Raw genomic sequence first — 230,686 nt, 5'->3', positions numbered from 1 at the left:
TTTATGAATAGCTTTATTCCGCTTATTACCGATATATCACTTGAAACAATGATGGAATTTAATACCGAGTTTCTGATTTTTGATATGATTATGATTCCGATAATTGGCCATCTAACAAAAAAACTACATTATCATAAAATACTAAGCGGTACTCTGATTTTAATGAGCTTAAGCATGATTCCTTTATGGTTATTCTTGAATAATTCATCTATATGGTATGTTAATTTTGTGCGTGTTTGGGTTATAATACTAGGTGTTGGCTTCTTAACCCCTTTAAATTGCTGGCTAAATAATTTGTTTAAAACTGCCGATAAATATATGCTAGTCGGTATCGGCAGTAGTATAGGCTCTTCGCTAATCGGACGCCTTACTCCGTCAATCTGTTTAATGCTTTGGCATGTAACCAGCAGCCCTTTATCAATTGCGATTTACATAACCGCAATATCGATTATAACCTTATGGGCTGTTAGAGCGAGAAGTTAATGTTGTCACCCCGTGACTTGATCACGGGGTCCAAAAACAATATTTTTTTCTGGATACCGTGGCTGAGCCACGGTATGACAATAATGATGCGACTATAGTTTTCCAGAAAGTTAATAATAGACGATATTAACAGTAGGGATAAAAATGCCGGATATAGAGCCAAAGATATATCCAGCTGAATTTAAAGAATCAGCGATTAGATTAGCTATTGAGTCTAAGCAACCTTTTGCTCAAACAGCTAGAGAACTAGGAATTACGAGGTATAGTCTATATAATTGGGTTAATAAACATTCAAAACTCAAGGAAGTAATGAGATATGAAGAACATCTGTATGATGAATTAAGGAGATTGAAGAAGAACTAGATAGAGTAACACAAGAACGTGATCTATTAAAAAGGCTGCCGCGTACTTTGCAAAAGAATCCCAATAAGGTACGCATGGATAAAGGAAAACAGAGGTAATTTTTCCATTTCTGCTATGTGTAAATTTATGAAAGTATCACGTAATGGTTATTATGAATGGTTAAATAATCTTGGATGTAATAGGGTTAAAGAAGGTAATGAATTAACAAACAGAATTGAAATTATCTTTAAAGAAGGTAGAGGTAATTATGGAACTAGACCTATTAAAAAGGAACTATCACGGCAAGATATAACTGCTAGTAGGAGACGCATTGCAAGACTAATAAAAGAAGCTAATTTGCTATGTAAAACTAAACGTAAATTTAAAGCCATTACTGACTCTAATCATAATAAGCAAATTGCTCCTAATTTATTAAATAGAGAGTTTACAGTTTATGCTGCTAATTGTTATTGGGTTGGAGACATAACCTATGTGCCAACTGGTGAAGGCTGGCTATATTTAGCAACTGTTATTGATCTATTTTCTAGAAAAATTATAGGATGGTCTATGAGTAATAACATGAGAGCTGATTTGGTTAATAATGCTTTATTAATGGCAATATGGCAACGTAAACCAGCAAAAGGGCTTATTTGGCATACTGATAGAGGTAGTCAATATTGTTCTGATAGTCATTTAAAAATTATAAAACAACATGGTATCAAACAGAGTATGGGTCGTAAAGGAAATTGCTTGGATAATGCTGTTGCTGAAAGTTTCTTTCATACTATAAAAACAGAATTAATGTATCAATATAAATTTAAAACTAAGGAGGAAGCAAAATATGCCATATTTGAATATATAGAGGTATTTTATAACCGTATCAGAATGTATTCTGCTAACGATTATTTATCACCAGTAAGATATGAAGAGATACAAAATTGCGCTTAAACAACTGTTCGGAAAAGTGTTTACAGGTCAAATCAAAAAATAATGTGCTTGCAGAATACGCATTACGTGATATGAGTAAACCTATTGGACTTGCAGAGTACAAAATAACTGAAAATTTACCTAAAGGGATAGAAAGTGAACTCCCAACCATTGAGGAATTAGAGGCAGAGCTTGCTAAAGAATTAATAAGAAAATAGAAATGATGAGCAAACTTTTACTTACTTTAAAATTAATGCGGGCAGATAAGCCTGTAGCTTATTCATTAGTTTTTTTTCCGGCTTTGTTTGGATTATTACTTGCAAACCCTTCAAAATCAGAGCTAGTACATTTACTTCCGTTATTTATTTTAGGTAGTATAACTACGAGGAGTACCGGATGTATTATTAATGATCTATTTGATCGAAAATTTGATAAACATGTTACGAGGACTAAAGATCGACCTTTAGCAAGCGGTGCTTTGTCTGTTTCCTATGCTATTACTATAGCCATCATACTTGCTATTATCTCTTTAATCATTTTGCTATCATTAAGCAGAACAGCTATATATATAGGATTATTTGCCGTTATCATGATTGCTATATATCCGCTAATGAAGCGTATTACTTACTTTCCGCAAATCTTTTTGGGTTTTACCTTTAAACTAGGAGTATTAATAGGTTATGCGGCAGTTCAGGATAAACTTGAAATGGCAGCGATTATTATGTATTTAGCCTGTGCTAGTTGGATAATCGGATATGATACAATCTACGGCTTTGCGGATATAGAAGATGATAGAAAAATAGGAGTGAAGTCTTTAGGTATATACTTAGAGAACAAGCATTATAAGTTTTGGCTTTATATATATTATATAGGTTTTATATTGTTATTTATCCTGGCAACAAAGATAGCTAACTGTAATATCGACTATTTACCTATTTTAGCTGCCCTAATTTTACTAATATTGCAGGTAGCGACTCTTGATATCCGAAACCCTGCTAATTGTATGACAAGATTTCGAGCTAATAATTACGTTGGATTAGTTTTGAGTATGGCGTTTTGTTAAAAATATTACGATCTGTAAACACTTTTCCGAACAGTTGTTTAAGCGCAATTTTGTATCTCTTCATATCTTACTGGTGATAAATAATCGTTAGCAGAATACATTCTGATACGGTTATAAAATACCTCTATATATTCAAATATGGCATATTTTGCTTCCTCCTTAGTTTTAAATTTATATTGATACATTAATTCTGTTTTTATAGTATGAAAGAAACTTTCAGCAACAGCATTATCCAAGCAATTTCCTTTACGACCCATACTCTGTTTGATACCATGTTGTTTTATAATTTTTAAATGACTATCAGAACAATATTGACTACCTCTATCAGTATGCCAAATAAGCCCTTTTGCTGGTTTACGTTGCCATATTGCCATTAATAAAGCATTATTAACCAAATCAGCTCTCATGTTATTACTCATAGACCATCCTATAATTTTTCTAGAAAATAGATCAATAACAGTTGCTAAATATAGCCAGCCTTCACCAGTTGGCACATAGGTTATGTCTCCAACCCAATAACAATTAGCAGCATAAACTGTAAACTCTCTATTTAATAAATTAGGAGCAATTTGCTTATTATGATTAGAGTCAGTAATGGCTTTAAATTTACGTTTAGTTTTACATAGCAAATTAGCTTCTTTTATTAGTCTTGCAATGCGTCTCCTACTAGCAGTTATATCTTGCCGTGATAGTTCCTTTTTAATAGGTCTAGTTCCATAATTACCTCTACCTTCTTTAAAGATAATTTCAATTCTGTTTGTTAATTCATTACCTTCTTTAACCCTATTACATCCAAGATTATTTAACCATTCATAATAACCATTACGTGATACTTTCATAAATTTACACATAGCAGAAATGGAAAAATTACCTCTGTTTTCCTTTATCCATGCGTACCTTATTGGGATTCTTTTGCAAAGTACGCGGCAGCCTTTTTAATAGATCACGTTCTTGTGTTACTCTATCTAGTTCTTCTTCAATCTCCTTAATTCATCATACAGATGTTCTTCATATCTCATTACTTCCTTGAGTTTTGAATGTTTATTAACCCAATTATATAGACTATACTTCGTAATTCCTAGTTCTCTAGCTGTTTGAGCAAAAGGTTGCTTAGACTCAATAGCTAATCTAATCGCTGATTCTTTAAATTCAGCTGGATATATCTTTGGCTCTATATCCGGCATTTTTATCCCTACTGTTAATATCGTCTATTATTAACTTTCTGGAATGTCAACAGCGGTCGAAAAATGATACATAATTTTAATATATACTGTTTGAAAATTGATACAGTATAATAAGAAATCATTTGATATTTAAGTCATAAGATTATCCTCCTGTTTATTAATCACCTCTATTGATACAAGACCAGCTTTCTTTTTATTTCTAAGTCTGAAACTATCCCCTTTAATATTGAGTATCGTGGAATGATGGAGCAGACGATCTAAGATAGCAGCTGTAAGAGCACTATCCTGAGCAAGATTATTGCGCCAGGTCGCACCTCCATTTTACAGATGTGGATATTAAATGCTATACGTTCAATAAGAGTTCCGATGACTTTATCATGAATATCCAATGACTTGGAAAAACAAATTGTTTTACGTGTCAGTCTTTTGCATCTTGTTCTAAGATTTAAGTTACCCCGTTCTATCCGTTGAGTATATTTTTTACTAACAATGTGTTTTTTGGGATCTAATAACCTAGCATAACTTCCCTATCCATCTGTAAAGTAAAAAGTAACCTTAAAATCCTCCAGTTTTTTTCAGTAATGATTCTGATGTGCTATCACATCTTGTACCAAAAGTATAAGCAACTACTTTTAACAAAATCTTATCCAAAGAATATCAAAGCCATCTTTGTTTGGATTTATTCTGTACATAAGGCCATTGTTCATCTATTTCAGGAGCAATAATTACTTCTATCGTATTGATAGAATGATTTATCTTTTTTAACGCTAGATTTTTTTAAAACACGGATAACCGTATTGATACCCACTTTTAATACTCTTACTGTATCCCTAACTCCAGAGCCATTGATTGACATATCTACTATCTGAGCCTTGACTCCAGGCTTAGAGGCATTATTAATATATTACAGTTAAAAATATCGATTACACTGCTTGCATTGATATCTCTGTTGTTTTGAAATTGAATATCCCGCCTTTACTACTTTTTCTGTGTCGTTATAATATCTACACTTAACATCTATTCTTGATCTACACTTAACATATATTCTTGTCATAACTCCTTAACTATAATTCTCTCTTATTACTGTTTGAGGATTATAGATTATTCATGCTAAGCTGCAATACGGGGCACGACCAAAAAAGATAAATCATTCTATCAATACGATAGAAGTAATTATTGCTCCTGAAATAGATGAACAATGGCCTTATGTACAGAATAAATCCAAACAAAGATGGCTTTGATATTCTTTGGATAAGATTTTGTTAAAAGTAGTTGCTTATACTTTTGGTACAAGATGTGATAGCACATCAGAATCATTACTGAAAAAAACCGGAGGATTTTAAGGTTACTTTTTACTTTACAGATGGATAGGGAAGTTATGCTAGGTTATTAGATCCCAAAAAACACATTGTTAGTAAAAAATATACTCAACGGATAGAACGGGGTAACTTAAATCTTAGAACAAGATGCAAAAGACTGACACGTAAAACAATTTGTTTTTCCAAGTCATTGGATATTCATGATAAAGTCATCGGAACTCTTATTGAACGTATAGCCTTTTAATATCCACATCTGTAAAATGGAGGTGCGACTCTTTCTTTCAAGCCATGTAATTTGTAATACCGTATCTGACATACGTTTTTAAATTACCATTGTATTTTTATAAATATTAAACCAATTAATAAACATTATTCATTGACTTTTTGTCCAAAAGTACTAGAACAAAATTACATATATGTAATTATGCTTATTGGTTGAATATAATACGACCAAAATATCGTATGGTTACAAACATATCAAGATGTTTTAAATAAAGCAAGAGGACATTACGCTTTGCTATAAGTTTAAGTGCTTTCTTGAATGAGTTTTAGGAATTTTGTGTACAAATTTTAATTTTTATATACAGGGAGCCTAAATGATCGGCGTTATTATGCTTTAGGTAATTAAGTTCTTACTTAAAGCATCAATAAAAATGGAAAAATATTTTATGAGCAAGAAAGAAACAGGAAGTTTTAACTGTGAAAAAAACTGGATATAAGTTTAGAAAAATTTTCTAAACAGATAAATGATATCAAGGAGTCATTGGATATATTTTTATTAGACAAAGAGTATATTTTAGAATCAGACGACGAGGATGATTATGACTATAATGAGGTATGGATAAAAATTTCATCATAGCTGGGCTCTGTGAAAGAAAATTAAATTAATTTATTTTTGCTCTTTTTGGATACAAATAATTTAATTTTTCTTCACAGAACTTAGAATTTTTTCTGATTAGCGCAATAAAAAAGCCGGAGGCGGTAAGAATAATTCCAAGCCAGATAAAGCTCATCATTGGTTTGTAATATATTTTAGCATGAATTATATCGCCGTCTATATTACTTAAAACAGCGTAAAGATCATATGATAAGTAAGAGTATATATCGCTTTCTTGCGATAAACTTTTTTCAACTATATAAAGTCTATTTTCCGGCTTTAATATAGTTATATTATGGCTATTATCTTCAAGCCAAAATTCAGCGATTTGTCTATAATAATTTTTACCTTGAGCAAACTTAATATTTTGCAATGTTACTTTAAATTCGTTAAATGTTTTACTTGTTCCCACCTCTCCGGTAAAATCCATTTCACTTTGTAATAATGCATTCATAGTGATACTAAAGCTAATCATGGCGAAACCAAAATGCCCAAGTATCATACTAGCGTTACTTGCTTTAAGCTTATTTCTAAAATAATTGGTTTTAATCAAAAGATAATGCACATTATGAAGCATCAGAAATATAGATGCGATTATAGTTAAAATCGATATGATACTAAATGTTACTTTTGATGATATTAAATAAGTAATTATTAGAGATAATATTAGAATAATAATATGTTTTTTAATAGAGTTTCTGGTAGTAAATAATCCTATGGTACAAAGAGTAGGAATAACGAATATAATAAAATTGTTGATGAAAAACGTCTCACTAATAATAATAGGTTTATCATCAAATAAAGAGTAAATTGGTGGGTAAAGGGTAGCGCATATTAGGACGATAAGACTAAGTAGGAAGAATATGTTGCCGAGGAGTATTCCGAGTATGTCATGCCGTGGCTTGACCACGGTATCTTGTAAAACAGTCTGTGATGGTAAACTTCTTGAGATCCCGCGATCAAGCCGCAGGATGACACAGAGTCCACCAATCCCCATAATCAAAAATATCCCAAGTAAGTACATTCCTCTCTCAGATGAGAATGCAAAAGAGTGAACAGAGGTAATAAGGCCGGATCGGACTAAAGCAGTACTAAATATTACCAGCAAGAAAGTAACTATTGATAAAATTATAGTCCAGGGGTCTATACGATTTGTTTTGGTAGTAACTACTATAGAATGATGTAGCATAATTCCGGATAACCAAGGAAATAGCGAAATATTTTCTACTGGATCGAAAAACCAAAATCCACCCCAACCGAGTTCTCTATATGCCCACCAAGAACCAAGACTAATTCCGATAGTAGTAAATAAAATGCCGATATTTGAAAATATTTTGAGAAGCCTTATGTCATTAATGGATTTCTGCTTTTTCAGGAATGACATAGAAAGAGACGAGAATGACATAGAGGCACAAACAATAGTAAAAGGTACGGCGTAGCTAACATAGCCGAGATAAAGTAAAGGGGGGTGGATGCTCAAAGCAATGTCTTGTAGCATTGGGTTTAGCCCGAGCCCCTCTTTAGGGATAAAGGAAAAAACGTTAAAGGGATTAGAAGTAAAATAAATAAAACTGCTAAAAAGTAATTGTATAGCTGATAATATGATGATAGATAAAAGTTTAAGCTGTTTATCTTTAGCTAAAAATATATAACAGCAGCTGATAATTTGTAATAAACAAAACCATAATAACATCGAGCCTTCGTGACTCGACCAGCTACCGGCTATTTTATATATTAACGGTTTTAAAGTACTAGAATTTAGGAAAACATTTTGTAGTGAAAAATCGGAAACAATGAAAGCATGGACTAGGGTAACAAAAGCAAGTATAGCACATAAGGCGGCTTTGTAGAAAGGAAGAGTGATGAGGTAAATGTCATTCCTGCGGAAGCAGGAATCCAGTCTTTGATAAAATAAAGATTTTTTCTGAATTCCCGCTTTCGCGAGAATGACATAAGAGACAAAAGTTACATAAATAACCGACATCCCACTTAAGCACATCGTAGCTAGCAGTAAAAAATTACCGATGTTACTCACTGTTTTGTGCTTCCTGGGTAGTAGGTAGTACAGTAATTTTTACACTATCAATCTTATTGGCAATTTTCTTTAAAATAATTACCTTTAAGTTAAATATTTCTGTTACTTCTCCCTGATTTGGGATTCTAGCAATTTTATGGATTATTAATCCTGCGATAGTGTTTGCATCCTCATCTGATAAATTCCAATCAAGCTCTCGATTAATATCCCTAATAGTCGTAGTTCCTTTTATAATGAACTCGGTATTAGACTTTTTGATAATTTCATTATTAAGCCTATCATGCTCGTCGGTAATAGGTCCTACGATTTCTTCTATAACATCTTCAAGAGTAATAATACCTAGCAGAGTACCATACTCATCTACAACACAAGCAAAATGATTATTACGCTCTCTAAAGGCATGTAACTGGTCTACTACGAGTGCATTCTCAGGGATAAACCAAGGCGGAGTTAAAAGTTTATTAATATCAATTTTTTTTGCATCATTATTGTTTTCGTATAATGCTTTAAGCAGATCTTTTAAATTAAGAATACCTATTATATTGTCTCTATTATCTTGCCATAAAGGTATACGTGTATGAGAGCCTGATAATAAAGTTTTAATTATTACTTCATGAGGTAGGTCGATATTAAGAGCTATAATACTACTTCTATGAGTCATAATTTCCGATACCGTCATATTACGTATATCTAAGATCCCGCCAAGCATATTACGATCGGATTTATAAACTCCGCCTTCTTGATGGTAATGCTCAATAACACCTCTTACTTCCTCCGTTCCTGATATTTGAGGATTTAAATTAATACGAAATATGAAGCAAAATATTTTTGTAATGTAATCAAGAGCAATATTAATAGGTTTGAAAAGCTTTAAAAAGATTACGATAGTTGAAGCCATTTTTAATGCTAATTGTTCAGGCTTAGCAACGGCTATTGCTTTAGGTACTACTTCAGCAAAAACAATAATTATAAAAGCCATAACGCCAGAAGCAACAATGAGTCCATTATCTCCGAGAAAGCTAATAAAGAGAGTAGTAGCAATAGTAGTGCAAATCGTATTGATTAAACTATTGCCTATTAGTAGAGTTCCTATGACTTTTTCTTTTTTCTTAAGAACCTCTAAAACTGTTTTAGCACGCTTATTACCGGCTATTTTAAGCTTATGAATCTTCCCTGGTGAAGAAGCTGTAATAGCGGTTTCGGTAGCAGCAAATAAAGCAGATAAGGCGATCATTATTATAATAACGATCACAAGTATGGTAGTCATTCTTTGTTAAAATATAAATTAACTATAAGTAATTATATTAGGAATTATAGATTTTGCCTAATGTTTTTTTAGACTTCTTGCATGACTTGCTTCTAAGGATAATTTGTACGTCAATCCAGTACTCGCATCCTCGCGTACTTTATTGTACGCTGCGGTGCGAGGTGAAGTGTTTCCGAAGGGGTTCCTCCTTATTAGCTACGTTATATAAGAAGTCTAGCGTCTTATCGATGGATTATTTTTTCTTTGACCAACCATATTCTGAAATTTATTACTTGGTTGTTGGGGTGGGGTTGCCTTTGCTTGACTCATCACTTCCCTAGCTTGTTGTTTAGTCAAAACCCTAGTTAATATTGCTACATGCCGCTCTCTTACATCTTTCCCTTTACCTAATGCTTCTGCCTCAGTAAGAATTGGTTGGCCTTTAGCTTTTCTAATACCGTTCTCTACAGAAAAAGGACCGCAATCTGAACTATTATCTTGCTGTCTTGTTTGTTCATCATAAATAAATGGGGGTGTTTTATTTTTAAATGCTTCGTTTATTGTGTCACGTAATATAGTATTATCCCTATCCATAGAATGCCCGAAGGAATCGTTAAAAGTTATAGTTACTTGATTATCTTGTTTATTTGGAGTCATAAATAAGTTACACCAATGTCCGGTACCCATCTCTACTGATATCACTGCACATTCTTTTCCGTTGTCTTGTATATCTTTAATGGCTCTTTTTAAAATATCTATATTAATTTTTTGTTCAGACTCTAGGGCATTAAGAAGCTTTTCTACTTGTTTTTCACGTTCTTTTTCTGGAAGATTAAGTATTTTTTCTCTGTCTTCTACTTCTTTTAAAGCTGTAGTATTTCCTCTCAGCACTTCTTCCATATCCTGAATTTCTTCCAAAGCTTTTTGTTTTTCTTCGGGTGATAATATAAGATCTTTAAGGTTTTCTTCTATAGTTTTAGTATTTTGTAAACTAATAGCCGGTTGTATAGAGACATTCATATCTTTTAATTCTTCTACCAAGATATTTATAATGTCATTTTGATTGTACCAATAATCTTGGTTTTTTACATTATTAATATCTTCTTGAGATATCTCATATTTAAAATCATTGATATTAAAATCATTACTTGGATTAATAGAAGCACTAGCAGGCATCATCACTTTATAATCTTGCTCTGTCACACCAAATGGCTTATCTTGTTGCTTTTGACTTGAACCTATAACCGGAGAGTTTTTAGAGGCCTGTTGTTGCGGTTGATTTACAGGAGGTATAACAGTCGCCGATTTCGCTTGTGTTATTGTTGACTTCGATAATTGTTGTTTTGCTTTTAGAGATTCCTCATACATTTGCCGTGGAATTCCTAGTTTTTTCCATGGCTCTTGGTCATTAATAGGAGATTGCTGCGTAGGGGTAGCAACTACTTGCTGTCCTTGCGCTATTGCCGGTTTAGGCTTTGGTTCCGCTTGTGCAGTTAGGTTTGCTGATTCTTGAGTTTTGGACTCTTCTTTTTTACCGAATATTGCTTCTTTAAAACTAGTTACCGTATCTTTAAAATAGTTAAAAACTTTTCTAAAGAAGCCTGGTGGTTTTAGTTGGTTTTCTTCTGGAGGTTCATATAGTGTTGTTTGTTCTGCTTGTATATCCCCGGATCTATCTCTCATAACTTTCTCTGTATTAAAATTAAAGTCGATAGGATTTATCTCAGCTTTACCTAAATCTTTTTGGAATTGCGCTGATATTTGCGATACATACTTTGTTAGGTTCTGAGCTGCGTTGCTTGTATCTTTTAGAATTTCATTAATTTCGAGTTTTAGTCCGTAAATTTGATCTTCAGAGGTAATACCGAATTTAGCAGTTATAAGACTTGTTGCTTCATCCGTAGAGATAGGCCAAGTTTCTATTATTACTCTGCCACCTTGATTTTTAGCATTTTTTATTATTTTATCTAATTTTGCTTTATCAGGTATCGTATCAGAGAGTAAATGGTCAATTTCACGATCATATACAAGATTGTTAAAAACAGATGTTACTAAACTTATATCCGTAACTGCAGTGGTTTTATCTTTTGGTACTATACCATCGGTTATGGCTAAATTTTGATCTGCTTCATTTGTAAAAAAAACATGATCAACTTTTTCCATAACTTGCTTCCAGTAAGCTTCTAGCTCAGAATTTTGAATTAGTGAATTATATCGATCAAAAGTAATAGTAGTTTTTATATTTAAATTTTGTGCATTAATTAAATCTTGTACCTGAAAAATGGGTTTTACATTATTACTATTAAGTTGAATGTTAAAAATCGGCGTTTTGTCTTCTTTGCGAGATTTTTCTAAGATTTCCGAAAAAATACGTTCTTTATCGGGTATATGGGATTCTTTATTAACTTGAAGCTGGATAATAGGTAGTTTATTTTGAGTTTCCTGATTTTGTATTTCCTGATTTTGTATTTCCTCTAATATCTGATTTTTGTTGCCAAGTAAAAGAGTAAATATAATAGGCTCAGTCATTACTAACCTTTATTAAAAAATATTAGGTTCTATGAAAATTTCTAATTAATTTGCTATTTTGAGATATTTTTTAGCGAAAATTAATAAGATTTTTGAAGGAATAGTTATTCATATTTTAAATAAAATCTTATAATTTGCAGCAAAAAATAGCCAAAATTCAATCTTTTTAGAAATATTCGCAGAAGCTATATATAATTATCAGAATTTTTGAGCTTTAAATCAAGCTATATTTAATAATCCGTGCTTTAGCTTATATAATTTATCCAGTTTATGTGCTAACTCATAGTTATGTGTTACCATAATAACGGCGGTATTTTGCTGCCTTGCTACTTTTAAAAATAAATTAAATACTTCACTTGTGGTTTTGGGGTCTAAATTACCGGTTGGTTCATCTGCTAAAATAATTTTCGGCTTATTAATTAAGCTCCGAGCTACTGCGACTCGTTGCCGCTCGCCTCCTGATAATTCTCCGGGCATATTATAGAGCTTTCTTCCAAGTCCTAAACTTTCTAATATCTTTGTTGCATCCTCTATTGCTTCTTTTTGATCAAGACCGCTAATAAGCCTTGGCATAATAACATTTTCAAGGGCGGTAAAATCTTTAAGTAAGTGATGTTGCTGATAGATAAAACCTAAATAATGAAGACGAATTAGATGATTTTTCTTATACTCGCTATTTGGTATAATGATTTGACCGTTTGTAGGTTTATCAAGTAAGCCAGCAATATGTAGTAAAGTCGATTTGCCGCTACCTGAAGAACCTATTATAGCGATTAATTCACCTTCATTGACAGTTAAATTAAGATCATCGAGTACCCTAACAACAGTTTTGCCTTGGCTGTAATGTTTTGAGATATTTTTTAGAATGAGGGCTGTATTATTCATATCTTAGGGCATCCACGGGGTTTAATTTTGAGGCTCTATAAGAAGGATAAATTGTTGCAAGAAAACACAATATTATAGATAAAGAGGTAATTAAAATAATATCCTCAGCTCTTACTTTTGAAGGTAAACTATAAAGAAAATAAATAGCTGCCTCGAAAATTTTAGTACCGGTTATACGCTCCAAATAATTTTTGATAGCTTGGATATTATGAGAGAAAGTAACACCAAGGATTACACCTAGTGTTGTGCCAAGCAATCCTATAAACATTCCGTTATAGATAAAAATAAGCATTATTTGCTTAGTACTTGCTCCCATGGTCCTAAGAATTGCAATATCTGAAGTTTTATCTTTAACGAGCATAAATAAGCTCGAAATAATATTAAATGCGGCGACCGTAATAATTAAAGATAGGATAGTAAACATAGCAGTACGCTCAACAGCAAGGGCACTTAAAAATTGTGAATTTAAGATTTGCCAATTAAATACGTATAGGTTTGGACCTAATAATGATTGTATTTTATATGAATATGCAAGAGCTTTATCGGGATCTAAACTATTAATTTCGATTAAATTAATATCGTCGCCAAGAGATAAGAAATTTTGCGCTGCGGTAAGCGGCATTAATATTGTTGTCAAATCATAATCATACATACCGCTATTGAAAATTGCGATAACTTTAAATTCTTTTGACCTTGGCATATTGCCAAAGGCCGTAGAAACTGAATTCGGTGAAATTAATCTAATCTTATCCCCGACAGTTACTCCTAAATTGCTTGCTAATTGTTCTCCGAGCGCTATTACGTTTTTGCCGCGAAAATTATCAAAACTACCAAAATTTACATTTTTAAAAATTTCATTTCTTAAACTTAGATCCTTTAATTTTATACCTTTAACAAGTACACCGCTATTATTACTTTTACCAAGAGCCAAAGCTTGGCCGTGAGCAATAAATGCTACATGTTTTACATAATCTTGTTTTAGGAGTTTAGCTTTAATCTCTTCATAGTTATCAATACTACCACCTTGCCGATTTATTACTATATCCCCATTTAACCCGATAATATTTTTAGTAAGCTCTATATGAAAACCGTTCATAACGGACATTACGACTATCAGTGCTGCAACGCCAATCATTACGCCAACTAAAGAAAAGGCAGAAATAATAGAAACAAACTTTTCATTTTTCTTAGCTCTAAAATATCTGAAAGCTATTTTGAAGATAAAACTATTATTAATCATTTTTATTTATATTTGTTATTTTAGAAGCTTTTTATGTCATTCCCGCGTAGGCGGGAATCCATTACCTTAAAGCTTTTTAAAAGCTCGATTTATCTCGCTTTACGCTGGATTCTTGCTTTTGCAGGAATGACATCGATTCTTAAGCTGATACCCATGTGGTACGACACAGCTGCATTTACACTCTCTCAGAAATCTCAAAAACATTATCATATTTAAATAACTTAGGTAGCGTTACTAACCCAAATATCGTAACAATACATATAGTAATGCTAAGAGGGGCAAAAGTACCGTTATATAAAAAGCCTACTAATTGTAATCCAAATGCCGTTAGAATCAATCTAGCCGAAGTAAAAATAGCAGTCATACGAGCTTTACCATCGGGGATAGCTTCTAAAAGTAGAGGCCATAATATGTTAATCGGATATATTACACCAAGTGATAATAATAGCGTAACTATCGTTATGATTAAAGGATTATTAATATTAAATATAATCAATATGCTATTTCCTACCAAGAATAGTATTATAAATATAACGCCAAAATAGAAGCAATTTTTAATACCGAATTTTTTAAAACAATGACCGCTTGAAAAGCTCATAATGGAAAATAAAGCTGCCATTGATCCTTGGTAAAGTCCAAAATATTCTAAAGTTACACCTAAATCTTGCATATATAAAATAGGTGCAATCCCGATAAATATCCAATATCCTTGAGCAAGAAACATCATTGTAAGTATATAATATATAGCTTTTCTAGATTTAAAAATAGGGATATATTCTTTTAAAGAAATACGTATTTTTTTGTTAACTTCTCTTTTTGGAATATGAAATATACCTAGAATTAAGCTAATTAAACCAAGTGCGAATAATAAAACAAAATTACCTCTCCATCCCCAAAATAAATTGACGTAACTGCCTAAAACCGGTGCAAAAGCCATAGAAAGCGTAATAGTGCCGTTTAAAATGCCCATTAATTTTTGCTGCTCTTGTACCGAATAAATATCAGCAAGTACGACATATACTAGCACCGCAACCGATGATATCCCGCATCCTTGCAAAAATCTTCCAAGTAATATAGCTTCATAATTATTTGCAAATACACAAAATAAACTACCAAGATTAAAAATCAATAAACCAAGTATAATAATCGGTCTGCGTCCGTACCTATCTCCTAAATTACCGACTATAAGCGAAGTAATACAATAAGCAGTTAGGTTTACACCGAGTAATAATTCTGTCATAAAAGTCGAAAGCTTGAATGTATCCTGTATTTCAGGGAAACTTGGAACGAATAAATCTATTTCCGCTCCAGCAAGTATTTCCATGATGATTACGGTAATAAGTAATTTCATAAATAATTTGTTATTTTTAGGTTGTTTTAGTAAAGTATTGTTGCGTGGATTGATTTTTCCGTCATTGCGAGAAGAGGCTGCAAGTTTCAACGAAGCAATCCAGTAAAAAAATTCTATAAATCAGGATTTTTTAATTATTTTTCTGGATTGCAGCAAAGCTTCGCTCCTCGCAATGACGATTCGGGTATTCATGCAACAACGCTTTTGCAGGAATGACATAGAAAGAGCCAAGTTATAACTTACAATAATTATCGTATTATTGCACTAAAGAATAAATAGATATTTATACATGACACGATAACTGGAGGATTGAAAAGGAAGAGAAAGCAGAAGCTTTTACTGATATATGTTAAGAATAATTATTCCTAACATGTAGGACTGCTAATAAAATTATTTTGTTAACAGCCCCCTATCAATTTTAAAAATTAATTAAAATATTACTGATTAATTCCTAAAGCTTGTTTTTGAGCATCAGTAGTATTCTCCATTACCCACTTTTGAACATCAGGACTTAACATATTGTACTGATCCGCTGTTAAGCTAGCAACCCAAGCCTGCTGGTCGTCGCTACTCATAGCTTGTATTTGGATTGTTGTAACTGAAGCTGGGTCAGGCATTTGCATTGATGAAGCAAATACTGGACTTGCGAAAGCGAGAATTAATAAAATCTTCAATAAATTTTTCATTTTGTAAACCTTTTTTGTTTTTGTAATTATGATTATAACAAAGTCATAATGGCTTTCAAGCTAAATTATATTAAACATTTAAATTTTTTTATACCGAGGAACTTTTATTGTAACAAATATATCAATTATCTACTTTATTGTCATTCCTGTGAAGTTTTACTTGTGTGGATCGGTGTATGTCATTCCCGCGTAGGCAGGAATCCAGTAAAACATATAAAAAAACGAGCTTTCTATATGCTATTTTATCAGATATGTAACTTCTTCATCAATATTAGAGTTATTTTTCTGGATTCCCGCCTACGCGGGAATGACATACTCCATTTATACTGTTAGCTGCTCTCTACAAATATTGCAATAAATTTCTGAATTTTGTAATAAATTATTATGTGTTCCGCTAGCAGCTACTAGTCCTTTGTCTATTACTAAAATATTATCAGCTGATTCTATACTACTAATTCGGTGAGCGATTGATATAATAATTTTTCCTTTCATCATTTTTCTTATAGCTGTTAATAATTTTTGCTCGCTCATCGTATCTAATGCACTCATTGCTTCGTCAAGAAGTAAAATTTTCGGCTTGCGAAGTAATGCTCTAGCAATAGCTATCCTCTGTTTTTGTCCTCCTGATAATCTAGCGCCTTTTTCACCTATTTTAGCATTGATACCGTCATGGATTTTATCTGCAAATTTTGCGATTCCTGTAATTTCTATTACTTCTTCTATTTCATTATTGCTTGCTCCATCGTTACCGAATATAATATTTGATCTTATAGTACCAGAAAAAATACTAGCTTCTTGGGGTATATAAGCGATTAATTTACGGATTTCGATAGGATTTAAATAAGCTATATCTTGATTGTTAATAAGAATAGCGCCGCTTTCTTGTCGGTAAAAATGTAATAATAGCTGAATTATGGTACTTTTTCCTGCGCCTGATCTACCTACAATCCCAATAAATTTATCGGCATTTATCTTGAAAGACATGTTGTTGATAATTCTTAAATTAGGTCTTGAATGATAGGAAAAATCTACATTTTTAAATTCTATCGAGATTGAGTCGGAATTATTTAATTCTAAATAATCATTATGTGCTATAGGCGACTTATCTATAATTGTAATTATTCGCTCAAGGGCTGTAACAGGTAAATGTATCTCGCTTAGTAGTTCAAAAATACCGCCGCAGCTAACTCCGGCAATAATTGCATAATAAATAAATGATATAATTTGTCCTGCTGATAGATTACCTTTAACTATATCCAAGACTCCAATCCAAACGACTAAAGTAATTGCAAGAAATATAACGGATATTGAAATCGCGAAAAATAAAGCACGAATTTTTAAACGGGTTTTGCAGTATGTTAAATAACTTTGTAGTTTAATGTCAAAATCGGTAATTTTATTTGCTTGATTGTTAAAAGCATAAATAGCTCTAATATTATTAAAAGTTTCATCAATATCTGATGCTAAAAGTGACTTAGATTCTAGAGCTTTTTTAGACAAAGCTTTAACATGCTTGCCGAATTTAATTAAAGGAATTAATAAGATAGGAATGGTAATAATTACTATAGAAGCAAGTTTGAAGCTTTCAAAAAACATTAACGTAATACCGCCGATTAGCATCGCCGAATTTCGAATAAAGAAAGATAAGAAATTAACAATGAGCGTAGATATTTGATCTATATCATTTGTTAAACGTGAAATTATATCGCCGATTCTTAATTCTTCAAATTCTTTAATTTCATAATTAATTAAATTACTATAGGCCTCTTTTCTTATTTGATTAACAGTTTTTTCGGCAACATTATTGATAAAATATGAACGAAAAAAACTGGCAATACTTAAGATAATAATTAATAAGGAAATATACAATATAGATTTATCAACCGATAAAATATGATCTTCAGCTAAACCTTTATCAACTAAATTTCTAAAAACACTACCGATTAGTAATAATGAAGCTGATACGCTAAGTAAAGAGATCATAACGATGATCAAGTCTTTTTTATAGAACCTTAGATATTTAGCCAGTCTATATAAAAGTTTGATATCCATTAGACCTATTTCATAACCTCCTTCTAAAGGTAATTTGTACGCCAATCCGGTACTCGCATCCTCACGTACTTTTTGTGCTGCGGTGCTGCGTTCCGTGTTTCCTTCAAATTCCTCTTTATAAGGCGGGTTATGAAAGAGGTCTATTGATTATTTTGTATGAAGAAAAGAAAATGGGGCGAGTGACGGGGTTCGAACCCGCGACCCTCAGGACCACAACCTGATGCTCTAACCAACTGAGCTACACTCGCCATAAATTAACAACCTAAATTTAGATTATCAGGAGGATTTAGTCAAGAATATTTAGGGGTAATAAGATTTATTTTTGGAAAATACGTTTTATATCGACTTACATCTCTTGTTAATAAGTCTATCTTTAATATACTCGCATGAGCAACAATAAAAAAATCCGGTAATATTGAATTTTTAATACCGCCATTCAATTTATATTTTTGAAAGGCTTTACCTGCTAAAAACAATGCCCCTGTAGACATAGGAGTAAGTTTAAAAAAATTTTCAGTTATTGTAGCCTCTAACCCTTCTATCCTTTTGAACCCAATTGATATTTCAGTATAAATAATATCATTAACTATAAGTTCGTGAAATTGCGAGAGTAATTTAAGTTTGTTTGAAGAGCGCTCATATCAATTATTATCAAAAGTTATAATATCTAGTATTATATTACTATCGACTAAAATCATGATCTAGTTAATTTCATTATTTCATCGGTAGACATGCTTGATGTACTTTTACCTGATAATTGTTGTATTAATTTTATACCTCTTTGATTGGAATTTTTTTCTTTTTTAATAAAAACTCCATCTTTATATAAAATGAAAGAAATTTCAGTGTTAGGCAGCATTCCTAATTTACTTCTGATATCAATAGGTATGGTAATTTGTCTTTTAGTAGATATTTTCATAATTATGAAATAATTTTATCATTAGAATTAATGTATACTAAAAGTAAGAAATTTACAAGTATGATTTTTACTCTATATTCTTTAATTCTTGAATAATTTTTTTTGTTCATAATTTTATTTAATTGCAATATAATTATTTATATGGACAAACTGGGTCGCGCCCCCCCGTATTGCAGCTTAGCATGAATAATCTATAATCCTCAAACAGTAATAAGAGAGAATTATAGTTAAGGAGTTATGACAAGAATATATGTTAAGTGTAGATCAAGAATAGATGTTAAGTGTAGATATTATAACGACACAGAAAAAGTAGTAAAGGCGGGATATTCAATTTCAAAACAACAGAGATATCAATGCAAGCAGTGTAATCGATATTTTTAACTGTAATATATTAATAATGCCTCTAAGCCTGGAGTCAAGGCTCAGATAGTAGATATGTCAATCAATGGCTCTGGAGTTAGGGATACAGTAAGAGTATTAAAAGTGGGTATCAATACGGTTATCCGTGTTTTAAAAAAAAATCTAGCGTTAAAAAAGATAAATCATTCTATCAATACGATAGAAGTAATTATTGCTCCTGAAATAGATGAACAATGGCCTTATGTACAGAATAAATCCAAACAAAGATGGCTTTGGTATTCTTTGGATAAGATTTTGTTAAAAGTAGTTGCTTATACTTTTGGTACAAGATGTGATAGCACATCAGAATCATTACTGAAAAAAACTGGAGGATTTTAAGGTTACTTTTTACTTTACAGATGGATGGGGAAGTTATGCTAGGTTATTAGATCCCAAAAAACACATTGTTAGTAAAAAATATACTCAACGGATAGAACGGGGTAACTTAAATCTTAGAACAAGATGCAAAAGACTGACACGTAAAACAATTTGTTTTTCCAAGTCATTGGATATTCATGATAAAGTCATCGGAACTCTTATTGAACGTATAGCCTTTTAATATCCACATCTGTAAAATGGAGGTGCGACCGTATCGGCTTTTGGAAATTCACCTGAAAAAGCACTGCAAGAATTACAAGAAGCGTGAGCTTTAATGAAAGAAAGTTATATAAGTCATAATCAATCTATTCCCCTAGCATCGGCTAGGAAAGAATATAGTGGACAGTTTAATGTTAGAGTAGACAAACGTATACATCGAGCTTTGGTACTGGAAGCACTTAGGGCAAAAATTAGCTTTAATGCTTTAGTATCTCAAAAATTAACTTTATCGGTAAACAATGAAAAAAGCAGTTATTTTAATTAGCGGTGGAGCTGATTCTGCCACGGTTCTTGCAATAGTCCAAAAAATGGGTTATGAAATTTATGCTATGAGTTTTAGTTATGGGCAGCGTAACAATGCAGAACTTCGGAGAGTTAAGGATTTAGTTATAGAATATAACATTAAGCAGCATAAGATTATTGATATAGATTTACGGGCTTTTGGTGGTTCTGCTTTAACTGATGATAATATAGATGTTCCGCATTACCATAATACAAACGAACTACCTGAAGATGTACCGGTTACATACGTACCTGCTCGTAATACGATATTTTTAAGTTATGCACTAGGGTATGCGGAAGTAATAGGGGCAAAAGACATTTTTATAGGCGTACATACTAGTGATTCGGCAAATTATCCTGATTGTCACCCTGAATATATTAAATCTTTTGAAACAATGGCAAATTTAGCAACTAATATAAGGGTGCATGGAGAAAAAATTATCATTCATACGCCTTTAATTGATATGACTAAAGAGCAAATAATTAAAATAGGGCTTGAGCTTGGAGTTAACTACAAAAATACAATTTCATGTTACGATCCTACGGAAGATGATTTATCTTGCGGTAATTGCCTTGCTTGCATGATAAGGCTTGATGCTTTTAAAAAGAATAATGTACATGATCCGATTAAGTATGTATGATAAATAGAGAATATTTATATACCCCTTTTCCTGTTATCGACCTAAATGATATAGTTTTACGAGAGTTAGTTGAAGAGGATGTGCAGGATTATTTTAATTATATGAGTAAGTCGGAAATGGCTATTTATATAACTGATAGTAATAGACCTAAAGACTTAGAAGAAGCCCAAGGCGAAGTACGTTATTGGTCTAGTTTATATAAAAATCATAGAAGTTTTTATTGGGGAATTGCTTTGAAAGACGATAATAAATTAATAGGTACTGCGGGTTTTAATGTAATAAATCTAGAACATCACAGAGCAGAAATAAGCTATGATCTAGATCCTAATTTTTGGGGGCAAGGTATAATGTTAAAATCTATAAAAAATATCTTGAAATTTGCTTATTATATAGGCATTGTAAGAGTCCAAGCAACAGTTATTACAGATAATTCTCGTTCGATTAATCTTCTTGGGAGATGCGGTTTCGTTAGGGAGGGAATCCTTAAAAAATACGAAATAGTTGCAAATGAGCATAAAGATTACTATATGTATGCAAGAGTAGTATAAGTATTGTTGTGTATACTTAAGCCGTCATTGCGAGCAGCCGTAGGCTGCGTGGCAATCTCGCCAAATATCCTGAGATTGCTTCGTTAATTACTTTGTAATTTCCTCGCAATGACGATAATAAGAATTATTAAAATAAACGTAAAAAAAGAAAATTAATGGTAGTAGAAGTTAATAAAAAAGAATTAGTTTGCTCGTTTTGCGGTAAAAAACAGCATGAGGTAAAAAAACTAATAGCAGGTCCTGCGGTATTTATTTGTGATGAATGTATAGACTTATGCATGGATATTATGAAAGAAGAAAGTAAAGTTGCCTTAAAGCAAATTACTTCTTCAATTCCAACGCCGCAAAAAATATGTGGGATTCTAAACGATTACGTAGTTGGACAAGATCAAGCGAAAAAGATTTTGGCAGTAGCGGTATATAACCATTATAAAAGACTTGAATATGTACAATCCGGCAATAATGAGGTTGAACTTAGTAAGTCGAATATCTTACTGATCGGTCCTACCGGTTCAGGAAAAACTTTACTTGCTCAAACGCTTGCTAAAATTTTAGACGTACCTTTTACTATGGCAGACGCTACTTCTTTAACGGAAGCCGGTTATGTCGGTGAAGATGTTGAAAATATTTTACTACGTTTATTAATAGCAGCAGAGTTTAATATAGCAAAAGCACAAAAAGGTATAATTTATATTGACGAGGTTGATAAAATTGCCCGTAAATCGGAGAACCCTTCTATTACTAGAGATGTATCAGGAGAAGGAGTGCAACAAGCACTACTTAAAATTATGGAAGGGACAGTTGCTTCCGTGCCTCCTCAAGGCGGTAGGAAACACCCCCAACAGGATTTTGTTCAACTAGATACTTCAAATATTTTATTTATTTGCGGTGGTGCTTTTATGGGGATTGACAGCATTATAACCGCAAGAACTAATCACAGTTCTATAGGTTTTGCAGCTAACGTAAATATAGATAAAGAGAAAAATAATAGCGAGATTCTTAAATCTCTAGAGATTGAGGATTTAACTAAATTTGGTCTAATTCCTGAATTTATCGGTAGATTACCTATCGTTACGACTTTAGACGAATTAGATAAGCAAGCTTTAATTACAATTTTAACTAAGCCTAAGAATGCTATAGTAAAGCAATATCAAAAACAATTCGAGCTTGATGATGCTGAGCTTGTAATTGGTGATTCAGCTTTAGAAGCTATTGCCGAAAAAGCCTTAGCTAAGAAGACGGGAGCAAGGGGACTTCGTTCAATACTTGAGCATCTTTTGCTTGATAGTATGTATAAAGTTGCTGAGCTAAAAAAACAGCGTGTTACTATTACAAAAGAAGTAGTTAACGGCTTAGCAGAACCGATAATGACTTCTCTCATTTCTACAAAATCAAATAAAAAACAACCGATTATTGAGGATATACCGGCATAAATATGTGTGGATCGTTTTTTCTTTCATTGCGAGGAGAGGCAAAGCCTCGACGTGGCAATCTCGTCAAATATCCTGAGACTGCTTCGTCAATTACTTCGTAATTTCCTCGCAATGACGATTAAATGTCTGCACAACAATGTCTGCTCGTAATGATGAGGTGGTATCCACATAACAACACCGGCTTGAACCACAGGACAACATAAAATTTATCCTAAACTAGTGTTATAATGATTTAAATACCATTAAGAAAAAAATAATAATCAGACTGATAAATGCTGGTCAACCTAGGTAGAACCATAATTTAAATAATTTATAATATTTTTTCGGTAGGTGGGTTCGCTGTTTTAATGCTTCAAGTGCCATATTTCGTAGTTTAATTTGAATCCATACCACTGGAAGCCAACAACTACCGGTGATTATGTATCCGATAAAAGTTAAGATAAGCCGTAAATCAGAATAATTATAGCCAAGCATATTTACTAATATTATGCCGCTAACCGGTTGAATTATCACAGTTGGAGTAGTAAAAAGAAGATCAGCTATAACTGTAGTGCGAGCTGCATATGCCTTTGCATTCAAATTATAATGAACTGAAAAAATTGGACAAAAAATAGTTGGTGTATCTTGGTAATAAGTTAGAATGCAGGCAATAACTTATAGGATATAAAATGACAAGAAAACAGATACGGAATTTCAGTGCTAAAGAGAAGACAAGGATAGTGTTAGAATTATTAAAAGAGGATGTAACAATATCACAGTTATCATCTAAATATGAGGTTAGCAGCAATAGCATATCACATTGAAAGAAGCAGTTTTATCAAATGCAGCGATAGCATTTGAGCCAGCCAAGGTAGTTAGTGAATATCAAGAGCAAATTAATAGACTTAAGGAACAGAATGATGAACTAGCGAAGGATTTGGGGAAAACTACAATCGAGAGGGGGTCGCACCTCCATTTTGCAGATGTGGGTATTAAATGCTATACGTTCAATAAGAGTTCCGATGACTTTATCATGAATATCCAATGACTTGGAAAAACAAATTGTTTTACGTGTCAGTCTTTTGCATCTTGTTCTAAGATTTAAGTTACCCCGTTCTATCCGTTGAGTATATTTTTTACTAACAATGTGTTTTTTGGGATCTAATAACCTAGCATAACTTCCCCATCCATCTGTAAAGTAAAAAGTAACCTTAAAATCCTCCGGTTTTTTTTCAGTAATGATTCTGATGTGCTATCACATCTTGTACCAAAAGTATAAGCAACTACTTTTAACAAAATCTTATCCAAAGAATATCAAAGCCATCTTTGTTTGGATTTATTCTGTACATAAGGCCATTGTTCATCTATTTCAGGAGCAATAATTACTTCTATCGTATTGATAGAATGATTTATCTTTTTTAACGCTAGATTTTTTTAAAACACGGATAACCGTATTGATACCCACTTTTAATACTCTTACTGTATCCCTAACTCCAGAGCCATTGATTGACATATCTACTATCTGAGTCTTGACTCCAGGCTTAGAGGCATTATTAATATATTACAGTTAAAAATATCGATTACACTGCTTGCATTGATATCTCTGTTGTTTTGAAATTGAATATCCCGCCTTTACTACTTTTTCTGTGTCGTTACAATATCTACACTTAACATCTATTCTTGATCTACACTTAACATATATTCTTGTCATAACTCCTTAACTATAATTCTCTCTTATTACTGTTTGAGGATTATAGACTATTCATGCTAAGCTGCAATACGGGGGCGCGGCCATAATGGGCAGTATAGTATATCTATCTCGTCTAATATAGAATATGAATTTCTAAATTATCATACATTATTACAAACTTTATCAGATTATCCATTGTATATTCAGCTATGGACATGTCATTCTGGAGCGGTGCATGACATGATGTATAAGTTTAAAGTAGGAACTATTATTATAGCTCATACACATAAACTGGATCTCGAAGACACTTTGTGCGCTGACGATGCACTATGTAGGTCGATAATGCATTATCACGCAAGTACCAATATTACACCTCAGGAACAATTTTTATATGACTTGGGTTTTAATGTAGGTATTGCATCATGGGGATCAGTGACAAAGGATGGTGTCATAACATATACTACTACTGATTTCTTAACAGATCGCACACTATATGATTTAACGGATATATTAAGTGATAATATCACGGTTGATTACATGGTAGATACAATTATTAGAAATGAACGTAGTACATTTGGTAAGTACTTACAATGCAATAGTAATACTGCTGCAGCATATGACGGTGCATACTATATTCAATGTAAACTAGAATATTTTTTTACTCAGCAACGCGCGGGTAGTATTGATCTCAAGATATTAGAAAATTTTTTAGATTTATTAGTTGGTTATAATAGTGAATCCAATTGCACCAGTCGCAACACACCAGATTTCGATTTAGCACTTCTCAATGCAATCATATATATGAAAGATAATGGCGTAATTAAAGTATTGTTGAAATATGTAAATAATCCAAATATTAATATTGGTGATATACCAATCATTATTGCTGTATTAGAAGATGATAACATAGAACTATTTAATATGTTGCTTGCATTCGGTGCTGATCTTAATATTACGTCATATGTCGATGGAACATCTCCATTACATATTGCCTCTCAGAACAGTTTACAGGAGGTTGCAACAGCTCTAATTAACAATGGAGCAGATCCCAATATCCGCGATAACAAGGGTAATACTCCTTTAATTTATGCGATACTCGCCAAGGAACCTAAGAAAGAAATAATTGAACTACTTATTACTAGCTCTAATATTAATTTGGATATAAAAAATGACGATGCTCAGTCTGCATTACATATTGCAACAAAGTATAATCATATAAATATCGTAAAATTATTGCTAGATGCAGGGGTGAATGTAAATGCAGTAAATGATGATGGCGATACCGCTTTGCATTTGGCACTACAATACCATTATATGGATATAGCAAAATTATTATTTAGTAATAGCGAGGTAGATATTTATGTCCCAAATAATCTCTCCCTGACCCCTGTGCAGCTTGCCATCTCTCTTGTTGCTGATGATCATGAGTTAGAAAAACTAATGCATTCAAAAGTAACTATAACCAGACATCATCTAAATATATCAAATAATAAGGCGGAGAGCAAGATAGCAGTAGAAACAGACGACTTAAATAAGTCTGCCCATGATCAGGAACTCGCTGTACAGGGACAAGATAATAACATATATGATACTATTTTAACATAATAGTACTAAATTTATTATGCCATCCAATCATACATTAGGTTTTTATAAAAATAATTTACGATGTTTTGTATTAACCAATAATGAAGGAGGGGTGTTGGAGATATTAAATGGATACGCTCATACTGATATTACTGGCCCCGCTGGTACTAGCCTCCTATTAACAGCTATCAATAGAAACTATCGAGTGATAGTGAACATGTTATTGCAAAAAGGTGTTGATCCAAACTGTATTGGATATGATCAGAAAAGTCCGTTAGAAATATCTACAATTTTATTATCTGACTGCTTTCTTACAAAAACATTACTTGATTATGGTGCAAATCCTAGTGTTACAGTTCATAATAAGCCCTTGTTATTTACTATTATTAGTAATGGAAGTGCGTGCAATAAAATTGCCGAAATATTGTTAAGTAATCACAATACTGAGATAAATCCCCAAGATCAGCACGGCAATACATTACTAGATAAAGTGATTTCATATAATAATCATGACTTAGCGGATATTATTATTCATTTACAGCAATTAGAAAATGCATTGTCAATCGGCGATATAGAAATCAATCATTTTTCCAATAAGCATCTTAAAATATTTACAAAGAGGCAAATATCTAAAATTACAACAGGCAATTCTCATAAGACACTAGATCAATTCAGTAAAAATATATCAGACGTAATAAAGTATAAGCAATTAGTTAGTAACATTCCTGATCATTCAGAAATCTTACAACAAGTTGAAGAAAACATTACAATGTTTTTTAGTTTAAAATATATGGCTGCACAAACATTAAGAAACTACAATATTCCAGTTGTTGTGAATGAGGACATACCTAAAATGCTATACCATCAGTTAGAACAGGATTATAATATATCTTTAGTCACTACCGTTCCAGTACTTGCAGAGGATTCGGGTTTATAGGCTGAATTTAAATAACCAATATCATGGGATATCGCACTTAGTAATAGATAATATAGCAATTTCCTCTAATGTCTCTAAAAGTTTACTTTTGGAGACTGATAAAATTCTAATGTGGTATATACACAGCATGTTGCATATATTGAACTAGATAAATAATTCAATATATGACAATATAAAACTAAATATATTAATCTGAAAGTAAGGACATATGGAATAAGTGTTATTTATTCCATAAATAAGTCATTTTTAAGCAAGTTTTATCAATAAGTATAAAGTTAGGAGGCTATTATGAGTTCAGAAAACAATCAAGGCACTATGGAACAAATGAAAGATAAAGCAAAAGATTTAGCTGATAAAGCCAAGGATGGCATCAATAATATGAAGGATAAGGCAAAAGAAATAATAGATGACATAGAGAAGAAGGTTGATGATAAGAGATAGGTATATACTATCTTCACACTTCCATTATATTCTTTGCGTTATTCCAAACTGAAGGAGTGGTTAATTGGTTATATAGCATGAAAGATATTAGTACGGAAAACAAGTGTTTTCCGTGCATGCTAGTTGGTTATATGAGAGTTTCTAGTGAAAATGAACGCCAAGTGTTCGATCTTCAATATGATGCACTTATTAAAGAAGAAGTTGATCCAAGACATATTTTCAAGATAAGGTCAGAGGAACAAAAGATAATAGAAAAGGATTACAAGAAGCTCTGGCATCGTAAAGTTAAGAGGGAAGTAAATTAAGTATTGAGCAAACGCTGGTTATATCATCGTTTTAATAGTAGCTACCGAGATGTTCAAGAACAGATGGCATATCGAGGTATTATTTTGAGTCATGAGACTGTAAAATTTTGGTACAATAAATTTGCGGTTTATTTTTAAGATGTTATCAGGAAGAGAGAGGAAGCCGACTGATAAATGGCATTTAGATGAAATGAACATTAAGATTAAAGGGGAAGTATTTATATTATGGAGAGCTGTTGACTCTGAGGGGGCCGTGCCCCCGTATTGCAGCTTAGCATGAATAGTCTATAATCCTCAAACAGTAATAAGAGAGAATTATAGTTAAGGAGTTATGGCAAGAATATATGTTAAGTGTAGATCAAGAATAGATGTTAAGTGTAGATATTATAACGACACAGAAAAAGTAGTAAAGGCGGGATATTCAATTTCAAAACAACAGAGATATCAATGCAAGCAGTGTAATCGATATTTTTAACTGTAATATATTAATAATGCCTCTAAGCCTGGAGTCAAGACTCAGATAGTAGATATGTCAATCAATGGCTCTGGAGTTAGGGATACAGTAAGAGTATTAAAAGTGGGTATCAATACGGTTATCCGTGTTTTAAAAAAAATCTAGCGTTAAAAAAGATAAATCATTCTATCAATACGATAGAAGTAATTATTGCTCCTGAAATAGATGAACAATGGTCTTATGTACAGAATAAATCCAAACAAAGATGGCTTTGATATTCTTTGGATAAGATTTTGTTAAAAGTAGTTGCTTATACTTTTGGTACAAGATGTGATAGCACATCAGAATCATTACTGAAAAAAACCGGAGGATTTTAAGGTTACTTTTTACTTTACAGATGGATGGGGAAGTTATGCTAGGTTATTAGATCCCAAAAAACACATTGTTAGTAAAAAATATACTCAACGGATAGAACGGGGTAACTTAAATCTTAGAACAAGATGCAAAAGACTGACACGTAAAACAATTTGTTTTTCCAAGTCATTGGATATTCATGATAAAGTCATCGGAACTCTTATTGAACGTATAGCCTTTTAATATCCACATCTGTAAAATGGAGGTGCGACCACGTAGTGCAGGACAGAATATTGCCGAGAAAACCGCTATTACCTTTACTTGGCTTAATAACATTGTTTCAGACACAAACGATGATACAGTTATCAATATTGAACCTACAGAAGTAGTACCATGCATGGGTTGAAGTTTGAATTTCTTAATGCGTTCTTCCTGTGTCATTCCCGCGAAAGCGAGAATCCGGTCATTAAAAAATTTAAACACTCTAAATTTCAAAATTAAAGCTCGATTTATCTCGTTTTTTCTGGATTTCCGCCTACGCGGGAAGGCATTATTGCGTGAATCAATTGCACTTTTGTCACCCCGTGACTTGACCACGGGATCCAGTTTAAAATGCTAAAGTTATTAGTATTTTTGTTGTTTTTATGGATCCCGTGGTCAAGTCGTGGGGTGACGCAGTAGATTTTATCGGTCCACGCAACAAAGCCACGCGGGAATGACATAGAAACTTTAAATCAATTCTTTTTAGGTAATACCGGTAAAAGAAGTTGAATTGTGTATTAAAAAATAAAAAAATACAATATCACTAACTTCTTTTTTTAGAAAATTTATGTATATTAAAAATAAATCAAAACTTTTGTTAATTTCTCCATTTATATTATTAGCAGTAATTTTACCAACATTTTTGTTATTAGAAATTTATGATATAAGCAAAAATGGTTTCTATAGGAATAACATAGATCGAGGGTTTTTTTATTACAATTTTTCATCACCATTATTACAAGAAAAGTTAGAAAAATCAAATTACACTATACAACTAGCAAAAAATCCAAATATTCCTTACAGAATTGCAATTTTGTGTAGATATGATCCTTTGGCTTGTATGAGAATACAACAAGCAGCAAGTAATCTTGGATGGGAGTCTTTGCTCATTTCAGCTACAACTCATCCACTAGATGTGGCTAGAATTCATGGCATAGTTAGTCAATTTAATCCTGATTTTACTATATCTGCAGCTGATTTTGGTGTAGTAGCGGGTGTTAAGAACTACTTGGTCTTGCATTTTCCTTGTTTAATTAATCCTGATTTAAGTAAATACTATTGTCCGAACCCTCTTCGGTATGATGGATTGCTTGCTGTTACGGATTTAAAAAGAATTAATCAATATTATGAAAGTATTTCTATACCTGTAATTGATTTTAAGTTTTCACGACCTAAAACAGAATTTATTAAAATTAATTATTCAAGGTTATTTATATGTGGTTATAATTGGGATAATACTCGCACTGGTCTTAAGTATAAAAAATTATATCAATTACTTGATAAGCACAAAGATGTTGATATATACGGTCCTAAGCAAGCTTGGAATGGTCTTAATTCATATAGGGGATTTATACCATATGACGATCAACTATTTGTTGATGCAATAAGAAAAAGTGGTATTGGCTTAGCAATTCATTCGGAAGGACATAATACTGAAAATTTTCCTTCTGGACGAGTTTTAGAACTTGTTAGTTCTTCAGCATTAGTAATTGTTGATGAAATTCCATGGGCAAAAGAAACTTTTGGCGATAATATATTATATATAGAAACTTTAAACAAATCTCCTGAGGAAATATATTCTCAAATAAATCAACATTTAAAATGGATAAAGTCTCATCCTGAAGAAGCTTACGAAAAGGTAAAAAAAGCTCATCAGATTTATCTCTATAAATTTACTATGGAACAAATACTTACAAATGTAGCTAATATACATAATAAAATTATAAGCCAGGGAAATTAGAAAGCAAATCAGATGTATAAAGTTATACTTATAATTTTTATGATTATTTGGGGTTCAATAAATGTGTACGATTCTTCATTTACTAGTTTTTTTATTATAGATTTTTACCTATAGAAAAAATTGCTAAACTGGATTTTATTAGTGATGAAAACCTGCAAGCTGGTAGGTTGGAGATGAGTGAACATAAGGTTGTTTTTGCTGGTATTACAAGGAGTAATGCTCCTCATTTACCAAACGCAATACGTCATATAGAGTATATAGGGCAGTTTTTTCAGATTGAAGAATAATAATCTTTGAAAACGATTCTACTGATACTACAAAATTAATGTTAAACTTGTGGCAGTTAGTAAATCATAAAGTAAAGATTATATCACAGGACTTTTTTAACCGAAAAAGACCTTCTATAAACTTCCTAGCGGATATTAGGAATAAATATCTAGAAATTTTAAACACGAGTGAATTTGATAAGTTTGATATAGTAATTATTCTCGATATAGATATAGGTTACGGTATTGATATTAGAGGAATACAAGACAGTTTTAGCAAAATTGAACGTTGGGATGTTATATGCTCAAATGGAATATTTAATTCTCAAGGGCAAATGTATGATGCTTTTGCGCTCCGTAATGAAGAGTTTTCCGATACACCAGCTGAATATAGCCTAAAAACCGGCCAAAATTATTATCCTACGAGAAATATTTCTCCCATGCAGAAAATATATCTCCCAGATTCAGATTTGCTACCGGTAAATTCGTGTTTTAACAGTCTTGCAATATACAAAAGAAAATTCTTTGAAAACTGCTCTTACGATTCCATAAAAGAAGATTGCGAACATTTGTATTTACATGAGTGTATGCGTTCTAAGCATAATGCAAGGATATTTATGAATCTAGCGCAAATTATTCGTTAGGAGCATTATAGCGCCAAGTAAGGTATACGGCAAATTTATTTATAATTTTGCCTCTATCTGGGGCTGTTCATTCGCCTCTACTTCAATAATCTCTGATTTAGAGGAAACAATTTGATAACGCTCTAATGCTGCCGGCATGGCTTTATTCCCTGAATCAATGCCGAGTTTGTGAATGTTCTTAACTCTTGACATAAGGTTGCGATTAAACGAAGCCGCAAATTTATCGTAATTAGTAACCATATTATGTAGGTTATTACCTATTTTCTGAGAATAATCGGCTATAGTACCTATAGAGCTTAATAACTTCCTGACTTCTTCTATGATAACCTTATAATTTTCTGAACGCTTATGATCGGTAATCTGGAATCTTGCAAATGACAGCATATTCATAAGCCCCGCAGGTCCTACGGGAAAGATATTACAGCTCCAAGCTTTTTGTAAAAATTCAGGATCAGCTGCAATAACTTTCTCAACCGCTTGCTCAGTTGGCAAAAACATTAAAGTAATAACATTATTAAAACTCCAATCCTTTTTGTTTAGGTTGGTTAAAATATTTTCGGCATAGTCTTTATTAGTCAGGGATTTTAAATGATAATTCATAGTTTTACTCAGATTCCCATTATTATCCTGTGCGTCAACTAGAAACTTTGAAGCTTTGGAATCAATAACCATTAAATTACCTGAGGGTAGAAAGATAAGGGCGTCAGGTCTTAGCTTTCCGCTGTCTAGCGTAGTTAGGCCGTATTGCATAATAAAATCTAAATTAGGACGTAAGCCCGACGATTTTAGGATATTCTCAAGCGTAATCTCGGCAAGTAACCCCGCGCCGATAGGAGAAAGCAGCGACTGTTTTATCAAATCAACCGTACCTTTTGATCGCTCAATATCTTTATTTAATGCACCTACCATCGTAATTAGCCGCTCAAACTCGCTGTTAAACTTTCCTGATGCAGTAGCAATATTTTTCTCTGAAATCTCTCTTGCTGCTGTATTTTCCATTTTATGAATTTCGATTAATTGCTTGGATAAATCCTTACCTAAATCAAATAAAGCAGCTTTTGCTGATGAAAACGACTCGCTTCTTATTTTTTCCGTATCTTTGATAGTTTGGTCCTGATATTCTACTTTACACCTCAATTGCTCAATTTTCTGCAAATATCCTATTTTTTCTTGATTCAATAATCGGTTGTTATTGCTAATTTCTAGATTCTGCTCCGATAAGAATTGTAGCTGCGTTTTTAAGGTTTTAGTTTTTACATAAAACCAAATTATTAAAGCTAATAAAATAAGTAGTGTAGTTATGATAATCGGTAATAAATAAGGCATATGTTTTGTAATTTACGTGATCATTTCGACGTTTAATTATAAGCTGTATCCTCGCACATACCAATAAATGTAGCTGGATTGACTATATTCACTTTATCTTCTAGCGGTCCGAGTGGCTGAGCCGGTTTTAACAATTCCGGCGTTAATATAAATTTAGTTTTTTTCTCGATATTCGATAAAAAAGGTAAATGTAAGCTATGAGGACTGTATATTATTGCGTATTTATCCCATTCCGGGTATTGTCTATTCAAATACCCTTTATATTCAGATGGACCATATACTTCTATACTGCCAAATTTATATTTTTTTAAAGGGTATAGCTCATAATCATAAAAAAATCATTTGGATATTTATTATACATACTTTGATTAAAATGAACAAATTTATCATTTTCTTGATGAAATACGAAAATATCTAAACATCTTATCCCACAAATTACATAAATTTTATTGTGTTTAACACGATATCCTAATTGCTCAAATTGTGGTAATATTTGTTGCAACCGTACTTCATTCTCATGTATTATGCCTATATCTAAATCATCGTCAAAAGGAATTATACCTTGATGTCTAACGGCTCCAAGCAGCGTACCGCCTTCTATCCAATAATTAATATTATTCTTACCAAGTATCTCATGAGTGTCTTTCATTAGCTGATAAAGGCCAATAGCTTTTTTCTCACTAATTCTGTATTTTTTTACTTGCTCATCATTTAAGGTTACATATCGCCAGTCATGTTCTAATATATAAGCATAACACAATACACCGATGAAAATAGTAAGAATTAAGCGTAAAATATTTTTAAAGGATAATATCGACTTTAATTTTATTATCTTGAATCTTAAATTATATTTTCCCTGCTGATATAACAAATCGGTTATTATTTTAACGTGTTTAAAAGCTTACTCTATCCTCTAAGGGACCAAACGGATGAGCCGGTTTTAACAATTCCGGCGTTAATATAAATTTAGTTTTTTTCTCGATATTCGATAAAAAAGGTAAATGTAAGCTATGAGAATTATGTATTACTGTATACTTATCCCATTCCGGATATAGCCCATCTAAATTTGCTTTAGGATCAGCCGGGCCATAAACCTCTATACTACCGAATTTATATTTTTTTAAAGGGTATAGCTCATAATCATAAAAAAAGTCGCTTGGATATTTATTGCGAGTAGTTAAGTTAGTATGAATAAATTTGTTCTGTTCTTTATGAAAAATAAAAATATCCAAGCAAACTTTTTTACATATATTGTAAGACCGTTCAAAAGAAACAGTATAACCTAGCTGTTCAAATTGTGGTAATATTTGTTGCAACCGTACTTCATTCTCATGTATTATGCCTATATCTAAATCATCGTCAAAAGGAATTATACCTTGATGTCTAACGGCTCCAAGCAGCGTACCGCCTTCTATCCAATAATTAATATTATTCTTACCAAGTATCTCATGAGTGTCTTTCATTAGCTGATAAAGGCCAATAGCTTTTTTCTCACTAATTCTGTATTTTTTTACTTGCTCATCATTTAAGGTTACATATCGCCAGTCATGTTCTAATATATAAGCATAAAAAAATATACCGGCAAATATAATAAGAATTAAGCCTAAAATATTTTTAAAGGATAATATCGACTTTAATTTTATCACCTTGAACCTCAAATTTTATTTCTTCTGCCGATGTAACGTTTTTTAAATCTTCTGTTAGTTCTTCAGATAATTTTATGCTACTAACTTCAAGTAATTTTATCGGAGCTTTTATAGATAGGTTCTTCTCGGCTTTGAATTTCCTGACGATGTCTAGAATTTCAATTAATCTTTCTGATTGCGTTACATCGATTTCATAGTATAAATTGCTATAATTTACCCAGCCACCTTTTATATGAATAGACCTCCTATCATTATATAATATCTGATATAATTCTTCAGTAATATGCGGTATAAACGGAGCAAATAACTTTAATAGCGTTTGCATTATGTGATAGAGTGTTAATATGCTACTATATTGCCCTTGTGGGTTTTTGTTTTCTTCATCATAGCTTCTAGTTTTACTAATCTCTAAATAATTATCACAAAATACCGACCAAAAAAACTTTTCTGTCAGCTGCATAGCATTTGCATATTCATAATTTTGTAACTCATTTGTAGCTAGATTAACTAGCTCTACTAGTTTATTAATTATCCATTGATCAAACTCGTTAGTGATTTTTTCTTTAACATCCAAAAGCTTTGCTTTTTTATCTTCATCTTTTAATTTATCAAAATGTATAGAAACAAATTTAGCAGCATTCCATAGCTTATTAACTAGTCGCTTACCATTTTTCATAACATCTTCAGAGTAGGAGGTGTCAGCTCCAAGTCTTGAATTTGCCGACCAATAGCGTATTACGTCAGAACCGTACTGCTCTAGCAGTTTTTCAGGAACTAAAACATTGTCTTTGGATTTTGACATTTTACTGCGGTCTTCAGCTAAACACCAACCGCTTACCATGATATTTTTCCACGGTAGAGTATTTTGGTGTAGATGTGCTTTTAGGATTGTATAGAATGCCCAGGTTCTAATAATTTCGTGTGCTTGAGGTCTTAAATCCATAGGGAATAATTTATTGTGTCTATCTTTATTAACAGCGAAATTATCAGAAATCCCATGAGTAGAAAGCTGCGGCGAAACAGAACTTGTTGCCCAAGTATCCATAACATCCAAGTCAGGCTCTACTTCCTCCTTACTATAGCCTATAGGTAAATCTTTTAAGGGATCGACAGGTAGCTGTGAAATATCGGCATATAAAATTTTACCTTTTTCTCCTATTACTTTAGAGTACCAAACAGGAAACGGTATACCAAAATAACGCTGCCTACTGATGCACCAATCCCAGCTAATGGCATTAATCCAGTTCTCAAGTCTAATTTTCATACTTTTAGGATGCCAGTTTAACTCAGTTGCTCTTTTAAGTAACGCTTCCTTATGTGATATTGTTTTAACAAACCATTGCGGTACGGTTAGTATCTCAAGAGGAGCGCCTGACCTCTCGGCACATTTAACGGTTTGAGTTATCTCTTCTTGCTTAATAAGCAATTCCTGCTCTTTTAAAGTATCTATTATTTTTGTTCGAGCTCCTTTAATTTTCAATCCGTCTATACCGATATCATGAGGAAAATCTATTATACCTTTTTTAGTAATAATAGTTTTTAAAGGTAGATTATGCGTTTTCCACCAAGTAATATCGGTTTGATCACCAAACGTACAGCACATAACTAATCCACTGCCTTTATCTTGTTGTACTAAAGAATCAGCAAGCAGTGGAATTTTCTCATTAAAAAGCGGAGTTATAGCAAATTTGCTTACCAGGTGCTTATAACGTTCATCGTCAGGGTGATAAAATACGGCTACGCAAGCTGGTAGTAATTCCGGTCTTGTAGTTGCTATTGTAAGCGGGTCTCCTTGCTCGGTTTTAAACGTAATATAATTCATGAAAGAGGTTTTTTCCTTGTCCTCAATATCGGCTTGAGCAAGAGCAGTACAATCTACCGGATCCCATAATATAGGCTGATCATTGCGATAAATTTCGCCTTTCTTAACTAAATCAAGAAAAGACATTTGTGATATTTTTCGTGATAACGGGCTGATAGTTTGGTACTCTAAACTCCAATCAACCGATAAGGCTATTTGGTTAAATAGACTTCTAAACTTCCCTTCTTCACTTGCTACTACCCCTTCACAAATATTTATAAACTCGTCTCTACTCATATTGTAAGCCTTGATCTGCTTTTGCTTTTCAACAAGTCTCTCGGTCGGTAGTCCATTATCGTCAAACCCCATAGGATAAAAGATATTTTTACCGATCATACGCTGAAAACGTACGATAAAGTCGGTTTGCGTATAGCTGTAAACATGCCCGATATGTAGCTGCCCCGAAACTGTCGGAGGCGGAGTATCAATTACATAAGTTTCTTCTTTTGGAATATTTGAATCATACGCATAAATTTGCTGTTCTTGCCAAATCTGCTGCCACTTTTTCTCATTTTCGATAAAATTATAATTCTTTGGAAATTCTTTCATATACTTTATTTTTGTTAAGAATATTATTATAAAGGTTATATGTGATTATGACAATAGAGCTATCGCTAATAATATTTAGCAAATAATAAACCTATAATTGAAAATATAAAAATTCATGTGTATAATGCTAATTATTATTAAACTAAAAATTTTATGGATAAAAATATCATTAATTCAGGGTATTTAGAATTTGTAGAGCAATTAAAAATTCGAGTATCTGAAAGTCGTTATCAAGCTACAAGGTCAGTAAATACTGAGTTAATAAAGTATAATGACCTGAAAAATCAAGACAAAATATATGAACAATGTACTTGGTAATTTTGTTCAAAATTAAGCTGCTATTTGTGTATGATGTGGTATACTATCGAGATATACATTCATGGGTTTTTTATACCCAATACTTGAATGAAATCTCTGATAATTATATTTACTGATATAATCATTGATACCCTCTTTAAGTTCTCCTATATTTTGATAATCATTAATAAATATACAATTATATTTCAGTGTCCTAAAGAAACGCTCAATAACAATATTATCAATACTTCTGCCGCTCGCGCCCCCGTATTGCAGCTTAGCATGAATAGTCTATAATCCTCAAACAGTAATAAGAGAGAATTATAGTTAAGGAGTTATGGCAAGAATAGATGTTAAGTGTAGATCAAGAATAGATGTTAAGTGTAGATATTGTAACGACACAGAAAAAGTAGTAAAGGCGGGATATTCAATTTCAAAACAACAGAGATATCAATGCAAGCAGTGTAATCGATATTTTTAACTGTAATATATTAATAATGCCTCTAAGCCTGGAGTCAAGGCTCAGATAGTAGATATGTCAATCAATGGCTCTGGAGTTAGGGATACAGTAAGAGTATTAAAAGTGGGTATCAATACGGTTATCCGTGTTTTAAAAAAATCTAGCGTTAAAAAAGATAAATCATTCTATCAATACGATAGAAGTAATTATTGCTCCTGAAATAGATGAACAATGGCCTTATGTACAGAATAAATCCAAACAAAGATGGCTTTGATATTCTTTGGATAAGATTTTGTTAAAAGTAGTTGCTTATACTTTTGGTACAAGATGTGATAGCACATCAGAATCATTACTGAAAAAAACTGGAGGATTTTAAGGTTACTTTTTACTTTACAGATGGATGGGGAAGTTATGCTAGGTTATTAGATCCCAAAAAACACATTGTTAGTAAAAAATATACTCAACGGATAGAACGGGGTAACTTAAATCTTAGAACAAGATGCAAAAGACTGACACGTAAAACAATTTGTTTTTCCAAGTCATTGGATATTCATGATAAAGTCATCGGAACTCTTATTGAACGTATAGCCTTTTAATATCCACATCTGTAAAATGGAGGTGCGGCCCTTTTGCATATTCCATATGGGATTTATTGCTAGTAGTTCCAATTGTGATACATGATTTATAAAATAGCTAACCGGTACAACTAAATTAGATATTTGACTTTAAGCAAATATACTTCCACTTATTAAAAGCATAATAATCACTAATATATATTTTTTTATAATATTTGATAATTTTAAATTTCTGGCTGTAAAAATTTATAACTTTTCTACTAAAAGTCAATAAAAATTTGAGGTTAGACTGGGCATTACCTAAAAAGAATTGATCTAAAATTTCTATGTCATACCCGCGAAAGCGGGTATCTAGGCTAAAAAAATTTTAATTTTAAAGATTTTTTTTATTATTAATTTTACTTTTTAAATAAAGCTTTTAAAAAGCTTTAAAGTACTGGATTCCCGTTTTCGAGGGAAGGCGTTGTTACGTGGATACAAGTCGTCATTGCGAGCGAGCATTAGTGAGCGTGGCAATCTCAGGAATTTTCCCCAAAATTGCTTCGTCAATTACTTCGTAACTTTCCTCGCGATGACGTAAAGTGCACACAACGGCAACACCTACGAAAATAAACGAAAATTGGAATATAGAATAAAAAAAGCCCTCTTTTTTTCAAAGAGGGCTTTTTTCTTGAGAAATTTATAAACTTGCTAATCGGGGGCGATTAGAAGTTTACACGGACTTTTAGAATACCTTGATGTGCAGTATATTTACTTGCAATCTGAGCATCGTAACCTATTCCGTATTCCATCTTAGCATCAGGTCTTATGCTTGCACTTAAACCTAAATTATAAGATGTTTTAGAAGTTCTATCAGGTTGGCTGATGAACGGAGTAACTTGTCCGTCTAACTGAGATTGAGTTTTAGATAATCTACCATTTACTTTGTGAACCACAAAAGCATGAGCTTCCGGATATACCGCAAGATCACTAAAGTTCATAGTACCACCCATTACTCTAGCACCGACTATTAAATCGGTTCTATTGCTAAACTTGCTGTTAACTTGCCTGTTTGCAACTGTTGAACCGGTTTCTTTGTAGTTTTCGTCAGATGACTTTAAGTAACTAAGCCCTGCCATTGGAGTTACTAATAAACCTTCCATTGCATTGTAATCATAACCAACTGTTAAGTTACCGCCGAATGTCATGTTATCGTAATTACCAGCAGCGATTTGCTTGATCATATTTCCGTTAGCATCGAAGAAATAATGCTGACTTTTGTTCTTCACTTGGTTTAAGCTAAATATTGCACTACCTTGAGCAAAGAAATTCTCAACAAACTGCTGTGCACCATATAGAGAGAATGAGAAACCGTTGACGTCGGTTTTATCACCTTTCTTATGATCTTGGTGTTTAATATCAGTTTTAGTGATACCAATAGCAGCACCGATCATTAAGTTATCGTTAGCTAGCGTATCTAGACCGATTACGACACCGGTGGTTTTAGCTTTATAACCAGCTACACCGCCTTTTTTACTTTGATGTGCATCAGTGTAGAAAGTTTTTGCCCATATACCGTAAGCTACATTGTCAACAGCTTCATCACCGGCAGCAACCGATGCAACTGCTCCAGCTTCAGGCCCAGCCATTTCAACAGTTTCAGGAGTACCTAGATATCTAACAGCATTTACTCTGTTACCAAGGTGAGCTTGGATATCTTTAGCTACATCTAATTGCGCATTAGTTACAGCTGCACTTGTATCGGTAGTAATAGCTCCAACAAAGTTAGCTGCATCAGCAGTGTTTTTAGCTAAAAGCATATTGTTATATGCTGCAGTGTTAGTTGCACTTAAGAATGTCGCAACGTTCTGACCTATACCAGCCGCACCTGCAAATTGGCAACTTCCGATAGCTGTTGTAACTACGTTTGTCGCATCGTTAGTACGTGTCAACACGTAATCTTGATTAGCGTCACGTATTAATCCGTATTTTACAAAAATATTACTTCCAGTTACGTTAAACTTAGGATCACCTAAAGTACCGTTAAATCTAGCACCACCTTGGATTAAAGTATAAGTTTGTGTACCACTGAAATTTGCATTGGCACTATCTTGTACGTTAATGGTTGTTGCTCCTATAGTTGTTGCATTAACTTGAGCACTTTCCGCAATAACGATATGACCTATATTACCGTTTGATACTGTTAAGTCAGTAGTAAGAGAAGCATTGCCTCCCCATGTTGAAGTATCGCTTTCAAATGCTAAGGTATTTGTTACAAGGTTAATATTACCGTTAATAGCAGTTGTGCCTCCACCTAAAATTACCTTCGATCCTGTAACATTTAAGTCAACATTACCAAAATTGGTTGTTGTAGAATATATATTTCCTAGTAATTTTTCTAATGAACTGGCAGGACCCGTAAACTGCACGGAAGCTACAAGAGTATTAGCAGCCCCTATATTACCGACAGATGCGCTACCTAAGTAAGTTACAGTACTGTTATTAGCTTTAACAGTAGCGACTGTACTTGTAGAAGTAGAATTTGTACCGTCAACAAACCTTACGTTAGAGTTACCGTTAGCACTTCCAAGAGTGATCGTACCGTCAAAATCTTTTCCGGCTATACCACCTGTAGTAACAGTTAAACCGTCCTTAATTATTGCGTTAGTTGCAATAATATTACCTAAGTTGTTATAGTCTGTAGTAAACGTTACTTGCTTTAACTTTGGTGTACCGTTACCAATACCTAAACCGTAAATTGTACCAGGGGTATTAGGAACACCATCGCTAAGAGTCACAGTACCTTGATTATTGTTTACACTAGCGATACCTGCGTATAATGTAGTAGCATTAGCGATTATGCCATTATCGCTTTCAAGACCTAGGCCTACGATATTATCCTCATCACTGATGACTTGACCGTTAGCGATTGTACTATCAACCCCTGATACTACTACAGCAGGAGCAACAAATCTACCATTCACCGGACCATTACCAACTTTACTTGTAATTGTTAAAGGAATTGTGTTGCCTGCATCGTTGATTGGAATACCACTAGGTAAAAATATAGCCGAATCTAAACTTGCCTCTGTAAAAACAATTGTATCAATTTCAACACCATGATCATTACCTGCATTACCGGTTTCATTAAATGTTACGTTACCAGAACCGGAAACTGTTATTTGCGCTAAAGCATTCACAGGTGCAGCTTGTTTGTTTAATGTTACGGTAATATCATCAGCGTTAACGAATTGTACTATACCGGTATTATCGACAGATGCGATATTATCTGTAGTATAGTTACCGCCGATTTGTAAGGTTGAAGTAGCTTCAATTGTAGTTTCACCGTTAAATATTGCGTTACCTGAGAACTTAGCCGTAGTACCGTTATTTAATGCTACAGTATTAAACTTATTACCTTGCTGACCGCCGACTGTACCGCTTACTATATTTGTTCCACCGACATCAAAGACAACAGAACCTGTGTTAGGATTGGTAGTAGTGATGTTATTGGCATGTAAATTAACATTTTTACTGAAAATTAATTGAATATCCGCATTAACTACAGGTGCAGCAAAGTTCACTTCAGAAAGTGGAGCTGCAACACTACCTAAATTTGTATCTGCTATAAGAGTGGTATCGCCCGCACCAGTATTAGCAGCAACTATTATTTTACCTTGGCCGGCGGCATTAGTAGTTTTAGCTATTAAATAATGATCGTGACCAAGTTGTACTGAACCGTTATTTCCAATAACTAACTCAGCAATAGCAGCATCACCACTATTTAAAATTGTTTTACTTGAACCGACATTTAATTGTCCAAAAGATTTATTATTTGTAGATGGGTTATTTACAATATCAACAATACCAATTTTACCTGCAATTGCTAAAGTTTGGTTATTTGTTACGGCACTTGCATCTATTATACCTTGTTTATCGGCACCTGCTAATATATCAGAAGTAATTGTTATAGCACCCGTAGTGTTAGTTAAAGATAATATCTCATTAGCTTTAAAATTAATGCCGTTATTAAGAGCACTCTCAACATTAATAGCATTTCCCACCGTAAGCTAAGTTGTTACCGCCTAAAGTAATATTTTTGATAGCTTTACCGACATTACCGCCAGCAGCAATATCAACACCTATACCACCGTTAATAGTTGCATTACCGGTTAAAGCGATTGTACCGTTACCTACTCCCTTTGTATTTACGATATCACCGGTTACGGTTGTACCCTCTTCTAAGGCGAGAGTGTTATCTTGTGCTTTAGCTAAAGATATATTTTGAGCCTTAATTGAGTCACCTTGCTTTAAGGTAAAGTTTGTAGCAGCACCATTATCATCATCTGCTAAAATAACTAATTTTAAAGCGTTATTTCCGCCGATATTACCGTTAATAGCGTAAGTTTTACCATGTAATTCTAATGTACCTTTATTAGCTGTATCTGTATTTACATTTTGAACAAAAAGAGCATTCGTGGCATTTGCAGCTGCTTTATGTATTGTTAAACCATTATCTGTTTCAAAATTAATTGTAGCTAAACTATTGCCGTCAGCACCGATATTACCGGTAACTTCTACATCACCACCGTTAACACTGAAACCGCCTTGGTTATTAGTCCCGCTAGTATTAAGTATGTCACCTGTTACAACATGATTTTGTGTAGTAAATTTGATTAAAGAATCAGCGCTAGTTAAATTAATAGCTTTAGCAGCAAATGTACTATCATTACCATCGTTCCCACCTTGGAATGTTAACTCACCGTTAACATTAACTGCAGCTACAGACTTGTTAGCACCTATGTCTGTACTAACGGTAGAATCACCTCAGAAATTTACCGTACCGTTATTAACTGTTGCACCATCAATAGAGATATTAGCGTTAGCAGTAATACCGGTTATATTAACTCCATCAGCAACATTTAATATCGTAGCATTACCTAAAGCAATACCATCCGCTCCAACAGCACCATCTAACTTAGTATTTGCATTTAGAGTAGCCTGAGCATTTGCAGCTAATACGATTCCTTGTATACCGTTAGTATTACCGATTGTACCATTAAATATAGCTATATTGTTAGCACCAATGTTAATTACACCTTGACCTGGAGCAGCGCCGTTGAAAGCAGCAGTATTACCGAAAATAGCTGTTTTAGTACCGTCTGCACCGTTAGCGGCAAGGCTAACTTTGAATACAGCAGCATCATCTGCAAAATTAACAGGTCCGACGTTAGTGTAAGTATTTACAGGGAAAGCGGCAACTCCGGGAACGCCGTTTAAAGTTAAGGTGTTTCCTGAAGCAAGATTGATTGTTAATAATTGACCTGCTGCACCAGAAACAGATCCGATAGTTATATCTGCACCGTTAACTGCAAAAACACCGTTTTGTAGCACGCTAATCGCACCGAAAGGCACAGTAGGGTTAGCAGCGTTATCATTTCCTCCAGTAGCAGTGAAAGGACCACCTGTTTGCACAACGTAAGTTAAGGAATCACCTGTTACTATTCCAGGAACACCGGCTTGCTCTAAATCAACGTTTGCACCAATATTTTGGTTAGCACCCATAGTTGAGCCTGCAAAACCAGCTACTATGGTAGCTGTAGAAGCAGTCACCAATTCTGCAGAAATTAATTTTTTTAGAAAATTTGGTTTTTGAGCTATATTTTTTTCCTATATTGAAGTTAAAATATTTAGTACTTAGCATCAAAACAATCACAATCGAATATAGGTAGGATATCCTATATTCGATAAGGGAATTAACCTAAAATTTGTTTTAATAGTTTCTAAACTACGGGCTGAGCGTACTATAATATAGTATATAATTACAAGCTTCGCCGTAGTTTTTTTATAAAGTTTTAATAAATGTTATATTTTTTGCCATAATAGCGTTATGTCGTGACATACAGATCGTCATTACGAGGAAAATTACGAAGTAATTGACGAAGCAATCTCAGGATGTTTGACAAGATTGCCACGTCGCTTCGTTCCTCGCAGTGACGGAAGAAAACCGATCCACACTGACAATGCCTGCTCGCAATGACGAGACTTGCACCCCCCTACTTTTCATTAAATATTAGCATTTCAGCTGCATTTTCCCATTTTAGCATTTCATCATATTTGGTATGCCAAATACGTATAATTTCTTTTTCGTATTCTACAATTTGCTCTTCTAATCCTTCAAATTGTTTCACCATTTGACGCGCTTTAGAAAGTACCGTGTCGTTAGTAACGTCAAAAACTTTTTTCAAGTGACGATCTTGTTCTTCTTTGTAATTTAAATGAGCCGCTCTACCAAGCTCGGCATCTTTGTGCATATCCTCACTTCTTATTTGTATTTCAAAATTACGTTTAGAGTGTAAAAGCTGCATTATATTATGGAGAGACTGATAGCCGTTGCTTTTTGGTCTATTGATATAATCCTTGGTGTATAGCAAAGCTAAATGCGGAGAATTCTTAACCACGTCCAAAGCATTGTAGCATAGGCCTTTAGATTTTACTATAACCCTACATGCAATTAAGTCTTTCAGCGCATCAATCGGCACTTCTTTCCTTTTCATCTTTTTTAAAACAGAGTATGGTTCTTTAAGACGCATATATATCTCATTTTCTATCTCTGCTTTATTTAAATCTTCTTTAAGCAGATTAATAATATCACAAATCAAACCCCCTCCTGCTACCTAAAATTCTACATATCTCTATTTTTAGTAAATATTACCTATAGCTTTTAGAACTTGAATCTACAAGACTGTTCATAATACTATTCAAGTAATTTATAAAATTAATTCTTTAACTAAAAATTAAAAAACAGATTAATAGTAAAAATAAATTTTTTCAATGTAATTGTTTAATTAATTTTAACTTAGATTAATGTAGTTCTGTTGTCATCCCGTGACTTGATCACGGGATCTTGCATCATAGACTGCGCCTTAGGATACCGCGGTCAAGCCGCGGTATGACATTAAATGAACACAGCATTACGCAAACAGGTCAGAAAATTTATCTATAGAACCTTCTGAAACACTATCTAAAACTTCAGACATTTTGTCAAATTCTCCGGTACATTCAAGCACTATATCTACTCCTGCATCTAAAACTCGTTTGGTAATATCTACCATACTACCGCTTAAAGCTTTCATATCTATTGCATCGGAAATAATAAGCCCTTTAAAACCAATATTATTTTTAATATAATCGATAACTATTTTGGATAGAGTCGCAGGGTTATGAGGGTCAAGAGCTTTGTAAATTATATGCGCCGTCATAGCAAGCTTAATATTATCATGTTTCGCCAGCTCCTTAAATACTTTAAAGTCTGTATCCTCTAGTTCTTTTAAGCTAGTATCAACAATGGGTAACTCTATATGGCTATCTACTTTAGCTCTACCATGACCCGGAATATGTTTGATACAAGCCCCGACTTTCTCTTCTTGCAAGCCGTTTATAGCAGCTAAACATAGAGGCACGACTACTTCAGGCTCTGAACCGAAACTTCTATCTCCAGCTATATTGTCTGCTCCTTCGTGAATCAAATCCGCTACTGGAGCAAAATCTAGATTAATACCTACTTCTCTTAACTCTTTCGCTATCTTGCTATAATTTTGCTTACATTCTTGGGGATTAGTAAAAGTTTGGGCAGCCGGAGCTTTATAAAAAGTCGGTTCAATAAGTCTTCTTACCCTCCCCCCTTCTTGATCTATAGAGATGATAGTATTTTCACCTGATACTTCTTTTATATCAGCAATAAGGGTTTTAAGCGCTTCTTTATCCTGCTCACCGTTAGCATGTTTTTTAATATTACGACGGAACAAAATTACACCTAAAGGATTATGCTCTTTAAATAATTCTCTTTCAGCATCAGTTAATGCAGAACCGTATATACCTACGATTACAGGCTTTGCCGTTTGTCTTATTGTCATAATATACTCCTTTTAATACGATATATAGTGAATTCATTTGAATTTGGGGACAGTCGTGAAGGTAGAGCCTATAATAATAAGCGAAAGGGTGAATAACGTGCTACTTCGTTCAAATCAATTTACTATAGCGAATACTATACGCAAGTCATTGAGGAAACGGCAAGAATTTTTTTTATTTGAAGAGATAAATTATGGAAGTTGGTAAGTAATATATCGATTCTACTCGATGAACCCTCAAAATTGGCTGCAATGTCTTTGTAAGTCGTCGTATGCTCACGTGCTTCTATACGCTTCGCTCCTTGGCTTATAGACAAAGATTTTTGAAGTAGCTCAATATCATTAGCAGTATAATATTTCCTATTATTTATTTTATAGTTAGATAAACCAGGGATTTTTGTTTCGAGATATCTTAATTGATGTGAAGCAATATTTAAACGTTCAATTACTTCACTAGCAAAATAATATTTTTTTGTTAGGCCTATTGATTTATTGTTTGTCATATTCATTGACTAGGGCCTTTAATTTGGAAGAAGGAGCAAAACGTAAATTCTTTTTTGATTCTATAATTACCGGAGATTTAGTATGAAAATTTATTCCAAGACGTGGATTTTTTTGTTTAACCTCAAAACTACCGAAATTTCTTAAAGTTAATTTTTGCTCTTTTGCTGTTTCTAAAATGTTAGAAAAAACCGTATTAACTATTTCCTCACATAAATTATTTGAAAAACCCAATTTGGAGCTTAACATAGATGCAATTTTTTCTTTGGTAATAGTCATAAATAATACCGATTTTTTAATGATGTGATACCGTGGCTTGACCACGGTATCCAGAAAAAATTAAAAAAAGTTGGACCTCGTGGTCAAGCCGCGGGGTGACAATGGAAGAACCAAAACCCACTAAATAAAATCATGGATTTGCTTTTTCTTTATTATATTCATTAATATTTTTATTTAGATCTTCTAATTTATCAACAAGCTGCTGACGTATTTTTTCTTGCTTTTCACTTCCAGCTTTCTTATAATCTTCTATTTTCGCTTTTATATCATCTGTAGATTTTTGTAGTGCTTTACCTTTTTTATCTTTTTGATCTTTCATATTTTCTTTTATTTCTGCAACGCTTTGTGCTATCTGATCATATGTATTGCTTAAGGTCTGATTAAATTTACCAGCTCCAGTTTGTGCTAGGTTTGTTAAATTGTCTTTTAATTCCTGTAAATTCTCTGTAATTGTTTTTGTACTGCTTGTAGCTACTTCTTCAGTTTGCACTTTATTTGCTTGTGTTTCGTCCTTGGTAGGCGAATCTGCAAAAATGCTAAGTGTTAATAATAAAGTAGCGGTAGCCCCTAATGTTACTAAGATTTTTTTCATTATATTCTCCAATTAATGTTTGTGTTTATTGTTATACTATTCAATTTTTTTACTTAAATTATCAAGTTTTTTACAATAGTTTGTCTATATTCTTCTACTTTATCATCCTTGATTTTTTGATAATCCTGCAAGTCTTCCGTTAAATTTTTGTATTGCTCCTTTATAGTTTCTAAAGAATGGTCTTTACTATCCTTAGCATATTTCTCTAAATCATTAATTTTGATAGATAATTTATCCGCTACTTCATGACATTTTTTACTAAAGTCGACAGTAATAATTTCAGCAGAATTCTTAAGGTTTTTATGTAATTCTTCAAGTGCTTCAGTTATAGTTCTCATAAAACTTCTTTATTGAAATAGTTAATAAAAATTAAACTTAAGTATTATATACCGCTATCATAAATAATATAATTATAAAAAGCAATTTTAAAAAGTACATATTTAATATATAGTTATTGTATAAAATAAATTTGAGGATATCATGACATTAGAAATAGGGAAAAAAGCCCCTGATTTTTCGCTGCATATAGGTAAAGACAAAATTATTAAACTATCGGACTTAAAGGGGCGATTCGCAGTATTATATTTTTATCCGAAAGACGATACGCCCGGATGTACTCTTGAAGCACAAGATTTTAACAGGCTAAAACCGGAATTCGATAAACTTAATACGGTAATTATCGGGGTATCCAAAGATAAACTTGATTCTCATGATAAATTTAAAGAAAGATACGGCTTGGGATTTGATTTAGCGTCTGATGAAAATTCAAATTTATGCGAACAATTAGGGGTATGGATAGAAAAATCAATGTTCGGTAAAAAATATATGGGCATTGACAGAGCTACGTTCTTACTTGATAAAGACGGCATCGTTAAACATATTTGGCGTTCGGTAAATGCTAAAAACCACGCTCAAGGGGTACTTGAAAAATTACGTACTATGACAAACTAATACTCCGAAGTGAAATTAAAGAGTGATAATACGAGGATCAACTGCAAAAAGAGCAAGGGGTTCACAAGACGAGGAGCGGAGCGTATACTTAATACGTGAGCACCGCATAACTTGTAGAATGACGTAGCCAATTTTTGAAGTTCATCGAGTATTACTTCTTCCATCTATTGTGAAACCATAGCCATTGAGAAGGGTTTTGCTTAACCCATTCTCCTAGCATTTGGTTAATATTAAGCATTATATTGTAGCAATCGATTTTATTATCACCGCTTTGCTCAAACTTTAATTGTGGGTGAACTATTACTTTAAAATAGCTACCTTTGGTTCTGATAATTTGACAAGGCATAATCGGATATTTATACTGTAAAGCAAGTTTAGCGATGGCATTTGCAGTCATAGCAGGGCGCCCTAAAAATGGCACTTCAATTCCATCATTCATTTTTTGATCAACAAGCATCGCAATAGCCTCACGTTCCTTGATAGCCCTAACTAAAGCTCTGCTACCGTCAGGACCTTTCGGTATAAGCCTTAATTTATCACTAGCACGGCTTTCATTAATTAACTTATTAACATATGGGTTATTTGCTTTACGATAAATCACGGCGAATTTTGGATAAGATTTATGTAGAAGGTTAAGACCAATATCCCAATTAGCAAAATGACCGCTAAATAATAAAAAAGGTTGCCCTTCAAGCTTTTTTATATTTTCAAACCCAATTATTTCGACTCTATGTTCTAACTCTGTTTCGCTCATTTTGTTAACATACGCACATTCGCCGATAAATCTGCCAAAATTATCCCAAGTTTGATCTATGGTTTTTTGGGTATCAAACATATCGCCGAATACTGCTTTAATATTTCTTCTAGCAATTTTATTAGCAGCAAATAATATGCCGATTTTTCTAGCTATAAAACTACAAATATCTGCTGCTCTATCTATACTGAACATCCCCATTACTTTCAGGAATATAACAACGATAAAATACTCAATTAAATATCTGGGCTTTTTTAAAAATTTTTTCATTCAATAAATCAAGGTTGTTGATAGATAATTCTACATCCAAGCATATGATTACATCATTTAAATCATTAAATTTAACATAATCTTTTCTTGTAGTAATTAAGATAGCATCATGATCTTTAGCTAATGAATATAAATTTTCTAAATCTGCTTGTAAATAATTATAATGGTCAGGAAAGATTTTGTAACCGGTTATATTAAGTCCATAATTTTTTAAAGTCAAAAAGAAGCGCTCAGGATTACCGATGCCGCTAAAAGCAAAGTAATTTTTATTTTTGTCTATATTACTTGAGGGAACTATTTGAGCATTTATTAATTTATCAATATAAAGAGTTAAAATATTCGGTATTTTATCATTGGTACTACTGACTAAAAAAATTAAATCAGCTGCATCAAGGGTCTTATTTGGATATTGTCTTAAAGGACCGGCTGGAATCAAAAAGCCGTTACCGAAAAGCCTTTGGCCATCTATTGAAACTATAGTAGCATCTTTATAAAAATGAGGATTTTGTAGAAAATCATCAACTACTATTACATCAGGTTTAAGCTCGTTAATTAATGGCTGGATTTGTTTAATATTTTTAGTAGTAATAACTGTTCCGTGCTTTGCAAGTATTACCCCTTCATCTCCTACCTCTAATGCTGTATGTCCTTGATGTATGGTAGTTGCATTTTTAAGGTTACTACCGTAAGCCTTAGTGACTATTACAAAACTTACATTTCTAGCTCTTAGTAATTTGGCTAGATATATTACTATTTGCGTCTTGCCCGTACCTCCTACACTACAGTTGCCGACGCAAATAACTCTAGCAGGCAACATAATAGGACGCGCTAAACTGGCTCGCAAATAGCCTAAAAATTGATATATCAAGCTTATCGGCAAAAGCGAGTAAGCTATAATATTTCGCCTCTGCCAAAATTTAGGATACAAAAGTTTAATCATAATTTAACATTTACTGCAGTTAAAAATAAAGTCAAACGGATTGATTGCTTTATTGTCTAGTAGAATTTCAAAATGCAAGTGCTCACCTGTTGCATTACCGGTTCTTCCTTGTATACCGATAAATTGACCTCTCTTAATTTTACTCCCTTCTTTAACGGACATTTCCTTTAAATGAGCATATTTCGTAACAAATTTGCGCGAATGCTTAATTTCGATAAAGTTTCCGTAATCAGAAGCTCTTGCTGCTTTTATAACGATTCCGCTTGCTGCCGCATATATCGGCGCTACTTTTTTAGCTTGCAGGTCAATACCGCTATGGAAACATTTCTTTTTTCTTTTCTTTTTATGAGGGCTTTTTCTAGTACCGTAATGGCTAGTAATTTTCGACTCATATTCCGGCAACATCAGCGGGATCGTGCTAATTATTTTATCAAGCTTAATTAATTCCAGTATATTATTTCTATGAATTTGTTTTTTTGCAAAATAATTAGCTTCCGGTTTAGAGAGAAACTTATATTTTGAATTTAGTCTTGTTACAACTTCCTTTATATCAGCTATTTTTATTTCAGCTGCTTTATTAAATTCTGCCGGGTTTTTATTATGAAATTTTTGTAAAAAAATCTTGTTTTGTTTAGGATTATTAATTATCAGACCTAGGTTTTTTGCGTATATACATTTGCTATTTTTGTTTGCTAGATCATACTGTATTACTAAATCTGCATGGCTGATTTTGTATTTTTGCTTTAATTGAGATGACGTGGTAGAAAGTAGAGTAGCGTCGCTAGATTCTTTAATACTGCTACAACCTTGGATTAGTAAAGTGGCAAACAATAAAAAAATATATTTTTTAAAAGGCATTAAAAGTAAATATACTCCTGTGAAATGAAGAGTTGATATACGGAGCTCAATTTGGAAAAGAGCAAGGCGTTTTGAAGCTTTTAACCGCAGCGTACATACTAGTACGTGAGGATTAAAAGCAAAAAATAACGAAGCCAATTTTTCAAATTCAGCGAGTATACATAAATTTTAAGTTTAAAATATTGCTTAAATAATCAGTTAATTTTTCTAATTCTCCTCTAATGTTTGAAGGATTAATTAACATTAACCTACACTTTACCATATTTTTATCACTATATAAAAGCTCATATTCAATAATCATAGTTTCTTTAAATCCGATATTCTTATAATTGTGATAAAAATCACGGACTAAAGATAAATCTTTTATAGGATATCAAATTAAGACAGTATTATTAAGAATTCGTAACTTAGTTTTTTTTTGAGTGTTTCAAGCAATTTTTGAAACTCGTTTTTGACTTCAAAAGGCGGATCAAGAAAAATTAATCTTCTATTCTCTTTAAACGGTAGAAAAGCTTTGATAGCATTATAAGCATCTATATTATGCGTATTATTCGGTAATAGTTTTTTTAAACTCAGGTAATCGCTGGATGAAGCTCGCAAGCAATTAAGCGATCATTTGGTCTTAATAATTGTTTAATTATAAAAGATGAGCCTAGATAATGATTAATACCTGCTAGGTTTACTATATTTAAGAAAGTTTGTAAGAACTGAGGAATAGGATCGGTAGCTTGCAGTAGTTTATTAATGCCCGTATCACTTTCTAGAGTTTTAGAAGCCGCCTCCGAGTTTAAATCGTAAAGACCTAGACCTGCGGAAGCATCTAAAACCGTAAAAGGTTTATCTTTTTTCTTAAAAACCGCAATAAGCACTAAATGTTTGACTATATCGGCAAAATTGCCTGCATGATAAATATGACGATAGTTCATTTTAAATTAATCATAAATTTCACTTCTATGACCGACTCGCTCGCATAACTCTATGTCATTCCCGCGAAAGCGGAAATCCAGAAAAAAATTAAATAAACTCAGTAATCGGTTATAAAAATTAATGCACTTACGCTTGTTGTTAATACTGGATTCCCGCCTCCGCGGGAATGACATAAAAAAACAAGCCATACCGCAAGATTACTTTTAGCTAGAAATGACATAGAATTTACCCTATATCCTACTAATATTATAGCATCTAAATTATAATATTCTATTTGTCTTTCTACACTCTTTTCTCCTTCTATTTGAACTGTTGCAAAAAATGCAATAGCTGCTTTTTCTAAGCATTTTTTATAAGCGTAAGCCATTCTTCTTCATCAATAATTTTAATATTAAGCTCTTTAGATTTTTTAAGTTTACTGCCCGCGTCGATGCCTGCTACTACTAAATCCGTGTTTGATGATACGCTAGCTGCAACTTTAGCTCCAAGTTTTTCAGCTGTTGCTTTTGCTTCTGCTCTAGATATCGTCGGTAAACTACCGGTAAATACTACTATTTTACCTGTTAAACTGCTTTGTTCTCTAGTCTCTTTATACTCTTCAATATTTAATACTTCACCAAGTTTTTTGATAAGCCAGGTATTTTCTCTAATGTCAAAAAAATCAATAATATCTACTAAAATCTTATCGCCGATACCCTCTAGATCATTTAGTTTTTGATAGATATCAGGATCATTTTTACTAAGCAATTCCATTTGAGCTATAAAATTATTATAGCTGCCAAATTCTCTAGCAAGTAATTTAGCGTTTTGTTCACCGATATGCCTTATGCCTAGAGCATGTATAAATCTTGGCAAGCTAACGTCCTTTGATTTTTCGATATTTTTAAAAAGATTTTCTACTGATTTCTTACCCCACCCATCCATATTTTCAAGTTTATAGTCAATTGATCCCCGCTCGCCTACATCGTCACTCGTCGCCCTCCTATTAGTTATAGGCTTCGCTCCTTGCTTCTTGTATCCAAGTGGGGCTGAATTGACTATAGTTAAACCAGCTTCATTTTTTTCTTTTAAAAAGAATATATCTAGGGGATTGTTAATTAACCCTTTATCTATTAAAAACTCAACTTGCTTACGCCCCAGCCCCTCAATATCCATAGCGTTTTTTGATACAAAATGGCGGATACGCTCATAATTCTGAGCAGGGCAGTTAAGACCGTTATCACAGCGTATAGTAATATCTTCGGGAACATAGTGTAGCTTAGAATTGCATGACGGACAAACTAAAGGCGGATCAAATGCTGTTGTATCATTGGAACGCTTCCCTATATCAACTCCCGTGATTTTAGGAATTACGTCACCAGCACGCTGCAAAAATACATAATCACCAATCCGTACGTCTTTTCGTGCAATTTCTTGGTAATTATGTAATGTTGCCCTACTAACGGTTACTCCACCTATTTCTATAGGTTCAAGCTCCGCTACTGGTGTTAATGCGCCGGTTCTACCAACCTGCACCGTAATAGAAAGCAGCTTAGTTTGTCCTATTATAGCAGGGAATTTATGAGCAGTAGCAAACCTTGGAGAACGAGCTATAAATCCCATTCTATTTTGCAGTGCAAAATCATTTAGCTTATATACCGCTCCATCAATTTCGTAAGGTAAATTTTCTCTATTTGTTTTGAGATATTCATAAAAGGTAAATATTTCTTCTTCAGAACTCGCAAGCTTAGATATTTCATTAACGCTAAAGACGAATTCTTTTAATTTTGTAAGTAGTTGATCTTGCGAAGAAGCAAGACTCTGCTCAGTTGCTCCTCCTGAATATACAAAATATTTGAGCGGCCTTTGAGCCGTAATAGAAGCATCAAGCTGACGAAGCGAACCGGCAGCCGCATTACGGGGATTAGCAAACTTATCTCTACCCTGCTCTTCTTGTTCTTTATTTAGGTTTAAGAAATCTTGTTTTTCAATATAAATTTCCCCGCGTACTTCTAAAAACTCCGGAGCATTATCTATTTTATGAGGAAAATTTTTGATTGTTTTTATATTTGCTGTTATATCCTCACCGACATATCCGTCACCTCTTGTAGCCCCTGTTGTAAACAACCCGTTTTTATAGATAGCAGAGAAGGATAAACCATCTATTTTAGGCTCACAAAAGATAGGAGTAAATTCATCGAGACGTAAGAAATTTTTAATGCGGTCTACAAAATCTCCTACATCTTGCTCGTCAAAAGCATTACTAAGAGATAGCATAGGTACTTGATGCGTAACTTTAGCAAACTTATTTGCTATTTTAGCCCCTACTTTCTTGCTAGGACTATTTTCTAAAACTAAATGAGGAAATTTTTGCTCTAACTTGAGATTGGTATTAAATAGCTGATCATACTCACTATCAGAAACTAAAGGATTATCTTCTATATAATAAGCATGATTATACGCTGCTATTTTATCAGCTAGTTCTTCTAGTAATTTTTTTGCTTCCTCTTCAGATATTAAATCAATATTTTGCATCAGTAGTTCATACTTTTATTTAAAATTCGGATTTAATAATGATATCTACATTGTAATATATAAACGGTTTTACCTTTAATGGCGTATATTAGCCTATGTTCATGGTTAGTTCGGCGAGACCAATAGCCTGATAAATTGTACTTTAAGCCTTCAGGTTTACCGATTCCCGTAAAGGGGGAACGTGCAATATCCTTAATTAGCTCATTTATTTTTTCTAGAATTTTTGTATCGTTTTTTTGAAAGTATAAATAATCTGCCCATACATCAATATGAAATGATATTTCCATTATAAAGAGGCTGTTTTAAAATTTTTATTTGCTTCAAAATCATTAATTGCTCGTTTTAGTCTTTCAGTATTTTTAGGGCTTTTTAATAAGTAAAAAGTTTCTTCCATAGCATTATAATCTTCAAGCGACATAATAACCACCGATTTTTCTTTTTGTCTAGTTACCACCAATGAAGTATGATTGGCACAAACTTTTTTCATGATATCTGCAAAATTATTTCTTGCTTTAGTGTAAGATATTGCTTCCATAATATGACATATTTAGGTACATGTACATGTAATAGTACGTGTTTTATAACTAGTCAATTTAAGAATCAAGATCAAAATCTTTACCTAGTTTGATATACTCCCTGATACGACTCACGAGACTTTGAAAATATGCTAGATTATGCCATGTCATTAATATTGCTCCAAGTATTTCACTGATTCTAACTAAATGATGCAAATATGCTTTGCTATAGTTTTTACAAGCAGGACATGGGCAATCATGTTCTAGAGGCTCGTTATCATCAGCATATTTGCTATTACGAATATTTACCGTACCGTATTTGGTAAAAGCCTGACCGTTGCGACCTGAGCGTGTCGGTATTACACAATCAAACATATCTATACCTCGACGTATAGCCCCGATAATATCAGCGGGCTTACCGACGCCCATTAAATAACGCGGCTTATTTTGTGGCAGAAAATCAGGTGCATAATCAAGTACTTTAAACATAAGCTCCTGCCCTTCGCCTACTGCAAGCCCGCCTATAGCATAGCCCTCAAAATCAAGTTCTACTAAATCTTTAGCTGACTGCTCACGTAATTCTTCGTAAATGCTACCTTGAATAATACCGAATTGTGCATAACCATCTCGTTTAACAAAAGCATTACGCGACCTATTCGCCCATCTAGTCGTAAGCTGCATAGAAGTTTTTGCTTCCTCAAAAGTTGCAGGGTAAGGCGTACATTCATCAAAAGCCATAGCGATCGTGCTACCGAGCAGATATTGTATTTCCGTAGAACGCTCAGGAGTTAACATATATTTATCACCGTTAATATGAGAGCTAAAGCTTACCCCCTCTTCGGTTATCTTGCGTAACTTCGATAGCGACATTACCTGAAAACCGCCGGAATCGGTTAGTATGGGCTTATCCCAATTCATAAATTTATGTAGACCGCCAAGGCGCGCTATACGTTCAGCACTTGGCTGAAGCATTAAGTGATAAGTATTGCCGAGTAATATATCCGCTCCGGTTTCGGCTACCGATTCAGGCGGCATTGCCTTAACCGCCCCTCTAGTCCCGACCGGCATAAAAGCAGGAGTACGAATCTCCCCGTGTGCAGTTGTGATAACACCGCTTCTAGCTTTTTTATGGCTATGATGAATATTAAATGAAAATTTTGACACTAGTAATCACTTATTTTTGAAAAATATTATTTTAACATATATTAGCACTACCGCCAATTGTATTATAAATATAACTTTTATAGATTTAACAAATTTGCACTTGATAATTCTTTACAATTTTATGTTAATATATATTTTTAGTTAGAATTATTTAAATCTTAGCTTATGAAAATTACTAAATCAAAAGCAAATATACTTTTTTCAGCGTTAAACGAATGGAATAATGCAGGTTTACTTGATGATAATACAACTATATTACTTAAAAAAAATAATATAGAAATATTAAATTTTGACTGGAAAAAATTAGCTAGATATTCATTTTGGCTTTCTCTAATATGTATAGTTACTGCCATTAGTGCTATTTTGTCTGATCATTATCTACGCGAGTTATTAGCATATATTTTTAATGCCCCATATTTGCTAAAATTTATTACTTTATCAATTTTATCTGGGGTAATTTATTTTGGCCGCACCTCCATTTTACAGATGTGGATATTAAAAGGCTATACGTTCAATAAGAGTTCCGATGACTTTATCATGAATATCCAATGACTTGGAAAAACAAATTGTTTTACGTGTCAGTCTTTTGCATCTTGTTCTAAGATTTAAGTTACCCCGTTCTATCCGTTGAGTATATTTTTTACTAACAATGTGTTTTTTGGGATCTAATAACCTAGCATAACTTCCCCATCCATCTGTAAAGTAAAAAGTAACCTTAAAATCCTCCAGTTTTTTTCAGTAATGATTCTGATGTGCTATCACATCTTGTACCAAAAGTATAAGCAACTACTTTTAACAAAATCTTATCCAAAGAATATCAAAGCCATCTTTGTTTGGATTTATTCTGTACATAAGGCCATTGTTCATCTATTTCAGGAGCAATAATTACTTCTATCGTATTGATAGAATGATTTATCTTTTTTAACGCTAGATTTTTTTAAAACACGGATAACCGTATTGATACCCACTTTTAATACTCTTACTGTATCCCTAACTCCAGAGCCATTGATTGACATATCTACTATCTGAGCCTTGACTCCAGGCTTAGAGGCATTATTAATATATTACAGTTAAAAATATCGATTACACTGCTTGCATTGATATCTCTGTTGTTTTGAAATTGAATATCCCGCCTTTACTACTTTTTCTGTGTCGTTATAATATCTACACTTAACATCTATTCTTGATCTACACTTAACATCTATTCTTGCCATAACTCCTTAACTATAATTCTCTCTTATTACTGTTTGAGGATTATAGACTATTCATGCTAAACTGCAATACGGGGGTGCGGCCAATATGTGAGTATAAGCAAATCTTGCAAAATTTGGTGTCAAGAGCTTAATGGTTGAAGCTGTATTTCCTTAACCAAAACAGGATATAACAAAATGCAAACTAATAAGGAAATTATTAAATATATAGCGTCTAGCATTTGGTCTTCTTGGAATCCTATAAACTGGTCACCAAGCATGCAACTAGCTGCTTTAAGTTACATATTCTCTTGTTTAATTGATGGTAATGATGCATATCCAATTGAAGATGCATAAATAATAAATAATGACCACGAATTGCTTAAAAGCAATCAAACTTTTACCTTTCATAATACACAATTTCCATCTTCTCGTTATATGGAACTCGCCAAAGAGATACCTATATGCCTAAAAAGATTAAAGGTATTTCATAAATTTGATGATGAGAATTACGTACCTGATGAAGCGTTAGCGTCTCATGAACTCATCAATAACTTTTCTAATTTATTGAAGCATTTTAGACTAACTCCTCTTATAGATCCTACTGATTCCAATCCTAATTATTTTATGGTATGGAGTTGGGCAAAAAATTTATGAAATATTCCTAAATATTTTGGTCAAAAGTTAAAGCGTGCTTGTAGTAATATAGAAGTAGCAGAAAATTATTAGGGGGGTTATGAACCGGGGGCATTCTCTAACTCTTCTGCATTCCATGAGTTTATAAGTACAATAACGCACTGTAATGATGCATTATTGGGTTGTAGTGATATTAAATCAGATATATTACAATGAACTATAGTTACTGCCAATAGCAAATTACTTTCATAATTGGCATTGCTCAATAACTATAGATATTTCCGAAAGTATCCGTCATTTCGAGGAAATTACGAAGTAATTGACGAAGCAATCCAGTTAAAAATGCTAATTTTCAGAATTTTTTTAATTATTTTTCATTAAACCGCTTCAACACACATAGCCATACCCATACCGCCCCCGATACATAAAGTAACTAAGCCTTTTTTAGCTTTGGCTCTTCTTAATTGGTGTATTAAAGTAACAAGCACACGCCCGCCGCTTGCACCGATCGGATGACCGATTGCTATTGCTCCACCGTTAATGTTAACCTTATCCATATCCCATTTCATTTCACGATTAACATAAATACTTTGGGCAGCAAACGCCTCATTAACCTCGATAACTTCCAAATCATCCACGCTCCAACCTGCTTTACTTAAAGCTTTTTTCGATGCAGGAACGGGAGCAGTTCCCATAATATTTGGATCAACACCAGCACTAGCGTAAGAAACAATACGAGCAAGCGGCGTTAAATTATACTTTTTCAAAGCTTCTTCAGAAACTACCATAAGGCATGCCGCGCCGTCATTGATTGAAGAAGCGTTACCAGCCGTAACTACACCGTTTTTATCGAAAGCAGGACGTAATTTTCCTAGAATTTCAAGGCTGGTATCAGGTTTCACCGTTTCATCATGATCAAATAAGCTAGTAGTTTTTTTTATCGTTACTTCGATAGGTAAAATTTCATCTTTAAAAATTCCGGCTAACTGTGCTTTAGCTGCTTTCTTGTGAGAACTTAAAGCAAATTCATCTTGCTCTTGTCTAGCAATATTAAACTGTTTAGAAATATTTTCAGCAGTAATGCCCATAAATACCCCTGAAAATATATCGGTTAGCCCGTCATACTGCATTAGATCAAGCATTTTAGTATCGCCGAATTTAGCTCCTGCTCTGATATAGCTACCGTGCATACCGAGAGACATGTTCTCCTGCCCCCCTGCTATAACTATTTCATTATCGCCTGTCATAATTGAATTAGCTGCAAGTGCTACGCTTTTAAGACCTGAGCCGCATACTTTATTAATCGCATAGCCCGGCACTTCTTTTGGTATTCCTGCATGAATCAGAGTTTGCCTTGCCGGATTCTGCCCGCTACCGCCTGTTATTACCTGCCCAAGTATTACTTCATTTACTATCGCTGGGTCGATTTTGCTGTTTTGTATCATATCTTTTATTAAATGAGCGGCGAGCATAGGCGCAGGGATTGTACTAAGGCTACCCATAAACGAGCCAAAAGCAGTTCTTTTCGCATAAGTTATATAAACCGGTTTTGTCATAATGTGCGTACTCCTTAAATAATTTATTTACTTATATTGAAAGTAGTAATATAATAAATATACCATATAATTTAAAATTGTAAACTTTTAATTATGTATATAGATACATTAAATATTTCACCTAAAGGTCAAATTATATTACCAAAAAAAATTCGTAACATTTTAAAAACAAATGTGATTTCTTTGGAAATTAATGACAATAATCAAATATTGCTTTCGCCCTTACGAGATCTTAGTGGCTCTCTTTCCGATTATAAGAAAAACACAACTCTTTCTTTTCAAGAGATTAGAGAACAAGTTTGGCAGGAAAATACTATAAAATCTAGAGTCCTAAAATGAAACATATTTGTGATACTAATTTTATTGTACGGTATTTATTAGCCGATAACCATGATATGTTAGTAAATACTAAAGAAATATTTGATAAAGCAAAAACAGGTGAATTAACTGTGATAATAGAGCAAGCTGTTTTTACAGAAGTAATATTTGTACTTATCTCTTTTTACAAAGTTCCTAAAAATAAAATTTGTGATATATTAACTGAATTGCTAAGCTATAAGGGTATAAATTGTTATAATAAAGAAACTATTCTTCTTGCCTTAAAATATTATCAAGAACTAAATATGCATATAGTAGATTGCTTACTACTTGCTAATGCTAAAAAACATGATACTTCTGTATTAACTTTTGATAAAAAACTTATTTCTTATGTCGCCAATAAAGATTTGTATTAATATTTCTTAAATAATTTATCTAATTTATCATTTATCAAATAACTAATATGTCCGCCTTTCACTTCTATAAGCTTAGAGTTTTTTAATAATTTTTGCAAAGGTAAAATGGAAGATTTGGGCACTATTTGATCATCTTCCGCTGCTACTATATATACAGGGCAATCGATTAAACTCGGATCAATAATAAAATTGTCGATTTTCCATTTAAGATTCATAAACATATTTTCATCTAATATATTTTGCATAATTTGATTATAAACCCCGTGAGATATATTATTACCTGACATAAGCCAATTTTCTATTCTAAATGCTAATTCTTGCTCTTTATCAGAAGTTATAGGAAAAAATTTATTTAATTTGGAATTGAAATAATCAGGAAATAAAAGAAAAAATAAAATTTGAATATGAATTTTAGGAATCATCAACAAGTTTTCTACATAGTAATCTAGTTTTAAATATTTGTGTAGCATCCTTACATAAAAAAAATGAGAAAAATCCCACGGACAAGTAAGTAAAATCAAGGTTTCAATTTTTTTAGGCGCTATTATTTTTGTAGCTATAACAAGGTTACCGCCGATGCAGTGACCTATTAAATTAATGTCTTTAATTTTCAAACTATCTATTACTTCAATTATTTTATGCACATAGTCATCTAGTAAATATTTAGGTTCTTTAACCTCTAGCCAATCTATTAAATAAACTTCACCGTAACTTCTCAAATTTTCAATAAAACTTTTATCCCGAGCTAAAAAAAATATTTCCGGAGAGTTGAAGATAGAAGGAATGATTAGAAAGGTCCTACTGTCATTCCCTCTATCTATGTCATTCCCGCGAAGGCGGGAATCCATCTTATAGCATATTAACCTATAATGCTCTGTTTGCATTACTATTTTACCGGATTTTAAATATTTATTGCCTAGCTTATGTGTCTTTGTATAATTATTATAAAGGTCAAAATATTCCTGTAGTTTATTACTATCTAGCATCACGAGTATATCCTAAGTAAATAAAGAGCAGTATACGAAGATTAACTTTAAAAAGAGCCAGAAGTTCATAAGACGAGGAGTGGAGCGCATGTATAATACGTGGCTACCTGCGAACTTATAGAACGACAACGCTAATTTTTGAAGTTAATCGAGTACACTAAATCCTTGACAAAAGGCTGAGTATATTATATAAATTCAGCACCTTCAGAATGTAACAAGCAGTATATCACCTCTAAAATTTTAGAGGAAATATCTTTTCATAAAATCTTGAAGTGCTTAAGTTTTTTTTTTGTCCTTAGGGCTTTATAATGCTAAGTACCTCATCACGATCGTTTAAAAATAAATTTAGAGCTGCATTTTGGCCTGTGCATAATTACGAACTCGGAAAATTTATTCCGATGAGTGCCTTAATGTTCTGCATTCTATTTAATCAAAATATCTTGCGAATATTAAAAGACAGCATCCTAATTTCTGAAATTAGTGCAGAAATAGCAGGTTTTGCTAAAGTTTATTGCGTTACGCCTGCCGCCGCTTTATTCGTAATTATTTATGCTAAGATGATTAACCACCTTACATTTGAAAAAATCTTTTATTATTTAAGTGCATTTTTCATCAGCTTTTTTGTTTTATTTGCTTTTGTTATTTATCCTAACATCCATATTTTTCATATACATCCCGATAATTTAGCCGAACTAATGGAGCGTTATCCTAATTTTAAATGGTATATCTCACTAGTAGGAAATTGGGGTTATATAGTATATTACAGCCTTGCTGAGCTTTGGCCTAATATTTTTTACGTACTATTATTTTGGCAGTTTGCTAATGAACTTACTACTACCGAAGAAGCAAAAAGATTCTATACTCTCTTTTCGTTGTTCGGTAACTCTTCCCTAATATTAGTCGGCTTTTTAATGATGAATTTATCCTCAGAAGATACTATTATTAAAAAGTTTATGAATATTTCGGATAGTAAAATCACTTTAGTCCAAGTATCCACGACAATTGTAGCAATCGTTGCCGTTGTTTGTTGTTTATTAATTCGGTTTATTAGCAGGAATGTTTTTACAAATCCGTTATTTTACGCTAAAGCAAAAAGCGGTAGATCAACCTCTGAGCGTATGGGACTAATTAAAAGCTTTAAATATATTATAAAGTCAAGATATCTATGGCTACTTTTAATTTGTTCCGCAGCTTTTGGGTTCGCTATTAACTTAGTCGAGGCCGTATGGAAAGCAAAAATTAAGGAGTTATATCCGACGGTTAATACTTATGCTGAATTTAACAGTTTATATATACTTTGGACCGGCGTTGCGATAATGGTTATGACCATCATCGGTAATAACGTTATGCGTATGCATAATTGGTTTGTAGCAGCAGTAATTTCGCCGGTAATAATTATGATTACCGGCATCTTGTTTTTTGTACTTATCGTATTTGATCAACAAATTTTATCATTATTTGACGGAGCAATTTTAATGTCGCCTCTTGCTCTTGCCGTTTCGATCGGCGGTATTCAAAATATTTTAGCAAAAGGTACTAAGTATTCTATATGGGATACTTCAAGAGAAATGTTATATATACCGCTTGATGATGAACTTAAAACCAAAGGTAAAGCTGCTGTCGACGTGATAAGCGCGAAAGTCGGCAAATCCTCTAGCGGTCTTGTGCAATCTATTATTTTTACTTTAGTTCCAACCGCTACTTTTACCTCAATCTCACCGATTCTAATGGTAGTATTTACTTTTGTATGCTTAGCATGGATTTATGCCGTAAGGAAAATATATTTTGAATATCAAAAAATAGCGTAAATAGATTATTGTCATCCTAGCTAACTTGATCGCGGGATCTAAGGATACAGCCTGTGACACAAAATACCGTCTTAAGTATCAACAATTTTTTATCTGTATTTTATAAAAACTTTTATCAAAAAGAAGTCTTATTTTTAAGCATGTCATAAATAATATGAATTAATTTACGCATAGCGGCAATAACTATAGCCATTTTCGGTTTTCCTAAGCTACTTAAACGTTCGACAAATTTTTTAATAGTAGGATTAAATTTAAGAGTAGTTATGGCTGGCATATAAAAAGCTTTACGTAATTCTGCTTTTCCTGTTTTCAATACCCTACTAACTCCACGTACAGAAGTTCCTGATTAACGCTGCTTTGGATTAAGACCAACAGGGGCTACTACTTGTTTTGCTGACTCAAACTTTTCAATGTTTGATAAAAAAGCAAGTATTGCGGCTATCGTCTTTTTTCCTATTCCTGGAATTGAAGCAAGTAGTACATCTTTATCAGATAAATCTTTATGTTTTTTTATATGATCAGCTATAAGTTTCTCTATTTTTTATCTGTTCATCTAAAAATTTAATGCGAGATTCAACATCAGATGCAACTATATTATATAAATCCTCCTGTCTATTGGTTTCTTGATTTTTTATATCAATTAGTGTATTTAGACGATTTACTAACTGTTGTAATTCCTGTATATGTAAAGATATAGGTTGTCAAAAATCAGGCTTCATTACTTGACAAAATTGAGCTATTAACTCACTGTCTGCCTTATCGGTTTTGATGCGATAAAACTTACTCATAGGGAAGCCTTTTATACGAGCCGGATTTACTATACTAACTTTAAAATTATTTTCATAAAGATACTTAGCAAGTTTTAATCCATATGATGCGACTATAGTTTTCCAGAAAGTTAATAATAGACGATATTAACAGTAGGGATAAAAATGCCGGATATAGAGCCAAAGATATATCCAGCTGAATTTAAAGAATCAGCGATTAGATTAGCTATTGAGTCTAAGCAACCTTTTGCTCAAACAGCTAGAGAACTAGGAATTACGAAGTATAGTCTATATAATTGGGTTAATAAACATTCAAAACTCAAGGAAGTAATGAGATATGAAGAACATCTGTATGATGAATTAAGGAGATTGAAGAAGAACTAGATAGAGTAACACAAGAACGTGATCTATTAAAAAGGCTGCCGCGTACTTTGCAAAAGAATCCCAATAAGGTACGCATGGATAAAGGAAAACAGAGGTAATTTTTCCATTTCTGCTATGTGTAAATTTATGAAAGTATCACGTAATGGTTATTATGAATGGTTAAATAATCTTGGATGTAATAGGGTTAAAGAAGGTAATGAATTAACAAACAGAATTGAAATTATCTTTAAAGAAGGTAGAGGTAATTATGGAACTAGACCTATTAAAAAGGAACTATCACGGCAAGATATAACTGCTAGTAGGAGACGCATTGCAAGACTAATAAAAGAAGCTAATTTGCTATGTAAAACTAAACGTAAATTTAAAGCCATTACTGACTCTAATCATAATAAGCAAATTGCTCCTAATTTATTAAATAGAGAGTTTACAGTTTATGCTGCTAATTGTTATTGGGTTGGAGACATAACCTATGTGCCAACTGGTGAAGGCTGGCTATATTTAGCAACTGTTATTGATCTATTTTCTAGAAAAATTATAGGATGGTCTATGAGTAATAACATGAGAGCTGATTTGGTTAATAATGCTTTATTAATGGCAATATGGCAACGTAAACCAGCAAAAGGGCTTATTTGGCATACTGATAGAGGTAGTCAATATTGTTCTGATAGTCATTTAAAAATTATAAAACAACATGGTATCAAACAGAGTATGGGTCGTAAAGGAAATTGCTTGGATAATGCTGTTGCTGAAAGTTTCTTTCATACTATAAAAACAGAATTAATGTATCAATATAAATTTAAAACTAAGGAGGAAGCAAAATATGCCATATTTGAATATATAGAGGTATTTTATAACCGTATCAGAATGTATTCTGCTAACGATTATTTATCACCAGTAAGATATGAAGAGATACAAAATTGCGCTTAAACAACTGTTCGGAAAAGTGTTGATAGATCAATAAGAGCCCGTGGCTTCCATACAAGTATGAGCAATATTGACTTGTTTAGCTTTTAGTCATAGAATTAATGTCTCAAAGCCTTTGGTATTATTATCAAATTTTTTAGTTGTAATTTTGTTATCTTTTAATAAAGCTGCATCAAATGTTTTTTTGGAAATATCGATACCTAAAATTAAGCTATACATAAAAAACCTTTTGTAGTAATAATTAATAGAATACTCAGGGATCAACCTTGCGAATACAGGTTCATAGATATAAAATTTCAAGACCTCAGATACCGTTTGATCTTTAATGAGTATCGGAAGGCTAGTTACTAATCTTAATTACAGGATTATAGTCCTAAGCTTTTGCACAGTATATTTAGCCTTCTACTTAAGGTCGTGCCCCCGTATTGCAGCTTAGCATGAATAGTCTATAATCCTCAAACAGTAATAAGAGAGAATTATAGTTAAGGAGTTATGGCAAGAATAGATGTTAAGTGTAGATATTGGGTCGTGCCCCCGTATTGCAGCTTAGCATGAATAGTCTATAATCCTCAAACAGTAATAAGAGAGAATTATAGTTAAGGAGTTATGGCAAGAATAGATGTTAAGTGTAGATATTGTAACGACACAGAAAAAGTAGTAAAGGCGGGATATTCAATTTCAAAACAACAGAGATATCAATGCAAGCAGTGTAATCGATATTTTTAACTGTAATATATTAATAATGCCTCTAAGCCTGGAGTCAAGACTCAGATAGTAGATATGTCAATCAATGGCTCTGGAGTTAGGGATACAGTAAGAGTATTAAAAGTGGGTATCAATACGGTTATCCGTGTTTTAAAAAAATCTAGCGTTAAAAAAGATAAATCATTCTATCAATACGATAGAAGTAATTATTGCTCCTGAAATAGATGAACAATGGCCTTATGTACAGAATAAATCCAAACAAAGATGGCTTTGATATTCTTTGGATAAGATTTTGTTAAAAGTAGTTGCTTATACTTTTGGTACAAGATGTGATAGCACATCAGAATCATTACTGAAAAAAACCGGAGGATTTTAAGGTTACTTTTTACTTTACAGATGGATGGGGAAGTTATGCTAGGTTATTAGATCCCAAAAAACACATTGTTAGTAAAAAATATACTCAACGGATAGAACGGGGTAACTTAAATCTTAGAACAAGATGCAAAAGACTGACACGTAAAACAATTTGTTTTTCCAAGTCATTGGATATTCATGATAAAGTCATCGGAACTCTTATTGAACGTATAGCATTTAATACCCACATCTGTAAAATGGAGGTGCGACCGAATCAATCTCTCCTAAAACTTTAGTATCTATATTATCTAGGAAAACCTCAAAGTCCTTTAAGATATTTTGAACATCATTTAAGATAGGATCAAATTCGCCTTTACTTTGAGAAGAAGGTGGTTTAATGAAGTTAGAACAACTTTTTCACTCTTTATAAAATTGTGAAGCTGGGGCTGATCCTTAAGTTTAATAGTAACAACTTCACCTACTAGAGAGTTCGTATATCCAAACTCATTAATTGGGTTTGGATGCGTAATTTCTGTTTTTTTGAAATATTATCTTCCTTATTCTTAGTACGGAATGAAAAAATTCTAGATAATGACATTTGATTTACATTTTATTTAAAAAATGCCATTATAGGGAAATAATTTATATTTAACAAGCAAGATGGTTAATTTTTATAAACTTTTCTATCATTCTAGTGACAGAGCGTTCTAGCTCTATATTTAATTTTGAATAATCGGAAAAGTTAAACCATTTGAGTTCATTCGATTCGTTATTTTTTACATAATTATCATTATTTACTGTTTTTAGTAAAAATCGTACATCATAGTGATAATGAGCAGGCTCTTTATGAGTTTGTGGAATATAATGAACGTCGACATCAAAAATCTCCTTGTTTATCTCTTTGATCTCATTAATTCCGGATTCTTCCATAGCTTCTTTAACTGCTACATTTAATATATTACTATCTCCATCGCAATGACCGCCCAGCTGAAGCCATTTATCAAGCTTTTTATGATGCATCAATAAAAATTTAGTTTTATTATTATTAAGTAAGAAAGCCGAAGCAGTGAAATGTCCTATTTGTAAATCTCGGCTAAAAAGGGTTTTCATATTCATTTAAAAATTCAAGCATTTTTGTTTTTGCAACAATTTCTTCAGGATATATACTACTGTAATTTTGTAATTTAATATGTAATTCATTCATAACGATAATTTTATATGTGTTGAGCTTCGCTATTTAACTCAAATTTCTTTACTAAGTCAAATGAAAATAATGCTGTAAAATCATTTTTAAATTATTATTTTTACCATGTTTCATGGTAATTATTATTGACAACTGATTAATATTTAGTTATGCATTACGCTTCTAGAATTTAATAATTTTTAATCTTTTTATTAAGGATGCTTAGATTTTAGTGAATTTAATATTAACTAATAAATTTATATTTATGCTTAAAGAAATAATCAATGATATAGTAAATGATAATACAAGCCCTTGATGTGGTAAGCTTGCAGTAGTAGGAGCATGTGCTGTTGGAATTTATGTAATAATACTTGATCCACCTTTGAAATTTGCTATGGCATGTGCTGCCGGTATAATGGGAACATTGGCCGCAATTAAAGTAGGAGAAGCCCGTTATAATTATTATATGGAAACAAATACCTAAGAAGGACTAATCGGGGAAGTAGAATATAATACTGAAATATAATAATAAAATATTTTTAGTGAATTTAGGGGTACTTATCTTCTAGGCTCTGTGTATTTTTTACTTAAGATTAGATTTTTAGTGAAAAGTACACAGAGCCTAAATTCATATTTATTTAAAATTAAATTTTATTACTGTTCAAATCATTTTTAAGCCTAATTTTTACTTGTTTTAAAGAACGAGGATTTGCATCCGTAACTTCAATTTCGATATTTTCCGAAATATTTATCTTAGTACCGACTACCGGAACACTACCGATTCTAGTCAGTACTAATCCTCCTATCGTATCAAACTCATCATCATCATTTTTTAGCTTTTCTCCTATTATTTCTTCAAGCACCTCTACTTCAACACGTGCATTTGAAATAATTGTTGAGTTATTAATAACCTTGAAATTATCGCTATCTAATTGCTGATCATGTTCATCATCAATTCGTCCTACTATTTCTTCTATAAGATCTTCAATAGTAACTAAACCATCAGTACCACCATACTCATCAACAACTATTGCAATATGCGTTCTCTCACGACGCATTTTTGCTAGCAAATCTAATAATTTCATAGAGGGAGCTGCAATTATATGTTTACGTATAAGCTTTTTTAAACGACCGTTCTGCTTTGTAGCCAATGCCTTGAATAAATCCTTGATATGAATGAACCCTACTACATTGTCCAAAGTACCGTCATATATAAGAGTTCGTGTATGTGGGACTTCTAACTTAATAGACTCACTTAATTCTTCTAGATTCGTAGTTAATTTTATTGCCGCAATATCAGAACGCGGTACCATTATATCCTCAATGGTCTTATCTTCTAACTTCAGTAAATTAGCTAAAATATTACGCTCGTCTAAAGTCATTTTTTGACTATTAATCTTAAGACGTTTTATGACACCAAAAAAATTATCGGGCGTTTTTGTTTTTCTAAAAAAATTTTTTATCGGAGAGAATAATTTTTGTATAGTAAAATTGTGATTTTTTTTACTGGAATCTTCTTTTTTTGAAGATTTTAACATAAATTTTTTTATTTAGTTAATAAGGGGAAGAAATATCGAAATATGATAATATTTCAATTTCTAGATTTTCCATAATATTTGCTTCTGAGTCATTTTGATGATCGAACCCGATTAAGTGTAAAATACTATGTATTAAAAGATGAATAAAGTGATTCTCAAAAGTTTTTTGTTGCTCGCACGATTCATTATATATTACCTCATAACAAAATGCTATATCACCTAAATGCACATAATCATAGTCGATTAACAATTCAAGTTTAGGGCTGACATTATTAAAACGTAAACCCTGCCAATTTAATTCGTTACTTGAAAAAGAAAGAACGTTAGTACCTTTTTCTATATTACGAAATTGTTTGTTTAAGGTCAATATTTCTGCAGTATTTGTTAGTAAGATTGATAATTCAAATTGTTTTATTTTACTAAAATTATCAAATCGCAGTAAAACATTTTGAGTTATTTTTTTGATTAAACTCTTATTTATCTGCTTATGCTCACGCCATTTGTCGTAATTTTTTATGATTTCTACATTTATCATTTTCTTAATTCCATCACATCAATGTCATTCCCGCATAAACGGAAAGGTGTTGTTGCATAGCTCGAAAAACCTATCCGATGCCATCCCCGTGTAGGCGGGGATCCAGGAAAATAACTTCAGTATTGATATAGAAGTTACATATTTGACAAAACAAACATATAAAAACAAGTTTTTTATATGTCTTACTGGATTCCCGCCTTCGCGGGAATGACATAAATCGAGCCATGCAACAACGCCAAAGAAAGATTAATCTACTCACCATACTTTAAAAATCGTTTTCTATTAATCCTTCTACCCATTCATTGGTTTTTTCTTCAGCTTTTATATCTTTAGCCATGGCTTTGTAAGCGACTCCAAACTCCTCATTAATTACATAAGGCTTTACAAGTTGTTTCATAAATTATTTACTACTATAATTTGTTTTCTGAATACCGTGGTCAAGCCACGGTATGACGCTGTCGGTAATTCTCTTTTAATTTTTGAAAATCCTCATCGGCATGGTATGAAGAACGGGTTAGTGGGCTTGCTGAAACCATCAGAAATCCTTTTGTTTTTGCTACTCGCTCTAGATATTTAAACTCTTCGGGAGTAACATATTTTGCAACTTCGGCATGATTTTTGGTAGGTTGCAGATATTGCCCGATAGTTAGAAAATCAACCTTTGCTTCCCTTAAATCATCCATAACCTGCACTACTTCGTTTATTTCTTCCCCAAGTCCTACCATCATACCGGATTTTGTGAAAATTTCAGGGGATAATTTCTTGATATTATGAAGTAAGCTTAGGGAGTTATAATATCTAGCTCCCGGCCTAATCGTTTTGTATAAAGACGGGACTGTTTCGACATTATGGTTAAAGACATCAGGCTTTGAATTAGCTATTATTTCCGCTACTCCTTCTTTTCTTAAAAAATCAGGGGTTAGAATCTCAATAGTAGTATTTGGGGATGATTTTCTAATTTCGCTAATACACTGCGCAAAGTGCGTAGCTCCGCCATCCTCAAGATCATCACGATCAACAGAAGTAATTACTACATGCTTCAAATTTAATTTCTGCACCGCTTCAGCAAGCCTTTGCGGTTCGTGTGGATCAAGTAAATCGGGTCTACCGCTTTTGACATTACAAAATCTGCAAGCTCTAGTACAAACTGAACCTAAAATCATCACGGTTGCATGTTTTTTTGACCAGCATTCACCGATATTAGGACAAGCTGCTTCCTCACACACAGTATTTAATCTCAGATTCTTTATTAAATCTTTTGTATTATAGTACTCTGCGGAACTCGGGGCTTTTACTTTTATCCAATCAGGTCGTTTAGACATCTTCCCAAACTCTACTTCTAGAGGTAATTTGTGCGTCAATCCGGTACTCGCATCCTCACGTATTTTTGTATACGCTTCGGTGGCAAGTGCTTCCGTGTTTCCTACAAATTCCTCTCTATAAGCGAATTTGGAAAGATGTCTATTTGAATCACTCATAAAACGGAAATAATTTAATTAGTTTTGTTACTTCGCTTAATACTTTCTGTTCAGCTTTATTATTATCTTCATTATTTTTTAAGCCGTCTAAAATATCTGCTACCATATGGCCGACTAATACAAAATCCTTTTCTTTAAAGCCTCTAATAGTACATGCGGGAGTACCAAGCCTAATGCCGGAAGTAATAAAAGGCGAGGTTTCATCAAACGGAATAGCATTCTTATTACACGTAATACCTGCTTTATCCAAAGAATTAGCAGCAAGCTTACCTGTGATTCCGTCTTTACGCAAATCCATTAAAACAATATGGTTATCGGTGCCGCCTGTTAATATATCATATCCTCTTTCTTGCAAGCTACTCGCTAAAGCTTTAGCATTACTTATTACCTGTTTGATACAGCTTTTATATTCAGGATGCAAGTTTTCTAAAAAAGCTACGGCTTTTGCAGCTATAACATGCATAAGCGGTCCACCTTGTAGCCCGGGAAATAAGGCAGAATTTATCTTTTTGCCTATCTCTTCATCATTAGATAAAATTAAACCGCCTCTTGGTCCACGCAGCGTTTTATGAGTAGTGGAGGTGACAGCATGAGCATAGGGGATAGGGCTTTGATGCTCACCTGTAGCAACAAGTCCTGCAATATGAGCAATATCCGCCATAAGGTAAGCTCCTACTTTATCCGCTATTTCTCTAAATTTTGCAAAATCAATATTACGAGGATAGGCAGAAAAGCCGGCTATAAGTAATTTTGGTTTATGTGAATCCGCTAAGCGTTCAATCTCATCATAATCAATTAAATAAGTTTCTTTATTAACGCTATACGGAACGGCGTTAAACCATTTACCAGAAATATTAGGGGCCGCACCATGCGTTAGATGCCCACCGCTATCTAAGGACATACCAAGAATTGTATCGCCGGGCTGTAATAAAGCAAGATATACGGCTTGGTTTGCTTGCGATCCTGAATGAGGCTGCACGTTCGCATATTTACAGTTAAATAACTTCTTTGCTCGCTCTATAGCCAAAACTTCAGCTTTATCAACTTCGACACAACCGTTATAAAAACGCTTACTCGGATACCCTTCTGCATATTTATTAGTCAGAATCGACCCTTGAGCTTCAAGCACCGCAGGACTTACGAAATTCTCTGATGCAATAAGCTCAATTACACTATTTTGACGAGCTTTTTCGTGCTTTATTATTTCATCAATTTCTTTATCCGTTTCGTGTAAATTATTATTAAAAATATTCATCTATCCTCATATGTTTTTGGTTTGTTGTGTAGTTCATTTATGTCATTCCTGCGTAGGCGGGAATCCATCATAAAGCACATTAGATGTCACCCCGTGGCTTGATCACGGGTCCAGAAAAAAACTAGAAAAGACTGGATACCGTGATCAAGTCACGGTATGACAATTAAAGATTACTGGATTCCCGCCTACGCGGGAATGACATTGGAGTCATACAGTAATTCTTATATTTTTTATAAAATTAATCGCAATTTCAAGCCCACGTCCATCTATTGAATGAGTAAGTGATGTTAATTTATGCATGCTATGAGCTATATGAAACTTAGATAAATAGTCTGCAGCATCATACATTTTACTAATACTAACCACATCATCAAGCTCCCCATGAATCAAACATATAGGAGTAAGCATATTATTAACTTCCATAGGTGGGATTACTCCTCCTGAAAAACCTATAGTACAAAAAAACTGCTCTTGCTGAATCAGAGTTAAGTATAAACCAATCATTGTACCTTGGGAAAAACCAATAATAATAGTATCTTTGTTGGTTAGATTTAGCTCCTCTTGTTTTTGCTTAATTATATCCTCAAGTTTAGAAATATTATTTGCAATTAGTTTTGCCATAACATTAAGACTGCGATCCTGCAAGCTAAACCATTGTCTGCCATAAGGCATCATATCGTAAGCCTCAATGCCGTGCGGGGAAATAAAATGACAATCAGATAAATCATTCTTAATGTAAGGGATTAACCCTATTAAATCGTGACCATCCGAACCAACGCCGTGCAGTAATACTACTAGCTTTTTTGGTGGCTGCTCTTTACTTTCTACTTCAGGATATTCTAAATATTTGCTCATATTTTTTTACAAATTTTGTTATTTGTCCGTCATTGCGAGCGACCATAGGGAGTGCGGCAATCTCAGGAATTTAGTACTGCTTCATGAGGTTGACACGTCGAGGCTTCGCCTTTCCTCGCAATGACGTTAATAATGACTTTACTCTCTTAACATCTTCTCAAGTTCGCCGCTTTGATATAATTCTTTAGCAATATCACAACCACCGACTAACTCCCCGTTAATATATAATTGCGGGAATGTAGGCCAATCGCTAAACTTTTTTAAATCTTCACGAAATGCTAGATTAACGAATACATTAATATCACGAAATTCTACGCCTAGTTTATTCAAAATAGCTACTACCGTTCCTGAAAATCCGCATTCAGGCCTTTTCTTAGTACCTTTCATGAACAATACTACTTTGTTATTTTTTATTTCATTTTCTATAAATTCAAAATTTTTATTTTCCGCCATTCAAAACCTGATATAAATATTATTTTCTAAAATATACTCTTCATAATACATCATGCAAGCACAAATAGTTAATAAAATTTTTGAGATTTTTAGAAAGCATAATACAAATCCGAAAACCGAATTAATATATAAGAATGATTTTACCTTATTAGTAGCCGTAATATTATCTGCTCAAGCAACTGATATATCAGTAAATTTAGCAACTAAATCTTTATTTAAAATTTACGATACACCGGAAAAAATTTTAGAACTTGGCGAAGAAAGGCTTAAAAAATATATAAAATCTATCGGGCTATTTAACAGTAAAGCAAAAAATATTATAGCATTGTGTAAAATATTAATAAATGATTATCAAGCTTCAGTACCGAACAACTTTAAAGATTTGATTAAATTGCCCGGCGTCGGTAGAAAAACTGCTAATGTTGTACTAAATTGCTTATTCGGCATGCCTACAATGGCAGTTGATACGCATGTATTTAGAGTATCAAAAAGGATCGGGTTTGCTAAAGGAGGTGCTCCTGAAATAGTAGAAAAAGAATTGCTACAAATTATCGATGAGAAATGGCTAATTCATGCCCATCACTGGTTAATTCTACACGGTAGATATATATGCAAAGCCCGAAAACCAGACTGTAACATCTGCCCTATTAAAGAGTATTGTGAGTATTATATTAATAAACTCACAGTAAATGAAATATATATACGGGGATCAACTTCAAAAAGAGCAAGGGGTCTATAAGTCGATGAACGGAGCGTATACTTAAATACGTGAGTACCGCAGATTTTATAAGACGACGTAGCCAATTTTTGAAGTTCATCGAGTATGCATTTTCAAGTTGACAATTTCTTGCTTACTTCATAATATCTATAGTCAATTCAGTTGAATTTGGTAACAGGCATGAGGAGCGAAGCCTATAATAATAGGTGAGTCGATGAATAACGAAGCACCAAGTTCAAATCAATTGGCTATAAACTCAATTTTATAAAGGTAAAATTTTATGCGTTCAGCACTTATAACTTCCATATTAGCTGTAGCTTTCTTAACAAGTGCTTGTAATACAATGCAAGGAGCTGGTCAAGATATGCAGGCAGCGGGTAAAAAGCTTGAGGACTCAACAGAGAACAATAAACCTAAAAAAGGTTGCGGTTGTCACTAAAATATGCTTGCCGTATAATGTCATTCCTGCGAAAGCAGGAATCTGCCATAAAGCAAGATATATCGAGTTTTTAATTTAAAAAATTGCTGTATTTATACTTTTTTTCTTGGATTTCTACTTTCGCAGGAATGACATAGAAATCATGCCACAACGCATACATCTACTTACTCTCATTCACTAATTTATATATTTCTTTCTTGCTATAAACATCTTTGAATTTCTCATAAGCAAGTTCGGTAGTGGTTTTGCTACTTAAGTTTTTACTTAAGCAAAGTTCTATAAATTTTTCTAAATTTGTTTGTTGATTTTGTTCTTGTATATTCCCTGAAATCAACAATACTATCTCACCTTTTAAAATATTATTTTGATAAAACTCTGTTATTTCATCTATATTTCCTGTTTTCGTCTCTTGATACATTTTAGTTAGCTCACGAGTTACGCATATTTCTCGGTTTCCTAGTATTTCTTTAGCTACCGATAGAGTATTTATCAAACGAGGGGCTGTTTCAAAGAAGATTAATGTGGCCTTGAGATTTACTAGTTCAGAAAAAACTTTTTTCTTACTTTCCGTAGTTTTAGGCAAAAAACCGCAAAATAAAAATCGATCAGTAGGAAGAGTCGATAAAGTTAAGGCAGTAATCGGCGCAGATACCCCTGGTACTACATCTACATGATAGTTAAGCATACGTAAATCTCTACTTAACTTATACCCTGGGTCGGAGATTAAAGGAGTTCCCGCATCGGAAATTAAGCTTACCATATTACCCGTTTTTATTAAACTTATAATATTTTCTCTATCTTTCTCATCACTATGATCATTGTAAATTTGTAATTTAGTACGAATATCATGTTTTGCTAGCAATTTTTGCGATATTCTAGTATCCTCGCATAAGATAATATCTGAATTTTTTAAAGTCGATATGGCACGAAGTGTTATATCTTCAAAATTACCAATCGGTGTTGAAACAATGTATAATCCCGGTTTGGAAAGATATCTAATCATAGTTTTTTAATTTTAAGTAATATTATGGCTAGTATAAAACATAAGATACGAATCGTTCTATCATTTTTTTGTTTGATATATTTAACGTCCTGTCAAACCCCTAAAGAAGAACCTATAAGTTTTCCTAAAAAAGAACAAAAAGAAATTGAGATTGCAATTTTAATGCCGAATCAGGGACCTGATAGTATTGTAGGTAAACAATATAAAGATCTGATTAAAATGGGACTTAACGACGGGGTAAAATCTTATATACATGTTACTTCTTACGATGGTTCAGACGAAAAAAATGTTTTAGCCGCTATGGACAAAATAGTAGCACGCAAAACCAAGGTTATTCTAGGTCCTCTATATTCTAACTTTACTTCTCTAATAGCCGAAAAAGCAAAGAAAAATGATATTATTGTAATAACTATGTCAAATAATCCGGCTCTTACAGAAGATAAATTATTTGTATTCGGTCATGCACCTTTAAAACAACTGATACGCATAGTTAATTATTACGCAAGTAACGACCATAAAGATTTTATGGCATTATTACCTAAAGGAAAGCATTCGCAGACTATTAGTCAAGTAATGCAAAATATATTGATTCAGAAAAATGCCTCATTATCACACACTGAATTCTATGAGGATAATCCTGAATCTATAGCAAAAGCCGTAAGAAATATTTCAGACAATACCGATATTATAAATGAATGTAGCGACGCGACAAAACCTGTTATTTATCTATCGGACGATCCTCAAAATTTAAACCTACTCGCTGATAGTATTCGTAAATATAATTTAGACAAAAAAGCTATTTTAGTCGGTGATAACCGTATTGATGTCGATTACTCTGAAAATATTGATATTAGCTTTACCGGTTCTTTAAATTTGCTTAATAGTAATGTTCCTGAAAGAGCAAAAGACTTGGGTATTAACCATATGGGTTTTATGCATCTTCTTGCTTATGATTTAGGTCGTATGACTGCGAACTATATAGGCAATGAATTTGCATCCGAAAGGTTTTTAAATAGATTGAACAGTAGACAGCCCTACGTTGGCTTATCAGGTAATGTCCATTTTGTCGACGCAGTAGCTCAAAGACAATATGATATAATTAGGGAAGAGGGTGGTGTATATTCTATCGTTTCAGGGAATTAGGGCGCTGCCTGCGTAAATGCTTGAGTCGTCATTGTGAGTAGCCGTAGGCTGCGTGGCAATCTTGTCAAGCATCCTGAGATTGCTTCGTCAATTACTTACGTAATTTTCTCGCAATGACTACTCGGTATCCACGTAGAAATGAAAAGAATTAATTATTTATTTTTATCATTATCTTTGCCATCGTCTTTCATGCCGTCTTTAAAAGCTTTGAGCCCCTTAGCTAGCTCAGACATGACTTGCGGTAGTTTACCAGCACCGAATAATACAAAAATAATTAGTAAGACTATTAATAAATGGCTAAGACTCATGCCCATGATATTTATTATTGTATAAGTGAAAATCTTATTATAAGATTTTTAACAAATTTAATCTAGTATATTTTATTTAGAAAATGTTCACTAAAAAACGATTGTCGGAAGTTTTGGCTACTTTCTTTTATGTAGGTAAAATCAAGTACTGCCCTGGCACTTTTGGCTCGCTTGCTGCTTTTCCTTTAACTTACTTTCTAATATATTTTATCGTTAACAACAAAATAATTATTCCTTTCTCAAACCTAACCCTAGGTGAAGCACAGCTTGTAAGTATATTTATTATAAGTTTTAGCATATGTTTGATGTTGTTAATACTTGGCATTTATTTTACTAAAATATATTTGAATTATACAAACTCAGAAGACCCTAAAGAAGTAGTAATAGACGAAGTAGTCGGACAAATGCTAACTATCATTTTAGTATTTTTTTCAGCTTTATTTGCTAATGAGTCGCATTTAGTAAGATATTTTAGTCCGCTAACAATAAATATTATGTTACTTTTCATATTGCCTTTTTGTCTATTTCGGTTTTTTGATATATTAAAACCGTGGCCTATTAATTGGTTTGATAAAAATATTAAGGGCAGTATAGGCGTTATGCTTGATGATTTGCTAGCTGCAATATTTGCTACAGTTGTACAATATGCAATTATATTTGTATTAATAGATAATGTGAGTGAGTGAAAAGATAGTATACGAAGATCAGCTTGAAAAAGAGCAAGGAATCTACAAGACGAGGAGCGGAACGTATAGTTAATACGTAGGCACCCTCGTCCTTGTAAGATGACGTAGCCAATTTTTCGAATTGATCGAGTATAACATAATATTATCATTGACTAATTTCTAATATAATAATATTATACGACAGATATTTATAAATTTTTAAAGAGATATTTTTCATGTTCGCAGTTATAAAGGCAGGTGGAAAACAATATAAAGTAGGCCAAAATAGCGTTATTAAGGTCGAAAAAATTGAAGGAGAACTTGGGGCAAAGATTCAACTTGATCAAGTTTTAATGATAGGTGAGCATTCAAAGCCTTCTTTTATTGGTACTCCTATGGTTAAAGGAGCCGTTGTCACAGCTCAAATTACTAATCAGTTTAAAGATAATAAGATTATAGTTTTTAAGAAAAAGCGTAGAAAAAATTATCGTCGTAAATCCGGTCATCGCCAAGAATTGACGGAATTAAAAATATTAGATATTACCAAGCAATAAAGGAGTTATAAAATGGCAACCAAAAAAGCCGGCGGTAGTTCTAGGAACGGAAGAGACTCGGCAGGCCGAAGACTGGGAGTTAAAAAAGCTGACGGACAATATGTAATACCAGGCAATATTATAGTTAGGCAGCGCGGTACAAAAATTCACCCTGGAATAAATGTAGGGCTTGGCAAAGATCATACAATTTTTGCTTTGAGAGAAGGTAGAGTAGAATTTTTAACTAAGCGAAATCAAAAAGTCGTAAATGTTAAAGAAGTTGCAAGTGCTTAAGTATTGCGGTTTGATCTACTAGTGTTACGTGGAACGAAGAATACTTTTTATGTCATTCCTACGTGGTATTGTTGCGTGGATATAAAAAAGCACTCAGTGTCATACCGTGGCTTGACCACGGTATCCAAAAAATAATAAAAAATACTAATAATTTTAGTATTTTTAACTGGATCTCGGGATCAAGTCGCGAGGAATACGACAAAGGAAGAATCAAGCCACGCAACAATGTCTGTAAGTAAGCTAAATGACAACAAGCGGAAATTAATTATATAATATTCTATTAGGCTTCCTAGTCTATGGCCTTAATAATTCAAAAATTCGGCGGCACTTCCGTTGCAAATATCGACAGAATAAAAAAAATTGTTCCTATTGTAAAAGCCGAAATAGCTAAAAATAACCGAGTAATCGTGGTAGTTTCAGCTATGGCTGGGGTTACTAATCAGCTTATTACACTGTGCAATGAAGTATCAAGCCTCAATCAAACTTCGCAATTTGCAGAATATGATGCAGCACTTTCTAGTGGCGAAATAGTAACCGCTTCATTACTTGCATTAGCTCTGCAAGAAGAGGGCATCAAGGCACGATCATTTTTAGCGTGGCAATTACCGATCCTCACCGATAATAATCATAGTAAAGCTTTAGTGGAATCAATTAATACAGATTTACTAGAAAAATATTTACGGCTAAATACTATCCCTATAATAGCCGGTTTTCAAGGAATTAACAAATTCAATAGGTTATCCACTTTAGGTAGGGGCGGATCCGATACTACTGCCGCTTTAATCGCCGCAGCTATGAAAGCCGATAGATGTGATATTTATACTGATGTAGAGGGAATATTTACTGCTGACCCAAGAATTATTCCAAATGCAAAGAAGATAAAGGAAATAGATTTTTTAGAAATGTTAGAACTAGCTTCAAGTGGGGCAAAAGTATTACACCCTAGAGCCGTAGAGTTAGTAATGCGATATAAGATAAATATGCGTGTTCTTTCAACATTTTCACCAAATACAGAAGGTACATTAATTACTTCAAGGAGTAGGGATACAAGACCTCTTTCGGAAAGAGGATTTAGTGGGAAATTTGAAAGAGACACTTCACCTCGCACCGCAACGTACAAAGAAGTACGTGAGGATACGAGTCTAGGCTCAACATACAAATTACCCTTAGAAGTAGAATTTCAAAAGAGGTCTAATATGGAAGATGGCGTTATTAGCGGTATTGCCTCTAATAAAAATTTATTAAAAATATCTATAAAGAGTGTTTCGTTAAATTTTCTTCAAATTGCAAATATGATTACACAAAACAATAATCATATTGAGTTTATGCAAGAGATAAAAAGTAATGAGGAATGTAGTTTTATTACAAATTTAACCGATAAAGATAATATACAAACTTTACTTACTAATTTAAAAGATGATAAGCAAATACAACATTTTACTTTTGATACCGAAATTGCTACAATCTCACTTATTGGTTATGGGATTAAAAATGATTATAAATTACTTGGAACGATATTAGCAAAGTTAACGGAAGATAATATAAATGTTAGCATGATGCAATTATCAGAAGTTAAAATTACCTTATTAATAAATGATCAGGATGCAGAGAAAACAATTTTTAATTTATATGATATTTTTAAAATATTTTAGATTCTGCATCTGAAATTTAATTTATGTCTTAAGTTATTTTATGTTTAAATTATACGATTTCGAAAAGACAGAGCTCTTATTTCTGAAAAATTTTATAATTTGTGACAAAAAAAGTTAAGATAGGTTAATTTAAATTTCATATATAAGACCTAAATACTTAATTAAATAGCTTAAATTTATTATTTTCATTATAATTAACTTCTATTTACCATTTATTAGTTATATATTAATAAATAAGTCTAAGGGGCTATTTATAAAGTTATTTTAAAACTAATTAAATTCTTTTTTGCTGTAAATTATAAGATTTTTTTGAAATAGGAGTATCATTCTATCAAAAATCTTATTAATTTTTGCTATAAAATCTCTTTAATTATCAATTAAAATAACTTTATAGGTGGTTTTTTAAAAAATCAAAAATTCTTATCATTTGGAAATAAATTATTTTAACTCTCAATTTTTAGGAGTAAATTTTACAGGAAAAAATAATGAGCGAAGATATAAGGTCAAAAGAAAGATTTAATCGAATTAACGATATATCAGAAACAAATAAAGATGATTTAGATTTAAAAAAAATTAGAGATAATTTAGAAATATTTGTACAAAATGTGTTAGGAGAGGAAAACATAACCCCATATGAGTTAAGTAGAAGAACAAATACTCATGAAACACTATGGAAAAATGTCGTAGACGGTCGCACACAAAAACCTGACACCGGAGCAATTGTCGCTCTTGCAGATTATAAAAATGCTCCACTAGATGAAGTAATAGGCAGGGACATAAATAAAGAAAAAAAGATATCGGTAGAAATAAAACAAACCTCGGAAATATCAGCATCTATAACTAAACTACCAAAAGACATACTTCAAGAAGCCATGTTGATAGGAGAAAAAACTAAAGGATTTATACATAAACCGACAACTAAAAAAACAGAATCTTTTACTGAACAAGTTAAAAGCTCTAGTAAACCCAAAGTGAGATCTATCTAAATAAAAATATGTTTTTCAATATTGATCCTAATATCAAACCTAAAACTTTACTTGATATTTTAAAATGGAAAATAACTTCAAAAAGACCAAAATGGCCAACAACACTGCCACTTACTTCTACTGATATTCCACCACAAAAAATAACTAATAATGAGACTATAAGAGTAAGTTATGTAGGGCATGTAACCTTTTTAATTCAAATAGACGGTTTAAATATCTTAACTGATCCAGTATGGTCGGAGCTGGTTAGTCCTTTTACTTTTGCAGGACCAAAGAGAGTAGTTAAACCCGGTATTAATTTTACCGATTTACCTAAAGTAGATGTTATATTAATAAGCCATAATCACTATGATCATTTAGACATCAGAACAATTAAAGATTTATGGGTACGAGATAAGCCTAAGATTATTACACCGCTAATAAATGACATAGTAATCAAAAAACATATTAGCGGTGCAGAAATTGTTACTTTAGGGTGGGGAGAATCATATAAAGATCAGAAGAATAGTATAGAAGTCTGTTTAGAGCCGGCACAGCATTGGTCAGCTAGAGGAGTATTTGATAAAAATAAAGCCCTATGGGGAACTTTTATCATTAAAACTAAAATAGGAGATATTTGTTTTATAGGTGATTCGGGTTATAACGATACTCTTTTTAAAGAGATCGGAAAAAAACATAATATTTTAATAAGCCTTATTCCGATAGGTGCTTATGAACCAAGATGGTTTATGAAACCGGTGCATATGAATCCTGAAGAAGCCGTATTTACTCATTTGGACTTAAGTTCTAAATACTCTATAGCTAGTCATTTTGATGTCTTTCAATTAGCTGATGAAGCTTTTAACGCGGCTCCTTTGGAACTCCGACAAGCTATGAAAACGCATAATATTGATGAAAATAATTTTATTATTCCTGAAATAAGTGAGTTTTTCCTATTTGATGAAAACGGTTTAGAATCTATAAAACATCTGCAGTAATTATAACAGGTGCGTATTTTCTTTTTTCTTCAATTAAATATTCCTGACGTCTTTCAGCAATAAAATCATCTACTATAGAAATATTTTTATCAATAGGTAGACGAAGATCAACTTCAAAAAGGGCAAGGAATCCACAAGGCAAGGAGCGGGGCGTATACTTAATACGTGAGCACCGTAGCTCTTGTAGGATGACGTAGCCAATTTTTGAAGTTCATCGAGTATATTCTCCATTATTTTTACTAAACAACATAGTCATAGAATAAGCAAGTACGGCAAACATGCAAAGATATAAAATTGGAAATAGGTTAAAACCAAATGACTTTATTACCTTTGCACAAATATAATTAGCAGTACCGGACATTAACATTGAGCCGATATTATGTCCTAAACTTATAACACGGTAACGTTCCTTAACTACAAAAGACTTAATAACTATACTATGAGCAAGGGCATTAAAAGGAGCGACCGATGCAGCTAACATTAAACTAGCTGCAAACCCTAAATTAGTCATTTGATATTTTACTGCTATCATAAAAAATACACTTGCCGTAATAGTACATATAAATGCGGTTTTTAATACCAAATTAACTCCTAAGCGGTCAGAAATAAAGCCGACAATTGGCATGCAAATAGCAAAGCATATTACTATTAAGACTGAAAAAGAGCTCATAATAATACCGATTGAAGGTAATACAATCGGTAAATATTGCTTCATAAAGATGATCGTAATTTGATATGTTGCTCCAAAACCTCCAGCTAAGAATATAAGAGGTAAGATATTCTTCCATTGCTTTTTAATTATAAAACTAAGTTTTTCAATAGAATCTTGCCTATCGTGCGCTTCTTTAAATTCCGGCGTTTCATCAAATTTCTGACGATAATAAAGAGTTATTAATGCAAGGGGTAAACTTAGCAAAAACGGAATACGCCAACCCCACTCCGGAAAAATATGAGAATCAAAGAAATTAGTTGCACCAATCCCACATAATAAACCCATTACTCCTGTACATCTAGTTACTGCTGAGGCAGTAAATCGGTATTTTGCTCCTAAATGTTCAATGACGTAAATTGCTGCTCCGTCATATTCCCCCCCGATAAAAATACCTTGCATGAAGCGACATACAACTAAAATTATTGTACTCCAAACTCCTATAGAAGAATAATCAGGTAATAAACCGATTATTAAGGTAGGAATTACAATGCCGATAATCGTAAAACTTAACGCTTTCTTTCGGCCGTATATATCTCCTATGCGTCCAAAAATATAAGCACCGATAGGCTTTGATAAATATGCTGCTGCATAAACGGCAAAAACATTTACAAGCTTTGTTAATGGATCAGTATCAGCTGAAAAGAATTTATCGGCAATAATTGCCGCTGAAAAACCGTATAAACTATAGTCGTAATACTCAATGATAGTTCCTAAAAAAGCACCGAGAACTTTATTGCTTGATTTTGTTTGTTTCATTTTAAAGGTGGTATGTCTTTTTTTGAAAGCAGTTCTATTATGTCATTCCCACGTGGATATAAAAAAGCACTCGATGTCATACCGTGGCTTGACCACGGTATCCATAAAAGTAACTTAAGATACTAATAATTTAATATCTTAAGCTGGGTCCCGCGATCAGGTCGCGGGATTACAAAGGAAGAATTGATCCACGCAACAATGCCACGCGGGAATGACATAGGTATACATGACCGCTTTGGCCGTTACTTAAAATCCTTCAAAGACCTTTATGTAAAGGTGGACTTCATATATCTAAACTGAATTAGTATTAGACAGGGACGATGTCCTAAAAGTTAGTGGTAGTCCTAGGTTAATATTAAGCTCACGAACCAAGCAGCCAAGAGCTAATATATCACTTTCCCATTTTATGTGCAAGGTTTTCTAGATAACCCGCTATAGTAGTTAAGGTTTCTGCAAATTTTTCTTCGTCGTGGTGATTTTTTTGAAAGCCGTTTTTATTAAGCCTTTCTGTTAAGCTGGCTATTTCAGCCTGAGCATTAAGGGATGCCATGACTAATAATAGCTCAAAAGAGGCTGTGGGACTCTCAAGTTTAATTTCAGTTATTTTGTCATTCAATTTATTCGCTAAAGATAGTAATTCTTCCTCATCTCCATTATTACAATATAATTGAAAACTCTTGTTATTTAATGTTACCGTAACAATTGACATAATTATTTTTGCTGTTTTTTTATTTCTTCAAGTTCATTAATATAAATGTTAATTTGATCTAGCATTTTTATATAATTATCTTTTAATTCTTTATTTTCGTTTTGTAACTTCTGAATCTCATTTTGCTTAGTTACAAGTGTATTTAACACTTCATTAAGCCTATGCTCGACTTCTTCCATTAATTTTTTTAGACTGCTTACATAACTTGCTTCTAAAGATAATTTGTACGTCGAGCTGGTACTCGCATCCTCATGTACTGAAGTGTGCGCTGCGGCGCTGCGTTTCGTGTCCCCTTTAAATTTCTCTTTATTAGCTTCGTTCTGTAAGCAGTCTAATATTTCACTATCCATTTTTTCTAAGCATTAATTATGAATGGATGACTTACAATAATAATCGATAACATTGTAATAGATATAAGTACTAATTGTTTTTTACGTTTATAATTTATCAACGCCGTAGCTCTTTTATTATTTAATAATTTTTCTGTCTCGTTCTGTTTAGTAGCTTCTAGCTGCTCTGCATTTCGATCTTTTACATTAAGATAATCTAAGTATAATTTTAAGTAACCTCTTACGTATACTTCTCCCGGTAAAACATCAAAATCACCATCTTCTAAAGCTACTAAATATTTTTTTCTAATTTTTAAATCACTAGATACCTGATTTAAAGTTTTACCTGAATCTAATCTAATTTGCTTAAGCATTGACGACATAATTTACTCAAGTTTTTGTAAGAATATTTCAAACTTCTTGTTTGCTAAAATAATTATATTTAAGTCTATAATTTCTTGAGATTTAATTTCTTTAATAAAATCAAGAAAATTTCTAACTAAGTTATTATTATTATCAATCCATAGATCTAAATCAATAGTTGTTTTAGATTTATTAATTATTTTTATTAATAATCTCCGTTGTTTGTCATATAAATCATCTTTTAGCGATTGAATTCCAAGACGACGCCAAAATGAATCGTTCAATTGCTTATCGCAAGCTTTACGTAACCAATCAAGACTAAACATATCACTTATTGAAAAATAGAGCTTTGCTGTATCTTTGTCACTCCCTGAAGTCTGTTTTGTTATATATATAATGTCAAATACTGAGATTAAATTGTCAAATGTAGCGATAGTAGCAGCAAATGATTCATCTACTCCACTAGTTGTATAATAATTTAATTTTTCTTCAAATCTTATTTTAGTTTCTCCGGCTAATAAAGTACCTATCGTTTTTCTTAAGTTTTGTGCAGGAATTCTAAACTCTTCTATAGTTTCACTAATATTAATAGGATGTTTTAAATTTTTAATAAACCAAGAAATACCCCGGCGCATTAATTTCGTTATTTCAGTAAACATATCAATTTTTACATTGTAATCAATATTAGTGGATAAATTGCTCACTGTTTCCCATATGTCATCAAGATCAAAGATTTCACAAATAATGGTATATGACCTTATTATATCGCAAAGAGGGGCCCCAATCTCACGCTTTACAATGCTAATAAGCGGCCCTCCAAGCTGATTAATTATTTTATTTATAGTAACGGTTTTAATAATCTCATGTTTGAGAGGATGAGCTAAAATTTCATTACGAAACTTTTTTTGCATCATTTCCGGAAAATAATCTATAAGATATGAATCAAAATATTTATCATGGGAAAAAGTAGAATTAAGTAACTCGTGATAAGCCGACCTTTTACTATATGATAGCAGTAAGCAAAGCTCAGGGCGAGTTAATACTTCACCGCTTATAGCTCTTCTATTCAGTTCTTCTGCACTAGGCAAGAATTCATTTTCCCGTTCTAATACTTTTTCTTCTTCTAAAATGTCTATAAATTGACTAAGTATATTAACGGTTAAAGTAGGAGATAATTGCATAATCGTTATTGCTTCGGTTTGCTTATAATTATCAAGCAATACTAACTCTTCAACTTGCTTTGTCATATCGTTTAGAAGTTTATTACGTTCTTCTAAAGTAATTTTTCCTGAGGTTACCGCACTGCTTAAAGCAATTTTAATATTTACTTCATGATCGGAGCAATCAACACCTGCCGAATTATCAATAAAATCGGCATTTATGCGTCCGCCTTTTTTAGCATATTCAACTCTACCTCTTTGTGATACACCAACATTACCGCCTTCTGCTATAACCTTTGCCCTAATTTCTTCACCGTTACATCTAAGACTATCATTTGCTTTATCACCGATTTCTAAATTATTTTCTGTTTTAGCTTTGATATAAGCGCCTATTCCACCATTCCACAACAAATCAACATCTGCCTTTAGAATACTTCTTATTAATTCCTCCGGTGATATTTCATTATAATCTATATCAAGTAATTTTTTAATTTCCGGCGATAATTTTATTAATTTACTGCTACGTTCAAATACTTCGCCTCCCTTAGAAATAAGCTGAAGGTTATAATCCGACCAATTAGAACCTTTCAGCTCAAATAAACGTAACCGTTCATTAAAACTTATCAAGGAATCAGGAGTAGGATCAATAAATATATGCTTATGGTTAAAGGCGGCAACTAATTTAATAGCCCCTGATCTTAGCATACCGTTACCGAATACATCTCCCGACATATCTCCTATACCCACGACGGTAATAGGGTCTTTTTGGACATCTAACCCTAAAGTCTTAAAGTGATTAGTTACGGAAATCCAAGCTCCTTTAGAAGTAATAGCCATTTTTTTATGATCATAGCCGGCAGAACCACCAGAAGCAAAAGCATCATCAAGCCAGTAATTATACTCTCTTGCTACACTATTAGCATAATCCGAAAACGAGGATGTACCTTTATCGGCAGCAACCACTAAATAAGGGTCTTCTTTATCATAAATAATAACGTCTTTCGGATGTACTACTATACCATCAACGATATTATCAGTTATGTCTAATAAACCTCTGAGGAAATTCTTATAGCATTCTACCACTTTTTCCATATATTCATCACGAGTAAGCCTTTCCTCAGTAAAATGAACATAAAAACCTCCTTTAGAGCCAACAGGGACAATAACAGAATTCTTCGTCATTTGTGCTTTCATAAGCCCAAGGACCTCAAGCCTATAATCTTCTGCTCTATCCGACCATCTAAGCCCTCCGCGCGATACCGGACCGCCTCTTAAATGAACGGCTTCAAAATTTCTAGAATAAACAAATGCTTCGGCAAACGGAACAGGTTTAGGTAAATGGGGGACTCTAGAGGAATCGAATTTAAATGAAAAAACATGTTTATGCGGTTGATAGTAATTTGTTCTAGTAATGGCATTAATTATACCAAACATACTACGTAGTACTTTATCTTCACTACTCATATCAACGGTTGCTAAGTAATTATTTAGTTTATCTTTAATTACGTCACAATTATTATCGGAATGTTTAGGATTAAATTTTATATCAAAAAGATTTACCAACATTTTTGTATATTCGGGATGTTTAAGTAGCGTTAGTTGCACATAACCTTTACCGTAACTAAATCCCGTCTGATGTAAATATCTTGTTAAAGCTTTTACTAATTTAACTTGTTTCCAATTAAAACCGGCAAGCACTATCAGTTTACTTAAAGAATCATTAGCAAGCATCCCAAGCGCCATTTTATCTAAAGCTTCTTCAACATTTATTTTTAATTCGGTAATATTATCTTTTACCGGTATGATAGAAGTTAAGATAAAATTATATATCCAGCTTTCTTTGATTTCGAGGGCCTCCTTAATTGCAAAAGTTTGTTCATCAATTGCTTTAAAACCTAAATTTTCGATTGGCGGTAATATGTTAGAAAGGGCAAGTTTTACTTTTGGACTATATATTTTTAAGTAAAATTCCGTTTCATTTACAGAAACTAAATTAAACATATATTTTTGTGATTTGCTCGCTTCCGTTAGATATTCAATATCTACTAAAGCTATTTCAGGGGAAAATTTTTGCCTATAGTCTACCGGAAAAACATTATCAAAAAGCTTTAAATTAATACCTGCTTGATATTCGCCGAATTTTTTAGAAAGCTTGAAATAAAAATCTTCACTCCAGCATGTAGAAATATGATCTAAATCTTGTTGTATTATTTCTGCTTCAAAATTTATTTTATGTTCACCTTGTGCTTCAAGCGTTACAAAAAGATAAGAAAAATTACCAGCTACTTCAGTGATATAATTAGATAAAATTTTACTACCGAATTTTTCCGCTAAATAACAATCTATAATATTGTGTATTTCAGCCGTTAAACGCTCTCTCGGTAAGAAAATTATAATATTAAGAAAAGAGCTCGACCAATCATATTGGATAAACAATTTAAGCTTTTTACTCATCATACTTGAAAGCATATGAAGACACATACAATATAAATCGCCTTGATCAATTTGTATTAAAGCTTCTCTCGGTAACGATTCTATTAAAATTCTTAACTTATCAGCATTATAACCAGATAATGCAAAACCGGCTTTCTCAATTACAAAATTAAATTTTTGTCTTAAGATGGGAATATTACTTATTGAATGGTAATACATATTTGAATTATATATACCGAAAATTATACTTCCTGAAATATATTTACCCGAAGAGTCAAATTTTTTGACCAAGATATAGTCGATTAAATTATCTGAATGGATAAGCGACGCACTATTTATTTTACCGAGTATTATTAATTGATTTTTATATAAAGGATTAGCAGAACATTTTATAATATCATCAATCTCGTCTTTTACTTCTTGCCATATTTTTGCTGCTCCTATTTCATTGCTTAATTTTAAAGATTTTACCTCAAAATCAAGAGTTCCTAATAAAACCAAATTATCGTTTTGTAACCAATGCAAGAATTCTTTGGCCTCTTCAGAATTTAATTTATCATTACCAATTATATTTTTAGATAAATCTTGTAATTTTGTGAGTAATTGCAGTAAATGGCTATAGCTTTGCTCTAACCCTTCTAATCTTTCATTTATAGCCTCAGTTAAAAATGTAGTAGTTTTATCGTCAAAATTTCCTAAAATGGTTAAATGTAGTATCGATTCTGATTTTTCATCCGGTGTAGAATTTTCTAATATTTTTTCTAATTCTCCTTTACTATTTCGAATGCAGTTTATTACCGGATGGAGTAAAAACTTAGTTTGCAAATTCATGTTTTTAAGCAAACATATGATAAAATCAACAATGTGTGGTTTATTATCAAGTAATATCAAGACATTTATTGCCGGATCATTTTCTATAACCACCTTTGTTATTGCTATTTTTCTCGCTCTTTCTAACCTTTGCCTAAAAAACTTAAAGGCTTCATCTGCAAAATTTTGGAATAATTTTTCTTTATTCTCAAAATCATAATCTATAGGAATATAATTTAAAAATTTTTGAACAAAATCTATATATATGGAACTTGACTCACGTTTTTTGCTAAATTCTAGGATTTTAGTTTTATAATTCGGAATTTGGCAATTTAAACGACTAAAAGTTAAAGAGATTGTTTTTGGGGTCATGATTTTCTCAAGTAATAATAATATGATTATTTCTTTTGTTAGGTTCTGCGAACAAAATTTAAAATATATTATTTTAAATTTTGTTCGCAGAACCTATTATATTATATTAAATAACTTAAGCAAGAGGCATAGAAAATAAGTGGAAACGATATTTGCACAAAGTTCTGCATTCGGTAAATCAGGGGTAGCGGTTTTTAGGATTTCCGGCCCTAAAAGCTTAGAAGTTTTGCAGCTACTTACCGGTAAAAAAGACTTTAAGCCGAGATTAATGTATTATCAACAAATTACAGTTCCTGAGACCAAGGAGCTAATTGATAATGCTATGGTTGTTTATTTTAAGTCACCTAATAGTTTTACCGGCGAAGACGTAGTCGAAATTCATCCGCACGGCAGTAAAGCTATCTCTACAATGCTTATTAATGTGTTATTAAATCTAGCTGATATTCGTTTAGCGGAACCAGGAGAATTTACGAAAAGAGCTTTTTTAAATAAAAAATTTGATTTAACAGCAGCAGAGGGAATAGCCGATTTAATTAATGCCGAAACTATTATGCAGCATAGGCAAGCAATTAGACAAGCAAGCGGTGGGCTTGGAAAATTGTATAATAACTGGCGTAATCAGCTTCTAAAAATCATCTCTCTGCTTGAAGCTTATATAGATTTCCCCGATGAAGATATACCGGATAGTGTCCTTAACGACGTTAATAACACTCATACAAATCTTGTGAATACAATATCTGAATATCTTAACGATAATAGGCGAGGAGAGCTACTAAACAGCGGTCTTAGGCTTACAATTATCGGTCCGCCGAATGTAGGTAAATCTAGCCTACTAAACTTCTTAATGCAAAGAGATATAGCGATTGTCTCGAATATCGCAGGAACTACTAGAGATATAATTGAGGGTCATTTAGACATTGGTGGTTACCCTATTATTTTGCAAGATACAGCAGGTATAAGGGAAGAAAGTAGCGACATTATTGAGCAAGAAGGTATAAAAAGAGCTATAAATTCGGCTAAAACAGCGGATATTAAAATTATTATGTTTGATGCCGAAAAATTAGACTCCTCTATAAATGAAGATATTACTGATTTAATTGATGAAAATACTATCGTGATAATTAATAAAATCGATCTTATAGAACCGAATAAAATATTAGACCCTTTTCATATTGAAGATATATATAAGTGCTTAATGGTTTCGATTAAGAATAACATAGCCTTAAACGATATATTAAAAAATATTGAAAATATTGCCGAAAATATGACAGGCTTTACCGAAACACCTTATATAACAAATCAGCGTCATCGTCATTATTTAAAACAAGCTCTCTCGCATTTAACGGCTTTTAGCTTAGATAATGATTTAGTCTTAGCAACTGAAGATATTAGAATGACAACGCGCTCTATCGGTGCTATTACGGGCGTTATTAACGTAGAAGAAATATTAGGAGAGATCTTTAAAAATTTCTGCATAGGAAAATGATTTTACCGCTGTCATCCCGCGACTTGATCGCGGGATCCAGTTTTTTAATTTTTACTGGATGCCGTGGCTCCACCACGGCATGACAAATAACCATAACCCACCTCAAACACCTTTTTCATATATTAATTTATTTTAACTTTCTCTTGACAGAAACATTAGCATACTCTAGAAACCACGTTTTGTGGTTTTATTAATTAAATTCAAGGAGTACTAATTATGGCGCCTGTATTAAATATAAATTTTAAATGCGTTATGCCTATATTTGAGAATGAAATGGCAAGTAGTTTGCCCGGTAATGTAAAACATATCATTCACAAACTCGGTAATACTATACTTTCATCGGTATATAATACTGCTGAAGGAAGCTTCAAAAAAGGTTACCTAGTAGACAATGCAAAGTGTAACTGGAAAAATATTGAACAATCTTTCAATGAGTCCCCTAATGACTTTTCAACACTACACCAAGAATGCAGAAACGGCTTAGATAATCCAATAAATAATATTTTTACCGATGCAGAAAATAGTCCACATATACTTTTACAACAAGCTATAACACCTCATCAAAACAGTACGGCTAATATTTTTGATCAGCTTTATAAAGTAACGGATGATTATATGTTCTCTCAAGGCGATATTACCGAAATTAACGGAGCTGATTTCTTAGGTCTAAATGAATGCACTAAGGAAGGGGCTATAAGTGCTTTACAAAACTATAATGCTTATAAGGAAACGCTAATACCTCATGCATCGTTTATCAATACTCTTGAAAATACTCTAAATCGTTTAGGTATATCTTTAGACAATATTTCCCCTGCAGAGATAGGTAAACATATTTTAGATCAACTTGATAAAGCTTACACTGAGGCAACTACTGCTTCTTCTGTTAATACTCTTGAAAATACTCTAAATCGTTTAGGTATATCTTTAGACAATATTTCCCCTGCAGAGATAGGGAAAAATATTTTAAATCTATTAGATAAACCTTTCACTGAAGCAACCGTTTCCACTACAGAAAAACCTAACGATGGCACAAATGGCGGTGAAGTGTGGGGTTATCTCGCTGTAGCAGGGGGTACATTGGCTCTAGGCGCTATCTTAGGATATGCAGCTAAATATGGATGGGATTGGTATAAGGGGAAAAATATAGAAGATGAGGATTTAGATTTAGTAACGGACAATAAGAATTCAAAGTATATAGAACTATTACATAAAAATTTTAAGGGTAATTCAGTTATATTAGATAAGATTGTAGAAATTCATGATTTAAATGATGTTATAAAAATAGCTAGATCTAATGAACAATATAAATTCTCAATACTATCACTAACTAATTTAAATAATGAAATTATAAAATTAAATTCCCCATCCAGTATAGTAATGAACTTAGATTCTTCAAGTAGGATATTGCATGAAATATGTCAGGGTCTTGATGGTTCTGATAGCCTTAATACTATCAGCAACTTTGCAACTTTAATAACAACTATACGGACAGCGGATACTGAGTCCGAAGAATACAAAAAAAGTATTGCAAAAATATTTGAGATATTCAATCCTCATTACACAAATATTGAATATCAAGATCCCGAAGTGCCGCTATTAGCCGATGGATCGCCATCATCCGATTCTTCAGGTTTAAGTGTTGAATAAACCATTATTGACTTTTTGAAAGTTATATATAAAATGATACTCGAAATAGCAAAACGCTATTTCGAGGTGTCGAAACCTCTGCCAAAAGTGAGAGCATTTCTCACAAAACCGATGTAATCCTCGACTTCACGGTCGGGGATACATTAGTCGTGCCCAGAGCTTAAGGGTTACTTTAAGCTTAAAACCTAGTGTGGCTGACTTTTGACAGTTTTCGACCTCCTCGACCACCAAAAATTATGCTCATTGGTGGTTAAAAAACTTAAAGCTTTTCAAATTAAGCTTAATTACTTTGTAAGTTTAGGCGGTAAATAATTTTCTGTTGAGATTACTTTTTTACCGGTTTTATTTTCTAAGGCCTTTTAGCGTTTTTAGCTATACTCCCTCCTATTTTACCTGCAACTTTATTTTCTTCCATACTTGTTGCATTATTAGTTTCTGCTACCTGACGAATAGATAATTCAGCAAGGGCAGTAAAAATTAATTCTGCTTCATTCATGTGATCACGTAAAAAATATTTTTGTTTAGGCAAAGTTGATGGTAATATTTTAACAGTCCGTTTTATGCTCCGAGATAATCGTATAAGAATTTTTGGAGCAAGGTATTGGCATAAAAGGTAAAAGAATTTATGAGCAAGAGAATAAAATACACCGATGGGGAAATAGGTGCAGTAAAGATAGTAAAAGATCTCCTGCCGCATCCTAAAGGGTTGTTATTAAAAGAGACTTCCGTAAAAGTAACTATTTCTTTAAGTGAAGAGAATGTAGAATTTTTTAGGTCAGAGGCCGCTCACAGTCATGTTTCTTATCAAAAAATGATTAAGGTATTATTAGATAAGTATACTAAACATTACAAAGAGGATAAAAGAGCATAATCTAATGAACTGAGCTGGCGAAAAGCATAAGGCACGTAATGCGAACCTTTAACGAGTTTAGATTAGCCTTGGTTCAGGCGGTGGTTAAGTCTTTGTATGCTTTAATTTAAAACTACAAGACATGGCTTACTACCCATAATCCCGTAAACTGAGCTGGGCGGGAGCGTGGGACGTTATGCGAACCTTTAACCGGTTCAGATTAGCCTTAATTCAGGCTTTCATTAAGCCTTTTTATTCTAAAAAGGTAGCTGATCTACAAAATTACCTTTCTAAAAATCAAAGATATACGCTTATTACGGATTATTTTATTATCACTTTTTCTTGGTATAATTCCATGCTTCCATTCATATCTTGCTTCATTTTTGAAGACTAATAAACTTCTTGGCTTAAGCATAATAGGATGCTTCACTTTATTATTTGTTAGCTCTATAATACAGCTGCCACCTAAACTCAGTGAACATATGGTATCTGAAAAACAAGGTATACAATCTACGTGTGGTGCTATACCTTGCCCTGGCATATATTCATTTATAATTACTTGGTCTGGGATTTCATTAAAAATATTTAATTTATAAAACATATCAGCTATAACCTGTAACCACTTAGGCAGGAGATCTAAATAATATGATGGATCTATAATACGGCTTTTATAATCATATTTATAACCATAATGCTGAACTCTCCGTTTCAATTCAGTAATCCACGAGCAGTTATCTATTACTTTTATTAATTGGCCGCACCTCCATTTTACAGATGTGGATATTAAAAGGCTATACGTTCAACAAGAGTTCCGATGACTTTATCATGAATATCCAATGACTTGGAAAAACAAATTGTTTTACGTGTCAGTCTTTTGCATCTTGTTCTAAGATTTAAGTTACCCCGTTCTATCCGTTGAGTATATTTTTTACTAACAATGTGTTTTTTGGGATCTAATAACCTAGCATAACTTCCCCATCCATCTGTAAAGTAAAAAGTAACCTTAAAATCCTCCGGTTTTTTTCAGTAATGATTCTGATGTGCTATCACATCTTGTACCAAAAGTATAAGCAACTACTTTTAACAAAATCTTATCCAAAGAATATCAAAGCCATCTTTGTTTGGATTTATTCTGTACATAAGACCATTGTTCATCTATTTCAGGAGCAATAATTACTTCTATCGTATTGATAGAATGATTTATCTTTTTTAACGCTAGATTTTTTTTAAAACACGGATAACCGTATTGATACCCACTTTTAATACTCTTACTGTATCCCTAACTCCAGAGCCATTGATTGACATATCTACTATCTGAGTCTTGACTCCAGGCTTAGAGGCATTATTAATATATTACAGTTAAAAATATCGATTACACTGCTTGCATTGATATCTCTGTTGTTTTGAAATTGAATATCCCGCCTTTACTACTTTTTCTGTGTCGTTACAATATCTACACTTAACATCTATTCTTGATCTACACTTAACATATATTCTTGTCATAACTCCTTAACTATAATTCTCTCTTATTACTGTTTGAGGATTATAGACTATTCATGCTAAGCTGCAATACGGGGGCACGGCCAATTTCCTTCTCCAACTAAAAGTGAATCGCCTGAATTAATACAGGAAATAAAGTCATATTTTGTTATGCTTTTCATAAGCATCCAGAGCTTGGAATCTAAAACCTTTAATTCTTTATTATACTGATAATTTCTAGTTTTATTTGTTGCAACTTTAGGATTAATACGTTTGTTTGTAATTCCAGTATTATAAATGCACAGTCAAAATCTTCTTTATTTATCATAATAACCTTAGTAATATTACAGGTATCATATCACTATAAATACCTTATACTAATCCTGTTATAATATTTCTTTTAAATGTTTTTTGTAAAATAACTTGAATTTTAAATAGAACATGTGTTGGCGGAGAGAGAGGGATTCGAACCCTCGATACGGTGTGACTCGTATAACGGTTTAGCAAACCGCCGCCTTCGGCCACTCGGCCATCTCTCCAGTTATAGCTTTACTTTATATCAGCTAATAAGCAAAATTTCTAGAATTATTTTATAATTTTTCTAACTAAATATTATCAAAATCATTTTCCGGCTTTACAGAATCGCCTATAATCAAAGCTTTCGTATCGCAACCGGGCAGCCCTTTAAAGTTAATATGTCAATAGCTAGGTAAACCATTCCAGCTACGGGAATGTTTAATATATTTGTTAAGATGTTTAACCTTTGTTTCTATAGTTTTAATACTCGTATTATCGTTACAAATATTAAGAAGCTGTTCGATTATGTAACAAATAGATTTGGTATCATTTTTATATTTACCTATTAGGTACGCTATAATTTCGTTTCGTTTGTTTAAGCTAAGATGACAAGAATCTGAAAGTAATAATTTTACAAAACCGTCTTTATCACTACAGATACTAGATAATATTTCTGAATGTTCTTCGCTAAGATTATTAAATAATTTCTGATATTTTACTAAAAATCTATTCCAAGTTATTGCTTCAATATCGACAAAATTATTATAATTTTTAGGCCGGTAATTTAAATTATAATGCTTCAATGGCACTATAAAATTGAGGTGATCTAAATTTTGATGAAATTTTGTAGTTCTTCAAAATATGCAGTCATAAAAATGATCGTGTACTGAGTAATAGCAGAATCTACAAAATAAAATTGATAAATAAATTTGATAATATTTGATATATCTGCTACTAACTCGCTGTCTAGTTTTCTAATATCATTTACTATATAACCTATATATTTTAACTCTTCATCCGCGTGATCTATATATTTAATATTTAAATCTTCAAAGGTAATAACTTTCCCTTTGGCTATTTTATCTATTATCGTATAGTTTTTAATTATAGGTTCTTCATAGTTAGCAATAATATAAATTGCCGGATTATATACCTTTGAAATTATTTTGCAGCATATTTTTTATTGCTTTTACCATATTTTGATTTAGGTAATCAAGCTCTAATATATGAATATTGGTAAGTAATAAACTTGCACGTTCTATTTTATCAAAAGGAATAACATACCACGGGTATTCACCTTTTTTAACGTCTCCCTTAATAAGAGCAATTTTGTTGTAACATTCTTCTTTTAAAAATGTATCATTAGCATCTGTTAAAGCTAAATTTTTATAATCCTCTATTATCTTATTTAAATAGCTCAGCCAATCGCTAGTTAGCAATTCTAGAAATTTCTTAAAAAACTAAAACTAATTTTCATATAATAATATTATTGAGCTAATTTAAAAGTTTTATAAATCAGAAGTTATTAAAAGCGTTATTTGTTAATGTTATCTAAAAAATTCTGTAGTTCTTCTAAATTACTTATATTACTTAATTTGAATGGATAATTAATTTTTCGGAGCATATTTGTTAGTAAGCTTCCAGGTCCTATTTCTACTATATGGGTTACGTCTAGCTGATTAAATAGCTCTAAAGTTTCACGCCATCTAACTCGTCCGCATATCTGAAGAATTAAATTTTGTTTGATTTCTAGAGGATAGGCTATAGGTTTTGCGGTATAATTCTGAATTACCGGTATTAGAGGTTTGTTAATTACTGTTTTATCAAGTGCTATTTGCATTTTATATTCTGCCGGCTTCATTAAACTACAGTGAAATGGAGCACTGACTTTCAACTTTATTGCTTTATAACCTAAATCTTTAATTATACTAATAGCGTGATCTATAGCTGTGGTCTTACCGCTAATAACTATTTGCCCCTCAATATTATCGTTGGCTATTTGGCATAAATTTATTTTGTTGATATCTTCTAATAGTTCTTCAAGCTTTTGAATCGGAATATTAATACAAGCAGCCATAACTCCCTCGCCTTCAGGACATGCTTCTTGCATAGATGTACTACGTACATGAAGTAGTTTTGCAGTATCTGTAAGGCTAATACTTCCGGTACTACATAAAGCACTATATTCACCTAGAGAATGACCAGCAACATAATCGCAAAGACTATCCAAATTTTTACCGATTTCAGCTTTGATAGTATTTATTATTGCTATAGATACCGCCATTAATGCTGGTTGTGCATTAGTAGTTAAGGTAAGTTCTTCAGAAGGTCCATTAAAAATTATATCAGTGAGTTTTCGGTTTAGTACTTCATCAACGATTTGGAAGGTTTCTTTGGCAGGTTTAAAATTATCGTAAAAATCTTTTCCCATGCCGATCAATTGCGATCCTTGACCGGGGAAGATAAGAGCTGTTTTCATATTTTGTATTATCGATTGAGTTTATTAATAGATTTTATTAAAATTTCCTAAAATAGTCAAATTATTTTAAACACTTTGAAACTGTTTTTCAATTGTTACGCTATGTAAGATTTTTACAAAAGCATTAATTTTTCTTAGCTTTATAACTTGATTACTTTCAACTAGTAATATAAAGTTAAACTAAGAAAATATAAACAAGGAAATTAGTTATGAGGTTAAAATAATACTTTGAAAAGTTAGAAAGTGCAGCTTTTGGTTCATGGCTTGCTGCATTTAAAAAATCGTTTAGTAAATGGGGATTAGAAGAAGAAGCGCTGAATATAAAGCAAAAGGAATCTGGAAAGCTAGAGGTTAATAAAAAAGATTTGGTTGTTTTATCTAAAAATGTTATTGAAATTGAAGGAAAAGAGGTAATAGAGCAAGAAATTTCAAGAGTTAATCAATACAAAGAAAGTATAGGTTTGGTATTTACCCTAATTACTAATATTCAATTAGAAAAATTTGCAGAATTTATCTCTAATTTACCGAAACAACATAGTGAATTTAAGGATTACTTTTGTAGCGAAGAACAAAAAGATGGGTTTTTTAAAGAAGATGCTTATAAAAAAGTTGTTAATAAGGGTAAATTAGTTGAAAAATTTCAAAACTCAGATAAATATAATTATGAAAAAATGGAACAAAATGTTTATGAATTACAAGCTTATTTAGGTTCATATGAACATAATTGTGGTATTCCTAAATTTGATTTATTAGGGCAAGCTTATTATTCATAATACATAAATTATTATACTTTATATCTATTTTAATAGATCACATTCCTGTGTTACTCTATCTAGTTCTTCTTCAATCTCCTTAATTCATCATACAGATGTTCTTCATATCTCATTACTTCCTTGAGTTTTGAATGTTTATTAACCCAATTATATAGACTATACTTCGTAATTCCTAGTTCTCTAGCTGTTTGAGCAAAAGGTTGCTTAGACTCAATAGCTAATCTAATCGCTGATTCTTTAAATTCAGCTGGATATATCTTTGGCTCTATATCCGGCATTTTTATCCCTACTGTTAATATCGTCTATTATTAACTTTCTGGAATGTCAACAGCGGTCGAAAAATGATACATAATTTTAATATATACTGTTTGAAAATTGATACAGTATAATAAGAAATCATTTGATATTTAAGTCATAAGATTATCCTCCTGTTTATTAATCACCTCTATTGATACAAGACCAGCTTTCTTTTTATTTCTAAGTCTGAAACTATCCCCTTTAATATTGAGTATCGTGGAATGATGGAGCAGACGATCTAAGATAGCAGCTGTAGGAGCACTATCCTGAGCAAGATTATTGTGCCATTGTCCAAATGGAAGATTACTTGTAAGAATTATACTATCTTTCTCATAACGCTTTGCTATAACCTGAAATAATGGATTAGCTTGTTCCTGTTTTAATGGCAGATACCCAAATTCGTCTACTATGAGTAATTTGTATGGAAGGATGACTTTTTTAAGTATAGCGCCTAGATTTCCCTGATTTAGTCCTGCATTAAGTACGAGCATTAAATCCGCAGCTGTTATAAATTTAGTCTTGATTCCACATTGCGTAGCTGCATAACCAAGGGCAATAGCTATATGTGTTTTTCCTACTCCAGAAGGATCAAGCAAAATAATGTTTTCTTGTCTTTCTACAAAAGATAGGGAACTTAGATTTTCCAGAACCTTGCGTTTGACTCCTGTAGCAAAATCATAGTCAAAATCATCCAGCGTTTTTATAGCAGGAAAGTCTGCCATTCTTGTGAGTATTGATTTACTCCTATTTTGTCGCGCCAACAACTCTGTTTTTAATATTGACTCAAGGAAATCCGTATAACTTGAGTCTTCTTTACTAGAAGGACTGTGCGATATCAAAATAATTTTCAGCTACCTGAACAAGATTTAATGAGTGGCACATCTCTGCTATACGTTGGTGCTGCAGGTTCATAATGCCTCCAATATATCTAGTATACGCATAGGGAATGCTGCAAAGAAACTGTAGAAAATCGTTCTTCTTTACCTTCCATAATCTCTAATACCGCAGGATGACTACCGCTATAATCCAATGGTAGTGGTTGAGGAGTACTCCTCTCAGACTTTAATCTTTTTACAGGTATTTCACCTGTGGTGCCATGCACACGCATATTCGCTATATCTCGCAGCCATTTTAGCACCTCTGAATTTGCAGTATCCACATCCAACACTAGCTCTGCTGTTTTTAATTTTGTCACTAATGGGTTATAAAAGCTTTCTCTGAGATATCTATTAAATCGCTCAACCTTGCTCTTGGTTTTTGCTTGATAAGGTCTACACACTCTTAAGCGGAAACCATAATGTTTTGCAAAATCTAGCATTCCTTTATTAAAAAGATGTATGTCAAGACCATACGTATCTCTACCCAGTATTACTGTTTTCATATTGTCATAAAGCACTTCTTTTGGTACTCCGCCAAAATATTCAAATGCACGCTTATGGCATTCTATTAACGTTACAAGCTTCTCATTAGTAACAAATTCCACATAACTTGCTCGACTATATCCTAATGTAGCTACAAAAGCTGATAAAGTGTTCTTGCCTTTACGAAATTCAATCCAATCAACTTGCATCTGTTTACCGGATGCAGTCTCGAATCTTACCATATCCTCCTGCTTAGCTGCTGGCTTTATGCTTTTTAAATAATCTCTGAGTTGGGTCATCTTGCCCGTGTAACCCATCTCCTTTATCTCTTGAAACAATACAGTGCCGGGTAGCGATATAGGATAGGCTGATTTTATTCTTTCGCTCAAGTACTCCTTATACGGGGCTAGCTTTGTTATCAACTTCCTCCCATCCTTATATTTAGGGCTACCATCATATTTTAAATATTTACGTACTGTATTTACTGAAACACTTACTTCTCTTGATATACTTCTTAGGCTTGTGTCTTGTTTATTTAATATTTTTATTTCCATTATTTGCTCCAGTATTATCATTATTTTTTACCTCCTTACCCAGAAGATATTACTTTAATACTGTATCAATTTTTATCCATTGTGCTGTATCATTTTACTTCCGTTGCTAACAGATGTAAGGTCGCACCTCCATTTTACAGATGTGGATATTAAAAGGCTATACGTTCAATAAGAGTTCCGATGACTTTATCATGAATATCCAATGACTTGGAAAAACAAATTGTTTTACGTGTCAGTCTTTTGCATCTTGTTCTAAGATTTAAGTTACCCCGTTCTATCCGTTGAGTATATTTTTTACTAACAATGTGTTTTTTGGGATCTAATAACCTAGCATAACTTCCCCATCCATCTGTAAAGTAAAAAGTAACCTTAAAATCCTCCGGTTTTTTTCAGTAATGATTCTGATGTGCTATCACATCTTGTACCAAAAGTATAAGCAACTACTTTTAACAAAATCTTATCCAAAGAATATCAAAGCCATCTTTGTTTGGATTTATTCTGTACATAAGACCATTGTTCATCTATTTCAGGAGCAATAATTACTTCTATCGTATTGATAGAATGATTTATCTTTTTTAACGCTAGATTTTTTTAAAACACGGATAACCGTATTGATACCCACTTTTAATACTCTTACTGTATCCCTAACTCCAGAGCCATTGATTGACATATCTACTATCTGAGTCTTGACTCCAGGCTTAGAGGCATTATTAATATATTACAGTTGAAAATATCGATTACACTGCTTGCATTGATATCTCTGTTGTTTTGAAATTGAATATCCCGCCTTTACTACTTTTTCTGTGTCGTTATAATATCTACACTTAACATCTATTCTTGATCTACACTTAACATCTATTCTTGCCATAACTCCTTAACTATAATTCTCTCTTATTACTGTTTGAGGATTATAGACTATTCATGCTAAGCTGCAATACGGGGGTGCGACCAGATGTAAGAATAATCTCGCAGGAAGAGCTAGCAAATGATCAGGAACTCAGTAGTTAATTTAAAGACAAGCTAGAAGAAAGCTATTAAGTCCAAAGCGGTATACATCAACCGCAAAATGATGTAATCCTCGACTCTATTAAGATCGGGGAGATTTTAGGTATGTTCAGAGCTTAGAGCTTTGCTTTAAGCTTAAAACCTATTATAGCTGATTTTGGACAGTTTTTCTACCTCCCCGACCGCCAAAAATCATGTTCATTGGTGGTTAAAAAACTTAAAGTATTTCAAAATTTGCACAGTCTGTTATATATTTTTTCCGTCTGTGGCAGTTAATTTCAGTCCGTGACAATTTGTCATGACCTCACTTTTTTGTTCATTTAATCTTCGTTTAAGCTTACTTTAATAAGCATCAGGACTATCAGTCAATACTCCTACTACATCGACTACTGAAAACCACAAAATATTTTAAATAAATTTAATAACTTATATTAGAAATAAAAAATCTTTTATTATAATTAAACTGTTAGTTTAAATATAATAAGTTATCGATTGACTTTTAAAGGAAGTTAGGTATAAACTTTAACCGAAGTAGCAAAACGCTATTTCGGGGTTTCAAAGCCTTTTGTAAACGTGGTTGGTATCTACCATTGAATGATACCATCCTCAACTTTATTACGGTTTGGGTGATAATAGCATATGTCCAAGATATAAAATTTAATTTTATATCTAAAAGCTATTATAAGCTGTCGTTTACGGTTTCTTTGAACGCCCCGACCACCAAAGTTAAACTTCGTTGGTTAAAACTTGAGTTATTTAAGTTTAATTAATCGGGAGTCATTATACGTCCAACCAAAATACCAAAACCCTACATGAACTCGTAGCAGAGTTTACTTCAAAAGAAAATTTAGAAATTCTGAGAACAGAGGTAGCAGATTTGCTAGAAAGACCTTTGAAAAAGAGGGATATCGACGCAATAGAGAAACGTTTGACTGAACTAGAAAGAATATTTAGTAATGATTTATAGACTTAAAAATATCATCATCCCATTTTATTAACTACCTACTATAAAAATAAGCACTAGGATAATTGGTCGTGCCCCCGTATTGCAGCTTAGCATGAATAGTCTATAATCCTCAAACAGTAATAAGAGAGAATTATAGTTAAGGAGTTATGGCAAGAATAGATGTTAAGTGTAGATATTGTAACGACACAGAAAAAGTAGTAAAGGCGGGATATTCAATTTCAAAACAACAGAGATATCAATGCAAGCAGTGTAATCGATATTTTCAACTGTAATATATTAATAATGCCTCTAAGCCTGGAGTCAAGACTCAGATAGTAGATATGTCAATCAATGGCTCTGGAGTTAGGGATACAGTAAGAGTATTAAAAGTGGGTATCAATACGGTTATCCGTGTTTTAAAAAAATCTAGCGTTAAAAAAGATAAATCATTCTATCAATACGATAGAAGTAATTATTGCTCCTGAAATAGATGAACAATGGCCTTATGTACAGAATAAATCCAAACAAAGATGGCTTTGATATTCTTTGGATAAGATTTTGTTAAAAGTAGTTGCTTATACTTTTGGTACAAGATGTGATAGCACATCAGAATCATTACTGAAAAAAACTGGAGGATTTTAAGGTTACTTTTTACTTTACAGATGGATAGGGAAGTTATGCTAGGTTATTAGATCCCAAAAAACACATTGTTAGTAAAAAATATACTCAACGGATAGAACGGGGTAACTTAAATCTTAGAACAAGATGCAAAAGACTGACACGTAAAACAATTTGTTTTTCCAAGTCATTGGATATTCATGATAAAGTCATCGGAACTCTTATTGAACGTATAGCCTTTTAATATTCACATCTGTAAAATGGAGGTGCGACCGGATAATTTACAGTAACCATTATGATAAATAGCGCAAAACTGTAAGGTTTCTATATCCGTTTCATCATGTAATAAAGCCATTAATGTAGGGGGGTTGATGCTTTAAAAGGAGGGAGAACGTACATAACCAAACCCGCCAATATTAGTATGATTATTCCTAGAATAATACCTATTATATTGAAGGCATTTATAAAAGCAATATTAACCTCCTGAATTAATTCGTGAGCAGATGAAGGTGGTAGTTGTTGAGCAATAATTATTCCTTTGCCAATTGAGTCACGAGCTATTTCTGCCATTGATACAGAAACACCGTGAGGGATTACTATATTGTTACTATATATAAAAGATGTAATACTTACAATAACAGCTATACCTAATACATTACCTAATTCATATGCTGTTTCTTGTAGTGCTGCTGCACCTCCGGATCTCTCTGCCGGCACTGCATTCATCATAACTGTTACGGTGGTAGAGAGGCATAGACTACTTCCTATACCAAGCAGTCCAAGATATATAGTATTCGATAGTAAATCTCTATAGTCTAATATACTAGGTAAAATTAATGATATAGTAGTAAAGATAAGCCCACTAAATATTATTACACGTGCGGTAAATCGCGTGAGTAAATACGGCATAACTAAAGAGGCAATTAAAGCAAAAACTGCTGCAGGCAACATATAAAGACCTGCATGCAAAGGACTTAACCCTTTGATAAACTGTAACCATAAGGACATGAGATACGTTATGGATCCTAAGACACAAGTAATCAGCAAATAAACTATTACTCCTATACTAAAATTGCTAATTAAGAATAAACGCATATCCACTAATGGATCATCATTTTTAAGTTGACGTAAGGTAAATATTATTAGTAATACAATGCCAATTAAGAGCATCCCGCCGGATGCTAGATTCATAATACCGTATTTAGCCAACATCTTAATGCCTTGAACTAAAGCTGCCATACCAAAAAATGATTGAAATACTCCTATCCAATCCCATGGCTCATTACTAGGATTAGATGATTCAGGAATCCAAACTATGCCAAAAGCAATAATTATTAGTGCAGTAGGTGTGTTTATAAAAAATGCAAATTGCCAACTTAAAAGCTCAACCAATACTCCTCCTAGTACGGGTCCTATAGCTGCTCCTACGGTTGCCATTATTCCCCACACGGATATTGCGATCATACGTTCGTGTGTATTAGTAAAAATATTACGCAATATAGATAAAGTGGAAGGCATAATCATTGATCCTCCTAACCCAAGTAAAGCACGACATAATACTAATCCCCATGGGTCATCAAATACATAAACTAACATTGAAGCGATGGAAAAAACTAAAAGCCCCCAAAGTAGTAATCTTTTACGACCAAATCTATCTCCTAGTGCACCTGCGGTGATTAGAAGACCTGATAATACTAATGCGTATGCATTGATTATCCATAATTGTTGTAAATTAGATGGTTTTAAATCAAGGATTATAGTAGGCATAACAGCATGCAAGATTGTAGCATCCATCGATACTAAAAATAAGCAAACGCTTAAAATAATTAAAATATGCCATCTAAATTTATAAGACGGAGATGGTGAATTATCTTTAGCGATATATTCAGTTTGTGAGAATTGTGATACCATATGTGATAAGTTATTTAATAAAGGTTTTACTGGATCTATCTTTTTCAGGAAAATAGGATTGTTGGCAGTCCTATGTCAATTCAGTTGGATTTGCATACAAGAATCAAGACCTATAATTAATAGGAGAGTGACGAGTGACATAGTAGGCGAATCCAAATCAATTAACTATAACACAAGTAAACTTAACATCTAAGCACCACCTAGTATGGAAGTCAAGATTTAACCTTACAAGCATAATAAAATAAATAAAATTTGATTTTTCTTTCTTAAGCTTATATTTTAATTGATAAGTTTATAATATGGAAATTTATGTCAAATACAGATAAAGAAAGAGCCATTGCCGCAGCACTCGCGCAAATCGAAAAAAGCTACGGTAAAGGTTCGGTAATGAAATTAGGACAGCGTCCGAATGTTGATATAGAAGCCGTATCGACAGGTTCACTTGGGCTTGATATAGCTCTTGGGATCGGCGGTGTTCCTAAAGGTAGAATAATCGAAATTTTTGGTCCTGAAAGCTCAGGTAAAACTACTCTAACATTGCATTTAATTGCTGAAGCCCAGAAAAAAGGCGGCACATGTGCTTTTATTGATGCTGAGCACGCCCTTGACCCTGCTTATGCAAAGAAACTCGGCGTAAATATTGACGAACTTATCATTTCACAGCCCGATACAGGTGAACAAGCTCTAGAAATTGCCGATACTTTAATTCGCTCCGGCGGTATTGACATGGTAATAATAGATAGTGTTGCAGCTTTAGTACCAAAATCAGAGATTGAAGGCGAAATGGGTGATGCCCAAATGGCTTCTCAAGCAAGATTAATGAGCCAAGCTTTACGTAAACTTACCGCATCAATTAATCGTACTAATTGTATTACTGTGTTTATCAACCAAATTAGGATGAAAATAGGTGTCATGTTCGGTAATCCCGAAACTACGACAGGCGGAAATGCTTTAAAGTTCTATGCTTCTGTTAGGATAGACATAAGAAGAATTGGTGCGATTAAAGATAAAGAGGAGGTAATAGGTAGTCAAACTAAAGTAAAAGTAGTTAAGAATAAAGTATCACCTCCGTTTAAAACCGCAGATTTTGATATAATGTACGGCTCAGGTATTTCAAAAGAAGGTGAGATAATTGACCTTGGCGTTAAGCTTGATATCGTCGAGAAATCAGGTTCATGGTTTTCTTATAATAATGTACGTATCGGTCAAGGGCGTGAAAACGTCAAACAATATTTAAAAGAATATCCTCAAATTTCCAACGAAATTGAGAAAATAATACGTGAAAGATCATCAAAAATTACTATAAATCTTGATCAAATGGAGGAAGAAAATGATTGATTTAACAGGTAAAACTTCCTTAATTACAGGGGTCTCAGGAGGCATAGGCGGAGCTATAGCAAAGCTACTGCACAAACTCGGAAGTCATGTAATTATTAGCGGTAGTAATGAGGAAAAATTAAAAGCCCTTGGAAATATTTTAAAAGATAATTATACAATAGAAATATGCAACCTTGCAAATAAGGAAGAATGCAGCAATTTAATATCTAAAGCATCAAAGCTAGATATTTTAGTGTGTAATGCCGGTATTACTAGCGACGCATTAGCAATTAGAATGAAAGATGAAGATTTTGACAAAGTTATTGATATTAATTTAAAAGCAAATTTTATTTTAAATCGTGAAGCAATAAAAAAAATGATGCAAAATAGGTATGGACGCATTATTAATATATCTTCAATAGTAGGAGTTTCAGGCAACCCAGGGCAGGCTAATTATTGCGCTTCTAAAGCAGGTTTAATCGGTATGACCAAATCGCTCTCTTATGAAGTTGCAACTAGAGGAATTACGGTTAATGCAGTAGCTCCGGGATTTATTAAGTCTGATATGACTGATAAACTGAACGAAAAACAAAGAGAAATGATAGTACAAAAGATTCCATTAGGAACTTACGGTATGCCGGAAGACGTGGCAAACGCAGTCGCATTTTTAGTAAGCGATCAAGCATCTTATATTACAGGCCAAACTATCCATGTAAACGGGGGGATGTTAATGGTGTAAAATTTTGTGCTAGCATAAAATAATTTTTTGTGCTAGAAGTTCTTTTAAAGATAAAATGCTATGAATATTTTAAATAAATATTCATACAGTTATAAATAAAGCCTAGTAGCTGAATAACCGCTATTATGCGGCATATAAAATTAAATGATTTATGGAGTTCAAATTATGAGTACAACGGACAAGATCGAGCAGAAAGTTATTGAAATGGTTGCTGAAAAGCTAAATAAAGATAAATCGATAATAACTACGGATTCGCGATTTATAGAAGATTTGAAAGCCGATAGCCTTGATACCGTAGAGTTAATGATGGCAATAGAAGTTGAATACGGTATTGATATACCTGATGATGAAGCCACTAAAATTAAAACTGTATCCGATGTTATAAAATATATCAAAGAACGCCAATCTTAATCTGCATAAATTAAATCCCTAATAGATAATTAGAAATGTCGAATCAGCGAGTAAATAAAAGAGTAGTTATTACCGGACTTGGACTTATTACTCCTGTTGGGCTTAATGTTAGCTCATCTTGGAAAAATATTGTAACCGGGGTAAGCGGAATAAAAACTATTACGGCATTTGACACTTCTAAACTTGCGTGTAAAATTGCCGGACTTATAGATAGCTCTGAGAAGGATGGATTTAAACTTGAAAATTTTACACAGGCAGATGACGTTAATAGACTAAGTAAAATGGATAAATTTATCCATTACGGAGTAGCAGCCGCAACCGAAGCAGTTGAAGATAGCGGTTGGTTACCCGAAGATGAAAAATCTCGTGATAGAACCGGCTTGATATTAGGTTCAGGAATCGGAGGACTTAAAATGATCGAAGATACTTCTATCAAACTTTATCAAGAAAATAACGGCAAAGTTAGTCCTTTTTTTATTCCAGCCTCATTAATTAATCTTTTGTCCGGTCTCGTATCCATAAAATACGGCTTTAGCGGTCCGAACCAAGCAGCAGTAACCGCTTGCTCTACAGGAGCACATGCTATAGGCGATGCTATGCGTATGATAAAGCACGGCTATGCAGACGTTATGGTCGCAGGCGGCGCAGAAGCTCCCGTTACACCTGTCGGAGTTGCCGGTTTCGTGGCAGCTAGAGCTCTTTGCACTAAATATAACGATAATCCTGAAAAAGCATCAAGACCTTGGGATAAAGACCGCAGTGGCTTTGTTATGGGTGAAGGAGCAGGTGTTGTAGTCTTAGAAGAATATGAGCATGCCATAAATCGAGGGACTAAAATTTACGGTGAAGTTATAGGATACGGCTCGACAGGTGATGCTTATCATATGACTGCTCCACATCCTGAAGGTAGAGGGGCTTATAGGGCAATGAGAGACGCAATGCTAGATGCAGCTGTCACTCCAGATATGATTAATTATATTAATGCACACGGTACTTCTACTAATCTTGGCGATGAAATTGAATTAAACGCTGTTCAAAAATTATTTTTAGAAACGAATCCTCAAATTTTGATGTCTTCTACTAAATCATCAATAGGACATTTGCTTGGTGCAGCAGGAAGCGTTGAGCTTATCTTTTCAGCTCTTGCAATTAGAGATCAGATTGCTCCGCCAACCTTAAACTTAGACAACCCTATGGATGAGGTTAAGATAGATTTAGTAAAATTAAGGGCTAGAGAAGCTAAAATAGATTACGTATTATCTAATTCTTTCGGCTTTGGCGGTACTAATGCTAGTTTAGTGATTAGAAAGGTTTAGTTTAAATCATTGTCATACCGTGGCTTGCATGGCTGTATATATCATTCCCGCGTAGGCGGGAATCCAGGGTAAAGCGAGCTTTTAATTTCAAAGATTTGCTGTATTTATATTTTTTTTCTGAATTCCCGCCTCCGCGGGAGTGACCTCTAGTGGGTTTTACGAGCCATGCAGCAACGCCAGCTTGACCACGGTATCCAGCTTAAAAATGCTAAAAATATATATTCTAAATTGTTTTCTGGATACCGTGGTCAAGCCACGGTATGACATCATTATGACCCCAATTTATTACATTAAAGACGGTAATTTAAGTTTTGCGGATAAAGTAATTTTATCTGATTTAGAGCTTTATTTATACAAAGGTGATAAGGTTTGTCTTATAGGTCGTAACGGCTGCGGAAAATCAAGCTTGATGAAAGTAATATCAGGTGATTATGAGCTAGATAGCGGCGAGTTATTTCAAGACCCTCTCGTCACAACCGGCTATTTAAGACAAGATATTTCTATAAAGGCTAATCTAACTGTTTATGATTTTGTCTTACAGCAGACAGATAGTACAAAAGAAATAGATAAGTATCAAATCGATATAATCCTAGAAAAATTACAAATCAGCGGAGCTGATAACTTATCCACCTATTCAGGAGGTCAACTTAGAAGAGTAAGTCTTGCTAAAATTTTAATATTAGAGCCGGAAATATTATTACTTGATGAACCAACCAACCATCTAGATATTGAAACAATAGAATGGTTAGAAGAGTTTGTTAAATCCTATAACGGTGCTATTATTTGTGTTAGTCATGATAGGACATTTCTCTCAAATGTTACTAATAAAATTTGGTGGCTTGATCGAGGAATTTTGCATAAGTCCGATAAAGGATTTAAATTTTTTGATGAATGGCAAACAATTATAATAGAGCAAGAAGAAGCTGCGTTACGGAAATTAAATAAAAAACTATCTCAAGAAAATGAGTGGTTAAATTCCGGCGTTACCGCTAGACGTAAGCGGAATCAAAAAAGACTTGCAGGGTTAAAATTCTTAAAAGCAATAGCACGTGAACATACTGAGAAACTAGCTAATTCAAAACAGAGAGTTAGGGCAGAACTTGCCGAGAATATAGCTAAAAGCAAATTTATTATCGAAGTAAATAATATTACATTTAGTTATAACAATACTAATATTATCGATAATTTTACTTTTCGTGTAGAAAAAGGCGAAAAAATTGGCATAATCGGTGCAAACGGCTCAGGCAAATCTACCTTTATTAAATTACTGACAAGGCAACTTACACCTGACTTGGGTAAAATTATATATGGCGGTAATTTAGATATTTCATATTTTGATCAACATAGAGAGGAATTAAACCTTAGCCATACATTACAACAAACTTTATGTCCTACAGGCGGTGATCAAGTATTTTTGCCGAACAATAAAGCCATGCATGTTGCCGGTTATTTAAAACAATTCATGTTTGATCCTAAACTACTTAATGCAAAAACTGCTATTCTATCAGGCGGTGAAGCTAATAGATTATTACTGGCAAAAATGCTAATTAACCCAGGGAATCTTTTAATTTTAGATGAGCCGACCAATGATCTCGATATGGATAGTCTAGAAATTTTACTAGATATGCTTGCAGATTATTCAGGTACTTTAATCGTAGTTAGCCATGATCGTGACTTCCTCGATAGGTTAGTTACTAGAACTTTAGTCTTTGCTCAAGGTAAAATTCATGATATAACAGGGGGTTATGAGGATTATAAACAATATTTTACTACGACTCCTATAATCAAAAAAGCTTCAAAACCACTACCATTAACTTCTCAAAAAGACTCCACAAATAAAAAATTATCTTATAAGTATCAGCGTTTGCTCGAAACATTACCGAATGATATTGAAAAGCTAGAAATATCAATCAATGACCTAGAAAAAGAACTCGAAGATGTTAATCTATATTTAGATAATCCTCAAAAATATAACTGCGTTACTAGCCAATTAATTAATGATAAAAAGAAACTAGATGAGTTATTAAATCAATGGCTAGAAATACAAAATTAATTTTTATTAAAATTTTCTTGACTTAATTATTAACTTTTGTTAGCGTTTTGTGGATTATGGAAACATATATATAGCTAAGCCTCTATAAAACAGTTACGTCATGTACTTTTCGAAAAGCGTGTCTACATCACAGAGATATTTTCTTCTCCTAGATTTAGCTTAAAACTATTCTGGTTCAATGGGATTTAGATCAGGGGAATAAGGCGGTAAGTACTCTAATATATGACCGGCTTTTTCTATCATAATTTTTAAATTTGGACTTTTATGAAAACTTGCATTATCCATTACAACTACTGAATTATGGGGTAATTTAGGTATTAAATCTTGTTCTACCCAAGCGTTAAAAATAGCAGTATTAACATTGCATTCAAAAATTGACACAGTCAGCAATGATTTATCTATTAACGCCCCTATAACATTAGTTCTTTTTGACGGATGCCAATCATGGATACCATAACATCTCTGACCTTTTACTGAATACCCATGGGTCCTAGGAGCACTACGGACAAAACAGCTCTCATCGGTAAATACGATCACTTTCTCTTCCGCTTTATACTTTTTGATCTTATGCTGAAATTCTAGCCTCTCTTCTTCTTTTGCCTTCGGATGTCTTAAAGCTTTTTTTATACGTAATATTTAACTTATTTAATGCTTTATGTATCCCTGATTTACTAACTCCTAACCGCTCAGCCCTTTCATATTGGTATGCATCACTATATTGCTCTACGCCTACCTTCAATCTATCAAGCGGTATTTTTGTTGAATCTTTATTTCTACTTCTTAAGGGCGATATTCTTTTTGTCCATACAAATACTCTATTGGTCGCACCTCCATTTTACAGACGTGGATATTAAAAGGCTATACGTTCAATAAGAGTTCCGATGACTTTATCATGAATATCCAATGACTTGGAAAAACAAATTGTTTTACGTGTCAGTCTTTTGCATCTTGTTCTAAGATTTAAGTTACCCCGTTCTATCCGTTGAGTATATTTTTTACTAACAATGTGTTTTTTGGGATCTAATAACCCAGCATAACTTCCCCATCCATCTGTAAAATAAAAAGTAACCTTAAAATCCTCCGGTTTTTTTCAGTAATGATTCTGATGTGCTATCACATCTTGTACCAAAAGTATAAGCAACTACTTTTAACAAAATCTTATCCAAAGAATATCAAAGCCATCTTTGTTTGGATTTATTCTGTACATAAGACCATTGTTCATCTATTTCAGGAGCAATAATTACTTCTATCGTATTGATAGAATGATTTATCTTTTTTAACGCTAGATTTTTTTTTAAAACACGGATAACCGTATTGATACCCACTTTTAATACTCTTACTGTATCCCTAACTCCAGAGCCATTGATTGACATATCTACTATCTGAGCCTTGACTCCAGGCTTAGAGGCATTATTAATATATTACAGTTAAAAATATCGATTACACTGCTTGCATTGATATCTCTGTTGTTTTGAAATTGAATATCCCGCCTTTACTACTTTTTCTGTGTCGTTATAATATCTACACTTAACATCTATTCTTGATCTACACTTAACATATATTCTTGTCATAACTCCTTAACTATAATTCTCTCTTATTACTGTTTGAGGATTATAGACTATTCATGCTAAGCTGCAATACGGGGGTGCGACCTGCTAGGTTATTAGATCCCAAAAAACACATTGTTAGTAAAAAATATACTCAACGGATAGAACGGGGTAACTTAAATCTTAGAACAAGATGCAAAAGACTGACACGTAAAACAATTTGTTTTTCCAAGTCATTGGATATTCATGATAAAGTCATCGGAACTCTTATTGAACGTATAGCCTTTTAATATTCACATCTGTAAAATGGAGGTGCGGCCCTAAACCAAAAACAACAATACCTAGTGCTGCTCCTAACATGATCACAAAAACTCCAATAGCTCCTAAGTCTATTCTTACTCCTAAAAACGTAGTAACCGAGGCTAAACCCGGACCTAAGCCTCGTATAACTATTACTCCTCCGGTAGCCAAGCCTTGCCTAACTCCTTCTACTCCTAAACCTAAACCACGGAGTCCGCATGGTAGAGGTTAAATAGTATTTGCTCTTTCAGCTATAATAATTTCATGTATTTTTTTAAGCGTATCATCAAAATCATCGTTAGTAACTATATAATCATACTCATTAGCGTGTGATATTTCGTTTTGCGCTGACTGCATACGTAATTTTATTGCTTCTTCATTATCGGTTGCTCTATTTCTTAAGCGCTGTTCCAGTATTTCAATACTAGGAGGCAATACAAATATAGAAACAACATTAGTAGCATTTTTCTTAATACTTCTTGCTCCTTGCCAATCAATATCAAATAAAACGTCCAAGCCTTGATTTAATAACATTTCCACATATTCTTTAGGCACACCATAATAATGGTCGTATATTTTAGCATATTCAAGGAATTGGTTTTGCTTAACTAATTCTTCAAACTCAAGACCTGTTTTAAAATAATAATTTATACCTTCTATTTCTCCTAAACGAGGTTTTCTTGTAGTCGCAGAAACAGATAAACGCAAATTATTATCTATTTTCAATAATTCTTTGGCTAAACTTGATTTACCTGTGCCTGAAGGAGAAGATAAAATTATAATCAGCCCTTTATTGTTCGTTATCATATTGTAGTTTTTATTTGTTAGATACTTTTCTTTTTATCACCTCATCCATAGTACAATTAAAATATTTTGCTATTTTTAAAATAGTATCTATTTCAGGATTAAATTCGCGATTAACTTCTGCTCTCATAATTCTGCTAACGGTCGTGTAAGGGATATCAGTAACCTGAGCAAGATATTTACGATCTATCTTTTCTTGTTTTAATTTTTCTTCTAAAAATTCTTTTACTTTAGTAGCAAGCGCCATATTAATAACCTCTGAATAAATAAAGAGTAGTATACGAAGTTTGTTGGGTATTACTAGCCTTGTTTCATGGATCGGAAAACCTACTTAATTGTCATCCCCGCATAGGCGGAGCTTTTGTTGCATGGCTCGTTTTATGTCAGTCCCACGCAGGCGGGAATCCATGGTAAAGCAAGATAAACCGAGCTTTTAATTTTAAAAATTTGTTGTATTTATACCTTTTTTCTGGATCCCCGCCTACGCGGGGATGACAATTAAGTAGATTTTCCGATCCACGCGGGAATACATCGCGCAGGTTTTTCGATCCATGCAACAACGCCGGTATTACCAAACATTTTTTATAATTATGGGTAATTTATAAGACCTTATAATTACCAAATCAAACCTGATATTATAATTTCTATATTTAGAATTGCTACTTAAAAACATTTCAGCAGCTCTAGTAATTCTTCTTTGCTGATTGAAAGATACAAATCTATCATCAATTTTAGAGCTTCTTGCTTTGACTTCAATAAAAACAATTTCTTTATTACGTAACGCAATAGTATCTATTTCACCGACATAATAACGCTTTCTATGATGCAGTATTTGATAAAATTTTAGTTTATAGATTATTATACAAATATATTCAGTAATAATGCCGAAATAGTCCTTTTTCATTATTCTTTAGGTAATAATATCTGTACAAATTCTGTTTTAGATAGATCAGCTGCTATATCCACTATAACATCCTGCTGCGTAACCTTAGACACATAGCCTACTAAAATATCTGCAGGATAAATATTACCGTGTCCGGAGGTTATTATCTCCTCGTCTTTCTGTACTAAATGATTGTTAGGCAAGTATAAAATTTTACTATTATTATTATTACCTGCTAAAATACCTTGTTCTCTTGAAGAGTTAGCTTTAATAGGTATTCTGGAGTTAACATCGCTAATTAACATCACTTTAGCATAATTATTGCTAACTTCTATTACTTTTCCTATTAATTTTCCTGAATTAACAACGATTTGATCAGGTTCAATACCTTGCTTTTTACCCGCAGAAATCAAAGCAGTTCTAGAAAAGGGATTAAAGGAAACACTCAGTAATTTAGTAGTAATATATTTAAATTCTTCTTCCTCAGCAATCGTTAACAAATCTTTTAATGCAATGTTTTCGGCTCTTACTGATTCTACTTCACTTTGCAAATGTTGTAATCTTGCTATTTCGAGCTTAAGTTCTATATTTTTCCTTTCTAAATCTTGAAAATAAGCAAATTTTTGTGTTATTGAATTGATATATTCAAATATATCTTCATAAACTGCTAAACCGGTTGATACTATACTACCGGTTACTTCAAGAGATATACTAGATATTTTTTTAGGCTTAGTAAAAAATAAATATACAGATAATCCAAGCCCAAATATAACAAAAAAACGCTTAAGGGCATTTGATATTATTCTTATTAATTCTAATGAATTTGAAGAATTTTTTACTCTATTTGCAAGTATTGCCATTTTTAATCCTGTTTAAATAGTACATGTTTTAGCTTTGTAAAATCTTCAAGTACTTTTCCTATTCCAAGTGCCACACAAGAAAGGGCGTCATCTGCAACTATCACTGGCAATTTAGTGGCTTCACTAAGAACAAAATCAAGGTTTCGTAATAATGAGCCGCCGCCTGTTAGAACAATTCCTTTATCGACTATATCTGAAGATAACTCGGGGGGCGTTGCTTCTAGCGCCACTTTTACCGCTTCAACAATTTGACTTACTGGTTCAATTAGACTATCAGCAATTTGTTTTTCATTCAATACCATTTCTTTAGGAATACCGTAAATTAAATCACGCCCTTTAATTTCCATCTTTCTTGGTTCAACCTTTTCATCTACATAAGCCGTGCCTATTTCTTGCTTTATCTTTTCAGCAGTAGCCTCACCTATCAATAAATTATAGTGTCTTCTTATATATGAAATAATAGCTTCATCCATCTTATCACCACCAACTCTTACCGACCTTGCATATACTATGCCGCCTAGTGATAAAACTGCAACTTCCGTAGTACCTCCTCCAATATCGACAATCATCGAACCTGTCGCCTCCGTTACGGGGAGCCCTGCTCCGATTGCAGCTGCCATAGGCTCTTCAATTAAATATACATCCCTACCACCCGCACTTTCCGCTGCTTCTTGGATAGCACGACGCTCAACCGGCGTAGAACCGGAAGGCACACAAATAACAATTGTCGGGCCAAAAAAAGAGCGACGATTATGCACCATTCTAATAAAATACTTTATCATTTCTTCTGCACCTTTAAAATCGGCAATAACACCGTCTTTTAAAGGCCTTTTTGCTTCAATATCCGTAGGAGTACGCCCAAGCATCATTTTTGCTTCATGACCATAAGCATAAGGCACAAAAGCACCGTCTTTTTTTATTAAAGCAATAACAGAAGGCTCTCTGAGAACAATGCCACGATTTTTTTGATAGACAATAGTATTTGCCGTACCGAGATCTATAGCCATACCGGAAGAAAATCCCTCCAAAAATTTCCTTATCATTTTATTTTTTCTCTCTAAATTCTAAAAACTTATTTTTAATTCTTAGTGTCATCCCGTGGCTTGATCACGGGATCCAGTTAAAAATGCTAAAACAATGCATATTCTAAATTATTTTTTGGATCCCGTGGTCAAGTCACGGGATGACACTAAATCGCTTGGTGGACCATACATCAAACCACAACCAAATACATTATTCAAATCTCTTTATAATGTAAAATAATAAAATTACTAATAAAAAATATTAGCATACTAGGTAATAAAATGGCAGCAATTAAAGACAGATTATTATAAGTAAGTATTTTCAACAATATTTCTGATAACGAATATACTATAAAACCTGAAAATAAACCTAATATCAATATTTTTTCTTGTGAATTATCACGCTGTTTAAGACTAATAAAACAACTCGCTAAAATGACAGTTGCCGTCATCATTACAGGTTTAAATAATTGCTTGTAATAATAAATTTGATAATTAATAGTCGGTAAACCTGAATTTAATAATTCATTAATTAATTTTGGTAAATTCCAAATAGAAACCATTTCAGGCCGAATAAATTTATTTACTAAACTATTAATTGATAAATTTGTCTGTATAGTTAAATTATTGTAGGTTGTGGTCTTCTCTTTTGTAAAAACCTTTACTCTATTTAAATGTAACGTTTTATTTTCAATAATACCGTATAATGCATCAATCCTCTTTAAGAAAGAATTATTACTATCAACAAATAAAATTGTAATATTATTTAATTTTTTCTCGGCAACATTAATAAATTGTGTTTGAATGATTTGATTTTCATCATTTAAAGCTTCAAAAAATAATAAACCGGATCTAGATATTATACCTTCACTTAAGGCTTTTTTTGTCAGTTTTGCTTCTAATAAATCATATTTTTGTAAACCTGTAGTACCGATAGGATTCAATATGGTCATAAAAACTATACCTAAAATTAAAGTTACGATACACGGAATAACAAGCACTTGCCAAATATGAATACCGCTAGATAATATAGCTGTTAATTCATTATTTTTTGTTAGATTTCTAAGAAAAAATAACATAGCGGTAAAACTAATTAACGAAGATACTTGACCTAATAAATAAGGAATTTTATATAAGACAAGTCTCCAAAAAAAACTAAAAGGGGCATAAATATTTTTGAATTTTTGCAAAAGATCAAAAATATTTGAGATAATTAACAGACCGATTAAAAGAAATAATATAATAACGAAACACTTAGAATATAATTTAGTAAGATACCAAGAAAGTGTTTTTAGATTAATCATTATAAATTCAAGTCTAGGCTGTTGCGTATGGAAAATTAAAAAGATTATTATTACAACGTAGTTTGTTATGAATTAAAATAAGAATCGTGTGGTGGGGCTGGTAGGACTTGAACCTACGACCACACCGTTATGAGCGGCGTGCTCTAACCAACTGAGCTACAGCCCCTTTTTATTTGAAATTTATATAATTTTTATACGTTCAAGTCTAGTAAAATTTTTGTGTTTTTTAGGTATTGACTAAAAACAGGACAATGTGGGCTAGCTTTTTCATCATAAGCTACGGAAATTACAAAGTAATTGTACGTTCGCAATCTCAGGAGTTTGTTGTTATTTCATGAGATTGCCACACAGAAATGACAAACAGGTTATAAATAAAAAAGGTCGAGCTTACTACTCGACCTTTTAATAAACTATAATTAGTAAATAATTTTAGTGATGTACAACTGTTACAGCTCTACGATTACAAGCAAAAGCTTCTTCAGTGTTACCCATCATAGCAGGTCTATCTTTACCGTAAGAGATTGTATTTAATCTGTTATGATCAATTCCCTTATGAGCTAAGAATTTTTTCGCTACTGCTGCTCTTCTTTCACCTAGACCTAAGTTGTACTCTCTAGTACCTCTTTCATCCGCGTGCCCTTCAACAGTAGCTTTTACTTCGGGATGCTTTGATAACCAGCAAGCTTGTCTTTCTAACTCTTCTTTAGCTTTTGGTGATAAAGAAGAACTATCAAAAGCAAACCATACTGCATTCCCTGCATGCTTCTCGAAATCTTTCATTAATGATGTTTCTTCACTTTGATTCATCATACCGTCCATTTGAGGCGCTCTTTTTGTTGTATTACACCCTGCAAGCACAAATAATGCAAGAAAAGTTAATGTAATTTTTGTTATTTTCATAATTAAACTCCTTAGAAGATTATAATTTATTAGTATTGAATTCATTTTAGTTAGTTATAAATTACAAACTAACCAAAAGCTATGTGAGTTAGTATATATTATTATTTTATTAGTTTAAAGGCTAAAATATTATAAAATGCAATTACTTCTGTATAAATGTTGTAAAAATATCATTTTATTTAGCGTCGATGGATGGATAGACGAGTATACTCCGAGTAAATAAAGCAATTGATAGACAGAGATCAACTGAGGAAAAAGAAAGGAATCCACAAGACGGGGAGCGGAAGCCGTTACTTAAACGTTCAGTACCGCAGTACTTGTAGGATGACGTAGCCAATTTTTGAAGTTCTATCTTAGAATATATTAGACTTCCTGCATAAGTCATCTTATAAAGAGGAATTTAAAGGGGACGCGGAGCGCAGAACCGTAGCGTACATAGACGTACGTGAGGATTCGGCTACCTACTCGATGTATAAATTACCTTTAGAAATGACTTATGCAGGAAATCTGTTCACCATCTTATTAATGCACTGCCCCAAGTTAGACCAGCACCGATAGCTGAAAATAGTATAATATCACCCTTTTTTATTTTGCCTGATGCTTTTAGAGTACTTAAAGCAAGAGGAATAGAAGCCGCTGAACAATTGGCGTGCTTCTCAACGGTTTTTACTATTTTATGTTCGGGTAGGTTTAATGATTCGGCAAGTTTATTAATAATACGTATATTTGCTTGATGAGGTATAAAATAATCAATATTGCTTACGCTAAATTGATTATCATGCAACAACTCTTCTATAGATTGTTGCATTTTTTCTATTGCATGGCGAAATAATTTCTGCCCCTGCATAATAATTTTACCGCTAGTACCGTTCATACTGACACCACCGCTTGTGTATAGTATTTCATAATCAGCCCCGCTTGAGAAGATATTACTGTCTATTAAACCGGAGTCATCACTACTACACTGTAATATTACGCTACCCGCTCCATCACCGAATAAAACGCAAGTAGAACGATCATTCCAATCTAACAGCGGTGTCATTTTTTCAGCACCTATAAGCAAAATAGTTTTATATTTACCGGATGAAATAAGGGAATTTGCTACTTGCAATCCATACACAAAACCGGCACATACGGCTTGTAAATCAAAAGATGGTATATTAGCTAAACCAAGATAACCTTGAAGTTTAGTGGCAACCGAAGGGAAGCTATTATCCGGGGTAGTAGTACATGTAATAATTAAATCAATATCATTTGCTGATATCCCCGCATCTGCTATAGCTTTTTCAGCTGATTTTAAAGCAAGATGGGAAGTATATTCTGTATCACCTGCTATATGACGCTGCGTAATACCTGTTCTTGTTCTAATCCATTCATCGTTAGTATCTACAAATTTTGCAAGCTCGTCATTACTAGCTATTTTTGAAGGAAGATATCCGCCGCAGCCAATAATTTTACAGGTCATATATTATTTAAGATACTACTTCTTCTTCAGCTTCAATTTTTTTTGTTACTACTTGACGATTATTGTAAGTACCGTCTACTGAAGAAATATGATGCGGAAGTTTATACTCACCTGTTTGTGAATCAACTATCACGTTAACTTTGCCGAGTGCTAAGTGCGAACGTCTCATATTACGTCTTGATTTCGATGTTTTTTTCTTTGGAACTGCCATTATTAGCCTCTCTAAATATAAATTAAAAAGTATTTGTCAAATTAGTGAAGCAGTATATTATAATATTGTAACAAAATCTAGATAAAATTAAACTTATGAAAATTTTTATAACATACATTTTTAGTATATTAGCCTTTTTTTCCTTAAGCGGCTGCAAAACTATTGAAAATAGAGGGCAATCCATAGATGATTCGGCACTTGTAAAATTAGAGTCTAAAAAACTAAACAAAGTGGAAGTCGTAGAATTAATTGGTACGCCTAGTATGGTACCCGAATATTCCCAAAACACTTGGTATTATGTCGAAAGAGTGATGTCTCAAAGAGCTTGGCTTAACCCAAAAATTGAAAAGCAAACAATAGTAAAAATTACATTTGATGCTAATAATTTTATGCAGGAAATAGTAGTAATAGATGACTCTCATAAACAAGATATAGAAATGGTCCGTGAATATACTAGGACATATGGAACAGAACTTAACGGGCTACAAAAATTTGTTAAAAATCTAGGTAGATTCAATAAAACTACCGACGGAAACAAAAATAAAAGCAAGGGTAAGAAGAAATAAGTATTTCAATCGTCATTGCGAGAAGAACTGCAAGTTTCGACGAAACAATCTCAGGACTTTGGTACGAGATTGCCACGCTCCTTCCAGTCGCTCGCAATGACGATTTGATACTCACGCGAGAATAACACCAACACCCACAAAACAAAAACTATCTAATATGATTTCGATATTTAGTAAATTAAAACAAAGTTTATCTAAAACTTCTAGTAAAATATCGGAAGGTATCGACAAAATATTTTACAAGAAAAAATTAGACGATGAAACTCTAGAAGAGCTAGAAGAGTTGCTTATCTCTAGCGATATGAGCATTTCAGCCGTAACTAAAATTATAGAGGAATTTAAAACAATAAAATTTGACAAGGAAATAGATAGTAACACGGTAAAAAAAACTCTTGCTAAGTTGATAGAACAGCGGCTATCAAAATCAGAAATTCCTTTTACTTTAAATGAGAATAAATTAAACGTAATTTTAGTTTGCGGTGTTAACGGAGCAGGAAAAACTACGACTATAGGTAAGCTTGCTGCAATCTATTCAGCACAAGAAAAAAAAGTAGCAGTTGCAGCCTGTGATACTTTTAGAGCAGCTGCCATAAATCAACTAAGCACTTGGGTGGATAGAGCAAATGCACTACTTATTACCGGCGAAGAATCGGCTGATCCTGCAAGCGTTGCTTACCGCGCGATAGAAGAGTCGACAAAACAAAATATCGATATACTTTTTATCGATACAGCAGGCAGGCTTCATAATAAAAAAAACTTAATGGACGAACTCGCCAAGATCGTAAAAGTTATAAAAAAATTAGATGAGAGTGTACCTACGCATAGCATTTTAGTAATTGATGCTATTACCGGACAAAATACTTATAACCAAGTCGAGTATTTTGATGGTGCTACTAATTTGACGGGGCTTATCGTAACTAAATTAGACGGCAGTGCTAAAGCGGGAGTAATTGTCGGAGTAGTGCAGAAATTTAATTTACCCGTGTACTTTATCGGCATAGGCGAGAAAATAGAGGACTTAAAAATATTCAACCGACATGATTTTGCTAAAAGTTTGGTTGGGTTGTGAGGTTTTGCCGCGTGGAGCAGGAAACACACTCGGTGTCATCCCGTGGCTTGACCTATAGTATCGGACATTTTTGTTCTATGTCATTCCCGCGTAGGCGGGAATCCAGAAAATAATTTCAATATTAATATAGGAAATTACATATTTGCTAAAAAACAAGTTTTTTATAGGTTTTACTGGATTCCCGCCTACGCGGGAATGACATAAAATGAGCCACGCAACAGCACCAACGCTCGCTCGCAATGACGATAGAATTAAAAATAAAATCATAAAATGACTCAAAAAAATACCTTATTGCTCATAGACGGATACGGATTCGTTTTTAGAGCCTATTATGCACAACAGCCTTTAACTTCACCAAAAGGTGAACCTGTTGGAGCTCTTTACGGCTTTACTTCAATGCTACTAAAATTACTGGGCGACTTTAAGCCTAAACATGTCGCTGTAGTGTTTGACAGCGGCGGGAAAAATTTTCGCCATCATATTTATCCTGAATATAAAGCTAATCGCCCCCCTCCGCCTGAAGATTTAATTGCACAATTACCTTTAGTTCGCGATGTTGCAAGCAGTTTAAATTTTCCTATTCTAGAAAAAAGTGGTTATGAAGCCGATGACATTATCGCAACTTTTGCTAATAAAGTCGCATCATTTGGAGAGGATGTCGTTGTTATCTCTTCCGATAAAGATTTATTGCAGTTAATGAGTGAAAACATCAGAATATATGATCCTCTAAAAGGGAAATATATTACAGAGGGTGATGTTGTTAAAAAGTTTGGCACTACTTCTGATAAATTACGTGAAGTGATGGCTTTAATTGGCGATAGATCTGATAACATACCGGGCGTACCGTCTATTGGACCAAAAACGGCCAGTAGCCTTATAGCCGAATTCGGTTCAGTGGAAAATATACTAAATTCTCTAGATCGAATATCAAGTATAAAACAACGTGAAACTTTACAAAATTCAAGAGAAGCCGCGCTTATTTCATGGCAGTTAATAGGGCTTGATTCTAATGTTGATTTAGATTTTCAGCTAAATAATCTAGAATGGTCGCCTCCAAATAGCGATAAATTAGCAGAATTTTTACAGAAATACGGTTTTAAATCCTTATATAAAAGAGCAGAAAATTTATTTGATTTTAAAATTAATGAGCATGAAGAGATAGCAGATAATAAAGTAACGGAAATAAAAGAAATTAGTAATGCTAATGAGTTAACAGACTTTGCTAAAGGGGCTGAGAAAATAGGAATATTCGGGATATATTTACTTCAGCGTAAAGGAGATAATCTTGCTTTTATTTTATCACTACAAAACCAAAGTTATATTATTAAAATTCCAAATACTACCAATAACCTTTTTTCCTATAATACTAAAACTAATAATAACTGGTTTTCGGATATAATCTTCAATTTACTAGCCGATAAATCCATAAAAAAAATCACCTATTCTCTTAAACCTCTGCTTAAATTTTACGCAAAACAAGCTCATGAGATTATTGCTATAGAGGATTTAGAACTAATGCAATATGCGTTATCTGCTGGTTTATCACAGAAAAATTTGTTTGGAGAGGCTTTGAAAGAGGATAATACGATCAATGAATCGGCAAAAATAGTAGCTGATTTCACTTCGCTTTATAAGCAAACTATATTAGAGCTTAAGGACAATAAAGCATTTAGACTTTATAGTGAAATTGACTTACCTACCTGTTTTATTTTGGATAAAATGGAGAAGGTTGGGATTAAAGTAGATGCAAATTATCTAAATCAGTTATCCGCTGAATTTGGAGCAGAAATAGCTAGACTTGAAGAAGAAATCTTCGCTCTTAGCGGGATTAAATTTAATATCGGTTCACCAAAACAACTTGGTGAAATTCTATTTGAAAAAATGCAATTACCTTTTGGCAAAGCTTCCGCTAAAGCAAACTCTTACTCAACAGGAGCTGAAATACTCGAGAAGCTTAGTGAACACGGCTATCCTATCGCTGATTTATTACTAAGATGGCGGCAGCTTACGAAATTAAAGAACACTTACACCGATAGCTTACCGAAACAGATAGATAATATAACGAGGCGGGTACATACGACATTTTTACAGACTTCTACCACTACAGGGAGACTTAGCTCACAAGAGCCTAATTTGCAAAATGTACCAATTCGCTCTAGTGAGGGGAATAAAATCAGACAAGCTTTTATCGCTGAAGAAGGTTATAAATTAATATCCGCTGATTATTCTCAAATTGAGCTTAGAATATTAAGCCATATCGCAAATATAGAAGCACTAAAACAAGCATTTATCAATAAAGATGATATTCATACTCAAACCGCTTGTCAAATCTTTAACTTGCAAAAACATGAACTAACTAGCGAACATAGGCGTAAAGCAAAAGCCATAAATTTCGGTATTATTTATGGTATAAGTGCTTTTGGGCTTGCTAAACAATTAAATGTTAGTAACGGCGAAGCATCCGAATATATCAAGAAATATTTTGCTGAATATAAAGGAGTACAAGAATATATGGAGCAAACAAAAGCTTTTGCAAGTAGCAACGGCTATGTCACAAATTTCTTTGACAGAAAATGTTTTGTACCTTCAATTCATGATAAAAAGCTTAAACAATTTGCAGAGCGCGCGGCTATTAATGCTCCAATTCAAGGAACTAATGCCGATATAATTAAAATTGCCATGATCAATCTAGATCAAGAAATAGAAAAACGTAAGCTAAAAACAAGATTAGTACTGCAAATTCATGACGAATTACTGTTTGAAGCACCAATTGATGAAGTAGAAATCATAACACCTATTATCAAAAAAATCATGGGGAATTCTACTAATATGGATGTACCAATCATAACTGAAGTAAGAGCAGGTAATAACTGGATGGAAATTCATTAAAGGCGTGGCATTGTTGCGTGGATACTCAAACCGTCATTGCGAGGAGCAAAGCGGCGCAGCAATCTAGAAAAAATAATAAAAAATTCTGTGAATCAGAATTTTTTACTGGATTGCTTCGTCAATTACTACGTAATTTTCCTCGCAATGACGGCATACAACACCTATACATGAATAACAATTTGAGGAATTTTAAAAGGGGCATAATGTATGAAAAATTTTATATTCACGTCTGAATCAGTTTCTGAAGGACATCCGGATAAAATTGCCGATCAAATTTCAGATACGGTACTTGATGAAATTCTAAAACAAGACCCTAACGGTCGTGTTGCCTGTGAAACATTTGTAACAACCGGTCTAGTTCTAGTAGGCGGTGAAATTACTACTAGTACCTATGTAGATATTGGGTAAATAGTACGGAGTAAGATACAAGAAATCGGCTATAATAATCCAAATTATGGATTTGACGGCAGTTGTTGTGCCGTAATTTCGTCTATAATTAAACAATCACCCGATATAGCTGTGGGGGTTGATAATAATAATGAAGATGAAATAGGAGCGGGAGATCAAGGAATGGTTTTCGGTTATGCTTGTACTGAAACAGAAGGCTTAATGCCTGCACCTATTTACTACGCTCATCTCTTAATGAAAAGACAGGCATATCTACGCAAAAAAATATATTATCTTGGCTTGGACCCGATGCAAAATCACAAGTTACGTTACGATACGAAAATAATAAACCGATTGCCATTGATGCAGTAGTTTTATCAACTCAGCATAATCCGGAAATACAGCAGAAAGACCTTATTGAAGCAGTAATGGAAGAAATTATTAAGCAGGCATTACCAAGAAATTTACTTCATAAAGATACTAAATATCTAATTAACCCGACAGGTAGGTTTGTTATAGGCGATCCTGTTGCTGATTGCGGTTTAACAGGTAGAAAAATTATCGTGGACACTTACGGAGGAATGGCAAGACACGGCGATGGTTGTTTCTCGGGAAAGATCCGACCAAAATAGATAGGTCGGCTGCTTACATGGCGCGCTATATTGCTAAGAATGTAGTAGAAGCAGGAATAGCCGATCGATGTGAAATACAAATATCTTACGCAATAGGTGTTGCGGCTCCCGTATCTATTTATGCTGAAACTTTCGGCACTAGCAAATTAAGCAATGAACAAATTACTAAGCTAATAACACAGCATTTTGATATGCGTCCCGGCAGAATTATTAAACATCTTAAACTTCGTACTCCATGCTATCAAAAAACAGCTGCTTACGGTCATTTTGGTCGTGAAGACGAAAATTTTACATGGGAGCAATTAGATAAAATAGGGATATTGAGATAGTAATTATTGACATTTATTTTTTAGTATGGGACTATCTTAGTATTTACTCAACTATTTAGTTAAAAATATGACTGAGAATATAAATAATGATATAAAGTTCGGCAACTTGAAAAACTATGAAAACGAGCTTATAAATACTGCTCTAAAAGAGAATAACCAAAATAAGCTGAAAGAGCATTATGAAAATATCACTCAGGCCTTAAATAACATACGAGAATATGAATATGAAGCGAGGGCAACTCAGTACCGCGAAATGCTTGACGATGCCCGTACCTATGATAAATCCACAAAAGATTATGATTTAGGCTCGGCTCATTTTATAACAGCTAGCGGTTATAAAGCCTTGCTTAGGGCATATAAAGCTCTACATGAAAATCCAGATAAAAAATTAGATAACTTTATGGATGGCTTAGATGAGATTTATAAGCAATCCTTTTCAGCACGTAATTTAACTGGCTCAAATAAATTGCCACCCACAGAACAGTTAAAAAAATTTTTAGAAAAAACTACAAATGAAATATATGATAAACTGCAAAAAACAGGGGAGGCATATTTATCATATTCTAATGCTCCTACTAATACAGGATTACATGCAAATGTTATAAAATATTCTAAAGAAAACGGAAAAAATTATCGTATTATGTATAATGCCGGTGCTGGGGTAAGAGCAGATAATTCAAAGCTAAATCAAACACCAAAAGATCAATTATCTAAAATAAATGAAACAATAGAAGCAAGAAGTAAAGCAAAATTCAGCTCAATTAAATATGAACTCAAAGAACAGTCAGATAAAGGAGTAAAGGATTTAATATATAAAGAAATAAGAGATAGTATATTTTCTATATTATCTATAAACGAACTAGAGGCAATAAAAGCTCATAATAACGAAATCAATAGGTTCAAATCGGAGCAACTTATTAACCCAACAACTGACCCAAGAAGAACAGTTACCGGACAAACTTTAAGGAATTGTAGTAGCAGGTCAATAAGAGAAGCTTTACGAGACAATGTACCGGATTCAGAATTTCGTGAAATATATGATTTCATTACACAAAATCAAGTATCTCAAATAATATCAAACTTAGAAAGCGAACAAAGAAATTTAGCAAATAACTTAGATATACCTTTAGCAAAAGAACAAAGTATCTCAAACACAACTGATCAAAATCAATTTCAAAAAGATATTGCCAATTCAGCTACTAATTATTTTGATACTTTTTTTTATAATGAAGGACATACACCGAGCACAAGAGAAAAGTTATTTAGTAAAGTTGCTGAAGAATCTAATTTAAAATATGTCAAGATTGATCTAGTAGATTTTTTATCTACCGTGTTTCCCTATAAGGACACTAATTTACCTATTACCAAGGATCTTTTAAAGCCTGTCATAAACCATATCCAAACTTGTTTTGAAGATCACGAAATAGCTCCCACAAAAACAGTTTTAGAAAATTATAGATTATATAAGTCCAATAAAGAACAAATTATTAAAGAGCTATCGGAAAAATGCTTAAATGATAAAGATGTAAATATACTCATCAAAGCGCAAGTACAAGCGAAAATAGAAAATCGCCCATCTATAGATATTTTCCGGCAAATGAAGCAAAGTAATACTAACCCTAAATCGCTAGAGCTATCAGAGGGGCATAAAAAATTAGATGATGTAATAAAAGATATGGCACAAAAATATAAAATGACTATACCGGAAGCAAAAGCATCCGAAGAAATTACTCAAGTGGTTAAAGATTACAGCGAGAATAAATTTAATGAGGAAATAACGCCTATAAAATCTCAAAAATTAGTAGATGAATTTACGGAAGCATCGCTAGATATTTTTGGAGAGAATAGATTAATAGATTCACCTATAATTGAAACAAAAGACGAGCATATTAATATACCGCTCCCAAACGTAGTAAAACAAGAAACTACTAATCTTAACTTGGATACAGTACACTCAAAAAATTCGCCTGTATCAAGCTTTTTGAATGACGCTGTACTTAAAGAAGAAAAACAAAATTTAGTGAATGAACTAATAACTGAAGTTAATAAAAATCTACCTAATAATACGGGAGTATTAGAAGATAAAAAACAAGAGGTTAAGACCGATAATGTATTCAATAAAAACTCGGAGCCTAAAAAACAAACTATCAAAAACAAATTTTATAAGTATTTAAGTAAATTAACGGAAAAATTAGGACTAAAATCTATAAGTAATTATTTTAAAGAATTAATTAAGGATCCAAATCTTGAGCAAAATATCAATTTAGAAAAAGAAGCAAAGTTAATAGCAGAAAAATATCGACTAACAAAATATATGGAGCTTAGCAATAATAAAAATAATAATGCAGTATTTAGCGGTAAAAAAACACCGAAGAATATTTCTAAATTATGAAAACAATACAGGGAATGTGGTATACGAAGTTCATCGAATATATTCTTTTAAAATCTCAAAATCTTGTGCTTGGAGAAAGAATTTTTCCGGTAATGTAATTTTTGCTATAAAATTCTTTACCTCTTCGCTTTGTAAATAGATCATAGCTCTAGCATTACTTTCATTATTATTAGTGCGAGCTGCAAGCAAGGTTACTATCTGCCGTAATTCTTCATAATTTTGTGGGTAAAGCTGTAGTTCAAATTGTTTATTATTAATCGCATCTTCAATTGACGAAAAGCTTTTTGCCGTTAGTTTTATTCCACCCTCATCTTTGATTATATCGCAATTAACGACTACCAAACTTTTAACATTAAGTAAATGTACATAATCTTTTAAAACTTCCTCACTAAAAATACTAAGTTCAAATATATTCTCAGGATCGGAAAGCACGAGTGTCACGAACCTACCTCTTGCCGACATACGAGAATCCTTTTTTTGTATCACCCCAGCAAGATTTATTCGGTTAGCACCGTCAGGTAAGTTATTATGTAAATCTGTGGTACTTAAAATATTTAAACGGTTAAATATTTCTTGATACTGCGTAAGAGGATGATTAGAGATAAATAAGCCCATAGCCTCAAACTCATAAAAAGCTAAAGTATTGTTATCGGCATAATCACTTGCAATTAATATATTAGGACTTGAACTAGAAACTTTAATTAAGCTAAATTGATTAGATTCCTGCTCTTCGTGATATGAAGTTGAATAAGAAAGTAATTTTGGAATGCTTGAAAATAATTGCAATCGATTATCATGCAACTCATCAAAACAGCCGGATTTAATTAAATTTTCCAGTAATTTACTGTTAACAGATTTTGGTGGTAATCTTTCAATAAAATCGATAATTGATTTAAACACTCCTCTTGCTTCTTGCTCCTCCGTTACTAACTTACCGAAATTCGGCGTAACTCCTTTAATAGCACCAAGCCCAAAAACTATTGTACTTACTTCTTTGTCATACACAGGCTTTACACTAAAATACCCTTTAGAAATATTAATATTAGGAGCAATAATCCTTATGCCACTGTCTTTTGCTTCTTGCAGGAATAAATTAATTTTATCGTGATTATTTAATTCAAGATTTAAGCACGCTACTAAAAATTCAGCAGGGTAATTAGCTTTAAGGTATGCGGTTTGGTATGAAATAACGCCGTAAGCCGCAGCGTGCGCCTTATTAAAACCGTATCCGGCAAATTTAGCCACGGTCGCAAAAATAGATTTAGCCTGAGATTCCGAAATATTATTAGCAATTGCCCCTTTAACAAAAATTTCTTCCTGCTCCACCATTTCCTTTTTTATCTTCTTACCCATTGCTCTACGAAGCAAATCAGCAGCACCTAAAGTATAACCGGCAAGAACCTGAGCAACTCTTTGTACCTGCTCCTGATATATCACCACTCCATAAGTTTCTTCTAAGATCGGCTTTAATAGCTCATGTAAATAATCAGGCTGCTGTAATTTATGCTTACAAGCTATATAAGTAGGGATATTTTCCATAGGACCTGGACGATATAAAGCACCAAGAGCGATTAAATCGTGTATGGAATCAGGTTTAAGACGTCTAAGTGCATCTTTCATTCCGACACTTTCAAACTGGAAAACTCCAACCCCCTTACCTTTACATAACATTTGATAAGTCTTATTATCATCAAAGGTCATATTGTCAAAATCTACTTCTATCGCTCGCTCTTTAAGTAGTTTCTTACAATCGGTAATAACCGTTAGGGTTTGCAGTCCTAAAAAATCAAATTTAATTAAACCGGCAATCTCAGAATATTTCATAGAATAACCGACTACTAACATATCGGAATTAGCGTCTTTATATACCGGTACTATATCAACCAAATCAGTGCCTGCTATTACGATTCCTGCAGCATGAGTTGAAGAATGCCTATGTAGCCCCTCAAGAATTAACGAAGTATCAAGCACTAGCTTAATTAACTCCGCCTCACCCTCTAAATTATACAGTCCATTACCTTTAGCAGCATTTGCAAGCTCCGGAACTTCACACATTGCTTGTTCAAGCGTAACGGGATTAACTGCACTAAAAGGTACAAGCTCCGTTAGATAATCAGCGAATTTATAAGGCAAGCTAAGCACACGAGCCACATCCTTAATTACAGCCTTTGCCTGCATCTTACCAAAAGTTATAATCTGCCCTACTCTATTATTGCCGTATTTAGAACGTACATAATTAATTACTTCCTCTCGTCTTTCCTGACAAAAATCAATATCAAAATCAGGCATTGAAATACGTTCAGGATTTAAGAATCTTTCAAATAACAAGCCGAATTTAATCGGATCAAGATCCGTAATAAGTAAACTCCAAGCAACAACCGACCCTGCTCCCGAACCTCTACCAGGACCAACTAAAATTCCCTCTTGTTTACTCCATTTAATAAAATCTGATACAATCAAAAAATAACCGGCAAAATTCATATTACAGATAATATCCAGCTCGTAATTAAGACGAGCAAAATACTCAGTTTTCAATTCTTCTTGATTCTGCAGCGGAATATTTTTAGATTTAAACTTTGTAGCAAGCCTTGCAAGCAGCCCTTCTTTTGCATCTTTCCTAATTAAATCCGTTTCACTAATATCTTTGGTGGCAAAATTAGGCAGCATCGGTGGATTTGCGTGTGCTGCAAAATAACAACGCTCTCTTAAATTCACAGTATTTTGGACGGCATTAGGTAGATCGGAAAAAAGCTCTACCATCTCACGCGGTGATTTAAAATAACAATTTTCACTAACTGTTTTACGATCAGGGTATTCTTTAGTAACGCCGGCTGATATACATAATAATACATCATGTGCATCATGCATGGTTTTTTCGCTAAACAAAACTTTATTAGTGGCAACAAGTGGAATAGTAAGCTCAGCAGCAATTCTAATATAACTATCCTCAATAAACTGCTCTTCCGGTAGATCATGCCTCATGATCTCAAAATAAAACCGATCTCCTAAAATTCCCTGTAATTTACGCGCAAACAGCATAGCTTGCTCTTGCGTACGAGCCAGTAAGCATTTTCCGACAATACCGTCGGTATAACAGCATAATGCTATTAACCCTTCTTGATATTTTACTAAATCTTCAAAATTAATATGATCGCATATTTTACGATCATTTTTAGTAAAAGTAAGGCTTGATAGTTTGAGTAAATTTTTATAGCCGACCTCATCTTTAGCTATAAGCAAAATTTGAGCAAAAATGTTGGTATCATATTGTATGTTAAGAATAACCCCATGTATAGGCTGCAGCCTTTTTTTTACTGCATATAACGCAAATTCTAATGAACCGAATAAATTTCCTCTATCTGCCAAACAAATAGCAGGCATTTTATGTGATGAAGCAAGCTCTACTACTTTCTTGGTAGTTAATGCACTTTCTAGAAAAGAATAGGAGCTTTGAGCTCTTAAATGGATAAATTCGGGTCGCATTTTTTCTTTTTATAGGGGTTTAGTTTTTACCGTCATTGCGGGCAAACGTAGAGAGTGTAGCAATCTCATAAAACAGTATAAAATTCCTGAGATTGCCACGTCGATTCTACGAATCTCCTCGCAATGACGTTTTATTAAATCTTACTTCCAACTGTATAATATCTAAAACCGATTTTTTTCATTGATTCACTATCTAGTATATTTCTAAGATCAATGATTATCGGGTATTTTACTAGATTATAAATTTCTTGCCAATTAAGTTCTTTGAATTCTAACCATTCAGTTGCAATAACTATAATATCTACTGATTTACAAGCTTCAATTACCGAATCTAAATATAGCAAATCTTTATTTTCAAAATTCTTTTTGGCGTTTTCGAGACCAATAGGATCAAATGCTTTAATATATCCCCCTTTATCTAATAAAATCTTTATAATTTCGATAGCAGGGCTTGCTCTAATATCATCCGTTCCTGCTTTATATGTTAAGCCTAAAATTGCTATATGTTTATCTTTTAAATCTCCGTCTAACAAAATACTTATCTTATCTACCATACTTTTTGGGCGCTCTTTATTACTTGTAATCACCGCTTCAAGAATTTTACAATCGATATCATAACTCTTGATAAGACTATTTAATGCTAAAATATCTTTTGGAAAACATGAACCGCCAAAACCGGGTCCTGCATTTAAAAAATTTTGACCGATTCTTTGATCAAGCCCTACACCTTTAGATAAATCTTTAATATTGCCGCCGATTTTTTCGCATAAATCAGCCATTTCATTAATAAAAGCAATTTTGGTAGCTAAAAAACTATTTGAAGCATATTTAATAAGCTCGCTCGTCACTAAATCGGTAACCACAAATTTTGCTCCCCGCTCTATTAAAGGTGCATAGATTTTTCGTAATATTACTTCTGACTCTTTATTATTTACACCGACAACTATACGATCAGGATATAAAAAATCCTCTACCGCACTTCCTTCTCTTAAAAACTCAGGATTAGAAGCAACATTAAATGAAAAACCTTTTGATTTTAAATAAGCTATAATATTATTGCAACTATCCGGCGGAACAGTGGATTTGATGACTATTAAACAATCCTTATTTATATGCTCGGAAACTTTATCAATAGCATCATAAACATATTTTAAATCCGCTTCTCCCGACTCTTTTGAAGGCGTACCGACCGTAATAAATATTGCCTCAGCATTTTGGAGCTCATTATTATAAATATTTGTAAATTTTAATCTTCCGTCTAGCAGAGCTTTTTGTAAATATTCATCAAGACTCAGCTCATAAATCGGTAATATTTGCTTATTTAGCTTAGATATTTTAACCTCATTATTATCGAGACAAGTAATATTATGACCTAAATAGCTCATAATAATACCTGAGACTAATCCCACATATCCACTACCGATAAATTTAATATTCATAATTTTTTGTGATTTTTATATTAAATTTTTAGATTATAAGTTATATTCAACTAACGTGACAAGTATATACCTCAAGTAAATGAAGAGTAGTATAGACAAGATCAACTTGGAAAATAAATGAGTAATCGGTCCACAAGACGAGAAGCGGAGCGTAACTTAATATAGTTCGCATTGCAGTACTTATAGGACGACTTAGTCAATTTTTTAAGTTGATCAAGTATGTAAAGCTTTTATCATATTTCAATAGATTTACAAGCTCAAATGAATTTTATTAAAAAAACCTTTATCAGTATTTTTATAATTCTTATTTCATTGTTTCTCGCTATAACTCTAATTGTTTATAGCGCAAACAAAGGACATTTAAATGAACCTTTGAAAAAAATAATTGAATTTTATTTAAGTAAAAATGATATAAAAGCCGTATTACATAATTTAGGATTTAAAGAAAATCAGTTATCTATAGATAAAATTTCCTTAAGGTTGATAGATAATGCTAAGGGAGAAATTAACAATTTTAATCTTTTTCTTAATTTCAAAAATTTTTTCTCTAATTCGTTAATAGAAGCTAATTTTAATGTTGATAAATTTTCGGTAATCTCAAATAACGATGAAGAAATTATAGATACTTCAATGACCGGTGATTATTCGTTAAATATAATCAAAAAAGATGTTCTAACCGGCATACAGTTAACTTCAATAAAAAGCGATATTTTAACCGATGAGCAAGGAGTCGGCTTGCCACTCGGAAATGCTTTGTGTTCGTATAGAACCGCTTATTCTAAAGATAATCCAAAAAGCATCAACTGCAAAATTACCTTTGGAGACAAAGCTTTTTTATCTCTAAACGGTATAATAACCAATAAAAATATTGAGGCGAGTGGGACAGCTGCAAATATGCCTTTAATAATTTATCAAACAGTCGAGAAAATCATTCCGAATAACCATATAATCTCATATTTACGAGAACATATAAAACGAGGTTACATCCAAAATGGGGAATTAAGTGTTAAATTAGATAAAAGCTTTTTTAAAGAAAATATTTTAGTGGAGGATAATTTAAAAGCAAATTTACATATCTCAAATTTTGAATATAAATATCATAACGATTTACCGCCTTTAACCAAGGTTGATACTAATATAATCATTTCAGGACCAGAAGTAAAATTTCTAATTAACGAAGCTTACAGCGGTAAAAGCGTTATCTCCGGCGGTATCGTAAATTTCAAATGGGAAGGAATGGAAAAATCGCAATTTGTTTTTAATGTTACTGCTAAAGGTGAAATTAATGATTTAATTGACTTTGTCCCAAATGAGGCATATCAAAACATTAAGGCTCAAAATATTGATTTAAAAAAAATAAACGGAACAGCGAATTCAATAATAGAGTTAATAATTCCTATTAGCCCAAATATTCCTAATAATTATAATGTGTTATCGACATTAACAAATATTTCCTTTAATAGTTTAGACAATAATATTTTATTACGAAACGGCGAAGCAAAAGGTAGCTTTAAAGATAACAAACTAGATATTAACGGCAAAGGTAAAATTAATAATTATGCAAGTAGCTTTACTTATGATCATGATATATCAGATAAAAATAATGAGTGTTTACTTAAAATAAAAAGCAATATTACGGCAAATAATCAAAGATTCGGTGTATTTAAATTAATTTCAGGCAGCACAGTTCTAAATTTTGAGTACAAAAAACAGCATAACAACGAGAGTTTTATTACTATTAATTCTAATCTTGATAATTTAGAATTTTATATAGATAAAGTATCTATTCATAAAAAATTATATAAAAAAGCCAATTTATTCTTACATACGAAATTAAATGATAAAAATTTCGATAGGAATATCGAATTTAACCTTTCAGGGCAGGATAATCTAAAAATTAACGGTAATGCCTTGATTAAGAAGAATATTTATAATATTAATCTAGCCTCTATTATACATAATCGTACGAATTTAAAAGGAAAAATAATCATAGATAACCATAATCTGAATACAGAACTTTATGGAAGCGGACTAGATTTATCAAATGCTAATATGATGCAGTTTTTAGAAAAAGAGGGTGATTCTACACGTAATATTAATTTAAAAACTAGTATATCAAAAATACTTTTAAAGAATAATATAACGCTAGATAATCTTAATTTAGCAATTAAATGTGATAAAGTGCGGTGTTTCTCCGGTTTTCTAAATGCCGATATCGGTAGTAAAAAAGTTAAACTGTCGCTTACCGCTAAGGAAACTTTTGAACAATGGCTAATTGAATCCGATAATGCCGGAGCATTACTTAAGGGACTCGGAATGTATACTACTATGCAAAACGGTCAGATTAACATTAACTTAAACACCAAAAGATATGAAGTGAAAAAAGGGGAAATAGTGCCGGTATTAGACGGTAGATTTTCTATAAAACATTTTACGGTAGTTGATACTCCTTTTTTAACACGGCTTGTTTCTTTTGTTTCATTGCCAGGTTTTCTCAGTTCAATAACTAATAATAAAAATATTTTATTTGGAGATATGGCCGGTAAATTTAATTATAGGGGAAATATCATTACAATTTTTGATACGGAAGCACATGGACCATTCTTTGATTTTACTATGAAAGGTAATATTGATACCAAGCAGCAATTAATTACGGTTAAAGGAAACGTTATTCCTTCCTTTTTCTTAATCAGCACTATTGTAACCAAAATACCTGTAGTCGGCAAAATATTTTCCAAAGTAGCCCCTTACACTCTAAAAATGAAATATAAGTAACTAGATTTTGTGCAAAAAAAATTATATTTAATCGGTATTTTACTTTTAGGCTTAATTTCCGGTATTACGTTTAATTTAATTTTTTTCACGGTTCCATACCAATTATCTGAAGCAAAATATACCACTGATATAATAGGTTCAATATCATTAGCTGCTTTTCCATATTGCTTAAAAGTAATATGGTCACCTTTTATAGATAAATACTCTATACCTTTTTTATGCTCTAAATTCGGTCACAGACGTGGCTGGGCATTGGTATCACAAATATTTTTAATCTTAGCAATGATGGGGTTCTTAGACATAAGCCCTTGTAATAATTTATATATTACTGCAATTATCTTATTTATTGTTTCATTCTGTAGTGCTACTCAAGATATTGTACTTGATGCGTATAGAATCGAGAGACCTACGTCAAAAGAAGAGCTTTCAATGGCTTTTACTTTTAGTAGTATAGGATTTCGTTTAGGTATGTTACTTGGCAGTGTCGGCGCTTTATATTCATCAATTGTTTTTGGCTGGAATATGGTATATAAATTTGCTCTATTTATTACTATACTTGGACCTATAGTAATTTTATGTATCAAAGAACCAAAGCCTAAAGAAAAACGTCATACAGCTAATACTTTAATAGGATTACAACAATATTTTGAGGTCATTAAAAAAAGTATTATATCCTTAAAAAATGACGCCCGTGAAATGAAGAGGTATACGAAGATCAACTTAGAAAAGAGTAATCTAGTTGTAAGCCGAGGAGCGGAGCGTATAATAAACATTCAGAATCCGAGGACTTACAAAGACGACTCAGCCAATTTTGGGGGTTCATCGAGTATACTGCTAATTATGTTGTTTGTCTTTCTATATAAAGCTGCGGATTCTATACCTATGGCTATGAGTTCACCTTTATTCCTAGATTTGAGCTTTACTACTCATGAAATTGCCGTTATTTACAAAGCTTACGGGTTACTAATCATGATCGTAGGTGGAGCATTAGGCGGCGTTTTAGCTGCAAAAATGGGTATATTTCACAGTGTTTTAATTGGCGGAGTTATTCAATTATTATCACCTCTTATGTTTATGGTTCTTGCTACTATAGGACATGATATTCAAATATTTATAATAACCGTTACGATGCAAAATTTCTGCTCCGGTTTTGCAGGAACTATTATCGCTATCTATTTTGCTAACCTTTGCAATAGTGAATTTGTTGCCACACAATATTCCATTATTGCATCTTTTAGTTCTCTTAGTCGTATTCTTCTAGCTAGCCTCGGCGGTATCTGTGCAAAATATCTTACTTGGTCTGTATTCTTTTTAGGTAATACTCTGCTTAGTATGTTGTTTATACCGATATTTTTAAAAATATATAGCAAGAAATTAACTACCTAATTATTAAAAAAATATGACAATTATTAAAAAAGGTTTATAATGTTGATATATAAGTTAATCGCATAATTATGAAATTATATAGTTTTCAGGAACATTTATTAGAATTAAAAATAAGGCTTCTTAGAATATTTACTACTTTTATAATTATATTTGCTATTTGCTATTATTTTAGCGACAATATTTATAGTTTTTTATTAAAACCACTTGCTAAGCTAAGCGGTGATACGGTACGAAATATAATTTATACGGGACTTACAGAAGCATTTTTTACTTATGTTAAACTTGCAGCTTTTACTGCTTTTACTATTATTATACCAATAATTGCTTTGGAGTGCTATTTATTTATCAGCCCCGGATTACACCGCCATGAAAAAAAAATTATTGCTTTTATTCTTTTCACGTCGCCTATTTTATTTTGGTGCGGTAGTGTTTTTGTTTTTTATTTTGTGATGCCTAAAGCTTGGAATTTTTTTCTTAGCTTTGAAAAACGTGATATGATGGTACCGATAGTTTTGGAAGCAAGAATTAGCGAGTATTTAACTTTAGTTATTCATTTAATTATTGCTTTTGGAGTTGCTTTTCAACTACCGGTTGTGATAATAATATTAAATATATTAAATATAGTTAAAGTCCGAACACTAAAACAAAAAAGACGGATTGCTGTGGTAATTAACTTTATTATTGCGGGAATATTAACGCCTCCTGACATTTTAAGCCAGTTTGCTCTTGCAATACCGCTACTTTTATTATATGAAACTTCAATAATGATATGTAATTTTATAGAAAAACCGAGGACACTAAATGTTAAATATCAAATGGATTAGAGAGAATCAAGAATTATTCGATGAAAAGCTTAGCCAAAGATTTATCGGACCTATGTCTAGTAAAATTGCTATGCTCGACGGAAAAAAAAAGAAAATCACGAGTTTAATTCAAGAATTTCAGCACGCACGCAAGGTAAAATCAAAGATTTTAGGTAACATGGCATCTAAAAGCGGTGAAGAGTTCGAAGGGTTACAAAGCGATGTCAGACATATAAATGAGAAGTTGGAAGAACTTGAGCAGGATCTAAATAATAATAACGAATTAAATGAACTATTGGATATGCTTCCTAATATTCCGGATGAAGAAGTACCTTACGGGATTGATGAAAGCATGAATAAATTAGTTCGTACTCACGGAGAGATAAATCCAAATGCTTTAAATAAGCAGCATTTTGAGCTAGGCACAAAATTAAATTTAATGGATTTTGAACAAACTGCTAAAATTTCAGGAGCTAGATTTGTAACGTTAAAAGGTGATTTAGCAAAGCTAGAACGTGCTTTAATTAACTTTATGATTGATGTTCATACTAAAGAGTTTGACTTCTTTGAGATATCACCTCCGGTATTAGTTCGAGATAATGCCATGTATAACGCAGGACAACTACCTAAATTTGCTAAAGAGTCTTTTGCAACAACGAATGGTTACAGATTAATTCCAACCGCAGAAGTATCTTTAGTAAACATGGTTGTCGATACTATTATACCGAGAGAAAAATTACCTATGCGTTACGTTGCTTATACCCCGTGCTTTAGATCAGAAGCAGGTAGTAGCGGTAGAGATACAAGGGGCATGATTAGATTACATCAATTCGGTAAAGTAGAGCTTGTATCTATTACCACCCCGGAAGAGTCAAAAAATGAGCATGAATATATAACTAATGCCTCAGAGACTATTTTACAAAAACTGAGTCTACCTTATCGTGCTATGTTACTTTGCACCGGAGATATGGGGTTTGCAGCAAAAAAAACCTATGATATAGAAGTATGGCTCCCAGGACAGAAACAGTATCGTGAAATTGCGAGCTGTTCTAATTGTGGAGATTTTCAAGCACGTAGAATGAAAGCAAGGTATAAAGAATTCGGCAGTAACGAAACTACCTTAGTTCATACTTTAAACGCTTCTGCTTTACCTATCGGAAGAACTATGGTTGCAATACTTGAAAATTACCAAAATGAAGACGGCTCAATAACCGTACCTGATGTCTTGATAAATTACATGGGAGGATTACAAAAAATCACTACATATAGTGAATAATTGTTTATTAAATATAAACAATAAGATAAAGTTTTGTGGTATACTCGTTTAATTTGAAAAATTGTCTATGTTGCACGGTTCTCGTCATTGCGAGCAGCCATAAGCTGCGCGACAATCTCAGGAAATAGTAACAAACTCCTGAGATTGCTTCGTCAAAATTTTCAATTTTTCCTCGCAATGACGGTTGATATACAACAAATTCTATTAGCATACAAAGCGATAATTTAAATTCAGGTTATTTGTGTTTAGTGATTTACGAAAATTTGACAAGGATGTATATAATTACAATGCTCCTAATTTTATACCCGTCGCATGTCATTATAATGAACATACTTTACTTACCAAAGACGGTAAATTACTACAAATTATCAAAATACACGGCATTAATTCAGATAAAATCAGCGACAACATACAGAATTTACGTGAAGTAGTTAGAGCTTCTATAAAAAAGAACATAACTGATTATGATTTTGCTTTTTGGCTACATACAATACGAGAAAAACAAAATTTAGATGATCCTACTCCTTACAAAAAATTATTACCGGCAAATATTCATGCACTATGGCAAAGAAAGAATCATTGGAATGATAAATTCGTTAATACTTTATATATATCTATAGTACATGATTCCACTAAAGTTAATATCAAAAATTTTAACTCTTTAATAAATTCTTTGTTTAATGAATTAATTACTGATTTTGAAAATAACTACTTAGATTCAGCTTTTCAAAAACTAGAAAATATCACTAATAATATTTTAAATGATTTAAATGAATTCGGCGCTGAAAAACTCGGTATAATATTTGAAAATGATAATGTTTTTTCTAACCCTTTATTTTTATATAATCGAATAGCTAACCTTAATAATAATGATTGTTTGGTACCTATAATAGATTTATCAGATGCTCTAGGTAGAAGTACTTATACAATTAGCGGCGATAAAATGGTAGTTACGGATCATGAGAAAAATAACAAATTCGCTTCTTTACTATCTATAAAAGAATATCAGGAAACTCCTTCTAATGCGCTTGATAAATTTTTACAGTTACCGATTGAATTAATAATAACTGAAATATTTTATTTTGTTAGCAAAAAACAAGTAATATCCAAATTGCAAGGTCAAGATTATATTCTAAGAATTACCAACGACTCAACTTTACTTAATCACAAAGGGATTAATGAGCTTGATGCAGCTAACTCAGCTTTTCAATTTTGTAATCAGCAAATTTCAATTGCCATTATAGAAGAAGATGAAAATAAACTAGATACAGCCGTAGCTAAAGCATCAACCGAGCTTTTTAAACTTGGTATTATTCATGTAAAAGAAGATCTCAATATTGAGCAAATATTTTGGTCGCAATTACCTGCCAACTTCGCCTTTATCCGTAGAATGTCACCATTATCCGTAGAACATATTGCTTCTCTTACCGCTCTTCATAATACTACACTCGGTAATCAATATAACCCTTGGGGTAGAGCTGTCACTTTACTGCGAACTGAAAAAGGTACTCCATATTTCATGAATTTTCATGATAAAACGAATAAAGGTAATACTTGCATCTTTGGTACGAAAAAAACCGGCAAAACCATATTATTGAATTTTCTAATATCAGAATCGACCAAATATAACCCAACAATAATTTATATCTCTAATAATAATGATTCTAAAATTTTTATCGAGGCAATAGAGGGCAAATGGCTAGAACCGGATAAACAAATTATCAATCCATTTTTAGTAGATGATACAGAAAAATCACGAGCTTTCATTTTAGAATTTTTTAAATTAATCAGCGGTCATTATATTTCACCTCTTAGTAAAATAGAAATATCTTTTCTAGAGAAGTTAAAAAATAAAATTTTATCAATTGAAGAAGAAAAACGTATTTTTTCCGATATTTTAAAATTAGAAGATTTTAAAGAGGAAGGAGGAATACAAATACTTGATAAATTAAAGGATTTTACAGAAGGACAATTATATTCTGGATTATTTGACGGACCGTCTCTTAACATTCAAGAAGGGGAAGTCATGGGGTTTAATTTATATAAACTTTCTGATGAGCCGTTTTCTAAACAATTTTACCCGGCGGAAAGAAAATTTTTAGAGCAATTTAATAATAACTTAAAGAAACATCAAGCTATCAGTGCAGCAGTAATTTATGCTTTTACTTATCATTTAAGCCTAGTTAGTACAAAACCTAAAATATTTGCTGCCGATAATTTTGATAAACTTTACAAACCTGAAGCTTATTACGATAATATAAACTTAATTTTTAATAATTTATCTCAAAATAACGGTATTCTCGTCAGTAATTTCAATTTTATTTATCTTAAGTCATATCCAAAATATACTATAAAACCTTGGCTTAATTTAATTAATACTAAAATTATTCTACCGTCTGATGTTAAAATAGAAGATTTAGACAAAATTTTAGGTTTAAGCGAACCAGAAATACGAAAATTATCACAGCTAATACTTTCTGCAAGGATGTTCTTAATTAATAAGGATAATGAATCTATAGCTTCTGAATTAAGTATTGCCTCTTTAATAGGAATTGTCCGTATTTTATCAAGCAGGCAGGAGGAAATGGATATTTATAAAAAAATACTTGAACAATACCAAGGTCCTCCAGATAATTGGATTAATTACTTATATAATGAGTTAAATACGGACTGATATTTTTCTTTGTCATCCCGTGAGCTTGTAGCGGGATCTCAGAACGCGGTCTGTGATACAAGATCCCATGGTCAAACCATAGGATGACAACAAAAAAAACTAACATAAAAGAACCATATTAAAGTGCTTAAAAAATATTTACTATTTTTTTTATTTTCATTCTTCTCATTTAATGTATATGCATTTATTTGGGGTGATATAGCCGATTGTCTTAGCGATCCATGTAATTGCGGACAAAGCGATAGAACGGAAACTTGGAATAAGGATGGAGGCATCAATGTAAAGACGAGAGGACCTTTTAAACCAGGCACATTGTGTCCTCCTTGGAATAAAAGCGACGGTCGCGATAATGATACTTGTTTATTAAAATTTGATTACCCAGGTACATTTATCGGTTTTTTACTCAATAGATGTGCGGAAGAAGCTCCTGATAGTAGTTACTTTACTCCAAAAATTCGTATTAGAGTTCAAAGCTGTAATGCCGCAGCTTGCTGGCATCAAAACTCCACTTTAAATTGGGATGGAGAATGTGTATTATGGCCTACAGGTTACGGTCTACCTCTAACTAGAGTTTGTGCTAGAATTGCCGTACCGGATATGCCTCCACCTCCCGGAATAAATGCTACAGCTTCTCCTGCAGATCCAGGTTATACCGATGGAGTACATCTCAATAAAGTCGGTTACACGGAAAGTGATAATAAGATAATCGGTGTAGATGGAAAAATAGTTACTTTAAAATCTCCTAAACTTTGTGCTTATAGCGATCCTGGACTTGTTAACCTTGTTTCAGATTCCGGAGCACATCTTGATCCTATGGACTGGAATCCTAATCGTCAACCTCTCCACCAAACTAATGAACTTAGCCCTATTGCAAAAGTATTAAAATTTTTAGTTGAAACGGTAAAAGGAGCAAGTTTACCAAGTTTATTAGGGCAGCTTCTTGGTATGATAGATCAAGATTCAGAACTTATAAAAGTACTTCGATCAGTACTTGATGCAATAGGAGAAATTTTTAATTTTTTTCCTAGTTTAATAATAACAGTTATTGAAGCACTCGGATCATTGAACGGTTCCGTAGATAGCTATTCTTTTGGTTGCGTACAATTACCTTTGGGACCTTTTCCACCGCCATACTGTCCAAATTTAGATTATATTAGCATTAATGCTAGTGCTAATAATATATGTAGCATAAAAAATACTCCAGAGGATATTCAGAAAGGAGAGCCTGTATTTAAACAATCTTCAACCTTGCCGCCTTGTGTAGTATCAAACGTTAGGAACAATATTGTTAATAATACCATACGTGTTAGCTTTAGCAATCTTGTTCCGCTATGCACCGGCTCTCCTTCTGATCTCAAAACTTGTGTAGAACTACGTAATATAGATTTTTCTTCAGCAAAAATTACTCATACTAATACGGCTTTTAAAGATTTAATTAAATCGTGTAAAAACACTTCAGGCGGTACCCCATGTATTAATACAGATATCCCTACGCCATGTAGTGTTACAGCTGACGGTTGTAATGATGGATTTAGAATAGTATATTCGCAGAAAATTGGAAATGTGGAAGCACCTAGTGATTATTACATAAGCGATATACCGGACTGTCCAAGTTCTAATTCAACTACCTGCCAAAAAGTGTGGGGCGTTAATATCGGCCAATTTAAGGATGTAAGCGTACAATTTCTTGAAAAACAAGGACAGGATACAAATAGCTTAATGCCTATAAAGACAGATGTCACTTTAAAAGACAATAACGATAAAGCTAGAAATCTTTATGTCTCTATTAGTAATAACGAAAACGATAAGCAGAATCCTAATAATATTTGTTTATTTGAGTCTAGTAATTTAATAGATTGCGTACCGAGAGTAAATCACTCTTACAGCTTAGCTGCTTATGAATGTTCAAGACAATATGCCGGAATTACCTGTACTAATAGCAATTCCAACGATGCTTATTATAAACCGCAATTCATTGCTTCAGTGCAGGTAAGGGAAAAAAGAGAAGATGGGACTATTAGCATTATAGATGAAACAAGCACTCTTGTAACACCGTTATCATACGCCGCATCTTCTAGCTCTACTGATACGGAAAGTATAGTAAAACTTGCCGGCTATGATTATAGCTCTTCCGTTGCATTTATACCTAAAGATCCGCCAAAAGATCCAGCAGAAGATAAATATATTGCTATGCCGTTTTCAGGAGAGAGCGCTCTAAATCAATTAACTATTCACGGTAAATATAAAAATAAAAATGATCCGAATGAAAAAAATACGAAACCTTACGATAATAACGGAAATCCAAACCCAAATGCGTTATATTTAAAATATTTAGAATATATAAACGGTAAATATATTCAAGGCGGAACGCATGCCTGTCTGATGCCAAAGAATTTCCAACATTGTAACCCTCTTCCGATCCCTACCTTACCTAATGGTTCGCCTATTCCCGGTTACAATAATGACTCGATAAATTGTGTACTTGCTAAGCTAAACAACAACGATACTATAAATTGTAAAGATTTTAAAAATACATATAATGTTAAATATCCAAACCTTGGGTTATGCGGAAATACAAGTAGCTGCACTATAAAAGAAACAGTATCAGGTCCAGGAAGAGGCATTACTATTTATACTTGCAATATAAATAATATTCCGAGTAACTGCTATACCAATAACGATAAGGCTAATACTCCAATATGTGTTTTAAGTAGGGACTATACAGATAGAATCGAGCCGGATCCTAATATAGGACCAATATTAGTACCAGTAGATCCTTCGAAATATTATACAGTGACATATACAAAAGGAGATGAAAACACTCCTCCTGAGCCGACATATAATGCTTCTGTTTCCGATGTAAGAGATAAAACTTGGCAGGAGCTAAATCTTTGCGCTCCTATATTAATACCTAATTGTGCTAAAATTCCTAGCACAGAGAAAGCTCCTTCCGGTAACAGCCACGGTAATGCAGAATGGCCTGAAAGTGATATAGGGGAACTTGCACAAGGAAAATGCCCGACAAATTGGATATCCATTGATCCTAGTAAACCACTAGAGCGCTATTGTTTATCATATTTTGATAGGAAAGTTGTTGAATTTGAACCTTTAGGTCAAAATGTCGGCTGTAGAGAGTCTACAGGATTGCCTATAGAAGTTGGTTATAACGACTTTCCATCAAGCCAATTACCTGAGACTCCTTATAATCCGGTAACTAAAATAGGCGACTATATCTTAAACAAGAAACCGGTGCAGCAGGGAAGCATTATGGTATTTCCAAACGATGGGGCATTTATAGATGCAACAAATAAACCAGGGAATACAATATTGCATACCGTAGAATTTAAAGTAACCTTAGATGCAATAATGGACGATATTGAGTATTTTGAAGTAAGGGATTTATGGTATGATGATTGCACATTAATATATGTTAACGGCACAAAGCTACTTAGCCTTCCTACTGACGTTAATTCTCTAGATGAGAAAAGGTACTGTAACAATGGGATTGACCAAGGTAAAGCATTACAAGCTAATAATTTACCGATTAATATAAAACGTTATTTAAAACAAGGAGAGAACATTATAAGATTTCAGCTAAGAGTTATATTTGGCGGAGGGTTATATTTCCACATGCAATATAAAATGAAGAGATAAATAAATGAGTTGGATTATTTTCTATACGGTAATTTTTGCTTTACTAATTCTTGATTTAGGAATCGTACATAAAAAAAATACCGTAATGAGCTTTAAAGGAAGCGTATTTTTTAGTCTTTTCTATTTTATAATAGCTTGTTTATTTGGTATCTATGTTTACTATAATACGGGGGCAGATCATGCTCGTGAATATTATACTTGCTTTCTCATTGAGAAAGCTATGTCACTTGATAATATCTTTGTTATCTCTATTATTTTTCAATTTTTTAAAATTCCCTGGAAATATCAACATCGTGTTTTATTTTTCGGGATAATAGGCGTAATAATATTCAGAGCTATAATGATTTACGGAGGTATTATCCTTATAAATAAATTTGCCTGGTTATTATATATTTTTGCCGTAATACTTATTGCTACAGGTATAAAAACTTTTTATGTATCACATAAAACTTTTGATATACAGAATTCTTATATTTACAAGTCAATAGTAAAAAATCTAAATATTACTCCTAGTCTTGAAGGAGATAAGTTTTTTGTTAAACGTAATAACAAACTATATTTTACTCCCCTTTTTATATCTTTAGTACTGATAGAAGCAATAGATTTAGTCTTTGCTATTGATAGTATCCCTGCAATATTTGCAATCACTAACGATATTTTTATAATCTATACTTCAAATATTTTTGCTATTTTAGGGCTTAGAGCTCTATTCTTTTGTTTAGCAGAGGTTGTAGAACGTTTCAGTTATATAAAATATTCTTTGGCTTTAATTTTAATATTTATCGGCTTTAAAATATTTATTCATCATTATATAGCGATTCCGGCATATGTTTCGCTCACTGTAACTATTACTTTATTACTATTTGGTATGATTGCTTCAATAATTAGAAAAAATATGATTGACCATTAATAAAGGGGGTATATAATATTTTTTTATTTTTAAACAATTATAATGACTAAATTACTAAAAATATTTTTTATTACTATCATCATTTTTAATAGTAATACTTTTGCAAAAGAAACGGTCTTTTATATAGGAGCAGAAAGCGGAGTAGTTGAACCGGTCGTTAGTAAATTCCGACATAAGCACTCAAATACCGAAATAATTTTAAAAAAATCAAATATGTATAGCGGAAAAATAGGCTATATGATATATCCGCAGATAGCTATTGAATTTTCAGCAACCTATCAACCTAAATATCGTCTACATTACGTATTACCTCAACAAAATTTAAATAACGGTCTTGCTATTCCTCCTACTCCGGGCAATACTAAAGTATTATCAAATATATATATGCTAAATCTTATTTATGATTTAGAAAAAATAAAAACTTTCACACCTTTTGTAATACTTGGAGGTGGAATAGCACAAGTAAAGGTTAAGTCTACCTCTTCTAGGTGGAGTGTTATAAATAGCGATTATTTTAAAGTAAAGAGAACTCATAAAAATTGCGTTGCTTGGCAAGTAGGTCTTGGGGTTTCACAAGAAATAACTTCAAATTTAAGTATTGATGCAACTGCAAAATTACAAACGGCATATAGAGTAAGGATTAATTATGATACACTTGATATGAGAACGGGGCAATTTGTGCCGGCAAATCCTATCAAAAAAACTATAGCCGTTGGAGAATTTGGCGTAGGATTTACTTATAGATTGCCATTTTAATAATTCTGTGAAATATTTATATAAAAGCTACAATATCACCTCGCGGGATGACACGAATAATCCAAACATATAAGGAAAAAATATGTCCGTAAAAACTAGTAACTCTTCTACTCTTGCTAATGGTCATGATAAAACGGTAAAAAAATCGCATTCTGTACAATCAGTTGTTAACGGTGCGATTTCAGATCATAACACTTATGATGAAGTACCATACGAAAGCTATTCGTATGCCCTTACCAATCCTTATCACTTAAGTACACTTGCAGCTCTTTTCGGTGTAAATGCTCCTGAAGTTGAAAATAGCAGAATATTAGAGCTTGGTTGTGCTGCAGGCGGTAATTTAATACCACATGCAGTTCTTTACCCAAAAGCTCATTTTGTTGGGGTTGATTTGTCTAAGGTACAAATTGACGAAGCAAATAAAAATGTTAAGGAACTAGGACTAAAAAATATAGAGTTTCATCATTGTTCGATAACCGATATTGGCGATTCTTTCGGTAAGTTTGATTATGTAATTTGCCATGGCGTAATTTCTTGGGTACCAAAAACCGTTAGAGATAAAATTTTTGAAGTTTGTAATAAAAATCTTAGTCCAAATGGAATAGCTTATATTAGCTATAATACACTCCCAGGCTGGAATATGGTCCGTACTATTAGAGATATGATGATGTATCATTCTAGCTCATTTACAAATGTACGGGATAGAATAGCTCAATCTAGATTGTTACTGGAATTTGTTAAGGATAGCTTAGAGAATTCTAAAACTCCTTACGCAGAGGTATTAAAAACTGAAGCAGGACTGCTTGCTAAACAAACTGATCATTATTTACGTCATGATCATTTAGAAGAAGAAAATGCTCAATTCTACTTTTATGAATTTATGAATGAAGCAAGGAGGCATAATTTACAATATTTAGCTGATTGTAATCTTTCGACTATGTACCTTGGTAATATGCCGCCGAAAGTAGTAGAGCAATTAAAAGTGGTGAATGATATAGTTAGAACCGAACAATATATGGATTTTATTACGAATCGTCGCTTTAGAACCACTTTGTTATGTCATAGCGATGTGAAAATTAATAGAAATATTAATAATAACGATGTAATAAAATTTAACATGATCTTTAATATAGTGCCTGAAAAGCCGATTAAAGAAGTAGATCTTAATAATGCTTCTAAATCCTTAAAATTCTTCTTAAATGGGGATAGAGATTCTAATTTATCGACTAGTTCGCCTTATATGAAAGCTATTTTATACACTTTCAGCGAAAACCTAAATAACCCCTTAAGCTTTGAAAAAATAACTGCAGAAGCTAATAAAAAACTACACGGTACAAAATTAAACGAAATTAAAGCTGAACTTTTAAATAATGCTATGAAGCTAGTATTACAAGGTTACATTAGTATCACGACTCAAAAACATCGGAATCACCCTGAGATTGATAAACCTAAAACAACAAAAATGGTTATACATCAAGCAAGCCATGCCCCTTATATGTGGGTAACAAATTTAAAACATGAACCAATTGCGGTTAATTTCTTTGAGAAATTTGCACTTAGATATATGGACGGTAAACATGATAAAAAAGCAATTATTGAAGCTGTACTTGGACATGTAGAAAAAGGCGAATTAACTTTAAGTAAAGAAGATAAAAAAGTAGGAAGCAGAGAAGAAATACGTAGAGAACTAGACAGCTTATTTGCTCCGATGATCGAGAAATTTTCTTCTAACGCTTTGTTAGTTTGATGTGTTATGTCATTCCCGCGTAGGCGGGAATTCATAGTAAAGCGAGATAAATCGAACTTTTAAAAAGCTTTAGAGTACTGGATTCCCACCTACGCGGGAATGACATCAATAACGATGCAAACGGTACTTAAAAAAACACAAAAGTAACTCATGCCTATATTTTTTTATTTATTTGCAACATTAATAATTATCAGCAGCTTATGCGTTGTTTTAAGCAAAAATTCCATATACTCAGTATTATGGTTAATTTTTGCGTTTCTCAATGGTGCAGGGCTTATGATTTTGCTTGGAGCAGAATTTTTAGCTATGATGCTGATAATAATTTATGTTGGAGCGGTAGCGGTGTTATTTCTATTTGTGATAATGATGCTAGATATGCATTTTAATAAGACAATAGTGCAGTTAAAAGAAAATCTAGCTTTAAGTATTTTTATAGCTCTAATGATGTTTGTCGATTTAGCAATAATTATTTTACTTGGTACTAAAAATATTAATTTCAGTTCGGATGTATCATTTGCCATAACACATAATATCTCGAATACTAAAGCAATAGGTAACGTGCTTTACACAGACTTTATGTTACCGTTTCAAATGGCAGGGCTTATCTTATTCGTAGCTATGATTGCATGTATCACGTTAACGCTAAAGAAGCGCGAGGGAGTAAAACGTCAAAATACATCAAAACAATTAAGTCACAATAAGAAAAATGCCGCATTAATGACAAAACCTCTTTTAAATAAAGGTGTTGGGGACATTAAGTATGAATGAATACATAACGCTTAATCATTATTTAATCTTAAGTAGCTTAATTTTTACTATCGGAATGTTTGGATTATTTATGCATCGCAAAAATATTATCAATATATTAATGTCCATTGAGTTAATGCTGCTTGCAGTTAACATAAATTTTGTTGCATTTTCCGTATATATGCAAGAATTATCGGGGCAAATTTTTAGTATCATAATTTTAACCGTAGCAGCTGCCGAAACTTCAATCGGACTTGCGATATTACTTATATATTTCCGCAATAAAGGCTCAATTGAAATTACTGATATTAACCAAATGAAGGGGTAAAGATGTATCAAAATATTGCCATAATGATCATCATGTTACCGCTTGCATCTAGCGTAATAAACGGACTATTTGTAAAGATAATAGATAAAAAATTAGCTCAAATAATTGCAACCAGCTTTTTATCATTATCTGCCCTATTCTCACTAATAATATTTAGCCATACCGGCCTAGACGGGCATATAATCCATATTAAATTATTACCATGGATTGAGGTTGGAGATTTTAAAGTAAATTGGTCGATTTATATAGATCAACTCACTAGTATAATGTTTATAGTCGTAACATGGGTGTCAAGCGTTGTGCATATCTATTCGCTTGGCTATATGGCGAAAGATAAGGGGATTATACGCTTTTTGTCTTTTCTTGCGCTTTTTATTTTCTTTATGTTAATGCTAGTGTCAGCAGATAATTTCTTACAATTATTTTTTGGCTGGGAGGGCGTCGGCGTTTGCTCATATTTACTAATCGGATTTTGGTATTCAAAAGAATCAGTCAATAAAGCAGCAATTAAAGCTTTTATAACAAATAGAGCCAGTGACTTTGCTTTTATTTTAGGTATAATAACAATAATTTTTTACTGTGGCTCAGCAAACTATAAGGATGTATTTTCATCTGCAGAGTTATTATCTAATACAAAAATATTATTACGATTTTCTATTCTAGATATTATTTGTTTATTATTATTTATCGGTTGCATGGGTAAATCTGCACAGATCGGTTTACATATATGGCTTCCTGATGCGATGGAAGGACCGACTCCCGTATCAGCACTCATTCACGCAGCAACTATGGTAACAGCCGGAGTATTCTTAGTGGCGCGCTGCTCATATTTGTTTGAATACAGCCCTATAGTTCTACAATTTATTACAATTATCGGTGGTGTTACTTGTCTTTTTGCCGCAAGCATTGCTATTATGCAAAGCGATATCAAGAAGATTATTGCTTACTCTACCTGTAGCCAACTTGGTTATATGTTCATGGCTTGCGGAGTATCTGCCTATAATAGCGGAATATTTCACCTAGTAACTCATGCGTTTTTTAAAGCATTATTATTCTTATCGGCAGGTAACGTAATACACGTCGTTCATGAGCAGGATATTTTTAAAATGGGGAACTTGCGGAATAAAATGCCGATAACTTACGGCAACTTCTTAATCGGCTCACTTGCATTGATAGGTATTTATCCGCTTGCAGGATTCTACTCTAAAGACTCGATTTTAGAGGCGGCATATAGTAGCGGATCGTTTATGTTTATTTTTGGAATAGCGACCGCAATACTTACCGCTATTTATTCAATGAAAATTATTATGCTTGTGTTCCACGGCAAAACTAAGCTAGAAAAAGATGTTTTTGAGCATGCTCACGAACCGGCTAAAGTAATGAATAATCCCCTTATATTACTGGTAGCAGGCAGCTTTTTTAGCGGTATGATTGGTTATTATTTACTCTCTATGGATAAACCAAACGGCTATTTCCATGAAAGTATATTTAATTTACATATTTATAAATTACTAATCAGTCATCCACCTTTATATATAAAATTACTACCAATGGCAGTCGGTATAATAGGAATTGTTACAGGAATTTGTGTATTTTCATTGTCATCACGGCTTTATTCTATGTCATTCCTGCGAAAACAGGAATCCAAAAAAAATAAACTTAACGTTTTATTAGATTCTCGCTTTCGCGGGAATGACATTTTCGACGAACTGTATAATTGTTTAATTGTTAAGCCTATTAACTGTTTAGCCTCTTTATTTTATCTTGGCGACCAAAAAATGATCGATCGTTTTGGACCGAACGGTTTTTCAAGAGTTGTTAATTGTTTTAGTGTCTTGGCCGGCAAAACACAAACAGGGTATGTTTTTAATTATGCTTTATATATTGTATCGTTTATTGTTGTAACAATTAGTTTTTTCGTTTGGAAAGGTTTTTAAAAGAACATTGATGTCATTACCGCGGAAGCGGAAATCCAGTAAAAAACATTAAGTACAGCAAGTTTTTAAAATTAAAAGCTCGATTTATCTCGCTTTACACTAGATTCCTGCTTTCGCAGGAATGATATCGAGTAGTATATATACTACGAGTAAATGAAGAATTGGTAGACGAAGCTCAATTTGGAAAAGAGTAAGGAGTCTGTAAGCCGAGGAGCGGAGCGTATACTTAATACCTGAGCATCCGAAGACTTACAAAAACGACGTAGCCAATTTTTCAAATTCAGCGAGTATACTACAAAAAAACTCATAAAATCTTAAAATAGCATGCTACAATTACCTATTATATCTATCAGTATTTTTCTCCCACTAATAAGTGTGCTGTATATTTTGCTGTTTATTAGTCAAAGTAAAAAGACAGATAAACCAATATATGTAATGTATGTTGTAGTTCTTAGTTCTGTTTTAACATTCATCTCAACTATTTATATTTTAATAGAGCTTGACTCCTCAAATCCTGCTTACCAATTTGTTGAACGCTACGCTTGGCTTGATAAGATCGGGCTTGAATTCCATGTAGGTGTTGACGGTATATCGATATTTTTCGTGGTTCTAACTTCTTTTCTTACTCTTATTTGTATAATTGGAAGCTTATTTACCGTTAAAAAATATATTAAAGAGTATTTGGTATGCTTTTTATTAATGGAATCTTTTTGCATTGGGGCATTTACCTCAGTAAATTTACTATTATTTTATCTGTTTTTTGAAGCAATATTAGTGCCGATGTATATTATTATTGGTGTATGGGGTGGCGAAAATAGAATATATGCAGCTCTTAAATTCTTCTTATACACTTTTTTCGGTTCGGTATTTTTCCTACTTTCATTAATTTACATTTATAGCAAAATTCATAGCTTTGATTTAACTTACATTGCTGAACTTACTGGTAATATTCCATTATTTGCTCAGCAAATTTTATGGTGGGCAATTTTTATAGCCTTTGCCGTTAAAATCCCTATGATTCCTTTTCATACTTGGCTACCCGATGCACACGTACAAGCTCCAACCAGCGGTTCGGTTATTCTTGCCGGTATTCTGCTGAAACTCGGCGGTTACAGTTTTTTAAGAGTATTACTACCACTATTTCCGGGTGTATCACAAGAATTTGCAATTTACGTAATTTACCTTAGTGTTATTGCTATAATATACGCATCACTCGTTGCTCTTGCTCAAAAAGATACGAAGAAGATGATAGCATATTCATCTATTGCACATATGGGGTATGTTACGATAGGTATTTTTAGCTTTACCGAAGTCGGAGTTAGCGGAGCAATATTTCAGATGCTTAGCCATGGTGTTATTTCTTCATGTCTATTCTTAATAGTCGGTACTTTATATGAAAGATTACATACTAAGGAAATAGCTAAATATGGCGGCGTAGCAAGTAAAATGCCTGTGCTTGCCACATTTTTTATGATTGCAATGCTTGGCTCTGTCGGGCTACCCGGTACTAGCGGATTTATCGGAGAATTTTTAAGCCTGCTTGGGATTTATAAGGTGAACGTAATAGCGACCTTTATGGCGGCTCTTGGTATAATCCTTGGTGCAGTTTATATGCTGAAATTATACAAAGAGGTTATGCTAGGCGAAATTACTAATAAAGAAATTATGCATTTCAGAGATTTATATAAATACGAAATAATCTCAATAGCTCCTTTAATATTATTGATTATTTACTTTGGTCTAATGCCGAGTTCAATTCTAAATGTATTTCGTTTATCGGTAGAAAATTTGTTGGTTAGATTTGGTGGTTGATTTCTTAGTATCGGTCAGTTTTTTCTCTATGCAATTCCCGCGAAAGCGGGAATCTAGTATAACATATAAAAAACTAAGTTTTTTATATGTTTATTTTGTCAGGTATATAATTTTAGAACCAATACTAAGGTTATGTTTTCTGGATTTCCGCTTTCGCGGGAATGGCATCGCCGCCTCATACAACAACGATCAAATGGTGGTATGACAACATGCTATCACTTCACCAATTACAATTTAACATAGAACAAAGAAGTTTATTTGACCTGAATATTACTCTGCTACCTTCTGCTATTACATATATCAAAGGAGCTAACGGCTGTGGTAAAAGCTCGCTACTGCGGATGATAGCCGGAATTATACAACCAAACAGCGGTAATATTTACTATAAAAGTAGTAATATTAACAATATCGCTAAACCTTATTGTACTTATATCGGTCATAATCTAGGGCTAAAACTCGAAATGACTGTTTTTGAGAATCTAAAATTTTGGTCGGAAATTTATAATTCTACCGAAACCTTACAAGCCGCAGTTCATTACTTCAAGTTACACGATTTATTAGATGAAAAATGCTATAATCTGTCTAGCGGGATGCAGAAAATCGTAGCCGTAGCAAGGCTTATTGCCTGCCAATCGGATTTATGGTTACTTGATGAAGTTGAAACCAATTTAAGCAAGGAAAATAGGGGTTTACTAAATAATTTAATTGTCATGAAAACAAATAACGGTGGTATTGTTCTTCTATCCTCCCACCTAGAAAATTCTATAAAATCAGCACATACATTACAACTGCATTAACTATTATTGTTTTTGCGTATTTTTATAAATCTTCCAATGCACAATAAAAAAACCCAAGGCTAATTATCATTCAAATTAAACAATTAGTTACTGCGCTTATAGCACGCGCTTTAATAATTTCTATATACTCATTTCTATCCTTAATTCTCAGTTCTTCTAACTCTCTTGGAGACAAGTTTTTTAATTCCTCATATTTAAATGATTTTAGGCTTAAATATTGCTCATTAGTACTATACTTTACTAGTTGTTCATTAGTATATTCCGGTAGAGATAATGTAATGAACTCCTTAAATGTCAAAGCAAGTGTTACTAACATCACTATAGTAGTAATAAAGCAAACCACCATACTATAAATTTGTTTTATAAGCATAATTTCTCAGTATTTTATAATCATTTACGATTATAAAAGTCAAAAAAGAAAGGCAATAATTAAATTACAAAGGTTTATGAAATTTCGCATGTAAAGCTCGAGATTTCATAAGTAACACTTATGAAAATTATACATCAGGCAATCCTTCATCATTAAAAGTAGAATTAAGCACTCCTAAAAGGGTTATACCATTTTTAGCGAAATCATTTATAGGATTATACTCATCTAGAGAAGTAAGAAAGGTCGCACCTCCATTTTACAGATGTGGATATTAAAAGGCTATACGTTCAATAAGAGTTCCGATGACTTTATCATGAATATCCAATGACTTGGAAAAACAAATTGTTTTACGTGTCAGTCTTTTGCATCTTGTTCTAAGATTTAAGTTACCCCGTTCTATCCGTTGAGTATATTTTTTACTAACAATGTGTTTTTTGGGATCTAATAACCTAGCATAACTTCCCCATCCATCTGTAAAGTAAAAAGTAACCTTAAAATCCTCCGGTTTTTTTCAGTAATGATTCTGATGTGCTATCACATCTTGTACCAAAAGTATAAGCAACTACTTTTAACAAAATCTTATCCAAAGAATATCAAAGCCATCTTTGTTTGGATTTATTCTGTACATAAGACCATTGTTCATCTATTTCAGGAGCAATAATTACTTCTATCGTATTGATAGAATGATTTATCTTTTTTAACGCTAGATTTTTTTAAAACACGGATAACCGTATTGATACCCACTTTTAATACTCTTACTGTATCCCTAACTCCAGAGCCATTGATTGACATATCTACTATCTGAGTCTTGACTCCAGGCTTAGAGGCATTATTAATATATTACAGTTGAAAATATCGATTACACTGCTTGCATTGATATCTCTGTTGTTTTGAAATTGAATATCCCGCCTTTACTACTTTTTCTGTGTCGTTATAATATCTACACTTAACATCTATTCTTGATCTACACTTAACATCTATTCTTGCCATAACTCCTTAACTATAATTCTCTCTTATTACTGTTTGAGGATTATAGACTATTCATGCTAAGCTGCAATACGGGGGGCGCGACCATATTACCTGTACTCATAATCTTTGTGTAGTTTACTAGCTAGTGCCTGTTCCCATCTATCGCCGTTTTGCAGTAATTTTTCTTTATCGTAAATAAGTGCAGTATGAGTTAGGCTTGCAAACTCAAAATTAGGACCCTCAACTATCGCATCAACAGGACAAGCTTCTTGACATAACCCGCAATAGATGCATTTTGTCATATCGATATCATAACGAGTGGTACGTCTACTACCGTCTTCTCTCTCTTCCGCTTCAATTACTATCGCCTGAGCTGGACAAATAGCTTCACAAAGCTTACAAGCAATACAACGCTCTTCCCCGTTTTCATAGCGGCGCAGAGCATGCTCACCCTTAAATCTTGGGCTAACAGGACTTTTTTCATAAGGATAATTTATAGTAACCTTGGGCTTAAAGAAATACTTTAAAGTCAAAGCCATACCCCTTACTATCTCATATAGAAAAAATGATTTTAAATAGTTTATCATAAAATTATGTATTAAAGAGCTATGTATTCCTGCGTGGACCGGTAAAACTCACTGTGTCATCCCGTGGCCTGACCACGGAATCTAGTAAAATAATTTATAGTGCTTTTAATTCGTATATTTTTTCTGGATCCCGTGGTCAAGCCACGGGATGACAATGGAGAGCAATGATACTCTCCGCTCTAAACATTCGGAAGATTATCAGTACATACTAACACGCTTGATACTAACACCACCCAAAATAAAGTCAGAGGTAAAAATACTTTCCATCCCAAACGCATTAATTGGTCATAGCGATATCTCGGCAGGGTCGCCCTAATCCACAAAAAGCAGAATAATAGGAATCCGACCTTAAATACAAACCAAAAGAACCCTGGGATACAATCTAACCACGATATATTAAACGGCGACAGGTAACCTCCTAAAAAGAAAGTCGTAGTCATTGCACTAACAAGTATCATATTAGCATATTCACCTAGGAAAAATAAAGCAAATCCCATAGAGGAATATTCAACATTATAACCGGCAACTAGCTCCGATTCTGCTTCAGGTAAATCAAAAGGTAATCTATTTGTTTCGGCAAGCACCGAGATGAAAAACACGACGCCCATAGGTAGTAGCATTAAATCAATCCACCACGGCATTATTCTTTGTGCTTCAATAATCCCACTTAAATTGAGAGTACCGGTAGTAAGTAACACGGTAATAATAACCAGCCCCATCGATACTTCATAAGAAATCATTTGAGCAGACGAGCGTATAGCTCCTAAAAAAGCATATTTTGAATTACTAGCCCAGCCGGCAATAATAATGCCGTAAACGCTTAATGAAGATATAGCAAGAATATATAAAACACCGACATTAATGTCTGCAAGAACTACGCCCTTTGCAAAAGGTATCGCTGCCCAACCAATTAAACTTAATATAAAAGTTATCATCGGTGCTAGAATAAATAATATTTTATCGGAATTAGTTGGAATAATCGGCTCTTTGAATAAGAGCTTAACCGCATCGGCAATAGGCTGCAAAAGCCCAAACGGACCGACAACGTTAGGCCCTCGTCGAAGCTGCATTAATCCAATAACACGACGCTCTGCATATGTTAAATACGCAACGCATAAAATTAAAGGGATAGTGATTACCACCACCTTTAAAGCGATTATAATAAGCGGAAAAATATATTCAAAAAAGAGTCCTAGCATGATTGTACTCTTATTATGTCATTCCCGCGAAAGCGAGAATCCAGAAAATAATTTACAAAAAAAGAACTGGATTCCCGCTTTCGCGGGAATGTCATCAGGGGCAGGAATGACATGTTTTTCATTATGCTGCCTCCTCATTTCGATTCTGCTTAGTCTCCACGCACTTAGCCATAGTTACCGAATTTTTACTAATTACGTCAGTCATGTAATAATTAATAGGTTCTGCAATTATAGACTCTTTTGATAATTTATCTTTAGAGCTGAATTTAGTAAATTTATTCTCTATAATTTTATTGATATTTGCAAACACCTTATATTCTTTAGCAAGCTTAGTACGTATTTCTTGCAAATTACCTATTCCAATATCTATTTTTAGGAAACCTGCTAGCTCTTTTATAATTTTTATATCTTCCTTAGCTACGCCCACAGGTGCTACGGCTTTTTCTGCTATTTGTGGTCTACCCTCTAAATTGACATAAATTCCGCTCTGCTCGGTATAAGATGCTGAAGGTAAAATTACGTCAGCACTCGCAGCACCTACGTCCCCGTGATGTCCTTGATATACTATAAAAGCCGATTTCAGCTTATCAAACGGGACGGTGTCCGCTCCAAGCAAGTAAGCGAATTCCAACTCTTCGAGCTTAATGGAATTATTAAAACCGCTATCAAGCCCACCAACTATAGAAGCGTGATTATGCAATATATTAAAACCTTTCCAATCATCACGCATAATATTATATTCAGCTACTATTTGATGAATAAGCGACAATATAGCATATCCGTCATCTCTTGCATGTACGCCATCACCCACTATAATCATCGGATATTTTGCTGCTTTTAAGACTTTCGTAAACTCATGAGTACCAATGACTAGCTCCTCAATTATTTTGGGACTGCTTCCTAAATCCTGAATTCTATAAGTTTGATTATGCCCTTCACCTATCCTTGCTACTTTTAATGAGCCGGCACGTACTCGCATACCTATTCGGCTATTTAATACCGGAGCTATCTGCCTTGGATTTGCTCCGATTAATAAACATAAATCAGCTTTTTCTATGCCTGCTATCGTTGTATTAAATAAGTAGTTTCCTCGCTCGCTTGTATCTATTTTATAGTTAAACTGATTAACACTATAATTATTAGAGCCAATCTTTTGCAATAATGTTTTCAGCATAAACATTGTTTCAACAGACGTAAGAGAGCCGGCAATAGCGGCAATTTGTTTAGGATTAATAGATTTAATTTTATCCGCTATCATCTTTAAAGCTTCACTCCAGCTAACTTCTACCAACTTACCATTTTTTCTAACATAAGGATGATCTAAACGCTGATATTTCAAACCGTCATAACTAAAACGGTTTTTATCAGAAAGCCACTCCTCATTTATTTCTTCATTAACACGAGGTAGTATTCTCATTACCTCATCATCTCTACTATCAATACGAATATTAGATCCTTCCGCATCGTGCACGCCAATACTAGCGGTATGCTTCAACTCCCATTTACGAGCCTTAAAGGCGTATGGTTTAGAGTTGAGAGCACCGACGGGACAAATATCAATCATATTACCAGAAATTTCAGAATCGAGCGTTTGCTCTAAATAAGAAGTTACCTCCATATGCTCGCCTCGATGAATAGCTCCCATTTCTTCTATTCCCGCTATATCGTTGGCAAACCTAATACATCTTGTGCATTGTATACATCTAGTCATCGCTGTTTTAATCAGCGGTCCCATATATTTATCTTTAATAGATCTCTTATTTTCATGAAATCTATTAGTACCCTTACCATATCTAAAAGCTTGGTCTTGCAGGTCACACTCCCCACCTTGGTCACAAATAGGACAGTCTAGGGGATGATTGATCAGCAAAAACTCCATCACTCCTTCACGTGCTTTTTTTACCATAGGTGTATCGGTATGAATAACCATACCATTGCCGGCAGGCATTGCACAAGAAGCTATGGGCTTTGGCGATTTTTTCATTTCAACCAAGCACATACGACAATTGCCGGCGATTTTCAATCGTTCATGATAACAAAAATGTGGGATTTCTTTCCCCGCTTGTGTGCAGGCTTGATAAACTGTAGTACCGTCAGATACTTCTATTTCGGAGCCATCTATCGTAAGTTTTATCATTTCTATTTAATCCAATAAGTCATAGGATTTGGGTATGCCCCATCCTCTATCATATATTTAAAACCGATAGCAACACGTAGTACATACCAAATGGCCAGTACAAAGTATAGCACTACTCCAATCACGATAAACGTAAATATAAAACATACAATCCACCCAAGTACCCCAAGGCAAAAAGTGCGGAATAAAAACACGTAATGGCTAGTAGCAAAATTATTACCTTTATCTTTGTTAAGATATGCAAAAAATACCCCGATTAACGGTAATATTGGAGCTACTACCCCGCATAGATATAGTATATATACTACAATTAAGTTTTTCTTACCGCTCTCGGTATATTCTTTAAGATGTTTATCCATATTTTTATTTACCTCTTTATGTCGTTCCCGTGTGGCTCGAGAAAAGTGTTGGATGCCATTCCTGCGAAAGCAGGAATCCAACATAAAGCGGGATAAATCGAGCTTTTAATTTCAAAAATTTGCTGTGTTTATACTTTTTTTCCTGGATTCCTGCTTTCGCAGGAATGACATAAACGACCCATGTAACAATTGCCCCTACCCCTTCAAACTCTCTACCACAAAATTCATAATACTGCCGTGCTTTATATAATTTATCTCATTATCCGTAAATATTTGCAATATTAAATCGATTGTCCTTGTTTCACCGTTTTGTTTTTTTATCATGCATTTAACAAGGCTATAAGGCTTTATTTGTTCATTTAAGCCTATAATATCAATAGACTCCGATCCATCTATCTTTAAATCTAACCTAGACATATTTTGTGTAAAAGTCAGAGGTATCACTCCCATACCTACCAAATTTGAACGATGTATTCGCTCAAAACTTTCGGCAATTACTGCCTTTACGCCAAGCAACTGTGGACCTTTTGCTGCCCAGTCTCTTGATGAACCGCTACCGTATTCTTTACCGGCAAAAATTACTACCGGTACATCATTAGCTTTATAATCCATAGCTGCATCGTAAATAGTTTGCTGTATACCACTTAACTGGTTTACGGTAAAACCACCTTCTACACCCTTGCACATCTCATTTTTTATACGAATATTAGCAAACGTGCCACGCATCATTACTTCATGATTACCTCTACGCGACCCGTAAGAATTAAAATCAAAAGACCCTATATGATGGTCTGTTAAATATTTAGCAGCAGGGCTAGTTTTGCTAATACTTCCTGCCGGCGAAATATGGTCGGTAGTAATAGAATCACCGAAGATTGCTAGAATTCTTGCAGATTTTATATCTTTTATATTATTCTTGCTGCCCATATTTTCAAAATAAGGCGGATTATTAATATAGGTACTATTCTTATTCCAGTTATAAGTAGAACTACACGTCACCTCTAGACTTTGCCACTCTTTTGTTCCGCTAAATATACCGGAATATTTTTCTATAAACATAGAGGAATTAATTGAATTTACAATAACGTTATCTATCTCTTCTTTACTTGGCCAAATATCTGTTAAATAAATATTTTTTCCTATTGGTTGACTACTTAAATCAATATTAAGAGTACCGCTAAGTGCATATGCTACGACTAAAATAGGCGAGCCGAGATAGCTTGCTTTGGTAAGCGGATTAATTCTTCCTTCAAAATTCCTATTACCCGATAAAACAGAACCAACAACCAGCCCATTTTTATTAATAGTTTCCTCTATCTCCGGATTTAAAGGACCGGAATTACCTATACAAGTAGTGCAGCCATAACCTACTAAGTTAAACCCTAATTCATCTAAATATTTATCAAGACCGCTAAGCTTCAAATATTCCGTTACGACTTTTGAGCCAGGAGCAAGAGAAGTTTTAGCCCAAGGCTTTACCGTTAATCCGTGTTCTATTGCTTTTTTGGCAAGAAGTGCCGCGCCTATCATGACAGTGGGATTAGAAGTATTAGTACAGCTGGTAATCGCTGCAATTACCACATCACCATTACCGATTTCATAATTCTGGTTTGCTACGGTATATTTTTTATCAATATCATTATTTTCTGTAGCAAAATTCGGTAATTCTTGTTTAAAATTATTTGCCACATCGTTTAAATTCACCCTATCTTGCGGACGTCTTGGACCGGCTAAAGAACTTTGTACTTTCGATAAATCTAGCTCTAAAACCTCGGTATACTCTGCCGCATGTTCAAAATCATACCAAAGATTTTGTATTTTAGCATACTCTTCCACTAATTTGATTTGCGTTTTTTCTCTTCCTGTTAGTTCTAGATATTTTATAGTTTCTTGATCAATTGGAAAAAAGCCGCAAGTAGCGCCGTATTCAGGCGACATATTAGAAATAGTAGCACGATCGGCAATCGTTAGGTTTTTAAGCCCCTCACCGAAAAACTCAATAAATTTACCTACTACTTTCTTTTTTCGTAACATCTCAGTAACGGTCAAAACTAAATCAGTTGCAGTAGCTATGCCTGTTAATTTTCCTGTTAGTTTTACCCCAATTACTTCCGGTAGAATCATAGTAAGAGGCTGTCCAAGCATTGCAGCTTCAGCCTCTATTCCGCCGACTCCCCAACCAAGTACCGATAACCCGTTTACCATAGTTGTATGGCTATCTGTTCCAACTAAACTATCAGGATAAAGGGTGCCGTCTTTATGCCACACGACTTTTGCTAAATACTCTAAATTTACCTGGTGGCAAATGCCCGTACCGGGCGGAACTACTTTAAAATTATTAAATGCTTGCTGCCCCCATTTAAGAAACTGATAACGCTCTATATTACGCTTCATTTCCATTTGAACATTTTTATCGAATGAGTCCTTAGCTGCGTAAGAATCAACGCTTACAGAATGATCTATTACCAAATCAACAGGAATAAGCGGATTAATTTTTAGCGGATCGCCTCCTATTTTCTTCATCGCATCACGCATAGCTGCCAAATCTACAATAGCAGGCACACCGGTAAAATCCTGCATCAAAACTCTTGCCGGCATAAAATCTATTTCCGCATCAGATTTTTTAGTTTTCAGCCATTCTTTAAATACAAGTAAGTTTTGTTTTGAACCATCGGAGCGTAATACATTCTCGAACAACACTCTTAAACTATACGGTAACTTTTTTAAGGGAAGTTCGGTATCGCTTGCCGCTTTATTTATATCGTAAATTTTGTATGAAGTATTATCGATTGATAACTCTTTAATATATTCTGAATTATGCACTTTTGACATTTGTTTCTCACTTGATTACGTGGACTGGTTTCCTATTGTCATCCCGTGTCTTAACCACGGGATCTTGCATCACAGACTGTGTCCTAAGATACCGCGGTCAAGCCGCGGTATGACATCTTAAATCTTATACTTAACCTTATCCCAAAACGTAGATTTTTCAAACAAATTAATGTTAATTTAAAAAATATTTAAGTAGATTTTTGAAGTTCCTGAAGCTTAGTTGCTATTTCCGCTTCACTTAAATTCGTAGCGTTAATAGCCGTTTCCGTGACTATATTAACATAGCTTCCCGTTACTTCGGTTATACCGCCTGAAATAAGATAAATGTTTTCGGATTTATGCATATCATCTATATAAACCTGCACTAAACCGGCTTTTAAACTAACAATCATCGGAGCGTGACTCGGTAGCACTCCAAGCATACCCTCCTCATCCGGTAGCGTTACCATTTTAGCTTGCTTTTCAAATGCAATACTTAAAGGTGTAATTATTTTGACTAGAATTGTTTCGTTCATATTTTGGTTTATCCTTAATGTCACTCCGTGGCTTGACCACGGGACCCAGAAAAACGACTTGCAATATTGCTACTTTCACTGGATCCCGTGATCAAGCCACGGGATGACAATTATACCTTCAAAGTCTTTGCTTTCCCAATAGCCTCGTCCATAGTTCCGACCATATAGAAAGCAGCTTCCGGCAAATCATCATATTTACCTTCTACTAATCCTTTAAAACCTGCAATAGTATCGGCTAGATTAACGAATTTTCCTTTGCTACCTGTAAATACTTCTGCTACATGGAAAGGCTGTGATAGGAAACGCTGTATTTTTCTAGCACGTGACACGGTTAATTTATCTTCTTCAGATAACTCATCCATACCTAAAATAGCAATAATATCCTGCAACGATTTATAAGTTTGTAGAACCTGTTGCACTTGTCTTGCTACACTATAATGTTCTTCCCCAACAATCATTGGATCAAGTACTTGAGAATTGCTATCTAATGGGTCAACTGCCGGATAAATCCCAAGCTCAGCTATCTGGCGGCTAAGTACTGTTGTAGCATCTAAATGCGCGAAAGAAGTAGCAGGAGCAGGATCGGTTAAATCATCCGCCGGTACATATATAGCCTGCACAGAAGTTATTGAGCCGTTTTTAGTAGAGGTGATACGCTCCTGTAGTTCTCCCATATCAGTAGCAAGAGTAGGTTGATATCCTACCGCCGACGGAATTCTACCAAGCAGTGCTGATACTTCAGAACCTGCTTGAGTAAAACGGAAAATATTGTCTACAAAGAATAGAACATCCTGTCCCTCATTCATATCTCTAAAGCTTTCTGCAATAGTTAGACCACTTAATGCAACTCTTGCCCTTGCTCCTGGCGGCTCGTTCATTTGTCCATAAACTAAAGCCACTTTTGACTTTTCAGGCTCTTCAAGGTTAATAACACCTGAATCAATCATTTCATGGTAGAGGTCATTACCCTCTCTAGTTCTCTCGCCGACTCCTGCAAATATAGTATAACCACCATGAGCCTTAGCTACATTATTAATAAGCTCCATAATTAACACGGTTTTACCGACTCCCGCGCCGCCGAATAATCCTATCTTACCGCCTTTAGTATAAGGAGCAAGTAGATCGACTACTTTAATACCGGTTACTAATATACTACGCTCGGTTGATTGATTGGTAAAGCTAGGTGCTGGCTTATATATAGAGGAGATATTTGAGCTTTTAATTTCTCCCCTACCATCAATCGGCTCACCTACAACGTTCATAATACGCCCAAGCGTCTCAGTACCTACGGGAATACGAATAGGACTACCTGTGTCTATTACTTCTATACCTCTTATAAGCCCTTCAGTAGAATCCATAGCAATACAACGCACCGTATCATCACCAATATGTTGCGCCACTTCCAATACTATTCTTTGATTATCGTTATAACACTCAAGGGCATTTAAAATCGCCGGTAATTTACCATTATTTGTAAATTTTATATCCACCACTGCTGAAATAATCTGAGTAATTTTTCCAATATTTTTTGTCATTATTTTTTCTGTTAAGGTTTTTCGTCCTGTGACTTGGCCACGGGATCCATAAAAAATAAAGAAGACTGGATCCCGTGGTCAAGCCACGGGATGACGCAGCCCTATATCTACACAGCCTCTGAACCGGCTATAATCTCTATTAACTCGGTAGTAATAATAGCTTGTCTTGATCTATTTAGCTTTAAAACTAACTTACTTATTAAATCATTAGCGTTATTTGTTGCATTTTCCATGGCAGCCATTCTCGCTCCCTCTTCACTAGCTCTATTTTGTAGTAAAGCATAATTTATTTGGGAATTCACATATAAATTAATTAAATTAGAAATTAAATTTTCTCCTTCATATTCATAATAATCATTATCTATTGCAGAATCGTCATGATATTTTTCTACCGGTAAAATCTGCTGCTTAGTCATAATTTGAGTCATTGCGTTTTTAAATTTGTTAAAATATATAACACAATTACTAATTTCCAAATTATAGGCTGCCGACATAATTTTTTGTTTTACTTGTAGCATCAGATTTTCATCATGAATTTTGGGTAACTCAAAATAACTATCAATATAATTTGCATATTGTCTTTTTAGTGTTTCGTAACCCTTTTTTCCGATAATGATAAGTTTTATTTGCTCGCCTTTATTTTCTAACTCTTTAATATCATTCTTAACTTGTTTAATTATGCTATAATTAAATGTTCCGCATAAACCACGCTGCGACGTCATAACTATCAATAAATTTGCTTTATTCGGTACAGTATTAAAAAATTTCTGCTCCTCTATAGATAACTCATATATATCAATCGATAATATATCAGACATCATTTTAGTAATAGCCTCAATATAAAAATCTGAATTGGCTATTTGATTTTTTATTTTTGCCATTTTAGAAGCTGATACTAGTTGCATTGCTTTAGTAATTTTTTGCGTAGATTTGACGCTTTTAATTCTAGTTCTTAGCTGCTTTAAATTTGACATATAGTTTTTTGGTTTTTTAAAACTCTATGTCATTCCCGCGTAGGCGGGAATGACATAGAGTACGGTAATAACATAACACTAATTAACCGGCTTTAACAAATTCCTTAACAAAATTTTCTAAAAATGCTTTTAGCTTCTGCTCGGTTTCTTCAGTTATACGCTGCTCGGTTTTTATTGATTCCAAAATATCTTTTTTATTTAACCTTATTTTCGTCAGCATTTTATCTTCAAATTCTTTTACTTTTTGAAGCGGTACATCATTTAAATATTTCTTAGTTCCGACGTAAATACTTACTATTTGTTCTTCTACCGGAAAAGGATTATATTGCGCTTGTTTTAGTATCTCAACTAATCTTTTACCGTGATCGATTTGTGCTTTAGTTGCAGGATCTAGATCTGATCCAAATTGCGAAAAAGACTCAAGCTCTCTAAATTGAGCAAGTTCTAGCTTTACCGAACCTGCCACTTGCTTCATAGCTTTTATTTGCGCAGCAGAACCAACGCGGCTTACTGAAATACCGACATTAACAGCCGGTCTTACGCCCTTATAAAATAGCTCGCTTTCTAGAAAAATTTGACCGTCTGTAATTGAAATAACATTTGTCGGGATGTATGCGGATACGTCACCTGCTTGAGTTTCGATTATAGGAAGAGCAGTAAGTGAGCCGCTGCCTTTTTCCTCTGACATTTTAGCGGCTCGCTCAAGCAATCTTGAATGCAAGTAAAATACGTCACCAGGATAAGCTTCTCGCCCAGGCGGTCTTCTAAGTAATAATGAGATTTGTCTATATGCGACAGCATGCTTACTTAAATCATCATAAATAATAAGTGCGTGCATGCCGTTATCACGAAAATATTCGCCCATGCTACAGGCGGAATAAGGAGCAATGAATTGAAGAGCTGCAGCTTCTGATGCGGTAGCTGAAACAACGATTGTATAGTCCATTGCTCCAGCATCTTCTAGTTTTTTTACTATCTGTGCAACACTTGATCTTTTCTGCCCAATAGCTACATAAATACAATAAATTTTATCACTTTCATTAGTAAGTGAGTGTGCTTGTTTTTGATTAATAATAGTATCGACCGCTATAGCTGTTTTTCCGGTTTGCCTATCACCGATTATTAACTCTCTTTGCCCTCTGCCTATTGGAATTAACGAATCTATAGCTTTTATTCCGGTTTGCACGGGTTCGCTAACGCTCGTTCTTTCTATTATCCCAGGGGCTTTCATCTCGATATGTCTGTACTCTTTACTTGCAATATCGCCTTTGCCGTCAATAGGGTTACCAAGAGCATCAACCGCGCGACCAAGCAAAGCTTTTCCTATAGGTACTTCTAAAACTTCTTTGATTCTTTTGACTAGGTCGCCTTGCTGTACTTCATTATCGTCTCCCATAATTACAGCGCCAACGCTATCATTTTCCAAGTTTAAAACAAGACCTTTAACACCTGATTTAAATTCTACTACTTCACCGTATTTTACATTAGCAAGACCGTAAATTTTAGCAATACCGTCACCGACGGTTATTACCTGCCCTACTTCCTCAAGTTCACTTAAGCAATTAATATTAGCTATTTCCTTTTGTAATATTTCAACTACTTCAATAGGCTTTAATTTCATGTGGGATAGCTCCTAATATGCATGTATGTCATTCCCGCGAAGGCGGGAATCCAGTATAATCATATAAAAACCTATTTTTATATGATTATTTTATCAAAATATTAAGGTTGCTTTTCTGGATTCCCGCCTTCGCGGGAATGACATTAACAAACCTTAACTTTCTTCAAACTCTTAGCTATTTTCTCTAAACTACCTTTTATTGAGTAATCTTGCAACATACTATCATATTTAATTACAATACCGCCAATAATAGTATGATCCATATCAAACACTACTTCTATTTTTCGGTCTAATTCTTTCTCAATCTTTGATTTTATCCATTCCTGTTCTTTAGGTTGTAACTTATTTGCAGAAATAACTTGAACTATCTTTATATTTCTACTTTCATACAATAATTTATTATAAGCCTTTACTATATTTGATAAGATAGTAGTACGGGAATTTTTTATCAATAGTAATAAAAAATTATTCACTATTTTGTTAAATTTAATATTTTTTACTAACGAATTAACCACATTAATTTTATCATTCTTATTTACTGTAGGAGAAAATAAAAATTCTTTAATCTCAAAACTATCCTCAATAATACGATTCACTAAGGTAATTTCTTCAAATATCTTATCTTGGATATTATCAGATTTAGCATTGTTAAATAACGCTACAGCATAATTCTCAATTAAATTATTTTGAGTCATAATTATACTTCTAAATTTTTTTTATAAAGGACTGCTCTATATGTCTATAAAACAAATCAGCACAAATAATTACTATAAAACAAATAATTATATTTTGAAAATGCAATATTTTTATATCATCTTTTAATATTAATTTGTTTAAGTAAAGACTATAATCAGCGGAATATGTAAATAAACAATTAAGCAGCTTTCTCATTACATACGCTATAGTTAAATGCATCAAATATATGAAATAAGATCTACGACCTATAAAACCTAATATCTTATCCATAATTGATAAATTTATAATATCTTTATTTAATGTTACACTATATACTAAAAAAACTACATGCTAATAATACATGGAAATAACCGCCGCTTTTTTCTGTAGTACGCGGGGAAATAAAAAATATAATGGCTAAAGAAGAGATATATAAAAATATTAATATTTTACTCTTAATATTTACTTGCCTATTGTAAAAGCTAATTAATATTCCTAAAAAAGCATCGAAATGACCAAATTCACTAAAATATACTTCATTACTTCCGCGATATATATTTATTCGAAATGTTCCAATAACAAGCAACAGCAAAATATTTTTAAGCCTTGCAAAAACAATTATAAATGGAAATATTAAATAAAATAATATTTCACAAGTAAGAGACCAGGTAACTCCTACCAAAATTACACGAAAATTTGCTAACAGGCTTGACCAATCTGCTACTATATTATCAAGTAAAATAAGACCAATAATGTATTTTATAAAACTTTCAACTGCTGCAAAAATATCATGATTTTTTATTCCAAATCTTAACATTAGTAATACACAGCACACTAAGGATAGACAAAGTGCAGGTCCAAGTCTAATACATTTTGATCTGTCAACACTTTTCCGGACAGTTGTTTAAGCGCAATTTTGTATCTCTTCATATCTTACTGGTGATAAATAATCGTTAGCAGAATACATTCTGATACGGTTATAAAATACCTCTATATATTCAAATATGGCATATTTTGCTTCCTCCTTAGTTTTAAATTTATATTGATACATTAATTCTGTTTTTATAGTATGAAAGAAACTTTCAGCAACAGCATTATCCAAGCAATTTCCTTTACGACCCATACTCTGTTTGATACCATGTTGTTTTATAATTTTTAAATGACTATCAGAACAATATTGACTACCTCTATCAGTATGCCAAATAAGCCCTTTTGCTGGTTTACGTTGCCATATTGCCATTAATAAAGCATTATTAACCAAATCAGCTCTCATGTTATTACTCATAGACCATCCTATAATTTTTCTAGAAAATAGATCAATAACAGTTGCTAAATATAGCCAGCCTTCACCAGTTGGCACATAGGTTATGTCTCCAACCCAATAACAATTAGCAGCATAAACTGTAAACTCTCTATTTAATAAATTAGGAGCAATTTGCTTATTATGATTAGAGTCAGTAATGGCTTTAAATTTACGTTTAGTTTTACATAGCAAATTAGCTTCTTTTATTAGTCTTGCAATGCGTCTCCTACTAGCAGTTATATCTTGCCGTGATAGTTCCTTTTTAATAGGTCTAGTTCCATAATTACCTCTACCTTCTTTAAAGATAATTTCAATTCTGTTTGTTAATTCATTACCTTCTTTAACCCTATTACATCCAAGATTATTTAACCATTCATAATAACCATTACGTGATACTTTCATAAATTTACACATAGCAGAAATGGAAAAATTACCTCTGTTTTCCTTTATCCATGCGTACCTTATTGGGATTCTTTTGCAAAGTACGCGGCAGCCTTTTTAATAGATCACGTTCTTGTGTTACTCTATCTAGTTCTTCTTCAATCTCCTTAATTCATCATACAGATGTTCTTCATATCTCATTACTTCCTTGAGTTTTGAATGTTTATTAACCCAATTATATAGACTATACTTCGTAATTCCTAGTTCTCTAGCTGTTTGAGCAAAAGGTTGCTTAGACTCAATAGCTAATCTAATCGCTGATTCTTTAAATTCAGCTGGATATATCTTTGGCTCTATATCCGGCATTTTTATCCCTACTGTTAATATCGTCTATTATTAACTTTCTGGAAAACTATAGTCGCATCATCTATTGTACCAAAAATAATATATCTTTTCTTGATTTGCCTTAACTGTTAACAAAAATTCTTTCAAAGAAAAATTATTTATTTTTTATATTGCTTATCAAAACTTTCAGTAGTAATAAAACCGCTAATAACAAGAAATAAATAAACCTCATTTGCACCATCGATAAGCAGTGAAGATTCAAAACCAAATATTTTATGTATAGCTAAATGAGAAGGGTTAAAATATACTAACAAGCATGCTAAACCTCTTAATACATCTAGGTTAGAATAATATTTATTATGCATATGAATTACTTATATATGTACCGCCCTATCATAAGCAGCTAACACCGACTCATGCATCATTTCCGATAAAGTAGGATGTGGGAAGATAGTATTAATTAAATCCAGCTCCGCCCCTTCTAAATTTTTTGAAACCACATATCCTTGTATTAATTCCGTAACTTCCGAACCTATCATATGAGCACCGAGCAACTCACCGGTTTTAGCATCAAATATAGTTTTTATTAAACCATCACTATCACCGCTCACTAAAGCCTTGCCATTAGCCATAAAAGGAAACCTACCGATTTTTAATTCATAACCTAAAGCTTTAGCCGCTTCTTCTGTAAGGCCGACACTTGCTATTTGCGGCAAAGAATAAGTGCAACCCGGTATATTATGCTTATTGATAGCATGCGGCTTTAAACCGGCTATACTTTCCGCTGCAATAATTCCCTCATGGCTTGCTTTATGAGCTAAACAAGGCACTCCAGCTACATCGCCTATAGCATAAATTCCTGATTCCGCAGTTTGCATTAATCCATTAGTAGTTATATAGCCGTTTTCTACTTTAACTTTGGTTTTCTCAAGCCCTAAACTTTCTGTATTTGCCGTAATACCTACTGCCATAAGCAGGATTTCGCTCTGTAATTTTTGTGTTTTGCCGGATAACTCTAACTCAACTTCTATCTTATCTTTTGATTTTGTTTGCTTAATTAACTTTGCATTAGTAATAATTTTTATACCTTTCTTCTCAAAACTCTTATGAGCAAGTCCTGAAATTTCTGTATCTTCCACTGATAATATTCTAGTATGAGCCTCAATTACGGTAACCTCTACACCGATACTATTATAAAACGAAGCAAATTCTATACCTATCGCACCTGAACCTACAATAATCATAGATTTCGGCACATGCTGCGGTATCATAGCTTCTTTAGAAGTCCAAATTTGCTTACCGTCAGGCTCAAATCCTTTTAACACCCTAGGTCTTGCTCCGGTAGCTATAATAATATTATCTGCTTTTAGCTGCGATTTATTACCTTGAGCATCTATATTTATTATCTTATTTCCTGCAAGACTTGCTACTCCGTCTATCACGGTAACTTTATTTTTCTTGAGCAATAATTTAACACCGCCTGCAAGCTTACCTGAAATCTCTCTTGAACGCTCTACTATTTTCTTAATATTAACTTCAGCAGATTTAGTTTCAACACCATAATCTTTAGCGTGTTTTATATATTCAAAAACCTCAGCAGATTTAAGTAAAGATTTAGTCGGTATACATCCCCAATTAAGACACACCCCGCCCAAATGTTCTTTTTCTATTAATACAACTTTTTTCTTTAATTGTGCCGCTCTAATTGCCGCAACATATCCGCCTGGACCACCGCCTATAACGGCTATATCATATTGTTCCATTTTATTTTTATTTTGTTAGTTTTGTTTATATTTGGGTCTATGTCATTCCTGCGAAAGCAGGAATCTAGGGTAAAGCGAGCTTTTAAAAAGCTTTAGAGTACTGGATTTCCGCCTACGCGGGAATGACACTAAACTATACTACTCTTCAGCATCCATCTGTTTTTTTCATGCACCTTAATCCTTCCAATAATCATATCGGCTGTACCCTCATCACTTTCTGCTTGTGCTGCTTTAAGCCCTTTATATAATGTATCTCTAATAATATCTTGATCTTTTTTAAGGCTTTTAAGCATTTCATTTGCTGTTGCGTTTGGATTTGGCTCATCTATAGATGCAAACTTTATCAAGTTTGATAATACTGGAACTTTAGCATCTAGAGATCTTATTCTTTCGGCAAGCTCATCTAAGCTTTCAGCTAAATCTTCATACTGTCCTTCAAATAATAGATGTAAACTTCTAAATTCTGCTCCTTCCACATTCCAATGATAATTTTGTGTTTTAAAATATAAAGCATAACTATCTGCTAAAATTTGCTCTAAAGCTTTTACTACTTGCATAATACCCTCAAATTTCTATGAACTTTTTGACTTTATAACATTTTTTTAGATACTTCAAGAAATATTGAAATTCGTATAATTTTACCTAATTGCAATGTTTGTATATTAATTATTAATTTTTGTTAAAAATTTCTTGACTATCAAATAAGTACTACTTATTATGCCCCTTCAATTTTAAAAATCCGAGGGGGTAGCAAAATGATACATCAATTAAATTCATTTTTAACCACTGTGACAAGAATTACTACAATAAGAAAAACAATTGGGGATCAAGAATATAATATGCTTCAAATAGGATATAACGGAGAAAATTATTATATAAATCCTACTACAAAAAATTTAATTGTCTCGAATTGTCCTAAAAACAATATGGCAGCGATAGAGTGTAGCAAAGGAATTGAATTATTAAATAGTAATATAGTGGACCTAATATTTAGAGGGCTTTTCAAAGTAAAGAAAGCGTTAACTGTAGATGAGGCTATTATTACTGCAGTTAATGATAATGGAGATGATGTACGGGATTATATACTTAACAAACAAGGTAATAAGACTTTTATGTATGAGGAATCGTTGATTAAAATGTGTCAAGAAAATTTTCGCTATTATTCTGATGTACAAAATTATACTAAAATTTTAAACCCAACTATTGAGCATATACTTAATACTGCAGCAGCTAATAACCATATTATTATGGGTTATAGTAAAGGATGCGAAATATTTGAGGTACTTAAAGGAAATAATTTGAATGGAATTTCTTCAGAAATAAAGAATTTAATCGCTAACCCGATATCCAACACTACGCAATCAAGCGTTACTAGTACAACCGAGGGTTGGACAAAGTCCGTAACAGAATATTTATCTGAAATGGCGACTAATGCAGTTAATAACACAATAACAAACTCTGCTGCTGAAATTTCTGAATCAATCTTTTCTAATAATACTGAAAGCTGGACTGAAACTGGAATAAATTTAATTAATAACACCGTAGCAAACCTTACTAATACCTCTTTCAATTCAACTTATAATCCTCAAGAAAATATGTCTGATGATAGTGATACCGATACTTCCTTAGTTGCTCCGTATATAAAAAATGGTATAGCTGGAATTACTGTTATAGGTGTAGCAATAGTTGCAGGATTAACTTGGTATGTTAGAAATAAAAACGCAAAAAAAGCTCAGTTACAAAAATATATTGCTGAAGAAGAAGCTAACAGATCTGAAGAACCTAAAGCGTCTGAAGATGCTACTGAAAATCACTCTCTGCTTAGCGGCAATACCTCAGATAATGATTATACTGCGGTAGATATGACCGGAGTCTCCTATGAAGACGGGGGTACCCTTGTATAGATAACTTAGATTCTTGCTTTTTAATCAACAACCAATAGTAAATTCACTGTTGGTTGTTCCGCGAAAATAAAAATTAAGGGGCATTGATTATATTGATATCGCAAAATTGAGATTTATTTTAATTCTTTATTTATCAAGTTTCATAGCAACATTGGATAAAGGTAGATCCTCATGTATTTCTGCCATCTTTTTAAATGTCTCAATAGCTCTTGCTCTTGATAACCCGTAATCGACTATCGGCTTTGGATAATTATCATACATTTTATGGAAATTTACATTATGGATAATATGAGAAGGGGTATTTTTTAAGGCAGGTAAATATTTTTTGATGTACTCGCTATCCACATCAAAGTTCTTACCCTGAGTATAAGGGTTAAATATACGGAAATAAGGCTGAGCGTCAGTACCGCAAGAGCTTGCCCATTGCCACCCTCCCACATTGGAAGCAAGCTCATAATCCATAAGATACTGTGCAAAGAATTCTTCGCCTTTACGCCAATCTAAAAGTAAATTTTTACTGAAAAAACTAGCAACGATCATCCTTGCTCTGTTGTGCATCCAGCCATCCCAAACTAGCTGTTTAACTGCGGCATCTATTATAGGATAACCGGTTTCTGCATTAATAAATTTATCAAGATATTCTTCTCTTTTGCTCCAAGGTATTTTATGACGATATTTCTCTTGAAACTCTTCATTAACGGTATTTGGAAAATGATATAAAATAGCTGCATAAAATTCACGCCAAATTAACTCGTTAATCCAAGTTATACCGCTAAGGCTTGAGCTAACAGCAAAAGCTTTACGATAACATTCTCTTATGGATATAAGTCCAAATCTTAAATAAGGTGAAACGGTACTTGTGCCGTTAAGATATAAAAAATCTCGATTGGTTTTGTAATTATTTATTCTTCTTGCAATAAATTTATCTAGAGCACTCTTAGCATTTTTAGGCTGCCAGAGTTCATCTTCTTTATAAATATAGCCGATTTGTTTTAAAATTTCGCTTTCACCTTTATTTAGATCAATAATACTTAGCTCTATATCTTTCGGTGTATATAATTTACCTTCTAAATTATAGCAATACTGCGTTAATAACTTATTATGCTCTATAGTTCCGCTATCCGATATAAACTTACGGAAAGCTTGCATATAAGGAGTGTACACTTTATACGGTTTATTGTCTTTTTTTAAAATTTTATCAGGTTTTATAAGTAAATGATCACAATATAGATGAAGCGTATCGCCCAATAGCTTTCCTACTTTTTGATCCCGCTCTATATTACTTGGCTCATAGTCGGCATCAGCATAAATAGCTTCAATTTTTAAGCTACTTACAATTTTTGGAATAATATCAATAGGGTCACCATGAAATACTAATAGCTTTCCTTTCAGCTTTTTTAGTTCTTCGTTAATTAAACAGAGAGTATTTGCTAAAAAGGAAAGTCGTCTATCGTAAGGATTTTTAAATCTTTCTAGAATGATAGCATCAAAAATAAAGATTGGCAGGATTTTATCAGAATTACAGAGCGCGGCTGCAAAAGATTTATTATCTTGAAGCCGCAAATTTCGCCGCAACCAAACTATAGAAAGTTTATTCATGAATAAATTTTATTTTAATTCTTTATTTATCAATTCTTTTAGCTTTTCTTTTGCTACTTCTTTAGAGCGTCGTCCCGCATAAGGATCATAAGTTTTATTATCTTCAATGAAATGTACAAAGAAAAACTGTTCTGCCATTTTTTTGTAACCAACCTATAAACCATCCAATTTGTTTATCTTTTAACTTTACGGTTCTATCTTGACTAAGTTTATTACCGCTACCTGTTTTACCGTAAAGCTTCCAACCATCTACAAAATCTTCCATAAACAAAATATTTTTGGTTATTTCTTGGGCTTTAACACTTACAGGTAATTTATTCTCTGCTAGCTCTTGAAGAAAAGCTAATTGTTCTTCCGGCGAAATTTCTAAAGAGCTAGAAAGCCACGCATTGATTAAGCCGCTATTTTTACCTTTATCATCGGAAATATACTGATTACCGTAATTAAATTTTGTTACATAATCACAAAATTTTTCAATACCTAATTCTTTGGTAATAACCTGAGAGTATCAAACACAGCTATTCTTCATCAAGTCTTTAGGTGTTTGAGACCGCCTCCAAACTTCAAGATAGTCAGCGTATCCTTCTTTAAAAGGTAATTTGGATGAGTTTCATCAATTAAAAACCTATCATCATAACCCATTAAACTTATAGCAATTTTAAATGTTGAGCATGGGGCATAACGGGACTCGCAACTACCTTCTTGTTTTATAAATTTATCATTTTCTTTAACTGGAAAACAATCCCCTTTAGTTATAAAAGATATAGTAAGTGATATTAAGGCAGTTAAATATAAAATAATTTTTTTCATAGGTTAAAATAAAAATAGGTGGTTTTGTCTGTATGGTCTGTTTTTCGTCATTGCGAGAAAAAGTTGTAAGTTTTGACGAAGCAATCCAGTAAAAAATTCTGTAAATCAGAATTTTTTTATTATTTTTACTGGATTGCCACAGCCACTTCATGGCTTCGCAATGACGATTTTAACACATTTCGTATAATACTAGTAAATCTCTTGGGACTGATCTTTTATACTCGGTACATAATCAAAAATATCATTATTATCGTGATTATCGATCATATCTTCGTTCTCAAGCATCTGAACATTATTTACTTTAAATGCTTCCATAACTGTGCCGCTTGGTGTAATTTTACCGGTCGCTCTATCTACGGCTAGTAATTTTATTGAATCTGGGACTTTGAAAGGCAATACCGGTTCATCCTTATAAGCGTTACTCATAAAATCAATGAAGATCGGCAATACAACGTTTGAACCCGTTGCTCTTTTGCCAAGCTCTTTCGGTGTATCGTAGCCAACATAACTACCAACTACTATTTTTGGTGTAAAACCTACGAACCACGTATCTTTACTATCGTTACTAGTACCGGTTTTTCCGCCGATAATTTTTCCTAACTTCTTAGCAGCATGGCCGGTTCCTCTATCTATTGCCCCTGTTAAAAACGAGGTAATTTGATAGTCGCTAGCTTCATCCGTAACTCTATAGATGTTTTCTTTGGGTATTTCTAATATTGCAGTATCTAGATTGCTATCTGAAACATTATAAGAAGAACATTCTTTATCATCTCGCCTATAAATAATTTTACCGTTACGGTCTTTAATTAATTCTACAAAATGAGGTTCAACTTTCTTACCGCCATTAGCAATAATTGCATAAGCATTAGTCATTCTGCTAAGTGTTGTTTCAATTGAACCAAGTACCATAGAATAGACTTTTTTCGGTTCATTATTAATACCGAAGCGCTTAATTATATCAACAATTTTTGTAAGCCCAACGGCAGTTGCTACTCTTACGGTTATAAGATTACGGGATTTTTCAAGTCCAGCGCGCATAGTGATTTCACCTAAAAACTTACCTTCATAATTTTTAGGACGCCAACTAGGCATCCCAGGGCCTTGCGAAATCTCAATAGGTCCATCGTTAAAAATCTGATTCGGCTTAATACCGTTTTCAAGAGCCGCTAGATAAACAAAGGTTTTACTCAAAGAACCTGGTTGACGAAGTGCTTGAGTCACTCTATCAAATTTACTTGCGGAAAAATCATAACCGCCGACGCTTGCAAGTACCTGTCCGGTATTTGGGTTCATAACCATAATAGCACCATTTACTTCAGGGATCTGGCGGAGGGCATGTACCTTTGATACTTCAAGATTTGGTACGTCAAATTTCGGGATTCGCCTTTGCTCACGTAGCTTTCTACGCTCCGCAGGCTTACCGCTTATTTGGCTTCCAACTTTTGAAGTATCTTCGGTATTCCGATCTTCTTTTATAGGTTCAACCACTATTACATCACCTTTTTTAAGCAAAGCCTTAACTGATTTAAGGTTACTTCTTGCCCACTTCATTTCAGCAATAGGGATCTTAGATTTGCAGCCATCTATAAGTCCAATCTCAGCCTTGTTATCGGCTACATCTAGAACTACAGCTAATTTATACTCTAAAAGCGATTGAGGTGTAGGTAATTTTTTTAACTCTTCTTGCCAATTATCAAGAGAAATATTAGTAATAGGTTTTCTAAAACCAAGCTTTCTATCAAACTCCCTAAGACCTTTTCGGAATGAATCTTCAGCAAATTTTTGCATCTTTGCATCTAAAGAAGTAATAATAGTAAGCCCGCCTGTATAAAATTCTTCCTTACTATTTAGCATTTTAATTACTTCTTCTCGCACTTGTGCGGCATAATAATCAGCCGTAACCGTTTCTTCTTTAGCTCGTTTGCGTAAAATTATTGGACTTTCTATGGCTTCTTTCGCAGCATCTCTTGTTATATGACCGTCTTCAAACATACGTGTTATTACATAGTCACGACGCCCTTTTACTCTAGCATAATTTTTCTCAGGATTAAGTTCGGAAGGAGCTTTAGGCAGTGCTGCAATAAAAGCTGATTCTGCAATGGTAAGTTCTTCTACCGATTTATTAAAATAATTTTGTGCGGCTGTTGCAACACCATATGCACCTCGACCAAAAAATGTTTGATTAAGATATAATTCTAAAATTTGATTCTTAGTAAATACTCTTGAAATCATATAAGAAAGGATCGCTTCTTTAATCTTACGTTCAAGGGAAACCTCGTTAGTTAGTAGAAAATTTTTGACCACTTGCTGCGTAATAGTGGAAGCTCCTTCCATACGCCTATGATGTAGATAATTAGATATATTTAAAAATGCTGCTCTAATTATTCCAAGCAAATCAACACCGGGATGGTTATAGAAATTCTTATCCTCAGCTGCGATAAAACTTTCTATTAATGAACTTGGTACGCTATTGATCGGTACAAATACACGACGCTCAAAAGCATATTCTTCCATTAATTTTCCGTCATGAGAATAGATACGAGTTACCGACGGGGGATAATAACGTGTAAGCTGTGAATAATCAGGTAAATCACGTGAATAATGATATATTATATAAGCAGTAATTCCACAACCTACTAAAATAAGTACGGCAAAGATTTTTAAACAAAAAAACAGAGATTTATACATGGTTTATATTATCTCACCGGTTAAACTATTACTTGATGCTTTAGTAATTTTTACATCAACAACTTTGCCAAGTAAAGATTTATTAGAATTTTGGATATATACGGACTGCATGTATGGAGTTTTACCTATTATTTGATCGTCGAATTTACCGTTGCGGTCGAATAGAACTTGCATAATACTACCCTCACAACTTTCATTAAAAGCTAGCTGCTGACTAGTGAGTTCTTTTTGTAATATAGTTAATCTCTCTGATTTTACATGCTCAGGGACTTGATCAGTTCTAGTTGCTCCAGGAGTACCTGGACGAGGACTATATTTAAATGAATAACACTGACCGTATTTTACTCGGCGTACTAAATCTAAAGTATCTTCAAAATCTTCATCTGTTTCACCGGGAAACCCGACAATAAAATCAGAGGATAGAACTATATCGAGCCTTGCTTCTCTTAATCTGCTAATTATATCAAAATAATAATCCCGATCATGCTTACGGTTCATTGCTTTTAATATTTTATTTGAACCCGATTGCGTCGGTAGATGTAAAAACGGCATTAATTTAGACTCAGTGCCGTGTAGTTTTATCAGATCATTCGTCATATCTATCGGGTGTGATGTCATATAACGCAATCTCTCTAAATTTGGAATTTGTGCTAGATGTCCCAGTAAATCGGCTAGACTAAATATTTTATCTGCAGGACCTTTGCCGTGATAGGCATTAACATTTTGACCGAGTAGGGTTATCTCTTTAGCACCACTACTAACTACTTTTAGCGCTTCTCTGTAAACCTGCTCTACATTTCTTGAAAATTCAGCACCTCTTGTATAAGGTACTACGCAGAAAGTACAAAATTTATCGCACCCCTCTTGTACCGATATAAAGGCACTCGCTCCTTGCGGATATAATTGTTCCGGTAAATTATCAAATTTTGCTTCTTCAACAAAATCAAGATCGATTAAATGCTTTTCGTGTCTGACGACTTTAGAGATTAATTCCGGTAAATTATAGTAAGATTGCGGTCCCACTACAATATCGACATAAGGGGTTCTTGTGAAAATTTCTTCGCCTTCCGCCTGTGCAACACAACCGGCTACAACTATTATTGCAGAGCTTAAGCCTTGTTTTTTTCTTGTATCTTGCAGTTTCTTAATACGCCCAAGTTCTGAATAAGTTTTCTCGGCTGCTTTCTCTCTGATATGGCAGGTATTTAGAATAATAACATCTGCTTCTTCAATATTTTCCGTGGGTTCATAACCGAAAGGATAAAGCAAATCCTGCATCTTAACGGAGTCATAAACATTCATCTGACATCCGTAGGTCTTAATATAAAGCTTCTTACTCATAATTTTACATACATATATTTAAACTAAAAGCATAGGCTGCGTGAAAGAAAATTAATTTAATTTTCCTTCACATAGCCTAGTATACGGAGATCAGCTTCAAAAAGAGCAAGGAGTTCTCAAGTCGAGGAGCGAAGCGTATACTTAATACGTGAGTACCGAAGCTCTTGTAGAACGACAACGCCAATTTTTGAAGTTCATCGAGTATAATATAAAAAGTTTTATATTATACTATATTTAATTAACTTGATCAATCTTTAAACTAAAATCTTGACGCATTGGTTATATCCATGCAAATTTAACGTTGGATATTAAATTTGCATGGATAGTGATTGAGTGTTTTTTAGCAAAAGAAATTGGATCTTTTTTAAATGAGTTTTCAGCAGTAGCTATTTTAGAACCAAGACAAGTAGGTAAAACTACTTTAGTAAAGGAAATAGCAGAAGCAATATCTCCCGCACCTTTATATTTAGATTTAGAGAAACCTTTAGATTTGGCAAAATTATCTGATCCCGAGCTTTACTTTCAAGCTCATTCTAACCATTTAGTTATTATTGATGAAATTCAAAGAATGCCTCAGCTTTTTCAAGTTTTACGTAGTGTTATTGACGAAAGGCGTCAGCAAGGAAAAAAGTCAAACAATTCTTACTTCTTGGTTCTGCTTCTAAAGAATTATTAAAGCATTCTTCAGAATCATTAGCAGGTCGTATAATTTATACTCAGCTTTATGGTTTCAATGTTCAAGAAGTTAGAAAAGCCGGGTATATTGATGATAATTTATTATGGCTTAGAGGTAACTTTCCCGATAGCTTTCTTGGTACTTCAGATAATAGTAGCATGAACTGGAGGCAATTTTTTATCATGACCTATTTAGAACGTGAAATACCGCAACTCGGCTATATGATGCAGCTATAGTTTTCCAGAAAGTTAATAATAGACGATATTAACAGTAGGGATAAAAATGCCGGATATAGAGCCAAAGATATATCCAGCTGAATTTAAAGAATCAGCGATTAGATTAGCTATTGAGTCTAAGCAACCTTTTGCTCAAACAGCTAGAGAACTAGGAATTACGAAGTATAGTCTATATAATTGGGTTAATAAACATTCAAAACTCAAGGAAGTAATGAGATATGAAGAACATCTGTATGATGAATTAAGGAGATTGAAGAAGAACTAGATAGAGTAACACAAGAACGTGATCTATTAAAAAGGCTGCCGCGTACTTTGCAAAAGAATCCCAATAAGGTACGCATGGATAAAGGAAAACAGAGGTAATTTTTCCATTTCTGCTATGTGTAAATTTATGAAAGTATCACGTAATGGTTATTATGAATGGTTAAATAATCTTGGATGTAATAGGGTTAAAGAAGGTAATGAATTAACAAACAGAATTGAAATTATCTTTAAAGAAGGTAGAGGTAATTATGGAACTAGACCTATTAAAAAGGAACTATCACGGCAAGATATAACTGCTAGTAGGAGACGCATTGCAAGACTAATAAAAGAAGCTAATTTGCTATGTAAAACTAAACGTAAATTTAAAGCCATTACTGACTCTAATCATAATAAGCAAATTGCTCCTAATTTATTAAATAGAGAGTTTACAGTTTATGCTGCTAATTGTTATTGGGTTGGAGACATAACCTATGTGCCAACTGGTGAAGGCTGGCTATATTTAGCAACTGTTATTGATCTATTTTCTAGAAAAATTAGGTCGCACCTCCATTTTACAGATGTGGATATTAAAAGGCTATACGTTCAATAAGAGTTCCGATGACTTTATCATGAATATCCAATGACTTGGAAAAACAAATTGTTTTACGTGTCAGTCTTTTGCATCTTGTTCTAAGATTTAAGTTACCCCGTTCTATCCGTTGAGTATATTTTTTACTAACAATGTGTTTTTTGGGATCTAATAACCTAGCATAACTTCCCTATCCATCTGTAAAGTAAAAAGTAACCTTAAAATCCTCCAGTTTTTTTCAGTAATGATTCTGATGTGCTATCACATCTTGTACCAAAAGTATAAGCAACTACTTTTAACAAAATCTTATCCAAAGAATATCAAAGCCATCTTTGTTTGGATTTATTCTGTACATAAGACCATTGTTCATCTATTTCAGGAGCAATAATTACTTCTATCGTATTGATAGAATGATTTATCTTTTTTAACGCTAGATTTTTTTAAAACACGGATAACCGTATTGATACCCACTTTTAATACTCTTACTGTATCCCTAACTCCAGAGCCATTGATTGACATATCTACTATCTGAGTCTTGACTCCAGGCTTAGAGGCATTATTAATATATTACAGTTGAAAATATCGATTACACTGCTTGCATTGATATCTCTGTTGTTTTGAAATTGAATATCCCGCCTTTACTACTTTTTCTGTGTCGTTATAATATCTACACTTAACATCTATTCTTGATCTACACTTAACATATATTCTTGTCATAACTCCTTAACTATAATTCTCTCTTATTACTGTTTGAGGATTATAGACTATTCATGCTAAGCTGCAATACGGGGGCGCGACCTGCTAGGTTATTAGATCCCAAAAAACACATTGTTAGTAAAAAATATACTCAACGGATAGAACGGGGTAACTTAAATCTTAGAACAAGATGCAAAAGACTGACACGTAAAACAATTTGTTTTTCCAAGTCATTGGATATTCATGATAAAGTCATCGGGACTCTTATTGAACGTATAGCATTTAATACCCACATCTGTAAAATGGAGGTGCGACCGGCTAATCTAATCGCTGATTCTTTAAATTCAGCTGGATATATCTTTGGCTTTATATCTGGTATTTTTATCCCTACTATTAATATCGTCTATTATTAACTGTCTGAAAAACTATAGCCACATCAAAAACGTGATCACATGAATGAAGCAGAATTAGTTTTTACTGCCCTTGCTGAATTATCTACTCGGTCAGGTAGCATAAACTAATAATGCGACAGGAATGGAAGAAAATAAGGTTGCAGGTAAAATAGAAGGAAGTATAGCTAAAAACGCTAAAACGGCTCTAGAAAATAAAACCGATAAAAAAGTAATCTCAAAAGAAAATTATTTACCACCTAAACTTACAAAGTAAAAAATTTGCTATAGACCGTGAAGCCAAGGATTGCATCGATTTTGTGAAAAATACCCTCACTTTTGACAAAGGTTTCGACACATCGAAATAGCGTTTTATTATTTCGGTCATGATTTTAAAAAAGTCAATTAAACTTTACTTCAGGTGGCAATGACATTAATATTGCCTCTACATTTCCATCAGTCATTAAACCGAATTTAGTACCGCGATCATATAATAGATTAAATTCTACATATCTACCTCGCCTTATAAGCTGGTATTCCTTCTGCTCTAAAGTCCAAGGTAAAAATAACTTGCTTCTAACGATTTCAGGATATACCGCTAATAAAGCTTTACCTACATCCCTGGTAAAACCGAAATCCTGTTCAAAATTACCGCTATTTAAGTAATCATAGAATATTCCGCCTACTCCTCTTGGTTCTTTTCTGTGCTTTAGATAAAAATATTCATCACATTGTTTTTTAAATTTAGGGTAATAGCTAGGATCATATTTATCGCACGCTTCTTTAAAAGCTTCATGAAACTTTGCCGCTTCATGTTCTTCCGGATAAAAGGGCGTTAAATCACTACCACCACCAAACCAACTTTTAGAAGTTTCTATATAACGAGTATTGAAATGCATTGCAGGAATTAACGGTGATTTAAGATGTGCAACTACAGAGATACCGGTTGCAAAGAATTTTCCGTCTAGCTCTGCTCCTAGAATTTCGCTGCGGAATTTGGGAGAAAATTCACCGAATACGGTAGAAATATTAACTCCGACTTTTTCAAATACTTCTCCTTTCATGAGAGACATAACACCGCCACCGCCACCGTTACGCTCCCAACTTGAGCGTACAAACTTAGCCGGTTTTAAACCTTTTGTCTGTGCATATCCTTCTTCGATTTTTTCAAATTCTTTGCACAATAAATCACGTAAATTAGTAAACCAACGATTTGTTATTTCTTTATTTTCTATGTTCATAATTATTAAGCAACGATTTAATTACTTTCCTCATCATATACATAATCACTAAAAATGCGGCAGCAATGATTATGATATAAAAAGCCGGAGCATAAAATAAGCCTGTATGCTCTACAAGCCAACGAGAAATAATAGGTGAAGTTCCGCCGAATATCGCTATTGCAAAATTGTAGCTGAAAGCAACACCGGTAAATCTTTGTTCTGCCGTAAATAAGGATATAACGAATATATAAGCCGTACCTGCTATACTTCCTGCAAGCATACCAAGCATTGTAAGAGCTATAATTTGTTGCCACATCTCTTCTGATGACATGAGTAACATAGTAGGTAAGATTAATATTAAGATAGCAACTCCTACAAGCATTGCCATTTTAAATTTTCCGATAATATCGGCAGTACCGCCGGCAAGCGGCATCGCTATCATCGCAATAAACGAACTATAAGCCAAATATGATAAAGCAATAGTATTGCTAAGATGCATTACATTATAATAGAAAACATTTATATAAGTTTTTACTAAATACATAACGCTACTAGCGATAGCACCTATACACATGGTTAAAACCATAGATCTCCAAGCAGTTCTAATTACGTTGGAAAAAGGTGCTTTAAGAACTTGTTTCTTTTTCTCAAGCATTTTAAAAATCGGTGTTTCCGATACGCGCAATCGCAAGTAAAATCCGGCAAGACCCATAAATCCGCCAAGCAGAAAAGCAAAACGCCAAGCAAAATCTATATGAGAAAAATAACGCTCGATTATAATACCGATAAATGTTGCAATTAAAGTACCGGCAATATTTGAGCCGTGAACCAAACCTGCCGTAAAACCGGGTCTTAAGTTTTGATGATGTTCTAGGATAAAAATAGCTGCTCCCGTTCCTTCACCACTAATACATAAACCTTGAATAAGCCTCATTATAACTAATGTTATAGGGGCATAAATCCCAATACTTGCATATGATGGTATGAGTCCCATAATAAAGGTTGGAACGGTCATACCTAGCATCGATATTATTAAAGCGATACGTCTACCGTATCTATCACCGATATAACCAAATAATATGCCCCCTATAGGTCTTGTCAAAAAACCGACCGCAAAAACCCCAAGGCTTAAAAGAATACGCATAAATTCCGATTCACCGGGAAAAAAAACTTGTCCAATAATCAGCGAAAAAACTGAATATACCGTAAAATCATAATATTCGAGTACATTGCCTGAAATAGCAGATAAAAAAATGAACTTAGATTTATTCATCGAGCTTTAAATAACTTAATTACTAATTAGTTATTATAGACAAGTTACATCATTTATAAAGTGTAATTTATAATATTATAAATTAACCTTTATAATATTTAATTTTTTTATATATTATAAATTACAATAAAATCATAAGCACATATGTGATATAAATATTTAATTGTCGGTATTTTAATTCTTGTGGTAGTAGCAATATGCTTTCGTAACTATTTGCCTAATCTATCTTTATCTAATGATGAATCTAAGTACATTGTGAATAATCTTGAAAAAGAACTAGCAGAGTGCGATAAAGCGGTCGCACCTCCATTTTACAGATGTGGATATTAAAAGGCTATACGTTCAATAAGAGTTCCGATGACTTTATCATGAATATCCAATGACTTGGAAAAACAAATTGTTTTACGTGTCAGTCTTTTGCATCTTGTTCTAAGATTTAAGTTACCCCGTTCTATCCGTTGAGTATATTTTTTACTAACAATGTGTTTTTTGGGATCTAATAACCTAGCATAACTTCCCTATCCATCTGTAAAGTAAAAAGTAACCTTAAAATCCTCCGGTTTTTTTTCAGTAATGATTCTGATGTGCTATCACATCTTGTACCAAAAGTATAAGCAACTACTTTTAACAAAATCTTATCCAAAGAATATCAAAGCCATCTTTGTTTGGATTTATTCTGTACATAAGGCCATTGTTCATCTATTTCAGGAGCAATAATTACTTCTATCGTATTGATAGAATGATTTATCTTTTTTGGTCGTGCCCCGTATTGCAGCTTAGCATGAATAATCTATAATCCTCAAACAGTAATAAGAGAGAATTATAGTTAAGGAGTTATGACAAGAATATATGTTAAGTGTAGATCAAGAATAGATGTTAAGTGTAGATATTATAACGACACAGAAAAAGTAGTAAAGGCGGGATATTCAATTTCAAAACAACAGAGATATCAATGCAAGCAGTGTAATCGATATTTTTAACTGTAATATATTAATAATGCCTCTAAGCCTGGAGTCAAGACTCAGATAGTAGATATGTCAATCAATGGCTCTGGAGTTAGGGATACAGTAAGAGTATTAAAAGTGGGTATCAATACGGTTATCCGTGTTTTAAAAAAATCTAGCGTTAAAAAAGATAAATCATTCTATCAATACGATAGAAGTAATTATTGCTCCTGAAATAGATGAACAATGGCCTTATGTACAGAATAAATCCAAACAAAGATGGCTTTGATATTCTTTGGATAAGATTTTGTTAAAAGTAGTTGCTTATACTTTTGGTACAAGATGTGATAGCACATCAGAATCATTACTGAAAAAAAACCGGAGGATTTTAAGGTTACTTTTTACTTTACAGATGGATAGGGAAGTTATGCTAGGTTATTAGATCCCAAAAAACACATTGTTAGTAAAAAAATATACTCAACGGATAGAACGGGGTAACTTAAATCTTAGAACAAGATGCAAAAGACTGACACGTAAAACAATTTGTTTTTCCAAGTCATTGGATATTCATGATAAAGTCATCGGAACTCTTATTGAACGTATAGCCTTTTAATATCCACATCTGTAAAATGGAGGTGCGATCATAATTATGTAATGACCAAATATCATCAGAAAGCTGTTAATGCAAACAGAACACCGAAATTTATAATTTTGCAGCACGTTTTAGACGGTCATTAATCGCAGCACCGATATTTACTGAGGGTATGGTACTAATTGCTATACCGCTTATATCATGAGATACAGCATAGTCGTCAAGTATTCTTAAATATGAATAAAGATTTGCAGCAGCTTCTATAAGATCACCTTTGGTGCTTAGATTTAATGAAAATTTTCCAGTAAGATTGCTATTACCAAAATTTAAGCCGATTTCCTTATCTTCTAAATTTATAGCATTTAGCCTAACCGGTACTTTTGGTGAATAGTGTTTTGCAAGCATACCTGAAGCTTTTATAGCACTTGTCTCTGATGCTCTAAGAATTTTTATCCAAAGTAACTCTTCTAAAATTTCAGCAGTTATAAACCCTTCTCTAAGTATAGTAGGGTTAGTCGCTGTAGTATCAATTATCGTTGACTCTAGGCCATATTCAGATTGATATATTTCAGGTGCTAAAATAAAAATTTCAGCATTTTCTGAAAAATGCTTTGCAACATGCTCACTATTAGTTGGGCTAATATAGTTTGAGGGATTAGCGCTTGGAGCAGCTATTGGTACGCCTGATTGTCTTATAAGCTCTAATGCTACGGGGTAGGACGGTACCCGAAGTGCTATTGTATTAAGTCCTGCCGTTACGCTAGGAGCAATATTTGCACTCTCTTTTAAAGGCACAACTATAGATAATGGTCCAGGCCAAAATTTTTCTGCTATTTTTGTAGCTAAATCATTAAACTCTCCTATTTCTTTTGCTTGCTCTATAGAAGAAACATGTACGATAAGCGGATTGATAACAGGGCGATTTTTAAACTGAAAAATCTTTAAACAAGCTTCATTATTAGTAGCATCCACTCCGATTCCATAAACTGTTTCGGTTGGGAATACTACTACTTTACCTGATTTTATATATTCAACAGCTTTACTGATCATTAATTTAGTTATTTTGGTTTTGTTATATATCTGCTTCTCTATGTCATTCCCGCAGAAGCGGGAATCCAGTCACTAAGAAGTATAAAGACACTAAATTTTTAAAATTAAAAACTCAAATAATTTCGCTTTTTTCTGGATTCCCGCTTTCGCGGGAATGACATAGGAAAGTTTCAATCATAAGCGGTTAAACTTAGCTATTTTATCAAAAAAATTACAAATATCTTGCAGTAATAACAAACGATTCCCTGCAATTTTTGAATCAGGATCATTAACTAGTACATTATCAAAAAAGCTAGTAATTGGAGTTAATAGAGACGATAATAAATTTAGGGCCTTGTTGTAATCTTTATCTGATATACTATCTGTAACTTGCGGAGAAATTTTTTGCATCACTTCAAATAATTCTTTTTCAGGTTGTGTACTAAAAAGACTCGCATCAACTAAGCCGGTAATTTTCTGATCGCTGATTATATTATTTGCTCGTTTATAGGCATTTAATAATTCCTTTCCCACATCTTCTGCTAAAAATTCTTTTAACGCATCAAGCTTAAATTTTGTATCTACTAAATTTAAGTCAAGAACTGCATTAATTAATGAAATATCATAATTATTTTTGAAATAGAATTTTATTCTTTCTTCAATGAAAGATATTATTAAATCTTTATCTTTATCAGATGAGTCTTTATATAAGCTTATGGAAAAACTAATTAAATCAGTAAGTTGTAACTCTAATTTATTTTCAAGTATTATTCTTATTATACCGAGGGCTTGACGCCTTAAGGCATAGGGATCGCCTGAACCTGTAGGAGCTTCGCCTGCTATCATCAAACCTACTAAACTATCTATTTTATCAGCTAGTCCAAGCAACGCAGCATTTCCGCTTGGCACATTGTCGCTTAGACCTTGCGGTTTGTAATGGTCTCTAATTGCCATAGCTACTTCTTCATTTAGCTCTTCATGCTTTGCATAATAATAACCCATAATACCTTGTAAATCAGGAAATTCCCCGACCATTTCAGAAACAAGATCGCTCTTGCAAATTTTCGCCGCCGTAATTAAATCTTTATTATTTGGAGCTATATAATTACAAATTTTGATTATACGATTAATTTTTTCTTTCAAATTATCAAGCTTTGCATGAAATGTTACTGCTAGTAGCTTGTCTAAATTTGATTCTAAAGTTTTAGAGATATCTTGTTTATAGAAATATACGGCATCGGAAAGTCTTGCAGATAATACCTTTTCATTACCTTGTACAATTAACTCACTATTGGCAAATCTACCATTACTGACAAAGAGAAAATACGGGGCAAAATTTCCCGCTTTATCGAATAGACAAAAATATTTTTGATGCGTACGCATCGAGGAAATTAATACTTCTTTAGGTAGTTCTAAGAATTTCTGCGGTATTTTTCCAAGTAATACAACAGGAAATTCAGTAAGACCCGCTACCTCTTCTATTAAACGCGCCTCTTCTTTTATAGTTAAATCATGAAAATTTGCCAGTTCCAATAAGCCGGTCTTAATTATTTCTTCTCTCTTTGTTCTTTCTAAAATAACATGATTTTCTAAAAGCTTATTTCTATGATCTTCAAAATCCATTACTTCTAATTTTTTATTATCAGTTAGACGGTGTCCATACGTAATATTATTAGCGGTTAAATGCCCAAATTGCAGCGGTAATATTTCCCCGTCAAATATACATAAAATGTTACGCAGGGGTCTAATCCATTTTATTTTGTAATCACCCCAAAACATTGATTTCGCCCAGCTATATTTATTAATAGCCTCTACGATAATTTCCGATAGAATCTCTTTTATTTCTCTTTCTTCTGTTTTTTTTATCAAAAAATAATATAGCTGATTATTAATTAATTTAGTAGAAAGCTCTAATTTGCCAACATTATGAGCTTTACAAAATCCGTTAATAGACGTTTCCGGAGCATCTATGCTCGGTCCTTTAATTTCATCTTCTTTTGGTAAAGTTACCTTTGGCAAGTGGGTAGCATGCAGCGTTATCCTGCGAGGTCCCGCAAATACTTGTACTTTTGCGAATATTTCGTTTTCTTCAAAAATTTTCGTGAATATGTTTAAATAACCCTCTTCAGCATTTTTTTGCATTAATGCTGGTATTTCTTCACTAAATAACTCTAATAATAATTCACTCACTCGTTCATCTCCAACCATTTTGTGCAACAAATTTTTGCTAAATGACGCACTCTTAAAACATAAGAAGCACGCTCGGTTACGCTAATTACCCCAAGTGCATTTAATTGATTAAACACATGGCTTGCTTTAAGGCATTCATCATAAGCAGCTAACGGCACATCTCCGTCAACTAGTCTTTTGCATTCTTCTTCACTATCTTTGAAATGCCGTAGCAACATTTCACTATTCGCAAGCTCTAAATTATATTTTGAAAATTGTCTTTCAGCCTCAAAATCGACTTCTCCGTATTTTAAAGCTTTTTCTCCTACTTGCCCATTCCAATCAAGCTCTTTTACTTCATCAACCCCCTGAATGTATAACGCGAGCCGCTCTAGCCCATAAGTAATTTCACCGGCAACAGGGCGACATTCAATCCCGCCAATTTGCTGCATATAAGTAAATTGCGATACTTCCATACCGTTGCACCATACTTCCCAGCCGAGCCCGGCAGCCCCTAAGGTCGGCGATTTCCAATCATCTTCAACAAAACGAATATCATGAGTTTTTAAATCTATGCTTAAACATTCTAAACTCTTAAGGTATAAATCTTGAATATTACCGGGAGAGGGTTTTAAGATAACCTGAAATTGGTAATAATGCTGCATTCTATTAGGGTGCATGCCATACCTGCTATCCCCTGGTCTTCTTGATGGCTGTACGTAAGCAACGAACCAAGGTTTAGTTCCAAGACATCTAAGCACCGTTGCAGGATGAAACGTACCTGCTCCGACATGTGCATCGTAAGGCTGTAATATTGCACAGCCGTAATCCTGCCAATAATTTTGTAATGTTAATATGATTTGCTGAAATGATAGTTTTTTCATAGAAATTTATATATTAGAACTCAAATTCTCTAGCTCTGCCTTTTGCTCTTTGAATATCTAATTCATCACATTTAGGCATACTGAGTAACTAAGTTTTGCAGGTTTCTTATCCTCTATCTCTGTAGATGAAAGTGTTTCTATATCGCTTTTATTAATATCTTGTTCTAAATCTTTCGTGATTTTAATTTTTTATGTTATTATTAACTGGAAAGTCTTAGTACTATATGTTATTCCTGCGAAAGCAGGAATCCAGTACTTTAAAGCTCTTTAAAAGCTCGATTTATCTCGCTTTACCCTGGATTTCCGCTTCCGCGGGAATGACATCACTTCTTAAGTTGACACCCATGTGCTTTCGCAAGAATGACATATACAGCCTATAGTCCTAATAATACTCCTTGCCGATCTCAACCTTAGGGCGGCCGCTAGCTACTCGCCAATTGTTGGTATCACGGAGTGACGGTGTACAGCCACAAAATTCTTGCTTATAAAAATGTTCTTCTTTAGCGATTTCGTACATCTTACTAGCACCACCATCTTTACGCCAATTATAAGTCCAATAAGTTATCCCGTCATAATGCGATGTGGCTCTAATTCCTGATTCATTAATTTGGTTCATATCTTTCCATCTAGAAATACCAAGCGAGCTAGTTATAACCTTAAACCCGTTTTCATGAGCATATAAAGCCATACGCTCAAAACGCATATCAAAGCACATTGTGCAGCGTTTACCTCTCTCAGGTTCAAACTCCATACCTTTAGCGCGCCTAAACCAGTTTTGCGGGTCATAGTCTGCATCGATAAATTCTATATTATGCTTCTCAGCAAAGCGTATATTTTCATTTTTCCGAAGCTCATACTCTTGTTTAGGATGGATATTGGGATTATAGAAAAAAAGTGTAAATTTAATACCAGAATCAATCATTTTTTCCATTAACGGGCCAACGCAAGGAGCACAACAAGTATGTAATAAGACGTTATTCTCACCGCCCGGTACTTCAAAAACTTCGTTCATAATTAATTTACCAAATTCTTTTTTATATGTCTCTTTATAGAATTTTAGAATTATAGAGGATAATGAAGTGAGCGCAATTAAATAATATGCAATAGCATAATTATCACCGGTAACTTTCGCTAATATCATTGCCACCATCGGGGCAGTACCACCAAATATTGCAGCAGCAAAGTTATAAGAAAGTGCAACGCCAGTAAATCTTACACTGGTTGGAAATATCTCTACTAAAATTGTAGGGACAGGTCCCATATAAATACTGATAATTCCGGCAAATATTACTTGCGATATTATAGCCAAAGTAAAATTCATTGATCCTAAAGCTATAAAAATAGGATAGACAGATATAATTAGTAATATAATACCCCATATTAACACAGGGTGACGCCCTATTTTATCCGAAATATATGCTGATATCGGTAATACAATCATCATTACTATCAATATTATGCTACTAACAATTGTGCTTTGCTGATTAGTATAACCGAGTGTTTGCATAAAATTACCAATAAAAACTGTAGAAGTATAGAAAGGAGCAGTTACGGTAATATAGATTCCAAGTACAACTATTAATTCTTTTGGATATTTTGTTAATGTTTCACGTAAAGGAAAGCGTGCTAAGTGTCCCGTTTCTTTAGCTTTTTTATAAATAGGGCTTTCTGCTAGGTTTTTTCTAATATATAAACCTACAGAACTAATAAATAAGCCGGTAATAAGAGGTATTCGCCGGCCCCATTCAAATAGCACCTCAGCTGGCATGAAATAAGAAAAACCGGCTGCAGTTAGTAGCCCAAGTAACATACCTCCGCACATACTAACAAACGAGGCACTCCCTGCAAACCCTCTCTGCCGGGGCGCAGCATGCTCAACTATATAGAAATACAGCCACTAAATTCGCCTCCTAAAGAAAAGCCTTGTATGAGTCTGATAATAGTTAAAATAATAGGAACAGCAATACCAATAGTTTTATAGCTTGGTAATAAACCTATTCCGGCAGTTGGTATAACCATAGTTATGATACCTACTACTAAAGCGATACGTCTGCCAAACCTGTCACCTATATTACCAAAAATAATACCGCCAAGCGGGCGTACTATAAAACCTGCAGCAAATACTGCAAAAGTTAAAGTATCTCGCATTTCTGAATCCGGGAAAAAATGCTACCCTATAATATAAGCAAATTGTGCATATAATGCATGATCATACCATTCTAAAGCGTTGCCGATCATGCCTGATATTACTACTTTTCTCATTAAGTTATTTTATTGATTTAAAAAAGATAATAAAAGTAATATTTTATATTATCGAGTAAAAATAGCTTTATCTGTGTTTTTCATTAACCACTTTCTTAGTTAATTTTGCATTTATTTGAGAAGGAGCAACTTTAATATTTTGTTTGATATTTTTTGTTTTTTCTTGAGATAAAAGACTTTCTTTATCATTTTGTAATGTTTTCATAAACTTATCTATGTTGCTTTGTTCTAGTTTTATTGCATTATCATTATTCAAAATTAATTCTCCAATTTTTTCACCAAGTTCAGGCGCATATCTGACGGCAAAAATTGATACCGGTACAACTACGATAGCAAAAGCCGCTCCCGCGGCCGCAACACTAATTGCTCCAACTAATAAAGCGCAAACGGCACCGGCAATTTTTCCGGTTGTTTGTTTAAATATATTACTTTTTTTCGTAAGTGCTAAAGACATCTCTAATATTTTATTAAATTCTTTATTGATATACGTAGTTGCTTCATCAATATTATTATATTTCTTCATTACATACATTACGGAAGCCTTAAATAATTTTTTATGAGACTCGGCATAATTTATTATTTTTTCAAAACTCTTCTCTTTTGAAAGAGCTTTAAATATATTTTTAATTTTTTCTTTTTCGGTACTATTTATTTTTTCATCTCCAAAATAAACTTCTACAAGATTTTCTGCTATTATATCTTGTGATTGCTCTAAAATATTATTCTTATTTTGCTCATTTTCATCTTCAGAAGTAATCATTATTGCAAATAACTCTAGTGCTATTGAGAAATTATCATCGTTAATAACACGCATACCTAAATAATTTTTGAGTCTAGAAATACATTTATTAATATATTTTGCAGCTTCCAGTTTAGAATTGAGCCTTAGTGTATAATCTATAGCAAGCATATTTGCAATAGTAAAGCAAGTAGATTTCGTAAGATTATTGACAAAATTATTAACAATATCCTTTTTAAATAAATTAGTATTTACGTTATTAAGTATTATTGCATTATTCATTTAAGTAATTTATTTTGAAGCTAATTCTCTTATATATAGTATTAATTTAGCATAAATAAGGTTAGGAGCATGATTTACTGAAAGTTTATAGATATTCTTAGGCATTAATACTTCTTCATTACGTACTCGTACAAAAGATATAAGAGTATTAGGAGGCATATAAGAATAAATTTCAGAGAATATTTTTAGAAAAGTCAGAAAATCTGTACATGCATATTTTATATTTATGCTATAATTATTTACACGAATCGATTCACCTTCTCCTTCAATCGCCTGAACATTATTTTTAAAAAATACTAAATTTATAGATACGTCTATAGGTTCTATTAAGTTATATTTATCGCTTAAGCTTTTTATTTTAGGGATTAGTTCTTGATAATTTAAGCAACTCACACTACTTGGCACGCTTAAATCTACATATTTTTTGTAAGATTCTAATATTTCTTCTTTAGAGTTAATGACAGAATAAAGCTTTAAAACTTCTTCCGTTAGATTTTCTTGTGAAACTTGTTTATCAAGAATAGATTTACTGTATTCTTGCTGGAAATTTTTTATTATCCAAATAGTTAAGGAAATAAAGAAGAAATATATGATAAATTGAAAGAATATAAGATTCTTTAAATACATAATATATTTTTCAAACATTATCTTTACCTTGGTTTATTAGTAACGTTGCATGGTTTATGTCATTCCCGCGTAGGCGGGAATCTAGGGTAAAGCGAGATAACCTGAGCTTTTAAAAAACTTTAAAGTGATGGATTCCCGCCTACGCGGGAATGACATGAAATATTAAGTTTTGTCATCAACTATATTAACCGATAAAGGAATTACTACCTTACCAGATATATCAAGTATTTTATCCTTATATATAACGTAATCTATATGCAAATTAGATAATTTATTTTTTACGTTTTGCATATGATAATCTAGCATCTTTAGAGATTCATCTACCGATAGATTATTAGTATGATATTTAAGTATTAATTTGATTATTAATTGTCTCTTAGAAACTAACAAAATATTATCTATATTTGTTAATTCCCATTTAATTTCTTCTAATTTAAGAGCCGGATTTAAAGTAATTATTAGTCTTTTAAGTAAATCGAACGGTAGGGGTACCGGTGCTTCTAGTAATTTTTCTATTACATATAAATCAGCTAGGCTAGTAGTATTTTTAATATAAGGATATTTATATTTAATACTATCATATTCTTGATTTGTTGCATAATATTTTTCATTAATAGAGTTTATGTCTTTGTAATTCTGTTTTGTATTATATTTGATAACACCTACCACTAATATTAATATTATAAGTAATGTACTATATAATTTAAATGTTAGATCCTTTATAGTAACTAGTTTTTTTATTGATTTTAAATTATTATTATAAGCGGGAAAACTCTTATATTCTAGAAACAACCTACTAATATTTGTATCTATAAATCTTTCTTTTTCTAGAGTTTCCTCATTTAGTATATTATCAACCGATATAAAGATTACAGGGTGATTTTCAAAATTTGTTGATTCTAATAAAGATTTTAACTCTTCATCTACTATAAGAATTATACAGGCTTTTTGATCAAGATTACTTATATAGTTTTTAAATAATATAAGGCAATCATTAATTTCTTGTTCTATAATACCTTGAATATAACCGATTGCCTTATCAAATGGATACTCAAGGTTTCTAATTGTTATTATATTATTTTTATGTTTGATAATAAATTTTATACCGCTAGCTTGTGATACATATACACAAATTTGGAAATAATCGTTATATTTATTACTTTCTATATTCTCGACTATTTTATTTATAATAACTTTTAGCTCTAATGTTAAAAAATAAATTCCTTTTAAATCAAGCGACCTTTTATCTATAATACATGAAATTATATCGCTTAAAGGTGTTTCAAATGGAGCTGACATAATTAAAGTCGACCGAATTTCACTTGGTGTAGTAGTAATTTCGTAAACACAATGCGCTATAATGTCTTCTTTATTAAAATAACCTTCGATAAATTGTTCAATAGGATCAAGTTTAACTATTGACTGTAATATAGGTATTTGATCGTGCCGCGTTTTACATTCGCTACCGTCAAGTAAAAAATAAATATCGCTTTTTGGAAATTTATTAAAAAAGTTTTTATAGGGGCTTAAGTCTATCTGTTCTTGGGTAGGGATAAATAATTTATCTAATAATTTATTATCGAGAAAAGCACTAAGAAACACACCTTTATTGCCTAGTAGCACCACAATATTTTTTCTTTTGAAAGAAAAAATATTTGTAGCAAATTTAACAAGATGTAATTTGATTGAGTCAAAAATATTTTGCATAAATAAATTTATTTTAATCACGATTCAGAGTATAAAGAAACTTTAAATTATTATAACCTATATGACTAAATTTACCACTGAAGAAGTTAGAAGTAAATTTATAACTTACTTTAAAGCAAATAATCATACGCATGTACCGGCTAGCTCGTTAATTCCGCACAATGACCCTAGCTTAATGTTTGTTAATTCTGGAATGGTGCAATTTAAGAATGTTTTTACCGGACAGGAAAAAAGACCTTATAGCAAAGCAGTAACTAGTCAGAAATCTCTTAGAGCCGGCGGTAAGCATAACGACCTTGAGAATGTCGGTTATACGGCAAGACATCACACATTTTTTGAAATGCTTGGTAATTTTTCTTTTGGTGACTATTTTAAAGAACAAGCCATATATTACGCTTGGAATTTATTAACTAAAGAATTTGAACTCCCAAAAGAAAAGCTATATGTAACGGTTTATCATACTGATGATGAAGCAGTTTCTTATTGGAAAAAAATAGCAAATCTTATTGATGATCGTATAATTAGAATTAACACAAACGATAATTTTTGGTCTATGGGCGATACGGGCCCCTGCGGTCCTTGCTCCGAAATTTTTTACGACCACGGAGAACAAATATATGGAGGGCTTCCCGGTACTAAAGATGAAGATGGTGATAGATTTATCGAGATTTGGAATATGGTATTTATGCAATATGAACAAGTCGATAAGAATACTAGAATAGAGTTACCGCAAAAATCTATTGATACCGGTATGGGTCTTGAGCGTATGACGGCAGTATTACAGCACGTTAACAACAACTATGATATAGATTTATTTCAGGAAATAATTGATTTTACCGAAAGCATAGTAAAGGTAAAAGTAGGGGGAGAAGCTAAATTTTCTTATAGGGTTATTGCTGATCACCTAAGAGCAAGTAGCTTTTTAATAGCTGACGGTGTCATCCCTTCAAACGAAGGACGTGGTTATGTCCTTCGCCGCATTATGAGGCGAGCCATGCGGCATGCTCATATTTTAGGGAATAAAGGGTCATTAATGTATAAGTTACTACCGAAACTTGTTGATTTGATGGGGAATGTTTATCCTGAACTTAAGAGAGCAGAAAGCTTTATAAGCAGTATCTTAGAACAAGAAGAAATTAGGTTTAAAACTACTTTAGAACGTGGATTAAAGCTTCTTACCGAAGAAACAGAAACGCTAACAAAAGGTAATGAATTATCAGGAGAAATAGCATTTAAATTATACGATACTTATGGATTTCCACTTGATTTAACCGAAGATATTTTAAAAAACCGTGATATTTCCGTTGATCATAAAGGGCTTGAAGAGCAAATGCTTGCGCAAAAGGAACGTGCTAGAAAATCTTGGCTTGGTTCCGGTGAGTCAAAAACCGATCAACTATGGTTTAATGTCAAAGAGCAATATGGTAGCACGGAATTTTTAGGATATACGCTTAATGAAGCTGAATGTAAAATAATTGCATTAGTTAAAGATAATAATTTAGTTGATGATATTCAGGAAACAGGTACAAAATTTTTGTTGATCAGCAACCAAACACCTTTTTACGGTGAGTCCGGAGGTCAAATGGGTGACATTGGGATGATATTTGCAAAAGATTCTAAAGTAGAAGTAATAGATACTTTAAAATATTTAGGCTCTATTATGGTCCACAAATGTATTTTGAAAAAGGGGCGGATTAACGTAGGCGAGAATGCTAATTTTAGTATAGACATCAAATATAGACAAAATTTAAGAATTCACCATTCGGCAACGCATATATTACATGCGGTACTGCACGAGGTACTAGGTAAACATGTTACTCAAAAAGGTTCGTTAGTTGCTCCGACTTATTTACGCTTTGATATTAGCCATTCTAAAGCTGTGACTAATGAAGAAATTATTTTAATCGAAGATAAAGTAAATGAGATTATTAGAGACAATCATGAGGTAAATACTACATTAATGGCAACTGAAGACGCAGTCAAGCATGGGGCTATGGCATTATTCGGCGAAAAATATGACTCTGAGGTCAGAGTAGTTAAGATGGGTGAAACTTCTTTAGAATTATGCGGAGGTACGCATGTTAGGCGTACCGGTGATATTGGCTCTTTTAAGATTACAGGCGAAAGTGCTATAGCTGCCGGTGTTCGTAGAATTGAAGCGGTTTGCGGTGAATTCGTAATTAAATTAATGAGGGAAAAAGATAATTTACTTAAATCGGTAGAAAGTACTTTAAGGACTAACAAAAATGAACTTATTACCAAAGTGAACAATATTTTGGAACGAAATAAAAGGCTTGAGGAAGAGCTTGAAAAAGTCCTGTTAGCCCGTTTAGATTTAAAAGTAGAGCAGATTGAAAAGCAAGCCGAAAAAATAGCAGAAATAAAGCTGCTATACAAAAAAGTAGGAAATATAGATAATAAAATATTACGCCAAGCTGCTGAACAATTAACAAATAAAGCGGAAGATTTAGTAGTAGTATATATTACTGAAGGGATTGGTAAATTATCTATTACGGTTGCAGTGAGTAAAGCTATCACAGATAAATTTAATGCAGGTATAATTGCAAAAGAACTCTCTTTATTCTTAGGCGGCAGTGGCGGAGGTGGGCTGCCCGCAATTGCTCAAGCAGGCGGAAATGATCTAGGTAAGCTAACTAACATCCATGAAAAATTATATAGTTTGTTAAAAGTATTATGAGTTGTTTTTTAGATCCCGTGATCAAGCCTATAGTACCGGACATTTTTTGTTCTATGTCATTCCCGCAAAAGCGGGAATCTAGTAAAACCTACAAAAAACTTATTTTTTAGGTTTATTTTGTCAATATTAAGACTATTTTGGATTCCTGCTTTCGCAGGAATGACATTGGTATTTACGCAACCGTGTATTATAATACGGTTAAATCCCCAAGTACCTCTATTAATTTATGGTTATTAGCAAAATTTCCTGCCTCATCATGGTTGCCCTAATAATCAAAATTTATTAATAGTTCTTCTTGAGAATTTCTATAAAGTAGATTTGTAAATAAACGCATGTCACCGTCAATTTTAAGTTCTACCGCTTTATTTTGTAAAAATTTAACTCCATTGATGACTGTTTTACAGTATGTAATACCCTTTTCTATCGCTCTAGTAAAAGAATCAATAAGGTTATTATCTAGTTTCTTTTCAACTTCTTCTTTCGCAATTTTTGCAAAACAATTTAAACCTTTATATTTGCCTACAAAAAAAGCATCATCTTTTTTAATGATCTTTTTATCAATATTCCAACTTGGATCTGCTTGGCTATTTGTAAATTTTCGACTAATTTCAAAAAACTTTTGTTGTTTTACCTGTTGGTATTTCTTTTGGATCATATTGTTCAATAAGCTCCCCTATGCTTTCTGCTTTGTTATCTCTAGAATAATTTGTAGAAATTTCTTGCTGTTTTTCTTCGCTTAATTGATCTGCATATTCTCTCGCTTTTTCTTGATTATTATTTAATAAAGAAGCGCTATATCGGTTTCTAAAGCTTCTTCATTTTTTTGATCATAATTTAAAGCGTTGTCTACCTTTTCAGCGACTGAGTCAAATTCTCCCTTAGCAATTGAAACGGTATTCGGGATATTAATTAAATCGGCCACTTCTCCTCCTTCTAGATTATTGTTATCAATAACAGTTTCGGTATCCTCTTCTAATCCAAATAATGCTTTAAATTTCCACAAATATTTATTTTGAAATAATTCTTTCTTAGAGATTTTTTTACAATTTCTCTTATAAAATCATCTTGTTTAGTATAAATTGCCGTCGAAAGTAATACGTGGTTATCATTACATTTTTTACATAGACTTTTAAAAGCATCAATTTTATCATTATTAGAAGAAAACTTACTTTCATTAAATTTAGCTATATACTCCAAATTTGAGATCAAAGAGGAAAAAGCTTTGAGAACGGGTTTATTTTTAACTGAGTTAAATTTGGTTGTAGAAATAGTAGATAAATCAAGACCCATTTCTAATAAGTTCTTTATATCTTTAGATTCCGGATTCTTTATATAATTTGCTGCACTTTTTTATGTCATTAGTGTTTAAAAAAATTTTAATTAGTTCTAAAATCGTATCTTGATCATTCGGTAAATGTTTTAAGGCACTTAAATAATATTTTTTTGCAGCTTGATAATTTGTTTTAGAATAATATGCTAAGCCGGGATTATAATAACAACTACCTATATCTTCATTTGCTAAAGCTTCATTGTCTATGTTTGCTAGTTTACTTTCTAACAACTCTACTATTTCATCAAAGTGTTTCCATATCAATAAAGCGTTAGAAAAATTTGCTTATACGGTAAAATTTTCCTGATAATGCTTTTTTAATATTCGGAAAGTGAAAACTTTTGATTCTGGTTCTAATAATTCTATTACTTCAGATATAATATTAGTACATTTATTATATTTAGTATATTTACTTGCCAAAAACATGGTTAAGTGTAGTCTGCGTTTTTTAATACTTCTTTTATTAATTCTTCAACGGTTTGTGTATGACTGTTTTTTATAGCGACGTGTATAGCATTACGTGCATATTTTATTTCTAAAAATTTATTTTCTTTGTAGTCCAAATTATTAATTTTGTTTGGTTTGAAATTACATGAATAAAACTTTTTTCCTATTTTATAGCTATAGGTATTTTCATATATTTTTGTGATTTTATATCTATTAACTAATTTATACTTATAAATTCTTCATATTTATAATAAGTAAATAATTCTGCCATAATATTGTGTATAGAGATTATGTTATTTCTTATGAATAAATAATTTAATGAATAAACTACCATTTCTATAGCAGCCCTAACATTTTTTACCGGAGCAATAGAATCAAATAACAATTGTAAATTCAGATCTTTTCCTAATACATCGGCTAATTGTTTAGAAGTATTTGTGGTTGCCAAAATGCTTTTATCTTCAGAAAAGGTAATAGTTTGTGGATTATTAGGTTTAGATTGTAAAGTTCCTTGGTTCATTATGATAATTAATTAATAATTAATTTATTATCGAGTTATATACTAATTGTGATTTTTTGTAAAGAACGTTAATATTGAGATCATGTCATTGCCTGGTCGCAATAACGATTTTAGTTAATAATCTGCTTTTACAAAATAAAGTCCGGAGGCGGGGGCAGTGGGACCGGCGACTTTTCTATCTTTGGCTTCTAGAACATCTTTAATTTGTTCTGCCTGCCATATATTTTTACCGACAAGTACTAAACTACCGACAATATTACGTACCATATGATGCAAAAACGAGGGTGCTGAAAGATATAATTTTATTCCTTCATCTTCTTTAATGATATTAAGTTCCGTTAAAGTTTTTATCGGTGATTTTGATTGACACGAGCTAGCCCTAAATGAAGTAAAATCATGTTTACCTAAGAGATAGACGGCAGCTTTTTGCATGGCTAGAACATCTAAAGGTAAAATAATCCACCATGCTCTATTTAAATCAATTACGGATGGATAAGGTCTATTAATAATTCTATATATATAATGACGGGATGTAGCTGAAAATCTTGCATGAAAATTATTGGTGGCTAATTCACAGTTCCATACTCCTACGGCATACGGTCTTGCAAAATAGTTAATAGCCGTAATAATTTTGTGAGGCTCTAAATATTTTGGAAGGTCAAAATGTGCTACTTGTCCTATAGCATGAACACCGGCATCTGTTCTTCCTGACCCAAACAATACTACATGTTCACCGGAAAATTTATAAATCGCTTCTTCTAGTACTTGTTGTACCGACATTACTCCTTCCTGCCTTTGCCAACCCGCAAGTTCCGTGCCTAAATATTCAATGGTAATTTTATATCGATACATAATAGCCCACTGTCATCTCGTGGCTTGACCACGGGTTCTCAGGACACAGGTTGTGATACAAGATCCCGTGGTCAAGCCACGGGATGACAGTATAAGTATTATCACGCCTCTAATAGATCCGATGGATTACCGTCACCACGCTTTCCGCCGCTTCTAAAGCTATTAAGCTTTTTAGATCTAATGGGATGCTGTAATTTTCTTAAAGCTTTTGACTCAATTTGTCTTATACGTTCTCTAGTTACTTTAAATTGCTGCCCTACTTCTTCTAATGTATGGTCAGTGTTCATGCCTATACCGAAACGCATTCTAAGCACTCTTTCTTCACGAGGCGTAAGAGTTGCAAGTACTCTAGTGGTAACTTCTCGTAAATTTGACTGAATTGCCGCATCAATTGGCGCTACTGCATTCTTATCTTCAATAAAATCGCCTAATTGACCACCATCACTATCATCACCTATGGGATTCTCTAGACTTATAGGCTCTTTAGCTATTTTCATGACTTTACGTACTTTATCAAGCGGCATTGAAAGACGGTTAGCGATTTCCGTTGCGGTCGGTTCATAGCCGAGCTCATTAAGCATTTGTCTTGAGGTACGCAGTATCTTATTAATCGTTTCAATCATATGCACAGGAATACGTATAGTCCTTGCTTGATCGGCAATAGCTCTTGTTATAGCTTGTCTAATCCACCAAGTAGCATAGGTAGAGAATTTATAGCCACGACGATATTCAAATTTATCCACCGCTTTCATAAGTCCTATATTACCTTCTTGAATTAAATCTAAAAACTGCAATCCTCTATTAGCATATTTTTTAGCGATAGATATAACTAAACGTAAATTTGCTTCTATCATATCTTTTTTTGCTTGCAGTGTTTGTCTCTCGCTTTTTTGTATAGTATTCACTAATTTTTTAAAATCATTAACTAAAAGACCGGTATTAGATTCTATAACCGATAATTCGGCAATCATTTGATCTATATAATCCGATTCTTTAGTAATTAACTCTTTCCAAGCGGTTTTTTTATTTTTCAGCATTTTTTCTTTCCATGCTGCATTGATAATCGATCCTATATATTCATCAAGGAAATTTTGGCGAGTTACCCCGTACTTTTCGGCAAGTTTTAAAAAGGCGGTTTCTTTATTAATTAAATCACGATTTATTCCATACATTTTACCTAAAATTTCTTCTGTTCTTTTAGAATTAAAATGTATTTCCGAAACTTCATTTATTAATAGTTCCAAATTATTATTATATTTTTTGCTATTTTGTAAAACCTTCGGCTCAAAAGATTTCTCATAACATTTTTTAGCTTCAATTAGTAGCTCTTCACAGATAAAAGAAATCTTTTTCATACGCTCTATGATATTAGGTAATATCTGCGTTTCTACTCTAGACATAGATAAGTGATTATCCTCATGTTCTTCACCTTCGGCATCACTACTATGTTCTTCATCATTTTCGGGTGTTTCGTCATGTAACATGTTAGCTTCTAAATCTATTAGATCACGTAGTAACATTTTTTCATTAACTAAATCTTCATACCATACTATAAAACAACGCATAGCAATAGGGCTTCTGCATAAGGAAGCAGTCATTGTTTTACGTCCTTCTTCAATCCTTTTTGCTATTTCTACTTCGTTTTCACGAGTTAAAAGATCGACTCCTCCCATATCCTTAAGGTACAACCTTACAGGATCATCGGTAGTACCTATATTTTCCTCTTCTCCTTCATCTTCGGGTTCATTATCAACATTGGTAGATAGCTTAAATTCTTCATCCATTCCGATATCAAGCTTAATTTCATCATCTTCATTAGGTTCTAAAATATCTACCACCGCATTGGAGAATTTTAATTTAGGTTCTAAAATATCTACCCCCGCATCGGAGAATTTTAATATAACTTCTTCTAATTGTCGTATAGAAAGATTTTTATTAAGAGAGATAGCTTCATTTATCTCATCGTATGTAACAGGTGTTTTTTTAGATTTAGCTTTTTTAAGTAAACTGCCTATTTTATCTAGATCATTGTCTATATTGCTATTGCTCATTAAATACCTTAGGATAAATTAAGTTAATCATAAGCTTAAGACTTTTTTAAACTTATGTTAGGTTCTTTGTACTTTTAATAAAATAATCATATTTAATCAAAAGTACAAAGAACCTAAGTTGTCATGTGGTTAATAAAAGATTCGTTTAAAACTTGCAGTTCATTTGCAATCTTCAGAATTTCTTTTTTATATAGTAAAACTTTCTCAAAATCGTGATTATCAATGCTGCTTATAGTGATAGCATATTCTTGTTGTAAATTTATTAGATAATATTTCTTATGTAGCCACTGCCATAATAAATCTAGTCTGACATTATTTTTATTAAATGAGGTATCTAAAAATAAGTTATTCGTTTTTGATAATAATAAAAAAATATCAGAAAAGCTAGTTTTTTCCACAATTGCAGCAATTTCACCCGCTTCTACGTTATTATCTATAATTTCGTTAAAATACCAATTACGAAATTCTTCAAGCGATTTATTATTAAAATTTAAGTTTAGGATAAAATCTTTAATATCTTTTTCTTCAAGTATTGTAGGAAATTTAACCAACAAAGCACAAAAAGCGTGTTCTAGCATTTCAAGCTCTGAATAGCTGTGACTTGAAATTATAGGAGCTAAATTTGAGTTTTTAGTTACAACTTTTTTCTGGTTTGTTAATAAATTCTGCCATATTTGATCTTTAAAAAATCTATAATAACTCGCTCTTAAATTACTATCCGATATTTTGCCGCAATAATCCTTTAAATTTTTTTCTAAATTAGCTTTTTCTTCTGCAGTTTTAAAACTCTTACCGTTATACTCAATATGCCAAATCATTTCTGATAGGCTTATTCTTTTATCTATAAGCTTTGTAAAAAAATCAGCACCGTTTTTACTTACTGCATCGTCGGGATCAAGTCCGCTTGGCAGCCTAATAAAAGAAATTTTCTTTTCACTATTAATAATAGGTAATGCTAGATTAATAGTTCTTATGCTAGCTTTTATACCTGCATTATCTCCGTCAAGGCATAATATAATTTCATCACCGGCACGCCATAATTTATGTAAATGATTCTCAGTAACACTAGTACCAAGACTCGCAACCGTTTCGCTAAAACCTGCTTGATGTAGCGCTATAACATCAAAATAACCTTCCACTAAAATCGAGTGATTTTTTTTATAGCTACTGCTTATCGCCTTATGCTCACCATATAAAGTTTCGCTTTTTTGAAATACTATAGTTTCAGGTGAATTTAAATATTTAGGCAACCCCTCCCCTAACACTCTGCCGCCAAAGCCTACAATTTTATTGTAAATATTTCTAATTGGAATGGTAATACGGTTAGAAAACAAATTATATATTTCTCCGTTTTCTCTCCTGCCAATTAGACCCGCTTTACCGAGTTTTGTAATATCAATATTCTTATCATGAAAAAACTTTTCAAATTTATTATTCCTTGGAGCAAAACCTATTGAAAACTCTTTTACTGTTTCTTCGGTAATATTTCTTCGGTGTAGATAATTTAATATTTCAGGTGTTAACTGCGTTCTGAAAAACTTATTGGTGAGTTCTAAAATATTTAAAATTTCATCAGATTCTTCATAAAATTCTTTCTGTTTCACAGTTAATTTCGGTATCTCTATACCGTAATCAGTTGCAAGCTTTATAGCAGACTCATTATAGGATAAACCGCTAATATTAGAAGTAAACTTTATAACGTCACCGGCTGCTTTACAACCAAAACAATAGAAAAATCTCTTACTATCACTAACTGTGAAAGATGGAGTTTTTTCTTGATGAAAAGGACATAAACCTACATAGTTACCGGATTTTCTAGTTAAGGCTACTTTTTGCCGTACTACATCAGATATATTAATACGGTTTCTTAAAAACTCATAAAATTCCGGTGTAATTCTCATTATATACTCCTGTGGAATGAAGAGTTGTTATACGAAGTTCAACTTGGAAAAAAGTAATCTAGCTGTAAGCCGAGCAGAAGCAGTTATTAAACTTTCAGCATCCGAGAACTTACAAAGACATTGCTGCCAATTTTTCAAGTGGGGCGAGTATATCATATTATATAAGAAAGAATAGCAGTAGAAAGACAATAAGAAAGAGGTATAGATAAATTATCGTTAATTCTTAAATCTTTTGAATAAAATTCAGCTGCCGCAGTCCCTATGCAGCTTATAATAATAATAATAAAACTTGTATTATACCCTAAGTAGAAATATACTAATATACTTATAAAAATTGCAGAAGTTAAGAAGGCAATAGAACCTGCTATCGATTTACCGTTACTTAAACTATTGCCTATTTTAACGCCAACGAGAGCTGCTAAACAATCAGAAATAATTAAAATTAACCACGAGCAAATTACTAAATTTTTAGGAAAAAGAATAGTAGTCAAGAAAAAACCAAGTATCATAGAGCTAATACCGCTTAAAGCAAAAGAGCCGTTATTTTCTTCAAACCTTATAACTTTTGAAAAAAATCTAGTCACAAGTTCGCTAATTTTTGCATTATTATGACGCGATATATCTAAATATAAAGTAATAGCAGTTATTATAAATAATAGTAATGCAATGGTTGTTCTTGAAATAAATAAATAAATCAGCGGAAATATTATAGCCGATAGGTGGAAAATTTTACGCTTTTTTTCAAAGTCAAAATCTTTGATTGCCATAAGATTACTAATTGATTGCTATGTTACAGCATAATTCAAAAAGCTTGATCCGAGCGAATTTTGTAGGACTCGCCTGTGCTCACGTATTTTTATACGCTGTGCGGACTCGCCCTTTAAACTCATCTTGTCTGAACCTTTTTGAATTACGCTGCATATGAAAAATAATTAAAAAGGCTTATTTGACAAATTTAACTATTACAAATATACTTGCTGAAATCTATATTATTGAAAATAGTATACTAAAACTACTAAATTTACACAATATAATTATGAATACAAAATTTCCTATCACCGCTAAAGGTTTTGAAAAATTAGAACGTGGGCTTAAGCATTTAAAACATGTAGAGCGTAAAAAAATTAGTGAGGATATAGCAGAAGCACGAGAACACGGTGATTTATCCGAGAATGCGGAATATGAAGCAGCGCGTGAGAAACAAGCATTTATAGAAGGGCGTATTAAGGAGCTTGAAGATATGACGGCAAGAGCGGAAATTATTGATATTGGCAAACTATCGGGAGATAACATAAAATTCGGGGCTACAGTTACTTTGATCGACGACGATACTGAAGAGGAAGTAACATATGTTATTGTAGGAGAATATGAAGCCGATATCACTAGAAAAAGAGTTTCAATCGCTTCTCCTATAGCAAAAGCTTTGATTGGAAAATCGGTAGGTGATATTGCAGAAGTTACAACACCGGGAGGAACAAAATCATACGAGGTAGTTAAAGTTGAATATAAGGAATTAGAGCTTTAGCTTAACTTTTTCTTATTACTAATAAAAATAGCTAAGTTAATACCATAGCAGTAGACCTTTTTGCATAACTCTTAATAAAAAAGAGTTTGAAGAAGACACTTTTGCTCTTTGCAATTAGGTTAAAATATTTTATTTTATCGCTATAACCTCTCCGCCGCAGTTCTTGTGGCAAATATGGTAGTTTTCAACGCCAACTACAACTGAAATTATTGCAAAGATTATTTTGATGGTTACTAAAGTGTGGTGTATATTTGCTATCCTTATTGATTTTGACAGCTTGTTGCGAGATTAAATAGCTATTTTGAGCATTTAGTTGATTAAGTAAATTACATTGTGTATTATACATATCACAGTTTTGCATACATCTTTCTTTTTCTAATAAGCATTCATTGGCACATTTTCTACCTTCTGCAGTATTTGGCGAAATAATCTCATATCTTGTAGCACAAGAGGTAATCATTAGAAAACATAGTATTAGACCATAATGTGCAATTAAATTCAACAAGCCGTTTATAAGAGAATTTTTCGATCTATATGTTGTATACATAGTTACATATTAGAATAAATGAAAAGTAGTAACTTATTATATTATTTATACACAGTCCTATTATGCTGTATTTATTTTTTCTTAAACATCTCTAGCATTCTTTTTGTCACTATAAATCCGCCGAAAATGTTTATAGAAGCAAGTAAAGTTGCAAAATACCCAAGTAGACCAGAAACTCCCAAAGCAGAACTACTTGCGGCAATCATAGAACTAAGAACTATAATACCTGAAATAGCGTTAGTAATAGACATAAGCGGGGTATGAAGTGCCGGCGTTACTTTCCATACAACATAATAGCCTACAAAAGAAGCTAATACAAAAATAGTTATAGCAAATACTAGTGGGTCTATAGTACTTGTGTTCGTTTGCCAACTAGTATCTATTACTAAATCTTTTAACTTATCTGATAATTCTTGGGTATTATGAGCAATTTCAGCCACCTGCTTCGCTATTATCGGTAATTGATTCATATTTTTCTCTTGGTTAGTATTTTCATTGTCATCCCGTGGCTTGACCACGGGATCTTGTATCACAGACTGCGTCCTGAGATACCGCGATCAAGTCGCGGTATGACACATAATCATTTGATTTTCTCGCTCACAATTTTGCCATCTTTAGTAATCAACATATCACGTACTAGCTCATCATTCATATTAAATTTACCGTCTTGCAAAGCGTAATTTAAAAAATTATACAAATTTTTGGAATATAATTTTGAGCTGTCGGTAGCAATTTTGGCTTCAAGATTTGATAAGCCTATTATGGTAACTCCGTGCTTAGTGACGATCTTATCCGGTTCTGATCCTTCCACATTCCCACCTGTAGAAGTCGCTATATCAACAATCACTGAGCCATACTTCATCGATTCCAGCATTTTTTTTGTAACAAGTAACGGTGCTTTTTTTCCAGGAATTTGTGCAGTAGTAATAACTATATCGTATCCTTTAATAATTTTTGCTAAAAACTCTTCTTGTTTAGCTTGGTAATCTTCTGAGCTCTCGTGAGCATAGCCTGATTTATCTTGTAAATCTTCTTGTAGTTCCGGTGAAACAAACTTGGCTCCTAAGCTTTCTACCTGCTCTTTAGTAGCAGCTCTCACATCGTATCCTGCAACAATACTACCGAGCCTTTTTGCCGTTGCAATAGCTTGAAGACCTGCAACGCCGATACCAAGGACCAAAGTTTTACACGGTGAAATAGTTCCTGCTGCCGTCATCATCATAGGAAAAGCTCTTGTATAATGATAGCTTGCTTCAATTACCGCTCTATATCCAACTAGATTACTTTGAGAAGATAAAGCATCCATATTTTGTGCTTTAGTAATTCTCGATACAAACTCCATAGCAAAGGTAGTAAGATTTTTTTTAGCTGCCGCTTTTATATATTCATGATTTAAATAAGGTGACAATAAGCCTACAATAATTGCTCCTTTTTTTGCAAATTCAAGCTCACTATATTTATCCGTAATGGATGAAGGTTGCACCTTTAATATAATATCAGCATCAGAAATAATTTCGAGCGGAACTGAGGATATCTTAGCACCTAGAGCGGCATATTCTTCATCAAGAAAGCCAGCAGAAAACCCTATATCTTTTTCTACCGTAACCGCATAGCCTTTTTTGACTAGCAATCCCGCTACTTCAGGTGTTATAGCGGTACGCGACTCATGCAGGGTTTTTTCTTTTAAAGCAACAATTTTCATAAATACTAATTATACTTTTGCATTAACTGAATACATAAGGTATTTTAAACATAATTTAAAGTATAAGACAACGAAAATGAAAAAAATATTTTTTCTAATCATTATTTATCTTTTTGTGAATTCAAGCTTAGCGTTTGGGGTAGATGATAAAACAGCTATTTCGGGGCTAAAAACTTATCTACGTACGATAAAATCGGTTGCAATAGATTTTACTCAAGAAGATTCTAGGGCTAATATAGTTAAAGGAAAATTGTTGATCAACAAGCCTTATAATTTTCGATGTAATTATTATCTTCCCTTTCCATTAGTTATAATAGGTACTAAAAATTTTGTATCAATGTATGATTATGATATGGAGCAAGTAAGCCGAATCGCTCGAGCTGAAAATACATTTAATTTTTTACTCGGTGATAATGAGAATTTTGACAAGGATTTTGTTTTTGAATCGGTAATTGATGAAGGAAATATTTTTAAAATTACTATCCATCATACTCTAACGGAAAAGCGTAGCGAAATTACTTTTAATAAAGCTATTAAACAAATTGAAACATTAAAAATATTTGAAGATAATAATATAGTCACTATTACTTTTGATAAAATAGCTAAAGTACAAAAATTTTCCGATGATCTGTTTAAATTAAAAAATCCTGAAATATTTGGTCCGCCTGAGAGGTTAACAAAAGCAGAAATAGAAAAAAAATATGTTGTCTCTTCCTGATAAACAGGTTATGTTAATTATGCTAGTAGTGGGCACTGTGCTTGTTTAGTCGGTCAGGTCTGAAAGGAAGCAGCCGGAGTGAGATTCGGTGGGTTATTACTAGCATTTACCTCTCGTCTTTTTAAAATTGCTCTTTTATTTTACTTGAGAGTTCATATGCTCACGTACTAAATGTACGCTCCGCTATTCCCTCTTAAAAAATAAAATTCAATTTCAAAAATACTTCGAGTAAATACAGTTATACTGTCATGCCGTGGCTTTTGACCGCATGGCTCGTTTATGTCATTCCCACGGAAGCTGGAATCCATTAAAGTAAAGCTTTTTAGCATGGATCCCTGCTTTCGCAGAAATGATATTGAAAAAATCAAATCACTCTTCAAAATTTAAATCGTGACCGATATAAATTCATCTAATCAGTATATTCCTTTTGCAAGGAAATATCGTCCTAGTAACTTTGCCGAGCTTCAGGGGCAAGAGGTATTAGTCAAAGTTTTAAGCTATACTATTTTAAATGATAGGCTGGCTGGAGGTTATCTTTTAACAGGTATTAGAGGGGTCGGTAAAACTACCTCCGCCCGTATTATTGCTAAAGCCGTAAACTGCTCTGCTTTAATTACTGAAAATACGACTATTAAAACATGCGAAGAATGCGTAAACTGCATCAGCTTTAATAATCATAATCATCCTGATATAATCGAAATTGACGCGGCAAGTAAAACTAGCGTAGATGATATACGTAGAATTATCGAATCTGCTGAGTATAAACCTCTGCAAGGTAAACACAAAATCTTCATTATTGATGAGGTGCATATGCTTTCTAAAGGAGCGTTTAATGCACTTCTTAAAACTTTAGAGGAACCACCGCCTCACATAATATTTATTTTTGCAACAACGGAGGTACAAAAAATACCAGCAACTATTATCTCAAGATGTCAACGTTATGACTTAAGGCGGTTGAGTTTTGAAGAGATTTTTAAGCTACTTGAATATATAGCTAAGCAAGAAAATTTAAAAGCCGATATAGAAGCATTAAGAATTATAGCTTACAAATCTGAAGGGTCAGCACGTGATGCAGTATCTATTTTAGATCAAGCCGCTAGTATGCCCGCGAAATCCGATAATATAATTAGTCCGCAGGTAATCAATCAAATGCTTGGGCTTGTTGATAGTTCCGTTATAATAGAATTTGTAGAATACATAATTCATAGGGAGACGGAAAAAGCTATTACCTTAATAAATGAACTTTATGGTTTTTCAGTTAATCTTGAGATTTTTATAGAATCGGTAACAGATTTTATCTCTTATCTTAATAAAGTAAAAATGTTACCTAATTATAGTTTGCCGATATATGAATCATTTAATGATAGAATCAAAAATATTTTGGATAAAATTAGCTTGCCGCACTTATCAATCTTATGGCAAATATATAATAAGGGGGTCCGAGAAATAAAAATTTCCTATAATCAGCTAACAGAGACGGAAATGTTAGTTATAAAATCTATATATTCGGTATCGCTACTACTGCTTGATGGTTCGGATAGTAATAATCAAAATTTAAATCAATCGATCGACTCGGAAATAAAAAAAAATTTTGAAATTGTAGATTTTCTTGAATATCTATATAAAAATAATGAGATAGATATATATTACTTCCTGCTCAATAGCACGGAGCTTAAAAAGCCTAGTGATAATAGATTAGAACTCGTAAGTCTTGAAATTACAAGCAAAATAAAAAAACAAATAGAAGATTTGTTAACTGCTTTTACTAAAAAAAAGTTTGAGATTGTAATAATAAAAGAGCAGAGCAAGCAAATCTTAAAGAATCAGTTAATCGGTAAAATTGAAGCAAGTAACGATTTTGGTTTAATTAAAAAACATTTCCCAAATACAACAATTTCGGATATTTTACTTAAAATATAAAGAATATATAGGATAGGATTATGGTAAATTTTAATCAGTTTTTAAAACAAGCCCAATCAATGCAAAAGAAAATGCAAGAAGCCCAAGAACAAATGGCAAACGCGAGATATACCGGTAAAGCCGGTGGCGGGCTTGTTGAAGTTATTGCAACCGGTAAAGGGGAGGTTGAAAAGATTTCAATTGATGAATCTTTATTAAAAGCAGAGGAAAAAGAAATGCTTGAGGATTTAATTAAAGTTGCCTTTAACGATGCTAAACAAAAATGTGATGAGGATTCTCAAAATTCTTTATCAGGAGCTTTAAACGGTATGAGCTTACCACCTGGTTTTAAAATGCCATTTTAATACGGCGTTTATGTAATTCCCGCGTAGGCGGGAATTACATAACCGAACCATGCAACAATGCATATGGCTGCTCGTAATGACGAAGATGCCTAATAATTCAAGATTAGTAAATCTTTATCAATCCTGAAACCTCTAAAGCGTTCAAGCACAGACATACCGAGAAGTGAGATATCGAGGTCACCAAGACCCACATGTCCTTTGATGCTCTTAAATTCTGCGCCGATCACTACATTATCTAAGGTTATAGGGGCGGCTTTATTTTCACCATTAGCTGTTAGATAAGTTCTAGTATATTTTAATTTAGTTAAGTCAAAGCCTAATTTTTGAGCATCTTCCTTAGTTAAAGCAACATCACTTGCACCGGTATCGATCATAAATTTTATTTTAACGTTATTTACAAGAGCATTGGTATAAAAATGCCCGTCCCCACTACGTGCTATAATAATTTCCCCTACTTCAGTAGACCATTTATATGAGGGAATTAAAGCAGACATTACCCTATGATAAGCATAATTCAGCTCAAACCTAAAAGCATAGCCGGTTATTATAACTAAAAAAATTGCTGCCCAACTTGTTAATTGCAAACAAAATTTGCGTATTTCATTTTGGCTAATAGTACTATAAATTATACTAAATAATATTAATAACGACGCACAAAAACTTCCTATATTTTGCGATTCTTTAAAAAATTTCGGATAATGCTGATTGATATATTTGTATAATAAACCGGTTACAATTATGGTGCTGCAAACGATAAAAACAAATTTGATAAGTTTTTTATTCATATAATATAACTTTTAATCTATATAATCAAGCCAAAGCCCAAGCCCATTTTTAAGTGAAAATTTACCTTCTTGATTCACTAGAATAATAATTCCAGGTTCTTCTGATGGTATAAAGCCAATAAAGGAATAAATACCGTTAATATAGCCTGAGTGAAAAATTAAATCTTTATTTGACCGTCCTTTTACTTTAAGAATACGCTATCCAAGAGCATAATATGACTCAATCATTTTTTGATCAATCAGCCAAACCGGTTGCCATTTAAATCCAAAAACATCCTTGTTTGATTTTGCTATTTTATACATACGGTCTAACATATTCTTAGAAATAAGATCTGGTTTATAACCAAAGCTAAGTTTGAACATTTCAATCATTTCATTTGTCGATGCAAAAATACCGGCAGATGCAGGCACTGTCTTTGAGTAGTAAGGCGAAACATCAACATTATTATTACCTCTTGTCCGTTTGTTATTGTTTTAGAATGTGATCTGTAAACACTTTTCCGAACAGTTGTTTAAGCGCAATTTTGTATCTCTTCATATCTTACTGGTGATAAATAATCGTTAGCAGAATACATTCTGATACGGTTATAAAATACCTCTATATATTCAAATATGGCATATTTTGCTTCCTCCTTAGTTTTAAATTTATATTGATACATTAATTCTGTTTTTATAGTATGAAAGAAACTTTCAGCAACAGCATTATCCAAGCAATTTCCTTTACGACCCATACTCTGTTTGATACCATGTTGTTTTATAATTTTTAAATGACTATCAGAACAATATTGACTACCTCTATCAGTATGCCAAATAAGCCCTTTTGCTGGTTTACGTTGCCATATTGCCATTAATAAAGCATTATTAACCAAATCAGCTCTCATGTTATTACTCATAGACCATCCTATAATTTTTCTAGAAAATAGATCAATAACAGTTGCTAAATATAGCCAGCCTTCACCAGTTGGCACATAGGTTATGTCTCCAACCCAATAACAATTAGCAGCATAAACTGTAAACTCTCTATTTAATAAATTAGGAGCAATTTGCTTATTATGATTAGAGTCAGTAATGGCTTTAAATTTACGTTTAGTTTTACATAGCAAATTAGCTTCTTTTATTAGTCTTGCAATGCGTCTCCTACTAGCAGTTATATCTTGCCGTGATAGTTCCTTTTTAATAGGTCTAGTTCCATAATTACCTCTACCTTCTTTAAAGATAATTTCAATTCTGTTTGTTAATTCATTACCTTCTTTAACCCTATTACATCCAAGATTATTTAACCATTCATAATAACCATTACGTGATACTTTCATAAATTTACACATAGCAGAAATGGAAAAATTACCTCTGTTTTCCTTTATCCATGCGTACCTTATTGGGATTCTTTTGCAAAGTACGCGGCAGCCTTTTTAATAGATCACGTTCTTGTGTTACTCTATCTAGTTCTTCTTCAATCTCCTTAATTCATCATACAGATGTTCTTCATATCTCATTACTTCCTTGAGTTTTGAATGTTTATTAACCCAATTATATAGACTATACTTCGTAATTCCTAGTTCTCTAGCTGTTTGAGCAAAAGGTTGCTTAGACTCAATAGCTAATCTAATCGCTGATTCTTTAAATTCAGCTGGATATATCTTTGGCTCTATATCCGGCATTTTTATCCCTACTGTTAATATCGTCTATTATTAACTTTCTGGAAAACTATAGCTGCATCATATTAATAATTCCAAGATAGGCTAGAGCTTTTTTAAACTTACCCAAATTACGCTTTACCTCAACTTCTATGGGCCTAGAAAATTTTTTTTCTTTTACTTCTTCAACTTCTCCTATAACTAATTGCCCATCTATGGGTCTACCCAGTTCATCTTTAAAATGAATTAATTTGGCATTTTTTACTCTATTTAATTCAATTTCTTCAGTTTGAAAATGTACATGTTTTTTTCTGGCATAAATTCCTCCTTGGATAAATTTTGATTTATTATTTAGTGTAAAGGGGTAAATCAAAATTTTGCAAGAAATTTTCATTGTTAGTTATTTCTCAATAACTAACAAATATTAAAAATTAAAGACTACTGTGCCGTCCAGCCGCCATCTATCAAGAGTCCACTACCTGTTATTGATGATGCTTTTTCGTCACATAAGAATATTACTAAGTTTGCTATTTCATCGGCTTCAACAAATTTCTTTGTAGCTTGAGATTTTAGGATTACGTCCCTTAATGCCGATTCCTCACTGATATGTCTAGCTTTAGCAGTATCTGCTATTTGATTCTTGACTAAGGTAGTATTAACGTAACCAGGGCAGATAGCATTCACTGTAATATTATTCTCAGCCACTTCTAAAGCAACGGTTTTGGTAAGCCCAAGGATACCGTGCTTTGCTGCTACATATGCCGACTTAAAGGGTGATGCGACATAGGCATGAGCAGAAGCGATGTTAACAATCCGCCCAAAGCCGTTTTTTTTCATAATCGGTATTGTGTATTTTGTAGTATAAAAAGAGGCTGTTAAATCTATACGCAAAATTTGTTCCCATTTATCTTCAGGAAATTCATCGATAGGGGCAACGTGCTGAATACCGGCATTATTTACTAATATATCTATTTTACCGAATTCTTTTATTATTCTCTCAAACATAGAACGAATTTCTTCAGGTTTTTCTAAATTTATTCCTTGATAAAATACGCTACTTGCACCAAGTTCTTTCAATTCTGCTGAAATTTTGGCTACTTCATATTCTTTTGCAAGACCGTTAATAACTATTTTAGATTCAAGTTTTGCGAAATGTTTTGCTATTTCAAGTCCGATACCGCTAGTAGAACCGGTAATGACTGCTACTTTGTTTTTCATTTTTACCTCCCTGCTGTGTTATGCTATAGTTAACCTAGTCTTATTGTATGACGCTCGATGTCATTCCTGCGTAGGCGGGAATTCATGGTAAAGCAAGATAAACCGAGCTTTTAAAAAGCTTTAAAGTACTGGATTCCCGCCTACGCGGGAATGACATAGTTAATCAAGTATTATTTGTCTTTTATTTAAAAGTAACTTATATTAGATTTCACTTAAAGAAATAATGTATAAATCTATGGAAATTGTTAATAGCGTTGATGCATCTGTATCTTGCCGGGGCAAAGAACCTCCATATGACCATCCAAAAGTTTATTTAGAGATAGATAAAGAAAAAAAGGAAGTTATCTGCCCATATTGTAGTAAGAAATTTAAATTAGTAGCAAAATGACTATCAAGTTTCTTTCAGAAAGTACTATCAACCGAATTGCCACCGGTGAGGTTATAGAAAGACCTGTATCGGTAGTAAAAGAATTAGTTGAGAATGCGATTGATGCAGGTAGTACTAAAATAGATATTATCTTGGAACGTGCCGGTAAAAATCTAATCATTATTTCCGATGACGGCATCGGTATGACTGATAAGGAGTTAGAAATTGCCGTTGAACGCCATACAACTTCTAAGCTTGATGAAAGCGATTTTCTAAATATTCATACTTTCGGTTTTCGTGGTGAAGCATTACCGTCTATTGCTGCTATTAGTAAAATGCTCATTACTTCTAAGAAGCTGGAGGCTGAAAAAGCGTTTCAAATTAAATTAATCGGCGGCAATGAAAAACAAGTTACTGTTTCTGTCCATAATGAAGGTACTAAAATAGAGTGATCTATCAACACTTTTCCGAACAGTTGTTTAAGCGCAATTTTGTATCTCTTCATATCTTACTGGTGATAAATAATCGTTAGCAGAATACATTCTGATACGGTTATAAAATACCTCTATATATTCAAATATGGCATATTTTGCTTCCTCCTTAGTTTTAAATTTATATTGATACATTAATTCTGTTTTTATAGTATGAAAGAAACTTTCAGCAACAGCATTATCCAAGCAATTTCCTTTACGACCCATACTCTGTTTGATACCATGTTGTTTTATAATTTTTAAATGACTATCAGAACAATATTGACTACCTCTATCAGTATGCCAAATAAGCCCTTTTGCTGGTTTACGTTGCCATATTGCCATTAATAAAGCATTATTAACCAAATCAGCTCTCATGTTATTACTCATAGACCATCCTATAATTTTTCTAGAAAATAGATCAATAACAGTTGCTAAATATAGCCAGCCTTCACCAGTTGGCACATAGGTTATGTCTCCAACCCAATAACAATTAGCAGCATAAACTGTAAACGGTCGTGCCCCGTATTGCAGTTTAGCATGAATAGTCTATAATACTCAAACAGTGATAAGAGAGAATTATAGTTAAGGAGTTATGACAAGAATATATGTTAAGTGTAGATCAAGAATAGATGTTAAGTGTAGATATTGTAACGACACAGAAAAAGTAGTAAAGGCGGGATATTCAATTTCAAAACAACAGAGATATCAATGCAAGCAGTGTAATCGATATTTTCAACTGTAATATATTAATAATGCCTCTAAGCCTGGAGTCAAGACTCAGATAGTAGATATGTCAATCAATGGCTCTGGAGTTAGGGATACAGTAAGAGTATTAAAAGTGGGTATCAATACGGTTATCCGTGTTTTAAAAAAATCTAGCGTTAAAAAAGATAAATCATTCTATCAATACGATAGAAGTAATTATTGCTCCTGAAATAGATGAACAATGGCCTTATGTACAGAATAAATCCAAACAAAGATGGCTTTGATATTCTTTGGATAAGATTTTGTTAAAAGTAGTTGCTTATACTTTTGGTACAAGATGTGATAGCACATCAGAATCATTACTGAAAAAAAACCGGAGGATTTTAAGGTTACTTTTTACTTTACAGATGGATAGGGAAGTTATGCTAGGTTATTAGATCCCAAAAAACACATTGTTAGTAAAAAATATACTCAACGGATAGAACGGGGTAACTTAAATCTTAGAACAAGATGCAAAAGACTGACACGTAAAACAATTTGTTTTTCCAAGTCATTGGATATTCATGATAAAGTCATCGGAACTCTTATTGAACGTATAGCCTTTTAATATCCACATCTGTAAAATGGAGGTGCGACCAGAATGATTTATCTTTTTTAACGCTAGATTTTTTTAAAACACGGATAACCGTATTGATACCCACTTTTAATACTCTTACTGTATCCCTAACTCCAGAGCCATTGATTGACATATCTACTATCTGAGCCTTGACTCCAGGCTTAGAGGCATTATTAATATATTACAGTTAAAAATATCGATTACACTGCTTGCATTGATATCTCTGTTGTTTTGAAATTGAATATCCCGCCTTTACTACTTTTTCTGTGTCGTTACAATATCTACACTTAACATCTATTCTTGTCATAACTCCTTAACTATAATTCTCTCTTATTACTGTTTGAGGATTATAGACTATTCATGCTAAGCTGCAATACGGGGGCGCGACCCTTAGACTCAATAGCTAATCTAATCGCTGATTCTTTAAATTCAGCTGGATATATCTTTGGCTCTATATCCGGCATTTTTATCCCTACTGTTAATATCGTCTATTATTAACTTTCTGGAAAACTATAGCCACATCAATTAGAGCAGGACGAAAATTATCGGCAGATGAAATGAATGCTTTACTGCGTCAAATGGAAAATACGCCATTTTCAGGACAATGTAATCACGGCAGACCTACTTATATTGAGTTGAAGCTTAAGAATATTGAACGCTTATTTGGTCGGTAACTCGTTTAATTTGAAAAATTGACCAAAGTCTTAATCGGCTTTGTTGCGCAGTTTGATGTCATTCCTACGAAAGCAGAAATCCAGAAAAAAATTATAAATACAATAAATTTTTAAAATTAAAAGCTCGAGTTATCCCGCTTTACGCTGGATTCCTGCTTTCGCAGGAATGACATCAGGATTTTACTTGACTATTTTTCAATTTCGTTTTATTCTGCTTTTCTTAAGTAATAATAAAATAATATCTTGATTTAAGGTGTCAGCTAATGGCAAAGAAAAATAAAAATATTTTGGTAAGATTAGTAAGCACGGCAGGTACAGGGTTTTTTTTAGTAAAAAAACGTAATCCAAAAACCCGGACCGAAAAACTTTCTTTTCGTAAATACGATCCAAAAGTAAGAAAACATGTTCTATTTAAAGAAGAAAAGATAAAATAATTGTAAGTAATATATGGCAGTAAAAATTCGTTTAGCTAGAGGTGGTGCTAAAAAGCGCCCTTTTTACCGTGTAGTAGTAGCTAATGCAACAGCACCTCGTGATGGTGACTTTTTAGAAAAAGTCGGAACTTATAATCCAATGCTCGCTTCAGATAATAGTGAGCGCGTGGTTTTAAAAAAAGATCGTGTAGAATATTGGCTTGGCACTGGTGCTAAACCAACCGAGCGAGTTGCAAAATTTATTGAGCAGGCTGGTGTTACTCTTCCTGAAAAAATCAAAAAAGAAATGGAAGTTAAAGCAAAAAGTCGCGAAGCTAGACCAAGTAAAAAGAAGCTAAAGGAGCTTAGTTTATAGTACATTTTCGTCATTGCGAGCAGGCATTGCTTGTGTGGATCACTTTATGTCATTCCCGCGTAGGCAGGAATCTAGTAAAACATATAAAAAACAAGTTTTTTATATGTTTACTTTGTCAATAATGTGTAACAACATTAAATTTTTTGGATTCCTGCTTCCGCAGGAATGGCATAAAAGCCACGCAATAAAGCCGATACTTTCTGGGAATGACATAAGGACGTTTTCACACTTTTTCTAAATAGTTGCCTTTTCTCTATAATCATATTAATATGCCGGATTAGCTCAGTGGTAGAGCAACCGCCTTGTAAGCGGTAGGTCATCAGTTCAAATCCGATATCCGGCACCATCAAAATTTTTCTTGTCATACTCGGGATCGGTTTATGTCATTCCTGCGGAAGCAGAAATCTAGAAAAAAATATAAATACAGCAGGTTCTTGGGATTAAAAGCTTGATTTATCTTGCTTTATGCTAGATTCCTGCTTCCGCAGGAATGACATAAGAGCCATGCAACAAAGTCGTTTTTAACTAAGATTAACACCATTTAAACTATGATAGTAATCGATAAAACATCTTATAGAGCTGTAGGGTTTGATAAACGTATTAAATTCCTAGTACTACATTATACACAATGTGATTTTAAACAATCTTTAGATTTTCTAACCGGTGAAAAGTTAAGTAGTCATTATTTAATAAATGATGAGAGCCCTGAACATATATTTCAATTAGTAGAAGAGTATGATAGAGCATGGCATGCCGGAGTAAGTTACTGGCAAGGTCATGAGCGTATTAATGACACATCAATCGGCATTGAAATCGTAAATCCTGCTTTTGAAGTAAATGAAAAAAATGATAATATAGCCTGGCTGTCTTATTCTTCGCCGCAAATTAATAGCGTTATAAGTTTGTGTAAACAGATTATTGCTAGATATGATATTAAACCTACTAGAGTGGTTGGGCATTCTGATATTGCTCCAGGTAGAAAACAGGACCCAGGTCCGCTATTTCCTTGGAAACTATTATATGATAATGGTATAGGAGCATGGTATGATGATCGTAGTTTTAACGATCTATTGCCGCAAGTTGATACAACCGATATTGCAGCAATTCGGCAAAAATTTATTACATACGGTTATAAACTTGAAGCTGCCGGAGTTCTAGACTCTAAAATGAAAGATGTTATAATTTCATTTCAAATGCATTTTCGTCCTAATAATTTTTCAGGTGATTTGGATGCTGAAACCATAGCAATTTTAGATACATTAATATTGAAATATAAATCTGAATTAAGTAGTTAATATGATATATTTATGATATGGCGCAATTCATAACTATACCAGATCTTACGGATTATCAAGTTACTTTGAAATTAATGGAAGACTATGTTAATAAGGTAATTAATGCTAATGAACCCGAGATTGTTTATTTACTAGAACATTCTGAAGTATATACCGCCGGTACTAATTATAAACAAGAAGAACTATTAAATTACGGTGATATTCCGGTAATTTATACAGGTCGTGGCGGTAAATTTACTTTTCATGGGCCGGGTCAGCGTGTTATTTATCCAATTCTTAATTTAGCTTTACCAAATCGCCATAAAGATTTAAAGCTATATATAAAAATGCTTGAAGAGTGGATTATAAATAGCTTAAATTATTTTGGAATTAAAACATATATTATTAAAAATAAAGTAGGAATTTGGGTAAAAGTAAGGAAAGATAAATTTGCTAAAATTGCTGCAATAGGAGTTAGAGTAAGAAGATGGGTCACATATCACGGTATAGCTATAAATATTTCAACAGATTTGAGTAAGTTTGGTGGGATTATTCCTTGTGGACTTGAAAATTCTTTAGTAACATCTTTAAATAAGTTGGGAATTTATATTGAAATGCCTGAATTTGATAAAATTATTCAAACTGAATTTAGCAAAATATTTAAATGATCAAAAAATTTTTACTCACAATTTTAGCAATTTTTGCTTTTTGGATAGGTAGTTTTGGTTATTATATATATTTAATAAATTCTTATAAGCTTAACAGTAATACTACTAGTGCAATAATAGTATTTGCAGGAGGAGGGCGTAAAATTGAAACCGGTATTGCTTTGCTTAAGGCCGGTTATGCACCTATATTATTTATTACCGGTATAGAATCTGCGGAGCAATTAAAAAATTTGCTAAAAGAGCATAGCGCGATAGAACAACGAGTAGTACTTGCTCCGAATAAAATAACTTCTGAAGAAGATAGTGTTAAGAAAGCGGTTGATTTTATTGTGACTTATAATCTTACTTCAGTAATTTTAGTAGAGCATAATTATAATATGCCCTTTGTGCTAAATAAGCTTGAAAAAGCGACTTCTTCTTCTAGAAATATCTATATAGTACCATATCCTGTTTTTTCCAAACAAAAATATGATGTATTATTTAAATCCTATCATCGTTACTTAATGAGTATAATAAACTGATATCCACTTTGTGCCTCGTTGTTCGTCGTCTCTCCTATTATTATATGCTTCGCTCCTTACGCCTGTCACAAAGTGGGTATCAGTTTATTATACATATAAACTTCTTGCTCTTTTTCAAATTAAACTTCGTCTACCGATTCTTCATTTACTCAAAGTATATATACTACTCCTTACTCTTTTCTAGTACAATATTTTAGAACTATTACGCCAAATAATGCGGAAATTAAAGAGCCTATTATTACTGCGGCTCTCATAGAGTTTGAAGGGCAACTACTCTCAAACGTAATACTACCTATAAACAAACTTAAGGTAAATCCAATTCCTCCAAGGATAGATACAGAATAAAATTTTAACCATGAGGTATCACTTGGTAAATTACAGAATTTAAATTTCACAAATGGATATGAAAATAACATAATGCCTAATTGTTTGCCTATAAATAAACCAGATATTATCCCGTAAACTAAAGCAAGTATTGAATTAGAGCAAGTGCCTTTAAATACAAAATATTCTAAAAGAATACCGGAATTCATAAATACAAAAAGAGGTAAAATAAAGTAATTTACAAAAGGTCGAGTTAAGTTTTCAAGTTTTTTGAAAGAAGTGTTAAATTCTCCTTTTATATTAACTGGTATGAAAAGTGCTATTATAGCTCCGCATAGAGTACCGTGAATGCCGGACTCCACCATACTTACCCATAACAAAACACCTACAATTATATAATAAAATAGCTGTTTAACTTGTCGATAATTCAATATAAGCAAGATGAATATGATTGCAGAGGAGATTAATAATGCCGGAGTATTGATTGTTTTAGTATAAAACAAGGCTAGTATAATTAATGCAAAAGCATCGTCAATTAATGAAAAACCTATAATAAAAGCCCGTAATTCTAAGGATATATGTCGGCTGAAGAAAGATAAAATACCGAGGACAAAAGCAGTATCGGTTGCTATAGGAATAGCCCAGCCTTTTATTAAATCTGGTTTATCATAATTAAAAAACATGTATACTAGGGCAGGAACTACCACACCACCAAGTGCCGCTGCCGTAGGCAATATTAGTTTTTTTTTATTTTTATATTCACCTTCTACTAGATGAAATTTCATTTCTAAACCTATTAACAAGAAGAAGAAAGTCATGAGACCGTCATTGACTAATTCTATAAAAGTTGTTTGTAAACTTACGTTTCCTATTGTTAAAGAGATTTTGCTGTAAATAAAAGAAGAATAATATTTTGCTAGGAAAATATTGTTGCTGACGATTATTGCTAAGGTAAAGGCAATAATTAATAATATACCGGCAAAAGTACCGGACTTAATTAATTCTCTTAATTGATTATTTATACGCATGATTTAATACTGATTATAACAAGGTGATAATAATAAGTTATTTAAATTCATTAAGAAAGTCAAAAATCTATATAAATCCATAGCAATAATTTATTTTTTAGTGAGATAAAAGTTGTTTTTTGTTTTTCTATAAGCTTGTATAGTAACTGTAAGAAGATATATAAATAATACTAATGCACATCAACTACCTAAAAAACTTAATCAGTTTTAAGTCTGTAACTCCTGAGAGTGCTGGGGCTATTGAGTATATTGACGGTTTGCTTAAAAAACACGGCTTTAAGACTGAAATAAGGATATTCGGTGAGGCAGAAGAGCAGGTGACTAACCTTTGTGCCGTGTATGGTAACGGCAAACCTAATATTTGCTTTGTCGGGCATGTAGATGTAGTACCTGCGGGCGATTATCATCTTTGGCATAATGCGAGCCCATTTAAGGCTCATGAGCAAGAGGGAAAGATATACGGCAGAGGAGTTGTTGACATGAAAGGGACTATAGCGTGCTTTTTAGCAGCTAGCTTAGATTTTATAAAAAATAATACTGATTTTAAAGGTTCTGTTAGTTTTTTACTTACTAGTGATGAAGAGGGGAAAGCAAAGCACGGTACTAAAGAAATGCTACAGTATATTTATGATCAAGGGCAAAAAATCGACTTTGCTATTGTCGGTGAGCCTACTTGCGAAAAAGAGATAGGCGATACAATTAAAATCGGCAGAAGAGGAAGCGTTAACTTTAAATTAAATATAGAGGGCTTAGGCGGACATGTAGCTTATCCTCATAAAGCAAATAACCCGTTGCCTTGTTTAATAAGAATATTAAACGAGTTAATAAATATAAAACTTGATGAAGGGACAGAATTTTTTCAAAGTTCAAATCTTGAAGTGGCGAATATCAATGTCGGTAATAATACTCTAAATGTAATTCCTGCAAATGCGGAAGCATCTTTCAATATACGTTTTAATAATTTACATAATGCAGAAGATTTAGCAAAATCGATAGAACAAATTGTTGAACGATATTGCAAAGAATATAAAGTAGATTATAACCTAGAATATAGTAGTTCTGCTGAAAGTTTTATTCAGAATCCTAACGATAAAATAAAAGAATTTGCTGATATAGTAGAGAGGACGTTAAAAATAAAGCCTGAATTCTCTACAAGCGGCGGTACGTCGGATGCAAGATTTGTCAAAGATTATTGCTCCTTAGTGGAGTTCGGTTTATTATCCGAAACAGCACATAAAATAAATGAATCCACCAAAATTAACGATTTACAAAAATTATATGATGTGTATTATAATTTTTTGATGGAAGTACTTTGATGTCATTGTTGTGTGGATCAGAAAACGTCATTGCGAGCAGCCGCAGGCTGTGCGGCAATCTCATAGAATAATAACAAATTCCTGAGATTGCTTCGTCAATTACTATGCAATTTCCTCGCAATGACAAAAAAACTGAACCACGCAACAATACCTTACGGTAACGACATTGTCATATGCGGATGTGATGGAACTGGTAGACATGCAAGATTTAGGTTCTTGTGCCGCAAGGTGTGGGGGTTCAAGTCCCTTCATCCGTACCATTCTTTAGTTTTTATAACTTTAATTTTATAGTTCTTAAGTTAAATCTATTAATTACCTTGGGGTTGCTTGTATACTAAATAATAAATTAAGCTTCTTAATATTTAAGATAATTTTTTAATTTAATAAGAGTGTAGCTATGAATCCACCTCTCAACAATGAGACCGACCGAAAGTGAAGTAACAGAAGTTTCTTCTCAAACCGCTGCTTCCCAAGAACCGATAGCTACCGCGCAACTACCTTTACATCAACCTTATCTGTAAAAATAAACCAGTTGGAAAATAAGAAAGAGGGTAAAGAAGAAAAAGAAAACTTGAAAGATTTTTGAAAAGTTTAACTGATTGATCTATCAACACTTTTCCGAACAGTTGTTTAAGCGCAATTTTGTATCTCTTCATATCTTACTGGTGATAAATAATCGTTAGCAGAATACATTCTGATACGGTTATAAAATACCTCTATATATTCAAATATGGCATATTTTGCTTCCTCCTTAGTTTTAAATTTATATTGATACATTAATTCTGTTTTTATAGTATGAAAGAAACTTTCAGCAACAGCATTATCCAAGCAATTTCCTTTACGACCCATACTCTGTTTGATACCATGTTGTTTTATAATTTTTAAATGACTATCAGAACAATATTGACTACCTCTATCAGTATGCCAAATAAGCCCTTTTGCTGGTTTACGTTGCCATATTGCCATTAATAAAGCATTATTAACCAAATCAGCTCTCATGTTATTACTCATAGACCATCCTATAATTTTTCTAGAAAATAGATCAATAACAGTTGCTAAATATAGCCAGCCTTCACCAGTTGGCACATAGGTTATGTCTCCAACCCAATAACAATTAGCAGCATAAACTGTAAACTCTCTATTTAATAAATTAGGAGCAATTTGCTTATTATGATTAGAGTCAGTAATGGCTTTAAATTTACGTTTAGTTTTACATAGCAAATTAGCTTCTTTTATTAGTCTTGCAATGCGTCTCCTACTAGCAGTTATATCTTGCCGTGATAGTTCCTTTTTAATAGGTCTAGTTCCATAATTACCTCTACCTTCTTTAAAGATAATTTCAATTCTGTTTGTTAATTCATTACCTTCTTTAACCCTATTACATCCAAGATTATTTAACCATTCATAATAACCATTACGTGATACTTTCATAAATTTACACATAGCAGAAATGGAAAAATTACCTCTGTTTTCCTTTATCCATGCGTACCTTATTGGGATTCTTTTGCAAAGTACGCGGCAGCCTTTTTAATAGATCACGTTCTTGTGTTACTCTATCTAGTTCTTCTTCAATCTCCTTAATTCATCATACAGATGTTCTTCATATCTCATTACTTCCTTGAGTTTTGAATGTTTATTAACCCAATTATATAGACTATACTTCGTAATTCCTAGTTCTCTAGCTGTTTGAGCAAAAGGTTGCTTAGACTCAATAGCTAATCTAATCGCTGATTCTTTAAATTCAGCTGGATATATCTTTGGCTCTATATCCGGCATTTTTATCCCTACTGTTAATATCGTCTATTATTAACTTTCTGGAAAACTATAGCTGCCATCACTTGACTTCTACAAAATATGCGTCACAGGCTCGACAGAACCATCCAGCATACTTAATTCATGCTCCTGCAATGCGAGTAGTTGTGATACTAATGCTTGTCCTTCTAAATTTTGCCACTGCTGTAACTGTTCTAAGGTCAGAATTTGTTTGTTCGATCTAGTAAAATCAATCAGACTGCTATAAGCATTATGATTTAATTCACTGAAATCATTTAACGACGTTAATACCTTTTGAAATAACATATGTTGTGTCACATTATTAGGAATACCTTGCACATTGTTATCTAATTCTGGAAATGGTAAGTATTTACTAGGTATCATATATGTTTTGCTATTTTGTACACTATTATTTGAAACTAGAATCTCATTTTGAGTGTTAGATAAAGTATCATAAGGTAAGGTGCTACGAAACTCTTGTATATTTTCTGAATTCTTGAATACGTTAAGCATTTCACCATAATGCACAACCTCAGCAAATTCTTCATCAGTTAATACATTTTTTTTAAGAATTCTAGCGATGTATTCACGTATTTTTTGTGCATCAAGACGCGTCAGATCTTGCGTAAAATCCAGATCCATATAATCTGCTCTGGCAAGTTTTAATACATGCTTCAATAATTCATTATAATTAACCATATAACCATTGAAATCAAACGCATTTGGCGTGTTTACATTATCATTAGAATCATTTACATCTATAAGTACAGAAGCTAATTTATTTAATATCTCCGCTACACAACTAGGGCCACCAGATGAATACATCGTTGCCGCATCAATCAACTCAATTGACAACCGACGCATAATATCTTGATAAATATTATTATCATTGGCAACCTTCTGTGTTAATGGAATCACTAATTCTGTCTCTATTGTTGTATCTGCCAACTTATAAATTTTGGTATCATGTAATATTTTTTGGATTTCTAAAGCTTTATCGCGTAATAATATAAAATATTGGTTTGCATTACTAGAGCAAATAAACTTTTTAAAATGGGTTAATAATGCTTGTTCATCATGTTGAGTATTTTTAATTTGCACTATATTGGTGTTGGACTTGCTTACATTTAACAACTCTTTAATAAAGCTATCACCTTGACCTATATTGCTACTACAATCTTTCAACTTCTGCTGCACTAGCTCTAGAAACAAGTGGATGAATTCTGAAGCTTTATTTTTATCATTATGCAGTAGTATTTTACTAAGCTCTTCTTTCAGGACATCTTTATGTTTTTGATGTTTTAGTTCTGCAATGATGTTGCCATTAGCAAATTTAGAATATACATCACTAATAGTATTAATACTATGAGAAGACTGTATATTTGCCGCCTCCTTTGCTAGAGAGCCATCACTACCATCCTCTTTGTAATCCACTCCATGTAATATAAGATGCTCGAGCATTTCTGGGTTTGTCCTATAGAAGGTTAAAATATTTTCATTGTGTGAATTAGTAACATTCAAATCTATCTTTGGATGCTGTGCTGAAATCTTAACATTATCATCGCATCCACGCCGAGCAGCGCTTAACAAAAAATGATGCTCGCGACT

At 33.0% G+C, this 230,686-nt stretch carries 239 protein-coding genes, 5 tRNA genes, 2 other RNA genes and 28 pseudogenes (2 of these 274 only partly in view); 107 read left to right on the top strand and 167 right to left on the bottom strand.

What is annotated here, in order from left to right:
* From AAGD46_RS01860 to ubiA, 5 genes and pseudogenes are all read left to right on the top strand, one after another.
* Positions 1-483, top strand: the 3' end of a protein-coding gene (locus AAGD46_RS01860) for an MFS transporter (protein ID WP_341787539.1). 807 nt of this gene lie to the left of the window's left edge; only the last 483 of its 1,290 coding nucleotides appear in the window; its start codon lies beyond the left edge, outside the window; it ends in the stop codon at positions 481-483.
* A 144-nt stretch (positions 484-627) separates the two neighbouring features.
* Positions 628-846 carry a transposase gene (locus AAGD46_RS01855; RefSeq protein ID WP_341787538.1) on the top strand — a complete coding sequence of 73 codons (219 nt, stop codon included), beginning with the start codon at positions 628-630 and terminating at the stop codon, positions 844-846.
* Positions 847-903: 57 nt separating this feature from the next.
* Positions 904-1,773, top strand: a complete 870-nt coding sequence (locus tag AAGD46_RS01850; RefSeq protein WP_341787868.1) for an IS3 family transposase — start codon at positions 904-906, stop codon at positions 1,771-1,773.
* Between the two features lie 29 nt (positions 1,774-1,802).
* A pseudogene (locus AAGD46_RS01845) lies at positions 1,803-1,970 on the top strand (DUF1016 domain-containing protein); the annotation flags it as partial.
* 2 nt (positions 1,971-1,972) lie between these two features.
* Entirely contained in the window at positions 1,973-2,815 is an 843-nt protein-coding gene (gene ubiA, locus AAGD46_RS01840; protein ID WP_410525945.1) for a 4-hydroxybenzoate octaprenyltransferase, read from the top strand.
* 38 nt (positions 2,816-2,853) lie between these two features.
* Here the strand turns inward: ubiA and AAGD46_RS01835 are convergent, their stop codons facing one another.
* The 6 genes and pseudogenes from AAGD46_RS01835 to AAGD46_RS08635 form a co-directional block, all read right to left on the bottom strand.
* Positions 2,854-3,675: an IS3 family transposase gene (locus AAGD46_RS01835; RefSeq protein ID WP_341787859.1), complete on the bottom strand. Its 822-nt coding sequence runs from the start codon at positions 3,673-3,675 to the stop codon at positions 2,854-2,856.
* Between the two features lie 105 nt (positions 3,676-3,780).
* Positions 3,781-3,999 (bottom strand): transposase, encoded by a 219-nt coding sequence (locus AAGD46_RS01830; protein WP_341786903.1) that lies wholly within the window; start codon positions 3,997-3,999, stop codon positions 3,781-3,783.
* 129 nt (positions 4,000-4,128) lie between these two features.
* Positions 4,129-4,284 (bottom strand): annotated as a pseudogene (locus AAGD46_RS01825) (ATP-binding protein); the annotation flags it as partial.
* Complete coding sequence (locus AAGD46_RS08645) at positions 4,257-4,490, bottom strand: IS1 family transposase (RefSeq protein ID WP_410525958.1); 234 nt, start codon at positions 4,488-4,490, stop codon at positions 4,257-4,259. The gene AAGD46_RS08645 and the pseudogene AAGD46_RS01825, both read right to left, overlap by 28 nt.
* A 166-nt stretch (positions 4,491-4,656) precedes the next feature.
* A complete protein-coding gene (locus tag AAGD46_RS08640) occupies positions 4,657-4,710 on the bottom strand; it encodes a hypothetical protein (protein ID WP_410525954.1) in 54 nt (17 codons plus the stop codon).
* Between the two features lies 1 nt (position 4,711).
* Positions 4,712-4,855 carry an IS1-like element transposase gene (locus AAGD46_RS08635; protein ID WP_341786690.1) on the bottom strand — a complete coding sequence of 48 codons (144 nt, stop codon included), beginning with the start codon at positions 4,853-4,855 and terminating at the stop codon, positions 4,712-4,714.
* 551 nt (positions 4,856-5,406) lie between these two features.
* Here AAGD46_RS08635 and AAGD46_RS08630 point away from each other — a divergent pair.
* Positions 5,407-5,562 (top strand): IS1 family transposase, encoded by a 156-nt coding sequence (locus AAGD46_RS08630; RefSeq protein ID WP_410525951.1) that lies wholly within the window; start codon positions 5,407-5,409, stop codon positions 5,560-5,562.
* Here AAGD46_RS08630 and AAGD46_RS01815 read toward each other — a convergent pair.
* The 12 genes from AAGD46_RS01815 to AAGD46_RS01755 all read right to left on the bottom strand — a co-directional run bounded on the left by AAGD46_RS01815 (position 5,506) and on the right by AAGD46_RS01755 (position 19,138).
* Entirely contained in the window at positions 5,506-5,634 is a 129-nt protein-coding gene (locus AAGD46_RS01815) for a hypothetical protein (protein ID WP_341787537.1), read from the bottom strand. The genes AAGD46_RS08630 and AAGD46_RS01815 overlap by 57 nt on opposite strands.
* Before the next feature lie 568 nt (positions 5,635-6,202).
* Entirely contained in the window at positions 6,203-8,095 is a 1,893-nt protein-coding gene (locus AAGD46_RS01810; protein WP_410525957.1) for a heme lyase CcmF/NrfE family subunit, read from the bottom strand.
* Between the two features lie 127 nt (positions 8,096-8,222).
* Entirely contained in the window at positions 8,223-9,497 is a 1,275-nt protein-coding gene (locus tag AAGD46_RS01805; RefSeq protein ID WP_341787535.1) for an HlyC/CorC family transporter, read from the bottom strand.
* Positions 9,498-9,710: 213 nt separating this feature from the next.
* Entirely contained in the window at positions 9,711-12,005 is a 2,295-nt protein-coding gene (locus tag AAGD46_RS08625; protein WP_410525944.1) for a hypothetical protein, read from the bottom strand.
* 219 nt (positions 12,006-12,224) lie between these two features.
* Positions 12,225-12,890: an ABC transporter ATP-binding protein gene (locus tag AAGD46_RS01790; RefSeq protein ID WP_341787534.1), complete on the bottom strand. Its 666-nt coding sequence runs from the start codon at positions 12,888-12,890 to the stop codon at positions 12,225-12,227.
* Positions 12,883-14,130, bottom strand: coding sequence for a lipoprotein-releasing ABC transporter permease subunit (locus AAGD46_RS01785; protein WP_341787533.1), 1,248 nt, complete (start codon positions 14,128-14,130; stop codon positions 12,883-12,885). The genes AAGD46_RS01790 and AAGD46_RS01785 overlap by 8 nt, the downstream gene beginning before the upstream one ends.
* A 175-nt stretch (positions 14,131-14,305) precedes the next feature.
* A complete protein-coding gene (locus tag AAGD46_RS01780; protein ID WP_341787871.1) occupies positions 14,306-15,481 on the bottom strand; it encodes a multidrug effflux MFS transporter in 1,176 nt (391 codons plus the stop codon).
* Between the two features lie 437 nt (positions 15,482-15,918).
* Positions 15,919-16,167 carry a DUF2673 domain-containing protein gene (locus AAGD46_RS01775; protein WP_341787532.1) on the bottom strand — a complete coding sequence of 83 codons (249 nt, stop codon included), beginning with the start codon at positions 16,165-16,167 and terminating at the stop codon, positions 15,919-15,921.
* 321 nt (positions 16,168-16,488) lie between these two features.
* Positions 16,489-18,219, bottom strand: a complete 1,731-nt coding sequence (locus AAGD46_RS01770) for an ABC transporter ATP-binding protein (RefSeq protein ID WP_341787531.1) — start codon at positions 18,217-18,219, stop codon at positions 16,489-16,491.
* 171 nt (positions 18,220-18,390) lie between these two features.
* Positions 18,391-18,467: transfer RNA gene (locus AAGD46_RS01765), tRNA-His, on the bottom strand.
* A 42-nt stretch (positions 18,468-18,509) separates the two neighbouring features.
* Positions 18,510-18,782, bottom strand: a complete 273-nt coding sequence (locus AAGD46_RS01760) for a hypothetical protein (RefSeq protein ID WP_341787870.1) — start codon at positions 18,780-18,782, stop codon at positions 18,510-18,512.
* 131 nt (positions 18,783-18,913) lie between these two features.
* Positions 18,914-19,138, bottom strand: coding sequence for an AbrB/MazE/SpoVT family DNA-binding domain-containing protein (locus AAGD46_RS01755; RefSeq protein ID WP_341787530.1), 225 nt, complete (start codon positions 19,136-19,138; stop codon positions 18,914-18,916).
* A 435-nt stretch (positions 19,139-19,573) separates the two neighbouring features.
* On the opposite strand from AAGD46_RS01755, the gene AAGD46_RS08620 reads away from it, so the two are divergent.
* The 6 genes and pseudogenes from AAGD46_RS08620 to clpX all read left to right on the top strand — a co-directional run bounded on the left by AAGD46_RS08620 (position 19,574) and on the right by clpX (position 23,038).
* Positions 19,574-19,876, top strand: a complete 303-nt coding sequence (locus tag AAGD46_RS08620; protein ID WP_410525927.1) for an IS1 family transposase — start codon at positions 19,574-19,576, stop codon at positions 19,874-19,876.
* Positions 19,863-20,096, top strand: a complete 234-nt coding sequence (locus AAGD46_RS08615; RefSeq protein ID WP_410525955.1) for an IS1 family transposase — start codon at positions 19,863-19,865, stop codon at positions 20,094-20,096. The genes AAGD46_RS08620 and AAGD46_RS08615 overlap by 14 nt, the downstream gene beginning before the upstream one ends.
* 30 nt (positions 20,097-20,126) lie before the next feature.
* Positions 20,127-20,399 (top strand): annotated as a pseudogene (locus AAGD46_RS01745) (toxin-antitoxin system HicB family antitoxin); the annotation flags it as partial.
* A complete protein-coding gene (gene queC, locus AAGD46_RS01740; RefSeq protein WP_341787529.1) occupies positions 20,374-21,057 on the top strand; it encodes a 7-cyano-7-deazaguanine synthase QueC in 684 nt (227 codons plus the stop codon). The pseudogene AAGD46_RS01745 and the gene queC, both read left to right, overlap by 26 nt.
* The gene (locus AAGD46_RS01735; protein ID WP_341787528.1) at positions 21,054-21,605 is read left to right on the top strand and encodes a GNAT family protein; all 552 of its coding nucleotides are present in this window, start codon (positions 21,054-21,056) and stop codon (positions 21,603-21,605) included. Before queC ends, AAGD46_RS01735 begins: the two co-directional genes overlap by 4 nt.
* A gap of 155 nt (positions 21,606-21,760) precedes the next feature.
* Positions 21,761-23,038, top strand: a complete 1,278-nt coding sequence (gene clpX / locus AAGD46_RS01730) for an ATP-dependent Clp protease ATP-binding subunit ClpX (protein WP_341787527.1) — start codon at positions 21,761-21,763, stop codon at positions 23,036-23,038.
* A 279-nt stretch (positions 23,039-23,317) separates the two neighbouring features.
* Here the strand turns inward: clpX and AAGD46_RS01725 are convergent, their stop codons facing one another.
* Entirely contained in the window at positions 23,318-23,617 is a 300-nt protein-coding gene (locus AAGD46_RS01725; protein ID WP_341787526.1) for a DUF2269 domain-containing protein, read from the bottom strand.
* A gap of 220 nt (positions 23,618-23,837) precedes the next feature.
* Between AAGD46_RS01725 and AAGD46_RS01720 the strand changes: the two genes are divergently transcribed.
* Positions 23,838-24,065, top strand: a complete 228-nt coding sequence (locus tag AAGD46_RS01720; RefSeq protein ID WP_341787970.1) for a hypothetical protein — start codon at positions 23,838-23,840, stop codon at positions 24,063-24,065.
* Here the strand turns inward: AAGD46_RS01720 and AAGD46_RS01715 are convergent.
* A pseudogene (locus AAGD46_RS01715) lies at positions 24,021-24,728 on the bottom strand (IS1 family transposase); the annotation flags it as partial. The gene AAGD46_RS01720 and the pseudogene AAGD46_RS01715 overlap by 45 nt on opposite strands.
* A 321-nt stretch (positions 24,729-25,049) precedes the next feature.
* Between AAGD46_RS01715 and AAGD46_RS01710 the strand changes: the two are divergent.
* The 8 genes and pseudogenes from AAGD46_RS01710 to AAGD46_RS08600 form a co-directional block, all read left to right on the top strand.
* Positions 25,050-26,312: an ankyrin repeat domain-containing protein gene (locus tag AAGD46_RS01710; protein ID WP_341787525.1), complete on the top strand. Its 1,263-nt coding sequence runs from the start codon at positions 25,050-25,052 to the stop codon at positions 26,310-26,312.
* 196 nt (positions 26,313-26,508) lie between these two features.
* Entirely contained in the window at positions 26,509-27,228 is a 720-nt protein-coding gene (locus AAGD46_RS01705; RefSeq protein WP_341787524.1) for a hypothetical protein, read from the top strand.
* Between the two features lie 288 nt (positions 27,229-27,516).
* Positions 27,517-27,669: a hypothetical protein gene (locus tag AAGD46_RS01700; RefSeq protein ID WP_341787523.1), complete on the top strand. Its 153-nt coding sequence runs from the start codon at positions 27,517-27,519 to the stop codon at positions 27,667-27,669.
* A gap of 77 nt (positions 27,670-27,746) precedes the next feature.
* A complete protein-coding gene (locus AAGD46_RS01695) occupies positions 27,747-27,974 on the top strand; it encodes a hypothetical protein (protein WP_341787522.1) in 228 nt (75 codons plus the stop codon).
* A 121-nt stretch (positions 27,975-28,095) separates the two neighbouring features.
* Positions 28,096-28,254, top strand: a complete 159-nt coding sequence (locus tag AAGD46_RS01690) for a DDE-type integrase/transposase/recombinase (protein ID WP_341787521.1) — start codon at positions 28,096-28,098, stop codon at positions 28,252-28,254.
* A gap of 249 nt (positions 28,255-28,503) precedes the next feature.
* A complete protein-coding gene (locus tag AAGD46_RS08610; protein ID WP_341786649.1) occupies positions 28,504-28,593 on the top strand; it encodes an IS1-like element transposase in 90 nt (29 codons plus the stop codon).
* Between the two features lie 11 nt (positions 28,594-28,604).
* Positions 28,605-28,703, top strand: a complete 99-nt coding sequence (locus AAGD46_RS08605; RefSeq protein WP_410525956.1) for an IS1 family transposase — start codon at positions 28,605-28,607, stop codon at positions 28,701-28,703.
* A 157-nt stretch (positions 28,704-28,860) separates the two neighbouring features.
* Positions 28,861-29,025, top strand: a pseudogene (locus tag AAGD46_RS08600) (IS1 family transposase); the annotation flags it as partial.
* Here the strand turns inward: AAGD46_RS08600 and AAGD46_RS01680 are convergent.
* Positions 28,969-29,223 carry a hypothetical protein gene (locus AAGD46_RS01680; RefSeq protein WP_341787520.1) on the bottom strand — a complete coding sequence of 85 codons (255 nt, stop codon included), beginning with the start codon at positions 29,221-29,223 and terminating at the stop codon, positions 28,969-28,971. The pseudogene AAGD46_RS08600 and the gene AAGD46_RS01680 overlap by 57 nt on opposite strands.
* A gap of 388 nt (positions 29,224-29,611) precedes the next feature.
* Between AAGD46_RS01680 and AAGD46_RS01675 the strand changes: the two genes are divergently transcribed.
* A complete protein-coding gene (locus AAGD46_RS01675; protein WP_341787519.1) occupies positions 29,612-30,784 on the top strand; it encodes a hypothetical protein in 1,173 nt (390 codons plus the stop codon).
* A gap of 325 nt (positions 30,785-31,109) precedes the next feature.
* Positions 31,110-31,694, top strand: a complete 585-nt coding sequence (locus tag AAGD46_RS01670) for a hypothetical protein (protein ID WP_341787518.1) — start codon at positions 31,110-31,112, stop codon at positions 31,692-31,694.
* A gap of 39 nt (positions 31,695-31,733) precedes the next feature.
* Here AAGD46_RS01670 and AAGD46_RS01665 read toward each other — a convergent pair whose 3' ends face one another.
* From AAGD46_RS01665 to AAGD46_RS01650, 4 genes and pseudogenes are all read right to left on the bottom strand, one after another.
* Positions 31,734-33,020, bottom strand: coding sequence for a DNA recombination protein RmuC (locus AAGD46_RS01665; protein ID WP_341787517.1), 1,287 nt, complete (start codon positions 33,018-33,020; stop codon positions 31,734-31,736).
* A 32-nt stretch (positions 33,021-33,052) separates the two neighbouring features.
* Positions 33,053-33,852: pseudogene (locus tag AAGD46_RS01660) on the bottom strand (LicD family protein).
* 61 nt (positions 33,853-33,913) lie between these two features.
* Positions 33,914-34,666, bottom strand: coding sequence for a phosphorylcholine transferase LicD (locus tag AAGD46_RS01655; RefSeq protein WP_341787516.1), 753 nt, complete (start codon positions 34,664-34,666; stop codon positions 33,914-33,916).
* Positions 34,635-37,076: a valine--tRNA ligase gene (locus AAGD46_RS01650; protein WP_341787515.1), complete on the bottom strand. Its 2,442-nt coding sequence runs from the start codon at positions 37,074-37,076 to the stop codon at positions 34,635-34,637. The genes AAGD46_RS01655 and AAGD46_RS01650 overlap by 32 nt, the downstream gene beginning before the upstream one ends.
* A 153-nt stretch (positions 37,077-37,229) precedes the next feature.
* Between AAGD46_RS01650 and AAGD46_RS01645 the strand changes: the two genes are divergently transcribed.
* Positions 37,230-37,394, top strand: coding sequence for a hypothetical protein (locus AAGD46_RS01645; RefSeq protein ID WP_341787514.1), 165 nt, complete (start codon positions 37,230-37,232; stop codon positions 37,392-37,394).
* Between the two features lie 12 nt (positions 37,395-37,406).
* Here AAGD46_RS01645 and AAGD46_RS08595 read toward each other — a convergent pair.
* Positions 37,407-37,628, bottom strand: a pseudogene (locus tag AAGD46_RS08595) (integrase core domain-containing protein); the annotation flags it as partial.
* Between the two features lie 82 nt (positions 37,629-37,710).
* Between AAGD46_RS08595 and AAGD46_RS01640 the strand changes: the two are divergent.
* Positions 37,711-38,429: pseudogene (locus AAGD46_RS01640) on the top strand (IS1 family transposase).
* Here AAGD46_RS01640 and AAGD46_RS01635 read toward each other — a convergent pair.
* Together AAGD46_RS01635 and AAGD46_RS01630 are read right to left on the bottom strand one after the other, a co-directional pair.
* Positions 38,373-38,501: a hypothetical protein gene (locus tag AAGD46_RS01635; protein WP_341787513.1), complete on the bottom strand. Its 129-nt coding sequence runs from the start codon at positions 38,499-38,501 to the stop codon at positions 38,373-38,375. The pseudogene AAGD46_RS01640 and the gene AAGD46_RS01635 overlap by 57 nt on opposite strands.
* Positions 38,502-39,112: 611 nt before the next feature.
* A pseudogene (locus AAGD46_RS01630) lies at positions 39,113-42,632 on the bottom strand (autotransporter outer membrane beta-barrel domain-containing protein); the annotation flags it as partial.
* 232 nt (positions 42,633-42,864) lie between these two features.
* Here AAGD46_RS01630 and AAGD46_RS08590 point away from each other — a divergent pair.
* On the top strand, positions 42,865-43,044 hold the full coding sequence (locus AAGD46_RS08590) for a hypothetical protein (protein ID WP_410525943.1): 180 nt from the start codon (positions 42,865-42,867) through the stop codon (positions 43,042-43,044).
* A gap of 170 nt (positions 43,045-43,214) precedes the next feature.
* Here the strand turns inward: AAGD46_RS08590 and AAGD46_RS08585 are convergent, their stop codons facing one another.
* The 7 genes from AAGD46_RS08585 to AAGD46_RS01600 form a co-directional block, all read right to left on the bottom strand.
* The gene (locus AAGD46_RS08585) at positions 43,215-44,000 is read right to left on the bottom strand and encodes a hypothetical protein (protein ID WP_410525942.1); all 786 of its coding nucleotides are present in this window, start codon (positions 43,998-44,000) and stop codon (positions 43,215-43,217) included.
* Positions 44,001-44,443: 443 nt separating this feature from the next.
* On the bottom strand, positions 44,444-45,049 hold the full coding sequence (locus tag AAGD46_RS01625) for a bifunctional (p)ppGpp synthetase/guanosine-3',5'-bis(diphosphate) 3'-pyrophosphohydrolase (RefSeq protein ID WP_341787512.1): 606 nt from the start codon (positions 45,047-45,049) through the stop codon (positions 44,444-44,446).
* A gap of 312 nt (positions 45,050-45,361) precedes the next feature.
* Positions 45,362-46,303 (bottom strand): beta-N-acetylhexosaminidase, encoded by a 942-nt coding sequence (nagZ, locus tag AAGD46_RS01620; RefSeq protein WP_341787511.1) that lies wholly within the window; start codon positions 46,301-46,303, stop codon positions 45,362-45,364.
* 134 nt (positions 46,304-46,437) lie between these two features.
* The gene (locus AAGD46_RS01615; RefSeq protein ID WP_341787510.1) at positions 46,438-46,803 is read right to left on the bottom strand and encodes a palindromic element RPE5 domain-containing protein; all 366 of its coding nucleotides are present in this window, start codon (positions 46,801-46,803) and stop codon (positions 46,438-46,440) included.
* Positions 46,790-47,080, bottom strand: a complete 291-nt coding sequence (locus AAGD46_RS01610; RefSeq protein WP_341787509.1) for an HU family DNA-binding protein — start codon at positions 47,078-47,080, stop codon at positions 46,790-46,792. The genes AAGD46_RS01615 and AAGD46_RS01610 overlap by 14 nt, the downstream gene beginning before the upstream one ends.
* Before the next feature lie 130 nt (positions 47,081-47,210).
* Positions 47,211-47,672: a hypothetical protein gene (locus tag AAGD46_RS01605; RefSeq protein WP_341787508.1), complete on the bottom strand. Its 462-nt coding sequence runs from the start codon at positions 47,670-47,672 to the stop codon at positions 47,211-47,213.
* A 53-nt stretch (positions 47,673-47,725) separates the two neighbouring features.
* Positions 47,726-48,010, bottom strand: a complete 285-nt coding sequence (locus tag AAGD46_RS01600; protein ID WP_341787507.1) for a hypothetical protein — start codon at positions 48,008-48,010, stop codon at positions 47,726-47,728.
* Positions 48,011-48,152: 142 nt separating this feature from the next.
* Between AAGD46_RS01600 and bcp the strand changes: the two genes are divergently transcribed.
* Positions 48,153-48,623: a thioredoxin-dependent thiol peroxidase gene (gene bcp, locus AAGD46_RS01595; RefSeq protein ID WP_341787506.1), complete on the top strand. Its 471-nt coding sequence runs from the start codon at positions 48,153-48,155 to the stop codon at positions 48,621-48,623.
* 151 nt (positions 48,624-48,774) lie between these two features.
* On the opposite strand, the gene AAGD46_RS01590 is transcribed toward bcp, so the two are convergent.
* The 9 genes and pseudogenes from AAGD46_RS01590 to tgt form a co-directional block, all read right to left on the bottom strand.
* Entirely contained in the window at positions 48,775-49,647 is an 873-nt protein-coding gene (locus AAGD46_RS01590; RefSeq protein ID WP_341787505.1) for a lipid A biosynthesis lauroyl acyltransferase, read from the bottom strand.
* Positions 49,610-50,587, bottom strand: coding sequence for a tetraacyldisaccharide 4'-kinase (gene lpxK / locus AAGD46_RS01585; RefSeq protein ID WP_341787504.1), 978 nt, complete (start codon positions 50,585-50,587; stop codon positions 49,610-49,612). Before lpxK ends, AAGD46_RS01590 begins: the two co-directional genes overlap by 38 nt.
* A gap of 3 nt (positions 50,588-50,590) precedes the next feature.
* Entirely contained in the window at positions 50,591-51,445 is an 855-nt protein-coding gene (locus AAGD46_RS01580) for a M23 family metallopeptidase (RefSeq protein WP_341787869.1), read from the bottom strand.
* A gap of 148 nt (positions 51,446-51,593) precedes the next feature.
* Positions 51,594-52,371: pseudogene (gene rlmJ / locus AAGD46_RS01575) on the bottom strand (23S rRNA (adenine(2030)-N(6))-methyltransferase RlmJ).
* A gap of 98 nt (positions 52,372-52,469) precedes the next feature.
* Positions 52,470-52,739 (bottom strand): RhuM family protein, encoded by a 270-nt coding sequence (rhuM, locus tag AAGD46_RS01570; protein ID WP_341787503.1) that lies wholly within the window; start codon positions 52,737-52,739, stop codon positions 52,470-52,472.
* Entirely contained in the window at positions 52,712-54,886 is a 2,175-nt protein-coding gene (ligA, locus tag AAGD46_RS01565) for an NAD-dependent DNA ligase LigA (RefSeq protein WP_341787502.1), read from the bottom strand. Before ligA ends, rhuM begins: the two co-directional genes overlap by 28 nt.
* Before the next feature lie 32 nt (positions 54,887-54,918).
* Positions 54,919-55,173, bottom strand: a complete 255-nt coding sequence (locus tag AAGD46_RS01560; RefSeq protein WP_341787501.1) for a Txe/YoeB family addiction module toxin — start codon at positions 55,171-55,173, stop codon at positions 54,919-54,921.
* Entirely contained in the window at positions 55,173-55,421 is a 249-nt protein-coding gene (locus AAGD46_RS01555) for a type II toxin-antitoxin system prevent-host-death family antitoxin (RefSeq protein WP_341787500.1), read from the bottom strand. The genes AAGD46_RS01560 and AAGD46_RS01555 overlap by 1 nt, the downstream gene beginning before the upstream one ends.
* 58 nt (positions 55,422-55,479) lie before the next feature.
* Positions 55,480-56,565: a tRNA guanosine(34) transglycosylase Tgt gene (gene tgt / locus AAGD46_RS01550; protein WP_341787499.1), complete on the bottom strand. Its 1,086-nt coding sequence runs from the start codon at positions 56,563-56,565 to the stop codon at positions 55,480-55,482.
* Between the two features lie 165 nt (positions 56,566-56,730).
* On the opposite strand from tgt, the gene AAGD46_RS01545 reads away from it, so the two are divergent.
* Positions 56,731-57,117 (top strand): hypothetical protein, encoded by a 387-nt coding sequence (locus AAGD46_RS01545; RefSeq protein WP_341787498.1) that lies wholly within the window; start codon positions 56,731-56,733, stop codon positions 57,115-57,117.
* Here AAGD46_RS01545 and AAGD46_RS08580 read toward each other — a convergent pair.
* From AAGD46_RS08580 to AAGD46_RS08570, 3 genes are all read right to left on the bottom strand, one after another.
* A complete protein-coding gene (locus AAGD46_RS08580) occupies positions 57,061-57,294 on the bottom strand; it encodes an IS1 family transposase (protein WP_410525955.1) in 234 nt (77 codons plus the stop codon). The two genes, AAGD46_RS01545 and AAGD46_RS08580, sit on opposite strands and share 57 nt — an antisense overlap.
* An 88-nt stretch (positions 57,295-57,382) precedes the next feature.
* The gene (locus AAGD46_RS08575) at positions 57,383-57,436 is read right to left on the bottom strand and encodes a hypothetical protein (protein WP_410525954.1); all 54 of its coding nucleotides are present in this window, start codon (positions 57,434-57,436) and stop codon (positions 57,383-57,385) included.
* A gap of 1 nt (position 57,437) precedes the next feature.
* Positions 57,438-57,581, bottom strand: coding sequence for an IS1-like element transposase (locus tag AAGD46_RS08570; RefSeq protein WP_341786690.1), 144 nt, complete (start codon positions 57,579-57,581; stop codon positions 57,438-57,440).
* Positions 57,582-58,133: 552 nt separating this feature from the next.
* Between AAGD46_RS08570 and AAGD46_RS01535 the strand changes: the two genes are divergently transcribed.
* On the top strand, positions 58,134-58,412 hold the full coding sequence (locus AAGD46_RS01535) for a hypothetical protein (RefSeq protein ID WP_341787497.1): 279 nt from the start codon (positions 58,134-58,136) through the stop codon (positions 58,410-58,412).
* Positions 58,413-58,768: 356 nt separating this feature from the next.
* Here AAGD46_RS01535 and AAGD46_RS01530 read toward each other — a convergent pair whose 3' ends face one another.
* Entirely contained in the window at positions 58,769-59,947 is a 1,179-nt protein-coding gene (locus AAGD46_RS01530; RefSeq protein WP_341787496.1) for an acetyl-CoA C-acetyltransferase, read from the bottom strand.
* A 93-nt stretch (positions 59,948-60,040) separates the two neighbouring features.
* On the opposite strand from AAGD46_RS01530, the gene AAGD46_RS01525 reads away from it, so the two are divergent.
* Positions 60,041-60,286 carry an AbrB/MazE/SpoVT family DNA-binding domain-containing protein gene (locus tag AAGD46_RS01525; protein ID WP_341787495.1) on the top strand — a complete coding sequence of 82 codons (246 nt, stop codon included), beginning with the start codon at positions 60,041-60,043 and terminating at the stop codon, positions 60,284-60,286.
* Positions 60,283-60,681, top strand: coding sequence for a PIN domain-containing protein (locus AAGD46_RS01520; protein ID WP_341787494.1), 399 nt, complete (start codon positions 60,283-60,285; stop codon positions 60,679-60,681). Before AAGD46_RS01525 ends, AAGD46_RS01520 begins: the two co-directional genes overlap by 4 nt.
* Here the strand turns inward: AAGD46_RS01520 and AAGD46_RS01515 are convergent.
* The gene (locus tag AAGD46_RS01515) at positions 60,678-61,667 is read right to left on the bottom strand and encodes an alpha/beta fold hydrolase (protein WP_341787493.1); all 990 of its coding nucleotides are present in this window, start codon (positions 61,665-61,667) and stop codon (positions 60,678-60,680) included. The genes AAGD46_RS01520 and AAGD46_RS01515 overlap by 4 nt on opposite strands.
* A gap of 308 nt (positions 61,668-61,975) precedes the next feature.
* Between AAGD46_RS01515 and tlc5 the strand changes: the two genes are divergently transcribed.
* Positions 61,976-63,475, top strand: coding sequence for a GTP/GDP exchange transporter Tlc5 (gene tlc5 / locus AAGD46_RS01510; protein WP_341787492.1), 1,500 nt, complete (start codon positions 61,976-61,978; stop codon positions 63,473-63,475).
* 115 nt (positions 63,476-63,590) lie between these two features.
* On the opposite strand, the pseudogene AAGD46_RS01505 reads toward tlc5, so the two are convergent.
* Positions 63,591-64,347, bottom strand: a pseudogene (locus AAGD46_RS01505) (IS110 family transposase); the annotation flags it as partial.
* A 60-nt stretch (positions 64,348-64,407) separates the two neighbouring features.
* Here AAGD46_RS01505 and AAGD46_RS01500 point away from each other — a divergent pair.
* On the top strand, positions 64,408-64,626 hold the full coding sequence (locus tag AAGD46_RS01500) for a transposase (protein WP_341786903.1): 219 nt from the start codon (positions 64,408-64,410) through the stop codon (positions 64,624-64,626).
* A 57-nt stretch (positions 64,627-64,683) separates the two neighbouring features.
* Positions 64,684-65,553 carry an IS3 family transposase gene (locus AAGD46_RS01495; RefSeq protein WP_341787868.1) on the top strand — a complete coding sequence of 290 codons (870 nt, stop codon included), beginning with the start codon at positions 64,684-64,686 and terminating at the stop codon, positions 65,551-65,553.
* 87 nt (positions 65,554-65,640) lie between these two features.
* On the opposite strand, the gene AAGD46_RS01490 is transcribed toward AAGD46_RS01495, so the two are convergent.
* Positions 65,641-65,769: a hypothetical protein gene (locus tag AAGD46_RS01490; protein WP_341787491.1), complete on the bottom strand. Its 129-nt coding sequence runs from the start codon at positions 65,767-65,769 to the stop codon at positions 65,641-65,643.
* 387 nt (positions 65,770-66,156) lie between these two features.
* Here AAGD46_RS01490 and AAGD46_RS01485 point away from each other — a divergent pair.
* Positions 66,157-66,905: pseudogene (locus AAGD46_RS01485) on the top strand (IS1 family transposase).
* A 352-nt stretch (positions 66,906-67,257) separates the two neighbouring features.
* Here the strand turns inward: AAGD46_RS01485 and AAGD46_RS01480 are convergent.
* From AAGD46_RS01480 to grxD, 10 genes and pseudogenes are all read right to left on the bottom strand, one after another.
* Positions 67,258-67,629, bottom strand: coding sequence for an NUDIX hydrolase (locus AAGD46_RS01480; protein WP_341787867.1), 372 nt, complete (start codon positions 67,627-67,629; stop codon positions 67,258-67,260).
* Positions 67,630-67,702: 73 nt separating this feature from the next.
* Entirely contained in the window at positions 67,703-67,813 is a 111-nt protein-coding gene (locus tag AAGD46_RS01475) for a nucleoside triphosphate hydrolase (RefSeq protein ID WP_341787490.1), read from the bottom strand.
* A 623-nt stretch (positions 67,814-68,436) separates the two neighbouring features.
* On the bottom strand, positions 68,437-69,330 hold the full coding sequence (gene tlyC, locus AAGD46_RS01470; protein ID WP_341787489.1) for a hemolysin C: 894 nt from the start codon (positions 69,328-69,330) through the stop codon (positions 68,437-68,439).
* A 16-nt stretch (positions 69,331-69,346) separates the two neighbouring features.
* The gene (gene ybeY / locus AAGD46_RS01465; protein ID WP_341787488.1) at positions 69,347-69,865 is read right to left on the bottom strand and encodes an rRNA maturation RNase YbeY; all 519 of its coding nucleotides are present in this window, start codon (positions 69,863-69,865) and stop codon (positions 69,347-69,349) included.
* 265 nt (positions 69,866-70,130) lie between these two features.
* On the bottom strand, positions 70,131-70,262 hold the full coding sequence (locus tag AAGD46_RS01460) for a hypothetical protein (protein ID WP_341787487.1): 132 nt from the start codon (positions 70,260-70,262) through the stop codon (positions 70,131-70,133).
* Between the two features lie 40 nt (positions 70,263-70,302).
* On the bottom strand, positions 70,303-71,187 hold the full coding sequence (lipA, locus tag AAGD46_RS01455; protein WP_410525953.1) for a lipoyl synthase: 885 nt from the start codon (positions 71,185-71,187) through the stop codon (positions 70,303-70,305).
* Positions 71,175-71,328, bottom strand: a pseudogene (locus AAGD46_RS08565) (palindromic element RPE1 domain-containing protein); the annotation flags it as partial. The gene lipA and the pseudogene AAGD46_RS08565, both read right to left, overlap by 13 nt.
* 7 nt (positions 71,329-71,335) lie before the next feature.
* Positions 71,336-72,598: a serine hydroxymethyltransferase gene (gene glyA, locus AAGD46_RS01450; RefSeq protein ID WP_341787485.1), complete on the bottom strand. Its 1,263-nt coding sequence runs from the start codon at positions 72,596-72,598 to the stop codon at positions 71,336-71,338.
* A 207-nt stretch (positions 72,599-72,805) separates the two neighbouring features.
* Positions 72,806-73,453 (bottom strand): dienelactone hydrolase family protein, encoded by a 648-nt coding sequence (locus tag AAGD46_RS01445; RefSeq protein ID WP_341787484.1) that lies wholly within the window; start codon positions 73,451-73,453, stop codon positions 72,806-72,808.
* Between the two features lie 138 nt (positions 73,454-73,591).
* On the bottom strand, positions 73,592-73,906 hold the full coding sequence (gene grxD, locus AAGD46_RS01440; protein WP_341787483.1) for a Grx4 family monothiol glutaredoxin: 315 nt from the start codon (positions 73,904-73,906) through the stop codon (positions 73,592-73,594).
* Positions 73,907-73,958: 52 nt separating this feature from the next.
* Here grxD and nth point away from each other — a divergent pair, with 52 nt between their 5' ends.
* The gene (gene nth / locus AAGD46_RS01435; protein ID WP_341787482.1) at positions 73,959-74,645 is read left to right on the top strand and encodes an endonuclease III; all 687 of its coding nucleotides are present in this window, start codon (positions 73,959-73,961) and stop codon (positions 74,643-74,645) included.
* A 259-nt stretch (positions 74,646-74,904) separates the two neighbouring features.
* Positions 74,905-75,063 (top strand): entericidin A/B family lipoprotein, encoded by a 159-nt coding sequence (locus AAGD46_RS01430; protein WP_341787481.1) that lies wholly within the window; start codon positions 74,905-74,907, stop codon positions 75,061-75,063.
* 160 nt (positions 75,064-75,223) lie between these two features.
* Here AAGD46_RS01430 and rsmI read toward each other — a convergent pair whose 3' ends face one another.
* Entirely contained in the window at positions 75,224-76,066 is an 843-nt protein-coding gene (gene rsmI / locus AAGD46_RS01425; protein WP_341787480.1) for a 16S rRNA (cytidine(1402)-2'-O)-methyltransferase, read from the bottom strand.
* A 24-nt stretch (positions 76,067-76,090) separates the two neighbouring features.
* Between rsmI and AAGD46_RS01420 the strand changes: the two genes are divergently transcribed.
* Complete coding sequence (locus AAGD46_RS01420) at positions 76,091-77,209, top strand: penicillin-binding protein activator (RefSeq protein WP_341787479.1); 1,119 nt, start codon at positions 76,091-76,093, stop codon at positions 77,207-77,209.
* Between the two features lie 152 nt (positions 77,210-77,361).
* Here the strand turns inward: AAGD46_RS01420 and AAGD46_RS01415 are convergent, their stop codons facing one another.
* The gene (locus tag AAGD46_RS01415; RefSeq protein WP_341787478.1) at positions 77,362-77,523 is read right to left on the bottom strand and encodes a Sec-independent protein translocase subunit TatA; all 162 of its coding nucleotides are present in this window, start codon (positions 77,521-77,523) and stop codon (positions 77,362-77,364) included.
* Positions 77,524-77,600: 77 nt separating this feature from the next.
* Between AAGD46_RS01415 and AAGD46_RS01410 the strand changes: the two genes are divergently transcribed.
* The 6 genes from AAGD46_RS01410 to AAGD46_RS01385 all read left to right on the top strand — a co-directional run bounded on the left by AAGD46_RS01410 (position 77,601) and on the right by AAGD46_RS01385 (position 82,624).
* On the top strand, positions 77,601-78,203 hold the full coding sequence (locus AAGD46_RS01410) for a phosphatidylglycerophosphatase A (protein ID WP_341787477.1): 603 nt from the start codon (positions 77,601-77,603) through the stop codon (positions 78,201-78,203).
* Positions 78,204-78,418: 215 nt separating this feature from the next.
* Positions 78,419-78,736: a 50S ribosomal protein L21 gene (rplU, locus tag AAGD46_RS01405; protein ID WP_341787476.1), complete on the top strand. Its 318-nt coding sequence runs from the start codon at positions 78,419-78,421 to the stop codon at positions 78,734-78,736.
* Between the two features lie 12 nt (positions 78,737-78,748).
* On the top strand, positions 78,749-79,009 hold the full coding sequence (gene rpmA, locus AAGD46_RS01400) for a 50S ribosomal protein L27 (RefSeq protein WP_341787475.1): 261 nt from the start codon (positions 78,749-78,751) through the stop codon (positions 79,007-79,009).
* A gap of 296 nt (positions 79,010-79,305) precedes the next feature.
* On the top strand, positions 79,306-80,661 hold the full coding sequence (locus AAGD46_RS01395; RefSeq protein ID WP_341787474.1) for an aspartate kinase: 1,356 nt from the start codon (positions 79,306-79,308) through the stop codon (positions 80,659-80,661).
* A gap of 485 nt (positions 80,662-81,146) precedes the next feature.
* Positions 81,147-81,647 (top strand): XRE family transcriptional regulator, encoded by a 501-nt coding sequence (locus AAGD46_RS01390; RefSeq protein ID WP_341787473.1) that lies wholly within the window; start codon positions 81,147-81,149, stop codon positions 81,645-81,647.
* An 8-nt stretch (positions 81,648-81,655) separates the two neighbouring features.
* The gene (locus tag AAGD46_RS01385; protein WP_341787472.1) at positions 81,656-82,624 is read left to right on the top strand and encodes an MBL fold metallo-hydrolase; all 969 of its coding nucleotides are present in this window, start codon (positions 81,656-81,658) and stop codon (positions 82,622-82,624) included.
* On the opposite strand, the gene AAGD46_RS01380 is transcribed toward AAGD46_RS01385, so the two are convergent.
* The 7 genes from AAGD46_RS01380 to AAGD46_RS01350 form a co-directional block, all read right to left on the bottom strand.
* Positions 82,605-82,766: a hypothetical protein gene (locus tag AAGD46_RS01380; protein WP_341787471.1), complete on the bottom strand. Its 162-nt coding sequence runs from the start codon at positions 82,764-82,766 to the stop codon at positions 82,605-82,607. The genes AAGD46_RS01385 and AAGD46_RS01380 overlap by 20 nt on opposite strands.
* Positions 82,767-82,835: 69 nt before the next feature.
* A complete protein-coding gene (locus AAGD46_RS01375) occupies positions 82,836-84,092 on the bottom strand; it encodes an MFS transporter (RefSeq protein ID WP_341787470.1) in 1,257 nt (418 codons plus the stop codon).
* Between the two features lie 223 nt (positions 84,093-84,315).
* Positions 84,316-84,474: non-coding RNA, 6S RNA (gene ssrS / locus AAGD46_RS01370), on the bottom strand.
* Between the two features lie 9 nt (positions 84,475-84,483).
* Entirely contained in the window at positions 84,484-84,801 is a 318-nt protein-coding gene (locus AAGD46_RS01365; RefSeq protein ID WP_341787469.1) for a cell division protein ZapA, read from the bottom strand.
* A gap of 2 nt (positions 84,802-84,803) precedes the next feature.
* Complete coding sequence (locus AAGD46_RS01360; RefSeq protein WP_341787468.1) at positions 84,804-85,151, bottom strand: palindromic element RPE1 domain-containing protein; 348 nt, start codon at positions 85,149-85,151, stop codon at positions 84,804-84,806.
* Between the two features lie 5 nt (positions 85,152-85,156).
* A complete protein-coding gene (locus AAGD46_RS01355; RefSeq protein ID WP_341787467.1) occupies positions 85,157-85,513 on the bottom strand; it encodes a helix-turn-helix domain-containing protein in 357 nt (118 codons plus the stop codon).
* Positions 85,514-85,516: 3 nt separating this feature from the next.
* Positions 85,517-90,268, bottom strand: a complete 4,752-nt coding sequence (locus tag AAGD46_RS01350; RefSeq protein WP_341787466.1) for an NAD-glutamate dehydrogenase — start codon at positions 90,266-90,268, stop codon at positions 85,517-85,519.
* Positions 90,269-90,407: 139 nt separating this feature from the next.
* Here AAGD46_RS01350 and mnmE point away from each other — a divergent pair, with 139 nt between their 5' ends.
* Both mnmE and AAGD46_RS01340 read left to right on the top strand, forming a co-directional pair.
* Positions 90,408-91,754 (top strand): tRNA uridine-5-carboxymethylaminomethyl(34) synthesis GTPase MnmE, encoded by a 1,347-nt coding sequence (mnmE, locus tag AAGD46_RS01345; RefSeq protein ID WP_341787465.1) that lies wholly within the window; start codon positions 90,408-90,410, stop codon positions 91,752-91,754.
* A 216-nt stretch (positions 91,755-91,970) separates the two neighbouring features.
* On the top strand, positions 91,971-93,401 hold the full coding sequence (locus AAGD46_RS01340) for a DUF5460 family protein (RefSeq protein ID WP_341787464.1): 1,431 nt from the start codon (positions 91,971-91,973) through the stop codon (positions 93,399-93,401).
* A gap of 349 nt (positions 93,402-93,750) precedes the next feature.
* Here the strand turns inward: AAGD46_RS01340 and AAGD46_RS01335 are convergent, their stop codons facing one another.
* Entirely contained in the window at positions 93,751-93,930 is a 180-nt protein-coding gene (locus tag AAGD46_RS01335) for a hypothetical protein (protein ID WP_341787463.1), read from the bottom strand.
* A gap of 96 nt (positions 93,931-94,026) precedes the next feature.
* Here AAGD46_RS01335 and AAGD46_RS01330 point away from each other — a divergent pair, with 96 nt between their 5' ends.
* The gene (locus AAGD46_RS01330) at positions 94,027-94,272 is read left to right on the top strand and encodes a CopG family transcriptional regulator (RefSeq protein ID WP_341787462.1); all 246 of its coding nucleotides are present in this window, start codon (positions 94,027-94,029) and stop codon (positions 94,270-94,272) included.
* A gap of 253 nt (positions 94,273-94,525) precedes the next feature.
* On the opposite strand, the gene AAGD46_RS01325 is transcribed toward AAGD46_RS01330, so the two are convergent.
* The 6 genes and pseudogenes from AAGD46_RS01325 to fabD all read right to left on the bottom strand — a co-directional run bounded on the left by AAGD46_RS01325 (position 94,526) and on the right by fabD (position 98,506).
* Positions 94,526-94,963, bottom strand: a complete 438-nt coding sequence (locus AAGD46_RS01325; RefSeq protein ID WP_341787461.1) for an alpha-ketoglutarate-dependent dioxygenase AlkB — start codon at positions 94,961-94,963, stop codon at positions 94,526-94,528.
* Positions 94,964-95,034: 71 nt separating this feature from the next.
* Positions 95,035-95,754 (bottom strand): annotated as a pseudogene (locus AAGD46_RS01320) (IS1 family transposase).
* 423 nt (positions 95,755-96,177) lie between these two features.
* Positions 96,178-96,269, bottom strand: a tRNA-Ser gene (locus AAGD46_RS01315).
* A 159-nt stretch (positions 96,270-96,428) separates the two neighbouring features.
* The gene (locus AAGD46_RS01310) at positions 96,429-96,830 is read right to left on the bottom strand and encodes a hypothetical protein (protein WP_341787460.1); all 402 of its coding nucleotides are present in this window, start codon (positions 96,828-96,830) and stop codon (positions 96,429-96,431) included.
* Between the two features lie 342 nt (positions 96,831-97,172).
* Positions 97,173-97,466 (bottom strand): hypothetical protein, encoded by a 294-nt coding sequence (locus AAGD46_RS01305; RefSeq protein WP_341787459.1) that lies wholly within the window; start codon positions 97,464-97,466, stop codon positions 97,173-97,175.
* Between the two features lie 95 nt (positions 97,467-97,561).
* The gene (gene fabD, locus AAGD46_RS01300) at positions 97,562-98,506 is read right to left on the bottom strand and encodes an ACP S-malonyltransferase (protein ID WP_341787458.1); all 945 of its coding nucleotides are present in this window, start codon (positions 98,504-98,506) and stop codon (positions 97,562-97,564) included.
* A 365-nt stretch (positions 98,507-98,871) separates the two neighbouring features.
* Here fabD and AAGD46_RS01295 point away from each other — a divergent pair, with 365 nt between their 5' ends.
* The gene (locus AAGD46_RS01295) at positions 98,872-99,279 is read left to right on the top strand and encodes a hypothetical protein (protein WP_341787457.1); all 408 of its coding nucleotides are present in this window, start codon (positions 98,872-98,874) and stop codon (positions 99,277-99,279) included.
* A 59-nt stretch (positions 99,280-99,338) separates the two neighbouring features.
* Here the strand turns inward: AAGD46_RS01295 and AAGD46_RS01290 are convergent, their stop codons facing one another.
* From AAGD46_RS01290 to AAGD46_RS08550, 6 genes and pseudogenes are all read right to left on the bottom strand, one after another.
* Positions 99,339-99,557 (bottom strand): transposase, encoded by a 219-nt coding sequence (locus AAGD46_RS01290; RefSeq protein ID WP_341786903.1) that lies wholly within the window; start codon positions 99,555-99,557, stop codon positions 99,339-99,341.
* Positions 99,558-99,686: 129 nt separating this feature from the next.
* Positions 99,687-100,488 (bottom strand): annotated as a pseudogene (istB, locus tag AAGD46_RS01285) (IS21-like element helper ATPase IstB).
* Between the two features lie 16 nt (positions 100,489-100,504).
* Complete coding sequence (gene istA, locus AAGD46_RS01280; protein WP_341787866.1) at positions 100,505-101,491, bottom strand: IS21 family transposase; 987 nt, start codon at positions 101,489-101,491, stop codon at positions 100,505-100,507.
* Positions 101,492-101,640: 149 nt separating this feature from the next.
* A pseudogene (locus tag AAGD46_RS08560) lies at positions 101,641-101,820 on the bottom strand (IS1 family transposase); the annotation flags it as partial.
* A gap of 142 nt (positions 101,821-101,962) precedes the next feature.
* On the bottom strand, positions 101,963-102,016 hold the full coding sequence (locus AAGD46_RS08555; protein ID WP_410525952.1) for a hypothetical protein: 54 nt from the start codon (positions 102,014-102,016) through the stop codon (positions 101,963-101,965).
* A gap of 1 nt (position 102,017) precedes the next feature.
* Positions 102,018-102,161 (bottom strand): IS1-like element transposase, encoded by a 144-nt coding sequence (locus AAGD46_RS08550; RefSeq protein WP_341786690.1) that lies wholly within the window; start codon positions 102,159-102,161, stop codon positions 102,018-102,020.
* Positions 102,162-103,609: 1,448 nt separating this feature from the next.
* Here AAGD46_RS08550 and AAGD46_RS08545 point away from each other — a divergent pair.
* The 4 genes from AAGD46_RS08545 (at position 103,610) to AAGD46_RS08530 (ending at position 104,304) form a co-directional block, all read left to right on the top strand.
* Positions 103,610-103,735: an IS1 family transposase gene (locus tag AAGD46_RS08545; protein WP_410525941.1), complete on the top strand. Its 126-nt coding sequence runs from the start codon at positions 103,610-103,612 to the stop codon at positions 103,733-103,735.
* Between the two features lie 48 nt (positions 103,736-103,783).
* The gene (locus tag AAGD46_RS08540) at positions 103,784-103,927 is read left to right on the top strand and encodes an IS1-like element transposase (RefSeq protein WP_341786690.1); all 144 of its coding nucleotides are present in this window, start codon (positions 103,784-103,786) and stop codon (positions 103,925-103,927) included.
* On the top strand, positions 103,884-103,982 hold the full coding sequence (locus tag AAGD46_RS08535) for an IS1 family transposase (RefSeq protein ID WP_410525950.1): 99 nt from the start codon (positions 103,884-103,886) through the stop codon (positions 103,980-103,982). The genes AAGD46_RS08540 and AAGD46_RS08535 overlap by 44 nt, the downstream gene beginning before the upstream one ends.
* Positions 103,983-104,148: 166 nt before the next feature.
* The gene (locus tag AAGD46_RS08530) at positions 104,149-104,304 is read left to right on the top strand and encodes an IS1 family transposase (protein WP_410525951.1); all 156 of its coding nucleotides are present in this window, start codon (positions 104,149-104,151) and stop codon (positions 104,302-104,304) included.
* 110 nt (positions 104,305-104,414) lie between these two features.
* On the opposite strand, the gene AAGD46_RS01265 is transcribed toward AAGD46_RS08530, so the two are convergent.
* Positions 104,415-105,971 carry an MFS transporter gene (locus AAGD46_RS01265; protein ID WP_341787456.1) on the bottom strand — a complete coding sequence of 519 codons (1,557 nt, stop codon included), beginning with the start codon at positions 105,969-105,971 and terminating at the stop codon, positions 104,415-104,417.
* 74 nt (positions 105,972-106,045) lie between these two features.
* On the opposite strand from AAGD46_RS01265, the pseudogene AAGD46_RS08525 reads away from it, so the two are divergent.
* From AAGD46_RS08525 to AAGD46_RS01240, 6 genes and pseudogenes are all read left to right on the top strand, one after another.
* Positions 106,046-106,143: pseudogene (locus AAGD46_RS08525) on the top strand (palindromic element RPE2 domain-containing protein); the annotation flags it as partial.
* Positions 106,144-106,280: 137 nt separating this feature from the next.
* A complete protein-coding gene (recA, locus tag AAGD46_RS01260) occupies positions 106,281-107,309 on the top strand; it encodes a recombinase RecA (RefSeq protein ID WP_341787455.1) in 1,029 nt (342 codons plus the stop codon).
* Positions 107,302-108,027, top strand: a complete 726-nt coding sequence (fabG, locus tag AAGD46_RS01255; protein WP_341787454.1) for a 3-oxoacyl-ACP reductase FabG — start codon at positions 107,302-107,304, stop codon at positions 108,025-108,027. The genes recA and fabG overlap by 8 nt, the downstream gene beginning before the upstream one ends.
* A gap of 165 nt (positions 108,028-108,192) precedes the next feature.
* Positions 108,193-108,438 carry an acyl carrier protein gene (acpP, locus tag AAGD46_RS01250; RefSeq protein WP_004997429.1) on the top strand — a complete coding sequence of 82 codons (246 nt, stop codon included), beginning with the start codon at positions 108,193-108,195 and terminating at the stop codon, positions 108,436-108,438.
* Positions 108,439-108,473: 35 nt separating this feature from the next.
* Complete coding sequence (fabF, locus tag AAGD46_RS01245; protein WP_341787453.1) at positions 108,474-109,754, top strand: beta-ketoacyl-ACP synthase II; 1,281 nt, start codon at positions 108,474-108,476, stop codon at positions 109,752-109,754.
* A 271-nt stretch (positions 109,755-110,025) separates the two neighbouring features.
* A complete protein-coding gene (locus tag AAGD46_RS01240; protein WP_341787452.1) occupies positions 110,026-111,807 on the top strand; it encodes an ABC-F family ATP-binding cassette domain-containing protein in 1,782 nt (593 codons plus the stop codon).
* 165 nt (positions 111,808-111,972) lie between these two features.
* Here AAGD46_RS01240 and AAGD46_RS01235 read toward each other — a convergent pair whose 3' ends face one another.
* The 4 genes and pseudogenes from AAGD46_RS01235 to AAGD46_RS08515 form a co-directional block, all read right to left on the bottom strand.
* Positions 111,973-112,371, bottom strand: coding sequence for a transposase (locus AAGD46_RS01235; RefSeq protein WP_341787865.1), 399 nt, complete (start codon positions 112,369-112,371; stop codon positions 111,973-111,975).
* Position 112,372: 1 nt separating this feature from the next.
* Complete coding sequence (locus AAGD46_RS01230) at positions 112,373-112,600, bottom strand: IS630 transposase-related protein (protein ID WP_341787864.1); 228 nt, start codon at positions 112,598-112,600, stop codon at positions 112,373-112,375.
* 57 nt (positions 112,601-112,657) lie between these two features.
* A pseudogene (locus AAGD46_RS08520) lies at positions 112,658-112,822 on the bottom strand (IS1 family transposase); the annotation flags it as partial.
* A gap of 157 nt (positions 112,823-112,979) precedes the next feature.
* On the bottom strand, positions 112,980-113,180 hold the full coding sequence (locus AAGD46_RS08515; RefSeq protein ID WP_410525940.1) for an IS1 family transposase: 201 nt from the start codon (positions 113,178-113,180) through the stop codon (positions 112,980-112,982).
* 251 nt (positions 113,181-113,431) lie between these two features.
* Between AAGD46_RS08515 and AAGD46_RS01220 the strand changes: the two genes are divergently transcribed.
* Positions 113,432-113,644, top strand: coding sequence for an IS1 family transposase (locus AAGD46_RS01220; protein WP_341787451.1), 213 nt, complete (start codon positions 113,432-113,434; stop codon positions 113,642-113,644).
* On the opposite strand, the gene AAGD46_RS01215 is transcribed toward AAGD46_RS01220, so the two are convergent.
* The 11 genes from AAGD46_RS01215 to rpmF form a co-directional block, all read right to left on the bottom strand.
* A complete protein-coding gene (locus AAGD46_RS01215; protein ID WP_341787450.1) occupies positions 113,622-113,825 on the bottom strand; it encodes a hypothetical protein in 204 nt (67 codons plus the stop codon). The genes AAGD46_RS01220 and AAGD46_RS01215 overlap by 23 nt on opposite strands.
* Before the next feature lie 57 nt (positions 113,826-113,882).
* Positions 113,883-114,461 carry a guanylate kinase gene (gmk, locus tag AAGD46_RS01210; protein WP_341787449.1) on the bottom strand — a complete coding sequence of 193 codons (579 nt, stop codon included), beginning with the start codon at positions 114,459-114,461 and terminating at the stop codon, positions 113,883-113,885.
* A gap of 10 nt (positions 114,462-114,471) precedes the next feature.
* Positions 114,472-114,705: a helix-turn-helix transcriptional regulator gene (locus tag AAGD46_RS01205; RefSeq protein WP_341787448.1), complete on the bottom strand. Its 234-nt coding sequence runs from the start codon at positions 114,703-114,705 to the stop codon at positions 114,472-114,474.
* Positions 114,706-115,026: 321 nt separating this feature from the next.
* Positions 115,027-115,362 carry a YraN family protein gene (locus tag AAGD46_RS01200; protein ID WP_341787447.1) on the bottom strand — a complete coding sequence of 112 codons (336 nt, stop codon included), beginning with the start codon at positions 115,360-115,362 and terminating at the stop codon, positions 115,027-115,029.
* Positions 115,362-116,201, bottom strand: coding sequence for a rod shape-determining protein MreC (gene mreC / locus AAGD46_RS01195; RefSeq protein ID WP_341787446.1), 840 nt, complete (start codon positions 116,199-116,201; stop codon positions 115,362-115,364). The genes AAGD46_RS01200 and mreC overlap by 1 nt, the downstream gene beginning before the upstream one ends.
* A gap of 2 nt (positions 116,202-116,203) precedes the next feature.
* Positions 116,204-117,244 (bottom strand): rod shape-determining protein, encoded by a 1,041-nt coding sequence (locus tag AAGD46_RS01190; RefSeq protein WP_341787445.1) that lies wholly within the window; start codon positions 117,242-117,244, stop codon positions 116,204-116,206.
* 194 nt (positions 117,245-117,438) lie between these two features.
* Positions 117,439-118,527 (bottom strand): LptF/LptG family permease, encoded by a 1,089-nt coding sequence (locus AAGD46_RS01185; protein ID WP_341787444.1) that lies wholly within the window; start codon positions 118,525-118,527, stop codon positions 117,439-117,441.
* A gap of 89 nt (positions 118,528-118,616) precedes the next feature.
* Positions 118,617-118,693, bottom strand: a tRNA-Ile gene (locus AAGD46_RS01180).
* Between the two features lie 263 nt (positions 118,694-118,956).
* Positions 118,957-119,427, bottom strand: a complete 471-nt coding sequence (gene pal / locus AAGD46_RS01175; RefSeq protein WP_341787443.1) for a peptidoglycan-associated lipoprotein Pal — start codon at positions 119,425-119,427, stop codon at positions 118,957-118,959.
* Between the two features lie 511 nt (positions 119,428-119,938).
* Positions 119,939-120,892 (bottom strand): beta-ketoacyl-ACP synthase III, encoded by a 954-nt coding sequence (locus tag AAGD46_RS01165; protein ID WP_341787442.1) that lies wholly within the window; start codon positions 120,890-120,892, stop codon positions 119,939-119,941.
* A 7-nt stretch (positions 120,893-120,899) separates the two neighbouring features.
* The gene (gene rpmF / locus AAGD46_RS01160; RefSeq protein WP_341787441.1) at positions 120,900-121,103 is read right to left on the bottom strand and encodes a 50S ribosomal protein L32; all 204 of its coding nucleotides are present in this window, start codon (positions 121,101-121,103) and stop codon (positions 120,900-120,902) included.
* Positions 121,104-121,198: 95 nt separating this feature from the next.
* On the opposite strand from rpmF, the gene AAGD46_RS01155 reads away from it, so the two are divergent.
* The 7 genes and pseudogenes from AAGD46_RS01155 (at position 121,199) to AAGD46_RS01125 (ending at position 129,367) form a co-directional block, all read left to right on the top strand.
* Positions 121,199-121,669, top strand: a complete 471-nt coding sequence (locus tag AAGD46_RS01155; RefSeq protein ID WP_341787440.1) for an outer membrane protein assembly factor BamE — start codon at positions 121,199-121,201, stop codon at positions 121,667-121,669.
* 157 nt (positions 121,670-121,826) lie between these two features.
* Positions 121,827-122,738 carry a signal recognition particle-docking protein FtsY gene (gene ftsY / locus AAGD46_RS01150; protein WP_341787439.1) on the top strand — a complete coding sequence of 304 codons (912 nt, stop codon included), beginning with the start codon at positions 121,827-121,829 and terminating at the stop codon, positions 122,736-122,738.
* 270 nt (positions 122,739-123,008) lie between these two features.
* Positions 123,009-125,627 carry a DNA polymerase I gene (gene polA / locus AAGD46_RS01145; protein WP_341787438.1) on the top strand — a complete coding sequence of 873 codons (2,619 nt, stop codon included), beginning with the start codon at positions 123,009-123,011 and terminating at the stop codon, positions 125,625-125,627.
* A 207-nt stretch (positions 125,628-125,834) separates the two neighbouring features.
* Positions 125,835-126,975: pseudogene (gene metK, locus AAGD46_RS01140) on the top strand (methionine adenosyltransferase).
* Positions 126,976-127,042: 67 nt separating this feature from the next.
* Positions 127,043-127,306, top strand: a pseudogene (locus AAGD46_RS01135) (hypothetical protein); the annotation flags it as partial.
* A 69-nt stretch (positions 127,307-127,375) separates the two neighbouring features.
* Positions 127,376-127,640: pseudogene (locus tag AAGD46_RS01130) on the top strand (hypothetical protein).
* A 1,481-nt stretch (positions 127,641-129,121) separates the two neighbouring features.
* The gene (locus AAGD46_RS01125) at positions 129,122-129,367 is read left to right on the top strand and encodes a hypothetical protein (protein WP_341787862.1); all 246 of its coding nucleotides are present in this window, start codon (positions 129,122-129,124) and stop codon (positions 129,365-129,367) included.
* A gap of 30 nt (positions 129,368-129,397) precedes the next feature.
* On the opposite strand, the gene dnaE is transcribed toward AAGD46_RS01125, so the two are convergent.
* Together dnaE and AAGD46_RS01115 are read right to left on the bottom strand one after the other, a co-directional pair.
* Positions 129,398-132,850, bottom strand: a complete 3,453-nt coding sequence (gene dnaE, locus AAGD46_RS01120; protein WP_341787437.1) for a DNA polymerase III subunit alpha — start codon at positions 132,848-132,850, stop codon at positions 129,398-129,400.
* 134 nt (positions 132,851-132,984) lie between these two features.
* Positions 132,985-134,289 carry a UDP-glucose/GDP-mannose dehydrogenase family protein gene (locus AAGD46_RS01115; RefSeq protein ID WP_341787436.1) on the bottom strand — a complete coding sequence of 435 codons (1,305 nt, stop codon included), beginning with the start codon at positions 134,287-134,289 and terminating at the stop codon, positions 132,985-132,987.
* Positions 134,290-134,550: 261 nt separating this feature from the next.
* Here AAGD46_RS01115 and AAGD46_RS01110 point away from each other — a divergent pair, with 261 nt between their 5' ends.
* From AAGD46_RS01110 to ccmA, 15 genes and pseudogenes are all read left to right on the top strand, one after another.
* On the top strand, positions 134,551-137,064 hold the full coding sequence (locus tag AAGD46_RS01110; protein ID WP_341787435.1) for a DUF3971 domain-containing protein: 2,514 nt from the start codon (positions 134,551-134,553) through the stop codon (positions 137,062-137,064).
* A gap of 9 nt (positions 137,065-137,073) precedes the next feature.
* Positions 137,074-138,450: an MFS transporter gene (locus tag AAGD46_RS01105; protein WP_341787434.1), complete on the top strand. Its 1,377-nt coding sequence runs from the start codon at positions 137,074-137,076 to the stop codon at positions 138,448-138,450.
* A 68-nt stretch (positions 138,451-138,518) separates the two neighbouring features.
* Positions 138,519-139,274, top strand: a complete 756-nt coding sequence (gene tatC / locus AAGD46_RS01100) for a twin-arginine translocase subunit TatC (RefSeq protein WP_341787432.1) — start codon at positions 138,519-138,521, stop codon at positions 139,272-139,274.
* Positions 139,252-140,529 (top strand): serine--tRNA ligase, encoded by a 1,278-nt coding sequence (gene serS, locus AAGD46_RS01095; protein ID WP_341787431.1) that lies wholly within the window; start codon positions 139,252-139,254, stop codon positions 140,527-140,529. Before tatC ends, serS begins: the two co-directional genes overlap by 23 nt.
* Positions 140,530-140,770: 241 nt before the next feature.
* Complete coding sequence (locus AAGD46_RS01090) at positions 140,771-143,203, top strand: VirB4 family type IV secretion/conjugal transfer ATPase (protein WP_341787429.1); 2,433 nt, start codon at positions 140,771-140,773, stop codon at positions 143,201-143,203.
* 123 nt (positions 143,204-143,326) lie between these two features.
* Positions 143,327-146,857 (top strand): hypothetical protein, encoded by a 3,531-nt coding sequence (locus AAGD46_RS01085; protein ID WP_341787427.1) that lies wholly within the window; start codon positions 143,327-143,329, stop codon positions 146,855-146,857.
* 4 nt (positions 146,858-146,861) lie between these two features.
* A complete protein-coding gene (locus AAGD46_RS01080; RefSeq protein WP_341787425.1) occupies positions 146,862-147,767 on the top strand; it encodes a TerC/Alx family metal homeostasis membrane protein in 906 nt (301 codons plus the stop codon).
* A gap of 42 nt (positions 147,768-147,809) precedes the next feature.
* On the top strand, positions 147,810-148,523 hold the full coding sequence (locus tag AAGD46_RS01075) for an outer membrane beta-barrel protein (protein ID WP_341787424.1): 714 nt from the start codon (positions 147,810-147,812) through the stop codon (positions 148,521-148,523).
* Positions 148,524-148,605: 82 nt separating this feature from the next.
* On the top strand, positions 148,606-150,270 hold the full coding sequence (locus AAGD46_RS01070) for a class I SAM-dependent methyltransferase (RefSeq protein ID WP_341787422.1): 1,665 nt from the start codon (positions 148,606-148,608) through the stop codon (positions 150,268-150,270).
* Positions 150,271-150,420: 150 nt separating this feature from the next.
* Entirely contained in the window at positions 150,421-151,038 is a 618-nt protein-coding gene (locus tag AAGD46_RS01065) for an NADH-quinone oxidoreductase subunit J (protein WP_341787421.1), read from the top strand.
* Positions 151,031-151,345, top strand: coding sequence for an NADH-quinone oxidoreductase subunit NuoK (gene nuoK, locus AAGD46_RS01060; RefSeq protein ID WP_341787419.1), 315 nt, complete (start codon positions 151,031-151,033; stop codon positions 151,343-151,345). Before AAGD46_RS01065 ends, nuoK begins: the two co-directional genes overlap by 8 nt.
* Before the next feature lie 32 nt (positions 151,346-151,377).
* Positions 151,378-153,282, top strand: a complete 1,905-nt coding sequence (gene nuoL / locus AAGD46_RS01055) for an NADH-quinone oxidoreductase subunit L (protein ID WP_341787861.1) — start codon at positions 151,378-151,380, stop codon at positions 153,280-153,282.
* A gap of 180 nt (positions 153,283-153,462) precedes the next feature.
* Positions 153,463-153,592 (top strand): annotated as a pseudogene (locus AAGD46_RS08510) (palindromic element RPE5 domain-containing protein).
* 14 nt (positions 153,593-153,606) lie between these two features.
* Complete coding sequence (locus tag AAGD46_RS01045; protein ID WP_341787418.1) at positions 153,607-155,094, top strand: NADH-quinone oxidoreductase subunit M; 1,488 nt, start codon at positions 153,607-153,609, stop codon at positions 155,092-155,094.
* Between the two features lie 209 nt (positions 155,095-155,303).
* Positions 155,304-155,891, top strand: coding sequence for a heme ABC exporter ATP-binding protein CcmA (ccmA, locus tag AAGD46_RS01040; protein WP_341787860.1), 588 nt, complete (start codon positions 155,304-155,306; stop codon positions 155,889-155,891).
* A 70-nt stretch (positions 155,892-155,961) separates the two neighbouring features.
* Here the strand turns inward: ccmA and AAGD46_RS01035 are convergent, their stop codons facing one another.
* From AAGD46_RS01035 to AAGD46_RS00950, 20 genes and pseudogenes are all read right to left on the bottom strand, one after another.
* Positions 155,962-156,261 (bottom strand): hypothetical protein, encoded by a 300-nt coding sequence (locus tag AAGD46_RS01035; RefSeq protein WP_341787417.1) that lies wholly within the window; start codon positions 156,259-156,261, stop codon positions 155,962-155,964.
* Positions 156,262-156,532: 271 nt separating this feature from the next.
* Positions 156,533-156,697, bottom strand: a pseudogene (locus AAGD46_RS08505) (IS1 family transposase); the annotation flags it as partial.
* A gap of 157 nt (positions 156,698-156,854) precedes the next feature.
* Entirely contained in the window at positions 156,855-156,908 is a 54-nt protein-coding gene (locus AAGD46_RS08500) for a hypothetical protein (RefSeq protein WP_410525952.1), read from the bottom strand.
* Position 156,909: 1 nt separating this feature from the next.
* Positions 156,910-157,053: an IS1-like element transposase gene (locus tag AAGD46_RS08495; protein ID WP_341786690.1), complete on the bottom strand. Its 144-nt coding sequence runs from the start codon at positions 157,051-157,053 to the stop codon at positions 156,910-156,912.
* A gap of 284 nt (positions 157,054-157,337) precedes the next feature.
* Positions 157,338-157,817 (bottom strand): NADH-quinone oxidoreductase subunit NuoI, encoded by a 480-nt coding sequence (gene nuoI / locus AAGD46_RS01025; RefSeq protein ID WP_341787416.1) that lies wholly within the window; start codon positions 157,815-157,817, stop codon positions 157,338-157,340.
* A 179-nt stretch (positions 157,818-157,996) separates the two neighbouring features.
* The gene (nuoH, locus tag AAGD46_RS01020) at positions 157,997-159,016 is read right to left on the bottom strand and encodes an NADH-quinone oxidoreductase subunit NuoH (RefSeq protein WP_341787415.1); all 1,020 of its coding nucleotides are present in this window, start codon (positions 159,014-159,016) and stop codon (positions 157,997-157,999) included.
* A gap of 121 nt (positions 159,017-159,137) precedes the next feature.
* Entirely contained in the window at positions 159,138-161,153 is a 2,016-nt protein-coding gene (gene nuoG / locus AAGD46_RS01015) for an NADH-quinone oxidoreductase subunit NuoG (RefSeq protein WP_341787414.1), read from the bottom strand.
* Positions 161,154-161,155: 2 nt separating this feature from the next.
* Positions 161,156-161,512 carry a DUF4870 family protein gene (locus tag AAGD46_RS01010; protein WP_341787413.1) on the bottom strand — a complete coding sequence of 119 codons (357 nt, stop codon included), beginning with the start codon at positions 161,510-161,512 and terminating at the stop codon, positions 161,156-161,158.
* A gap of 195 nt (positions 161,513-161,707) precedes the next feature.
* A complete protein-coding gene (gene acnA, locus AAGD46_RS01005; protein ID WP_341787412.1) occupies positions 161,708-164,344 on the bottom strand; it encodes an aconitate hydratase AcnA in 2,637 nt (878 codons plus the stop codon).
* Positions 164,345-164,532: 188 nt separating this feature from the next.
* A complete protein-coding gene (locus AAGD46_RS01000; protein ID WP_341787411.1) occupies positions 164,533-164,859 on the bottom strand; it encodes a F0F1 ATP synthase subunit epsilon in 327 nt (108 codons plus the stop codon).
* Between the two features lie 110 nt (positions 164,860-164,969).
* The gene (atpD, locus tag AAGD46_RS00995; protein WP_341787410.1) at positions 164,970-166,394 is read right to left on the bottom strand and encodes a F0F1 ATP synthase subunit beta; all 1,425 of its coding nucleotides are present in this window, start codon (positions 166,392-166,394) and stop codon (positions 164,970-164,972) included.
* Between the two features lie 107 nt (positions 166,395-166,501).
* Complete coding sequence (gene atpG / locus AAGD46_RS00990; RefSeq protein WP_341787409.1) at positions 166,502-167,368, bottom strand: ATP synthase F1 subunit gamma; 867 nt, start codon at positions 167,366-167,368, stop codon at positions 166,502-166,504.
* A gap of 82 nt (positions 167,369-167,450) precedes the next feature.
* Positions 167,451-168,989: a F0F1 ATP synthase subunit alpha gene (gene atpA, locus AAGD46_RS00985; RefSeq protein WP_341787408.1), complete on the bottom strand. Its 1,539-nt coding sequence runs from the start codon at positions 168,987-168,989 to the stop codon at positions 167,451-167,453.
* A 143-nt stretch (positions 168,990-169,132) separates the two neighbouring features.
* The gene (gene atpH / locus AAGD46_RS00980; RefSeq protein ID WP_341787407.1) at positions 169,133-169,684 is read right to left on the bottom strand and encodes an ATP synthase F1 subunit delta; all 552 of its coding nucleotides are present in this window, start codon (positions 169,682-169,684) and stop codon (positions 169,133-169,135) included.
* 308 nt (positions 169,685-169,992) lie between these two features.
* On the bottom strand, positions 169,993-170,481 hold the full coding sequence (locus tag AAGD46_RS00975) for a hypothetical protein (RefSeq protein WP_341787406.1): 489 nt from the start codon (positions 170,479-170,481) through the stop codon (positions 169,993-169,995).
* Positions 170,482-170,568: 87 nt separating this feature from the next.
* Positions 170,569-171,390: an IS3 family transposase gene (locus tag AAGD46_RS00970; RefSeq protein WP_341787859.1), complete on the bottom strand. Its 822-nt coding sequence runs from the start codon at positions 171,388-171,390 to the stop codon at positions 170,569-170,571.
* Positions 171,391-171,495: 105 nt separating this feature from the next.
* Entirely contained in the window at positions 171,496-171,714 is a 219-nt protein-coding gene (locus AAGD46_RS00965; RefSeq protein WP_341786903.1) for a transposase, read from the bottom strand.
* A 137-nt stretch (positions 171,715-171,851) separates the two neighbouring features.
* Positions 171,852-172,058, bottom strand: a complete 207-nt coding sequence (locus AAGD46_RS00960; protein ID WP_341787405.1) for a hypothetical protein — start codon at positions 172,056-172,058, stop codon at positions 171,852-171,854.
* Between the two features lie 9 nt (positions 172,059-172,067).
* Positions 172,068-173,456 (bottom strand): dihydrolipoyl dehydrogenase, encoded by a 1,389-nt coding sequence (gene lpdA, locus AAGD46_RS00955; protein ID WP_341787404.1) that lies wholly within the window; start codon positions 173,454-173,456, stop codon positions 172,068-172,070.
* 128 nt (positions 173,457-173,584) lie between these two features.
* On the bottom strand, positions 173,585-174,013 hold the full coding sequence (locus AAGD46_RS00950) for a Dps family protein (protein ID WP_341787403.1): 429 nt from the start codon (positions 174,011-174,013) through the stop codon (positions 173,585-173,587).
* A gap of 198 nt (positions 174,014-174,211) precedes the next feature.
* On the opposite strand from AAGD46_RS00950, the gene AAGD46_RS00945 reads away from it, so the two are divergent.
* Entirely contained in the window at positions 174,212-175,360 is a 1,149-nt protein-coding gene (locus AAGD46_RS00945; protein WP_341787402.1) for a hypothetical protein, read from the top strand.
* Between the two features lie 126 nt (positions 175,361-175,486).
* Here the strand turns inward: AAGD46_RS00945 and AAGD46_RS00940 are convergent, their stop codons facing one another.
* The 5 genes and pseudogenes from AAGD46_RS00940 to miaB all read right to left on the bottom strand — a co-directional run bounded on the left by AAGD46_RS00940 (position 175,487) and on the right by miaB (position 181,798).
* Positions 175,487-176,959, bottom strand: a complete 1,473-nt coding sequence (locus AAGD46_RS00940) for a deoxyribodipyrimidine photo-lyase (RefSeq protein ID WP_341787401.1) — start codon at positions 176,957-176,959, stop codon at positions 175,487-175,489.
* Positions 176,960-176,968: 9 nt separating this feature from the next.
* Positions 176,969-177,437: pseudogene (locus tag AAGD46_RS00935) on the bottom strand (penicillin-binding transpeptidase domain-containing protein).
* A gap of 50 nt (positions 177,438-177,487) precedes the next feature.
* The gene (locus AAGD46_RS00930; protein WP_341787400.1) at positions 177,488-177,769 is read right to left on the bottom strand and encodes a penicillin-binding transpeptidase domain-containing protein; all 282 of its coding nucleotides are present in this window, start codon (positions 177,767-177,769) and stop codon (positions 177,488-177,490) included.
* Between the two features lie 189 nt (positions 177,770-177,958).
* A complete protein-coding gene (locus tag AAGD46_RS00925) occupies positions 177,959-180,457 on the bottom strand; it encodes a PBP1A family penicillin-binding protein (protein ID WP_341787399.1) in 2,499 nt (832 codons plus the stop codon).
* Positions 180,458-180,460: 3 nt separating this feature from the next.
* Complete coding sequence (miaB, locus tag AAGD46_RS00920) at positions 180,461-181,798, bottom strand: tRNA (N6-isopentenyl adenosine(37)-C2)-methylthiotransferase MiaB (protein ID WP_341787398.1); 1,338 nt, start codon at positions 181,796-181,798, stop codon at positions 180,461-180,463.
* 301 nt (positions 181,799-182,099) lie between these two features.
* Here miaB and AAGD46_RS00915 point away from each other — a divergent pair, with 301 nt between their 5' ends.
* The 3 genes from AAGD46_RS00915 to AAGD46_RS00905 all read left to right on the top strand — a co-directional run bounded on the left by AAGD46_RS00915 (position 182,100) and on the right by AAGD46_RS00905 (position 183,563).
* The gene (locus AAGD46_RS00915) at positions 182,100-182,474 is read left to right on the top strand and encodes an AAA family ATPase (protein WP_341787397.1); all 375 of its coding nucleotides are present in this window, start codon (positions 182,100-182,102) and stop codon (positions 182,472-182,474) included.
* Positions 182,475-182,756: 282 nt separating this feature from the next.
* A complete protein-coding gene (locus tag AAGD46_RS00910; protein ID WP_341786903.1) occupies positions 182,757-182,975 on the top strand; it encodes a transposase in 219 nt (72 codons plus the stop codon).
* Between the two features lie 57 nt (positions 182,976-183,032).
* The gene (locus tag AAGD46_RS00905) at positions 183,033-183,563 is read left to right on the top strand and encodes an IS3 family transposase (protein WP_341787858.1); all 531 of its coding nucleotides are present in this window, start codon (positions 183,033-183,035) and stop codon (positions 183,561-183,563) included.
* Here AAGD46_RS00905 and AAGD46_RS08490 read toward each other — a convergent pair.
* The 3 genes from AAGD46_RS08490 to AAGD46_RS08480 all read right to left on the bottom strand — a co-directional run bounded on the left by AAGD46_RS08490 (position 183,541) and on the right by AAGD46_RS08480 (position 184,061).
* Entirely contained in the window at positions 183,541-183,696 is a 156-nt protein-coding gene (locus tag AAGD46_RS08490) for an IS1 family transposase (protein ID WP_410525951.1), read from the bottom strand. The two genes, AAGD46_RS00905 and AAGD46_RS08490, sit on opposite strands and share 23 nt — an antisense overlap.
* 166 nt (positions 183,697-183,862) lie before the next feature.
* Entirely contained in the window at positions 183,863-183,916 is a 54-nt protein-coding gene (locus AAGD46_RS08485; RefSeq protein WP_410525952.1) for a hypothetical protein, read from the bottom strand.
* A 1-nt stretch (position 183,917) separates the two neighbouring features.
* A complete protein-coding gene (locus AAGD46_RS08480) occupies positions 183,918-184,061 on the bottom strand; it encodes an IS1-like element transposase (RefSeq protein ID WP_341786690.1) in 144 nt (47 codons plus the stop codon).
* Between the two features lie 251 nt (positions 184,062-184,312).
* Here AAGD46_RS08480 and AAGD46_RS08475 point away from each other — a divergent pair, with 251 nt between their 5' ends.
* Positions 184,313-184,651 (top strand): IS1 family transposase, encoded by a 339-nt coding sequence (locus AAGD46_RS08475; RefSeq protein ID WP_410525939.1) that lies wholly within the window; start codon positions 184,313-184,315, stop codon positions 184,649-184,651.
* A 121-nt stretch (positions 184,652-184,772) separates the two neighbouring features.
* Positions 184,773-184,904: a phage antirepressor protein gene (locus tag AAGD46_RS00890; protein ID WP_341787396.1), complete on the top strand. Its 132-nt coding sequence runs from the start codon at positions 184,773-184,775 to the stop codon at positions 184,902-184,904.
* A gap of 124 nt (positions 184,905-185,028) precedes the next feature.
* Here the strand turns inward: AAGD46_RS00890 and hemF are convergent, their stop codons facing one another.
* The 3 genes from hemF to AAGD46_RS08470 form a co-directional block, all read right to left on the bottom strand.
* Positions 185,029-185,868, bottom strand: a complete 840-nt coding sequence (gene hemF / locus AAGD46_RS00885; RefSeq protein ID WP_341787395.1) for an oxygen-dependent coproporphyrinogen oxidase — start codon at positions 185,866-185,868, stop codon at positions 185,029-185,031.
* Positions 185,852-187,123: an MFS transporter gene (locus AAGD46_RS00880; protein WP_341787394.1), complete on the bottom strand. Its 1,272-nt coding sequence runs from the start codon at positions 187,121-187,123 to the stop codon at positions 185,852-185,854. Before AAGD46_RS00880 ends, hemF begins: the two co-directional genes overlap by 17 nt.
* A 326-nt stretch (positions 187,124-187,449) precedes the next feature.
* Complete coding sequence (locus tag AAGD46_RS08470) at positions 187,450-187,605, bottom strand: IS1 family transposase (RefSeq protein WP_410525951.1); 156 nt, start codon at positions 187,603-187,605, stop codon at positions 187,450-187,452.
* Positions 187,606-188,157: 552 nt separating this feature from the next.
* Here AAGD46_RS08470 and AAGD46_RS08465 point away from each other — a divergent pair.
* The 3 genes from AAGD46_RS08465 to AAGD46_RS08455 all read left to right on the top strand — a co-directional run bounded on the left by AAGD46_RS08465 (position 188,158) and on the right by AAGD46_RS08455 (position 188,680).
* On the top strand, positions 188,158-188,301 hold the full coding sequence (locus AAGD46_RS08465) for an IS1-like element transposase (protein ID WP_341786690.1): 144 nt from the start codon (positions 188,158-188,160) through the stop codon (positions 188,299-188,301).
* Positions 188,258-188,356, top strand: coding sequence for an IS1 family transposase (locus AAGD46_RS08460; protein WP_410525950.1), 99 nt, complete (start codon positions 188,258-188,260; stop codon positions 188,354-188,356). Before AAGD46_RS08465 ends, AAGD46_RS08460 begins: the two co-directional genes overlap by 44 nt.
* A 168-nt stretch (positions 188,357-188,524) precedes the next feature.
* Entirely contained in the window at positions 188,525-188,680 is a 156-nt protein-coding gene (locus tag AAGD46_RS08455) for an IS1 family transposase (RefSeq protein WP_410525938.1), read from the top strand.
* A gap of 90 nt (positions 188,681-188,770) precedes the next feature.
* On the opposite strand, the gene AAGD46_RS00870 is transcribed toward AAGD46_RS08455, so the two are convergent.
* From AAGD46_RS00870 to AAGD46_RS00835, 8 genes and pseudogenes are all read right to left on the bottom strand, one after another.
* Positions 188,771-189,709 carry an L-threonylcarbamoyladenylate synthase gene (locus tag AAGD46_RS00870; protein ID WP_341787393.1) on the bottom strand — a complete coding sequence of 313 codons (939 nt, stop codon included), beginning with the start codon at positions 189,707-189,709 and terminating at the stop codon, positions 188,771-188,773.
* Positions 189,710-189,883: 174 nt separating this feature from the next.
* Complete coding sequence (gene glyS / locus AAGD46_RS00865) at positions 189,884-191,878, bottom strand: glycine--tRNA ligase subunit beta (protein WP_341787392.1); 1,995 nt, start codon at positions 191,876-191,878, stop codon at positions 189,884-189,886.
* The gene (locus AAGD46_RS00860) at positions 191,875-192,741 is read right to left on the bottom strand and encodes a glycine--tRNA ligase subunit alpha (protein WP_341787391.1); all 867 of its coding nucleotides are present in this window, start codon (positions 192,739-192,741) and stop codon (positions 191,875-191,877) included. Before AAGD46_RS00860 ends, glyS begins: the two co-directional genes overlap by 4 nt.
* A 382-nt stretch (positions 192,742-193,123) precedes the next feature.
* Positions 193,124-193,753, bottom strand: a complete 630-nt coding sequence (locus tag AAGD46_RS00855) for an epoxyqueuosine reductase QueH (protein ID WP_341787857.1) — start codon at positions 193,751-193,753, stop codon at positions 193,124-193,126.
* Between the two features lie 18 nt (positions 193,754-193,771).
* Positions 193,772-195,003 (bottom strand): annotated as a pseudogene (locus AAGD46_RS00850) (MFS transporter); the annotation flags it as partial.
* Between the two features lie 67 nt (positions 195,004-195,070).
* Positions 195,071-196,024 (bottom strand): RP853 family protein, encoded by a 954-nt coding sequence (locus AAGD46_RS00845; protein ID WP_341787390.1) that lies wholly within the window; start codon positions 196,022-196,024, stop codon positions 195,071-195,073.
* A 9-nt stretch (positions 196,025-196,033) separates the two neighbouring features.
* Positions 196,034-196,669 (bottom strand): hypothetical protein, encoded by a 636-nt coding sequence (locus tag AAGD46_RS00840; RefSeq protein ID WP_341787389.1) that lies wholly within the window; start codon positions 196,667-196,669, stop codon positions 196,034-196,036.
* Positions 196,670-196,813: 144 nt separating this feature from the next.
* Positions 196,814-198,379 carry a hypothetical protein gene (locus tag AAGD46_RS00835; protein WP_341787388.1) on the bottom strand — a complete coding sequence of 522 codons (1,566 nt, stop codon included), beginning with the start codon at positions 198,377-198,379 and terminating at the stop codon, positions 196,814-196,816.
* A 40-nt stretch (positions 198,380-198,419) separates the two neighbouring features.
* Here AAGD46_RS00835 and alaS point away from each other — a divergent pair, with 40 nt between their 5' ends.
* Positions 198,420-201,056, top strand: a complete 2,637-nt coding sequence (gene alaS, locus AAGD46_RS00830) for an alanine--tRNA ligase (RefSeq protein ID WP_341787387.1) — start codon at positions 198,420-198,422, stop codon at positions 201,054-201,056.
* A 265-nt stretch (positions 201,057-201,321) separates the two neighbouring features.
* Here the strand turns inward: alaS and AAGD46_RS00825 are convergent, their stop codons facing one another.
* From AAGD46_RS00825 to AAGD46_RS00780, 11 genes and pseudogenes are all read right to left on the bottom strand, one after another.
* Positions 201,322-201,711, bottom strand: coding sequence for a hypothetical protein (locus AAGD46_RS00825; RefSeq protein WP_341787386.1), 390 nt, complete (start codon positions 201,709-201,711; stop codon positions 201,322-201,324).
* A 123-nt stretch (positions 201,712-201,834) separates the two neighbouring features.
* Positions 201,835-202,059: a hypothetical protein gene (locus AAGD46_RS00820; protein WP_341787385.1), complete on the bottom strand. Its 225-nt coding sequence runs from the start codon at positions 202,057-202,059 to the stop codon at positions 201,835-201,837.
* Positions 202,029-202,346 carry a hypothetical protein gene (locus tag AAGD46_RS08450; RefSeq protein WP_410525937.1) on the bottom strand — a complete coding sequence of 106 codons (318 nt, stop codon included), beginning with the start codon at positions 202,344-202,346 and terminating at the stop codon, positions 202,029-202,031. Before AAGD46_RS08450 ends, AAGD46_RS00820 begins: the two co-directional genes overlap by 31 nt.
* Before the next feature lie 22 nt (positions 202,347-202,368).
* A complete protein-coding gene (locus tag AAGD46_RS00815; RefSeq protein WP_341787384.1) occupies positions 202,369-202,650 on the bottom strand; it encodes a hypothetical protein in 282 nt (93 codons plus the stop codon).
* Between the two features lie 164 nt (positions 202,651-202,814).
* Positions 202,815-202,949, bottom strand: coding sequence for a hypothetical protein (locus AAGD46_RS00810; RefSeq protein WP_341787383.1), 135 nt, complete (start codon positions 202,947-202,949; stop codon positions 202,815-202,817).
* Positions 202,950-203,050: 101 nt separating this feature from the next.
* Positions 203,051-203,353, bottom strand: a complete 303-nt coding sequence (locus AAGD46_RS00805; RefSeq protein WP_341787382.1) for a hypothetical protein — start codon at positions 203,351-203,353, stop codon at positions 203,051-203,053.
* 114 nt (positions 203,354-203,467) lie between these two features.
* Positions 203,468-204,205: a tRNA pseudouridine(38-40) synthase TruA gene (gene truA, locus AAGD46_RS00800; RefSeq protein WP_341787381.1), complete on the bottom strand. Its 738-nt coding sequence runs from the start codon at positions 204,203-204,205 to the stop codon at positions 203,468-203,470.
* A gap of 101 nt (positions 204,206-204,306) precedes the next feature.
* Positions 204,307-206,256, bottom strand: a complete 1,950-nt coding sequence (gene rpoD / locus AAGD46_RS00795; protein WP_341787380.1) for an RNA polymerase sigma factor RpoD — start codon at positions 206,254-206,256, stop codon at positions 204,307-204,309.
* A gap of 113 nt (positions 206,257-206,369) precedes the next feature.
* Positions 206,370-208,157: a DNA primase gene (gene dnaG / locus AAGD46_RS00790; protein WP_341787379.1), complete on the bottom strand. Its 1,788-nt coding sequence runs from the start codon at positions 208,155-208,157 to the stop codon at positions 206,370-206,372.
* Between the two features lie 152 nt (positions 208,158-208,309).
* The gene (locus AAGD46_RS00785; protein WP_341787378.1) at positions 208,310-208,924 is read right to left on the bottom strand and encodes a diacylglycerol/polyprenol kinase family protein; all 615 of its coding nucleotides are present in this window, start codon (positions 208,922-208,924) and stop codon (positions 208,310-208,312) included.
* 24 nt (positions 208,925-208,948) lie between these two features.
* Positions 208,949-209,078: pseudogene (locus AAGD46_RS00780) on the bottom strand (palindromic element RPE3 domain-containing protein); the annotation flags it as partial.
* Positions 209,079-209,193: 115 nt separating this feature from the next.
* Between AAGD46_RS00780 and greA the strand changes: the two are divergent.
* A complete protein-coding gene (gene greA, locus AAGD46_RS00775; protein ID WP_341787856.1) occupies positions 209,194-209,682 on the top strand; it encodes a transcription elongation factor GreA in 489 nt (162 codons plus the stop codon).
* Positions 209,683-209,866: 184 nt separating this feature from the next.
* On the opposite strand, the gene AAGD46_RS00770 is transcribed toward greA, so the two are convergent.
* The 3 genes from AAGD46_RS00770 to AAGD46_RS00760 all read right to left on the bottom strand — a co-directional run bounded on the left by AAGD46_RS00770 (position 209,867) and on the right by AAGD46_RS00760 (position 211,931).
* Complete coding sequence (locus AAGD46_RS00770; RefSeq protein WP_341787376.1) at positions 209,867-210,142, bottom strand: hypothetical protein; 276 nt, start codon at positions 210,140-210,142, stop codon at positions 209,867-209,869.
* A 158-nt stretch (positions 210,143-210,300) separates the two neighbouring features.
* The gene (locus AAGD46_RS00765) at positions 210,301-210,699 is read right to left on the bottom strand and encodes an NAD(P) transhydrogenase subunit alpha (RefSeq protein WP_341787375.1); all 399 of its coding nucleotides are present in this window, start codon (positions 210,697-210,699) and stop codon (positions 210,301-210,303) included.
* Positions 210,700-210,809: 110 nt separating this feature from the next.
* Positions 210,810-211,931: an NAD(P) transhydrogenase subunit alpha gene (locus AAGD46_RS00760; protein ID WP_341787374.1), complete on the bottom strand. Its 1,122-nt coding sequence runs from the start codon at positions 211,929-211,931 to the stop codon at positions 210,810-210,812.
* Positions 211,932-212,007: 76 nt separating this feature from the next.
* On the opposite strand from AAGD46_RS00760, the gene AAGD46_RS00755 reads away from it, so the two are divergent.
* From AAGD46_RS00755 to AAGD46_RS00740, 4 genes are all read left to right on the top strand, one after another.
* Positions 212,008-212,649: an outer membrane lipoprotein carrier protein LolA gene (locus AAGD46_RS00755; RefSeq protein ID WP_341787373.1), complete on the top strand. Its 642-nt coding sequence runs from the start codon at positions 212,008-212,010 to the stop codon at positions 212,647-212,649.
* Between the two features lie 17 nt (positions 212,650-212,666).
* Positions 212,667-212,760: signal recognition particle sRNA small type (gene ffs, locus AAGD46_RS00750), an RNA gene on the top strand.
* 279 nt (positions 212,761-213,039) lie between these two features.
* A complete protein-coding gene (dnaX, locus tag AAGD46_RS00745) occupies positions 213,040-214,569 on the top strand; it encodes a DNA polymerase III subunit gamma/tau (RefSeq protein ID WP_341787372.1) in 1,530 nt (509 codons plus the stop codon).
* Positions 214,570-214,589: 20 nt separating this feature from the next.
* Positions 214,590-214,913, top strand: a complete 324-nt coding sequence (locus AAGD46_RS00740; protein ID WP_014391653.1) for a YbaB/EbfC family nucleoid-associated protein — start codon at positions 214,590-214,592, stop codon at positions 214,911-214,913.
* Between the two features lie 89 nt (positions 214,914-215,002).
* On the opposite strand, the gene AAGD46_RS00735 is transcribed toward AAGD46_RS00740, so the two are convergent.
* The 6 genes from AAGD46_RS00735 to AAGD46_RS00710 all read right to left on the bottom strand — a co-directional run bounded on the left by AAGD46_RS00735 (position 215,003) and on the right by AAGD46_RS00710 (position 218,550).
* Positions 215,003-215,698: a TIGR02281 family clan AA aspartic protease gene (locus AAGD46_RS00735; protein WP_341787371.1), complete on the bottom strand. Its 696-nt coding sequence runs from the start codon at positions 215,696-215,698 to the stop codon at positions 215,003-215,005.
* Between the two features lie 198 nt (positions 215,699-215,896).
* A complete protein-coding gene (locus AAGD46_RS00730; protein ID WP_341787370.1) occupies positions 215,897-216,109 on the bottom strand; it encodes a hypothetical protein in 213 nt (70 codons plus the stop codon).
* 101 nt (positions 216,110-216,210) lie between these two features.
* Positions 216,211-217,032 carry an IS3 family transposase gene (locus AAGD46_RS00725; RefSeq protein ID WP_341787859.1) on the bottom strand — a complete coding sequence of 274 codons (822 nt, stop codon included), beginning with the start codon at positions 217,030-217,032 and terminating at the stop codon, positions 216,211-216,213.
* A gap of 105 nt (positions 217,033-217,137) precedes the next feature.
* Entirely contained in the window at positions 217,138-217,356 is a 219-nt protein-coding gene (locus AAGD46_RS00720; RefSeq protein WP_341786903.1) for a transposase, read from the bottom strand.
* 46 nt (positions 217,357-217,402) lie between these two features.
* Positions 217,403-217,726: a hypothetical protein gene (locus AAGD46_RS00715; protein WP_341787369.1), complete on the bottom strand. Its 324-nt coding sequence runs from the start codon at positions 217,724-217,726 to the stop codon at positions 217,403-217,405.
* A 44-nt stretch (positions 217,727-217,770) separates the two neighbouring features.
* Positions 217,771-218,550 carry a 3-hydroxybutyrate dehydrogenase gene (locus tag AAGD46_RS00710; protein WP_341787368.1) on the bottom strand — a complete coding sequence of 260 codons (780 nt, stop codon included), beginning with the start codon at positions 218,548-218,550 and terminating at the stop codon, positions 217,771-217,773.
* Positions 218,551-218,773: 223 nt separating this feature from the next.
* Between AAGD46_RS00710 and AAGD46_RS00705 the strand changes: the two genes are divergently transcribed.
* A complete protein-coding gene (locus AAGD46_RS00705; RefSeq protein ID WP_341787367.1) occupies positions 218,774-218,938 on the top strand; it encodes a zinc-finger domain-containing protein in 165 nt (54 codons plus the stop codon).
* A pseudogene (gene mutL, locus AAGD46_RS00700) lies at positions 218,935-219,366 on the top strand (DNA mismatch repair endonuclease MutL); the annotation flags it as partial. The gene AAGD46_RS00705 and the pseudogene mutL, both read left to right, overlap by 4 nt.
* Positions 219,367-219,396: 30 nt before the next feature.
* Here the strand turns inward: mutL and AAGD46_RS00695 are convergent.
* Positions 219,397-219,852, bottom strand: coding sequence for an IS3 family transposase (locus AAGD46_RS00695; protein WP_341787366.1), 456 nt, complete (start codon positions 219,850-219,852; stop codon positions 219,397-219,399).
* 130 nt (positions 219,853-219,982) lie between these two features.
* Here AAGD46_RS00695 and AAGD46_RS00690 point away from each other — a divergent pair.
* Positions 219,983-220,702 (top strand): annotated as a pseudogene (locus tag AAGD46_RS00690) (IS1 family transposase).
* On the opposite strand, the gene AAGD46_RS08445 reads toward AAGD46_RS00690, so the two are convergent.
* Both AAGD46_RS08445 and AAGD46_RS08440 read right to left on the bottom strand, forming a co-directional pair.
* The gene (locus AAGD46_RS08445; RefSeq protein WP_410525936.1) at positions 220,680-220,844 is read right to left on the bottom strand and encodes an IS1-like element transposase; all 165 of its coding nucleotides are present in this window, start codon (positions 220,842-220,844) and stop codon (positions 220,680-220,682) included. The pseudogene AAGD46_RS00690 and the gene AAGD46_RS08445 overlap by 23 nt on opposite strands.
* A gap of 54 nt (positions 220,845-220,898) precedes the next feature.
* Entirely contained in the window at positions 220,899-221,018 is a 120-nt protein-coding gene (locus tag AAGD46_RS08440; RefSeq protein ID WP_410525935.1) for an IS1 family transposase, read from the bottom strand.
* 630 nt (positions 221,019-221,648) lie between these two features.
* Here AAGD46_RS08440 and rpmG point away from each other — a divergent pair.
* The 6 genes from rpmG to AAGD46_RS00655 all read left to right on the top strand — a co-directional run bounded on the left by rpmG (position 221,649) and on the right by AAGD46_RS00655 (position 224,637).
* Positions 221,649-221,819, top strand: a complete 171-nt coding sequence (rpmG, locus tag AAGD46_RS00680; RefSeq protein ID WP_341787365.1) for a 50S ribosomal protein L33 — start codon at positions 221,649-221,651, stop codon at positions 221,817-221,819.
* A 13-nt stretch (positions 221,820-221,832) separates the two neighbouring features.
* Positions 221,833-222,174, top strand: coding sequence for a 30S ribosomal protein S16 (rpsP, locus tag AAGD46_RS00675; RefSeq protein ID WP_341787364.1), 342 nt, complete (start codon positions 221,833-221,835; stop codon positions 222,172-222,174).
* Between the two features lie 271 nt (positions 222,175-222,445).
* Positions 222,446-222,520 (top strand) — tRNA-Thr (locus AAGD46_RS00670).
* A gap of 202 nt (positions 222,521-222,722) precedes the next feature.
* On the top strand, positions 222,723-223,469 hold the full coding sequence (locus AAGD46_RS00665; protein WP_341787363.1) for an N-acetylmuramoyl-L-alanine amidase: 747 nt from the start codon (positions 222,723-222,725) through the stop codon (positions 223,467-223,469).
* A 17-nt stretch (positions 223,470-223,486) separates the two neighbouring features.
* Entirely contained in the window at positions 223,487-224,116 is a 630-nt protein-coding gene (lipB, locus tag AAGD46_RS00660) for a lipoyl(octanoyl) transferase LipB (protein WP_341787362.1), read from the top strand.
* A complete protein-coding gene (locus AAGD46_RS00655) occupies positions 224,113-224,637 on the top strand; it encodes a YdcF family protein (RefSeq protein WP_341787361.1) in 525 nt (174 codons plus the stop codon). The genes lipB and AAGD46_RS00655 overlap by 4 nt, the downstream gene beginning before the upstream one ends.
* A gap of 170 nt (positions 224,638-224,807) precedes the next feature.
* On the opposite strand, the gene nhaA is transcribed toward AAGD46_RS00655, so the two are convergent.
* Positions 224,808-225,989 (bottom strand): Na+/H+ antiporter NhaA, encoded by a 1,182-nt coding sequence (gene nhaA, locus AAGD46_RS00650; RefSeq protein ID WP_341787359.1) that lies wholly within the window; start codon positions 225,987-225,989, stop codon positions 224,808-224,810.
* A 173-nt stretch (positions 225,990-226,162) separates the two neighbouring features.
* On the opposite strand from nhaA, the gene dapE reads away from it, so the two are divergent.
* Both dapE and AAGD46_RS00640 read left to right on the top strand, forming a co-directional pair.
* On the top strand, positions 226,163-227,305 hold the full coding sequence (gene dapE, locus AAGD46_RS00645) for a succinyl-diaminopimelate desuccinylase (protein WP_341787358.1): 1,143 nt from the start codon (positions 226,163-226,165) through the stop codon (positions 227,303-227,305).
* A gap of 175 nt (positions 227,306-227,480) precedes the next feature.
* Positions 227,481-227,565, top strand: a tRNA-Leu gene (locus AAGD46_RS00640).
* A 370-nt stretch (positions 227,566-227,935) separates the two neighbouring features.
* Here the strand turns inward: AAGD46_RS00640 and AAGD46_RS00635 are convergent.
* From AAGD46_RS00635 to AAGD46_RS00625, 3 genes are all read right to left on the bottom strand, one after another.
* Positions 227,936-228,757 carry an IS3 family transposase gene (locus AAGD46_RS00635; RefSeq protein WP_341787859.1) on the bottom strand — a complete coding sequence of 274 codons (822 nt, stop codon included), beginning with the start codon at positions 228,755-228,757 and terminating at the stop codon, positions 227,936-227,938.
* A gap of 105 nt (positions 228,758-228,862) precedes the next feature.
* On the bottom strand, positions 228,863-229,081 hold the full coding sequence (locus tag AAGD46_RS00630) for a transposase (RefSeq protein ID WP_341786903.1): 219 nt from the start codon (positions 229,079-229,081) through the stop codon (positions 228,863-228,865).
* A gap of 69 nt (positions 229,082-229,150) precedes the next feature.
* A protein-coding gene (locus tag AAGD46_RS00625) for a hypothetical protein (RefSeq protein WP_341787357.1) crosses the window boundary here: on the bottom strand, positions 229,151-230,686 show its 3' portion. Its footprint extends 186 nt past the window's final position; only the last 1,536 of its 1,722 coding nucleotides appear in the window; its start codon lies off the right edge, out of view; the stop codon is at positions 229,151-229,153.

The organism is Rickettsia endosymbiont of Cantharis rufa, assembly GCF_964026445.1.
In the GTDB taxonomy this organism is placed as follows: domain Bacteria; phylum Pseudomonadota; class Alphaproteobacteria; order Rickettsiales; family Rickettsiaceae; genus Rickettsia.
Note: the sequence above shows the minus strand (reverse complement) of the source record. Positions and strands in the feature narration are given on the sequence as shown.

Coding starts and splice junctions, on each gene's coding strand:
- AAGD46_RS01855 (WP_341787538.1), top strand. CDS start 628: ATGCCGGATATAGAGCCAAAGATATATCCAGCTGAATTTAAAGAATCA.
- AAGD46_RS01045 (WP_341787418.1), top strand. CDS start 153,607: ATGCTACAATTACCTATTATATCTATCAGTATTTTTCTCCCACTAATA.
- AAGD46_RS00840 (WP_341787389.1), bottom strand. CDS start 196,669: ATGTTTGAAAAATATATTATGTATTTAAAGAATCTTATATTCTTTCAA.
- nuoH (WP_341787415.1), bottom strand. CDS start 159,016: ATGCTAGGACTCTTTTTTGAATATATTTTTCCGCTTATTATAATCGCT.
- atpD (WP_341787410.1), bottom strand. CDS start 166,394: ATGACAAAAAATATTGGAAAAATTACTCAGATTATTTCAGCAGTGGTG.
- mreC (WP_341787446.1), bottom strand. CDS start 116,201: ATGGCAATACTTGCAAATAGAGTAAAAAATTCTTCAAATTCATTAGAA.
- atpH (WP_341787407.1), bottom strand. CDS start 169,684: ATGACTCAAAATAATTTAATTGAGAATTATGCTGTAGCGTTATTTAAC.
- AAGD46_RS01615 (WP_341787510.1), bottom strand. CDS start 46,803: ATGACAAACAATAAATCAATAGGCCTAACAAAAAAATATTATTTTGCT.
- AAGD46_RS08625 (WP_410525944.1), bottom strand. CDS start 12,005: ATGACTGAGCCTATTATATTTACTCTTTTACTTGGCAACAAAAATCAG.
- glyA (WP_341787485.1), bottom strand. CDS start 72,598: ATGAATATTTTTAATAATAATTTACACGAAACGGATAAAGAAATTGAT.
- AAGD46_RS01410 (WP_341787477.1), top strand. CDS start 77,601: ATGTTCACTAAAAAACGATTGTCGGAAGTTTTGGCTACTTTCTTTTAT.
- dnaE (WP_341787437.1), bottom strand. CDS start 132,850: ATGCGACCCGAATTTATCCATTTAAGAGCTCAAAGCTCCTATTCTTTT.
- AAGD46_RS01415 (WP_341787478.1), bottom strand. CDS start 77,523: ATGGGCATGAGTCTTAGCCATTTATTAATAGTCTTACTAATTATTTTT.
- nuoK (WP_341787419.1), top strand. CDS start 151,031: ATGAATGAATACATAACGCTTAATCATTATTTAATCTTAAGTAGCTTA.
- AAGD46_RS01185 (WP_341787444.1), bottom strand. CDS start 118,527: ATGATTAATCTAAAAACACTTTCTTGGTATCTTACTAAATTATATTCT.
- AAGD46_RS00825 (WP_341787386.1), bottom strand. CDS start 201,711: ATGATCCAAAAGAAATACCAACAGGTAAAACAACAAAAGTTTTTTGAA.
- alaS (WP_341787387.1), top strand. CDS start 198,420: ATGACTAAATTTACCACTGAAGAAGTTAGAAGTAAATTTATAACTTAC.
- AAGD46_RS00770 (WP_341787376.1), bottom strand. CDS start 210,142: ATGATTACCTCTTGTGCTACAAGATATGAGATTATTTCGCCAAATACT.
- clpX (WP_341787527.1), top strand. CDS start 21,761: ATGGTAGTAGAAGTTAATAAAAAAGAATTAGTTTGCTCGTTTTGCGGT.
- AAGD46_RS01190 (WP_341787445.1), bottom strand. CDS start 117,244: ATGATAAGGAAATTTTTGGAGGGATTTTCTTCCGGTATGGCTATAGAT.
- AAGD46_RS08465 (WP_341786690.1), top strand. CDS start 188,158: ATGTCAATCAATGGCTCTGGAGTTAGGGATACAGTAAGAGTATTAAAA.
- acpP (WP_004997429.1), top strand. CDS start 108,193: ATGAGTACAACGGACAAGATCGAGCAGAAAGTTATTGAAATGGTTGCT.
- AAGD46_RS00940 (WP_341787401.1), bottom strand. CDS start 176,959: ATGAATAAACTTTCTATAGTTTGGTTGCGGCGAAATTTGCGGCTTCAA.
- AAGD46_RS01360 (WP_341787468.1), bottom strand. CDS start 85,151: ATGGATAGTGAAATATTAGACTGCTTACAGAACGAAGCTAATAAAGAG.
- lpxK (WP_341787504.1), bottom strand. CDS start 50,587: ATGATTAAACTTTTGTATCCTAAATTTTGGCAGAGGCGAAATATTATA.
- AAGD46_RS01355 (WP_341787467.1), bottom strand. CDS start 85,513: ATGTCGTCAATGCTTAAGCAAATTAGATTAGATTCAGGTAAAACTTTA.
- AAGD46_RS00960 (WP_341787405.1), bottom strand. CDS start 172,058: ATGCATAATAAATATTATTCTAACCTAGATGTATTAAGAGGTTTAGCA.
- AAGD46_RS01705 (WP_341787524.1), top strand. CDS start 26,509: ATGTTATTGCAAAAAGGTGTTGATCCAAACTGTATTGGATATGATCAG.
- AAGD46_RS00890 (WP_341787396.1), top strand. CDS start 184,773: ATGGAAGAAAATAAGGTTGCAGGTAAAATAGAAGGAAGTATAGCTAAA.
- AAGD46_RS00785 (WP_341787378.1), bottom strand. CDS start 208,924: ATGGCAATCAAAGATTTTGACTTTGAAAAAAAGCGTAAAATTTTCCAC.
- AAGD46_RS00765 (WP_341787375.1), bottom strand. CDS start 210,699: ATGAATCAATTACCGATAATAGCGAAGCAGGTGGCTGAAATTGCTCAT.
- AAGD46_RS01165 (WP_341787442.1), bottom strand. CDS start 120,892: ATGACCTGTAAAATTATTGGCTGCGGCGGATATCTTCCTTCAAAAATA.
- AAGD46_RS01390 (WP_341787473.1), top strand. CDS start 81,147: ATGAGCGAAGATATAAGGTCAAAAGAAAGATTTAATCGAATTAACGAT.
- AAGD46_RS01645 (WP_341787514.1), top strand. CDS start 37,230: ATGGATAAAAATATCATTAATTCAGGGTATTTAGAATTTGTAGAGCAA.
- AAGD46_RS01340 (WP_341787464.1), top strand. CDS start 91,971: ATGGCGCCTGTATTAAATATAAATTTTAAATGCGTTATGCCTATATTT.
- AAGD46_RS01220 (WP_341787451.1), top strand. CDS start 113,432: ATGCTAAGCTGCAATACGGGGGTGCGACCTGCTAGGTTATTAGATCCC.
- AAGD46_RS01330 (WP_341787462.1), top strand. CDS start 94,027: ATGAGCAAGAGAATAAAATACACCGATGGGGAAATAGGTGCAGTAAAG.
- AAGD46_RS00975 (WP_341787406.1), bottom strand. CDS start 170,481: ATGTTAAGATTTGGAATAAAAAATCATGATATTTTTGCAGCAGTTGAA.
- AAGD46_RS00910 (WP_341786903.1), top strand. CDS start 182,757: ATGCCGGATATAGAGCCAAAGATATATCCAGCTGAATTTAAAGAATCA.
- AAGD46_RS01600 (WP_341787507.1), bottom strand. CDS start 48,010: ATGAGAACTATAACTGAAGCACTTGAAGAATTACATAAAAACCTTAAG.
- fabF (WP_341787453.1), top strand. CDS start 108,474: ATGTCGAATCAGCGAGTAAATAAAAGAGTAGTTATTACCGGACTTGGA.
- ligA (WP_341787502.1), bottom strand. CDS start 54,886: ATGCAAAATATTGATTTAATATCTGAAGAGGAAGCAAAAAAATTACTA.
- AAGD46_RS08570 (WP_341786690.1), bottom strand. CDS start 57,581: ATGTCAATCAATGGCTCTGGAGTTAGGGATACAGTAAGAGTATTAAAA.
- AAGD46_RS01395 (WP_341787474.1), top strand. CDS start 79,306: ATGGCCTTAATAATTCAAAAATTCGGCGGCACTTCCGTTGCAAATATC.
- AAGD46_RS00710 (WP_341787368.1), bottom strand. CDS start 218,550: ATGAAAAACAAAGTAGCAGTCATTACCGGTTCTACTAGCGGTATCGGA.
- AAGD46_RS01555 (WP_341787500.1), bottom strand. CDS start 55,421: ATGGAAGCAATATCTTACACTAAAGCAAGAAATAATTTTGCAGATATC.
- AAGD46_RS08440 (WP_410525935.1), bottom strand. CDS start 221,018: ATGACAAGAATAGATGTTAAGTGTAGATATTGTAACGACACAGAAAAA.
- tlyC (WP_341787489.1), bottom strand. CDS start 69,330: ATGTTAAAATCTTCAAAAAAAGAAGATTCCAGTAAAAAAAATCACAAT.
- lpdA (WP_341787404.1), bottom strand. CDS start 173,456: ATGGAACAATATGATATAGCCGTTATAGGCGGTGGTCCAGGCGGATAT.
- nagZ (WP_341787511.1), bottom strand. CDS start 46,303: ATGACAATAAGACAAACGGCAAAGCCTGTAATCGTAGGTATATACGGT.
- AAGD46_RS01110 (WP_341787435.1), top strand. CDS start 134,551: ATGAATTTTATTAAAAAAACCTTTATCAGTATTTTTATAATTCTTATT.
- queC (WP_341787529.1), top strand. CDS start 20,374: ATGAAAAAAGCAGTTATTTTAATTAGCGGTGGAGCTGATTCTGCCACG.
- ubiA (WP_410525945.1), top strand. CDS start 1,973: ATGATGAGCAAACTTTTACTTACTTTAAAATTAATGCGGGCAGATAAG.
- AAGD46_RS08620 (WP_410525927.1), top strand. CDS start 19,574: ATGTCAATCAATGGCTCTGGAGTTAGGGATACAGTAAGAGTATTAAAA.
- AAGD46_RS08475 (WP_410525939.1), top strand. CDS start 184,313: ATGCTAAGCTGCAATACGGGGGCGCGACCTGCTAGGTTATTAGATCCC.
- AAGD46_RS01480 (WP_341787867.1), bottom strand. CDS start 67,629: ATGCATCATAAAAAGCTTGATAAATGGCTTCAGCTGGGCGGTCATTGC.
- nth (WP_341787482.1), top strand. CDS start 73,959: ATGCAAGCACAAATAGTTAATAAAATTTTTGAGATTTTTAGAAAGCAT.
- AAGD46_RS08550 (WP_341786690.1), bottom strand. CDS start 102,161: ATGTCAATCAATGGCTCTGGAGTTAGGGATACAGTAAGAGTATTAAAA.
- AAGD46_RS01700 (WP_341787523.1), top strand. CDS start 27,517: ATGAGTTCAGAAAACAATCAAGGCACTATGGAACAAATGAAAGATAAA.
- AAGD46_RS08480 (WP_341786690.1), bottom strand. CDS start 184,061: ATGTCAATCAATGGCTCTGGAGTTAGGGATACAGTAAGAGTATTAAAA.
- lipB (WP_341787362.1), top strand. CDS start 223,487: ATGGCGCAATTCATAACTATACCAGATCTTACGGATTATCAAGTTACT.
- AAGD46_RS08610 (WP_341786649.1), top strand. CDS start 28,504: ATGTCAATCAATGGCTCTGGAGTTAGGGATACAGTAAGAGTATTAAAA.
- AAGD46_RS01155 (WP_341787440.1), top strand. CDS start 121,199: ATGAAAATTTTTATAACATACATTTTTAGTATATTAGCCTTTTTTTCC.
- fabG (WP_341787454.1), top strand. CDS start 107,302: ATGATTGATTTAACAGGTAAAACTTCCTTAATTACAGGGGTCTCAGGA.
- AAGD46_RS01785 (WP_341787533.1), bottom strand. CDS start 14,130: ATGATTAATAATAGTTTTATCTTCAAAATAGCTTTCAGATATTTTAGA.
- AAGD46_RS01290 (WP_341786903.1), bottom strand. CDS start 99,557: ATGCCGGATATAGAGCCAAAGATATATCCAGCTGAATTTAAAGAATCA.
- rpsP (WP_341787364.1), top strand. CDS start 221,833: ATGGCAGTAAAAATTCGTTTAGCTAGAGGTGGTGCTAAAAAGCGCCCT.
- AAGD46_RS01375 (WP_341787470.1), bottom strand. CDS start 84,092: ATGAAACAAACAAAATCAAGCAATAAAGTTCTCGGTGCTTTTTTAGGA.
- rpoD (WP_341787380.1), bottom strand. CDS start 206,256: ATGAGCAATAGCAATATAGACAATGATCTAGATAAAATAGGCAGTTTA.
- AAGD46_RS08545 (WP_410525941.1), top strand. CDS start 103,610: ATGGCAAGAATAGATGTTAAGTGTAGATATTGTAACGACACAGAAAAA.
- AAGD46_RS00705 (WP_341787367.1), top strand. CDS start 218,774: ATGTATAAATCTATGGAAATTGTTAATAGCGTTGATGCATCTGTATCT.
- AAGD46_RS01035 (WP_341787417.1), bottom strand. CDS start 156,261: ATGCTTATAAAACAAATTTATAGTATGGTGGTTTGCTTTATTACTACT.
- serS (WP_341787431.1), top strand. CDS start 139,252: ATGTTAAATATCAAATGGATTAGAGAGAATCAAGAATTATTCGATGAA.
- AAGD46_RS01365 (WP_341787469.1), bottom strand. CDS start 84,801: ATGTCAATTGTTACGGTAACATTAAATAACAAGAGTTTTCAATTATAT.
- AAGD46_RS00655 (WP_341787361.1), top strand. CDS start 224,113: ATGATCAAAAAATTTTTACTCACAATTTTAGCAATTTTTGCTTTTTGG.
- AAGD46_RS01420 (WP_341787479.1), top strand. CDS start 76,091: ATGGCTAGTATAAAACATAAGATACGAATCGTTCTATCATTTTTTTGT.
- AAGD46_RS01080 (WP_341787425.1), top strand. CDS start 146,862: ATGAGTTGGATTATTTTCTATACGGTAATTTTTGCTTTACTAATTCTT.
- recA (WP_341787455.1), top strand. CDS start 106,281: ATGTCAAATACAGATAAAGAAAGAGCCATTGCCGCAGCACTCGCGCAA.
- AAGD46_RS01490 (WP_341787491.1), bottom strand. CDS start 65,769: ATGTATAGCTTAATTTTAGGTATCGATATTTCCAAAAAAACATTTGAT.
- rpmA (WP_341787475.1), top strand. CDS start 78,749: ATGGCAACCAAAAAAGCCGGCGGTAGTTCTAGGAACGGAAGAGACTCG.
- AAGD46_RS01695 (WP_341787522.1), top strand. CDS start 27,747: ATGAAAGATATTAGTACGGAAAACAAGTGTTTTCCGTGCATGCTAGTT.
- AAGD46_RS08635 (WP_341786690.1), bottom strand. CDS start 4,855: ATGTCAATCAATGGCTCTGGAGTTAGGGATACAGTAAGAGTATTAAAA.
- AAGD46_RS01710 (WP_341787525.1), top strand. CDS start 25,050: ATGCATTATCACGCAAGTACCAATATTACACCTCAGGAACAATTTTTA.
- AAGD46_RS01755 (WP_341787530.1), bottom strand. CDS start 19,138: ATGAAAATATCTACTAAAAGACAAATTACCATACCTATTGATATCAGA.
- AAGD46_RS00630 (WP_341786903.1), bottom strand. CDS start 229,081: ATGCCGGATATAGAGCCAAAGATATATCCAGCTGAATTTAAAGAATCA.
- AAGD46_RS00880 (WP_341787394.1), bottom strand. CDS start 187,123: ATGAATAAATCTAAGTTCATTTTTTTATCTGCTATTTCAGGCAATGTA.
- AAGD46_RS01500 (WP_341786903.1), top strand. CDS start 64,408: ATGCCGGATATAGAGCCAAAGATATATCCAGCTGAATTTAAAGAATCA.
- AAGD46_RS08540 (WP_341786690.1), top strand. CDS start 103,784: ATGTCAATCAATGGCTCTGGAGTTAGGGATACAGTAAGAGTATTAAAA.
- AAGD46_RS00720 (WP_341786903.1), bottom strand. CDS start 217,356: ATGCCGGATATAGAGCCAAAGATATATCCAGCTGAATTTAAAGAATCA.
- AAGD46_RS00845 (WP_341787390.1), bottom strand. CDS start 196,024: ATGAATAATGCAATAATACTTAATAACGTAAATACTAATTTATTTAAA.
- AAGD46_RS01070 (WP_341787422.1), top strand. CDS start 148,606: ATGTCCGTAAAAACTAGTAACTCTTCTACTCTTGCTAATGGTCATGAT.
- nuoG (WP_341787414.1), bottom strand. CDS start 161,153: ATGATAAAACTTACGATAGATGGCTCCGAAATAGAAGTATCTGACGGT.
- AAGD46_RS00855 (WP_341787857.1), bottom strand. CDS start 193,753: ATGAACGAAGTTTTTGAAGTACCGGGCGGTGAGAATAACGTCTTATTA.
- AAGD46_RS01240 (WP_341787452.1), top strand. CDS start 110,026: ATGACCCCAATTTATTACATTAAAGACGGTAATTTAAGTTTTGCGGAT.
- AAGD46_RS01780 (WP_341787871.1), bottom strand. CDS start 15,481: ATGAAATTACTTATTACCGTAATCATCATGGAAATACTTGCTGGAGCG.
- AAGD46_RS00965 (WP_341786903.1), bottom strand. CDS start 171,714: ATGCCGGATATAGAGCCAAAGATATATCCAGCTGAATTTAAAGAATCA.
- ftsY (WP_341787439.1), top strand. CDS start 121,827: ATGATTTCGATATTTAGTAAATTAAAACAAAGTTTATCTAAAACTTCT.
- AAGD46_RS01200 (WP_341787447.1), bottom strand. CDS start 115,362: ATGAAAAAGGACTATTTCGGCATTATTACTGAATATATTTGTATAATA.
- AAGD46_RS01670 (WP_341787518.1), top strand. CDS start 31,110: ATGTTAAACTTGTGGCAGTTAGTAAATCATAAAGTAAAGATTATATCA.
- AAGD46_RS01385 (WP_341787472.1), top strand. CDS start 81,656: ATGTTTTTCAATATTGATCCTAATATCAAACCTAAAACTTTACTTGAT.
- ccmA (WP_341787860.1), top strand. CDS start 155,304: ATGCTATCACTTCACCAATTACAATTTAACATAGAACAAAGAAGTTTA.
- rpmF (WP_341787441.1), bottom strand. CDS start 121,103: ATGGCAGTTCCAAAGAAAAAAACATCGAAATCAAGACGTAATATGAGA.
- AAGD46_RS01590 (WP_341787505.1), bottom strand. CDS start 49,647: ATGAAAAAATTTTTAAAAAAGCCCAGATATTTAATTGAGTATTTTATC.
- nhaA (WP_341787359.1), bottom strand. CDS start 225,989: ATGCGTATAAATAATCAATTAAGAGAATTAATTAAGTCCGGTACTTTT.
- truA (WP_341787381.1), bottom strand. CDS start 204,205: ATGTATCGATATAAAATTACCATTGAATATTTAGGCACGGAACTTGCG.
- AAGD46_RS01430 (WP_341787481.1), top strand. CDS start 74,905: ATGCGTTCAGCACTTATAACTTCCATATTAGCTGTAGCTTTCTTAACA.
- atpA (WP_341787408.1), bottom strand. CDS start 168,989: ATGAAATTAAAGCCTATTGAAGTAGTTGAAATATTACAAAAGGAAATA.
- AAGD46_RS01065 (WP_341787421.1), top strand. CDS start 150,421: ATGCCTATATTTTTTTATTTATTTGCAACATTAATAATTATCAGCAGC.
- AAGD46_RS01680 (WP_341787520.1), bottom strand. CDS start 29,223: ATGACACAGGAAGAACGCATTAAGAAATTCAAACTTCAACCCATGCAT.
- AAGD46_RS00925 (WP_341787399.1), bottom strand. CDS start 180,457: ATGTATAAATCTCTGTTTTTTTGTTTAAAAATCTTTGCCGTACTTATT.
- dapE (WP_341787358.1), top strand. CDS start 226,163: ATGCACATCAACTACCTAAAAAACTTAATCAGTTTTAAGTCTGTAACT.
- rplU (WP_341787476.1), top strand. CDS start 78,419: ATGTTCGCAGTTATAAAGGCAGGTGGAAAACAATATAAAGTAGGCCAA.
- AAGD46_RS01815 (WP_341787537.1), bottom strand. CDS start 5,634: ATGTCAGATACGGTATTACAAATTACATGGCTTGAAAGAAAGAGTCGC.
- AAGD46_RS01580 (WP_341787869.1), bottom strand. CDS start 51,445: ATGCCTTTTAAAAAATATATTTTTTTATTGTTTGCCACTTTACTAATC.
- AAGD46_RS00735 (WP_341787371.1), bottom strand. CDS start 215,698: ATGAATAAAAAACTTATCAAATTTGTTTTTATCGTTTGCAGCACCATA.
- AAGD46_RS01445 (WP_341787484.1), bottom strand. CDS start 73,453: ATGAGCAAATATTTAGAATATCCTGAAGTAGAAAGTAAAGAGCAGCCA.
- AAGD46_RS00715 (WP_341787369.1), bottom strand. CDS start 217,726: ATGAAAATTTCTTGCAAAATTTTGATTTACCCCTTTACACTAAATAAT.
- polA (WP_341787438.1), top strand. CDS start 123,009: ATGACTCAAAAAAATACCTTATTGCTCATAGACGGATACGGATTCGTT.
- AAGD46_RS01265 (WP_341787456.1), bottom strand. CDS start 105,971: ATGGTATCACAATTCTCACAAACTGAATATATCGCTAAAGATAATTCA.
- fabD (WP_341787458.1), bottom strand. CDS start 98,506: ATGAAAACAGCTCTTATCTTCCCCGGTCAAGGATCGCAATTGATCGGC.
- AAGD46_RS01610 (WP_341787509.1), bottom strand. CDS start 47,080: ATGACTATTACCAAAGAAAAAATTGCATCTATGTTAAGCTCCAAATTG.
- tlc5 (WP_341787492.1), top strand. CDS start 61,976: ATGCTAAGTACCTCATCACGATCGTTTAAAAATAAATTTAGAGCTGCA.
- ybeY (WP_341787488.1), bottom strand. CDS start 69,865: ATGATAAATGTAGAAATCATAAAAAATTACGACAAATGGCGTGAGCAT.
- AAGD46_RS01805 (WP_341787535.1), bottom strand. CDS start 9,497: ATGACTACCATACTTGTGATCGTTATTATAATAATGATCGCCTTATCT.
- AAGD46_RS08445 (WP_410525936.1), bottom strand. CDS start 220,844: ATGTCAATCAATGGCTCTGGAGTTAGGGATACAGTAAGAGTATTAAAA.
- tatC (WP_341787432.1), top strand. CDS start 138,519: ATGAAATTATATAGTTTTCAGGAACATTTATTAGAATTAAAAATAAGG.
- AAGD46_RS01790 (WP_341787534.1), bottom strand. CDS start 12,890: ATGAATAATACAGCCCTCATTCTAAAAAATATCTCAAAACATTACAGC.
- AAGD46_RS01350 (WP_341787466.1), bottom strand. CDS start 90,268: ATGACCCCAAAAACAATCTCTTTAACTTTTAGTCGTTTAAATTGCCAA.
- AAGD46_RS00930 (WP_341787400.1), bottom strand. CDS start 177,769: ATGAAAAAAATTATTTTATATTTAACTGCCTTAATATCACTTACTATA.
- AAGD46_RS01735 (WP_341787528.1), top strand. CDS start 21,054: ATGATAAATAGAGAATATTTATATACCCCTTTTCCTGTTATCGACCTA.
- AAGD46_RS01000 (WP_341787411.1), bottom strand. CDS start 164,859: ATGAACGAAACAATTCTAGTCAAAATAATTACACCTTTAAGTATTGCA.
- istA (WP_341787866.1), bottom strand. CDS start 101,491: ATGGAAATAAAAATATTAAATAAACAAGACACAAGCCTAAGAAGTATA.
- AAGD46_RS08515 (WP_410525940.1), bottom strand. CDS start 113,180: ATGTCAATCAATGGCTCTGGAGTTAGGGATACAGTAAGAGTATTAAAA.
- AAGD46_RS00805 (WP_341787382.1), bottom strand. CDS start 203,353: ATGAACCAAGGAACTTTACAATCTAAACCTAATAATCCACAAACTATT.
- AAGD46_RS01475 (WP_341787490.1), bottom strand. CDS start 67,813: ATGAATGAATTACATATTAAATTACAAAATTACAGTAGTATATATCCT.
- rsmI (WP_341787480.1), bottom strand. CDS start 76,066: ATGATTAGATATCTTTCCAAACCGGGATTATACATTGTTTCAACACCG.
- AAGD46_RS00870 (WP_341787393.1), bottom strand. CDS start 189,709: ATGATCAGTAAAGCTGTTGAATATATAAAATCAGGTAAAGTAGTAGTA.
- bcp (WP_341787506.1), top strand. CDS start 48,153: ATGACATTAGAAATAGGGAAAAAAGCCCCTGATTTTTCGCTGCATATA.
- AAGD46_RS01605 (WP_341787508.1), bottom strand. CDS start 47,672: ATGAAAAAAATCTTAGTAACATTAGGGGCTACCGCTACTTTATTATTA.
- AAGD46_RS01075 (WP_341787424.1), top strand. CDS start 147,810: ATGACTAAATTACTAAAAATATTTTTTATTACTATCATCATTTTTAAT.
- AAGD46_RS01545 (WP_341787498.1), top strand. CDS start 56,731: ATGAAAATTACTAAATCAAAAGCAAATATACTTTTTTCAGCGTTAAAC.
- AAGD46_RS00740 (WP_014391653.1), top strand. CDS start 214,590: ATGGTAAATTTTAATCAGTTTTTAAAACAAGCCCAATCAATGCAAAAG.
- AAGD46_RS01775 (WP_341787532.1), bottom strand. CDS start 16,167: ATGAAAAATTTATTGAAGATTTTATTAATTCTCGCTTTCGCAAGTCCA.
- pal (WP_341787443.1), bottom strand. CDS start 119,427: ATGAAAATAACAAAAATTACATTAACTTTTCTTGCATTATTTGTGCTT.
- AAGD46_RS00665 (WP_341787363.1), top strand. CDS start 222,723: ATGATAGTAATCGATAAAACATCTTATAGAGCTGTAGGGTTTGATAAA.
- AAGD46_RS01460 (WP_341787487.1), bottom strand. CDS start 70,262: ATGAAACAACTTGTAAAGCCTTATGTAATTAATGAGGAGTTTGGAGTC.
- grxD (WP_341787483.1), bottom strand. CDS start 73,906: ATGGCGGAAAATAAAAATTTTGAATTTATAGAAAATGAAATAAAAAAT.
- greA (WP_341787856.1), top strand. CDS start 209,194: ATGAATACAAAATTTCCTATCACCGCTAAAGGTTTTGAAAAATTAGAA.
- AAGD46_RS01530 (WP_341787496.1), bottom strand. CDS start 59,947: ATGACAAAACCGGTTTATATAACTTATGCGAAAAGAACTGCTTTTGGC.
- AAGD46_RS01010 (WP_341787413.1), bottom strand. CDS start 161,512: ATGGATAAACATCTTAAAGAATATACCGAGAGCGGTAAGAAAAACTTA.
- acnA (WP_341787412.1), bottom strand. CDS start 164,344: ATGTCAAAAGTGCATAATTCAGAATATATTAAAGAGTTATCAATCGAT.
- AAGD46_RS00760 (WP_341787374.1), bottom strand. CDS start 211,931: ATGAAAATTGTTGCTTTAAAAGAAAAAACCCTGCATGAGTCGCGTACC.
- AAGD46_RS01520 (WP_341787494.1), top strand. CDS start 60,283: ATGAAACATATTTGTGATACTAATTTTATTGTACGGTATTTATTAGCC.
- AAGD46_RS01525 (WP_341787495.1), top strand. CDS start 60,041: ATGTATATAGATACATTAAATATTTCACCTAAAGGTCAAATTATATTA.
- AAGD46_RS01115 (WP_341787436.1), bottom strand. CDS start 134,289: ATGAATATTAAATTTATCGGTAGTGGATATGTGGGATTAGTCTCAGGT.
- AAGD46_RS00950 (WP_341787403.1), bottom strand. CDS start 174,013: ATGCAAGTAGTAAAAGCTTTAGAGCAAATTTTAGCAGATAGTTATGCT.
- lipA (WP_410525953.1), bottom strand. CDS start 71,187: ATGTCTAAACGACCTGATTGGATAAAAGTAAAAGCCCCGAGTTCCGCA.
- gmk (WP_341787449.1), bottom strand. CDS start 114,461: ATGATAACGAACAATAAAGGGCTGATTATAATTTTATCTTCTCCTTCA.
- AAGD46_RS00945 (WP_341787402.1), top strand. CDS start 174,212: ATGATACATCAATTAAATTCATTTTTAACCACTGTGACAAGAATTACT.
- AAGD46_RS01665 (WP_341787517.1), bottom strand. CDS start 33,020: ATGCCTTATTTATTACCGATTATCATAACTACACTACTTATTTTATTA.
- AAGD46_RS08495 (WP_341786690.1), bottom strand. CDS start 157,053: ATGTCAATCAATGGCTCTGGAGTTAGGGATACAGTAAGAGTATTAAAA.
- AAGD46_RS01830 (WP_341786903.1), bottom strand. CDS start 3,999: ATGCCGGATATAGAGCCAAAGATATATCCAGCTGAATTTAAAGAATCA.
- hemF (WP_341787395.1), bottom strand. CDS start 185,868: ATGAACATAGAAAATAAAGAAATAACAAATCGTTGGTTTACTAATTTA.
- rpmG (WP_341787365.1), top strand. CDS start 221,649: ATGGCAAAGAAAAATAAAAATATTTTGGTAAGATTAGTAAGCACGGCA.
- rhuM (WP_341787503.1), bottom strand. CDS start 52,739: ATGGCTTACGCTTATAAAAAATGCTTAGAAAAAGCAGCTATTGCATTT.
- AAGD46_RS01770 (WP_341787531.1), bottom strand. CDS start 18,219: ATGGATATCAAACTTTTATATAGACTGGCTAAATATCTAAGGTTCTAT.
- AAGD46_RS08450 (WP_410525937.1), bottom strand. CDS start 202,346: ATGGGTCTTGATTTATCTACTATTTCTACAACCAAATTTAACTCAGTT.
- AAGD46_RS00860 (WP_341787391.1), bottom strand. CDS start 192,741: ATGAAAAAACTATCATTTCAGCAAATCATATTAACATTACAAAATTAT.
- nuoL (WP_341787861.1), top strand. CDS start 151,378: ATGTTACCGCTTGCATCTAGCGTAATAAACGGACTATTTGTAAAGATA.
- AAGD46_RS01650 (WP_341787515.1), bottom strand. CDS start 37,076: ATGAAAGAATTTCCAAAGAATTATAATTTTATCGAAAATGAGAAAAAG.
- AAGD46_RS01560 (WP_341787501.1), bottom strand. CDS start 55,173: ATGGAAATATCATTTCATATTGATGTATGGGCAGATTATTTATACTTT.
- atpG (WP_341787409.1), bottom strand. CDS start 167,368: ATGTCAAATTTAAAGCAGCTAAGAACTAGAATTAAAAGCGTCAAATCT.
- AAGD46_RS01205 (WP_341787448.1), bottom strand. CDS start 114,705: ATGGCGCTTGCTACTAAAGTAAAAGAATTTTTAGAAGAAAAATTAAAA.
- AAGD46_RS00755 (WP_341787373.1), top strand. CDS start 212,008: ATGAAAAAAATATTTTTTCTAATCATTATTTATCTTTTTGTGAATTCA.
- AAGD46_RS01515 (WP_341787493.1), bottom strand. CDS start 61,667: ATGCTAGATAGTAATAAACTACAGGAATATTTTGACCTTTATAATAAT.
- dnaG (WP_341787379.1), bottom strand. CDS start 208,157: ATGAGAATTACACCGGAATTTTATGAGTTTTTAAGAAACCGTATTAAT.
- nuoI (WP_341787416.1), bottom strand. CDS start 157,817: ATGATAAACTATTTAAAATCATTTTTTCTATATGAGATAGTAAGGGGT.
- miaB (WP_341787398.1), bottom strand. CDS start 181,798: ATGAGTAAGAAGCTTTATATTAAGACCTACGGATGTCAGATGAATGTT.
- AAGD46_RS01675 (WP_341787519.1), top strand. CDS start 29,612: ATGTATATTAAAAATAAATCAAAACTTTTGTTAATTTCTCCATTTATA.